The sequence below is a fragment of the Ruegeria sp. HKCCA4633 genome (genome assembly GCF_013034605.1).
Taxonomy (GTDB): Bacteria; Pseudomonadota; Alphaproteobacteria; order Rhodobacterales; family Rhodobacteraceae; genus Ruegeria.
This window is the reverse complement of sequence record NZ_WQGJ01000001.1, coordinates 454,317-681,954: the sequence shown is the minus strand read 5'-3', so window position 1 is coordinate 681,954 and position 227,638 is coordinate 454,317. Positions and strand designations below refer to the sequence as shown.

Annotated in this window: 223 protein-coding genes, 4 tRNA genes, 1 pseudogene and 1 riboswitch (2 of these 229 only partly in view); of the genes and pseudogenes, 125 read left to right on the top strand and 103 right to left on the bottom strand. The window is 56.0% G+C overall.

The annotated features are described in order from the left end of the window. The 15 genes from GOV85_RS03380 to ureG all read left to right on the top strand — a co-directional run. A protein-coding gene (locus GOV85_RS03380) for a (2Fe-2S)-binding protein (protein WP_170355562.1) crosses the window boundary here: on the top strand, nt 1–259 show its 3' portion. It extends 236 nt beyond the left edge of the window; 259 of the gene's 495 nt are visible here — the last part of the coding sequence; its start codon lies beyond the left edge, outside the window; the stop codon is at nt 257–259. Further along, nucleotides 256–2,673, top strand: a complete 2,418-nt coding sequence (locus tag GOV85_RS03375; RefSeq protein WP_171174984.1) for an aerobic carbon-monoxide dehydrogenase large subunit — start codon at nt 256–258, stop codon at nt 2,671–2,673. Before GOV85_RS03380 ends, GOV85_RS03375 begins: the two co-directional genes overlap by 4 nt. Nucleotides 2,674–2,774: 101 nt before the next feature. After that, entirely contained in the window at nt 2,775–3,641 is an 867-nt protein-coding gene (locus tag GOV85_RS03370) for a MoxR family ATPase (protein ID WP_171174982.1), read from the top strand. 47 nt (nt 3,642–3,688) lie between these two features. Next, on the top strand, nt 3,689–4,828 hold the full coding sequence (locus GOV85_RS03365; protein WP_254442949.1) for a VWA domain-containing protein: 1,140 nt from the start codon (nt 3,689–3,691) through the stop codon (nt 4,826–4,828). A 12-nt stretch (nt 4,829–4,840) separates the two neighbouring features. Then, nucleotides 4,841–5,653: an XdhC family protein gene (locus tag GOV85_RS03360; RefSeq protein WP_171174978.1), complete on the top strand. Its 813-nt coding sequence runs from the start codon at nt 4,841–4,843 to the stop codon at nt 5,651–5,653. Nucleotides 5,654–5,759: 106 nt separating this feature from the next. Beyond that, nucleotides 5,760–6,212, top strand: a complete 453-nt coding sequence (locus tag GOV85_RS03355) for a CoxG family protein (protein ID WP_171174976.1) — start codon at nt 5,760–5,762, stop codon at nt 6,210–6,212. A 425-nt stretch (nt 6,213–6,637) separates the two neighbouring features. Continuing rightward, nucleotides 6,638–7,309: an urease accessory protein UreD gene (locus tag GOV85_RS03350; RefSeq protein WP_254442948.1), complete on the top strand. Its 672-nt coding sequence runs from the start codon at nt 6,638–6,640 to the stop codon at nt 7,307–7,309. Between the two features lies 1 nt (nt 7,310). Further along, nucleotides 7,311–7,613 carry an urease subunit gamma gene (locus GOV85_RS03345; RefSeq protein WP_152459090.1) on the top strand — a complete coding sequence of 101 codons (303 nt, stop codon included), beginning with the start codon at nt 7,311–7,313 and terminating at the stop codon, nt 7,611–7,613. A gap of 18 nt (nt 7,614–7,631) precedes the next feature. Further along, entirely contained in the window at nt 7,632–7,793 is a 162-nt protein-coding gene (locus GOV85_RS03340; RefSeq protein ID WP_171174974.1) for a hypothetical protein, read from the top strand. Continuing rightward, complete coding sequence (locus GOV85_RS03335; RefSeq protein ID WP_171174972.1) at nt 7,790–8,122, top strand: urease subunit beta; 333 nt, start codon at nt 7,790–7,792, stop codon at nt 8,120–8,122. Before GOV85_RS03340 ends, GOV85_RS03335 begins: the two co-directional genes overlap by 4 nt. Beyond that, nucleotides 8,097–9,857, top strand: coding sequence for an urease subunit alpha (gene ureC / locus GOV85_RS03330; protein WP_171174962.1), 1,761 nt, complete (start codon nt 8,097–8,099; stop codon nt 9,855–9,857). Before GOV85_RS03335 ends, ureC begins: the two co-directional genes overlap by 26 nt. 121 nt (nt 9,858–9,978) lie before the next feature. After that, complete coding sequence (locus GOV85_RS03325) at nt 9,979–10,203, top strand: DUF1127 domain-containing protein (protein ID WP_171174960.1); 225 nt, start codon at nt 9,979–9,981, stop codon at nt 10,201–10,203. Nucleotides 10,204–10,231: 28 nt separating this feature from the next. Further along, nucleotides 10,232–10,684: an urease accessory protein UreE gene (locus tag GOV85_RS03320; protein ID WP_171174958.1), complete on the top strand. Its 453-nt coding sequence runs from the start codon at nt 10,232–10,234 to the stop codon at nt 10,682–10,684. Next, a complete protein-coding gene (locus GOV85_RS03315; protein ID WP_171174956.1) occupies nt 10,668–11,321 on the top strand; it encodes an urease accessory protein UreF in 654 nt (217 codons plus the stop codon). Before GOV85_RS03320 ends, GOV85_RS03315 begins: the two co-directional genes overlap by 17 nt. Then, nucleotides 11,318–11,947, top strand: a complete 630-nt coding sequence (ureG, locus tag GOV85_RS03310; RefSeq protein ID WP_171174955.1) for an urease accessory protein UreG — start codon at nt 11,318–11,320, stop codon at nt 11,945–11,947. The genes GOV85_RS03315 and ureG overlap by 4 nt, the downstream gene beginning before the upstream one ends. A gap of 34 nt (nt 11,948–11,981) precedes the next feature. On the opposite strand, the gene GOV85_RS03305 is transcribed toward ureG, so the two are convergent. Genes GOV85_RS03305 through GOV85_RS03285 form a run of 5 tightly spaced genes read right to left on the bottom strand, consistent with a single transcriptional unit; the run spans nt 11,982 to nt 14,942 of the window. Beyond that, nucleotides 11,982–13,109 (bottom strand): energy transducer TonB, encoded by a 1,128-nt coding sequence (locus tag GOV85_RS03305; protein ID WP_171174952.1) that lies wholly within the window; start codon nt 13,107–13,109, stop codon nt 11,982–11,984. Then, nucleotides 13,106–13,483 (bottom strand): biopolymer transporter ExbD, encoded by a 378-nt coding sequence (locus GOV85_RS03300; RefSeq protein WP_171174950.1) that lies wholly within the window; start codon nt 13,481–13,483, stop codon nt 13,106–13,108. Before GOV85_RS03300 ends, GOV85_RS03305 begins: the two co-directional genes overlap by 4 nt. A 4-nt stretch (nt 13,484–13,487) precedes the next feature. Beyond that, nucleotides 13,488–13,853, bottom strand: coding sequence for a biopolymer transporter ExbD (locus GOV85_RS03295; RefSeq protein ID WP_253282906.1), 366 nt, complete (start codon nt 13,851–13,853; stop codon nt 13,488–13,490). After that, nucleotides 13,846–14,511, bottom strand: coding sequence for a MotA/TolQ/ExbB proton channel family protein (locus GOV85_RS03290; protein ID WP_171174946.1), 666 nt, complete (start codon nt 14,509–14,511; stop codon nt 13,846–13,848). The genes GOV85_RS03295 and GOV85_RS03290 overlap by 8 nt, the downstream gene beginning before the upstream one ends. After that, the gene (locus tag GOV85_RS03285) at nt 14,508–14,942 is read right to left on the bottom strand and encodes a hypothetical protein (RefSeq protein ID WP_171174944.1); all 435 of its coding nucleotides are present in this window, start codon (nt 14,940–14,942) and stop codon (nt 14,508–14,510) included. Before GOV85_RS03285 ends, GOV85_RS03290 begins: the two co-directional genes overlap by 4 nt. Before the next feature lie 468 nt (nt 14,943–15,410). On the opposite strand from GOV85_RS03285, the gene GOV85_RS03280 reads away from it, so the two are divergent. The 5 genes from GOV85_RS03280 to GOV85_RS03260 all read left to right on the top strand — a co-directional run bounded on the left by GOV85_RS03280 (nt 15,411) and on the right by GOV85_RS03260 (nt 22,734). Further along, a complete protein-coding gene (locus GOV85_RS03280; RefSeq protein WP_245223139.1) occupies nt 15,411–16,481 on the top strand; it encodes a FecR domain-containing protein in 1,071 nt (356 codons plus the stop codon). Nucleotides 16,482–16,513: 32 nt separating this feature from the next. Then, complete coding sequence (locus tag GOV85_RS03275) at nt 16,514–18,745, top strand: CHASE2 domain-containing protein (RefSeq protein ID WP_371810808.1); 2,232 nt, start codon at nt 16,514–16,516, stop codon at nt 18,743–18,745. A gap of 289 nt (nt 18,746–19,034) precedes the next feature. Continuing rightward, a complete protein-coding gene (xylB, locus tag GOV85_RS03270) occupies nt 19,035–20,492 on the top strand; it encodes a xylulokinase (RefSeq protein WP_171174941.1) in 1,458 nt (485 codons plus the stop codon). Next, nucleotides 20,492–21,433 carry an aldose epimerase family protein gene (locus tag GOV85_RS03265; RefSeq protein ID WP_171174939.1) on the top strand — a complete coding sequence of 314 codons (942 nt, stop codon included), beginning with the start codon at nt 20,492–20,494 and terminating at the stop codon, nt 21,431–21,433. Before xylB ends, GOV85_RS03265 begins: the two co-directional genes overlap by 1 nt. A gap of 44 nt (nt 21,434–21,477) precedes the next feature. Next, nucleotides 21,478–22,734, top strand: a complete 1,257-nt coding sequence (locus GOV85_RS03260; RefSeq protein WP_253282904.1) for a cytochrome-c peroxidase — start codon at nt 21,478–21,480, stop codon at nt 22,732–22,734. A 7-nt stretch (nt 22,735–22,741) separates the two neighbouring features. On the opposite strand, the gene GOV85_RS03255 is transcribed toward GOV85_RS03260, so the two are convergent. Both GOV85_RS03255 and GOV85_RS03250 read right to left on the bottom strand, forming a co-directional pair. Next, nucleotides 22,742–24,253, bottom strand: a complete 1,512-nt coding sequence (locus tag GOV85_RS03255) for a CRTAC1 family protein (RefSeq protein WP_171174935.1) — start codon at nt 24,251–24,253, stop codon at nt 22,742–22,744. Continuing rightward, entirely contained in the window at nt 24,243–25,460 is a 1,218-nt protein-coding gene (locus GOV85_RS03250; protein WP_171174933.1) for an ROK family transcriptional regulator, read from the bottom strand. The genes GOV85_RS03255 and GOV85_RS03250 overlap by 11 nt, the downstream gene beginning before the upstream one ends. Before the next feature lie 192 nt (nt 25,461–25,652). On the opposite strand from GOV85_RS03250, the gene xylF reads away from it, so the two are divergent. The 4 genes from xylF (at nt 25,653) to xylA (ending at nt 30,122) form a co-directional block, all read left to right on the top strand. Beyond that, nucleotides 25,653–26,633 carry a D-xylose ABC transporter substrate-binding protein gene (gene xylF, locus GOV85_RS03245; RefSeq protein WP_371732105.1) on the top strand — a complete coding sequence of 327 codons (981 nt, stop codon included), beginning with the start codon at nt 25,653–25,655 and terminating at the stop codon, nt 26,631–26,633. A gap of 75 nt (nt 26,634–26,708) precedes the next feature. Further along, entirely contained in the window at nt 26,709–28,007 is a 1,299-nt protein-coding gene (locus tag GOV85_RS03240) for a sugar ABC transporter permease (RefSeq protein ID WP_171174929.1), read from the top strand. Further along, entirely contained in the window at nt 28,007–28,804 is a 798-nt protein-coding gene (locus GOV85_RS03235) for an ATP-binding cassette domain-containing protein (RefSeq protein ID WP_171174927.1), read from the top strand. Before GOV85_RS03240 ends, GOV85_RS03235 begins: the two co-directional genes overlap by 1 nt. 10 nt (nt 28,805–28,814) lie before the next feature. Continuing rightward, nucleotides 28,815–30,122 carry a xylose isomerase gene (gene xylA, locus GOV85_RS03230; RefSeq protein WP_171174925.1) on the top strand — a complete coding sequence of 436 codons (1,308 nt, stop codon included), beginning with the start codon at nt 28,815–28,817 and terminating at the stop codon, nt 30,120–30,122. A gap of 44 nt (nt 30,123–30,166) precedes the next feature. Here xylA and GOV85_RS03225 read toward each other — a convergent pair whose 3' ends face one another. Next, the gene (locus tag GOV85_RS03225) at nt 30,167–30,592 is read right to left on the bottom strand and encodes a VOC family protein (protein ID WP_171174923.1); all 426 of its coding nucleotides are present in this window, start codon (nt 30,590–30,592) and stop codon (nt 30,167–30,169) included. A gap of 191 nt (nt 30,593–30,783) precedes the next feature. Here GOV85_RS03225 and GOV85_RS03220 point away from each other — a divergent pair, with 191 nt between their 5' ends. Next, nucleotides 30,784–32,187, top strand: coding sequence for an MATE family efflux transporter (locus GOV85_RS03220; protein WP_245223141.1), 1,404 nt, complete (start codon nt 30,784–30,786; stop codon nt 32,185–32,187). Nucleotides 32,188–32,196: 9 nt separating this feature from the next. On the opposite strand, the gene GOV85_RS03215 is transcribed toward GOV85_RS03220, so the two are convergent. The 8 genes from GOV85_RS03215 to GOV85_RS03180 form a co-directional block, all read right to left on the bottom strand. Further along, entirely contained in the window at nt 32,197–33,294 is a 1,098-nt protein-coding gene (locus tag GOV85_RS03215) for a M56 family metallopeptidase (RefSeq protein WP_171174921.1), read from the bottom strand. Beyond that, entirely contained in the window at nt 33,281–33,676 is a 396-nt protein-coding gene (locus GOV85_RS03210; protein ID WP_171174919.1) for a BlaI/MecI/CopY family transcriptional regulator, read from the bottom strand. Before GOV85_RS03210 ends, GOV85_RS03215 begins: the two co-directional genes overlap by 14 nt. Before the next feature lie 65 nt (nt 33,677–33,741). Then, a complete protein-coding gene (locus GOV85_RS03205) occupies nt 33,742–34,143 on the bottom strand; it encodes a DUF2160 domain-containing protein (protein WP_171174917.1) in 402 nt (133 codons plus the stop codon). Nucleotides 34,144–34,151: 8 nt separating this feature from the next. After that, a complete protein-coding gene (locus GOV85_RS03200; RefSeq protein WP_171174915.1) occupies nt 34,152–34,949 on the bottom strand; it encodes a carbohydrate ABC transporter permease in 798 nt (265 codons plus the stop codon). Continuing rightward, nucleotides 34,946–35,809: a carbohydrate ABC transporter permease gene (locus tag GOV85_RS03195; RefSeq protein WP_171174913.1), complete on the bottom strand. Its 864-nt coding sequence runs from the start codon at nt 35,807–35,809 to the stop codon at nt 34,946–34,948. The genes GOV85_RS03200 and GOV85_RS03195 overlap by 4 nt, the downstream gene beginning before the upstream one ends. Beyond that, complete coding sequence (locus GOV85_RS03190) at nt 35,806–36,882, bottom strand: ABC transporter ATP-binding protein (RefSeq protein WP_171174911.1); 1,077 nt, start codon at nt 36,880–36,882, stop codon at nt 35,806–35,808. Before GOV85_RS03190 ends, GOV85_RS03195 begins: the two co-directional genes overlap by 4 nt. Nucleotide 36,883: 1 nt before the next feature. Beyond that, nucleotides 36,884–37,933, bottom strand: a complete 1,050-nt coding sequence (locus GOV85_RS03185; RefSeq protein ID WP_171174909.1) for an ABC transporter ATP-binding protein — start codon at nt 37,931–37,933, stop codon at nt 36,884–36,886. Nucleotides 37,934–38,014: 81 nt separating this feature from the next. Beyond that, nucleotides 38,015–39,754 carry an ABC transporter substrate-binding protein gene (locus GOV85_RS03180; RefSeq protein ID WP_171174907.1) on the bottom strand — a complete coding sequence of 580 codons (1,740 nt, stop codon included), beginning with the start codon at nt 39,752–39,754 and terminating at the stop codon, nt 38,015–38,017. 244 nt (nt 39,755–39,998) lie between these two features. Here GOV85_RS03180 and GOV85_RS03175 point away from each other — a divergent pair, with 244 nt between their 5' ends. From GOV85_RS03175 to GOV85_RS03145, 7 genes are read left to right on the top strand one after another with little or no spacing between them, the layout of a single operon-like run. After that, complete coding sequence (locus GOV85_RS03175) at nt 39,999–41,360, top strand: V-type ATP synthase subunit B (RefSeq protein ID WP_171174905.1); 1,362 nt, start codon at nt 39,999–40,001, stop codon at nt 41,358–41,360. Then, nucleotides 41,338–41,943, top strand: a complete 606-nt coding sequence (locus GOV85_RS03170) for a V-type ATP synthase subunit D (protein ID WP_171174903.1) — start codon at nt 41,338–41,340, stop codon at nt 41,941–41,943. Before GOV85_RS03175 ends, GOV85_RS03170 begins: the two co-directional genes overlap by 23 nt. Next, complete coding sequence (locus GOV85_RS03165) at nt 41,940–43,736, top strand: V-type ATP synthase subunit I (RefSeq protein ID WP_171174901.1); 1,797 nt, start codon at nt 41,940–41,942, stop codon at nt 43,734–43,736. Before GOV85_RS03170 ends, GOV85_RS03165 begins: the two co-directional genes overlap by 4 nt. Continuing rightward, a complete protein-coding gene (locus tag GOV85_RS03160; protein WP_171089197.1) occupies nt 43,733–44,176 on the top strand; it encodes an ATP synthase subunit C in 444 nt (147 codons plus the stop codon). The genes GOV85_RS03165 and GOV85_RS03160 overlap by 4 nt, the downstream gene beginning before the upstream one ends. Beyond that, nucleotides 44,176–44,853 (top strand): hypothetical protein, encoded by a 678-nt coding sequence (locus GOV85_RS03155; RefSeq protein ID WP_171174899.1) that lies wholly within the window; start codon nt 44,176–44,178, stop codon nt 44,851–44,853. The genes GOV85_RS03160 and GOV85_RS03155 overlap by 1 nt, the downstream gene beginning before the upstream one ends. Nucleotide 44,854: 1 nt before the next feature. Continuing rightward, complete coding sequence (locus GOV85_RS03150; protein WP_171656678.1) at nt 44,855–45,547, top strand: hypothetical protein; 693 nt, start codon at nt 44,855–44,857, stop codon at nt 45,545–45,547. After that, nucleotides 45,544–47,385 (top strand): V-type ATP synthase subunit A, encoded by a 1,842-nt coding sequence (locus tag GOV85_RS03145; protein ID WP_171174895.1) that lies wholly within the window; start codon nt 45,544–45,546, stop codon nt 47,383–47,385. Before GOV85_RS03150 ends, GOV85_RS03145 begins: the two co-directional genes overlap by 4 nt. Before the next feature lie 9 nt (nt 47,386–47,394). Here GOV85_RS03145 and GOV85_RS03140 read toward each other — a convergent pair. The 6 genes from GOV85_RS03140 to GOV85_RS03115 all read right to left on the bottom strand — a co-directional run bounded on the left by GOV85_RS03140 (nt 47,395) and on the right by GOV85_RS03115 (nt 52,217). Then, nucleotides 47,395–47,469: transfer RNA gene (locus GOV85_RS03140), tRNA-Glu, on the bottom strand. Between the two features lie 24 nt (nt 47,470–47,493). After that, nucleotides 47,494–47,568 (bottom strand) — tRNA-Glu (locus GOV85_RS03135). Between the two features lie 98 nt (nt 47,569–47,666). Then, nucleotides 47,667–49,409 (bottom strand): single-stranded-DNA-specific exonuclease RecJ, encoded by a 1,743-nt coding sequence (gene recJ, locus GOV85_RS03130; RefSeq protein ID WP_171174893.1) that lies wholly within the window; start codon nt 49,407–49,409, stop codon nt 47,667–47,669. Between the two features lie 93 nt (nt 49,410–49,502). Then, a complete protein-coding gene (glpX, locus tag GOV85_RS03125; protein ID WP_171174891.1) occupies nt 49,503–50,486 on the bottom strand; it encodes a class II fructose-bisphosphatase in 984 nt (327 codons plus the stop codon). Between the two features lie 69 nt (nt 50,487–50,555). Then, a complete protein-coding gene (locus GOV85_RS03120) occupies nt 50,556–51,842 on the bottom strand; it encodes a homoserine dehydrogenase (RefSeq protein ID WP_171174889.1) in 1,287 nt (428 codons plus the stop codon). 126 nt (nt 51,843–51,968) lie between these two features. Next, nucleotides 51,969–52,217, bottom strand: a complete 249-nt coding sequence (locus tag GOV85_RS03115; protein WP_171174887.1) for a hypothetical protein — start codon at nt 52,215–52,217, stop codon at nt 51,969–51,971. A gap of 102 nt (nt 52,218–52,319) precedes the next feature. Between GOV85_RS03115 and GOV85_RS03110 the strand changes: the two genes are divergently transcribed. Further along, on the top strand, nt 52,320–52,907 hold the full coding sequence (locus GOV85_RS03110; protein ID WP_171174885.1) for a TetR/AcrR family transcriptional regulator: 588 nt from the start codon (nt 52,320–52,322) through the stop codon (nt 52,905–52,907). Between the two features lie 21 nt (nt 52,908–52,928). Here the strand turns inward: GOV85_RS03110 and GOV85_RS03105 are convergent, their stop codons facing one another. Beyond that, a complete protein-coding gene (locus GOV85_RS03105) occupies nt 52,929–53,840 on the bottom strand; it encodes a pirin family protein (RefSeq protein WP_171174883.1) in 912 nt (303 codons plus the stop codon). A 157-nt stretch (nt 53,841–53,997) separates the two neighbouring features. Here GOV85_RS03105 and GOV85_RS03100 point away from each other — a divergent pair, with 157 nt between their 5' ends. Then, nucleotides 53,998–54,477: a hypothetical protein gene (locus GOV85_RS03100; RefSeq protein ID WP_171174881.1), complete on the top strand. Its 480-nt coding sequence runs from the start codon at nt 53,998–54,000 to the stop codon at nt 54,475–54,477. Here the strand turns inward: GOV85_RS03100 and GOV85_RS03095 are convergent. The 3 genes from GOV85_RS03095 to GOV85_RS03085 are packed head-to-tail and all read right to left on the bottom strand — an operon-like array spanning nt 54,439 to nt 57,204. Beyond that, the gene (locus tag GOV85_RS03095; RefSeq protein ID WP_171174880.1) at nt 54,439–55,035 is read right to left on the bottom strand and encodes a TadE/TadG family type IV pilus assembly protein; all 597 of its coding nucleotides are present in this window, start codon (nt 55,033–55,035) and stop codon (nt 54,439–54,441) included. The two genes, GOV85_RS03100 and GOV85_RS03095, sit on opposite strands and share 39 nt — an antisense overlap. Before the next feature lie 4 nt (nt 55,036–55,039). Further along, nucleotides 55,040–55,570: a TadE/TadG family type IV pilus assembly protein gene (locus GOV85_RS03090; protein WP_171174877.1), complete on the bottom strand. Its 531-nt coding sequence runs from the start codon at nt 55,568–55,570 to the stop codon at nt 55,040–55,042. Further along, nucleotides 55,567–57,204, bottom strand: a complete 1,638-nt coding sequence (locus GOV85_RS03085; protein ID WP_171174875.1) for a TadE/TadG family type IV pilus assembly protein — start codon at nt 57,202–57,204, stop codon at nt 55,567–55,569. Before GOV85_RS03085 ends, GOV85_RS03090 begins: the two co-directional genes overlap by 4 nt. Nucleotides 57,205–57,535: 331 nt before the next feature. Between GOV85_RS03085 and GOV85_RS03080 the strand changes: the two genes are divergently transcribed. The 4 genes from GOV85_RS03080 to rpoD all read left to right on the top strand — a co-directional run bounded on the left by GOV85_RS03080 (nt 57,536) and on the right by rpoD (nt 63,524). Then, nucleotides 57,536–58,966, top strand: a complete 1,431-nt coding sequence (locus GOV85_RS03080; RefSeq protein ID WP_171174873.1) for a Glu/Leu/Phe/Val dehydrogenase — start codon at nt 57,536–57,538, stop codon at nt 58,964–58,966. Between the two features lie 132 nt (nt 58,967–59,098). Beyond that, on the top strand, nt 59,099–59,395 hold the full coding sequence (locus GOV85_RS03075) for a hypothetical protein (RefSeq protein WP_171174871.1): 297 nt from the start codon (nt 59,099–59,101) through the stop codon (nt 59,393–59,395). A 79-nt stretch (nt 59,396–59,474) separates the two neighbouring features. Continuing rightward, nucleotides 59,475–61,421, top strand: a complete 1,947-nt coding sequence (gene dnaG, locus GOV85_RS03070) for a DNA primase (RefSeq protein WP_171174870.1) — start codon at nt 59,475–59,477, stop codon at nt 61,419–61,421. 114 nt (nt 61,422–61,535) lie between these two features. Continuing rightward, nucleotides 61,536–63,524: an RNA polymerase sigma factor RpoD gene (gene rpoD, locus GOV85_RS03065; protein ID WP_171174868.1), complete on the top strand. Its 1,989-nt coding sequence runs from the start codon at nt 61,536–61,538 to the stop codon at nt 63,522–63,524. A gap of 172 nt (nt 63,525–63,696) precedes the next feature. On the opposite strand, the gene GOV85_RS03060 is transcribed toward rpoD, so the two are convergent. After that, the gene (locus tag GOV85_RS03060) at nt 63,697–64,716 is read right to left on the bottom strand and encodes an AraC family transcriptional regulator (protein WP_171174866.1); all 1,020 of its coding nucleotides are present in this window, start codon (nt 64,714–64,716) and stop codon (nt 63,697–63,699) included. A 420-nt stretch (nt 64,717–65,136) separates the two neighbouring features. Here GOV85_RS03060 and GOV85_RS21465 point away from each other — a divergent pair, with 420 nt between their 5' ends. The 7 genes from GOV85_RS21465 to ribD all read left to right on the top strand — a co-directional run bounded on the left by GOV85_RS21465 (nt 65,137) and on the right by ribD (nt 68,635). Continuing rightward, complete coding sequence (locus GOV85_RS21465) at nt 65,137–65,406, top strand: DCC1-like thiol-disulfide oxidoreductase family protein (RefSeq protein ID WP_245223142.1); 270 nt, start codon at nt 65,137–65,139, stop codon at nt 65,404–65,406. Next, nucleotides 65,351–65,482, top strand: a complete 132-nt coding sequence (locus tag GOV85_RS21460) for a hypothetical protein (RefSeq protein ID WP_253282750.1) — start codon at nt 65,351–65,353, stop codon at nt 65,480–65,482. The genes GOV85_RS21465 and GOV85_RS21460 overlap by 56 nt, the downstream gene beginning before the upstream one ends. A 2-nt stretch (nt 65,483–65,484) precedes the next feature. Next, nucleotides 65,485–66,030, top strand: a complete 546-nt coding sequence (locus tag GOV85_RS03050; protein ID WP_171174864.1) for a DUF4166 domain-containing protein — start codon at nt 65,485–65,487, stop codon at nt 66,028–66,030. Nucleotides 66,031–66,107: 77 nt separating this feature from the next. Beyond that, nucleotides 66,108–66,512: a hypothetical protein gene (locus GOV85_RS03045; RefSeq protein ID WP_171174862.1), complete on the top strand. Its 405-nt coding sequence runs from the start codon at nt 66,108–66,110 to the stop codon at nt 66,510–66,512. Nucleotides 66,513–66,533: 21 nt separating this feature from the next. Further along, nucleotides 66,534–66,947: a secondary thiamine-phosphate synthase enzyme YjbQ gene (locus GOV85_RS03040; RefSeq protein WP_171174860.1), complete on the top strand. Its 414-nt coding sequence runs from the start codon at nt 66,534–66,536 to the stop codon at nt 66,945–66,947. Between the two features lie 120 nt (nt 66,948–67,067). Further along, the gene (nrdR, locus tag GOV85_RS03035) at nt 67,068–67,538 is read left to right on the top strand and encodes a transcriptional regulator NrdR (protein WP_050602693.1); all 471 of its coding nucleotides are present in this window, start codon (nt 67,068–67,070) and stop codon (nt 67,536–67,538) included. Then, on the top strand, nt 67,535–68,635 hold the full coding sequence (gene ribD / locus GOV85_RS03030; RefSeq protein WP_171174858.1) for a bifunctional diaminohydroxyphosphoribosylaminopyrimidine deaminase/5-amino-6-(5-phosphoribosylamino)uracil reductase RibD: 1,101 nt from the start codon (nt 67,535–67,537) through the stop codon (nt 68,633–68,635). Before nrdR ends, ribD begins: the two co-directional genes overlap by 4 nt. A gap of 2 nt (nt 68,636–68,637) precedes the next feature. Here the strand turns inward: ribD and GOV85_RS03025 are convergent, their stop codons facing one another. Genes GOV85_RS03025 through GOV85_RS03015 form a run of 3 tightly spaced genes read right to left on the bottom strand, consistent with a single transcriptional unit; the run spans nt 68,638 to nt 73,154 of the window. Then, nucleotides 68,638–70,638: a capsular polysaccharide biosynthesis protein gene (locus GOV85_RS03025; protein WP_171174856.1), complete on the bottom strand. Its 2,001-nt coding sequence runs from the start codon at nt 70,636–70,638 to the stop codon at nt 68,638–68,640. Nucleotides 70,639–70,641: 3 nt separating this feature from the next. After that, entirely contained in the window at nt 70,642–71,775 is a 1,134-nt protein-coding gene (locus GOV85_RS03020; RefSeq protein ID WP_348540074.1) for a polysaccharide biosynthesis/export family protein, read from the bottom strand. A gap of 53 nt (nt 71,776–71,828) precedes the next feature. Beyond that, nucleotides 71,829–73,154, bottom strand: coding sequence for a capsule biosynthesis protein (locus tag GOV85_RS03015; protein WP_171174854.1), 1,326 nt, complete (start codon nt 73,152–73,154; stop codon nt 71,829–71,831). A gap of 138 nt (nt 73,155–73,292) precedes the next feature. Here GOV85_RS03015 and GOV85_RS03010 point away from each other — a divergent pair, with 138 nt between their 5' ends. The 5 genes from GOV85_RS03010 to GOV85_RS02990 all read left to right on the top strand — a co-directional run bounded on the left by GOV85_RS03010 (nt 73,293) and on the right by GOV85_RS02990 (nt 76,499). Next, nucleotides 73,293–73,880, top strand: a complete 588-nt coding sequence (locus tag GOV85_RS03010; protein ID WP_171174852.1) for a riboflavin synthase — start codon at nt 73,293–73,295, stop codon at nt 73,878–73,880. 99 nt (nt 73,881–73,979) lie between these two features. Then, nucleotides 73,980–75,101 (top strand): 3,4-dihydroxy-2-butanone-4-phosphate synthase, encoded by a 1,122-nt coding sequence (ribB, locus tag GOV85_RS03005; protein WP_171174850.1) that lies wholly within the window; start codon nt 73,980–73,982, stop codon nt 75,099–75,101. A gap of 2 nt (nt 75,102–75,103) precedes the next feature. Next, nucleotides 75,104–75,655 carry a 6,7-dimethyl-8-ribityllumazine synthase gene (locus tag GOV85_RS03000; RefSeq protein WP_171174848.1) on the top strand — a complete coding sequence of 184 codons (552 nt, stop codon included), beginning with the start codon at nt 75,104–75,106 and terminating at the stop codon, nt 75,653–75,655. Further along, nucleotides 75,652–76,134, top strand: coding sequence for a transcription antitermination factor NusB (gene nusB, locus GOV85_RS02995; protein WP_171174846.1), 483 nt, complete (start codon nt 75,652–75,654; stop codon nt 76,132–76,134). Before GOV85_RS03000 ends, nusB begins: the two co-directional genes overlap by 4 nt. Nucleotides 76,135–76,193: 59 nt before the next feature. Further along, nucleotides 76,194–76,499 (top strand): hypothetical protein, encoded by a 306-nt coding sequence (locus GOV85_RS02990; RefSeq protein ID WP_171174843.1) that lies wholly within the window; start codon nt 76,194–76,196, stop codon nt 76,497–76,499. Between the two features lie 214 nt (nt 76,500–76,713). Here the strand turns inward: GOV85_RS02990 and GOV85_RS02985 are convergent, their stop codons facing one another. Both GOV85_RS02985 and GOV85_RS02980 read right to left on the bottom strand, forming a co-directional pair. After that, a complete protein-coding gene (locus GOV85_RS02985) occupies nt 76,714–77,139 on the bottom strand; it encodes an SRPBCC domain-containing protein (RefSeq protein ID WP_171174841.1) in 426 nt (141 codons plus the stop codon). Beyond that, nucleotides 77,136–77,456 carry a helix-turn-helix transcriptional regulator gene (locus GOV85_RS02980; protein ID WP_171174839.1) on the bottom strand — a complete coding sequence of 107 codons (321 nt, stop codon included), beginning with the start codon at nt 77,454–77,456 and terminating at the stop codon, nt 77,136–77,138. The genes GOV85_RS02985 and GOV85_RS02980 overlap by 4 nt, the downstream gene beginning before the upstream one ends. A gap of 114 nt (nt 77,457–77,570) precedes the next feature. Between GOV85_RS02980 and GOV85_RS02975 the strand changes: the two genes are divergently transcribed. After that, complete coding sequence (locus GOV85_RS02975; RefSeq protein WP_171174837.1) at nt 77,571–78,002, top strand: MmcB family DNA repair protein; 432 nt, start codon at nt 77,571–77,573, stop codon at nt 78,000–78,002. A gap of 2 nt (nt 78,003–78,004) precedes the next feature. Here the strand turns inward: GOV85_RS02975 and GOV85_RS02970 are convergent, their stop codons facing one another. Continuing rightward, entirely contained in the window at nt 78,005–78,193 is a 189-nt protein-coding gene (locus GOV85_RS02970) for a DUF6324 family protein (protein WP_171089264.1), read from the bottom strand. A gap of 77 nt (nt 78,194–78,270) precedes the next feature. Here GOV85_RS02970 and GOV85_RS02965 point away from each other — a divergent pair, with 77 nt between their 5' ends. Together GOV85_RS02965 and GOV85_RS02960 are read left to right on the top strand one after the other, a co-directional pair. Next, complete coding sequence (locus GOV85_RS02965) at nt 78,271–78,753, top strand: GNAT family N-acetyltransferase (protein WP_171174835.1); 483 nt, start codon at nt 78,271–78,273, stop codon at nt 78,751–78,753. A 47-nt stretch (nt 78,754–78,800) separates the two neighbouring features. Beyond that, nucleotides 78,801–78,877, top strand: a tRNA-His gene (locus GOV85_RS02960). 318 nt (nt 78,878–79,195) lie between these two features. Here the strand turns inward: GOV85_RS02960 and GOV85_RS02955 are convergent. From GOV85_RS02955 to GOV85_RS02930, 6 genes are all read right to left on the bottom strand, one after another. Further along, nucleotides 79,196–79,591 carry a hypothetical protein gene (locus GOV85_RS02955; protein WP_170482826.1) on the bottom strand — a complete coding sequence of 132 codons (396 nt, stop codon included), beginning with the start codon at nt 79,589–79,591 and terminating at the stop codon, nt 79,196–79,198. A gap of 356 nt (nt 79,592–79,947) precedes the next feature. After that, nucleotides 79,948–80,808: a hypothetical protein gene (locus tag GOV85_RS02950; protein WP_170482822.1), complete on the bottom strand. Its 861-nt coding sequence runs from the start codon at nt 80,806–80,808 to the stop codon at nt 79,948–79,950. Between the two features lie 106 nt (nt 80,809–80,914). Continuing rightward, nucleotides 80,915–82,780: an AMP-binding protein gene (locus GOV85_RS02945; RefSeq protein ID WP_170482819.1), complete on the bottom strand. Its 1,866-nt coding sequence runs from the start codon at nt 82,778–82,780 to the stop codon at nt 80,915–80,917. Between the two features lie 343 nt (nt 82,781–83,123). Continuing rightward, complete coding sequence (locus tag GOV85_RS02940; RefSeq protein ID WP_170482816.1) at nt 83,124–84,749, bottom strand: hypothetical protein; 1,626 nt, start codon at nt 84,747–84,749, stop codon at nt 83,124–83,126. 424 nt (nt 84,750–85,173) lie between these two features. Next, complete coding sequence (locus tag GOV85_RS02935; RefSeq protein ID WP_170562713.1) at nt 85,174–86,439, bottom strand: NAD(P)/FAD-dependent oxidoreductase; 1,266 nt, start codon at nt 86,437–86,439, stop codon at nt 85,174–85,176. A gap of 388 nt (nt 86,440–86,827) precedes the next feature. Then, nucleotides 86,828–88,033, bottom strand: a complete 1,206-nt coding sequence (locus GOV85_RS02930) for an aromatic ring-hydroxylating dioxygenase subunit alpha (RefSeq protein WP_170482810.1) — start codon at nt 88,031–88,033, stop codon at nt 86,828–86,830. 466 nt (nt 88,034–88,499) lie between these two features. Here GOV85_RS02930 and GOV85_RS02925 point away from each other — a divergent pair, with 466 nt between their 5' ends. The 5 genes from GOV85_RS02925 (at nt 88,500) to GOV85_RS02905 (ending at nt 93,276) form a co-directional block, all read left to right on the top strand. Beyond that, the gene (locus tag GOV85_RS02925; RefSeq protein WP_170482807.1) at nt 88,500–89,609 is read left to right on the top strand and encodes an extracellular solute-binding protein; all 1,110 of its coding nucleotides are present in this window, start codon (nt 88,500–88,502) and stop codon (nt 89,607–89,609) included. An 88-nt stretch (nt 89,610–89,697) separates the two neighbouring features. Further along, nucleotides 89,698–90,840, top strand: coding sequence for an ABC transporter ATP-binding protein (locus GOV85_RS02920; RefSeq protein ID WP_170482804.1), 1,143 nt, complete (start codon nt 89,698–89,700; stop codon nt 90,838–90,840). A gap of 50 nt (nt 90,841–90,890) precedes the next feature. Next, nucleotides 90,891–91,799 (top strand): ABC transporter permease subunit, encoded by a 909-nt coding sequence (locus GOV85_RS02915; protein ID WP_371810599.1) that lies wholly within the window; start codon nt 90,891–90,893, stop codon nt 91,797–91,799. Continuing rightward, the gene (locus tag GOV85_RS02910) at nt 91,800–92,642 is read left to right on the top strand and encodes an ABC transporter permease subunit (RefSeq protein ID WP_170482798.1); all 843 of its coding nucleotides are present in this window, start codon (nt 91,800–91,802) and stop codon (nt 92,640–92,642) included. Between the two features lies 1 nt (nt 92,643). Next, the gene (locus GOV85_RS02905; protein WP_170482795.1) at nt 92,644–93,276 is read left to right on the top strand and encodes a TetR/AcrR family transcriptional regulator; all 633 of its coding nucleotides are present in this window, start codon (nt 92,644–92,646) and stop codon (nt 93,274–93,276) included. A gap of 22 nt (nt 93,277–93,298) precedes the next feature. On the opposite strand, the gene GOV85_RS02900 is transcribed toward GOV85_RS02905, so the two are convergent. After that, nucleotides 93,299–95,758, bottom strand: a complete 2,460-nt coding sequence (locus GOV85_RS02900; RefSeq protein ID WP_170482791.1) for an FAD-dependent oxidoreductase — start codon at nt 95,756–95,758, stop codon at nt 93,299–93,301. A gap of 186 nt (nt 95,759–95,944) precedes the next feature. Here GOV85_RS02900 and GOV85_RS02895 point away from each other — a divergent pair, with 186 nt between their 5' ends. Further along, on the top strand, nt 95,945–96,724 hold the full coding sequence (locus tag GOV85_RS02895) for a class I SAM-dependent methyltransferase (protein WP_170482788.1): 780 nt from the start codon (nt 95,945–95,947) through the stop codon (nt 96,722–96,724). 33 nt (nt 96,725–96,757) lie between these two features. Here the strand turns inward: GOV85_RS02895 and GOV85_RS02890 are convergent, their stop codons facing one another. The 4 genes from GOV85_RS02890 to GOV85_RS02875 are packed head-to-tail and all read right to left on the bottom strand — an operon-like array spanning nt 96,758 to nt 102,489. Continuing rightward, nucleotides 96,758–98,137 carry an aminotransferase gene (locus GOV85_RS02890; protein ID WP_171174833.1) on the bottom strand — a complete coding sequence of 460 codons (1,380 nt, stop codon included), beginning with the start codon at nt 98,135–98,137 and terminating at the stop codon, nt 96,758–96,760. Between the two features lie 13 nt (nt 98,138–98,150). Further along, nucleotides 98,151–99,326 carry an aminomethyltransferase family protein gene (locus tag GOV85_RS02885; RefSeq protein WP_170482781.1) on the bottom strand — a complete coding sequence of 392 codons (1,176 nt, stop codon included), beginning with the start codon at nt 99,324–99,326 and terminating at the stop codon, nt 98,151–98,153. Beyond that, nucleotides 99,323–100,855, bottom strand: a complete 1,533-nt coding sequence (locus tag GOV85_RS02880; RefSeq protein ID WP_170482778.1) for an NAD(P)/FAD-dependent oxidoreductase — start codon at nt 100,853–100,855, stop codon at nt 99,323–99,325. Before GOV85_RS02880 ends, GOV85_RS02885 begins: the two co-directional genes overlap by 4 nt. Then, entirely contained in the window at nt 100,852–102,489 is a 1,638-nt protein-coding gene (locus GOV85_RS02875; RefSeq protein ID WP_170482774.1) for an NAD(P)/FAD-dependent oxidoreductase, read from the bottom strand. Before GOV85_RS02875 ends, GOV85_RS02880 begins: the two co-directional genes overlap by 4 nt. A 139-nt stretch (nt 102,490–102,628) precedes the next feature. On the opposite strand from GOV85_RS02875, the gene GOV85_RS02870 reads away from it, so the two are divergent. Both GOV85_RS02870 and GOV85_RS02865 read left to right on the top strand, forming a co-directional pair. After that, the gene (locus GOV85_RS02870) at nt 102,629–103,267 is read left to right on the top strand and encodes a TetR family transcriptional regulator C-terminal domain-containing protein (protein WP_170482771.1); all 639 of its coding nucleotides are present in this window, start codon (nt 102,629–102,631) and stop codon (nt 103,265–103,267) included. A gap of 27 nt (nt 103,268–103,294) precedes the next feature. After that, on the top strand, nt 103,295–104,647 hold the full coding sequence (locus tag GOV85_RS02865) for an MATE family efflux transporter (RefSeq protein WP_171174830.1): 1,353 nt from the start codon (nt 103,295–103,297) through the stop codon (nt 104,645–104,647). A 21-nt stretch (nt 104,648–104,668) separates the two neighbouring features. Here GOV85_RS02865 and GOV85_RS02860 read toward each other — a convergent pair whose 3' ends face one another. Next, nucleotides 104,669–105,961 (bottom strand): FAD-binding oxidoreductase, encoded by a 1,293-nt coding sequence (locus GOV85_RS02860; protein ID WP_171174828.1) that lies wholly within the window; start codon nt 105,959–105,961, stop codon nt 104,669–104,671. A 90-nt stretch (nt 105,962–106,051) separates the two neighbouring features. Between GOV85_RS02860 and GOV85_RS02855 the strand changes: the two genes are divergently transcribed. From GOV85_RS02855 to GOV85_RS02835, 5 genes are all read left to right on the top strand, one after another. Next, nucleotides 106,052–106,369, top strand: a complete 318-nt coding sequence (locus GOV85_RS02855; protein ID WP_170803505.1) for a hypothetical protein — start codon at nt 106,052–106,054, stop codon at nt 106,367–106,369. A 174-nt stretch (nt 106,370–106,543) separates the two neighbouring features. Then, the gene (locus tag GOV85_RS02850) at nt 106,544–107,212 is read left to right on the top strand and encodes a TetR family transcriptional regulator C-terminal domain-containing protein (protein WP_371810595.1); all 669 of its coding nucleotides are present in this window, start codon (nt 106,544–106,546) and stop codon (nt 107,210–107,212) included. A gap of 74 nt (nt 107,213–107,286) precedes the next feature. After that, on the top strand, nt 107,287–109,344 hold the full coding sequence (locus GOV85_RS02845; protein ID WP_170549168.1) for an FAD-dependent oxidoreductase: 2,058 nt from the start codon (nt 107,287–107,289) through the stop codon (nt 109,342–109,344). A gap of 61 nt (nt 109,345–109,405) precedes the next feature. After that, nucleotides 109,406–109,858: a GNAT family N-acetyltransferase gene (locus GOV85_RS02840; protein ID WP_170482750.1), complete on the top strand. Its 453-nt coding sequence runs from the start codon at nt 109,406–109,408 to the stop codon at nt 109,856–109,858. Nucleotides 109,859–110,406: 548 nt separating this feature from the next. Beyond that, a complete protein-coding gene (locus GOV85_RS02835) occupies nt 110,407–112,080 on the top strand; it encodes an acetolactate synthase large subunit (RefSeq protein ID WP_170549177.1) in 1,674 nt (557 codons plus the stop codon). A gap of 821 nt (nt 112,081–112,901) precedes the next feature. Here GOV85_RS02835 and GOV85_RS02830 read toward each other — a convergent pair. From GOV85_RS02830 to secG, 17 genes are all read right to left on the bottom strand, one after another. Further along, entirely contained in the window at nt 112,902–113,846 is a 945-nt protein-coding gene (locus GOV85_RS02830; RefSeq protein WP_171174826.1) for a primase-helicase family protein, read from the bottom strand. A gap of 63 nt (nt 113,847–113,909) precedes the next feature. Then, complete coding sequence (locus tag GOV85_RS02825) at nt 113,910–114,425, bottom strand: hypothetical protein (protein WP_171174823.1); 516 nt, start codon at nt 114,423–114,425, stop codon at nt 113,910–113,912. Further along, nucleotides 114,422–115,414, bottom strand: a complete 993-nt coding sequence (locus GOV85_RS02820) for a hypothetical protein (RefSeq protein ID WP_171174822.1) — start codon at nt 115,412–115,414, stop codon at nt 114,422–114,424. The genes GOV85_RS02825 and GOV85_RS02820 overlap by 4 nt, the downstream gene beginning before the upstream one ends. A gap of 48 nt (nt 115,415–115,462) precedes the next feature. Beyond that, the gene (locus GOV85_RS02815) at nt 115,463–115,666 is read right to left on the bottom strand and encodes a hypothetical protein (RefSeq protein ID WP_170549186.1); all 204 of its coding nucleotides are present in this window, start codon (nt 115,664–115,666) and stop codon (nt 115,463–115,465) included. A 104-nt stretch (nt 115,667–115,770) separates the two neighbouring features. Beyond that, on the bottom strand, nt 115,771–116,205 hold the full coding sequence (locus GOV85_RS02810) for a hypothetical protein (protein ID WP_170482741.1): 435 nt from the start codon (nt 116,203–116,205) through the stop codon (nt 115,771–115,773). Further along, nucleotides 116,202–117,443: a tyrosine-type recombinase/integrase gene (locus GOV85_RS02805; protein WP_170482738.1), complete on the bottom strand. Its 1,242-nt coding sequence runs from the start codon at nt 117,441–117,443 to the stop codon at nt 116,202–116,204. The genes GOV85_RS02810 and GOV85_RS02805 overlap by 4 nt, the downstream gene beginning before the upstream one ends. A 382-nt stretch (nt 117,444–117,825) precedes the next feature. Then, nucleotides 117,826–118,632, bottom strand: coding sequence for an ABC transporter permease (locus GOV85_RS02800; protein WP_171174820.1), 807 nt, complete (start codon nt 118,630–118,632; stop codon nt 117,826–117,828). Further along, entirely contained in the window at nt 118,629–119,516 is an 888-nt protein-coding gene (locus GOV85_RS02795) for an ABC transporter permease (protein ID WP_171089270.1), read from the bottom strand. The genes GOV85_RS02800 and GOV85_RS02795 overlap by 4 nt, the downstream gene beginning before the upstream one ends. 81 nt (nt 119,517–119,597) lie before the next feature. Then, the gene (locus GOV85_RS02790; protein WP_171174818.1) at nt 119,598–120,347 is read right to left on the bottom strand and encodes a transporter substrate-binding domain-containing protein; all 750 of its coding nucleotides are present in this window, start codon (nt 120,345–120,347) and stop codon (nt 119,598–119,600) included. Between the two features lie 33 nt (nt 120,348–120,380). Then, complete coding sequence (locus GOV85_RS02785; RefSeq protein ID WP_171174816.1) at nt 120,381–121,157, bottom strand: ATP-binding cassette domain-containing protein; 777 nt, start codon at nt 121,155–121,157, stop codon at nt 120,381–120,383. A gap of 125 nt (nt 121,158–121,282) precedes the next feature. Then, nucleotides 121,283–122,035, bottom strand: a complete 753-nt coding sequence (locus GOV85_RS02780) for a PhnD/SsuA/transferrin family substrate-binding protein (protein ID WP_171174814.1) — start codon at nt 122,033–122,035, stop codon at nt 121,283–121,285. Further along, nucleotides 122,032–122,469: a TerB family tellurite resistance protein gene (locus GOV85_RS02775; RefSeq protein WP_171174811.1), complete on the bottom strand. Its 438-nt coding sequence runs from the start codon at nt 122,467–122,469 to the stop codon at nt 122,032–122,034. Before GOV85_RS02775 ends, GOV85_RS02780 begins: the two co-directional genes overlap by 4 nt. Nucleotides 122,470–122,489: 20 nt before the next feature. Then, entirely contained in the window at nt 122,490–122,939 is a 450-nt protein-coding gene (locus GOV85_RS02770) for a TerB family tellurite resistance protein (RefSeq protein WP_171174809.1), read from the bottom strand. A gap of 181 nt (nt 122,940–123,120) precedes the next feature. After that, on the bottom strand, nt 123,121–123,897 hold the full coding sequence (locus GOV85_RS02765; protein ID WP_171174807.1) for an isocitrate lyase/phosphoenolpyruvate mutase family protein: 777 nt from the start codon (nt 123,895–123,897) through the stop codon (nt 123,121–123,123). 154 nt (nt 123,898–124,051) lie between these two features. Continuing rightward, nucleotides 124,052–124,534 carry a bacterioferritin gene (locus GOV85_RS02760; protein WP_171174805.1) on the bottom strand — a complete coding sequence of 161 codons (483 nt, stop codon included), beginning with the start codon at nt 124,532–124,534 and terminating at the stop codon, nt 124,052–124,054. 123 nt (nt 124,535–124,657) lie between these two features. After that, a complete protein-coding gene (locus GOV85_RS02755; RefSeq protein ID WP_171174802.1) occupies nt 124,658–126,301 on the bottom strand; it encodes a CTP synthase in 1,644 nt (547 codons plus the stop codon). A 160-nt stretch (nt 126,302–126,461) separates the two neighbouring features. Continuing rightward, on the bottom strand, nt 126,462–126,827 hold the full coding sequence (gene secG, locus GOV85_RS02750; RefSeq protein WP_171174800.1) for a preprotein translocase subunit SecG: 366 nt from the start codon (nt 126,825–126,827) through the stop codon (nt 126,462–126,464). 151 nt (nt 126,828–126,978) lie between these two features. Between secG and nthA the strand changes: the two genes are divergently transcribed. From nthA to GOV85_RS02725, 5 genes are all read left to right on the top strand, one after another. Further along, complete coding sequence (nthA, locus tag GOV85_RS02745; RefSeq protein WP_171174798.1) at nt 126,979–127,593, top strand: nitrile hydratase subunit alpha; 615 nt, start codon at nt 126,979–126,981, stop codon at nt 127,591–127,593. Continuing rightward, nucleotides 127,590–128,267: a nitrile hydratase subunit beta gene (gene nthB, locus GOV85_RS02740; RefSeq protein ID WP_171174796.1), complete on the top strand. Its 678-nt coding sequence runs from the start codon at nt 127,590–127,592 to the stop codon at nt 128,265–128,267. The genes nthA and nthB overlap by 4 nt, the downstream gene beginning before the upstream one ends. Continuing rightward, complete coding sequence (locus GOV85_RS02735) at nt 128,264–128,593, top strand: nitrile hydratase accessory protein (RefSeq protein ID WP_171174794.1); 330 nt, start codon at nt 128,264–128,266, stop codon at nt 128,591–128,593. Before nthB ends, GOV85_RS02735 begins: the two co-directional genes overlap by 4 nt. A 223-nt stretch (nt 128,594–128,816) precedes the next feature. Beyond that, nucleotides 128,817–130,112, top strand: coding sequence for an adenylosuccinate synthase (locus tag GOV85_RS02730; RefSeq protein ID WP_171174792.1), 1,296 nt, complete (start codon nt 128,817–128,819; stop codon nt 130,110–130,112). Beyond that, nucleotides 130,112–130,348, top strand: coding sequence for a DUF2842 domain-containing protein (locus GOV85_RS02725; protein WP_171174790.1), 237 nt, complete (start codon nt 130,112–130,114; stop codon nt 130,346–130,348). Before GOV85_RS02730 ends, GOV85_RS02725 begins: the two co-directional genes overlap by 1 nt. On the opposite strand, the gene GOV85_RS02720 is transcribed toward GOV85_RS02725, so the two are convergent. Both GOV85_RS02720 and GOV85_RS02715 read right to left on the bottom strand, forming a co-directional pair. Beyond that, complete coding sequence (locus tag GOV85_RS02720; protein WP_171174788.1) at nt 130,339–130,911, bottom strand: GNAT family N-acetyltransferase; 573 nt, start codon at nt 130,909–130,911, stop codon at nt 130,339–130,341. The genes GOV85_RS02725 and GOV85_RS02720 overlap by 10 nt on opposite strands. A 189-nt stretch (nt 130,912–131,100) precedes the next feature. Continuing rightward, on the bottom strand, nt 131,101–132,807 hold the full coding sequence (locus GOV85_RS02715; RefSeq protein ID WP_171174786.1) for a hypothetical protein: 1,707 nt from the start codon (nt 132,805–132,807) through the stop codon (nt 131,101–131,103). A gap of 123 nt (nt 132,808–132,930) precedes the next feature. Between GOV85_RS02715 and GOV85_RS02710 the strand changes: the two genes are divergently transcribed. Then, nucleotides 132,931–133,638: a thiamine diphosphokinase gene (locus tag GOV85_RS02710; protein WP_171174784.1), complete on the top strand. Its 708-nt coding sequence runs from the start codon at nt 132,931–132,933 to the stop codon at nt 133,636–133,638. Here the strand turns inward: GOV85_RS02710 and GOV85_RS02705 are convergent. From GOV85_RS02705 to GOV85_RS02690, 4 genes are read right to left on the bottom strand one after another with little or no spacing between them, the layout of a single operon-like run. Beyond that, nucleotides 133,583–134,497, bottom strand: coding sequence for a DMT family transporter (locus tag GOV85_RS02705; protein WP_171174782.1), 915 nt, complete (start codon nt 134,495–134,497; stop codon nt 133,583–133,585). The genes GOV85_RS02710 and GOV85_RS02705 overlap by 56 nt on opposite strands. Before the next feature lie 45 nt (nt 134,498–134,542). Further along, entirely contained in the window at nt 134,543–134,959 is a 417-nt protein-coding gene (locus tag GOV85_RS02700; protein WP_171174780.1) for a GFA family protein, read from the bottom strand. Nucleotides 134,960–134,983: 24 nt separating this feature from the next. Beyond that, nucleotides 134,984–136,357, bottom strand: coding sequence for an L-serine ammonia-lyase (locus tag GOV85_RS02695; RefSeq protein ID WP_171174778.1), 1,374 nt, complete (start codon nt 136,355–136,357; stop codon nt 134,984–134,986). A 1-nt stretch (nt 136,358) separates the two neighbouring features. Then, the gene (locus tag GOV85_RS02690; protein WP_171174776.1) at nt 136,359–137,060 is read right to left on the bottom strand and encodes a glutathione S-transferase family protein; all 702 of its coding nucleotides are present in this window, start codon (nt 137,058–137,060) and stop codon (nt 136,359–136,361) included. A gap of 167 nt (nt 137,061–137,227) precedes the next feature. On the opposite strand from GOV85_RS02690, the gene rpiA reads away from it, so the two are divergent. The 6 genes from rpiA to GOV85_RS02660 all read left to right on the top strand — a co-directional run bounded on the left by rpiA (nt 137,228) and on the right by GOV85_RS02660 (nt 143,412). After that, nucleotides 137,228–138,016, top strand: coding sequence for a ribose-5-phosphate isomerase RpiA (gene rpiA, locus GOV85_RS02685; RefSeq protein WP_171174774.1), 789 nt, complete (start codon nt 137,228–137,230; stop codon nt 138,014–138,016). Between the two features lie 125 nt (nt 138,017–138,141). Next, nucleotides 138,142–139,500, top strand: a complete 1,359-nt coding sequence (gene gor / locus GOV85_RS02680; RefSeq protein WP_171174772.1) for a glutathione-disulfide reductase — start codon at nt 138,142–138,144, stop codon at nt 139,498–139,500. A 72-nt stretch (nt 139,501–139,572) separates the two neighbouring features. Beyond that, nucleotides 139,573–140,715: an FtsH protease activity modulator HflK gene (gene hflK, locus GOV85_RS02675; protein WP_171174770.1), complete on the top strand. Its 1,143-nt coding sequence runs from the start codon at nt 139,573–139,575 to the stop codon at nt 140,713–140,715. Beyond that, a complete protein-coding gene (hflC, locus tag GOV85_RS02670) occupies nt 140,715–141,593 on the top strand; it encodes a protease modulator HflC (protein ID WP_171174768.1) in 879 nt (292 codons plus the stop codon). The genes hflK and hflC overlap by 1 nt, the downstream gene beginning before the upstream one ends. Beyond that, a complete protein-coding gene (locus tag GOV85_RS02665) occupies nt 141,593–141,787 on the top strand; it encodes a DUF2065 domain-containing protein (protein WP_171174766.1) in 195 nt (64 codons plus the stop codon). The genes hflC and GOV85_RS02665 overlap by 1 nt, the downstream gene beginning before the upstream one ends. Nucleotides 141,788–141,897: 110 nt before the next feature. Further along, the gene (locus GOV85_RS02660) at nt 141,898–143,412 is read left to right on the top strand and encodes a Do family serine endopeptidase (protein WP_171174764.1); all 1,515 of its coding nucleotides are present in this window, start codon (nt 141,898–141,900) and stop codon (nt 143,410–143,412) included. A gap of 225 nt (nt 143,413–143,637) precedes the next feature. On the opposite strand, the gene GOV85_RS02655 is transcribed toward GOV85_RS02660, so the two are convergent. From GOV85_RS02655 to GOV85_RS02635, 5 genes are all read right to left on the bottom strand, one after another. Beyond that, a complete protein-coding gene (locus tag GOV85_RS02655) occupies nt 143,638–144,306 on the bottom strand; it encodes a Crp/Fnr family transcriptional regulator (RefSeq protein WP_171176201.1) in 669 nt (222 codons plus the stop codon). 115 nt (nt 144,307–144,421) lie between these two features. Beyond that, nucleotides 144,422–145,027, bottom strand: coding sequence for an inner membrane-spanning protein YciB (locus GOV85_RS02650; RefSeq protein WP_171174762.1), 606 nt, complete (start codon nt 145,025–145,027; stop codon nt 144,422–144,424). Nucleotides 145,028–145,043: 16 nt separating this feature from the next. Continuing rightward, complete coding sequence (locus tag GOV85_RS02645) at nt 145,044–145,946, bottom strand: EamA family transporter (protein ID WP_171174760.1); 903 nt, start codon at nt 145,944–145,946, stop codon at nt 145,044–145,046. Nucleotides 145,947–146,033: 87 nt separating this feature from the next. After that, entirely contained in the window at nt 146,034–147,176 is a 1,143-nt protein-coding gene (ftsY, locus tag GOV85_RS02640; protein WP_171174758.1) for a signal recognition particle-docking protein FtsY, read from the bottom strand. A 58-nt stretch (nt 147,177–147,234) separates the two neighbouring features. Further along, a complete protein-coding gene (locus GOV85_RS02635) occupies nt 147,235–147,873 on the bottom strand; it encodes a lysoplasmalogenase (protein WP_171174756.1) in 639 nt (212 codons plus the stop codon). A gap of 155 nt (nt 147,874–148,028) precedes the next feature. Between GOV85_RS02635 and GOV85_RS02630 the strand changes: the two genes are divergently transcribed. After that, complete coding sequence (locus tag GOV85_RS02630; RefSeq protein ID WP_171176199.1) at nt 148,029–148,409, top strand: hypothetical protein; 381 nt, start codon at nt 148,029–148,031, stop codon at nt 148,407–148,409. On the opposite strand, the gene GOV85_RS02625 is transcribed toward GOV85_RS02630, so the two are convergent. Next, nucleotides 148,410–149,051 carry a glutathione S-transferase family protein gene (locus tag GOV85_RS02625; RefSeq protein ID WP_171174754.1) on the bottom strand — a complete coding sequence of 214 codons (642 nt, stop codon included), beginning with the start codon at nt 149,049–149,051 and terminating at the stop codon, nt 148,410–148,412. A gap of 3 nt (nt 149,052–149,054) precedes the next feature. Then, entirely contained in the window at nt 149,055–150,539 is a 1,485-nt protein-coding gene (xseA, locus tag GOV85_RS02620; RefSeq protein ID WP_171174752.1) for an exodeoxyribonuclease VII large subunit, read from the bottom strand. Between the two features lie 75 nt (nt 150,540–150,614). Between xseA and purD the strand changes: the two genes are divergently transcribed. Further along, nucleotides 150,615–151,883, top strand: coding sequence for a phosphoribosylamine--glycine ligase (gene purD, locus GOV85_RS02615; RefSeq protein ID WP_171174750.1), 1,269 nt, complete (start codon nt 150,615–150,617; stop codon nt 151,881–151,883). Between the two features lie 73 nt (nt 151,884–151,956). Here purD and GOV85_RS02610 read toward each other — a convergent pair whose 3' ends face one another. After that, the gene (locus tag GOV85_RS02610; protein ID WP_245223144.1) at nt 151,957–152,718 is read right to left on the bottom strand and encodes a VCBS repeat-containing protein; all 762 of its coding nucleotides are present in this window, start codon (nt 152,716–152,718) and stop codon (nt 151,957–151,959) included. Next, complete coding sequence (locus tag GOV85_RS02605) at nt 152,718–153,041, bottom strand: 2Fe-2S iron-sulfur cluster-binding protein (protein ID WP_171174748.1); 324 nt, start codon at nt 153,039–153,041, stop codon at nt 152,718–152,720. The genes GOV85_RS02610 and GOV85_RS02605 overlap by 1 nt, the downstream gene beginning before the upstream one ends. Before the next feature lie 127 nt (nt 153,042–153,168). On the opposite strand from GOV85_RS02605, the gene GOV85_RS02600 reads away from it, so the two are divergent. From GOV85_RS02600 to GOV85_RS02590, 3 genes are all read left to right on the top strand, one after another. Then, nucleotides 153,169–153,543, top strand: a complete 375-nt coding sequence (locus tag GOV85_RS02600) for an OB-fold nucleic acid binding domain-containing protein (protein WP_171174746.1) — start codon at nt 153,169–153,171, stop codon at nt 153,541–153,543. Nucleotides 153,544–153,627: 84 nt separating this feature from the next. Further along, nucleotides 153,628–154,656, top strand: a complete 1,029-nt coding sequence (locus GOV85_RS02595) for a VOC family protein (protein WP_171174744.1) — start codon at nt 153,628–153,630, stop codon at nt 154,654–154,656. Nucleotides 154,657–155,044: 388 nt separating this feature from the next. After that, nucleotides 155,045–155,398 carry a hypothetical protein gene (locus GOV85_RS02590; RefSeq protein ID WP_171174742.1) on the top strand — a complete coding sequence of 118 codons (354 nt, stop codon included), beginning with the start codon at nt 155,045–155,047 and terminating at the stop codon, nt 155,396–155,398. A gap of 99 nt (nt 155,399–155,497) precedes the next feature. On the opposite strand, the gene GOV85_RS02585 is transcribed toward GOV85_RS02590, so the two are convergent. Further along, nucleotides 155,498–156,955: a pyridoxal-dependent decarboxylase gene (locus GOV85_RS02585; RefSeq protein WP_171174740.1), complete on the bottom strand. Its 1,458-nt coding sequence runs from the start codon at nt 156,953–156,955 to the stop codon at nt 155,498–155,500. Nucleotides 156,956–157,178: 223 nt separating this feature from the next. Next, nucleotides 157,179–157,868, bottom strand: a complete 690-nt coding sequence (locus GOV85_RS02580; protein ID WP_171174738.1) for a glutathione S-transferase N-terminal domain-containing protein — start codon at nt 157,866–157,868, stop codon at nt 157,179–157,181. Between the two features lie 195 nt (nt 157,869–158,063). Then, a riboswitch (SAM riboswitch) is annotated at nt 158,064–158,141 on the top strand. A gap of 61 nt (nt 158,142–158,202) precedes the next feature. Between GOV85_RS02580 and metZ the strand changes: the two genes are divergently transcribed. The 5 genes from metZ (at nt 158,203) to GOV85_RS02555 (ending at nt 164,873) form a co-directional block, all read left to right on the top strand. Beyond that, nucleotides 158,203–159,393, top strand: coding sequence for an O-succinylhomoserine sulfhydrylase (gene metZ, locus GOV85_RS02575; protein WP_171174736.1), 1,191 nt, complete (start codon nt 158,203–158,205; stop codon nt 159,391–159,393). Nucleotides 159,394–159,633: 240 nt separating this feature from the next. Continuing rightward, nucleotides 159,634–160,737 (top strand): GTP cyclohydrolase FolE2, encoded by a 1,104-nt coding sequence (gene folE2 / locus GOV85_RS02570; protein WP_171174734.1) that lies wholly within the window; start codon nt 159,634–159,636, stop codon nt 160,735–160,737. A gap of 285 nt (nt 160,738–161,022) precedes the next feature. Next, nucleotides 161,023–161,799, top strand: coding sequence for a hypothetical protein (locus GOV85_RS02565; RefSeq protein WP_171174732.1), 777 nt, complete (start codon nt 161,023–161,025; stop codon nt 161,797–161,799). Between the two features lie 51 nt (nt 161,800–161,850). Then, a complete protein-coding gene (locus GOV85_RS02560) occupies nt 161,851–163,299 on the top strand; it encodes a TrkH family potassium uptake protein (protein WP_171174729.1) in 1,449 nt (482 codons plus the stop codon). Next, complete coding sequence (locus tag GOV85_RS02555; RefSeq protein WP_171174727.1) at nt 163,299–164,873, top strand: 5-guanidino-2-oxopentanoate decarboxylase; 1,575 nt, start codon at nt 163,299–163,301, stop codon at nt 164,871–164,873. The genes GOV85_RS02560 and GOV85_RS02555 overlap by 1 nt, the downstream gene beginning before the upstream one ends. Nucleotides 164,874–164,924: 51 nt before the next feature. Here the strand turns inward: GOV85_RS02555 and GOV85_RS02550 are convergent, their stop codons facing one another. Then, nucleotides 164,925–166,664, bottom strand: coding sequence for a serine protease (locus GOV85_RS02550; protein ID WP_171174725.1), 1,740 nt, complete (start codon nt 166,662–166,664; stop codon nt 164,925–164,927). 206 nt (nt 166,665–166,870) lie between these two features. On the opposite strand from GOV85_RS02550, the gene GOV85_RS02545 reads away from it, so the two are divergent. Continuing rightward, nucleotides 166,871–167,800: a glycine--tRNA ligase subunit alpha gene (locus GOV85_RS02545; protein WP_171174722.1), complete on the top strand. Its 930-nt coding sequence runs from the start codon at nt 166,871–166,873 to the stop codon at nt 167,798–167,800. Nucleotides 167,801–167,808: 8 nt separating this feature from the next. Here the strand turns inward: GOV85_RS02545 and GOV85_RS02540 are convergent, their stop codons facing one another. Next, nucleotides 167,809–168,441 carry a MarC family protein gene (locus tag GOV85_RS02540; protein WP_171174720.1) on the bottom strand — a complete coding sequence of 211 codons (633 nt, stop codon included), beginning with the start codon at nt 168,439–168,441 and terminating at the stop codon, nt 167,809–167,811. A gap of 91 nt (nt 168,442–168,532) precedes the next feature. Between GOV85_RS02540 and GOV85_RS02535 the strand changes: the two genes are divergently transcribed. The 9 genes and pseudogenes from GOV85_RS02535 (at nt 168,533) to glmM (ending at nt 179,754) form a co-directional block, all read left to right on the top strand. Further along, nucleotides 168,533–169,057: a DUF6446 family protein gene (locus GOV85_RS02535; RefSeq protein WP_171174719.1), complete on the top strand. Its 525-nt coding sequence runs from the start codon at nt 168,533–168,535 to the stop codon at nt 169,055–169,057. A gap of 26 nt (nt 169,058–169,083) precedes the next feature. Beyond that, nucleotides 169,084–169,224 (top strand): annotated as a pseudogene (locus tag GOV85_RS21455) (sodium/glutamate symporter); the annotation flags it as partial. A 9-nt stretch (nt 169,225–169,233) separates the two neighbouring features. After that, nucleotides 169,234–171,453 (top strand): glycine--tRNA ligase subunit beta, encoded by a 2,220-nt coding sequence (glyS, locus tag GOV85_RS02530; RefSeq protein ID WP_171174717.1) that lies wholly within the window; start codon nt 169,234–169,236, stop codon nt 171,451–171,453. A gap of 138 nt (nt 171,454–171,591) precedes the next feature. Continuing rightward, entirely contained in the window at nt 171,592–174,084 is a 2,493-nt protein-coding gene (locus tag GOV85_RS02525; protein WP_171174715.1) for a putative PEP-binding protein, read from the top strand. Between the two features lie 187 nt (nt 174,085–174,271). Then, the gene (locus tag GOV85_RS02520) at nt 174,272–174,913 is read left to right on the top strand and encodes a cell wall hydrolase (RefSeq protein WP_171174713.1); all 642 of its coding nucleotides are present in this window, start codon (nt 174,272–174,274) and stop codon (nt 174,911–174,913) included. A gap of 73 nt (nt 174,914–174,986) precedes the next feature. Then, on the top strand, nt 174,987–176,360 hold the full coding sequence (locus GOV85_RS02515; protein ID WP_171174711.1) for a multicopper oxidase family protein: 1,374 nt from the start codon (nt 174,987–174,989) through the stop codon (nt 176,358–176,360). Nucleotides 176,361–176,461: 101 nt separating this feature from the next. Continuing rightward, nucleotides 176,462–177,382 carry a dihydroneopterin aldolase gene (locus GOV85_RS02510; RefSeq protein ID WP_171174709.1) on the top strand — a complete coding sequence of 307 codons (921 nt, stop codon included), beginning with the start codon at nt 176,462–176,464 and terminating at the stop codon, nt 177,380–177,382. Beyond that, the gene (gene folP, locus GOV85_RS02505) at nt 177,379–178,377 is read left to right on the top strand and encodes a dihydropteroate synthase (RefSeq protein ID WP_171174707.1); all 999 of its coding nucleotides are present in this window, start codon (nt 177,379–177,381) and stop codon (nt 178,375–178,377) included. The genes GOV85_RS02510 and folP overlap by 4 nt, the downstream gene beginning before the upstream one ends. Before the next feature lie 33 nt (nt 178,378–178,410). Beyond that, complete coding sequence (glmM, locus tag GOV85_RS02500; protein ID WP_171174706.1) at nt 178,411–179,754, top strand: phosphoglucosamine mutase; 1,344 nt, start codon at nt 178,411–178,413, stop codon at nt 179,752–179,754. Here the strand turns inward: glmM and GOV85_RS02495 are convergent. Together GOV85_RS02495 and ilvC are read right to left on the bottom strand one after the other, a co-directional pair. Beyond that, nucleotides 179,751–180,653 carry a DMT family transporter gene (locus GOV85_RS02495; protein WP_171174703.1) on the bottom strand — a complete coding sequence of 301 codons (903 nt, stop codon included), beginning with the start codon at nt 180,651–180,653 and terminating at the stop codon, nt 179,751–179,753. The genes glmM and GOV85_RS02495 overlap by 4 nt on opposite strands. A gap of 133 nt (nt 180,654–180,786) precedes the next feature. Continuing rightward, the gene (gene ilvC / locus GOV85_RS02490; RefSeq protein WP_171174700.1) at nt 180,787–181,809 is read right to left on the bottom strand and encodes a ketol-acid reductoisomerase; all 1,023 of its coding nucleotides are present in this window, start codon (nt 181,807–181,809) and stop codon (nt 180,787–180,789) included. 131 nt (nt 181,810–181,940) lie between these two features. On the opposite strand from ilvC, the gene GOV85_RS02485 reads away from it, so the two are divergent. After that, entirely contained in the window at nt 181,941–182,396 is a 456-nt protein-coding gene (locus tag GOV85_RS02485) for an Lrp/AsnC family transcriptional regulator (protein WP_171174698.1), read from the top strand. Then, a complete protein-coding gene (locus tag GOV85_RS02480; protein ID WP_171174696.1) occupies nt 182,393–182,851 on the top strand; it encodes an Lrp/AsnC family transcriptional regulator in 459 nt (152 codons plus the stop codon). The genes GOV85_RS02485 and GOV85_RS02480 overlap by 4 nt, the downstream gene beginning before the upstream one ends. Before the next feature lie 6 nt (nt 182,852–182,857). Here the strand turns inward: GOV85_RS02480 and GOV85_RS02475 are convergent, their stop codons facing one another. Next, nucleotides 182,858–183,559 carry a GntR family transcriptional regulator gene (locus tag GOV85_RS02475; protein WP_171174694.1) on the bottom strand — a complete coding sequence of 234 codons (702 nt, stop codon included), beginning with the start codon at nt 183,557–183,559 and terminating at the stop codon, nt 182,858–182,860. A 232-nt stretch (nt 183,560–183,791) separates the two neighbouring features. Here GOV85_RS02475 and GOV85_RS02470 point away from each other — a divergent pair, with 232 nt between their 5' ends. Beyond that, nucleotides 183,792–184,919: an aminotransferase class V-fold PLP-dependent enzyme gene (locus GOV85_RS02470; protein ID WP_171174693.1), complete on the top strand. Its 1,128-nt coding sequence runs from the start codon at nt 183,792–183,794 to the stop codon at nt 184,917–184,919. A 12-nt stretch (nt 184,920–184,931) separates the two neighbouring features. On the opposite strand, the gene GOV85_RS02465 is transcribed toward GOV85_RS02470, so the two are convergent. From GOV85_RS02465 to GOV85_RS02455, 3 genes are all read right to left on the bottom strand, one after another. Continuing rightward, a complete protein-coding gene (locus GOV85_RS02465) occupies nt 184,932–186,128 on the bottom strand; it encodes a UbiH/UbiF family hydroxylase (protein WP_171174691.1) in 1,197 nt (398 codons plus the stop codon). Nucleotides 186,129–186,202: 74 nt separating this feature from the next. Further along, complete coding sequence (locus GOV85_RS02460) at nt 186,203–186,451, bottom strand: hypothetical protein (protein WP_171091130.1); 249 nt, start codon at nt 186,449–186,451, stop codon at nt 186,203–186,205. Nucleotides 186,452–186,536: 85 nt separating this feature from the next. Then, entirely contained in the window at nt 186,537–187,181 is a 645-nt protein-coding gene (locus tag GOV85_RS02455) for a pyrimidine 5'-nucleotidase (protein ID WP_171174689.1), read from the bottom strand. A gap of 100 nt (nt 187,182–187,281) precedes the next feature. On the opposite strand from GOV85_RS02455, the gene GOV85_RS02450 reads away from it, so the two are divergent. Then, on the top strand, nt 187,282–187,929 hold the full coding sequence (locus GOV85_RS02450; RefSeq protein WP_171174686.1) for a GntR family transcriptional regulator: 648 nt from the start codon (nt 187,282–187,284) through the stop codon (nt 187,927–187,929). Nucleotides 187,930–187,932: 3 nt separating this feature from the next. On the opposite strand, the gene GOV85_RS02445 is transcribed toward GOV85_RS02450, so the two are convergent. Together GOV85_RS02445 and carA are read right to left on the bottom strand one after the other, a co-directional pair. Continuing rightward, a complete protein-coding gene (locus tag GOV85_RS02445; protein WP_171174684.1) occupies nt 187,933–189,810 on the bottom strand; it encodes a glycosyltransferase family 2 protein in 1,878 nt (625 codons plus the stop codon). 82 nt (nt 189,811–189,892) lie between these two features. After that, nucleotides 189,893–191,059, bottom strand: a complete 1,167-nt coding sequence (gene carA, locus GOV85_RS02440) for a glutamine-hydrolyzing carbamoyl-phosphate synthase small subunit (RefSeq protein ID WP_171174681.1) — start codon at nt 191,057–191,059, stop codon at nt 189,893–189,895. A gap of 183 nt (nt 191,060–191,242) precedes the next feature. Here carA and GOV85_RS02435 point away from each other — a divergent pair, with 183 nt between their 5' ends. Next, complete coding sequence (locus GOV85_RS02435) at nt 191,243–191,728, top strand: GatB/YqeY domain-containing protein (RefSeq protein ID WP_171174673.1); 486 nt, start codon at nt 191,243–191,245, stop codon at nt 191,726–191,728. A 21-nt stretch (nt 191,729–191,749) separates the two neighbouring features. On the opposite strand, the gene GOV85_RS02430 is transcribed toward GOV85_RS02435, so the two are convergent. From GOV85_RS02430 to ctaD, 3 genes are all read right to left on the bottom strand, one after another. Further along, nucleotides 191,750–192,241 (bottom strand): DUF2244 domain-containing protein, encoded by a 492-nt coding sequence (locus tag GOV85_RS02430; RefSeq protein WP_171174670.1) that lies wholly within the window; start codon nt 192,239–192,241, stop codon nt 191,750–191,752. Nucleotides 192,242–192,285: 44 nt separating this feature from the next. Continuing rightward, nucleotides 192,286–192,885 carry a 2-hydroxychromene-2-carboxylate isomerase gene (locus GOV85_RS02425; RefSeq protein ID WP_171174668.1) on the bottom strand — a complete coding sequence of 200 codons (600 nt, stop codon included), beginning with the start codon at nt 192,883–192,885 and terminating at the stop codon, nt 192,286–192,288. Between the two features lie 122 nt (nt 192,886–193,007). After that, on the bottom strand, nt 193,008–194,666 hold the full coding sequence (gene ctaD, locus GOV85_RS02420) for a cytochrome c oxidase subunit I (RefSeq protein WP_171089416.1): 1,659 nt from the start codon (nt 194,664–194,666) through the stop codon (nt 193,008–193,010). A 305-nt stretch (nt 194,667–194,971) separates the two neighbouring features. Here ctaD and GOV85_RS02415 point away from each other — a divergent pair, with 305 nt between their 5' ends. Next, on the top strand, nt 194,972–195,388 hold the full coding sequence (locus GOV85_RS02415; RefSeq protein ID WP_171174666.1) for an HIT family protein: 417 nt from the start codon (nt 194,972–194,974) through the stop codon (nt 195,386–195,388). 423 nt (nt 195,389–195,811) lie between these two features. Here the strand turns inward: GOV85_RS02415 and lipB are convergent, their stop codons facing one another. Beyond that, nucleotides 195,812–196,468 carry a lipoyl(octanoyl) transferase LipB gene (lipB, locus tag GOV85_RS02410; protein ID WP_171174664.1) on the bottom strand — a complete coding sequence of 219 codons (657 nt, stop codon included), beginning with the start codon at nt 196,466–196,468 and terminating at the stop codon, nt 195,812–195,814. Nucleotides 196,469–196,507: 39 nt separating this feature from the next. Next, entirely contained in the window at nt 196,508–197,167 is a 660-nt protein-coding gene (locus GOV85_RS02405) for a DsbA family oxidoreductase (RefSeq protein WP_171174662.1), read from the bottom strand. A gap of 141 nt (nt 197,168–197,308) precedes the next feature. Here GOV85_RS02405 and GOV85_RS02400 point away from each other — a divergent pair. The 8 genes from GOV85_RS02400 to GOV85_RS02365 all read left to right on the top strand — a co-directional run bounded on the left by GOV85_RS02400 (nt 197,309) and on the right by GOV85_RS02365 (nt 205,055). Beyond that, nucleotides 197,309–197,395 (top strand) — tRNA-Leu (locus GOV85_RS02400). A 690-nt stretch (nt 197,396–198,085) separates the two neighbouring features. Further along, the gene (locus tag GOV85_RS21725) at nt 198,086–198,334 is read left to right on the top strand and encodes an FkbM family methyltransferase (RefSeq protein ID WP_371813575.1); all 249 of its coding nucleotides are present in this window, start codon (nt 198,086–198,088) and stop codon (nt 198,332–198,334) included. A 32-nt stretch (nt 198,335–198,366) separates the two neighbouring features. Further along, entirely contained in the window at nt 198,367–198,624 is a 258-nt protein-coding gene (locus tag GOV85_RS02390) for a hypothetical protein (protein WP_171174658.1), read from the top strand. Between the two features lie 15 nt (nt 198,625–198,639). Further along, nucleotides 198,640–198,996, top strand: a complete 357-nt coding sequence (locus GOV85_RS02385; protein ID WP_171174655.1) for a hypothetical protein — start codon at nt 198,640–198,642, stop codon at nt 198,994–198,996. Between the two features lie 401 nt (nt 198,997–199,397). Next, nucleotides 199,398–201,272, top strand: coding sequence for a glycosyltransferase family 2 protein (locus GOV85_RS02380; RefSeq protein WP_171174653.1), 1,875 nt, complete (start codon nt 199,398–199,400; stop codon nt 201,270–201,272). Between the two features lie 108 nt (nt 201,273–201,380). After that, nucleotides 201,381–202,052, top strand: a complete 672-nt coding sequence (locus tag GOV85_RS02375; protein ID WP_171174651.1) for a class I SAM-dependent methyltransferase — start codon at nt 201,381–201,383, stop codon at nt 202,050–202,052. 55 nt (nt 202,053–202,107) lie between these two features. Then, nucleotides 202,108–203,127, top strand: coding sequence for a glycosyltransferase family 2 protein (locus GOV85_RS02370; RefSeq protein ID WP_171176195.1), 1,020 nt, complete (start codon nt 202,108–202,110; stop codon nt 203,125–203,127). Nucleotides 203,128–203,153: 26 nt separating this feature from the next. Further along, nucleotides 203,154–205,055, top strand: coding sequence for an ATP-grasp fold amidoligase family protein (locus GOV85_RS02365; protein WP_171174649.1), 1,902 nt, complete (start codon nt 203,154–203,156; stop codon nt 205,053–205,055). A 43-nt stretch (nt 205,056–205,098) separates the two neighbouring features. Here GOV85_RS02365 and GOV85_RS02360 read toward each other — a convergent pair whose 3' ends face one another. Further along, entirely contained in the window at nt 205,099–205,401 is a 303-nt protein-coding gene (locus GOV85_RS02360; protein WP_171174647.1) for a DUF6476 family protein, read from the bottom strand. Between GOV85_RS02360 and GOV85_RS02355 the strand changes: the two genes are divergently transcribed. Continuing rightward, the gene (locus GOV85_RS02355) at nt 205,400–206,437 is read left to right on the top strand and encodes an RluA family pseudouridine synthase (RefSeq protein WP_171174645.1); all 1,038 of its coding nucleotides are present in this window, start codon (nt 205,400–205,402) and stop codon (nt 206,435–206,437) included. The two genes, GOV85_RS02360 and GOV85_RS02355, sit on opposite strands and share 2 nt — an antisense overlap. Nucleotides 206,438–206,579: 142 nt before the next feature. Beyond that, nucleotides 206,580–207,476 (top strand): RNA polymerase sigma factor RpoH, encoded by an 897-nt coding sequence (rpoH, locus tag GOV85_RS02350; RefSeq protein WP_171174643.1) that lies wholly within the window; start codon nt 206,580–206,582, stop codon nt 207,474–207,476. A gap of 44 nt (nt 207,477–207,520) precedes the next feature. Here rpoH and GOV85_RS02345 read toward each other — a convergent pair whose 3' ends face one another. Then, nucleotides 207,521–208,600, bottom strand: coding sequence for a fasciclin domain-containing protein (locus GOV85_RS02345; protein WP_171174641.1), 1,080 nt, complete (start codon nt 208,598–208,600; stop codon nt 207,521–207,523). Between the two features lie 259 nt (nt 208,601–208,859). Between GOV85_RS02345 and GOV85_RS02340 the strand changes: the two genes are divergently transcribed. Genes GOV85_RS02340 through GOV85_RS02330 form a run of 3 tightly spaced genes read left to right on the top strand, consistent with a single transcriptional unit; the run spans nt 208,860 to nt 211,051 of the window. Then, a complete protein-coding gene (locus GOV85_RS02340; protein ID WP_171174638.1) occupies nt 208,860–209,834 on the top strand; it encodes a Gfo/Idh/MocA family protein in 975 nt (324 codons plus the stop codon). 58 nt (nt 209,835–209,892) lie between these two features. Beyond that, nucleotides 209,893–210,162 (top strand): DksA/TraR family C4-type zinc finger protein, encoded by a 270-nt coding sequence (locus GOV85_RS02335; RefSeq protein ID WP_171174636.1) that lies wholly within the window; start codon nt 209,893–209,895, stop codon nt 210,160–210,162. A 13-nt stretch (nt 210,163–210,175) separates the two neighbouring features. Further along, nucleotides 210,176–211,051: a DMT family transporter gene (locus tag GOV85_RS02330; RefSeq protein WP_171174633.1), complete on the top strand. Its 876-nt coding sequence runs from the start codon at nt 210,176–210,178 to the stop codon at nt 211,049–211,051. On the opposite strand, the gene GOV85_RS02325 is transcribed toward GOV85_RS02330, so the two are convergent. The 3 genes from GOV85_RS02325 to GOV85_RS02315 form a co-directional block, all read right to left on the bottom strand. Next, nucleotides 211,052–212,872 (bottom strand): M3 family oligoendopeptidase, encoded by a 1,821-nt coding sequence (locus GOV85_RS02325; RefSeq protein WP_171174632.1) that lies wholly within the window; start codon nt 212,870–212,872, stop codon nt 211,052–211,054. 109 nt (nt 212,873–212,981) lie between these two features. Beyond that, nucleotides 212,982–213,932, bottom strand: a complete 951-nt coding sequence (locus GOV85_RS02320; RefSeq protein ID WP_171174630.1) for an alpha/beta hydrolase — start codon at nt 213,930–213,932, stop codon at nt 212,982–212,984. After that, nucleotides 213,932–214,222, bottom strand: a complete 291-nt coding sequence (locus GOV85_RS02315; protein WP_171174628.1) for an SCP2 sterol-binding domain-containing protein — start codon at nt 214,220–214,222, stop codon at nt 213,932–213,934. Before GOV85_RS02315 ends, GOV85_RS02320 begins: the two co-directional genes overlap by 1 nt. A 30-nt stretch (nt 214,223–214,252) precedes the next feature. Between GOV85_RS02315 and GOV85_RS02310 the strand changes: the two genes are divergently transcribed. From GOV85_RS02310 to GOV85_RS02285, 6 genes are all read left to right on the top strand, one after another. Next, a complete protein-coding gene (locus GOV85_RS02310; RefSeq protein ID WP_171174626.1) occupies nt 214,253–214,861 on the top strand; it encodes a tetratricopeptide repeat protein in 609 nt (202 codons plus the stop codon). 18 nt (nt 214,862–214,879) lie between these two features. Further along, nucleotides 214,880–217,696, top strand: coding sequence for a DEAD/DEAH box helicase (locus GOV85_RS02305; protein WP_216598996.1), 2,817 nt, complete (start codon nt 214,880–214,882; stop codon nt 217,694–217,696). A 6-nt stretch (nt 217,697–217,702) separates the two neighbouring features. Continuing rightward, nucleotides 217,703–218,068, top strand: coding sequence for an RNA-binding S4 domain-containing protein (locus GOV85_RS02300; RefSeq protein WP_171174622.1), 366 nt, complete (start codon nt 217,703–217,705; stop codon nt 218,066–218,068). A 66-nt stretch (nt 218,069–218,134) separates the two neighbouring features. After that, nucleotides 218,135–218,473, top strand: a complete 339-nt coding sequence (gene fdxA, locus GOV85_RS02295; RefSeq protein WP_074735041.1) for a ferredoxin FdxA — start codon at nt 218,135–218,137, stop codon at nt 218,471–218,473. A gap of 283 nt (nt 218,474–218,756) precedes the next feature. Beyond that, nucleotides 218,757–219,266 (top strand): CarD family transcriptional regulator, encoded by a 510-nt coding sequence (locus tag GOV85_RS02290; protein WP_171089457.1) that lies wholly within the window; start codon nt 218,757–218,759, stop codon nt 219,264–219,266. A gap of 114 nt (nt 219,267–219,380) precedes the next feature. Next, nucleotides 219,381–220,142 (top strand): ion channel, encoded by a 762-nt coding sequence (locus GOV85_RS02285; RefSeq protein WP_171174620.1) that lies wholly within the window; start codon nt 219,381–219,383, stop codon nt 220,140–220,142. On the opposite strand, the gene cobS is transcribed toward GOV85_RS02285, so the two are convergent. Then, on the bottom strand, nt 220,139–220,903 hold the full coding sequence (cobS, locus tag GOV85_RS02280) for an adenosylcobinamide-GDP ribazoletransferase (protein WP_171174618.1): 765 nt from the start codon (nt 220,901–220,903) through the stop codon (nt 220,139–220,141). The genes GOV85_RS02285 and cobS overlap by 4 nt on opposite strands. Nucleotides 220,904–220,981: 78 nt before the next feature. On the opposite strand from cobS, the gene cobT reads away from it, so the two are divergent. Continuing rightward, a complete protein-coding gene (gene cobT / locus GOV85_RS02275; RefSeq protein WP_171174616.1) occupies nt 220,982–221,992 on the top strand; it encodes a nicotinate-nucleotide--dimethylbenzimidazole phosphoribosyltransferase in 1,011 nt (336 codons plus the stop codon). A 30-nt stretch (nt 221,993–222,022) separates the two neighbouring features. Here the strand turns inward: cobT and GOV85_RS02270 are convergent, their stop codons facing one another. Both GOV85_RS02270 and GOV85_RS02265 read right to left on the bottom strand, forming a co-directional pair. After that, nucleotides 222,023–223,903 carry a monovalent cation:proton antiporter-2 (CPA2) family protein gene (locus GOV85_RS02270; protein ID WP_171174614.1) on the bottom strand — a complete coding sequence of 627 codons (1,881 nt, stop codon included), beginning with the start codon at nt 223,901–223,903 and terminating at the stop codon, nt 222,023–222,025. Nucleotides 223,904–223,923: 20 nt separating this feature from the next. Further along, nucleotides 223,924–224,379, bottom strand: a complete 456-nt coding sequence (locus GOV85_RS02265) for an Lrp/AsnC family transcriptional regulator (protein WP_171091132.1) — start codon at nt 224,377–224,379, stop codon at nt 223,924–223,926. A 148-nt stretch (nt 224,380–224,527) separates the two neighbouring features. On the opposite strand from GOV85_RS02265, the gene hppD reads away from it, so the two are divergent. Then, nucleotides 224,528–225,625, top strand: coding sequence for a 4-hydroxyphenylpyruvate dioxygenase (gene hppD / locus GOV85_RS02260; RefSeq protein WP_171174612.1), 1,098 nt, complete (start codon nt 224,528–224,530; stop codon nt 225,623–225,625). Between the two features lie 42 nt (nt 225,626–225,667). On the opposite strand, the gene GOV85_RS02255 is transcribed toward hppD, so the two are convergent. Beyond that, nucleotides 225,668–227,638, bottom strand: partial view of a hypothetical protein gene (locus GOV85_RS02255; protein WP_171174609.1) — the 3' portion only. 45 nt of this gene lie beyond the right edge of the window; the window shows 1,971 of its 2,016 coding nt (coding positions 46–2,016); the start codon falls outside the window, past its right edge; it ends in the stop codon at nt 225,668–225,670.

Sequence of the window (227,638 nt, the reverse complement as noted above, 5' to 3'; positions counted from 1 at the left end):
GCTGACCAATGATGATGGCAGCTTGGGCGTCTTACAAGAGATGTTCCGCGAACATCACGGGTTGCAATGCGGCTTCTGCACGCCGGGCATGATAACCCGCGCGCATCGTTTGTTGCAGGAAAACCCTAATCCGACCGAGGAAGAAATCCGTTTTGGCATGGCCGGAAACCTGTGCCGCTGCACCGGATATCAGAACATCGTCAAGGCGATCTCAGCTTCGGCTGACATGCTGAACGCTCAGAAGGAGGCCGCGGAATGAACGACCAGACTCTGACCCCCGAAGAACGCGCCGCCAACCTCAAAGGTATGGGCTGCGCCCGCAAACGCGTCGAGGACGTGCGCTTTACCCAAGGCAAGGGCAACTATGTAGATGATATCAAGCTTGACGGCATGCTGTTCGGTGACTTTGTGCGCTCCCCCTACGCACATGCCCGCGTTGTCAGCGTGAACAAAGAGGCAGCCTTGGCGGTACCCGGCGTTGTCGCCGTGCTAACAGCTGAGGATCTTGCACCTCTGGGTTTACACTGGATGCCGACGCTGGCAGGTGACAAGCAGATGGTACTGGCCGATGGCAAAGTGCTGTTCCAGGGCCAGGAAGTTGCTTATGTCGTCGCCGAAGACCGCTACATCGCCGCAGATGCAGCCGAACTGGTCGAGGTCGAATACGAGGAACTGCCCGTTCTGACCGACCCGTTCGAGGCGCTGAAATCCGACGTTGTCCTGCGCGAAGATCTTGAAGGCCAGACAGAAGGCGCGCACGGACCGCGTAAGCATCACAACCATATCTTCACCTGGGAGCAGGGCGACAAAGACGCAACCGAGGCTATTTTGGCCGAGGCTGATGTCGTGGCCGAGGAGATGGTCTATTATCACCGCACGCACCCTTGCCCGCTGGAAACCTGCGGCTGTGTGGCCTCGATGGACAAGGTGACCGGCAAGCTGACGCTTTACGGTACGTTCCAGGCACCCCATGCGATCCGGACGGTTGTGTCGCTGATCTCGGGTCTGGCCGAACACAATATCCGCGTGATCAGTCCTGATATCGGCGGCGGATTCGGCAACAAGGTCGGCGCCTATGCGGGTTACGTTTGCTCGGTCGTGGCGTCCATTGTCACCGGTAAGCCGGTGAAGTGGATCGAGGACCGGATGGAAAACCTGATGTCCACCGCTTTTGCCCGCGACTACTGGATGCAGGGCAAGATCGCCGCCACCAAGGATGGCAAGATCACCGGGTTGTGGTGCCATACCACGGCGGATCACGGCGGGTTTGATGCCTGTGCCGACCCGACCAAGTTCCCGGCTGGGTTCATGAATATCTGCACCGGGTCTTATGACATCCCCACCGCCTATCTGGCCGTGGACGGCGTCTATACCAACAAGGCGCCTGGAGGGGTGGCCTATCGCTGTTCCTTCCGCGTGACCGAGGCTGCTTATTTCATCGAGCGCATGATCGAGGTTCTGGCCATCAAGCTGAACATGGACGCGGCCGAGCTGCGTCGGATCAACTTTATCAAGGCGGATCAGTTCCCGTATCAGTCGGCGCTGGGCTGGGAGTATGACTCGGGCGATTATCATACCGCTTGGGACAAGGCGTTGAAGGCCGTAGACTATGACGGTCTGCGGGCCGAACAGGCGCAGCGGGTCGAGGACTTCAAAGCTGGCAAGACTCGTAAGCTGCTGGGGATTGGCCTGACACATTTCACCGAGATTGTCGGGGCCGGGCCGGTCAAGAATTGCGATATTCTTGGGCTGGGAATGTTTGATAGTTGCGAAATCCGCATACATCCAACGGGTTCAGCCATCGCGCGGCTCGGGACGATCAGTCAGGGTCAAGGCCATGCCACGACTTTTGCCCAGATCATCGCCAGCGAGATCGGCCTGCCCGCCGACGATATCACGCTGGAGGAAGGCGACACGGACACCGCGCCTTATGGTCTTGGGACCTATGGCTCTCGGTCCACGCCTGTGGCTGGGGCGGCGACGGCTATGGCCGCGCGCAAGATCCGCGCGAAGGCGCAGATGATTGCTGCCTATCTGCTTGAGGTGCATGATGACGACGTCGAATGGGATGTGGACCGGTTCGCTGTCAAAGGCGCGCCCGAGCGGTTCAAGACCATGAAAGAAATCGCCTTCGCCGCCTATAATCAGGCCATCCCGGGGTTGGAGCCGGGGCTGGAAGCCGTCAGCTACTACGACCCGCCGAATATGACCTATCCGTTCGGGGCCTATATCTGCGTTATGGAAATTGACGTGGATACCGGCGAATGGGAAGTGCGGAAGTTCTATGCGCTGGACGATTGCGGCACGCGGATCAACCCGATGATCATCGACGGGCAGGTCCATGGTGGTGTAACCGAAGCGCTGGCGATCGCGATGGGCCAGGAAATTGCCTATGATGAGATGGGCAATGTAAAGACAGGCACCCTGATGGACTTCTTCCTGCCAACCGCCTGGGAGACACCGAACTATATCACCGACTATACGGTGACACCGTCCCCGCACCATCCGATTGGTGCAAAAGGAGTGGGTGAAAGCCCGAACGTGGGCGGCGTTCCTTGCTTCTCGAACGCGGTGCATGATGCGTTCCGGCCCTTTGGGTTGGTGCAAAGCCACATGCCGCACGACCACTGGCGGATCTGGAAGATCGCCAATGGTCTTGGGATGCATGGGTGAAATGGTCCGGACCGGCTGGCGCCGGCCCGACCAAAGCGAGGGGGCTCTGCCCCCTCGGACCCCCGAGGTATTTTTGGCCAGATGAAGATTGGATCCTGGTTTTGACTTTGACTGACGTTCAGAACGGATTGGCCGCACAGGGCTATGTTGCCGATGATCGTTTGGCCATGGCCCTGCATCTTGCGCAGACGCTGGGTCGTCCGTTGCTGCTTGAGGGGCCTGCGGGTGTCGGCAAGACCGAGGTTGCCAAGGCTCTTGCGGCTCAACGTGAGACGCGATTGATCCGGTTGCAGTGTTACGAAGGGCTGGACGCCAGTCACGCCATTTATGAGTGGAACTACCAACGTCAGCTTTTGGCCATTCGTGCAAGCGAGGCTGGCGGAGGCACCAGCGAGGCGCAACTGTTCACCGATGATTACTTGCTGAAGCGTCCATTGCTGGAGGCAATCAGCGAAGAAGATCCGCCGGTTCTGCTGATCGACGAAATCGACCGGGCCGATGAAGAGTTTGAAGCCTACTTGCTTGAAATTCTGTCAGACTTTCAGATCACCATCCCCGAACTCGGCACCCTGAAGGCGCGTTCGCGCCCGATTGTAATCCTGACGGCCAACGGGACACGAGATCTGTCCGACGCGCTGCGGCGTCGCTGTCTTTACAGTTTCCTCGACTACCCATCGCGAGAAACTGAAATGGCGATCCTGAATGCGCGCATGCCTGACGTCGAAGGGCGGCTTGCGCGTCAGATCATCGGGGTCGTGCAGGCTTTGCGGAAGGAAGACTTAGAAAAGACACCCGGCATCGCCGAGATGCTGGACTGGGCAGCCGCGCTATCAGGATTGGGTGTCAACGACATGGCGCAGTCTAAGGAAGAGGTTCAGGCAACCCTTGTGTGTCTTCTGAAAACTGCCGCTGACTACGATGCCGCGCCGCCCGAAGTCATGGATCGCCTGATCGGGAAAGTCGCCTGATGCAAGTCACTCGGTTTCCCTCCCGCGCATCTGGTTTGTCGGATCGCATGTCCGGTTTCATCGCACATTTGCGCATGAACGGGATGCGTGTGGGATCTGCTGAGACAGGAGACGCGCTGGCTGCTCTGGCAGCAGTTGACGCAACGGATGTCAGACAGGCTCAGCGGGCGCTTTGTGTATTGCTGGCAGGCGACGCTGACGATTGGCGTCGCTTCGAGGACTTGTTCGATGCCTACTGGTTAAATACAGGCAAGCACCGAACTGGAACTGCCCACACGGCTCATGTGCGGCTTCAATCCGCAAAGCCGATGATTTGGCAGCAGCAAAGCCAAGACGCTCGGGAGGCGGAAACCGGCACGGATCAGGCGCAAGAACCTGATCCTGGCGACGGGGAGGCCTTGGGGAGAGACGGGAGGCTGATCGCAACCCGTACGGCTAACCTGTCGCGTCGGGATTTGCGTGAGCTGATGGATGAAGACGCGTTGAAGCAAGCGGAACAGGCGGCAACCGCCATCGCGCGAGCCATCCGGGACCGTCGCTCGCGCAGACGCAAACTTGCGATGCGCGGCCCGGCTTTGGATATGCGCCGTATTCAACGCGCCAGCCTTGCGAGGGGTGGTGAGCCGATTGATCTTTACCGTCGTGCTCGCCCGCCACGCCCTATGCGGATCGTGGCTTTGTGTGACGTTAGCGGTTCGATGACAGTTTATTCGCGAGTTTTCCTTGCCTTTCTCAAGGGGTTGATTGGCAGCGGAGCCGAAGCGGATGCGTATTTATTTCATACGCATTTGATGCGGGTGACGGATGTACTGCGCGATCACGACACGCTGCGCGCGGCTGGCCGATTGTCGCTGATGGCCGAAGGGTTTGGCGGCGGTACTGACATCTCGGGTAGCCTCGAAAAATTTTTGAATGGATACGGTGCCCGTGCCCTGAACGGGCGGACGGTGGTATTGATCCTTTCGGATGGCTATTGCAGCTCGTCGCCTGCGGCTTTGGGGCATATACTGGCGCGGGTCCGACGCAAGGCACGACGGGTGGTTTGGCTGAATCCGCTTAAAGGATGGAAAGATTACCAGCCCATTGCCGCTGCCATGAAGGCCGCAGAGCCGTACCTGGACGCGCATCTTCCTGCCAACACGCTTGAAGCACTGGCGGCACTAGAACCTGAATTCCGAAAACTGTGAAAGGATAAAACCATGGCAGGTTTCGACATCTTCGACACGATTGAACAGCTGCGCCAGCAGGGGGACGCTTTTTGCGTGGCAACTGTCCTTCGCACCGCCGACGCGACCTCGGCCAAGGCGGGCGGCAAGGCAGTAGTCACGCGAGACGGTCGGATATTGGGACATCTGGGTGGAGCCTGTGTGCAGCGCGTTGTACGGGCATCAGCTCAGGAAGCACTTACAGGTGGCTTTCCGAAAATGATCCGCGTGAAACCCTCGGACAAGGTGGTGGCAATGACAGACCCGGACGGCGTGGAAACCTTCAAGAGCGGTTGCCCTTCGGGTGGAACGGTCGACTTGCTGATTGAGCCGTATCAGCATGCGCCGCGTTTGATCATCTTTGGAGAGTCCCCGATTGCCCATGCCCTCGCAGAGCACGCAGCGCTTATCGGATTGCGTGTTTGCTTGCCCGAAGGTTCTGAGAGTGAAGTGGATTTTACCAGTTTCGATCCGAAAAACTTAAGCGCTTTGGGTGTTGAGCCACGCGATTTCGCAGTGGTCGCTTCGCAGGGAAAAGGTGATGGCGCCGCATTGAAAGCCGCGCTCGAGACACCGGCGCGCCGTGTGTCAATGGTTGCGAGCCACCGAAAGGCTGAGGTGTTGTGCGACAGGTTGGAAGCGCAAGGTTTGAGTTCTGCACAAACCAAGCGGCTCAAGTCGCCTGCCGGTTTGGACATCCATGCGATCGACCCACACGAAATTGCCCTGTCGATCCTTGCTGAAATTATCCTTTGGCGGAACTCAGATAAATCCGAGGAGACTTCGCATGAAGAAAAAATGGCTTAACTGGTTGGCGTCCTTCCGGGCTGCAAAACCGGATTCGACCCCGGAAGAAGCGACCGAGGTGGCACTTCGTGTTTTCCCAAGATGTTGTTGAGAAAAGGATCCTCAGATGGAACTAAATGACGAAATTCGCATCTCTGCGCCCCGAGACGTAGTGTACCGCGCGCTGAATGACCCGGATGTCCTGCGCGAATGCATTCCTGGGTGCGAAGAGCTTATCCAGCATTCACCTGAGCATCTTGAGGCCAAAGTTGTGCTGAAAATCGGCCCCGTTAAGGCGCGATTCAATGGCGAGGTTACGCTGGACAATTCAGAAGCGCCTGATGCGTTCTCGTTGAGTGGAGAAGGGAAGGGAGGAGCCGCGGGTTTCGCAAATGGTGGCGCTGATGTCTCTCTTGTGGCTGATGGGGAAGAAACAGTGCTGTCTTATACCGCCAAGGTCGCAATTGGCGGTAAAATTGCACAACTGGGCAGCAGGTTGATCTCAGGAACTGCCAAAAAACTCTCGGCCAAGTTTTTTGACAGGTTTGGGGAAGTTGTTGCCGATCAATACGTTGGCTAAGCGCAGCGGCCAAACTTAACGAACGTGCTTTGCGTTGCGGCGGTCCTTTCGACTTCCGCAACGCAGTGCGACTTGCGGGTTTAGGGTGAGACGCATTCATTTATAGGGTGAATCAGCTTAAATTTTAGGCCGCCGGGCGTGCATTCGGTTAATATTTGATCGGATGACGCGAAACTAGGCATTCTGCGACGGTGCAAATTGGCGTTTCGGCGCGTCAGCAAGGAAACAGATGGCACCAACAGGTCTTCCAAAGGTGCCTTATTACTCAAGCTGCTGTTATAAAACCCGCGCAAAGTGCGAACCCACCACGCGCCGCTGGTTCAGTTAACCTAAGCACCAAGCTGCTGGGCGCTAAGAGTGTATTAGACAGGTTTCACCATTCCGGGTCCTTCAAGTGCTTGTTCCCAAGAACCACAACGCCGCATTTGGAGGCGGTTCTTCTGAACACGGCCGGTGGAGTGACCGGGGGCGATAGATTTCGGTTTTCAGGCAAAGCTGCAGAAGGCACTACGCTGACGCTGACAACGCAGGCTTGCGAACGTGTCTACAAAGCGCAGCCTGAAGAAATCGGCCAGATTACCAACCACCTGACAGTTCAGTCTGGCGCTCGTGTGAATTGGTTGCCGCAAGAGACGATCCTGTTCAACGATAGCGCGTTGGAGCGTCGGCTGAAGATCGATTTAGCTCCTGAGGCTGAGTTGTTGATGATCGAGCCAATGGTCTTCGGGCGCGCGGCGATGGGAGAGCGGCTCAGCAAAATCCGTCTCAGTGATCGGATCGAGATACACCGCCAAAAAGGTCCGGTTTTTCTGGATGCGATACAGTTTTCAGGCGACTTGAACGCTCATCTGTCCAAGCCGCATATCGCAAACGGCGCTGGGGCAATGGCGTTGATCGTATTTGCCTCGAAGGCTGTTGAAGCTCATTTGGGCCCGGTTCGCGACATGCTGCCGGATACGGCAGGGGCGACACTTATACAAAACGAATTGCTGATTGTTCGCGCCCTGGCTGAAAACAGCTTTGCCCTGCGCCGTACCCTGATGCCGGTTTTGCGGCAACTGAACAAAGGCACATTGCCCCGATGCTGGATGCTCTGACATGAACCTGACCCCACGTGAAAAAGACAAGCTGTTGGTCGCCATGGCCGCGGAAGTTGCCCGCAAGAGGCTGGCCCGAGGCGTTAAGCTGAATCACCCCGAAGCCATCGCCCTGATTACGGACGCCGTGGTCGAAGGTGCGCGCGATGGTCGATCGGTCGCTGACATGATGCAAGCCGGGGCTGAAGTCATCAGCCGGGAACACTGTATGGAAGGCGTGCCAGAGATGATCCACGAAGTACAAGTCGAGGCAACGTTTCCCGATGGAACCAAGCTTGTCACTGTTCACAATCCCATTCGTTAATCAAAAAAGGAACGCGTTATGATCCGCATGCTCTTTCCCGCCCTTGTTCTTTCTGGCCCGGCAATAGCCCACACTGGCACGCATATTCACGCACACCCAACCGACTATGCCACGTTGGGCGCTGGGCTGGCTTTGATTGCTTTTGCTCTCATCGCGCTGCTGACCAAGCTGACCAAATGATTCCGGGTGAGGTCATTCCGGCCGACGGCTCACTGACGCTGAACGCCGGGCGCAGCAGCCGCCTTGTTATGGTCGCCAATACAGGTGACAGGCCAGTACAGGTCGGCAGCCATTACCACTTTGCCGAGGCGAACGCTGCCCTGGATTTTGATCGCCATGCAGCTTTGGGGATGCGGCTGGATATTCCTGCGGGGACGGCCGTTCGCTTTGAACCGGGTCAGACCCGCGAAGTGATGCTGGTTCCTTATGACGGACGGCGGCACATTTATGGTTTTAACATGCACATCATGGGGGCTTTGAAAGATGCCGGGCAAGATCAGCCGGAGTGATTATGCCGCTATGTTCGGCCCAACTGTGGGTGATAAGGTTAGGTTGGCCGACACCGACCTGATTATCGAGGTGGAAAGAGATCTGATTGTGGAGCGCGCGACAGCCGCGCGGTTCAGCAAAACGGGTCACCGCGAAGACGTCTATGGCGAAGAAGTCAAGTTTGGCGGCGGTAAAGTAATCCGCGACGGGATGGGGCAGTCTCAGGTCACGCGTGCTCAGGGGGCTGTTGATACGGTGATCACCAACGCTCTGGTCGTTGATCATTCCGGTATCTACAAGGCAGATGTGGGGCTGAAGGACGGGCGGATCGCTAAAATCGGCAAAGCAGGGAACCCCGATACCCAGCCGGGTGTAGACATCATTATCGGCCCAGGGACCGAGGCCATCGCAGGCGAGGGGCGCATCCTGACGGCAGGCGGGTTTGATAGTCATATTCATTTCATTTGCCCCCAGCAGATCGAAGATGCGCTGCATTCCGGCCTGACGACCATGCTTGGTGGTGGCACCGGTCCTGCACATGGCACTCTGGCGACCACCTGTACGCCGGGGCCCTGGCATATCGGCCGGATGTTGCAAGCGGCGGATGCCTTTCCCATGAACCTGGCCTTCGCGGGGAAGGGCAACGCCTCACTGCCAGCGGCGCTGGAGGAACAGGTCAAGGCAGGCGCTTGCGCGATGAAACTGCACGAGGACTGGGGAACAACCCCTGCCGCCATCGACTGCTGCCTTTCGGTTGCGGATGCGATGGACGTGCAGGTGATGATCCATACCGACACGCTGAACGAATCTGGTTTTGTAGAAAATACCGTGGCTGCCATGAAAGGCCGAACGATCCATGCCTTCCATACCGAAGGTGCAGGTGGCGGCCACGCCCCAGACATCATCAAGATCTGCGGCGAGAACCATGTTCTGCCATCCTCGACCAACCCAACACGCCCCTTCACCGTCAATACGGTTGAAGAGCACCTGGACATGCTGATGGTATGCCATCACCTTGACAAATCCATTCCCGAAGACGTGGCCTTTGCCGAAAGCCGTATCCGGCGCGAGACCATTGCGGCCGAGGATATCCTGCACGATATGGGTGCCTTCTCGATCATCGCGTCTGACAGTCAGGCTATGGGCCGCGTGGGCGAGGTGCTGATCCGTACGTGGCAAACCGCCGATAAAATGAAGAAACAACGCGGACGTCTGAGCGAGGAAACCGGAGACAACGACAATCTTCGTGTTCGGCGTTACATTGCAAAGTACACTATCAACCCGGCCATTGCGCATGGACTGAGCCACGAAATCGGCAGCATCGAAGAAGGCAAGCGTGCCGATCTGGTCCTGTGGAACCCAGCCTTTTTCGGAGTGAAGCCCGAGATAGTTTTGCTGGGTGGTACCATTGCTTGCGCTCAAATGGGTGATCCCAACGCTTCGATCCCTACACCGCAACCTGTTTATAGCCGCCCGATGTTTGGCGCCTATGGGAGATCGGTTGAACATTCCGCGATCACATTTGTCTCGCAGGCCGCGCAGGAGGATCGGATCGGTGATACACTGGGATTAGCCAAGCAAACCGTGGCTGTACGGAACACACGGGAGATCGGCAAACAGGACCTTCTGCTGAACAGTGCGACACCTCATGTCGAGGTTGATCCGGAAACCTACGAGGTGCGGGCAGACGGCGAATTATTGACCTGCCAACCCGCTGAAGTGCTGCCAATGGCGCAACGCTATTTTTTGTTTTGACTAAGAATTGTGCTGCGTTGCAGCGCGCGCAACGGAGCCATGAGCAAACATGCACTACTCAATGAGGCCGATATGACAAATATTCAAACCCAAGGGAGGACCAACGATTACGAGGGTCCAAATGGCAGACTCAGCAACTCAGACGCACGCACGGATTTCGCTGCGTGGCTTGATCGCATCCATCGGGTCATCAATCTTTTCAGTTCTAATGAGCTTGGCCGAAGCGCAATCGCGCGTGCGGCAAGTCAACTACTTGCAATCGCTCAGCGACGAAGAACTGAAAAAGCGCGGCCTTACGCGCGAACGGATTGTGCATCAGGTATTTGCGGATTCTATCTGGCTCTGACTGTTTCCGGTGCTGAGGAGGGGATCGCATGACTGCCCTTCTGTGTACCGCGCGTCAGTATTCGGGTCACACGCACAGCGACCCGGCGGACAGCTTGTACCTGACCTATGATGATCGGTTCCTGCGTCGCAAGGTTCTGACATGCGAAAGTGGCGAGCAGATATTGATCGATCTGGCGCAGACAACGTCGTTAGATCACGGAGGCGCGCTGATCCTCGATGACGGGCGCGAGGTGGAAATCCGGGCAGCGCCGGAAGCTTTGCTTCAGGTGACAGCCCCGGACCTGACGCGCATCGCCTGGCACATTGGCAATCGTCATACACCGTGCCAAATCGAGAAAGACCGCCTGTTCATACAGGTCGACCATGTCATCAATGACATGCTTTTGAAAATCGGGGCTACGGTGCAGGAAGTGCACCAACCGTTCACACCCGAAGGTGGCGCTTATGGTCACGGTCGGACTCATGGCCACACCCACTGACACCGATATCCTGACCTTGGCCCAATGGCTGTCCCCTGCTTACCCTGTAGGGGGTTTTGCCTATTCTCATGGCTTGGAGGCAGCGATTGACGAAGGGTGTGTCACGTGCTCACAGGACGCCGAAGAATGGATTTCGGATGTGCTGGAGCACGGCTCGGGGTGGAATGACGCGTTGTTTGTTGTCGCGGCATACAGGGCGCGGACACAAGGTGAACTGGTCAACATCGATGCGACCGCACGGGCCTTCTGCGCGTCATCCGAACGGCTTATGGAGACCGATTTGTTGGGGCAGGCGTTTGGAAATGTGACGCGAGATGTCTGGGAGTTGGATCTACGCCAACTTACGTACCCGGTCAGTGTAGGGCAAGCTGCCTGTCGGCAGAATCTCCCCGTGTCTTTAACGACCAAGATGTTTCTGCAAGCATTCGCCAGCAATCTTGTAGCTTGCGCAACGCGCCTAGTTCCTTTGGGCCAAACTGACGCGCAGCGATTGATCCGCACCCTTACACCATTGTGTGAGAAGATCGCTAGCAGGGCACAAAAGGCTGGCTTGGATCAACTGAGCTCAACAGCGTTTCTGACGGACATCGCATCCATGAAGCACGAAACACAATATTCGAGGATATTCCGAACATGACGAATATGAACGGCCCACTTCGCGTCGGCATTGGCGGCCCGGTAGGAGCTGGAAAAACCACGTTGACCGCTGCACTGTCCGAAGCTCTTCGAGATGTCTGTTCAGTGGGCGTCATAACCAATGATATTTACACACAAGAGGATGCCGAAGCGCTTATGCGTATGCAAGTCCTGCCCAGGGACCGGATCATTGGCGTGGAAACCGGAGGCTGCCCGCACACTGCAATTCGCGAAGACGCCTCGATCAATCTGGCCGCTGTCGCTGAAATGCAGGCGCGTCATCCTGATCTGGACGTTGTGCTGATTGAAAGTGGTGGTGACAATCTGTCCGCGACGTTCAGCCCCGAACTTGCTGACCTTACAATCTATGTAATTGATGTGGCTGCTGGCGAGGAAATACCTAGAAAAGGTGGGCCAGCGATCACCAAGTCGGACATCCTGGTAATCAACAAAACCGATCTGGCACCTCATGTCGGTGCGTCGTTGGAGGTTATGGAACGAGACGCGCAAAAGATGCGCAAAGGAAGACCTTTTCTGTTCTCGTCACTTCGCAATCGAAAAGGGGTTGGCGCAATTGTGGATTTGTTGGAGCAGACAGGAGGTCTGAGAGTGTCAGGGGCTAGTTAGCTGCGTAACAGACGATGCTAAAAGGCCCACCTAATCATCTAATCTGGTAGTAGAATGACAGTTTTCGACTGACGCCGCCAGGTGGGCGCGGGAACGGCGCGGCGGTGCGAACCTGTTGCTTTGCGGCGCGCTCTATATCGGGTGAGCCAGAGCTTTCGACAATATCGACCCACGCCAAAGTGCCATCGGGACTGATTTCAAAAAACACGCGCGCATATCCGCGCGCTGCGACATAGACAATCGGGGCCCGGTTTAAATGAACCAGAACCTCACCGGCATAATTCGTTGAATCCGAGTTTCCTGGGCCGCGCCCACCAGATCGATTGCTGCTTCTGCTTTGTCGAAAGACGTCCACACCTTCTCTTTTGAAGGCAGAGAGCGGCGATTCAATCGTCTGCTCTGGAAAGCGCAGATTGTCGAAATTGTTGAAGCGCTCCAGTGTTCTTGGTTGGGCGGGTTGCGCGTCGCGGTTGGGCGGCCGTGGTCGAAGAGACGAAACCAGCGCTTGTTCGGTTTCGTCTGCTTCCGCTTCGGGGATGGGCAGATCTGCCTCCTCATCCAACGGTTCCTGGGTTGCTTGGGGTGTTACAGGTTCGACGGTTTCACCGTTTTCCGGGTCGACAGGAGATAGCTCGGCTGGCAGCGCAGCAAGCTGTTCTTCTGATACCGGATCTTCGACCGAAGACGGTTCAACCGGAGATGCTGTTTGATCTGGGGGCGCTTCTGGCGTTTCAGTCACGGTGTCAGCCCCTGCGGTTTGCGCAGCTTCACCGGTATCATCCGGGCCCTGTTCCACAGGTTCGGTGACCGCTTCTTCCGGTGCTCTGGGCTGAATGATTGCGGAGTCTCCGGTATCGGGCGCGTAGGTCTGTTTTGGGTCGGGCGACGCGACACGGGCGTCGCTTGTGGGGGCTTCGGCCTCTCTGGGCTCAATTGGCGGTTCTTCAAGAGGGGGTGGTGTCTCTGCCGGTTCGGGTTCGACAGGTTCAAGCCGGGCATCTGCAAACTCTTCAAAACTGTTGCTCAGTTCGACAGTATCGGTACGGCTTTCACCTGCGGCTTGGTTTGACAGGTTTGGCACGGTCAGGCTCAGGCCCGCGAGATGCATCAACAGCGATACCGAGATCGCGAGAATCGCGACAAAGATAGACCGCCTGATCATTCGAGGGCCTGTTCTGTCACAAGAAAAACCGACGGAGCGCCTAACCGGCGCAGGGTGCTGGTGATTTCCATCAATCGGGGCGCAGACGCATTTCTGTCTGGCACGATGCGCACCGGCCCGGTTTCTCGATCGGCCATGAAAGCTTCGGCGTTTGTTGGCCTGCCGCGAAAGCTCAGTGTTCCGTCCTGATGAAGAACAAGCGCATCGGGTGGTTCACGGCCTTCAAGATCTGCAGTGTTCACCAATTCCAGGTCCGGATCCAATGGAGGAGCTATTGTGCCGGCGATCAGAAAAAAGATTAGAATAAGAAAGACAACATTGATCAGCGGGATGGTTGAATCGCGGTTTCGGCTGGTTCGGATGTGGCGGATCATTCTTTTACTCCAACACTCTAACCATGAGACCTTCGCGCCCGCGCAGGCGAACAAGAAGGTCCACAAGGCGTTGTGTGGATGTATCCGGATCAAGGCTGATTAAAACCTGACCGGACTGAATCTGACTGTCCAAGTCGTCAAGCGACGTAACTTGGCCATTCAGCGCGACCCGCTCGGCGCCGAGTTGCACAAAGAAGCGTTCGATTGTCGTTGTTTCGCTTGCTGCGCCCTGGGTTGCACTGCTGAGTTCAATCTCGCTGAACCTCGAGAAAGTCGAGGACAGCATGAAGAACAGCAAAAGCAGAAAGATCACGTCGATCAGGGGCGTCATCGACATCCGCCGCCGGACAAATGGTGCCGTGTTACGCATGTTCTGGTGCAGCCGAAACCGGTGCGGTACCTGCTGCGCTATTGATCGAAGGCCCGGGCACCAGAACCGTGCGCAGGGCTTTGTCCGCAAACACACGCTCGCGCGCTGTGCGGCTTTCGAGCCAAGACAAGACCATGGACGTTGGCATTGCAACGGCCAGCCCCACCGCAGTGGTTATCAAGGCGACCCAGATGCCGCCAGCCAGAACTGAAGGATCCACTGACGACCCTGCGGCCTGCAGGCTCTGAAACGCGCTGATCATACCAAGAACGGTGCCAAATAGTCCCAGTAAGGGGGCAAGCTGCGCCACAGTGTCCAACAGGCGAAAACCGCGCTCAAGCCCGGCAAGCACAAGGCCGGTTTCGGCATCCAGTCTGTCATCGGCTCCGGCTACGCCCGCTGCATCCATCGCCGCGCCGACAATAGGGGCCAGATAACTTTTGCTACCGGCCAGCTTTGCTCGGGCGGCGTGTTGGTCGCCAGCGTCCCATGCGGCAAGTGCTTCGGACAGCACTTTATGTCTCCCGACACCACAGGCCGCAAATTGCCAGAGTTTGTAAAGAGTGACAGCCAGCGTCAGCACGGACATCGCGATCAGGATCGCCACGACCGGCCCGCCAAGTGCGAAAATCTCACGAAGTGCGGTTAAAGGACTCATCCCAAAAGCTCCATGGCTACTCGACTGCTCAGCGACAGGGTCTTTCCGCATACCTGGCTTTCAGCGCCATCGACCAGGCAAGAGTTCGTGCCGTTTATCAAGACCTGCCCAACTTCGGCGCAAGTTCGGTTTGGTAAATCAAACTGGCGTACTCGAGGCCTGTCCGCCGGCAAGTCACGGAAATCGAACAGGGACAAGGTCACAACACCACCTTCGGCATCAAAAACAACGGTTTCAAATACCGCGCCATCAATCGTCAGCCCGGTTTCATTCTTGGCCAAAAAGGTTAGCCTGCATGATCCGGTGACATCCTGGACCGCATTCAGTTCTACGAATAGTTTGCCATCCTGTTTGGTATCAGATTGCGCTAGCGCGGTAGACGACAGGCTGGCGCAAAACGCTGCCGCTGCTAAAATGCGACTGGAAAACATAAACTTACTCCGTTTTGCTGCGCTCGTTTCAGGGGCGGCACGATCAGTTGACCTATTTGTTTGTCGACCCAGTCATTCGTCAAGTAAAGCCTAACCAAGGGTCGTGGGGTAAAAGGATCGTCAGCGCAAGTTGATGAGTGCTTTCACAAGCTAAGAGATACGGGGCGCAAACAGAATTTCAACTGTGCACGGCAACACCGATCCTGGCCATTTCTGCGCCTCGGAAAAGTAAGACTTTATCGTGCTTGGCAACCCAGAAAGGCCCATCCACTTGCCGTGTCAGAGGTGCGGGAAACGATGGTTTGATGGTGACTTGAACATTAAACTTGCTAAACGCGCATGAAATGGCGCATATTTGTCTATATTTTTTGCACATAAATTAACAAAAAATTATGCTTTTGCAGGGGCGATCATCGAGCACAGTGCGATTTGCACACATCAGGACCCAAAGGGGGAAGGGGCTCGGTTTTGTCGTGGTTAAAGATTGTATTGGTTCTTTGCCTTGTTGTTACCATGCCGTTGCAAGCTGTTGCCAACATTGGAAAAGTTATCAGCGCCAAGCAGGGCGCCCAGCTTGTTCGTGAAGGCAAAACGCAGCCTGTTGTTTCTGGTATGGATGTCGAATCCGGAGATGCGATCACCACAGATCAAACGGGTTTGATCCAGATAGTCTTTGTGGATGACACTAAGATCGCAATTGGTCCCAACGCCCGCATGGTGCTGGATGTGAGCCTGTTGCGCGGCAATCGCAAAGCCAAAAGTTTTGCAGTTCAGGCGCTGGGCGGCAGCTTTCGGTTCATTTCCGGTAAAAGCCGAAAGCGCGCTTATTCAATCACGACACCTTCGGCGACAATGGCAGTGCGCGGAACAACCTTCGACATGTGGGTCGTTTCCGAACAGCAAAGCGCAATGCTTGTGCTTGAGGGGACTGTCAGAATGTGTGGGGTTCAGGGCACCTGCAGATCTTCGGGGCGTCAGTGCAGCATGTACGCAACAAGCGGAAGCGGAGCCGTCGGGCGCCCTGCAAGTCAGGCGCAATACGAACAGGCTTTGCAAAGCGGCTTTCCCTTCATTCAATCTCAGGAAGGTCTGTTGCCCCCGTTACAGGTCAGAGTTGAAGGTTGCGCCGGAGAAGCCGCGCCCATACGTCGTGTCAAGCCAAACAGGGCAGAGCCTCGCGACGCCCCCCCACAACGGCGGGAAAGAACGGACACCGTTGACGCGACTCCTGCGTCAAGCCCGTCAACTTCGGGACAGAGTGAGCCCGAAAGACCAGAGCCTCGCGACGCCCCCCCACAACGGCGGGAAAGAACGGACACCGTTGACGCGACTCCTGCGTCAAGCCCGTCAACTTCGGGACAGAGTGAGCCCGAAAGACCAGAGCCGGAACAAGAAGAGCCTGAAAGAGAGGAACCAGAGCGGGAAGAACCAGAAAGAGAAGAAATCGATCATGAGGAGCCAGAGCGCGAGGAACCGGATCACGAAACGACCGATAGAACGGGATCTGAAGAAGGGTTCTCAACAAACGTTTTTGATTGACGGCGCGTTTTTCCTCTTTCCCGGAGGATGGTGTGAGCGAAAAGACACGTAAAACCAAGAATGGGCGATGGGCCTTTCGTCTTGTTGGGCTGGTCCTGATCCTCTTTGGCTGTTTCATCCGTGCAGTGGATCCTTACCCGGTTCGAATGACTCGCCTGGTTTATTTCGATGTGCTTCAAAGGTTGTCTCCGCGAGAATTCAATCCGGATCTTCCCATACGCGTCGTGGATATCGATGAAGATGCGTTGGCCAATTGGGGACAGTGGCCCTGGCCGCGCACTCTGGTCGCTCAGATTGTGAAGAATCTGGGCGACTACGGTGCTGCAGCCATCGCTTTCGATATGCTTTTCGCCGAGCCTGACAGGTATTCACCATCACGCCTTCTGAATGATCCATCGCTTAAGGGTATTTTGACGGTGGAGCACCATGCCCAGAAGCTGGACAACGATGTGTTACTTGGAATGGAAATTGCATATTGGCCAGTAGTTCTGGGTGCCGCTGCGCGTCTTTCGCAGGAAGGTAAAAACATCACGCCCAAAGCGGGAATTGTCGAATTTGGGGAAAACCCTGCTGAGGGTTTGATTTCAGTTCCTCATTGGACGCCAATCGCGCCTCCGCTGGACCGAACTGCGGCAGGAATTGGTGGCGTCAATGTCTCACCCATTGGTGGAACTGGTATCGTGCGCCGCGTGCCAGTTCTTTGGGACGGGCCGGACGGGCCCATGCCAGGTCTGGCAATCGAATCTCTGAGGGTTGCACTGGGGGAGACCACCATTTTTGCCGAAGGCGCGTCAGACGAAGCAGGCATCATGCTGGCTGTTGAAGTCGGGGGCTACCGGATGCCAACAACCGAGAATGGTGAACTTTGGCTGAAATACCGGCGTGACACACCTGACCTTTATATTTCGGCCAACGACGTCATGGCAGGTTCCACCGATCCGTCTTTGCGGGCCGAAATCGAGGGTAGCATAATACTCGTCGGCACGTCCGCTGCAGGTCTGTTTGATATTCATCAAACGGCGCTTGGCGAAAGTGTCCCAGGTGTTTCAATTCATGCGCAGATGATCGAGCAAGTCTTGACCCAAGAGATGCTGAGCCGGTCTGATGTAACGGCGGCGCAGGAGTTGCTTGCCTTTGCCCTTCTGGGGCTTGTCGTAATTGCTGTCATGTCCATTTTTGGTGCTGTTGCCTCCTTTATTGCTGGTGGCATTGCCGCGGCTGCCGTTCTGACGATCAGTTGGCTGGTCTTTCAGAATCAGTCTGTGTTGTTTGATGCGACTTTCCCATTAATCGGGGGTATGGTGAATTTTGGTCTGTTGGCAGGCTACTTGTTCATTTCGACCGAACGCGAAAAGCGTGAGATCCGAAAGGTGTTTTCGCACTACGTTGCCCCTGAAATTCTCGATGAAATGGAAAGTACGGGCCACCAATTGCAGCTGGGAGGAGAGACCCAGGAAATCACCGTTATGTTCTCGGATATTCGGGGTTTTACGTCTCTGTCCGAAACAGCATCCGCCAGCGAGCTTGTCTCCGTCCTGAACGCGCTGTTTTCCAAAATTGGGGATCAGGTCCTGCGCGAGCGCGGAACGATCGACAAATTTATTGGTGACGCGATCATGGCCTTCTGGAACGCGCCAATCCCTGTTGCAGACCATCCGTGCCGTGCAGCATTCGCGGCGCTCAAGATGCGAAGCGCGTTAGAAGACTTCAATGCGTCCAGCATTATGCGAAACAGGCAACCCATTGCTTTGGCAACAGGAATTGCCACAGGACAGGCCTGCGTTGGGAACATCGGATCAGAAAAGCGCTTCAATTATACTGTTATCGGCGACGTCGTGAATGTCTCAGCAAGGCTTGAACAAAGCTGCCGTGCGGTTGACTATGATATTGTCGTATCAAACGGGGTTTCCCGCGCGGGGCAAGCGGATCTGGCATTGTTGGAGGCAGGGCGTGTTGATCTGAAAGGTAAAGCCAACCCCGAACCTGTGTTTGTTCTTGTGGGGGATCAATCGGTCCTGAAGGCGCGGGCGTTTCAGGATCTTACTTCTCTGCACAGCGAATTGATTTCAGCGATAAAAGGCCGACACCCTCAGGGCAGGATCGAAGAACTATGTCGGCGCTGCGAAGATCTGGCTGAAGACATCGAGCCAGGTCTCCGCCGGTTTTACCGCGCGCTTCTTGGCAGAACGGCTGATTTCAGATCGGACATGCCATCGGGTCAACTCATGTTCACCAGGTACAACCAGCGGGTAGGGGCCGAGTAGACCGCGATGCGATCTTGGTTTCGTTCCCTCACAGACAGTCGTGACTCAATAGAACAGACCTAGCGGGCTAACGTTAAAGCATCCTTGCGCGCTGCGTCTCTTCGGTGACGTGGCCGGTATTGCGAACTGAAAGTCCATGCCGTGCTGAATTTCGCACAATAGGGTGTCTCTTTTCTTGAAATTGGCGTAATACGTTAGCGCAAACTATTTTGCCGCAAGTAAGTAGTGACCCGGCGCAGGCCCGCCTGCGTCACGAAGCTCTACGGTAGGCAAGAAGGGGGGAGAACAGGTGTATCTTGGTCTGGATCTGGGGACGTCCGGTCTCCGTGGTATTGTCGTTGATGAAGGCGGCCATGTGCTGGCCGAGGCCGATGCAAGTGTTGAAACCTCAACACCTCGTTCCGGGTGGTCCGAGCAGGTGCCGGGTGAGTGGATTGAGGCCTGCCAAAAAGTGGTTACCCAATTGCGAAAGGCAAATGCCGCGGCTTTTTCCGCTGTGCGTGCTGTTGGTTTAAGTGGGCACATGCACGGTGCCACACTGATCGACAAAGATGGAAACGCATTACGGCCATGCATTTTGTGGAACGACACGCGATCCGCGCTTGAGGCTGCTGATCTGGACGGTGCCGCGGGGATGCGTGCGATCACAGGTAATATCGTGTTCCCGGGTTTCACCGCGCCTAAACTGGAATGGGTGCGCAGGCATGAGCCCGAGGTCTTCGCAAAAGTCTCCAAAGTGCTGTTACCAAAAGATTATCTTCGTTTGTGGCTGACGGGCGAGTATATCAGCGACGTGTCAGACAGCGCCGGAACCGCCTGGCTGGATGTTGACAGTCGCGAATGGTCCGACACAGCGCTTGAGCAAGGTCACATGCACCGCGATCAGATGCCAGAACTGGTTGAGGGCAGCGCGGTTGGAGGGCAGTTGCGGCCCGAGATATTGCTGAACTGGGGATTGGCCGGGCCTGTAATTGTTGCAGGCGGCGCAGGCGACAATGCCGCGGCAGCCTGTGGAATTGGCAGCATTAACGAGGGGGCGGGTTTTCTGTCATTGGGTACCTCTGGTGTGCTGCTGGTGGCCAAAGAAAGTTATGCACCCGCGCCGGAAACAGCGGTTCATTGCTTTTGTCACGCCGTGCCTGAGCGTTGGATTCAGATGGGCGTCATTCTGTCTGCCACAAACAGCTTGAACTGGCTGTCTCGAAACTTGGGACAGCCCGTTGGGGCGTTGGCGTCGGCGCTACCGGATCAGATCAATGGGCCGTCTGGTACGACCTTTTTGCCTTATTTGTCAGGGGAACGGACGCCGCATAACGACAGCGCCATCCGAGGCGCATTCCTTGGACTGGATATCGCCACGGATCCGAAGGCTCTGACGCAATCCGTGATGGAAGGTGTTGCCTTTGCCATGCGTGATTGCCTTGAGGCGCTCAAGGCCACGGGAACCACGCCAGAAAGCCTGACCGTTGTGGGCGGCGGAGCGCGATCTCGGTTCTGGCTAGAGACACTGGCGACTGTCCTGAATACACGTCTTGTTCTGCCCAAGGGGAGTGAGTTTGGTGCCGCGACCGGCGCAGCGCGTCTGGCGGCCTGCGCATTACGGGGGGCAGACCCGGCGGGCGTCATGACCCCTCCGGAAACGGCTGAAGTCATTGTGCCAAGGACCGAGCTATGCGACGGGTATGAGAATGCCTATCAGCTTTATCGCCAATACTATGCGGCGTTGGCACCGCTTTCCGCGTCGTGATGGCGGGGCAACGCTCAGCAACCATAGAACGGGTTGTGCTGGAAGACGGTGACATGTCCGCCTCATTGCTCAGCTATGGTGCGATCACCCAAGGGTGGTGGTTGGGGCAAACGCCACTGATACTGGGCTATGAGACACCGCAGGACTATCTGACGGACCCATATTACCTGGGTGCAATCGTCGGGCGCTTGGCCAACCGTGTCAGTGGGGCGCAGTTCGATTTGCTGGGTGAAACCATCAGAGTTACGGCGAACGAAGGCAAAAACGCGCTACACGGCGGTCGGGATGGTCTGTCCCATCAGTATTGGAGTGTCGAGAAAACTGCTCTAAATCAGGCGGTTTTGTCGATAACTTCACCTGATGGTGAGGGCGGGTTTCCTGCGGAAGTCCAGTTCGTGATAAAGGTGGAGCTGGCTTATCCGTGTCTGATCTATACGATTACGGCGCATCCGGATCGGCCCACGCCGATCAGCATCGCGCAGCACAATTATTACTCACTTGGTTGCCCGCAGGGCATTCTCGATTGCCGTCTCAAACTACATGCCAAAACCCTTCTTGAATTGAACGCAAACGCCATACCCACCGGCCGCATTCCAAAAGCCGATGCAGAAAGCCTGGATTTCACGCGCGGTCGCGTAATCGGTCAAGAAGCTGGCTTTCTTGACCACTATTTTGTGTTTGAAGATGGACGGGACGTGACCATGCCTGTTGCAGAAGTCGAAACGCCATCGGGTTTAAAGATGAAGGTTTATTCAGATCAACCGGGCGCACAGGTCTATACAGCTGCACATTTGTCTGATCCTTTCAGACCCGGGGCGGCGCTTTGTATTGAGCCCGCCGGATACACCGACGCGGTGAACAATCCGGCCTTTCCTTCTGTGATCTGCACGCCGGAAAAACCCTATCGTCAGAAACTTACGCTAGAGATTTTCGAGGATTAAACATGAAAGCTCGGATTTCGGCAGCTTCAATAGGCTTTTGGCTGATGGCATCAGCACTTCAGGCGCAGGACCTTGGACCCGTTCCGAAATTTCTTGAGCCGGACCTGGAACGTGTCGAACTGGGACAGTTGTTGTTTTACGACCCCATTCTTTCGGGGAACAAGAATATCAGTTGCGCCACCTGCCATCATCCGAAACTGGGCACGTCTGATGGGCTTTCACTTGGAATCGGAGAAGGCGGTGTGGGGCTTGGGGCCGAGCGTAAGATCACTCAGGATAACTCTCCCGAACAGCGGATTCCGCGAAACTCGCCGGGCCTGTGGAACCTTGGTGCGTTGGAATTCACAACTTTTTTCCATGATGGTCGGCTGGAGGCTGATCCGTCACAACCTAATGGCGTCAGAACGCCATTAGGGACGGATATGCGGCGCGGCTTTCAATCGGCTCTGGCTGCGCAAGCGATGTTCCCGGTGCTTTCACCTGACGAGATGGCGGGTCACTATTCTGAAAACGAGGTGAGCAAGGCGGTACGGCTTGGCTTGTTGACCCAGGAGGGCGGGGCCTGGGACCTGATCGCTGCACGTGTGGCGGGGATACCGGAATATTCGCAGCGGTTTGAGGACGTCGCGCCCAGAGAAGAGATCACCTTTACCGCCATTGCCAATGTCATAGCGGATTTCATCGCTTTTGAGTGGCGTGCGGACAACAGTCTTTTTGATCGCGCTATGCGGGGCGAGGCGTCTCTGCCCGCGTCAGCACAATTGGGCATGACCCTGTTTTACGGTGAGGCCGGGTGCAGCAGCTGCCATTCCGGATGGTTCCAGACGGATCAAAGTTTCCATTCCATCGCCATGCCCCAGATCGGCCCCGGAAAAGCGGCCAGGTTCGAAAACCACGTGCGCGATGACGGGCGGTTGCGCGTCACAGGGGATGCAAGGGATGCGTTTGCTTTTCGCACGCCCTCATTGCGGAACGTGACACTGACCGCGCCCTATGGGCACAGTGGCGCGTATGCTGAGCTTGAGGATGTGGTGCGTCACCATTTGGATCCTGTGGCAGCCTTGCGCAATTATTCGGTCGAGAAAGCCGAACTGCCCGAATTTGATGGCGCGCTGGATGCCCAGGCCATGCAGGACCCCATGCATGTGGAGGCAATTGCCGCCTCAAACACATTGGCCCCAATGAGCCTGAGCGATGATGACATCAACGCCATCCTGAGTTTCCTTGGCACTCTGGAGGACCCGGCAGTTCGCTTGGGGGTGCCCAAGACGGTTCCAAGCGGTTTGCCCGTTGACCAATAGTCAGCGGTCAGCGGCTAAGGCGTATCACCTGATTGGGGTTGGCGGTCTGCCAATCACTTGCCTTGCCATCGGGCCAGATCACCCTGACCTGTAAGCTTTCCGCATCGCCCAGACCAAAGTGGTGAAATCCAGCAATGCCACTGGCATGACCGCCGCCAACTGTGACTTCCCGGGTCTGCACTCCGGCGTCCGTTTTGACCTCGATAAAACTGCCGATGGCCAAGCGGTTGGGTTGTGCTTGACCCACATCCACCATCAACCAGTTGCCATTTTGCGGCTTGTTCTGAAAAACCTCCAGTGATGAACCGCGATTGACGACCACCATGTCCAGCCAGCCATCCCCGTTCAGATCGGCCAAGGCCCCGCCGCGGGACTTTGCCATAGAAGCCACGCCCGCTTGTTCTGCTGTTTCGACAAATTGCCCATTGTCGTTTTGTATCAGTAGGTTGTTTGGATCGGTTTGAGCGGCGTCTGGCATCTGTTCGACATTGCCCTTAGCGACAAAAATATCGTCCCGCCCGTCATTATTAACGTCACCGAATTGGGCGTGCCAGCCGGTTGAAGGACGACCATCACCACCTGTGTGTGGCCTATGTGCTGTCGTCCCCCGATCATAGGTTGCGTCCCGCCATGTTGGCCCCTTAGTCGACGGATCGAATGTCTGGAATTTTTGATCCCCCATCGAGGTCAGGTAGACGTCTGGAAACCCGTCGCCGGTCAAATCGCGCGAGGCGATGCCCATGCCCCAGATCGAATAAGGCAGCCATCCGTCTGCGTGCCCATAAAGCCGTGGGGTGTCCTCCATCGCCCAAAGTTGCTCTTGCCCGTTGCGCACATAGTAGTGGCGGTCGTTGCTGACACGCAGATCCGCACGCCCCGACCGCGCCCAGTCGGAAAACAGAATTGAGAGGGAACAGTGCCCCGGTTCCAGATGAACAGGGGCGCCATATGAGCTGTCATGCGGTCGGTACAGCAAGGTCGGCCCGCATGTCTCAAATGGTCCATCGGGGTTGTTGCGGTCAACGTAGGTGCCAAACGCCAGCGTGGGCAGCGCTTGCCCGCTTTCCCAAGTGGCAGAGAAACCCGTGGTCCAATGATCCTCAGAAGTGAAGTTCAGCGAGTTGAAAAGGTCGAACGCGCAATCCGGCCCGCCGCGCAGCAACAGATCTGAACCCACGCGCAGAACTGCCAGGTCAAGCAACCCGTCGCCATCTACATCCAGCGGATATGCGCCGGTCACACCAGTCAGGGACAAAGCGCTGGGCGTGTCTGCCCGAAACTGAATGTCTTCCTCGGATACGTTTACAAAAAACTGCGCTGGGTTTGAACCTCCGGCAGCAAAAAGTTCGGGGCGGTCGTCGCCATTACAGTCGAAAACAGCGACCCCACCGCCCACAAAATGTTCCCACCCGCCGTCATAGATATGGGGTTGAACGTCAACGCCAAAAAACTGCGGGGAAGGCGCATCCGCCGCAACGGTTGTTGCTGTGGTCAGCAGGAAAGCCAAACTAGTTCGCATGTGCCGCCAATTCCCTGACTTTCAGAATCGAGACCTGTTCGATTCCATAAGCAGCCGCCCCCTTTGCCCACATTGAATCCCCCCAGTGATTCACTTTGATCGCGGGCAGGGGTGCGTCAACGCTGACGACACCGTTTCTGATACGCGTCATTACGTCTTCCGAGTGCAGATATTCAAAACTGCCCCTTGTGCCGGACAGGATAATGCATTCCGGATCGAACAAATTGATCAGGTTCGAAACCCCCATTCCAAACATTTGACCGGCCCGGGACAGTACGGAAATCGACCGAGCATCGCCGGCATTTGCGGCCGTAAGAATATCTGTAAGTGTGCGAGGATCCGTGGCCTGGCTGGCAATCGTCGCTTCGCGGATCAACGCGTATTCTCCGACATAGGCTTCCAGACATCCGCGCTGTCCGCACTGGCACAGCGCGCCGTCCAGTTGAACTTTCAAATGCCCGAACTCCGCGCCGCATCCGCGCTCGCCGCGATAAAGTTTGCCATCAACGACGATACCCAAACCGATGCCGTGTTCGATGGTCACAACCAGAAATGTTTTCAGCCCTTTTCCCAGCCCAAACAATTGCTCGGCCTTGGCCACCAGATTGGCGTCATTTTCGATAAAGGCGGGGCAGGGCAGCGCCTTGGACAAGAGCGGGCTCAGGTCTACGTTGCGTTCTGTCAAAGAAGACGACCAATGTACAAAGTTCTTTTCTGCGTCGATCAACCCCGCAATGCCGATACAGACGCCGGACAGATCAGACAGCGACCGGTTCGCAGTGCCACAGGCAAGGTCAAGGGCAGTGCGGATCGTTTGTGTGAAGATTTCGGGTGCCATACGCGCCTCATCCAATGGATGGGTATAAGAGGCGATTTCGGTGCCTTCGAAATCCACCAAGATGACCGAGATCTGATGCCGCGCGACCTTTACGCCTGCAATCATGTGACAACCGCCGTGCAGTTTCAAAAGCACACGTGGCCTGCCACGACGTGTGGATTTTGACTGCGACTCCCCTTCAATTTCTTGGATTAGACCGGCGGACAGCAGGTCTGCTGTGGCAGATGTGATTGTTGCAGGGCTGGTTTCAAGCGCCGTGGCGATGTCGATTCGCGAGATGGCTTCGGTTGCGCGAATCTGTTCCAGCACCCGCAACCGGGTGATGTTTCTTTGGTCCGTGGCGTTTGAAGAAGCTTTGCTTTTCAGCATCTTGCCCTCGCGAATCTAATCCCTGTTTCAACCTAGGTGGTTTTTTCTGTTACCGATAGCATAAATATTTTACCGACTGAAATAAATATGCTACTCAGAATTATCGGGGCCACGAATCATGAAGCGATGGCTCAATGAAACCGGGAGGAAATCATGAAAAGAATTCTCAGCGCTTCCGCTGTGGCGGTGTTGATGGGTACGGCCGCCTTTGCTGAACCTGTTGTGGGCGTCAGCTGGTCGAACTTCCAGGAAGAGCGTTGGAAGACCGACGAGGCCGCGATCAAAGCCGCGCTCGAGGCGGGTGGAGCCGAGTACATTTCGTCGGATGCGCAATCGTCCTCGGCCAAGCAGTTGTCGGACATTGAAAGTCTGATTGCTCAGGGCGTTGATGCACTGATCATTCTGGCGCAAGACTCTCAGGCCATTGGTCCGGCGGTTCAGGCAGCCGCTGACGAGGGCATTCCAGTTATCGCGTATGACCGTCTGATCGAAGATGACCGGGCGTTTTATCTGACCTTTGACAACGTAGAAGTTGGCCGGATGCAAGCGCGCGCTGTATTCGACGCGATGCCCAAGGGTAATTACGTGATGATCAAGGGTTCGCCCACCGACCCGAACGCGGATTTCCTGCGTGGTGGTCAGCAAGAGATCATCCAGGGCGCCGTTGACAGTGGTGACATCGTGATTGTGGGTGAGGCTTATACCGACGGCTGGCTGCCTGCGAACGCGCAGCGCAACATGGAGCAGATCCTGACAGCGAACGAAAACAACGTTGATGCCGTGGTCGCCTCGAATGACGGTACTGCTGGTGGCGTTGTTGCTGCTCTGACCGCGCAAGGCATGGACGGTATTCCGGTCTCGGGCCAGGATGGTGACCACGCGGCGCTGAACCGTGTTGCCAAGGGCACGCAGACCGTCTCGGTTTGGAAAGACGCACGTGAGCTGGGCAAAGCTGCCGGTGAAATCGCGGTTGCGTTGAGCAGCGGAACAAGCCCTGCGGATGTCGAAGGCGCGATCAGCTGGACCTCGCCCGGTGGCACCGAGATGAACTCGGTCTTCCTGGCGCCTGTGCCGATCACCAAGGACAACCTGACCGTTGTGGTCGACGCGGGCTGGATCCCGCTGGAAGACCTTTGCCAGGGCGTCGAAAACGGCCCTGCGCCCTGTAACTAAACCAAGTTCCAAATCACAACGTCTCTGGCCCGCAAGGGTGGGCCAGAGATCATAGCTGAACATGAAAGATCGGATATGACCGAAACTTCGTCTCAGCCGGTACCCCAAAAAGCAAAGGCCAACCTGTTCCAGCAGCTGGAACTGGATATGCGGCTATTGGGCATGATCGGCGCCTTCATCATCCTGTGCATCGGCTTCAACATCGTTACGGATGGCCGTTTTCTGACACCCAGAAACCTGTTCAACCTGTCGATCCAGACCGTTTCGGTTGCGATCATGGCTTGTGGCATGGTGTTCATTATCGTCATGCGCCATATTGACCTGTCGGTTGGGGCGCTTCTGGCGACCACATCTGCGGTCATGGCGATGACTCAGACCGAGCTATTGCCCAACGTATTGGGAATGGGTTTGAACCACCCGGCGACCTGGGCGATCACTTTGGTCGTGGGTCTTGTGGTGGGCACATTGATCGGCGCCTTCCATGGTTGGATGGTGGGCTACCTGACCATTCCGGCCTTTATCGTGACGCTTGGCGGTTTTCTGGTCTGGCGCAACGTTGCCTGGTACATGACCGATGGCCAGACAATCGGCCCGCTGGACAGCACCTTCCTGATGTTCGGGGGGACAAACGGCACGTTGGGAACTACCGTCAGCCTTTTGTTCGGCCTTGCCGCCACTGCTATTGCAATCTGGGCGTTGTGGAGCGGCCGCCGGTCCAAAGCCGCCCACGGGTTCCCTGTGAAACCTGTTTGGGCTGAGACAACTCTGGCTGGAATCATTGGCATCGCCATCATGGGCTATGTCCTGATCGTCAACAGCTATGCAATCCCGACCCGCCGTCTGGAACGGATGTTCGAAGCGCGGGGTGAGACCATGCCCGAGGGGCTGATTGTTGGCTACGGCATTCCGATCTCGGTTCTGATCCTGATCCTGGTGGCCGTGACATTGACCGTTGTAGCCCGCAAAACCCGCTTTGGCCGTTACATCTTTGCCACTGGCGGCAACCCGGATGCGGCAGAGTTGTCCGGTATCAACACGCGCATGATGACCGTCAAAATCTTTGCTCTGATGGGATTCTTGTGTGCGTTGTCAGCGGTTGTGGCCTCGGCCCGTCTGGCCAACCACTCGAACGATATTGGCACGCTGGATGAACTGCGCGTGATTGCTGCTGCGGTGATCGGTGGAACCGCTCTGTCGGGTGGTATTGGTACGATCTACGGCGCAATCCTTGGTGCTTTGATCATGCAGGCGCTGCAATCGGGCATGGCCATGGTCGGCGTGGATGCGCCGTTCCAGAACATCGTCGTCGGCACTGTCCTGGTTTTGGCTGTCTATATCGACATCGTCTATCGCAAACGTCTGGGGGCGAAATGATGCAAGCTCAAGAAACACAGAACCAAGCTTCGGGCCGTGGTTCCGGCCAGCCTCCGCTTGTGGAAATGCGCGATATCTCGATTTCTTTCGGGGGCATCAAGGCGGTAGACCACGTCTCAGTTGATCTGTACCCGGGCGAAGTTGTGGGCCTACTGGGGCACAATGGGGCCGGTAAGTCCACTCTGATCAAGGTGCTTTCGGGCGCCTATCAGATGGACCATGGTGAAATCCTGATTGATGGCAAGAAGGTTGAGATCAACAACCCGCGTGACGCGCGCGCCAACAATATCGAGACGATCTATCAGACGCTGGCGCTGGCAGACAATCTGGATGCAAGCTCGAACCTGTTTTTGGGGCGCGAGATGGTCACCCCCTTTGGTCTGGTCAACGATGCTGCGATGGAGGCTGAGTGCCGCAAGATTATGGCGCAGCTGAACCCGAACTTTCAGAAGTTCAACGACCCGGTTTCGGCCCTGTCGGGTGGTCAGCGGCAATCGGTGGCCATTGCGCGCGCGGTGTATTTCAACGCACGCATCCTGATCATGGACGAGCCTACGGCCGCGCTGGGTCCGCATGAAACGCAAATGGTGGCGGACCTGATCCAACAGCTAAAGGCGCAAGGCATCGGGATTTTCCTGATCGACCACGATGTGCACGCGGTGATGGAGCTGTGCGACCGGGCCTCGGTCATGAAGAACGGGCAATTGGTTGGTACCGTGGACATCCCTGATGTCACCGATGACGACCTGTTGTCGATGATCATTCTGGGCAAGAAGCCCGGCGAAAAGACGGAATGAGGTAAGCGAGATGACGAGCGGTTTCTTTCAAGGGATCGAGCAGGTCCAATTCGAGGGCGAGGGCAGTAAGAACCCGCTCGCATTCCGTAACTACAACCGGGACGAGATCGTCATGGGTAAACGCATGGAGGATCACCTGCGTTTTGCCGTGGCGTGGTGGCATTCGTTCGCGTGGGAAGGGGGGGATCCGTTTGGAGGCCCCACTTTCGAGCGCCCCTGGCATCCGCAGGACGACATGGGCCGCGCCAAGATGAAGGCCGATGTGGCCTTTGAGATGTTTGAAATCTTGGGGCAACCTTACTTCTGCTGGCATGATGCGGACATTCGCCCCGAACAGGGAAATTTCGCCGACAATTTGCGGACACTGAACGAGATCACCGACTATATCGGTGAAAAGATGCAGGTGTCGGGCACCAAGCTGCTGTGGGGCACGGCCAATATGTTCAGCCATCGCCGCTGGATGGGTGGTGCCAGCACCAACCCTGATCCCGATGTCTATGCTTTTGCCGCAGCCACGGTGAAATCCTGTCTGGACGCCACCCACAAGCTGGGCGGCGAGAACTATGTGCTTTGGGGCGGGCGTGAAGGGTATGAGACGCTGCTCAACACCGACATGAAGGCTGAACTGGATCATATGGGCCGTTTCCTGAACATGGTGGTCGAGTACAAGCACAAGATCGGGTTCAAAGGCGCGATCCTTGTTGAGCCCAAACCTCAGGAGCCGTCAAAGCACCAGTATGATTTTGACGCTGCCACCTGCATCGGGTTCCTGCGCAAGTACGGTCTGGAGGATGAGGTCAAACTGAACCTCGAGCAGGGGCACGCGATCCTTGCGGGGCATAGCTTTGAGCACGAGATCGCCGTGGCCACAGCCGAAGGGATGCTGGGGTCCATCGATATGAACCGGAACGATTATCAATCGGGTTGGGACACGGATCAGTTTCCTAACAACACGCCCGAAGTCGCGCTGGCCTATTACCACATTCTAAAATCAGGCGGGTTTACCTCGGGCGGCACCAATTTCGACGCCAAGCTGCGCAGACAATCCATCGACGCCGAAGATCTGATTGCCGCGCATGTGGGCGGGATGGACATCTGCGCTCGGGGCCTGAAAGCTGCGGCTGCAATGCTTGAAGATGGCGGTTTGGAACAGGCGCTGGCTGACCGCTACGCAGGCTGGAAGACGCCCGAGGCACAGGCGATGCTGAGTTCCGGTTTGGACGAGATTGCTGCGCGGGTTTTGGCCGAGGGGATCAATCCGCAGCCGCGATCGGGTCGTCAGGAAATGCTGGAAAACTACGTCAACCGATTTGTCTGAGGGCTAGGGTCCGGGAGAGGGCGGTTGGCTCCGCCCTTTGCGGATCAGTCGTCCTGAACGACCTGCTGATGGACTTCGATCACATTGCCTTCGGGGTCGTGAAAGAACACCTGATGCCATTCTTTCGCAAACGTTGTGCCATAGTCTGAATAGGGGATGCCGCGTTCGTCCAGCAGCTTCAGGAAGGCGGGTAGATCATCGGTGCGAAAGGCGATGTGGCCGCGCTCGACTGGGTTGATCACCCGCCCGTTCTTGAAGGCCACGTCAAAGGCGCGCTGGGCCAAATGCATCTGCATGTTGCCTTCGGTCGCAAAGCGGATTTTGCCGTCATAGCCGCTGTCTTTGTCAGCTTCGGTGCGCGGGAAATTATCCTGCGGGATATCATCCAGCCCCAGCACGTTAGTGTAAAAATCATGCATACGATCAACATCATCAGCCACGAAGTTGATGTGGTGGAATTCCAGTTTCATGCTCTGCCTCACCTCGGACAATTGGTGTTTCGGCAGTTCTAACACGTCCTCATGGGGCTGTAGATGGCAAAACGGGATAGCGGGTTGTGTCGGGTGTTCATCCGCGACCATAAAGATCGGAACGAAACCGTTGACCCGTGGCGGCGATCTGTGATGCTGGCGAGATAACACACCGACCACCACAGGTTAGAATGTCCAACCAATCTCAAACCGAAGCCGTATTCCTGAGCGGCAGTCTGATGCGGCATGTCACCCGCATGTCGTTGACGACAAGCATCGGGCTGATGGCAATTTTTGCCGTCGACTTTGTGGACATGGTCTTCATTTCGATGCTGGGCAACGACGCGCTGGCGGCGGCGGTGGGCTATGCGGGAACGCTGCTGTTCTTCACCAATGCGATCAATATCGGCCTTTCGATTTCTGCTGGGGCACTGGTCGCGCGCGAACTAGGGGCGGGGCGCGCCGAGCAAGCCCGGCACTATGCCTCCAGTGTGGCGGTGCTGGGTTTGATCGTCGGGTTGGTCGTACCCGTTCTGGTCTTGTTGAACCTTAGCCATCTGTTGTCATTGCTTGGCGCAGAAGGTGAGGTTCTTAGGCTGGCAATGCGCTATGTCTCGATCATCCTGCCGACAATGTGCGTCATGTCGATTGCCATGGCGGCCATGGCCGTGCTGCGCGCTCGTGGCGATGCACGACGGTCGATGATGGCAACGATCTATGGCGGAGTGGTGAATGCCGTTCTAGACCCGATCCTGATCTTTGCTGTGGGGCTGGGGCTGGATGGGGCCGCGATTGCCTCGGTTCTGGCGCGGCTGTGCATGCTGGCGGCGGCGCTATGGCCCGCGTTGCGGGTTCATCAGGGCTTTGCACGCCCGTCTTTGAAGCAGGTGGCACAGGACTTGCGCCCTGTGCGGGCCATCGCGATTCCTGCCGTTCTGACAAATGTAGCTACGCCCATTGGGAATGCCATCGTTGTGCGGGAAATTGCGCAATACGGAACGGACGCGGTGGCGGGTATGGCCGTCATAGGGCGGCTGCTGCCAGTGGCCTTTTCGGTCATCTTTGCCTTGTCGGGGGCAATAGGGCCAATCATCGGGCAGAATTTCGGAGCTGAGAAATTCGATCGGGTGCGCACGGCCTTTCTGGCCGGAATCAAATTCACGGGGCTTTATGTTCTGGGTATGGCTGCGATTCTGTTTCTCTTGCGGGCGCCGATTGCGGATTTGTTTGCGGCCGAAGGTGAAACTCGGGTTCTCATTTATTTGTTCTGCGGACCTCTGGCGCTGGCATCGTTTTTCAACGGTGTGATTTTTGTTTCGAATGCCAGCTTTAACAATCTTGGGCATCCAGTCTATTCAACTTGGATCAATTGGGGGCGTCACACGGTAGGAACCTGGGTTTTCGCAACCATCGGATCAAATCTCGCGGGGGCGTCCGGTGTTCTGTTGGGACAAGCTTTTGGCGGCGTCATTTTCGCCTTAATCAGCTGGGTCATGGTTGAGCGCGTGGTTGGCCGACTAAGACGTTCGCTCGCGCCCGAACCATTTGTGGATCAGGGCCGGATTCATTCCCTGTTTGGGCGCCGCGGCTGGTAACGCATCGCATCAGTTGCCCTGATTGCGTGCCTCAAGACGTTCCAGATTGACCACGGTCGACAGCATAAGACGGTCATGACTCCAGTCTTGTGTTTGCTGGATCGAAGCCGCCCCAAGCGCCAGAAGGGTGGCGAACGTCAGTGACATGCCAAGAAACACCGCCGGCAAAGGCGTCTCGGCGGGCTGTGCATCGGTCAATGCAATCACGCGCTGACGCAGTACGCGTTTGGCTTTTCCACCGGTCACAAAGGCAACGTTTAAGACGCGCGGATTTCTTGTTGAAAGAGTGCGCGCGCAATAGTCCAGAAGACACGTGGTATATTCGCGCGCATCGATCCTTTTGCGCGCAACAACGGATTGGTCACATGCCAGTTCACGCAAGCGGCCGAATTGGTACTTGAGCATCAGGTATGCCGGATTCCAGAACAGCAGAGGGCGCAGAAGCTCAAAGCCGAGTTCCCATTCCACATCGCCCGCGCGAATGTGCTGAAACTCATGGGCCAGCGCAAAGCGTAGCTCGCGCGGTGTGTCCAGAAGATGGCTGGGCAGAACGACATGACGACGGCGCAGACCACGCACCGCGAACGGCACGGTAATGCGATCAGAGAGGCGGATATCCACCTTTGCCGATTGCCGCCAAAGGAAGCTGGACCTGACCGTTTGTCGGATCATCACTGCGTCCCGTAAAGCTCGAATGGCATATACAGCCGCAGCGACAGCGAACAGGGCGGCGAGTGAGATGAAAACGGGCTGCTGTCCTGACAAAGCAAGATCAACCCATCTTTCACGTGTATTCAGCAGGGCCTCGAACTGCACGGCAGGCATGGCGATATCACCGCGCAGATAAGCGGCCACTGCTATGTCACCAAGGGCGACGGCGCTCCCCGGCCATGCGTGAGCGGCCAAAGACGACACACCCAACGCTAGAAAAGGGCTGATCAGAATACAAATGCACAGAACCTTGAGAGCGCGCAGCTGTGCGACATAGCCATGGCGCAGAGTCGTGCGGGCCAGGGCGACGCGTGCCATCAACCAGATGGCAGCCGACAATGCCAGCACTATGTTGAGTTCGATATATGCGTCGAGAACCGGTCTAACCGCTGTCATTTTGCAGTCTCCTCTCTACCAGCGCTCGAATGTCCTCCAGGTCGGCTTCGCTCAGCCCGGCATCATCGACGAGCCGTGCCACCAGTGTAGCTGGGGTGTCGTCGAACAGAGTGCGGGACAGGTTTTGCAGCGAACGGGCCTGATATCTGTCCTTTTCCAAAAGCGGCGTATAGATCAGGGTTTTTCCTGACTTGCGGCTTTCCACAAAACCTTTTTCATCCAGAATACGCAGGATCGTGGCACCAGACGTATAGGCCAGATTGCGTTCTGAGGGCAGGCGGTCCAGGACATCGCGCACCGAGCCTTCCCCGAGAGCCCAGAGCTCGTTCATGAACTCCAGTTCGACCTCGGTCAGCAGATTAGTCGTCTTTTTCTTTCGCATCGATCTCGGTGTCGTCATGGTTCGTATGCCTGACAGACAAGCATCCTTTCGCTGTTTCGCAAAGCTTAAACTTTCCAGAAGACGAAAATACCCCAGCCGATCGACAGGAAAAGTGGCGTCCAGACAGGTTGTCCGACAATTCCCAGCCAGGCGAGGAAGATATAGGCCGAGCCGAGAAGCGTGATGAACAGCCTGTCGCCCAATGTGGTCGTCAATCCCAGCACACCACGCCGTTCGATCCCATCGCGGTACTTGAACCCTTCGAGCAAGCCAATCAGGGCGATTGCCGAAAAAATACCGACGAACAGGGCCAGAGTTGCTGGCGTCCATGCCATCCAGAAATCGGGCCAAAGGGGATCGGTCCAGGAAAACCCCTTTTCTTCTTGCTGGCCGACATTGCCCCAACCCGCTTGCTGAGCGACAGCCATGGTGGGCAGGAAGGGGAGGGTGAATAGTAGTTTACGCATATCGAACCTCACACTCGGCCCATCGCGAAACCGCGCGCGATGTAGTTGCGGACAAACCAGATGACGATGGCACCGGGTATGATGGTCAGCGTCCCGGCGGCAGCCAGTAGGCCCAGCTCATACCCCGCGCTTGATGCGGTGCGGGTCATCACGGCGGCGATGGGTTTGGCTTCGACTGCAGTCAGGGTTTTCGCCAGCAGCATTTCCACCCATGAGAACATGAAGCAGAAGAAGGCTGCGACGCCGACGCCCGCTTTGATGTTGGGCAGGAAGATCGTCACGAAAAAGCGCGGGAAGGAATAGCCATCGACATAGGCCGTCTCATCCAGTTCTTTCGGGATGCCGCGCATGAAGCCTTCCAGAATCCACACTGCCAATGGCACGTTGAACAATGTGTGTGCCAGTGCAACCGCCAGATGGTTGTCGAACAAGCCGATGGAGGAATAAAGCTGGAAGAACGGCAGCGCGAACACCGCCGCCGGTGCCATCCGGTTGGTCAGCAGCCAGAAGAACAATTGCTTGTCCCCCAGGAACCGATAGCGCGAGAACGCATAAGCCGCAGGTAGTGCCACACAGACCGAAAGCACCGTGTTGATCGTCACATAGAGGATCGAGTTGATATAGCCCCAATACCACGTCGGATCGGTGAAGATGGTGATGTAATTCTCCAGCGTAAAGGTCTGGGGAAACAGGGAAAAGCCCGACAGAATCTCGTTCGTGGTCTTGAAGGACATCGCCACCAGCCAATAGATCGGCAGCATCAGGAACGCGATATAGAGGATCGGGATAAGGGACCGCTTTTTCATTCCGCGTCATCCTTTGTCATCAGTGTGTAGAAGACCCATGAGACCAGCAGCGTGATGGCGAAATAGATCAGGCTCATCGCGGCCGCCGGGCCTAGATCGAACTGTCCGAGCGCGATCTTCACAAGGTCGATCGACAGCAAGGTGGTTGAGTTGCCGGGGCCGCCGCCGGTCAGAACAAAGGGCTCGGTATAGATGTTGAAACTGTCCATGAACCGCAGCAGGATTGCGATGGTCAGAACGGTTTTCATCTTGGGTAACTGGATGTAGCGGAACACCGACCACGGGCTGGCCCCGTCGATCTTGGCGGCTTGATAATAGGCGTCCGGGATTGAAACGAGGCCCGCATAGCACAGCAGCACAACCAGCGAGGTCCAGTGCCAGACATCCATGACGATAACCGTGATCCAGGCGGACAGAGGCTGTTGCGTCATGTCATAGTTGATGCCCAGAACGTCATTGAGAAAATATCCCATCAGTCCGATTTTCGGCAAGGTAAAGATGTTCCACATTGATCCGACCACGTTCCACGGGATCAGCATCGGCAGTGCCATCAGCACCAGACAGACCGGCACCCAGAACCCTTTGCGCGGCATTGAAAGGGCCACGATAATGCCCAAAGGCACTTCGATCAGCAGGATCAGGAAGGTGAACAGGAACTGGCGCCCCAAAGCCGCCTGAAATCGGTCGGAGCGCAGGATTTGTTCGAACCAGCCCAGACCTTCCCAGAAGAACTGATTGTTGCCAAAGGTTTCCTGCACCGAATAGTTGACCACCGTCATCATCGGCACCAGCGCGTTGAACGCGACCAGCGCCAGAACCGGCAGGACAAAGAACCATGCTTTTTGATTTTCGGTTCTCATTGCGCCCGCTCCTGAGTTGCGATCCACCCGTCACGGTAGACGCGGGATTGTTCTGGCTTGAATTGCAGAAAGACATGCGAGCCTGGGTTGGGCGCGTTGTGTTCTGCGACCGCCTTTACCGGCGTGTCTCCGACCATGGCGCTGACCACATAGTGGCGACCGATGTCCGCAACTTTGGTCACATGCGCGGGAACGCCTGTTTCGCCAAAGCTGATGTATTCCGGGCGAATACCCAGATCGGTGCGGCCACCTTCGCCCAAGGTGGGACCTTCCAGCATGACCTCGTGTCCTTCGAAGACCGCGCGGTCACCCTTGGCCTCGCAGGCTAGAACATTCATGCCCGGCGAGCCGATGAAATGGCCGACGAATGTATGTTGGGGCCGCTCGAACAGCTCTACCGGGGTGCCAATTTGTACGACCTCGCCCTCTTGCATGACGACCACTTCGTCCGCGAAAGTCAGCGCTTCGGTTTGGTCGTGGGTCACGTAAATCATGGTGGCCTTGACGCGTTGGTGCAGCTCTTTCAGCTTGGACCGTAGTTTCCATTTCAGATGCGGGTCAATCACGGTCAGCGGTTCATCAAACATCACCGCGTTCACGTCATCACGGACCAGACCGCGCCCCATCGAGATCTTCTGCTTGTTGTCTGGGCTGAGGCCGCTGGCGCGGGTATTCAGCATATCCGTGACGTCCAGCATCTCGGCAATCTCATCGACGCGGCGCTTGATCGTCGCTGCATCTACGCCCCGATTTTTGAGCGGAAAGGCCAGGTTTTCGCCCACGGTCATCGTGTCGTAGATCACCGGGAACTGGAACACCTGTGCGATGTTGCGCTGATCGGGGGGCAGGGCGGTGACGTCCTGGTCATCAAACAGGATCCGACCTTCCGAGGGGGTAAGAAGGCCGGATATGATGTTCAGCAGCGTGGACTTGCCGCAGCCCGACGGCCCGAGCAGAGCGTATGCCCCACCATCGCGCCAGGTCACATCAATTTCTTTCAGCGCATAATCCTCGGGGCCTTTCGGCGCGGGCATGTAGCTGTGTCGCAGGTTTGAAAGCTTGATCTGTGCCATGTCAGGCCACCCTCTTGCCGTCTTGGCTGAAATACCGGCAATGGGCCGGGTTCAGGTAGAAATTGTGATCCTCACCAACCTGATAAGGGTGCACGCCAGCGGCCAGAGAGACCCAGTCATCCGATCCGTGCCGAAAATGCGCACTGGAATCCGAGCCGGACAGTTCTGTCACGATGACGCGGCCTGTCAGTTCGACGTCCGCGTCAGTCGTACGGAATGGCGTCACTCTGTGCGGGCGCACGGCAACCATGTAATCGCCGTCAGCCATATCAGATACGGCCCAGCCTCCGCCGCCCGCCAGTTGCGCCTGAGCGCCCGAAACTGTGATGCTGGCCACGTTGATCGGCGGGTCCGAGAAGACGCGCGCGGCGGCGATGTTTTCAGGGTTGCGGTAAATGTCTGCGGTCGGTCCGAATTGAGTCACGCGACCATCTTCCATCAAGGCCGTGTAGCCGCCCAACAAAAGGGCCTCTTCGGGTTCCGAGGTGGCGTAAACCACCACTGCGCCGCGTCCAGCGAACAGGTCCGGCAGCTGTTCGCGCAGTTCCTCGCGCAGTTTGTAATCCAGGTTCGCCAGCGGTTCATCCAGGAAGACCGCACGACTTTCTTTCGCGATGGCCCGAGCCAGCGCAGTACGTTGCTGTTGGCCTCCCGACAGCTCATGCGGGCGGCGGTGCAGCATGGGGCGTAATTGAAGCAGATCGGCGGCCTCTTCCACGCGGCCCTCGATTTCGGACTTTACCATGCCAGCCACGCGCAAGGGCGAGGCGATGTTGTCAAAAACGGTCATGTGGGGGTAGTTCACGAAGAATTGGTGCACCAGGCTGATCTGTCGCTTTTGCGTGTTCAGTCGAGTCACGTCCTGCCCATCCATAAGGACCTTGCCCGAGGCGATCGGGTCCAGCCCGGCCATCATCTTGATCAGAGAGGTCTTGCCCGATCCGGTCGCCCCTAAAAGAACGTTGAAGTGACCTGTATGAAGCTTCAGGTTTGTGGGCTTGATATGGATGACGTTGCCGACCCTTTTGGTCGCGTCTTGAAGTTCGATCATGTCCGTGAGTTCCGGTCCTTCAGTGCATCGCACTGGCCTTGGGATGGGGATGCCGCATACGGCATCCCCGATTGCTTCGGCTTACTGAGACTGCCAGCGCTTAACCAGCTCGTCATAGTTGACGGTCTGGCCCTGTGGCTTTTCGTTCTCAAGCTTGGCTTTGGGCGAACCTGCTTTTTCCAACCAGAAGGACGCATCCTGCGGCTCGTTCAAGCGGGGGCCACAGCCACCGTAGACACCGGCGCTTTCATCCGCGGCCTGCATGCGGGCCATGGTGATGTCCATCTCTTCGGCCAGACGGTCCATCGCCTCTTGCGGGGTAAAGGCACCTGAGTTCACGTCACCAATCTGCTGCCACCAAATCTGGGCCAGTTTCGGATAGTCTGGAACGTTGATGCCGGTCGGCGACCACGCCACACGGTCAGGCGAGCGATAGAACTCGACCAAACCACCCAGTTTGGGTGCGCGTTCGGTGAACGACTCGTGGTTGACCGAGCTGTCGCGGATGAAGGTCAGACCCACATGGGACTTCTTCACGTCAACAGTTTTGGACGTCACGAACTGAGCGTACAGCCACGCAGCCTGAGCACGATCCGAGGGGGTCGATTTCAGGAAGGTCCACGAACCCACGTCTTGGTATCCAACCTTCTGGCCTTCTTCCCAATAGGGGCCATGCGGGCTGGGCGCCATCCGCCACAGCGGTGTGCCTTCGTCATCCACGGTGTTGTTGCCTTCGGACTTCGGCTTCACCATGTCAGCAGTAAAGGCGGTATACCAGAAGATCTGCTGCGCCACGTTGCCCTGGCTGAGCGCAGGCAGCGACTGGTAGAAGTCATAAGACGCCGCACCCGGAGGCGCATAGGCCCGCAACCACTCATCCCATTTTCGGATCGCATAGACCGCAGCCGGACCATTGGCTGCACCACCGCGCGATACGGATGCGCCAACAGGGTTACAGGTGCCCGCTTCCATGCGGATGCCCCATTCATCGACCGGAACACCGTTCGGCTCGCCAACGTCGCCGGCACCGGCCATCGACAGCCAGGCGTCGGTCATGCGCCAGCCAAGGTCAGGCGCGCGCTTGCCATAGTCCATGTGGCCGTAGATCGTCACACCGTCGACTTCTTTCACGTCATTGGTGAAGAATTCGGCGATATCCTCATAGGCTGACCAGTTGACCGGAACGCCCAGATCATACCCGTACTTTTCTTTGAACGCGGCCTTGTTGGCTTCGTCATCGAACCAGTCCTTGCGGAACCAGTAAAGGTTCGCAAACTGCTGGTCGGGCAACTGATATAGCTTGCCGTCGGGACCGGTGGTGAACTGAATGCCCATGAAGTCATCCAGGTCCAGCGTCGGCGAGGTTGTCGCCGCCCAATCGCCGCCCATCATGTCGGTCAGCGGATAGGCCAGTTGCAGACGCGAATGCGTACCGATCAGGTCACTGTCGTTGACATAGCCGTCATACAGGTTCCGGCCCGTCTGCATCTGAGTCTGAACAGCCTGAACCACTTCACCTTCACCCAGGATTTGGTGGTTGACCTTGATGCCGGTGATTTCTTCGAACGCCTTGGTCAGAACCTCGGATTCGTAAGAATGGGTCGGGATGCCCTCGGACAGGACATTGATTTCCATGCCAGCATAGGGTTGTGCAGCTTCGATGAACCACTGCATCTCGGCCATCTGTTCGTCTTTCGACAAGGTCGATGGCTGGAATTCGTCGTCGATCCAACGTTGTGCTGCGGCTTCGTCGGCCCAAACGGGACCGTGCCCCGCAATGACGGCAGCCGCCGCCACTGCGGAAAGTAGATGTCTCCGCATCTGTCTCCTCCCAAAGATTATGGTTTCCGGTTGGAACCGGATGCCGGACAGCATCAGCGATTTTTTGCGTACCTGTCAAACTAAATTTTTAGTAATTGACGCCCGGGCATCTTTGGATGGGTGATGTTGAACTCATTTGCTAATTTGTGAATTCGTTGTAAGCTAATGCCGTTATTGCAAAAAATTGCCGGTGAACAACGCCGCGAGTTTAACAGAAAACAACTTGGATCAGCGAGGGTAGATGATGTCCCGAAGCTTGTTGAAATACACCCGAGTTCTGGAAATTGTAGGCGACACGATCAAAGTTCGGGTGCCGGTTGAGGGCGAAGGAAACCCTGCTGTTCGATACAACGACCTCGCCGTCATTGAAACTGTAGATGGCCGAAAAACATTGGCCCAGGCGATCTTCATCGACCGGGATGTTGTGACGCTTCAGGTGTTTTCCGGCACCAAGGGGATTTCGACCGAGGCGACGGCGACCTTTCTTGGTCACCCGATGCAGACACCGTATTCGGCCAATATTCTGGGGCGGGTCTTTGATGGCGCAGGGGTGCCGATAGACGGTGGGCCAGATCTGTCTTCCGAGCCCCGAATCGACATTGGCGGACCGACCGTAAACCCGGCTGAGCGCGCCGTTCCCAACAAAATGATCCGCACCGACGTGCCAATGATCGACGTGTTCAACACATTGGTCGAAAGTCAGAAAATCCCGATTTTTTCAGTTTCGGGTGAGCCATTCAACGCGTTCCTCAGCCGAATCGGCATTCAGGCAGATGCGGACATTGTCGTTTTCGGCGGCTTGGGGCTGATCTTTGACGATTACCACACATTCCGAACTTCGTTCGAGGATGCTGGCGTGTTCTCACGCACTGTGATGTTCGTCAATCAGGCAATGGACCCTTTGGTCGAACGACTGTTGGTCCCTGACATGGCTCTGGCGGTGGCTGAGAAATTTGCGGTGGAAGAGGGCAAGCGCGTTCTCGTTCTGCTGACCGATATGACAGCTTATGCCGACGCGATGAAAGAAGTGGGGATCAGTCAGGAACGCGTGCCGTCCCAGCGGGGCTATATGGGCGATCTCTATTCGCAGCTCGCACGCCGGTACGAAAAGGCGTGCGATTACGCCAAGGGTGGATCGGTCACGGTTCTGACTGTGACAACGATGCCCGGTAATGACGTAACCCACCCGGTCCCCGATAACACCGGCTACATCACTGAAGGCCAGTTCTATCTCCACTCTGGCGTGATTGATCCGTTCGGCAGCCTGTCGCGCCTCAAGCAGAACGTAATCGGCAAGACCACGCGCGAAGATCACGGCCAGATCATGAACACGATGATCCGTTTCTATTCAGAAAGCCGCGATGCCGCGCAAAAGCAGGCGATGGCGTTTGATCTTTCCGACTATGACCATCAATTGCTGAAGTTTGGAGGATTGTTCCGTGCACGGTTCATGAACATCAACGTTTCCATCCCTCTGGAGGAGGCGCTGGACCTGGGCTGGAAGACACTAGCAGAGTGTTTTGCGCCAGAACAATTGTTGATGAAACAGACCCTGATCGACAAGTATTTCCCAAAGGATGCCAATGGCGCGGTTGCAGCTGAATAAATCGTCACTGGCCCGCCAGCAGACGCAGCTGAAAAGCTACGAGCGGTTCCTGCCGTCGCTGGACCTGAAGCGCCAGCAGTTGATGGCCGAACGAGTGAAAGCGCGTGAGGACGTCAAACGCCTTGAGCAAGAGGTGGCGGCCCTAGCGCAGCAGGTGGGTGAAAAGCTTCCCATGCTGGCCCAGCAGGGTATCGATCTGGACGGTCTGGTTGAGCTTAAGGACTACAAGGTCAAAGAGGTCAACGTGGTTGGCGTCAAAATGCCTGACCTTGACCGGATCGAAGTTGTCGTGCGTCCTTATTCCGTGCTTGCCAAACCCCATTGGGTTGATGCCGCCGCGCAGTTGCTACATGACATGATCGAAGCGCGCCTGCGGGTCAAAATCGCCGAGGAGCGCGTGCGCATTTTCGACAAGGCGGTGGCCACGATTACGCAGCGGGTCAACCTGTTCGAAAAGGTTCTGATCCCCCGTGCCAAGGCCAACATCAAGAAGATCCGCATCTATCTGAGTGACGAACAAATGCAGGCGGTCGTGCAGTCAAAAATCTCTAAACGCAAACACGCGCGAGAGGTTTTGACATGAGCGTCGCACGTTTGAAGAAGATGTCTCTGATCGGGCCGGCAGCCCAAAAATCGGACACGCTTGAGGCGCTGCAAGACCTTGGCTGTATGCATGTTCTACCGCTTGTTCCCCCGCCGAATGAACCTGAAAAGATCAGCGAACGTGGTGCAAGAGAAGCGTATAAAGCGTTGCGTTTCCTTGCAGAAGTTCCCGAGCCACGGCGCCAGATCCAGCGAAACCCCGGTTTTGACATGGACGGTTTCGTGAATGAGGTGACTGACCTCATGCAGCGCACTCGGGATACGATGGACCGGCGGGATTTTCTGGCGCATCGTATCGCTCAGGTGCGGCCCTGGGGTGATCTGGACTTCCCGCCAACGGATGTTTTGGCAGGCAATCGGCTGTGGTTCTATCAGTTGCCACTGAAACACCGTGAAGCTCTGTCAGAGGTCAAATTGCCCTGGGCGATTTTGGAAGAAGACCACCGATTTCTTTACGCGGTCCTGATCTCTCCCGACGAGCCCGACGATGACATTCTTCCGATCCCGCGCACGCATGTGGGTTCGTTGCCCATTCACGAGCTTGAGGCGCAACTGGAGGAGGCCGAAATCGCGCTTGAGGCCTTAGAGGCAGAGCGCGTGGCGCAAACCCGCTATCTGACCTTGATGCGCCGGAACCTGTCCGTTGCAGAAAGCGCCGCCGAACTGGCTCATGCAAAGCAGAAAGTACGCGATGAAGAGGCAGTTTTTGCTGTGCAGGGCTGGGTCCCCAAAGACCGTATGGACGCTGTATTGGAATTGGCGAAAGCAAAAGATGCGGCAGTTCTGATCGAAGAACCGGGGCCGGAAGATACCCCGCCCACATTATTGGAACAGCCTGAAAAACGTAGTTCTGCGGTGGACTTGGCGCTGTTTTATCAAGTACCCGGCTATAAGGATTGGGACCCCAGCGTGATCGTCGCAGCCTCGTTCGCGTTCTTCTTCGCAATGATCGTGGCAGATGCTGGATACGGGGTCGTAATCCTGCTGGGCCTTTTGCTGTTCTGGAAGCGTATGGGCGCGACTGCGGGTCAGCGATCGTGGCGTCTTTATGGGCTGACCGTTTCTGGGGCTACAATCCTCTACGGCATCTTGGTCGGCAGTTACTTTGGGGTTTCTCCATCTGCAGGTTCGATCTGGGCAAAGCTCAAGGTGCTGGATTTGAACAATTTCGGCGCAATGATGATGGTGTCGATTGTGGTTGGTGTCTTGCATCTGGTTCTGGCCAACGCATTAGCGGCCCATGCCGCGTGGGGGCAACGCAAGGCGATTGCCAATCTGGGTTGGATTGCTGCCTTGATCGGCGGGTTTGTACTGTGGCTTAGCTATATGAACGGCAAATCGCCTGTGCCGGGGTCGGCGATCCTGATCCTCGGCGTTGCGGCGATTGTCTTGTTTTCCAGTGAGCGGATGATCCAGAAGCCGACAGACTGGATCTGGCGTCTGATCGAGGGCTTGCAAAGCCTAGCAGGGGCGATGGGCGCGTTTGGCGATGTCCTTAGCTATATGCGCCTGTTTGCGCTTGGTCTGGCTTCGGCGTCGCTGGCGATCACGTTCAACGATCTGGCCGTTTCCGTCATGCAGGCGCTGAAAGGGCCGGGCATTCTGTTTGGGCTGCTGATCCTGATCATCGGTCACGTTTTGAACTTCGCGCTCGCCATGATGAGCGGCGTCGTCCACGGCTTACGTCTCAATTACATCGAATTCTTTAAATGGGGTCTGCCGGATGAAGGCATCGTGTTTCGTCCGTTTGCCCGCAAGGAGGTTCAGGAATGAATGAGCTTGTTCTTACACTGGGTTGGCTGGGCATCTATGCGCCTATGGCGTTGGGGGCTGCGGCAAGCGCCATTGGCTGTTCGATTGCGGGGATGGCCAGTATCGGAGCCATGACAGAAACCGAAGGCGGCTACGGGCGTTTCGTCGGCGTTTCGGCCTTTCCGTCCACGATGGTGATCTATGGGATTGTCATCATGTTCACCCTGAACCGCGCCGTGACACCGGAAAACGCAGGCGGATTGTTCGGCATTGGCATTCTGTCGGGCATTGCACTGATGTATTGCGGCATCTGGCAAGGTCGAGCCTGTGCGGCAGCAATCAACGCCACCAAGGAAAAGCCCGAAATTTTTGGCCTCGCGCTCGCACCGGCCGCGATTATCGAAGGCTTTGGTGTTTTTGCCTTTGTGTTCGCCTTGGTCATTAGTGCGGGGATCAGCTGATGGCACAGACCGGAGCAATTTCACATGGCGTTGATGCCCTGATCGACAAGCTGCGCAACGATGGGGTTGCCGCAGGTCAGGCCGAAGCCGAGAAGCTGCGCGAAGACGCCAAGGCCGAGGCCGCGCGCATTCTGGCGGATGCAAAACGCGAAGCCGATGAGTTTAAGAAGAAAGCCCGCACAGAATCCGACAACTACCGTGCAGCGGGTGAAGAAGCGTTGAACACCGCGATGCGGGACGCCGTGTTGACCATGAAAGCCGGTCTGACGGATCGCTTCAAAGAAGACGTTGAACGCCTTGTGACCGAAGAGATGTCCGATCCTGAGCTTATTAGGCAAATGATACTGGAGGTTGTCGGTCGGGCCAGTGAGGGAGCCAATCTGGACGGCAAGGTTCAGGTCATTTTGCCTACCAAGGTCGCCACGCAGGAAGACATCAAGCAAAACGCGGATGACATTCAATCTGGCCAGCTGACGAAGTATGTTCTTGGACTGACGGCGAAGATGCTGCGCGAGAATGTCGAACTGCATGTGGCAGACGATACCCAAGAAGGCATCCGCGTTCGCGCAGAGGACGAGGGAGTCGTTCTGGACCTCACAGACAAGGCGGTGGCTTCATTGCTGATGGAGCATTTGCAGCCGAGATTCCGTGCCGTTCTGGAAGGGGTCATCCGCTGAGATGTCAGAGCAGGACGCCTATATCGCATTGATGTGCAGTCTTCCGGGGTCGGAGCGCTTGTTTGTTGCCAAACAGCCTCCGCTTTCGCGCATCAGGCTCGACCGTCGGTTGACGGCTCTGACAGCGGATGATGCCAAGGTCTTGAATGTTCTTGAGCACACGCTGAGCTGGAGCGCCTATGACATGGATGTCACTGACGTTCAGGCAATCCAGCGCTGTAAACAGGCGTTGATGGACATCCCACAGCCCACCTTACGCAAGCTCTTTGTGGAGCGCATGGAACTCCGCTCGGTTGTTGCAGCACTGCGCCTTAGAAAACGCGGAGAACCCGCGCCTTCAGGCTCGTTCGGCGTCGGACGATGGAGCCGCCACATTCCAGCCTACTGGACCGATCCTACATTTGGGCTGGATACGCCCATGCCGTGGCTGAAAGAGGCGCACCAATTGCTCGAAGACGAAGATCCGCTTGGACTGGAACGTCTGCTTTTGTCGATCAGCCACAAGCAACTCAAACGACATGCAGCCCGCCACATGTTCGATTTTGAGGCGGTCGCGATTTATGTTCTGATCTGGAATATTTTCGACCGCTGGGCGCAAAGCAGCGCCACCGAGGCGGCCAAGCGATTTGAGAAACTGGCGCAACAGGCCATGGCCGATGTCGCCGATATCGATTTTGAGGGAGCAAGCGCATGACAGCCCCAACCTCAGCTAAGCAAACCTCGACTGCACGGGTCGTCTCGGTTCAGGAAGGGCTTGTGCAAATACAAGCCAACCCGGACGCGACCGGTCAGCCAGGCCAATTAGTCAAAAACGAGGTGGTGTTCATCCTGCCATCGCGCCCCAGTCCCGGTGGGCGTCAGGAACGTCTGAAAGCCGAAGTGCTGCGAGTGCGTGGCGATACCGCAGACGTACAGGTCTATGAAAGTACCGACGGCGTGGCTGTTGGCGATCCGGTTGAGCAATCGGGTCAGTTGCTGTCGGTTGAGCTGGGGCCGGGACTATTGGGGCAGGTGTTTGACGGGTTGCAATCGCCTCTGCCCAAAGTGGCCGCCGAATTTGGCACCTTCCTGCCACGCGGTGCAGATGTGGCGCCCTTGGATGAGCTGGCGAAATGGTCCTTTACGCCTTCGGTCAAGGTTGGCGACGCAGTAACTGCTGGGGACAGTATCGGGACAGTGCCCGAGGGACACTTTAGCCACAAGATCATGCTGCCATTCAATTGGTCCGGTACATACAAGGTGGTCTGGGTACAAAAGGGCGCGGCCACGATCCATGACATTGTCGCGCGCCTTGAAGACGAAAACGGGGGCGAGCATACTCTGACCCTGTCGCAGAAATGGCCGGTTCGGCGGCCATTGCCGGAAAACATCCTGAAACGCACGTTGTCTGAGCGACTGTATCCGACCGAGCCTGTTCTGACTTCACAACGTTTGATCGACACGTTCTTCCCGATTGCCCGCGGCGGAACCGCCTGTATTCCCGGGCCGTTCGGGGCAGGCAAGACCGTGCTGCAGAACCTGATCGCACGGAACGCAAAGGTCGATATCGTGATAGTTGTAGCCTGCGGTGAACGTGCGGGTGAGGTGGTGGAAACCATCGAGGAATTCCCGAAGATGACCGATCCGACCACGGGGGGTAGCCTGATGGATCGGACAATTATCATCTGTAATACGTCCTCGATGCCGGTTGCCGCGCGCGAGGCTTCGATCTTCACTGGCATTACGTTGGGCGAATATTACCGGCAGATGGGCTATGACGTATTGCTGATCGCCGACAGCACAAGCCGCTGGGCGCAAGCCATGCGTGAAACCTCGGGCAAGCTTGAGGAAATTCCAGGCGAAGAAGGGTTCCCCGCCTATCTGGAAAGCTCCATCAAAGGGTTGTACGAGCGGGCAGGGGCCCTGAAAACCAACGACGGTGATCTGGGCAGTCTGACGCTGATCGGAACGGTTTCACCTGCGGGCGGTAATTTTGACGAGCCTGTCACGCAATCCACCCTGTCGACGGTCAAGTGCTTCCTCGGCCTGTCGTCCGAGCGTGCCTATAAACGCTTTTACCCGGCGGTTGACCCGATGCTCAGCTGGTCTCGGTACACAGATCAGTTGTCGGATTGGTACGACAAGAATGCCGAACCCGGCTGGACGGGTAAAGTGCGCGACCTGATCGCTCTGATCGAAAAGGGCGAACAGGTTGACCAGATGATGCAGGTCACGGGGGAAGAGGGTGTCACGATCGACGATTTTGTAACACAGCAAAAAGCGCTTTTTGTTGACATGGTCTACTTGCAGCAAGACGCCTTCGACAAGGTCGATGCGACCGTTCCGCTGGAGCGGCAGAAAATGACGTTCAAGCTTATCTATGATGTCACGCAATCCAAAGCGGCCTTCTCGGACAAAGCCGAAGTACGGCAGGTGTTTACGCAGCTGACCGGGTTGATAAAGAACTTCCATTATGCGGCGGAAAACACACCAGAATACAAATCGATTTGGACGCAGATCAAAGATCTATGCCGCGAAAAATTCGGAACTTAGGCAAGGAAATGGTAGCCCGTAGGGGAATCGAACCCCTCTTTCCAGGTTGAAAACCTGGCGTCCTAACCGATAGACGAACGGGCCATTTGGTAGTGGCGCAAGCACAAGTGGTAGCCCGTAGGGGAATCGAACCCCTCTTTCCAGGTTGAAAACCTGGCGTCCTAACCGATAGACGAACGGGCCACGCTGGCTTGTGGAGGGCCTTTTACGGTTTCACCGTGACCCCCGCAAGCGGAAAAATGCAGGGATGTGAAAGTTTTTTGGGCCACTGTCGCAGAGCGCTAATTTGCCTCTGCTGCATCCTCCAGCCTGAGTTGCACCGATTGGCGCCCGCCCCATGTATTCACCTCAAGCCGTCCCGCGAAATGGAAACGCGCGCCACCATGATTTGAAAGCTTCTCACCCATGGGTCCGTCAAAGGCACCAAAGGCAATTGCGTCGAGCCCACCGCCCATGCCATCGGCCAGCGATAGTTTCAGATGTGTTTCCCCGGCTCGTTTAGCAAAGCGCACCTGAAGGTCCGGCAAAGCATAGCGTGGGGCAGGGGCGCTGGCGCCAAATGGTCCCGCCTTTTCAACCTGTTCTATCAGATCAACCGTCGCCGCGCCGGGCATGAGTGCACCGTCCAGCTTCAGGTCGGCCGGGCCGCTCTGACCGGCCCCTTGTTTGGCCAGCAACTCGCTCAGACGCTCCATGGCAGGTTCAAGCTTGTCGCGCATCACCGTCAGACCCGCCGCCATCTTGTGGCCGCCGCCCTTGACCAACAGACCTTCAGCGGTGAGACGCTGGATTGAGGCCCCCAGATCAACGCCCGAGACCGACCGACCCGAGCCTTTGCCTTCATCCCCATCAAAGCCAATCACGATGGCCGGGCGGTTGGTGGTTTCCTTCAGACGCGAGGCTACGATCCCCACCACGCCGGGGTGCCAGCCTTCGCCCGCCGCCCACACCAAGGGCGCGCCCAGGCCACGATACTCGGCCTGTTCCATGGCTGCCGCGCGAACAGCGTTCTCAATATCACGACGTTCTGTGTTCAACGCATCCAAACGCTCGGACAAAGCTTGCGCTTCGTGTGGGGACTCTGTGCTTAGCAATCGCGCGCCCAGATCAGCTTGACCGATCCGTCCGCCTGCGTTCACACGAGGACCCAGCAGAAATCCAAGATGATAACTGTTCGGCGCGGTATCCATGCGCGAAACGTCGGACAGGGCCACAAGACCGGGGCGCTGGCGCAGCGCCATCACCTTCAAACCCTGCCGAACCAAAGCGCGATTGGCATCGATCAAAGGTGCGACGTCGGCCACGGTAGCCAGCGCCACCAGATCCAGCATCGACATCAGGTCCGGCCCCTTCGCTCCTGCTTCGCGCAATTGTCGTCCGGCTTCGACCAGCATCAAGAACACCACACCTGCTGCGCAAAGATACCCCAGATCGCCGCTTTCGTCCTGGCGGTTCGGATTCACGACAGCGACGCAATCGGGCAGGGTTTCGCCCCCAAGGTGGTGATCCAGAACGATCACGTCGGCCCCCTTGGCCGCTGCGATCGGGTCATGGCTGAGTGTTCCGCAGTCAACGCAAATGATCAGATCATGCGCTTCCGCTAAATCCCGCATGGCAGGTGCATTGGGGCCATATCCTTCGTCGATGCGGTCTGGCACATACAGCGTCGCCTGCAAACCCATATGGCGCAGCCAGACCATCAGCAGCGCGGCAGAGCTGCCGCCGTCGACATCGTAATCGGCAAACACAGCGATTTTCTGACGATGTCTAACCGCGTCAAGAAAGCGTGTCGCTGCAACCTCCATGTCTTTCATCGCACGCGGGTCGGGCAGCAATTCCTTGAGCTTTGGGTCAAGGAAACCGCGAGCCTCCATCACCGGCACACCGCGTCGGGCCAGAACCTGGCACACCGCGCGTGGCAGATCAGTCTGCTGTGCCATCATTTCTGAGGCGCGCTCGACTTCGGCGCTGGGGCCAACCCAGCGTCGCCCCGTCAATGATTGTTCGACTCCTAGAAAACTCATCGCTCGCCTCTTATGCGCCAAGGCCGGACCCTTGCGGACCCGGCCTTTTCATTTTTTCAGAAATACTCTCGCCAAAGGCAATGGCGCAAGCCGTCACGCCTTGTCGTGCGGCCAGGTGGGCGTGCGATAGGACATGCGGCGCACCGACCCTGTTTTGGACCGCATCAGCAGGGTTGTGGTTTCAACCCAGCCCGGTTCACGTTTGATGCGCGGCAGCAGTGAACCACCTGTAACACCGGTTGCGGCAAAGATCACATCTGCGGTCACCATCTCATCACGCGCATAAACGCGATCCAGATCCGTGATGCCTGCTTTGGCTGCGCGCCCACGTTCGTCATCGTTGCGGAACAAGAGGCGACCAAAGATCTGACCGCCCATGCATTTCAGCGCGGCGGCAGCCAGAACACCCTCGGGCGCACCACCTTGACCCATATACATGTCGATTCCGGTCACTTCGCTTTCGGCACAGTGCATGACGCCAGCCACATCACCATCGGTGATCAGGCGGATCGAGGCACCGGTCTCGCGCACTTCGGCGATCATGGCTTCATGACGGGGACGTTCCAGAATGCAAACGGTGATGTCGGCCGGTTTGCAGCCCTTGGCCTTTGCCAATGCTTCGACGCGCTCGCGCGGGGACATGTCAAGGTTAACGACGCCCTCAGGCAGGCCGGGACCAACGGCCAGCTTGTCCATATAAACGTCCGGCGCGTGCAGCATCGATCCACGCGGACCCATGGCGATCACGGTCAGCGCGTTGGGCATGTCCTTGGCGGTCAGCGTTGTGCCTTCCAGCGGGTCCAGCGCGATGTCCACACCGGGGCCGGTGCCGGTGCCAACTTCTTCGCCGATATACAGCATGGGCGCTTCATCGCGCTCACCTTCACCGATCACCACGACACCGGCAATGTCCAGCAGGTTCAGCTGTTCGCGCATGGCGTTTACGGCTGCCTGATCGGCAGCTTTCTCATCGCCGCGCCCCACAAGCGACGCTGAGGCCAGTGCAGCCTGTTCCGCCACCCTTGCCAGCCCCAGAGACAGCAGGCGGTCGTTGAAATCGGTCTTGGCAGCACTCATTGTTCAGTATCCCTTGGTCAGTAAAGCCGTTTCTTTCGGCATAGCTTGCGTTTCATGCGGGCTGCAAGATCAAACCTTTTCAATCCGCAGCGCAACAGGCTCACCTGCCACTACATCCGTATTGCGGAAACCGTCCAGCGCCACGTTCAGTGCGGCGCGGGTGGTTTTGTGCGTAACGATTAGAACGGGGGCTGTGCTTTCCGCGTGCGCGTACTGGCGCATCCGGTCGATCGAAACGCCCGCGTCGCCCAGAATAGCCGCAACTTTTGCCAGAGCACCGGGTTTGTCTAACAGGCCAAGCCGCAGGTAATACGGCGCAGGCAGGCCAGTGACCGCGGGCTTGGCAGCCTCGAGCGATGTAGCAGGGCGGCCGAAGGTCGAAATCTGCATCCCGCGCGCCAGATCACAAACATCGCCTAGCACCGCGCTGGCCGTGGGGCCTTCGCCTGCACCGGGACCGCGCAAAACGATCTGCTCGACCGAGTCGCCTTCGATCACCACCATATTGGTGCCACCCTCCAGCTGACCCAGCGGAGAATCGCTGGGTACGAGGCAAGGTTGCATACGTTGCTCTAGCCCGCGTGCGGTGCGCTGCGCGACACCCAGCAATTTGATGCGGAAACCCATGTCGTCGGCCTGATCGATATCATCGAGGCTGATGTGCTGAATGCCTTCAATCTCGATGCCATCGAAATTCGGCTTGGTGCCAAAGGCAATCGAGGCCAGAAGCGCCAGTTTATGTGCAGCGTCGATGCCGCCCACATCCAGATTGGGGTCGGCCTCAAGATAGCCAAGCTCGGCGCATTCATCGAACAGGGCGTTATACCCCTGACGCTGTGATTGCATTCGGGTCAGGATGTAGTTGCAGGTGCCGTTCATCACGCCCATAACACGCGTGATTTCATTCCCGGCCAAACCTTCCGTTAGGGATTTGATTACCGGGATACCACCAGCAACAGCAGCCTCGAAGCGGATGACACGAGCCGCAGCTTCTGCCTGTTCTGCCAGTTCTTGTCCGTGGATGGCAAGCAATGCCTTGTTGGCAGTGACAACATCCTTGCCCGAGGTCAAAGCGGCCTCGACCGACGCCTTGGCGGGTCCGTTTTCGCCGCCCATCAACTCGACAAAAACATCGACATCGTCGCGTTTTGCCAGTGCCACCGGATCGGTTTCCCAGGCATAATCCGACAGGTTTACGCCACGATCCTTGTTGGGATCTCGTGCTGACACGGCCACGATCTCAATCGAGCGGCCCGTACGCGCTTTCAGCAAGTCGGCATGGCGGCGGACAATCTTTACGACACCGACGCCGACCGTTCCCAAGCCCGCAATTCCCAGCCGCAGTGCCTGTGTCATGTCGTATGTCCCTTTCCGCCGGATTCTAACTGTATTCGGACGTTTGTCCGATCAGCGCTGCATTAGCGGGTTCGGGCCAAGGGTGCAATCCGTCACCGGGCGAATGTGGAGGTGAAATGCTGTGCGTTAGTTGGTTTGTGCGTTTTGCAGCGCTTGGGCCTTTTGGGCGAGCGCTTCGCTTCGCTGCGTTAGGTCTTCTTCGACCGTGGCAGCTTGGCTGACCGGATCAATGGCAGGTCCCAGTGTTTCTTGCAGAGGAACAAGGCGCGGGTAGGGAGCTTTTTTCACCGAGGCCGGTTCACTGCCTTCCAACTCGGGGAAATCTGCGCAGCCGGCGCAAAGAAGGATAAACGACAGTATAGGCAGCAGTTTCATAGGGTGCGCTTTTTTGTTTTGTGTGCCGTATTGTGATGCACCTTTTGGGGCTGTCGATCAAGCGGGGTTCTATCTGAACAATTGTTCAGATATCGTAGGTACATGGCACGAACTCAAGGCTCTCACTCGGACATAACCGGCCCGCGCATTCGCAAGGCTGCTCTGAACTTGTTTGCACGACACGGCTATGCCGCCGTTTCGATGCGGCAGATCGCGAAAGAAGTCGGAGTGCAGGCTGGGGCGTTGTACAATTACACGCCGGACAAGCAAAGCTTGTTGTACCGATTGATGCGTGAACACATGCAGGAGTTGTTGTCTGCATTTAGCGAATTGCAGGGCGGCGAAGACGCTCCACAAGCATTGCGCCAGTTCGTCGGGTTTCACATTCGCTTCCACCTGCAACGCCCTGATGAGGTATTCATAGCCTATATGGAGTTGCGAAATCTCTCGCCAGAAAACTTCGCCGAAATAGAAGACCTTCGTCGACAGTACGAAAACGCGCTGGAAAACATCCTTCACGCGGGGCAGCAGGCCGGTCAGTTTGCAATTCCAGACACTAAGATTGCGACGCTTGCCGTGATTGCCATGTTGAACGGTGTGATGACCTGGTATCGATCTGGCGGTCGATTGTCGCTGGATGAGGTCGAACAGATCTATTGGAACATGGTACACAAGGCGGTGACGGCCTGACAACGTCAAGCCGCCAATAGGTCAGTGTGCGGGGCGAATGAACGTCCCGTTTCGCAGCTCCCGAAACGCTTGTTCCAGTTCGGCCCTTGTGTTCATCACAATTGGACCGTGCCACGCGACTGGTTCATCAATCGGAGCACCAGAGATCAACAAAAACCGAACACCTTCCTGGCCTGCCTGAACGGTGATTTCGTCCCCGGTGCCAAAGCGGACAAGGGTCCGGTCGCCAGACATATCGCGGATGTTGACCTCTTGCCCGGCGACCTCTTTTTCCAACAGCACGCCTGTTGGCTGCGAAGCGTCGGCAAAGGCGGCCTGACCCTGGAACACATACGCGAAGGCTCGGCGATAGGTGTCGATCCGAAAGGTCTTTTTCACACCTGCGGGGATCGAGATGTCCAGGTATTGCGGGTCTGCCGCGATACCATCCACCGGCCCGGTCTTACCCCAGAAGTCTCCAACAATCACACGAACAGTTGTGCCGTCGTCATCGATGATTTCGGGAATGTCTTTGCTTTGAACATCCTGATAGCGAGGGGCGGTCATCTTCTGATCCGAGGGCAGGTTGCCCCACAATTGAAATCCGTGCATCTGCCCCGAGGTGTTTCCGTGCGGCATTTCCTGATGCAGTATACCTGACCCGGCCGTCATCCATTGCACGTCGCCCGCACCCAAGGTGCCGGTGTTGCCCAATGAATCGGAATGCTCGACCGATCCGGCCAGAACATAGGTGATTGTCTCGATCCCGCGATGCGGATGCCAGGGAAACCCGGCCTGATAGTCCTGCGGCCTTTCGTTTCGAAAGTCGTCAAACAGAAGAAAAGGGTCCAGTTCCGACGGGTCTTGAAACCCGAACGCACGATGCAGTTTCACTCCGGCCCCTTCCATCGTGGGAATGGCCTGACGCGTTTCCAATGTAGGTCTGAGCGACATGATAAACTCCGGTTCGTTTGAGCAGCATGTAATCTCTGCGCCTGTGCAGTCAATTTGCGCGAACAAACCGAACCTGTGCGAATTTGCAACTTAACCAACCCCCTGTTGTTTCCCATTCAAAGAAGCTAAATCGTGGGGAACAAATTGGGAGATATTGATGCAGGACGACGTGTTGGCAACGATTCAGGCATCCTCGCCCAGACGCTGGGCCGGGGTAGGGATGCTGACAACGGTCGGGGCGCTGGTGACGTATGTTGCCTTGGCGTCGCCGCCCGAGCCGATGTGGCAAGTGTTTTTGTTTGCTGTGGGTGGCGCATCCCTGTGGCTGGCCTACCGCGTCTGGCATGCGACACAGGATTGCATAGAACTGACTCAATCCGAACTACGCACGGGCTCGGGTCAGATCATCGCAAGAATCGAAGATATTGAGACTGTCGATAGAGGTGTTTTTGCCTTCAAACCGTCAAATGGCTTTCTGGTTCGCATGCGCCACAAGATGTCATACAAATGGGCACCAGGGCTTTGGTGGAGGCTTGGTCGTAGGGTGGGCGTGGGCGGCATGACAGCTGCCGCCGAGGCCAAGTTCATGTCAGAGGCTTTAAACGTTATTATCGCAGACAAAGGGCGTCTTCGCTAAATTGCACGCCACTTCGTTTGTGAATCTCGGCCTGGTAAAGATGAAGTTTTCAAAGGTAATTCCAGTGGCGAAGTCCCAGCCGGGTCTAAATGTCGGAATATACTCGTTTGATGTCTCGACCAGAATGAGCGTGTCCTGATTGGTCATCGGCGGCAGACGGGTTTCGATTTCGTCGATGTTGTTGTTGTCCCACGATTGCTCAAAACCGCGTACAGTGGACCACCGCACATAGTGACGGTCATCGTCTTCGTCGAATAAGATAAGCGACACCCGCATTTTCATCTCAGACCGATTATTGATCATCTTGCCCGCCAAATCGTGAAGCGAGTCGAAATATGTATCGGTTACGGCTTGAGTTTCACGTGAGATTAAATCGCTGATTGTATAAGCGGCCTTAAGATTCGACGCGCTTTGACGAAACCCTTCGAACGCTGTGAAGGTGAACGTGATCGTCCACAACATAAGCGGGAAGATCATAAGCGCTTCAACGGAAAGAATACCGCTTTCATCGTTCTTGAAGCCTTTGATGCGGTTTTTTAAATTACTGAGTGTAGACATGATCTTACAGCGGCTCCTGTACAAATGCTGTCGTCGCGGTGACTGCGTAATGGCCAGTGTCATCGGGAACAACTTTTGCAATTGCGGACGCCTCCAGAATTGGATCGATACGCAAGCAGGCCCGCAAGATCATCAACTCGTTGGATTGCCCACTTTTAAAGTCCAGCACGGGTTTTGGATCTTCCGAGCTGTCAGTGCATGGAACTTTGTCCGAAAGAACGATACCTGTGAACGCATCTTGTTGGATCATCTGCAGTCGCAGGTTCCCAACACAGTCCGTGATGCCAGATACGTCACAAATCCTTGTCTTGATGTCGTCGTGGTTCCAGTTGGTACCAGTGCCCAAACGAATGTCCCTCACGATAAGGTCAACTCCGCGTTCCAACGCCGCGTGACGCATCGTGATTAACGACAGTTCGGCACCCGCGACAAGAAATGCCAAGAAAAACGGAACAAGCATGACAAACTCGATCGTCGCGCTCCCCGTCTCGGACCTACGAAACGGCCCGAGTTTCGACAGCATTCTGCGGATCATTGGGTCAGCCTCAATTTATGGATGGAAGAGGCGATGGATTCGAATGCTTTTTCAAGGTCGAGTCCACTAACATCATAGACGTGGCTGTCCGAGCTTGCGCAGTTTTGGAGCGTTCTGAAGCCCGCACGCGGTGCTTCAAATGCGATGCCATAGACAATAATACCTTGGTCTTTCGCTGCACCACACACATGTTTCGTGTGCTGGTTTTTCGCCGAAGTCTCTACTTTCGAGTAGGCTTTGGAGTACCATTCCGCCCAACCGCTGGATTGCCAGTAGTAATTGTATCTGGCGTTCCAGGCCAATGAGACACGGTTAAACAGCTCGGGATAGGTCAGGCGAACCGCCGTTCCGGTTTCCTTGTTCAATTCCGTCTCAGGCTCGGGGTTTCCGAAGGGATGATCCGCCCAAGCGTTTTGCTGGGGCCAGAAATAGTTCGGTCGGCCCTGGGAGTGATACACGGTATACTCACCAGCATCGGAATTGTACCAAACGTCTGACATACCTTCGCGCAGCGAAGGATTGAGCATGTATTGGTCTGTGTTCTGACCGTCCGTCATTACGATGATAATTTTAAGAACGTTCGAGTCGTAATCAGTGGGACGTACCGAAAACTTGCTAGGAACAATTGTTGACGGTGCATATGCAGGGTCTTGTTCCGTCGAAAGTTGCTGCACAATTGGCCGAGTGCTGGGGTCCAAAAGGGCAGTTCCCCACTTCACTCCGATATCAATCGATGTGTTTCCACCCGGTGTGAGCGATGCGATTTGCCCAAGGAGCTTATCCATATTGTCGGTCACAGGAGTGATTGCGCTGCCTGCGCGAACTGGGCAAACGGGCAGGGCGATTGAACCTTCGGAATAGGTGAAAGGATCGAAATGAGCCGTGCGTTCCAACCTGTCACCTACGTGCAGGTCGGCATCACTGTACTGTTCCGGAATAAAGTTCACGCAATGCGAATAGCTATGCTCCTGCGTAACGTCGGTAAACTTGTCCAGAATTGACGCGCCAGCGTTGACCTGCGTTGCGTATGGTACGATTGAGATAGAAATCTCGCCATTGCCGGATTTGTCGAGCATAAGCTTGACAAACTCGGACGCTGCCTGCTGCAGAACCTTGATCTTGGATTCCCCAGGTGTCGCAGATGCTCGAGACATGGATCCGGAAATATCAAGGACCAGAGAAATTTCCACTGCACCAATCGATTCTTCGGCCGCGCTGGTGGCCCTCATCCCTAGTTCGGTTACTTGTCCGTAACGCAGGTATCGAGTCTCCATGACCGCTTCAGCAGACGCTGTTACCGATCTGGAACCAAACCCTTCGACCACTGTGGTAACGGCATTGAGGTTGCCCAGTCCAGCTTTGTCCATATACGCGTCTACAACGTCTTTGGCAGGAAGTTGCTGGTCAAGGTCAGCCGCGGCCAGGACAGCACGGTCCAAAGTGGATTGCAGGCTCGCGCGGTCGCGTTCATACTTCATGAATTCCATCGACATGCCTGTGACCGCAAGCATGAGAACCATCATAAACAAAACAAAGATAGTGAATGTACCATCTTCTTCTTTGGCAAACTTGCGAATTTCGGAAGCGCGACGCTTGAGTGTCGAACCGTTATTCTGAAGCGAGTATTTAATCATTTTGATGACTCCGCTCCGCACATGGAGTTCGTGCGATATGAAAAGAGATTTGGGTTAAATTTAATTTTCAATCATGGCGTGAATTGGGCGAAAAAGGCTTGGTTTTGGCCTTTTTGCGCGTATTTCGGGTATAAAACTGTGCGCCGTGACCGTTCTGTCGATGAAATGAAAACAATTCATTAACAGTTGAGGCGATTGCCCGACTCACCTCGTTTGGTGACGTATTTGTTAACGAAATGATGAAAAAAAGTGCATTGTTTGATTGCAGCCTGACGCAACTGGTGCGACAAAACGTCATGACGTTACGTCTGGTATCGATACGGAGGAATGTATGACCGGCATCAAAGAACCCAGCTTTCGTGAGAGTGTTGATCTCATGTTCAACAGGGCAGCGTCACTAATGGACCTGCCGCCAGGGCTGGAACAAAAGATCCGGGTGTGCAACGCAACGTATACGGTTCGTTTCGGGGTGCGTCTGCGGGGTGAAATCCACACGTTTACTGGCTATCGCTCAGTCCACTCTGAACATATGGAGCCGGTCAAAGGTGGTATTCGTTACGCCACTGCCGTTAACCAGGACGAAGTTGAGGCGCTCGCTGCGCTGATGACCTACAAGTGCGCGCTTGTCGAAACGCCGTTTGGTGGATCGAAAGGCGGGTTGTGCATCGATCCGCGCCAGTATGAAGAGCATGAACTGGAACAAATCACGCGGCGCTTTGCTTATGAACTTGCGAAGCGTGACCTGATCAACCCGTCGCAAAACGTACCGGCCCCTGACATGGGCACGGGCGAACGTGAAATGGCGTGGATGGCTGATCAATACGCGCGCATGAATACGACTGATATCAATGCACGGGCCTGTGTGACCGGCAAGCCGCTGAATGCAGGCGGTATAGCCGGGCGGGTTGAGGCAACCGGGCGCGGCATTCAATACGCGCTGCGCGAGTTTTTCCGTCATCCCGAAGACATCGCCAAGGCGGGGCTGGAAGGCAGCCTGGACGGTAAGCGCGTTGTTGTGCAGGGGCTTGGCAACGTGGGTTACCACGCGGCGAAGTTCCTCAGCGAAGAAGATGGCTCTCGCATCGTGGGGATCATCGAATGGGATGGCGCGCTGTACAACCCCGACGGTATCGACGTAGAGGCGGTTCGGCAGTGGATCGTCAAACATGGCGGCGTCAAGGACTACCCTGATGCGACCCACTCGGCCGAAGGTGCAAGTGTGTTGGAAGCGGATTGCGACATTCTGGTCCCGGCGGCCTTGGAGGGGGTGATCAACCTGTCCAATGCCGAGCGGATCAAAGCACCGCTGATCATCGAAGCGGCGAACGGTCCAGTGACGGCGGGTGCGGATGAAATCCTGCGAAAAAAGGGCACGGTGATCATCCCGGACATGTATGCCAACGCAGGTGGTGTGACGGTCTCGTACTTCGAATGGGTCAAAAACCTCAGCCATATCCGCTTTGGCCGGATGCAGCGACGCCAGGAAGAAGCGCGCCATGAACTGATCGTCAGTGAATTGGAGCGTTTGGACCGTTATCTGGGCGAGGCCTGGTCGATGTCTCCGGATTTCAAAGCCAAATACCTTAAAGGTGCGGATGAGTTGGAACTTGTCCGGTCGGGCCTGGATGACACTATGCGCATTGCCTATCAATCCATGCGCGAGGTCTGGCACAGCCGTGATGATGTCGAGGATCTTCGGACCGCGGCCTATATCGTCGCAATTGACCGTGTGGCCAGCAGCTATCGGGCCAAGGGGCTATGATAACGGCCGGAGGGGGAGGGCGTTCCACCCCCTCCGCAACGCAAAACCCTGAACACGTTTCCCAAATGGTAATGGCGGGTCTGTCTGTGGGCGGGTAAGCTACGGTCAAACCAATGATTCCGGGAGACCTCAATGTTGCGTATCGCTATCGCTGCTGTTGTGCTTGCCACACCCTTGGCTGCAGCTGAAACCAAGGAACAAAGCTGCAAGTATCAGGCCGACGTCGTTGCCGCGATCCAGCAGGCGCGTCTGGACAGGGTGAAGGAGCGCGACGTTCCGAAGGCTGTGGCTGACAGTGGCCCGACCTGGCCCGAGAATTACAATGCCGCGATCCCACTGATTACGCCTTGGGTCTACGAACAGAAGATGCGAGACGTGCGCAAGAAAGATTTGGGCGCGGCCTGGTTGGAGCTGTGTTTGCAGCAGTAATCCACATTCCCGCATTTCCTTGTGGATAAGCCCGCGCCATCCCCTTGGCGTGGGTTTTCATTTCTGGCAGGTTTGATCTATGTCTTTGCCCCCCGGATTTCTGGATGAGTTGCGCACCCGGCTAAGCCTGTCTCAGGTCGTCGGGCGCAAAGTCATGTGGGATCAGCGTAAATCCAATCAGGGCAAGGGGGATATGTGGGCCCCATGCCCGTTTCACCATGAAAAGACGGCCTCGTTCCACGTCGATGACCAAAAGGGATTCTATTACTGCTTCGGCTGTCACGCGAAAGGCGATGCGATCAGTTTTGTGAAGGAGACCGAGAATGTCTCGTTTATCGAAGCAGTCGAGATACTAGCGCGTGAGGCTGGGATGCCCATGCCCGCACGCGATCCCAAAGCGCAGGAAAGGCAGGACCGCCGGTCGCAACTGGCCGATGTGATGGAGCAGGCGGTGCAGTTCTTCCGCCTGCAGCTCAAGACCGGTGCAGGGGCGACTGCACGCGATTACCTTGCGGGCCGAGGGCTGGATGCCCAGGCGCTGGATCGGTGGGAGATCGGATTTGCCCCGGACGGCTGGCAGGCGCTGTGGGATCATTTGCGCGGTAAGAATGTGGCTGAGGATCTGATCCTTGGGGCGGGGCTGGCCAAGCCGTCGAACAAGGGTAAGAAGCCCTACGACACGTTCCGTAACCGGATCATGTTCCCCATCCGCGATGCGCGTGGACGCTGTATCGCGTTTGGCGGTCGGGCGATGGATCCAAATGACAACGCCAAGTATCTGAACTCTCCCGAGACCGAGTTATTCGACAAAGGGCGCAGTCTCTATAACCATGGTCCTGCGCGGCAGGCGTCCGGCAAGGGGCAGCCGCTGATCGTGGCTGAAGGGTATATGGACGTAATCGCGCTGGCCGAGGCGGGTTTTGGAGCATCAGTTGCCCCTTTGGGCACAGCCATCACCGAGCATCAGCTACAATTGCTCTGGCGTGTTTCCAATGAACCGATCATCGCGCTTGACGGTGACACGGCGGGTCTGCGTGCGGCGATGCGCGCCGTCGATCTGGCCTTGCCGTTGCTCGAGGCAGGAAAATCTCTGCGCTTTGCTTTGATGCCAGAAGGCAAAGACCCCGATGATCTGTTGCGGGCAGAAGGGCCGGGGGCCGTGCAATCGGTGTTGGAAAGCGCCATTCCGATGGTCAAACTGCTGTGGCAGCGCGAAACCGAAGGTAAGATTTTTGACAGCCCCGAGCGCAAGGCGGCACTGGATAAATCCCTGCGGGAAAAGCTCAAGCTGATCCGTGACCCGTCGATCCGATCGCATTACGGGCAAGAGATCAAGGATTTGCGCTGGCAACTTTTCCGTCCCCAGCGCCAACCACAGAACCGACAGTGGCAACCGCGTGGTAAGTGGCAACCGCCGCAATCGGCAACGCCGGGTGCGCGGGCGTCTTTCCTGGCATCGTCCGAGACCGCTGATATTCAACTGCGCGAGGCGGCCATTCTCGCCATTTCTATCCTCAACCCACAGGTCGTTGTCCAGTTCGAGCACCAGCTTGAAGACATGGAATGTCTCAACCCCGAATACGCTGCCCTGCGGGACGCCATTCTGCGCCACGCGATTCATGATCCGGATCATCTGAAAGACCACATTGTGGATTCTTTAGGTCACCAGCCCCTTGAAAACCTGCTGGCCCTTCGCCATGTCGCAGTGATCCCCTGTGTGTACAAACCGGGCGATGTTGAAAAGGCCGAGATGACACTGGCCGAGGAACTCGCAAAGATCAAAGCGCTCCGGGGGTTGGATGCTGAGATAGCCGAAGCGGCGGAGGAATTGTCTGATCTGGCCGATGAGGCGCTGACATATCGGCTGGCGCAAGCCGCTGAAGAGCGCAACCGAACAAGCCGCAGCCAGAACGAAGACAGGGCCGTTTTCGACATTGCCGACAATGGAGCGCGAATCAACCGCGACGAGAAAGACGCGTTCGAGGCAATCATGTCCGGTATCAATTTCGAGCGGAAACGCCGGTAAACTGGTGTTTTCATAAGGCACTGGAAAAGAAAAACGGGTAAACGGGTGGCCGAATCACTTCTAAGCGCTAATGATTCGGTTCAAACGAATCACCCATCCCTGCAGGAGCATTGAATGGCCGCCAAAGACACGACCGAAGATCGCAAATCCGAAGAGCAGGAACAGGAAATCTCGCTGGACATGAGCCAGGCCCAGGTCAAGAAGATGATCGCCGAGGCCCGCGAGAAAGGTTACATCACCTACGACCAGCTCAACCAGGTTCTGCCACCGGATCAGGTCAGCTCGGAACAGATCGAAGACGTAATGTCGATGCTGTCCGAGATGGGCATCAACATCATCGAAGATGAAGAGGCAGAAGAGGAAGAGAACAAGGGCTCGACCGAACTGACCACCACCGAAAGCAACCGTGAGGTTGCGTTGGCCGGGGCCGCCACCGAAAAACTGGATCGGACCGACGATCCCGTTCGCATGTATTTGCGCGAAATGGGATCGGTTGAACTGCTGAGCCGTGAAGGCGAGATTGCCATCGCTAAACGGATCGAAGCCGGCCGCAACACCATGATCGCTGGATTGTGCGAAAGTCCGTTGACGTTCCAGGCGATCACAATCTGGCATGACGAATTGCTGTCCGAAGACATTCTTCTACGCGACGTCATCGATCTGGAAACCACCTTTGGCAACCAGATGGACGAAGACGGCGATGTGGAAGAGCCTGTGGTCGACACGTCCGCTGTGCAGGCGGCCAAGCCTGCGAAAGATACCGGCCCCGAGCTGGATGCTGACGGCAACCCGCTGAACAATGACGACGATGACGACGACGATGATCAGGCCAACATGTCGCTGGCCGCGATGGAAGCGGCGTTGAAGGATCAGGTTCTGACCACGCTCGAACGCATTTCGACCGATTTCTCGATGTTGTCGGAAATGCAGGACAGCCGGATTTCAGCCACCCTGAACGAGGACGGCTCGTTTAGTAAAAAGGACGAAGAAACCTATCAGAAGCTGCGTGCCGAAATCGTTGAACTGGTGAATGGTCTTCACCTGCACAACAACCGGATCGAAGCGCTGATCGACCAGCTCTACGGTATCAACCGTCGAATCATGTCTCTGGACAGCGCGATGGTAAAATTGGCGGATCAGGCACGCATCAACCGTCGTGAGTTCATCGAAGCGTACCGGGGCCGCGAACTGGACCCGAACTGGCTGGCAGAGATGGCTGAAAAGCCGGGCCGTGGCTGGCAAATGTTCATCGAACGCTCGACCGCCAAGGTTGAAGAACTGCGCAACGACATGGCGCAGGTCGGTCAGTATGTTGGTCTCGATATCTCGGAATTCCGCCGCATCGTGCAGCAGGTTCAAAAGGGTGAGAAAGAAGCCCGTCAGGCCAAGAAAGAAATGGTCGAAGCCAACCTGCGTTTGGTGATCTCGATCGCCAAAAAGTACACGAACCGTGGCCTGCAATTCCTTGATCTTATTCAGGAAGGCAACATTGGCCTGATGAAAGCGGTGGACAAGTTCGAATACCGTCGCGGCTACAAGTTCTCGACCTATGCGACTTGGTGGATCCGTCAGGCGATCACGCGGTCTATCGCGGATCAGGCGCGGACGATCCGTATCCCGGTTCACATGATCGAAACGATCAATAAGCTGGTCCGCACGGGACGCCAGATGCTGCACGAAATCGGTCGCGAGCCGACGCCGGAAGAGTTGGCCGAAAAGCTGCAGATGCCGCTTGAGAAGGTTCGCAAGGTGATGAAGATCGCCAAGGAACCGATCTCATTGGAAACTCCGATTGGCGACGAGGAAGACAGCCAGTTGGGCGATTTCATCGAGGACAAGAATGCTGTGCTGCCGCTGGACAGCGCCATTCAAGAAAACCTCAAGGAAACCACGACACGGGTTCTGGCCTCGCTTACGCCGCGTGAGGAACGCGTTCTGCGGATGCGTTTTGGCATCGGTATGAACACCGATCACACCTTGGAAGAAGTGGGTCAGCAATTCAGCGTGACCCGCGAACGGATTCGTCAGATCGAGGCGAAGGCGCTGCGCAAGTTGAAGCACCCCAGCCGATCTCGAAAACTGCGGTCTTTCCTGGATCAGTAAGTCCAAAGGCGCCTCGTCCGAGGCGCCTTTTTTATTCGGTCTTCACGATGGCCTGTTCTCTTATCACATTGGCGGGAAATCACACGGGATGGGCGGCGTCCCTGTCTATATCTGTTTTGTCCACTCACGGGACGGGGCCGGGGCGAGGCTTTCGGGCTTATGACCCCCGGTCTCACCGCTGAAGGGGATGTTCGACGCGGGTCTTGAAAGCGCTTGGTGGTTGGCCAGTCCAGCGTTTAAAGGCGGTCGAGAAGGCGGCCTGATCTGCGTACCCGAGTGAAAATGAAATCTCTGACAGAGTCATCCGGTTGGTCAGGAAGGTCTGGGCAAGATCACACCTGAGGTCGTCCACGATGTCGCGATAGCTTGTGCCTTCTTCTTTCAGGCGACGGCCAAAGGTTCTAAGGCTCATTCCGAGGTTCGAAGCTATGACCTCGGCCTGTGGGATTGTGCCGGGCAGGGATCGGGTGATTAGCCCTTCGGTCCGAGCACGGATCGAGTGTTCGGGTTTCTTGCGTTCCGCCAGTAGGCGCTCTGCGTATTCCAAAAGATGCTCGCGCAGTTTGGGATCATAAGTCGGAACCGGCAGATCCAGTGCCGAAAGGGGCAAAACAATCTCAATCTTTTCCGATCCAAAGACCACCGGAAAACCTGCAAGTTTTTCAAAGCTTTTGATATGATCCCCAACCTCATGCTGAAACCTTATCTCAATCGGGTTCAGGTTGATCTGAGTCAGGTTCCGCATTCTTGCGAGGGCGGCGAAGATCAGAAATTCGGTGCGCCGGTGATAGCGGGCAAAACCCGCATCTTTCCAATCGGCTTCCAAAGTAGCGAAATTCCCGGCGATACGCAGACTAAGCGCGATGGCCGGGTCGATGATGCCGTGAAAGCGCGAAAGGTTCTCCATCACCTGTTTCAGGTCGCGTGAATACTTGCTGATATAAGCCGTCACGGTCGAGGCGGATGTGACCTCAAGCCCGGTACGGGCCGCAAAGGTAATGTCTTTGGTCGCGTCACATGCGAAGCGGACGAACAGGGCCTCTGTCTGAATACTGCAGGTTTCAACCGGTGGGGCGACATCCTGCGGCCTGAGGCCGGTTCGCTTCAGGACAGCCTTAGACAACTCTCCGTTTCCACTGTGACGATCCAGCGCCTGAATAATGAAATGTAGACGGCCAACATCCACGTCCATCGCGCAACAATACCTTACGATTACAAAACAATAGACAGCATATCATAGAATTTCGAATGACACTTGGGATTTTGACGGTCGCGACATCATGTGATGGCAGAAACGCAAAAGAAACTGGCCAGATCGCACATGGGTTTTGCGGTGTGAACACCCAGATAAGCTGTGTTGCCGGGTCAGCACCTTTAGGGGATGAGGTCAGAGCCTTCGGAGAAATCACCACTCTCTGCTCAGCGCTCCCCGGCACGCCCTCCTTCACAGATGTCGCATTGTTCAGGAGCTACAGATTTGACACCCTGTGAGAATGGCGGTCTCACGAATGTTAACGATATGCCGGAAAGTGCTGTAAGTTCAAAAGTCTACGGTCAAAACTTGATTGTGTTTGATGGCCAGTGCGTGCTGTGTTCGGGTTTCTTCAGATTCATGCTCAGACATGATCGGTCGCGGTGCTTTCTGTTCGCAACTGCCCAATCCCCGCTTGGGCAGAAGCTCTATCAAGAGCTGGACCTGCGCACGCAAGACTTTGAAACCAACTTGGTGATCGTGGATGGAGTGGTCTATCAGCATCTGGATGCGTTTGCCGCAGCTATGCGTCAACATTCCCGCAATGTGGCGGCTGTTGTCACTGTGCCGTTTCTTGCCCAATGCGCTCAAAAACCCTGCGTATCGTCTGATCGCGCGAAACAGGTATAAACTGTTCGGAAAATCCAGCACTTGTCTGGTACCGGGGCCTGACATTTGGGCGCGATTTGTGAGCGATGGTTATTGATGATGAATGACCCGTTCTTGCAGGCATTGGGATCGGTCGAGTATTTACCCGCTGCGGTTCTTCGCCTGCACAGCACAGAAGGATTGTATTCCGGCCAATGTGATATCGAGCCAGGCAGAGGTGTGTTGGCGGCGGTTGCCACCTATCTGGCCGGATTTCCCCCTAGTGGAAAAGATGTTGCGGTCTCGGTTTCGATCCGCGACCGGGGCAAAGCAGTGTCCTGGGAGCGCGACTTTGGCGGGCATCGCACCACTTCGCACCTGACATACGATGAAAACCGGAAATGCGTTCGTGAAGACTTTGGTGCGATTTCGATTTGGTTGCGACCCGCTTGGCAGAACGATGCACTGCACATCGAAATTCATCGCTTGACCATCTTTGGTATTTTGATGCCCGCCTTTGCGTTGCCGCGCTCTCGCACGCGAGAATGGCAGGATGCACAAGGGCGATTCCGGTTTGATGTCTCAGCCCGGGCACCGGGTTTGGGATTGCTGATCCGGTATCGCGGGTGGCTCACGCCGGATCACACAATGCAGGGGGCTGGCTGAATTGGTCGTGAGGGGCACTGTGCAATGCAAGAAGCTGGACTAACCTATCTGGGACACACAATCAGGGAAGATTAACGATGAAAAAGTTATACACATTTGCCGCGTTGGCGACCGTTGCCTTTAGTGTTCCCATGGCCGCCGATGCTGCGCGGAACGGGTATCGTACTGAGCCGATCAACGCCACGGATTTCGAAGTTATACCGCGTGGGGATCAGCGCACAGAAGGCTATTGGTGTGCGGCTGCGGATTATGCGCGCCGGACCTTGGGGTTGGGTTGGCAAGACAGGATCTACGTGTTGCGCGGATACGGGCCCAGTGTCACCACCGGTCGCAGAACGGCAGTTCAGTTTTCGATCAAGCAACCTGAGACCGCCGAGGTGCAACCCAGCAGCTTTATTTCGTTCGGGTTTCAACCTGGCAACAGTGAATCTGTACAAGGTGCAAACTCACGGTGTAACTATCGGCCGTTCTTCAACGACTGATAAACCCACAGGATCGTCACGATGCAGACTGAATTCGTTGTGCACACCCAAGGCCCGGGGCTTTACGAATTCACGTCTGACATCCGGGAATGGGCGGATCAGTGGTCTGCCGATGGCGTTCTGACGCTGTTCGTTCGCCATACTTCGTGTTCCCTGCTGATCCAAGAAAACGCCGACCCCGAGGTTCAAACCGACCTTCAGGCGTTTTTCGAACGACTTGTGCCTGCGTCCGACCATCCGGCAATGTCTTACCTGCGGCACACATATGAAGGACCAGATGACATGCCTGCGCATATCAAGGCTGCACTTATGCCTGTGTCGTTGACGATCCCTGTGTCTCAAGGGCGGATGGTTCTTGGAAACTGGCAGGGGATTTACCTGTTTGAACACCGCACTGCACCTCATCAAAGACGTGTCGCCGCGCATCTGGCCTGACCCTTTATCTAGCGGTTGAAAATTCCGACTACCCAAATCCTAGCGGCTGCCCTATAGTTGTGGATAAGTAAGCCGCAGCGCTTACAAAAAGAGGCCGAACAAGGGACGAGGAGACGGCGGATGCGCTGCCCGTTTTGCGGAAATATCGACACTCAGGTAAAAGACTCACGCCCGGCAGAGGACCACGTGGCTATCCGCCGACGCCGGTTTTGCCCGGCCTGTGGAGGGCGGTTCACAACGTACGAGCGTGTGCAACTGCGAGATCTGGTGGTCATTAAAACCAACGGCAAGCGCGAGGATTTCGACCGCGACAAGCTGGAGCGTTCGATCCGCATCTCGATGCAGAAACGGCCTGTTGATCCGGAACGGATCGATCAGATGATCTCGGGCATCGTGCGTCGGCTGGAAAGCATGGGCGACACTGATATTCCGTCAAACAAGATCGGTGAGATCGTCATGGAAGCTCTGGCGCGGATCGATACCGTCGCCTATGTTCGCTTTGCGAGTGTGTATAAGAATTTCCAGGCGGCCGATGATTTCGAGGAGTTTGTCCACGAACTGCGCCCGCCGCAGCCTCCGACGGACGAGTGAACGAAACAGATAAGCGATTTATGGCGCTGGCCCTGTCATTGGGGCGGCGCGGCCAAGGGACGTGCTGGCCGAACCCAGCTGTGGGCTGTGTCATCGTGCGCGATGGCCGGATCATCGGGCGCGGTTGGACCCAACCGGGGGGGCGTCCGCATGCCGAGACCGAGGCGTTGGCCCAAGCCGGACAGGCCGCGCGTGGCGCTACCGTCTATGTAACATTAGAACCCTGCGCGCATCACGGCAAAACGCCGCCCTGCGCCGAAGCTTTGATTGCAGCCGGCGTCGCCCGCGTTGTGGCCGCCGTGGAAGACAGCGACCCGAGGGTGGCAGGGCAGGGCTTTGCCATGTTGCGCGAGGCTGGAATCGAGGTCGAAACAGGCGTTCTGGCAGAACAGGCGGAGCAGGATCTGGAAGGTTTTTTCTTAAAGACCGAACAGGGACGGCCGTTTGTGACCCTCAAACTGGCCAGCAGTTTTGATGGTCGGATCGCTACCTCAACCGGACACAGTCAATGGATCACCGGACCTAAGGCGCGGCGTGTCGTGCACGCGATGCGCGCCCGCCACGATGCGGTGATGGTAGGGGCAGGGACGGCGCGTGCCGATGATCCCTCGCTGACAGTGCGAGACCTGGGTGTCGCGCATCAGCCGGTGCGCGTGGTGGTGTCGCGTCACATGGACATCTCTTTGATGGGGCAGTTGGCACGCACTGCAGCGAAAACACCGGTATGGCTCTGTCATGCCCATCATCCTGATCCAGAGCGTGCACGCGCTTGGGAGGGTCTTGGCGCAAAACTTATCCCGTGCGCCTTGAAAGATCATCATATTGACGCGCTGGATCTGCTTCAGCAATTGGGGCAGGCCGGCCTGACAAGCGTATTCTGCGAAGGCGGGGCGGCTCTTGCGGCTTCGCTTTTGGCCGAGGATCTGGTGGACGAACTGGTGGGCTTCACCGCTGGGGTGACCATCGGAGCCGACGGGCTTTCGGCCGTTGGATCTCTGGAACTTAAGACACTGGACGAAGCACCAAGGTTCGAGCTGATTGAAACGCAGGTTGTGGGCGGGGATATCCTGCACTGCTGGCGCAAACCCTCGCTGTAGGATTAACGCCACAAATGCGCGTGGGTCGCAAACGCGCCCTGAAGTTTCGACAGCACTCGATTTACCGGCCCAGTGGGCACAGAATTCCCTTGGGCAAGACGCTCTACCGCCACTTCCACCGGACAGGGCTGGCCTGTGACGGGATCGAAGTAGCGGGGATAGTCGATCAGGGTTGCATGTACCAACCCCGTCAACGACGGTCTCGCACCGCGCCGAACTGGAACCGCCCCTAGATCGGTGGTCAGGCCCCAACCGGCATAGAACGGTGCGCCGAGGGTTGTAACCTTTACCCCGCGCAACAAAGCCTCGAACCCCAGAAGCGATGTCATTGTCCAGACTTCTTGGACATGGGGCAGAAGCGAGGCGGGATCTGTGTCAGCGACGACTATGTCGGCCAACGTCGCGGCGTCGATCCTGCCTTCGCGCAGCCCGGCTTCAACATCGGGGTGCGGCTTGTAGATCAGGATTGCGTTTGGATTGGCGTTGCGGGCAGCTTTCAGCAGATCCAAATTGCTGCGCACCGTGCTGGTGCCCAGCAGGACCGAGGCATCATCCTCAACCTGTCCCGGCACTAAAATACGATGCCCTTCGGGCAGGGCGGAGGCGGGCTGGCCCATATTGTATTTGCTCAATCCCTCTGCCAACAACCGCTGTATCAGGCGCTCGGCCCGCAATTCCTGATCCGGGCGCAGAGTTTCACGTCGACTGATCAGGTCTTCTAACTGGCTAGGTTTTGTCGGATCGTAGTAAATGCCGATTTCATCCGTCACCAACGAGAGTGGAGGGACAAGTTCTGCCCCCAAGCCACGCGACCTCAGAAACCCGTCTTCGACCCGCACCGCACCATCGGTGTCGCGTGCCTGATTGGCCCAGACCATATGTGGGCGCTCTGCAGTTTCGGGCTGTGCCGCTGTAAATCGCAGCTTTGCGTGCTGCCCGAATATCTGCTGCAGATGCTTGCGTTTCCACAGCCGCATACCAGAGGCGGTCCATCCGTTCCGGTCCTGCCGCCACGCGCGGGTTTGCGCTTCGAGCGTGTCCAGCACTGTTTCAAGTTCGCATAGTTTATCCCGAAAAGGATCGTACCATGTGGGGTACAGCAGCATAGCTGCAGCGAAAAGCTGAGCGCGGGTCAGGTTGCGTTGGCGGCGCGTAATTGGGTTCTCATCCTGTGTCAGGCCCCAGCCAGCGTAGAATGGCTGACCGAACACACGTGGTTTATGACCGGCCAGGATAGCTTCGAACCCCAGTTGTGAGGACACAGTATAAACGGCAACAGCACCTTCCAGCAGGGGCCAGGGGCTGATCGGGTCGCTGAACATCGAAACGCTGTCTGAAAGCTCCTGATCCGTGAAATGCCCTTGGCGATAACCCGCCTGTGTTTCCGGGTGTGTTTTGATCAGGATACGCGCACCGGGGTTTTCCTCTTGTGCGACAAACAGCATTTCAAGGAACCGCGCCCGGTCCGCGCCGCTGGCTGTAACCGCAGCGTCGCCCACCGTTTGATCGACGACCAGAACATATCCGGGGTCCGGAGGGGTCAAGGCCAGATCAAAGGCGGAATATTTGCTGAGATGCAGTTCTTTGATCCGTTCGATTGCAGCGCGCGCGCGATTCAGCAGGGCGGTGTCGTCCAACGGCTCATTGATCAGAGTCTTTTCAAGGTCCGATGGGGCTGACGCGTCGAAATGCAGCCCCGAGCGATCTATGAATAAGCCCAGGGGGCTCTCTCCCTCGCGTCCCGGGTGCAACGATCTGAGGAATGCATCTTCGATCCGTACAACCGGCGCGTCGTGTTTTTCGGCGACCGTTAGGCCGCGATGTGCAGTTGGGCTGTCGCCCCAAACCCCTACGCAATCACCGCTTTTGGGAATGCCCAAACGAACATCAAAGCCAGCAAGGGACAAGATCCGCTTCAGGCGCTTTTGCGTCAAAAAGCCACCATTATAGACAAACAGCCGGGTACGGCTGTCCCCGGCTGAGCTGTCCTCGTCGGGGATCATGCATCAGTTTCCGGTCAGTGTGGCAACGTTGGCAATAGGTGTCAGGCCGCCCGCGATAAGTGAGATCGATTTGCTCCACTGTGCGTATGGCGCTTCGGTCACATAGATTGTGTCGTCGTCGCGGATCACGAAATCCCGCGCGATGAACAGGCCGTTGGGTGCTGTCAGATTCAGCAGATAAATCATGCGTTGGTCGCCCTTCAGGTCCGCACGGCCGGTGATGCTGCGAGCCACGCTCTCGCGTTCTTTGCGCAGGATGAAGATACCTGTCGGATCCGAGGATAGCGTCAGCAATCCACCTACTTGGGCAAGTGCTTCAAGGGCAGAAAGGTCCTGGCTTTCAAAGGCCACGCGGGACTGGCCGCCTGTAGCGCCAAGCGCGATATAGGACCGGCTGTCTTCTTCCACCAGGATGCGATCGCCACCGCGAAGGGCCACATCAAGCTTGGGATTCCGATACAGGTCTTCGTACCAGACAGTGCCCCTTTGTCCGCCACGGATCAGTGTCACCAATGCAATGTCAGACGCCACCGAGACGCCCCCCGCCTGAGACAACATGCCCAACAAAGAGCGGGTCGGCCGTTGGATCGCGTATATGCCCGGTGCGTTTACTGTGCCGGTCAACGATACAGTGGACCCGTCGCCTGCAGCGCGCCGCACTTCGACCTGTGGATCCGGTGTCTGTTCCTGCAATTTGTTTGTGATCAGAACGCGCAATTGTTCCGGTGTGTTTCCGGCAGCCCGTAAGCGACCTGCATAGGGAACAAAGATGAAGCCTTCGCTATCAACCTGCACCTCTTCCAGCGCCGTTGCCGCGCCAGTTTCGGTGGTCAAAAGGCCGTCATCAACGTTTTCCCAAATGGTCAGGCTCAGAACATCACCGGGGCGAACCGTATCAGCGGTCAAGGTCTGGGCACTGCTGAACGAAGGGGAAAAGCCGAATTGTGGGATCGCGGATGTGGCACGTGTCACTCGATCATCGACCTCGACAACAAACGCGTTGCCACCGTTCTGCACAGCACCTGCCAGGATTTCGGTTTTGTTAGGTCCGGATTTCGGAAGCTGGCACGCGGCCATCAGGCCGATTGCGGCCACAAGGGAAACCCCCCGCATCCAACGCATAGGAGAGATCTTCACTGCCGGTGTCCTCAGTCTTTTTGTACTTGTGCGCAGCCTATCCGGTCAGACGCTCAACTTCCAGTCACAGCACGCCCTTGTCCTTCAACGATTTTCAACTGTGGCGTCCGCGCCGCGTTCTTGTCGAGGATCATCTGATATGGATCATTCGCACTCAGCATCATGTCTACAGCACGCCGCAGAACCTGCCGTCGACCACGACGGGAATAGAAACCGCCTGGCACCTGACTGGTTTCCAGAAGGAACTGTCGATAACACCGATATGCCTCGCTGTCGGGATGTTCAGGCGCTGCAAAAAAGGCAGCAATAGGCTGCTGAGACACGAATTCGGGTTTGTCGTAAACGGACCGTCCGAAAATCCGCAGTGGAATACCACGCCAAAGAACCTGCTGCCCGGCAGTTGAGTTCACGGTCACGGCTGAATTCGCCTCATCCAGAAGCTTGGCCAGTTTTCCGCCGGGGACATAGTGAACCCTTTCTTGAATACTGTGCCTTCTGGCGCATGCCATTGCGTGGCGGCGCAATGGTTCGCGGTGGTTTTCCAAAGGATGCTCCTTGATGACCAGCCTGTGATGTGCAGGCGCGCCCTGCGCAAAGCCCTCGATCACCTGATCCAGAAATTCGCACATGCCAGAATAGTTGGAATGTGCCCGGACCGAGCTGTCATGTCCCAATTGCAGCAGGACCAGGTGGTACGGATGACCACGCCACCTGACACGGGCTGTCGCAATACTGCGGCGAAGTCTGTGAAAAGGCATCAAAATCAGTCGCTTGAAGTAAAGCCTGAACTCAGTTGACACAGGCAGTTCCCGATGTCGCCGGAAGTTGCGATATCGCCCGTTCATGAACATGACGAACCAGTGGTAAAGGGCGCCATAGAAAATGTGCTGCCGCATGTCCCCCCAATGTGATGGTGGCGGGGGTGTTTTGTTGTCCGCGTCTTCCAATGCTAGCCGCATCTGATTTGTGCCCAGCGACATGAGGTGCGAGTTCCCGTTTGATCCGTTCCGCTCATACGTCACCCACCAAGGACGCAGATAGCCTTCCTCAAACACATGAACGATTGCCCCGTGCGCCCTGGCAACATGAACCGCTTGCGCGTGAACTGGCCGTGTATCCCCATAGAGGACTATGTCCGTGATGCCCTTTTCCGCGATGATCCCGGCAAGCGTTTCAGGCCAGGTCTCGGCTGCGTCGAGGAATGGAACATAGCTTGCCTTATCGGCCCAGAACGCTTGGTCACCAGCGTTGAACCCGACGCGCCAGACCTGAGCCCCAGTGGAACGCAGCATTTTTCCCAATGCGGAAAAAAACGGCCCATGTGGTCCCTGAAGAAATAGGAATACGCGATCTTTTGGATCTAAGGGCGTATGCTGCATTTGGACTGCTCGTTTGGCTTTATTGTCGAAACTATGCCCGTTTGGGCAAGGCGCGGCAAGGCAGGGCTTGCTCGCGCGGTCTGATAGGCTTACCTCGGCGGTGAGACTAGGACAGCGTAGAGACTGAGGGTTAACGGAATGTTTACAGGGATCGTTACCGACATGGGCACCGTCACCGAACTGGAGCAGAAGGGAGACCTGCGCGCCCGTATCAAAACAGCCTATGATACGTCCGGTATTGATATCGGGGCTTCAATTGCCAGTGATGGCGTTTGCCTGACAGTGATCGCACTGGGGGATGATTGGTATGATGTTCAGATCAGCGCTGAAACCGTGTCGAAAACCAACCTGGATACGTGGACTGTTGGCAAACGCGTCAATCTTGAACGTGCGCTAAAGGTTGGCGACGAATTGGGTGGCCATATCGTATCCGGTCACGTGGATGGCGTGGCCGAGGTGGTTGCCGTCGAAGACGAAGGCGACAGCACCCGTGTGACTCTGCGCGCGCCCAAAGACTTGGCGCGGTTTATCGCCCCAAAGGGGTCAGTGGCACTGAACGGAACCTCTCTGACGGTCAACGATGTGAAAGACTGCGATTTTGGTATCAACTTCATTCCGCACACCAAAGAGGTGACCACCTGGGGCGACGTTCGTGTTGGCGATCGTGTCAACCTTGAGATCGATACGCTGGCCCGTTACGTCGCGCGTTTGGCCGAGATGTCCTGATACGTCGCGTCGCGCCCGATCTGCGCCGTTTGCAGGCTGGCCTTTGGGGCCTGAGTGGTCTATTCCGCCGTGCAAACATGCCATCTGAAAGGCTGCCCCATGAGCTTTGAAACCCCCGGTCCGGTTGAGGCCCAGCTGCGCGATGCGATCAGCCCGATCGAAGACATCATCGAAGAAGCGCGCGCAGGCCGGATGTATATCCTCGTCGACCACGAAGATCGTGAGAACGAAGGTGATCTGGTCATTGCCGCTGAATTCGCCGATGCCGAGGCAATCAACTTCATGGCGACCCATGGGCGCGGCCTGATCTGTCTACCGATGACAGCGGAACGCGTGGATGCGCTGGGGCTGCCGATGATGGCCGTCAACAACTCGTCCCGGCACGAGACGGCCTTCACCGTATCGATTGAAGCGCGCGAAGGTGTCAGTACCGGAATTTCCGCTGCTGATCGTGCGCTGACCGTGGCTACCGCGATCAATGAGCAGAACACAATGGCGCACATCGCGACGCCTGGCCATATCTTCCCATTGCGGGCCAAGCGGGGTGGGGTGCTGGTGCGTGCGGGCCATACAGAGGCTGCCGTTGATATCTCGCGTCTGGCAGGGTTGAACCCGTCCGGGGTGATCTGCGAGATCATGAAGCCCGACGGCACCATGGCGCGTCTGCCTGATCTGGTTGAATTCGCTCAAGAGCACGACATGAAAATCGGCACGATCAGTGATCTGATCAGCTATCGCTCGCGCAATGACAATCTGGTGGTGGAAACTTCGCGTCAGACCGTCACGTCAGAATATGGCGGCGATTGGGAAATGCGGATATTCACCGATCAGACCCACGGCATCGAACACGTGGTCATGATAAAGGGCGACATCTCGACGCCTGAGCCGGTTTTGACCCGCACGCACGCGCTGCACGAAGCGCCGGATATCCTGGGTCTCGGGCCGAAATCTTCGCGCGAATTGCCGCGTGCGATGGAAAAGATCGCCGAAGAGGGGCGCGGTGTCGTCTGCCTGTTCCGGCAACCACGCAACTCACTTTACGCTATTGACGATGATGGCCCGCGAACCATCAAGCAGACCGGGCTGGGCGCGCAGATCCTGTCCAAAATGGGTATTCAGGACCTGGTGCTGCTGACCGACTCGCCTGAAACCGTGTATCTGGGGCTCGACGCCTTTGGTTTGTCCATCGTGGGCACCCGCTCGATTTTGAAGGAAGACTGATCATGGCTGAACAAGACAAGCATGGCATCCTGCCGACGCCCAGTTTCGACAAGCCGGTGAAGCTGTTGATCGTGGCGGCCCCGTTCTATCGCGCGATTGCCGACAATCTGATCGCCGGTGCCAAGGCCGAGATCGATGCCGCAGGCGGCACCTGCGAGGTTGTTGAAGTTCCGGGCGCGCTGGAGATCCCCACCGCCATCGCCATGGCCGACCGTCAGTGCAATTTCGACGGCTATGTCGCCCTGGGCTGCGTCATTCGTGGTGAGACCACGCATTATGAGACCGTCTGCAACGACTCGAGCCGCGCCATCCAGCTGATGGGTCTGCAGGGCCTGTGTATCGGCAACGGTATTCTGACTGTCGAGAATGATGAACAGGCCGAAGTCCGGGCTAACCCCGAAAAGATGAATAAAGGTGGCGGGGCGGCCGCTGCGGCCTTGCATCTGATCGCACTCAGCCGTAAGTGGGGCTCTTCCAAAAAGGGCGTTGGCTTCAAGCCGCCGTCCGAGTCCATCCTTGTGGCGGGCGACAACAACGGACCCACGACAGCATGACCCAGACAGACGCGCCGAAACCGGCCAACCAGAAACGCCTGATGAAATCCGCCGCCCGGCTTTATGCTGTGCAGGCGCTGTTCCAGATGGAGCAGTCGGGTCAGACAACTGAACAGGTTGTTAACGAGTTTCTGGATCACCGTTTTGGCGCCGTCTATGAGGGCGAAGAAATGCTGGATGGCGATATCAGCGTGTTCCGATCGCTGGTCGACAACGCGGTGAACTATCAGGCGCCGATCGATCAGATGACCGACCGCGCTCTGGTCGCAAAATGGCCGATCTCGCGCATCGATCCGACCCTGCGGGCGCTGTTCCGCGCGGCTGGGGCAGAGCTGACCCAAAGCGACACGCCACCCAAAGTGGTCATCACCGAGTTCGTTGACGTTGCGCGCGCTTTCTTCCCCGAAGGCAAAGAGCCCAAATTCGTCAACGCCGTGTTGGACCATATGGCACGCGAGGCTCAGCCCGAGGCGTTCTGACGCCTTTACCGTCGCCCTCCAAGCGCTAGACTTCTGATATCAGCGCAAGGAGAGATGCGGTGCCGAAACTGATCCGTCTGTATATCACTCAAGTCGCTTGGGGTTTTGTTATCTCGGCAGTGTTTGTCGGGGTTCTATTGGCGTTGAACGTGGCGAACTTGCGCAACCTGATCACGGGCTCGGAAATCGGTCTGATCGCGCTGATCATGATCTGGTTCATGAACGGTATCGTCTTTGCCGGGGTACAATTCGCCTACAAGATCATGAGCATGGCCGAAAAGCCCGGTGGTCCACGGCGTGGATCGCCTGTCGTGCATAGCTTAAAGCCTGCACTTGCCAAGCAGGAAGCCCGCGCAGAGCGCTGAAATTCAGGGGAAATTGCGGCGGGACCACCAGTCAACCGTGCGGTGTGATTCCCGAGGACCTGTATGTACAGGTGGGCGCCAGGTAATCAGGCCAGGACCTGAACAGAGCCAGCCCCCTCGGAATTGCTTAAGGCCACCAGAATGCTACCTGTCACAAGAAGGGCAGAACCCGCCACGCGTTTAACTAGGGTGTCTGGCGGGTTCGCACAAGGGGTCAGGCATCAACAGTTTCGTGCAAAGCCACGCGCATCTTGCCAAAGTGTTCGTCCCACCCTTTGTCCAAGGCCAGGATCAGTCCGAAGGCATCAGTACCCTGCGGCAAGCCTTCGTGCCGCAGATCAAGACGCGTTCCACCTGCCACAGGCTCTAAGGTCCATTTCACGGTGCTTACAGCATCGCCCATGGGTTTCACTGTGAACGTGTATTCAAGATACTTGGGAGGTTTAGCGACGCGAACTTCGCCCCAGATCAGCAAGTCTCCACTTGTGGTGCCAAACATCTCAAGCTTTTGACCTTCGACCAACGGCCGTTCCGGTTTGTGAAACCATTCTGCCAAATGGTCAGGGTCCGTAAGATAAGCCCATACGGTTTCCGGTTCGGCCCTGAGGAATATTGATTTCTTCAATACAGAATCGGTCATTTTGATTTCCTTTCAACAGCTTCCTTGAGAGAGTTGAGGCGGTCGTCCCAGAACTGGTCAAAATAGCTGAGCCAATCCAGAACAGGGGCCATCCCCAGTGGTTCAAGTCGATTAATGCGTTCCCGACCGCGCACTTCGACCGAGATCAAGCCACCGTCAGAAAGAACAGTCAGGTGTTTCTTGACCGCAGCTCGGGTCATGTCGAACCGGTCGGTCAATTGCCCGATTGTCATGTCCTGAACTGCAAGCAGTTGCACGATGTCCCTGCGAGTTGGATCAGCCAGCGCACGAAACGCGTTTTGAGTTTGGTTTTCCATAAGCACCCTCAAATGAGATACCATTTGGTATCATATTAATGCAGTACCAAAAGGTATCATGTCAAGTCTGAAGGGGTGCTTTACTTTTGTTCACTAATTGTTCACATTTGAGAAATGGTTTTGGATTTGCAGCCTGGACAAAAACTGGCGCGGGGTGTCGCGCGACACCTTGCGACGCATGGTTTTGTATCTGTTGAGGAATTTGTCCCGGCACGCGGTTTGCGCGTCGATGTGATGGGGTTAGGCCCCAAGGGTGAGCTTTGGGTGATCGAATGCAAATCCAGCCGGGCCGATTATCAGTCAGATTCGAAATGGCAGGGCTATTTGGAGTGGTGTGATCGGTTTTTCTGGGCTGTCGACACTGATTTTCCGGTCGATCTTTTGCCCGCGGAAACCGGTTTGATCATCGCCGACGCATATGACGCAGAAATTGTGCGCATGTCGCCCGAAGACAAATTGGCCCCTGCACGGCGGAAGAAGATGATCCAGAAGTTTGCAACAGATGCGGCACGTCGTCTGCACGCGTTGCGCGATCCGCGGCTTTAGCGTCAGCCTTTGACGGCCAGAGCGGCTTGGACAGCCGCGCGGATTTCATCGGCAATTTCTTCGGCTTCTTCCGGGTCGAAATCCATCGGAATTTCCACACCGTCTGCTTCGATGAACAAGCGTACCATACCCTGATCGGTTGGGCCGATTTGCAGATTCGCCTGAATGTCGCGTTCGGTATTGATGCCCATCTGTGCCTCCGAGACTGAGCATTCCTGCTAGCGCGCACGGGGTTGAGAATCAAGTCACCTTTGCGGTCAGATAAATCATGGATGATGTTACACTCAGAACCTTTCAACCTGACGACGCCGCCTGGCTGGTCGAACAGCACGGTAGGCTCTATGCGCGTGATGAAGGGTTTGACGACAGTTTCGCGCCTTTGGTGGCACGTATCCTTGACGAGTTCATCGCATCCCACGATCCCACCCGCGAAAGAGGCTGGATTGCAGAGCAGGGTAGGCAACGGCTGGGCAGCATTTTTTGTGTAGGTCTGGATCAGCACACGGCAAAACTGCGCTTGTTTCTGCTTGTCCCCGAGGCACGCGGTCATGGGGTGGGCAAGCGGCTGCTGAAAGCCTGCACAGGCTTTGCAAGGAACGCAGGATATCAGGAAATGGTTCTGTGGACCCACGAAAGCCACAGGGCGGCATGTTCGCTTTACAAGGCGTTTGGGTGGGAACTGACAGACAGCAAACCGGTGCATTCCTTTGGGGTCGATCTTGTCGAACAAAGCTGGAAATTTCGGCTTTAATCCTCTTGCATTCCCCCGGCGCGTTCGGTAAATCGCCCCTCACGAGTGCCGCCTTAGCTCAGTTGGTTAGAGCGCTGGATTGTGGATCCAGAGGTCCCCTGTTCAAGCCAGGGAGGCGGTACCAATTTTATATTTAAATTTCATTATTTTACGTGGTTAGGCCACTTGAGTATCGTAGGGACGTTCACCTAAAGGCAACTCCAAGGCAACTACGCTACACGAAATGATTGGATTTCTAGCCGCACTTCTTGCGGCGCTATAGACCAAGGGTTACCAAACTCTCCCGATGCGATGTGTCATGCGCCGACGATCACTATGCCACCGGAAGGGACCGAACGCACAAAATTGGTGGGTCAATCCTAAGTTATCGCGCGCAAGCGATTGACCTGTGCATACAAACCCAAACCTCCAACTTAGACAGCAGCTATGTGATGGTTGGACACTACTCGTCGTCATCGGGTTTTGAATCGATCACCTTTTGCTGAGCCAATCTTTCTGGCAGGCGGTGGCTGATATCTTTGAGCCGCTGTCTCGGATTGATGCTCATACCGACAGTTCCGCTGTGGGTGTGTGTGATGCTAACGCCATCAGCGCGTCCAAATGCTCGGTCCTGAGCTAGGGCTAACAGGGCGATTTGTTCTTTGCCAGAGAGTTTTCCCGATACAAATTCACCGTTCCCATCTATGCGATTGAAAAGCTCGTCCATCGACAAAAGGTCGCTCATGCGTTTCACCGCGACCTCGCCGTTCGACTGGATCAACTTTCTTGTCTCGGGGTCCAGCTTGGGTCGCCCGCCGGGATTGCCAGAATGACCTGGCTTGAAGAGAGGTGTTGGCATATTTGACTCCTCTGTTCTCAGAAGGTGAAGGTGCAACGTGGCAAGTATTTATTTTATATATCGTAATTCGGCATGAATTGCGAATACTTGTGCCTTACACGGCATAGCTGGGCGGTAGTTATGTTCGAAGCACGGTAACAGCGGACTATTATCGCCAGCGACTGTTATCGTGCAGAGCGTTCACTAAATGAAGAAAGTTCGACTGTCTGCTGCCGAAAGACCGCTTAGCGGCGCTTAGCCGTCATCAGACAAAAACGGTCGAATGACCTCGTTGAGCCCTAAGCAGCCTCTTTTTGAGACCGTCTCGAATGGTGCTTATGGATCGCCATACGTGAATCTGATGATGCACAAAAAGCCTATTCAGCTACGACTGGTGCGATTTCATCCCGTTCATCGACTCGTCTTCGAACCATCTCAGCAATCAAAATGCCAGCCGGCGCCGATCCCCAAATGCAAATCTGGATCGCGAGGGCTTCGATGTCGCGAAACAGCGGATCGATGACAAAAAGTAGAACACGAAACAACCAGAATGATCCCCACATCGAACCAACAAAGCGCCACATCCAGATACGGTGCTGGGCTGTATCCTGTCGTCTTATTGCCAGTATTCCCATAACAGCGGTGGCATAGACGAAGATAGACATTGAGAAAAAGCCCCATGTCGACAGGGCCCCGCCGTACTCTCCAACAGGACCGTGTTGGGCCGCGAGTATCGCAGCGCAACCAACACCAACTGTCAGTATCCCAAAGCTGATGCGCCCGAGGATCGCGTGGTTCGCCCCCCGACCACCGGGAAAGAACATTTGTACGTGCATCAGCACAAAAACAATGGAATTGCAGACGACATGCCCAAGCAGCAGAGCCGATCTCAGCTCTGGTCCATTCGCAAAACGATCATAAAAGGCAACGCCCCACGCAGGATGGTTTGTGAATGTGTTGCCCCAGACAGAGCAGGAATTGTCTGGGCACGTGGAGACGGCAGCGGCACTCACCGGATCGCTCAGTCCCAAATTGATCAACACGTCATAGATACCGACAAAGTTAGCTATGGAGGCCGCGGGGCCGTAAATGACGTATCCGGCGTTCAAGTACAGCATCAGCAGAATGCCAAAGAGAAGTACGGGCACGAACTTTCTCTTCATGACCGCATGAACAGCCAGACCCGCCCATATTGCCAGACCGACGAAGACCGATATCACACCCAACGGAACCGCCATTTTGCCCTCCCCGAACAATACGATCGTTTAAGAGGCTCGCACAATGGGCGTCCGCGGTGCAATAAATTTTGCGATCGGAAACTCGCGCAGCGAGGACGAGCGCGTTTTACGATCCTCCCACAATGCGCGTCTCGAACAGGAAATCCTTGAGCTTTTGCTCAACAAGAGGTCCGGACGTCGTGTTTGCATCATTCAGTTTCACCGTCACGCAAAGCCCGCGTGGCCCTCCAGCCTCCACCTGCACATCGGCATCAGACACCTGAAGTTCGTCACGAAGCAGATTTTTCACGACCAGCTTTGCAGCATCGCATCGCAGGCTGGGTTTGAAAATCTTGCCCACGGACGTCAGGGGAATCTCATCAACAATTTCAATGATTTTGGGCCATGCCGGTCTTTCGTCGATGGTCTGCCGAGCATGTTCCATGAGTTCCTCGACCGTAACATCATCCGGTGTGTGGACCTGAACAAAGCACATGGGCAGTTCTCCGGCATAAGGATCAGGCATCCCGACCGCAGCGGCCAACGCGACAGCGGGATGGGTGCTCATCGCGTTTTCGATCATGGCCGGATCTATATTATGACCGCTTCTAATAATGAGGTCTTTCGAACGGCCAGCAACGTACAGGCAGCCATCAGCGTCTTTGTATCCCAAGTCGCCCGAGTTTAGGACACCCTCGTCGAATACCCCAGTGTTGAAGCTCGGCTCGCTGTATCCTGGAGACACGTGGGAGCCTGTAATTGCAATTACACCAATTTCGCCGACCTCGCATTCCTCTCCCAGACGGCCATCGCTTTCCAGCTTCAGAACGTCGACACTTGTGTATGGCAACGCCCAACCCACTGAGCCCGCAGTGCCAGAACCACCCAGTGGGTCGATACTGATCAGTCCGGACGCTTCTGTCATGCCAAGAATTTCGAACAAAGTGCAGCCCGTGACCTCCTTGAAGCGTTGCCCGACGGCGGGTGGAAGCAGTGATGCGCCGGTTGCACCCGCCCGCACGCCCGAGACGTCATTATCACCAATCGGTGTCTGCAGGATCGCCCCAATCGCGGTTGGAACACCTCCGACAATCGTGACTTTGTGATCTGCGACAAGCCGCCAGAAGCTTTCGACCACCGATGGATTACGCAAACCCGCGGGCGTCATCACAAGCAGCTCTACGCCTGCCATGAAACAGCTGAGCCCGCCCACAATCGTGCCGGCGACGTGGAAAAGCGGGAACGTGGCCGTAAAAACATCATCCGAACGAAAACCACACATAGCTGCGCCCCCGAAAGCTGCAACCAATTGACTGCGATGCGTGTGTGCAACAAGCTTTGGAACGCCCGTTGTACCCCCGGTGTGAAAATAGGCCGCCAGATCAGAACCGCTCCGGGCCTTCCCAAATGCCAGGTGATCCTGTGGTTGGTCAGACAATGCCTCGGTGAGGTCAATCACCCCGGCTTCAGCAGGCGTACCCGGGGGAGAAACGCGTACCAGCACGAGGTCCGGGATTTGCTCCCTCAATGCCAAAGCTTTCTGCCAGATGTCGAGTTGTGGGTGTGGGCCAAGAGTAACGAGGATTTTCGCCCCCGACGCTTTGATAAGCTCTGCTATGCTCTCAGGCTGCAAAAGAAAGTTTATGGGCACAGCGTAACCAGCCGTTTCTGCGCCCCAAAGCGTGACGTGTGTTTCAACCAAAGCGGGCAACATATACGCCACGCCCGGTGCCTCCCCTCCAATCTCGGCAAAAAGATTTGCTGCGCGCCGGATCTGCCCAAGTAGCTGGCCGTAGGTGACACGACGAGGCTGCTCATCTGGTGCTCCGGTCATCAACATCGTCAGTGCAACAGCATCGGGATCACGCTCAGCACTGTTTTCAAAGACCTCCAAGATGCTTTGCTCGGGCAACCGTTCGTCGAGCGTCATCTCGGCTTCGAACTCAGCTATGTCGTCGCGCGTCCTGATCGGACGTGTGCCCAGATTAGCCATGGGGTTTCCTTCAACTCTACTAAGGTTGTTTCCGAGCTTTGGCCGAAGAACAGGATTTTGCAACTCCGATGTACGTGCTGAGATCCACATGCTGATCGAGTAGGCTGCGGAATCCAGCCATTTACGAATTTCCGGTGTGTCCCGCAATGCAGACGGTCAACTGAATCGAGCGAATGACCGCACCGAGCCCAAAGCGACCCTGAGAAATAACGCATATCATCGCCCGAGGTGAAAGTAGTTAGCGCGCTTCAGGTTGGGTCTTGGCAGAATATCGAAAGGCGGGAACGTCTTACATGTCTACCATTCGATCATAAGTCTACGCTATTGTAACCCATTTAGGCCTCTAAGCTTGGATCGGATCACCTGGCAACCCTATAGCCTCTCTAATCGGTTCAGGCAGATGAAGGTTTTGTGCCAGGATATCCGCTTTTTCAGACAGCGCTTTAGCACGTTCTGCAGCAGTTTCCGCTTTGGACTGCATTCCCGACTTCTTGAGTATCCACGCCTTAACTAACCAGAAGTGTCTGCAGTAGGGACGCATTTCAGTTGCGTCTGAAATAGCTTCGATCGCGAGTTGCTTATCACCTGCCATCATGTGGGCAATGGAAAGGGGATAAAGCCGGTATGGCAGAAACGGATCCTCTTTGGAACGACTCACAGCCCCCACCAAACTGTTCCGTGCAGCTTCCCAGTTACCGGCAATAACTTCGGTGTAACCGCTTGCCTCCATGCCCAACACGTAGCTAGGGTTCAGACGGAAAATTCTATCAATGTCCTTCCTCGCACCATGCAGATCACGCGCGAGGCGCGCACGCACCTGTGCCCTCGTGTACCAGCAATAGTCGGAGCGAGGAGCTGCCTGTACAGCCTTGTTCGAAGACTCGATGATCCGCGTGCGCAGATCAGGGTCAGGCTCGCGATAGCATGCTTCCAAGGGGTACAGTTTGGCTTCACACCACATCGCAAGCCCGGATCCGTTCTCGGGATCAAGTCGAAGCGCGCGCTCAAGCAATTTACCCGCATGATTATAGTCCTCGATGGTGGCACGATAAAACAGCATTGCCGCTCGGGATCTCAACTCACTTGGACTCAGTTGATCGTCTGGAATGTCGCTCAGTCGGTCACCATCAAATGCGTTGATCTGCAGACGTAAATCGTTTGAGAGCTGTTCTGCAGCCCGATCGCTTAATTCAAACAAATCCTCTGAACTTCCGTTTAAGAAGCGCGACCAAGTTACCTGTCCATCTCCCAAGCGGGTAAGGCTGGACGAGATCCTTGCTTCGGTCTCCCGGCAGCGCAACCTGCACCTCAGGCTGTAAGTTGCTTTGGTCTCGGATGTTGAATCTGTTGCAATTACACGCACACCAGTGCGACGCGAAAGACTGTGAACCAATTGCTCCTGCAGGTCAGCACAAACCTCAAGCGTCTCTCTCGTTTCGGGAGCACTTGTGACCGGCTCGACTGCAATAGAAGGCAACTCGGTATGTTCTATTTCACGCTGCGTGGCGGGCCGCCATTGAAACCCATTCACAGGAAGAGCAAGGTTCTTTAAATCGAACGTACCAGCATCGCTGAAACCCGCTGAGAACTTTTTGTCCAACTGCCGCCTAAGGTCTTCGGAGATCATCACACCACCGGGTGGTGCTTCGGTTTGCAGGCGTGCGGTGATGTTTATACCGGCGCCATAAATGTCGGCCTCGTCTTGAACGATCTCCCCGAGATGAGCTGCCATCCTAAGCCTGATTTTCTCATGGTCGACCAATGAAAGTTGCACAAATTGAGCGGTTTCGATTGCCGCTGACACTGAAGGAAAGGCAATTATCCATCCATCACCCATACGCTTCAGTATCTCGCCGCCTCTTCGTACGGCCTCTGGTTCCAGTAGTTTATCCCGAAGTTCGCGGATCAGCCCGATTGCGAGTGACTGATCCGCCTCCATTGCGGACGTATAGCCGACCAGGTCGGCCATCAAGATCACGGCAAGGCGAGCTCTCATAAAGCAAGGTTAAAACAACGCTCGGGCATTGTCATCTTTTGAAAACCTGCGATGCGATCTCGGGGCATCTTCAAAGCAATGCAGTGAATGGCGGCTTCGTCTGCAGAGCAGACACAGACATTCTGTGACACTTAGTCTGGTTTCGTTCCTTACTGGGCATCCAAGAAAACTAATCAAAAGAGAGTATCTTACCCCATAGTGCCACCCCGCTGAAACACAGCCGCTTGGTGTTCGCCCAAAACTTTCAACCGCTTATCATCTCTCATTGATTGGATAGTTTGATCTGAATTGACCGCAGAGCACGCGAAAGCTGAGTTTAGCCTTGTGAATTTTGTCGAAAGGTTTGCTTGAAATTCTTAGATTGTTCCAGTGCTGGAGCAAATTGATCGCCAGGTGTTCAGCTTAACTGCGCCAACACATCTTCCGCGGCCCTTAATCCTTCTAGGTGGGCTCCGCTGACCGAGCATTGTTGGTTAGGATGTGTCGCTTCACCGGCGAAGTGCACCCGCTCAGCATGAGACTGTCGTAAGACAGCGCGTTTGTCGTGGCCTCCTGGTCTGGCTCCAGCGTAAGAACCACGCACATAAGGTTCATTTCGCCAAGCGGTGGCGTGGCCTTTGATGAAGGCTTTTCTGACTGTCGTGCCGAAGAAGCCAACCAGTGTTTCGAGCGCATGTTCTATGGCGCTTTCAGATCCCGCATCCTGCAAATCTTTGGAAAAGCTGCCAGAACTTTCAAAGCTAGTTAAACCGGTGTTTGAGATGTCGCAAAGAAAACCACCTCCACGGGCTACCCCTTTGGCGTCGGGTTCTAAGTGGTATGTCAGCCAAGTATCCGGTTGCACTGGCAAAGCTCCGGGGCGGAAAAGGAGGCCAGCGTGATTGTAGTCTCCCATAGTGATGAGCTCGAGCGCTGAGCGTCGGTCGGATTCTAGCGGGGGATCAAAGTGGATGATGTCTTCGGCTAAGACGCCGACGGAAACTGTAACAACTACGGTTCGAGCTTTGATCTTGCCAGTGGCCGTAGTTATCTGCACGCCTTCAGTGAGAGATTTTATTTCTGTGACCGGAGTGGCCAATTTAATTGGCAGCCCCTTTGCGGTGCATGCAATGAGGTGTCCGAAGCCTTCGCGGCAAAACCAATCGTCTCCGCCCTCCCAGGCACTGATGTCTCGCAGAGATGTATCCGGCAAATCTCTGGCAATTGACAACGCGAATGTCATCGCTGCCGTAAATGACCAATGCCCTTTGTTATGCCAAATGTCTGCCAAGGACCGGTCTGTTGGAATTCCGGTACTTGCTTCAATTTCTGCATCGATGCGCGCCGCTTCTTTTATCGCGCTATGAATTTCGTCGACCTCGTCCCACAGAACAGCGTCATCCTCCAAGCCATACGTCACCGCGTTGTCCGGGGCCGCATAGAGATCAAGACCAAGTGCTAGACCCGGAGCTTTCAGAGCGTTTGCATGTTCGGTGTGCATCCAATGCGCTCCCACGTCGAACGGGACGCCAAAGATTTCCGTGTCCGTGTGCGCGCGCCCCCCGACGCGGTTGGATGCCTCGATGCAGACTACTGAGAGTCCCGCCGATTCGAGAGCACGAGTAGCTGCAATTCCTGCTGCTCCGGCACCAACGACAACGACGTCAAAGTCATAAACTTTCAATGTTTTCGCTCCAACACTTTAAGTGGCCTGTGAGACAATGTTCGGAGTAGGTTTTTGGCTTTCTCAGCATCGTGAGAATTTACAAGGATCTGAATTGTCTAAGGATTTGTTCATTTGCGCGCGAGAAGTCATTCGTTAGTTCTTGAGCATAGATTGCAAACGAATTCTGGAATTGAAACGCCCTCGTATCTAGCCAGATCGAGCGGATCCTCCGTGTCAAACTTGCTGCATCTTCGGTAGATTTCCAGCATCTCGGCAGAAAGCTTTCCGTTCTTAAAGAAATACATCGCAGCTGCATATCTTGTGGCACCAGAACCAGGCGTTCCGACAGTCGTTGCCAGGAACTGCCTTTGAGCTTCTGCTTCCTCCACTTTGAATATACCTTTCGTCACGATTTCGGCTCAGCTGACATCGCATCATTCAACGCGGCGACTTCATCTTCTCCAGGTGCTGATTCAGAGTTGTAGATTGGAAGAATTTTCCTGAGATGGTCATGATGGGAGCGTACGCCGTACTCGAGATCAGAAAGATAGAAGCCCTCGAACGCCTCTGAAGCCATGGCTTCGTTGGACCATATCGTGAGCTGAATATCTTCTTCCACTGTCTCTCGATCAATCCGAGCGGCAAGGTAGCGTGCCGCTCTTTGTTGGCGGTCTTCGTTCGAGTTTCGGTATGTCGCGCTCCGTAGAATGGATTTATCCGTCGTGATCGGAAACTCTTGATAAAAGAGGGTCGTCTCAGGTGTGACGGCTATTACCGCATTTGGAAAAATGCCGTAGTAAAGCCAAGTTTTGTGCAAGTGTTCCGGCAGGTGAGGCTGTGGTCTAGTGAATTTCTTGTAGTTGCGAACAGCCCACCTGCGGCCCTTCGTCGGAGTGAATCTTCCATCGGAGCGTGAGACGCCGTCGACATATGGTTCGTCTGAATAGGTCGAACCATATAAATCCTGAAGGGCAGGGTGCGCGAGCGGGACATGATACCCTTCGTTGTCGACATCTCTGATCGATTTCCAGTTTACAGGAGTCTCCTCGGTCCAGATTCCGTCCGTCGGGACATGTTCGGCCATTTTGTAGGCAGAGACTTCCTGTTCAATCGGGGCTAGCAGTTCGGCTACTGATGGCTGGGGTCCAGGTTTGAAACGGACAAAGACAAAACCCTGCCAGATTTCCATTTCAATCTCTTTCAGGCCAAACTCGTGCTTGTCTAGATCGGGGAACGACTCCGGACGGGCGGCGCCGCGTAACGTTCCATCAAGATTGTAAACCCAGCCGTGAAATGGGCAAACTAGAGCGTTTGCACATTTTCCTTGCTCTTTCGAGACCAGCCGAGAGCCGCGGTGACGACAAACGTTTAGAAACGCGCGGATGTCCGAGTTGCTGTCCTTCAAGATCAGGGCGCGTTCACCGCACATGTCAAAACACAGAAAATTACCGGGTTCCGGAACATCCGAAACGTGGCACGCGATTTGCCAATGCGTTTTGAAAAGTTCGCTCTTCTCGAGTTCAAGAAGGGCGTTGCTGTGATAGCACCAGCCGGGCAACCCGCGACGGTCCCAATTGGCGGGAATTTCTGTGTTTCTGGCTTCGTCGCGCATCGGAGCAACCCGCATAGTTTTGGTTTGGTCAGTTAGGGTCTCAGGTGGGGACAGTGTCCAAGATTGAAAATTTTGCCTTGCTGGATCCGCCACTCTTCGACTGAGTGTAGGTGTCGCTTAAATTGAGTTGCTCGTCAACTTTTTCTGACTGAATGATCATTCAAAAATGTGCTGCTAGTCACGCCCGTGAGGTTTCCTTGGTCGATGGTTTTCGATTTACCTGCTCAAATCAGATACAAAACCAGTGATATGTAGCGATATGATCAAAATTCATTCAGCCAAGCTTGACAGTGCAGAATTCAGCGGACTACCGTTCTGAATGACCAGTCAGATAAAAATATAGCGACTTGGGAGAATGGGGTGCTTGGTGATCGCGCCCGCAACGCAGGCGCGATCATTCGAGAAGACAGACTAGCAAGTAAGGCAAGACAAATTCAGCCACCACTCAGGGAGAGGAAGCGAAGTTATGAACTCAATCAGGAAAATCGCCGGAATTACAGTTATAGCGGCAACTACTACTGCAGTTTCGGGATCGGCTTACGCGCAAGAGCGTGTGTTGAAGGTTACGAATTGGGGAGAGTACATCGCTGAAGACACAATCGAGAACTTCGAAAAAGAATACGGTATTAAGGTTATTTATGATCCGTATGACTCTGCCGAAGCAATTGATGCGAAGCTACTGGCGGGAAACAGCGGATATGATGTGGTTAGTCATGCCGGCAGTGATACGGCTCGATTGATAAAAGCGGGTATTGTTGCGCCGCTGGATATGTCGAAGCTGGACAATATCAAGCACATCGACCCCGCAATCATGGAGCAGTTGTCAAGTGAATGGGATCCAGGCAACCAACACTTCATTCCATATATGTGGGGAACGCACGGCGTCACGTACAACGAAGAATTGGTGAAAGAGACGTATCCAGATGCCCCCATAGGATCGATGGATATGGTTTTCGATCCTGTTCACATGAAAGAGTTGTCCAAGTGCGGCGTTTCATTCCTGGATTCCCCAGGCGACATCATTCCGATGGCTTTGGCGCATATGGGCCTGGATGCGAACTCCACAAACAAGGAAGACTATGAGAAGGTTGGAGAGATGCTGGCGGAAATCAGGCCATACATCAAAACCTTCGATAACTATGCTTATCAACGGATGCCCCAGAAAGAGTTCTGTGTCTCAACCACATGGGGCCCTGATGGTCTCCTTGCCATGTCTGGCGCAGTTGAAGCCGACACTGGTGTCGTGCTAGACTTCTTCCTGCCCGAAGGTGATCGTACAGCGCAGCTTTGGATAGATGGATGGCTGATCCCTGAAGACGCCGCGAACAAAGAAGACGCACATCTTTTCCTGAACTATATGATGCGCCCCGAGGTTGCGGCTAATGATAGTAACTTCACATGGTACGCGACCGCCAACCTGACTGCCAAGCCGATGGTCGATGAGGCTGTAACTTCCAGCCCAGCCGCGTTCCCAACATCGGATCAGGTTGCCAAGATGTACACGACCGCCGTTCTTCCTCCCAAGGTCGAGCGCTTGCAGACACGTACCTGGACTGACTTTAAGGCCGGAAACTAAATCCACCCATACTGGCAAATTCAGTAGCGGACCTGACCGGTTCGCTACTGAATCCCCGGATCCCGACTGGCAGACTAAGAGGCCCAAATTGACTGTTTCCACGGCTGTCAGCCCAGAACCACGGCTTGATCAAAAAGAGCAGCAACCTTTGGTCAAAATCAGAGGCGTAACCAAGAAATATGGTGCAGTGACCGCTGTCGACAATGTTGATCTGGATATCTACAAAGGAGAGTTATTCTGCCTTTTAGGCGGATCTGGATGTGGAAAGTCGACACTGCTTCGAATGCTTGCTGGGTTTGAGGAATTGAACAGTGGCACAATCACTATCGACGGAGTCGATATGGCCGATGTGCCAGCCTACGAACGTCCGACCAATATGATGTTCCAAAGCTATGCGCTGTTTCCGCATATGACCGTCGAAAAAAACGTGGCTTTCGGGTTGGAGCAAGACCATGTCCCCAAGCTAGACATTGCGGACAGAGTTCACGACATCCTCAAGCTTGTTGAGTTGGAAGATTTCAAAAAGAGAAAACCTAAACAATTGTCCGGTGGGCAACGCCAGCGTGTTGCCTTGGCGCGGGCCCTAGTCAAACGTCCAAAGCTGCTGCTCTTGGATGAACCTTTGGCTGCTTTGGACAAAAAACTGCGCAAGCAAACGCAGTTTGAGCTTGCCAACATTCAGGACAAGGTCGGCGTCACGTTCATCGTCGTGACTCACGATCAGGAAGAAGCAATGACCCTGTCTTCGCGAATGGCGGTTATGGACGCGGGTCGCTTCAAACAGATTGGAACTCCGACAGAGATCTACGAGTTTCCAGAATCCCGCTTTGTGGCTGACTTTATCGGATCAGCAAATATTTTTGAGGGCAGGGTGACCGAGGATGGGGCCGACCATGTTCGGGTCGAAACCGAGTTCTGCGAAGTTTATATTGATCACGGTCATTCTGTTAAGGCTGGCAGCAAGATTTGGGTTGCGCTGAGGCCCGAGAAAATTCGACTTGAGAAATCTGATGCAATTGCTGAGGGCGCGAACCAGACAGCGGCCGTTATCGACGATGTTGGGTATTTGGGAGAGACATCGATCTACAAGGTAAGGCTTCCCAATGGCGAAATCTTCGACGTCACTCAGCCCAACCAGTCACGTCCGACGCATGCTGCGCAGCGATTAACCTGGGAAGACAAGGTGAATATCAGCTGGGATCCGTCTAGCGCCATGTTGCTCCACTCATGACGGATTTCACCGAGGATATGTTCGAACCGCCGCAGGTTGAACGACAACCCATGATCCGTTTAGTGATGCGGCGTATCCAGAACAGATGGCGTCAGATCGTCACTGTCATACCGTTCTTCTGGTTACTTGTATTCTTTCTGGCACCGTTCTTCATTGTCGCAAAGATAAGCTTAGCTGAGCTGGCGATTGCGAGCCCGCCATTCACAAGTTTAATTGAGTGGACAGGTGACGGGATCATGACAATCCGCCTAGTCTTCGACAATTTTGTCTACATCTGGGAAGACAGCCTGTACTTTGACACTTACGTAAATTCACTCAAGATTTCAGTAACGTGTACGTTCTTGTGCCTCTTGTTTGGCTACCCTATTGCCTATGCAATTGTACGATCGGGGCCGGTCGCGAAGCCGCTCTTGTTGTTTGCAATCATTCTTCCGTTTTGGACGTCTTTCTTGTTGCGGGTCTATTCGTGGATGGGCCTGCTTGCGGATCAAGGCACGATCAACAACCTTCTGATAGCGCTGGGGGTGATCGATGAGCCGATCCGCATGCTTTACACGGAATTCGCCGTCTATATCGGAATCGTCTATACCTATATGCCGTTCATGATCCTGCCGCTGTACGCGAATATGGAGAAGCTGGACAACAGCCTAAACGAGGCAGCCGCCGACCTTGGTTCCAAACCAACGAACACTTTCTTCAAAATCACATTACCTCTGACGATGCCTGGAATTGTCGCTGGTTCACTGCTGGTCTTCATCCCTGCGACCGGCGAATACGTTATCCCCGATCTGTTAGGTGGCGGCAACGTGCAGATGATTGGGCGGGTTCTCTACAATGAGTTCTCTAGAAACAGCGATTGGCCAGTGGCCGCCGCAGTTGCGATTGTTTTGCTGTTCATACTGGTGCTGCCAATCATGGTTTTCCAGCACTACCAAGGGAAAGCAGCGGAGGAGCAATAGATGTACGCCAAACGCTCCCGTTTCTTAACCATCATGCTGACCTTGGGACTGGCATTCTTTTACATCCCAATGATCCTGTTGGTTGTTTACTCATTCAACTACTCCAAGCTGGTACCAGTTTGGGGTGGATGGTCGTTACGCTGGTACAAGGAGCTTTTTCAATCTGCCGAAGTTTGGAGTGCTGTTTCACTCAGTCTTCAGATTGCCATTGTGAACGCTACATTTGCCACAGCGCTTGGCACCTTGGCAGGTCTTGCTATGGTGCGCTTTGGCCGGTTTAAGGGGCGGACTTTGTTCGGAGGGATGTTGGTCGCGCCCTTGGTGATGCCTGAAGTGATAACCGGATTGTCTTTGCTGGTTTTCTTCATCTCTCTGAACCAGGTGATCGGATGGCCTGCAGAGCGTGGTTTTGCGACGATTACAATCGCGCATATTACCTTTTCTATGGCCTATGTGGCGGTGACAATTCAGGCACGCTTAACCGGTGTGGGGCAAACACTGGAAGAAGCGGCCGCCGATCTTGGCGCAAAACCGTTCAAAGTTCTGACGGCTATAACGATCCCACAGCTGACGCCGGCACTAATTTCGGGATGGTTGCTGGCATTCACGCTGTCTCTCGATGATTTGGTTATAGCAAGTTTTGTTACTGGCCCTGGCGCAAATACCTTGCCAATTTTGATCTTTTCACGCATTCGACTGGGCCTCAGGCCGGACATCAACGCGCTAGCAACCATCATGATTCTTGTGATTGCTATTTGCGTTGCCATCGCAGCAATAATTATGTTCCGACAACAGAGAGCGGATTTGCTGGACAGGCAAATGGCCGAAAGAGAGGAGAGTTAAATTGGAGACGCATGAGCTTCAGAAAAAACGACGCACCGAACCTCCTGAAGTTCGTCGCTTGCAGTTGATAATGGCGGCCATCGACTCGATCTCTAAGCGTGGGTTTTCTGACACGACGCTCAAACATGTGACCGAAACTGCCAATCTGTCTCATGGCGTTGTGAACTATCACTTCGACAGCAAGGAAGCACTGTATGACGCTGCGTTGGGTTTCCTTGCAAAAGAGCATTATGAGAATTGGCTAAAGTCTTACGACGATGCGGAACCTACAGCCGCACATCGGCTGGCAGCCATCATTCGAGCGGATTTTGACAAAAGTATCTGCACCCACAAGCGCTTGGCTGTCTGGTTTGCTTTCTGGGGGCAGGCAAAGTACCGGCCTAATTATCTGAAGATCCATAATAAATATGACAACGAAAGATATGATCGAATTTTGCGCCTGTGCGGTGAATTGATTACCGAAGGTAGTTACGACGATCTCGATCCGGAAAAAACAGCCCGTGCTGTAGAGGCGATGTCTGATGGGGCGTGGCTAAGCTTGATGTTGTATCCCAAAGTGGCTGATCGTCGGGAATTCAGGGATGTTTGCATGCTTTCGCTGTCGCGGTTTTTCCCAAAACACTTCCCGGTCTGAGGAAAAGCAACGAACGGCCGCTTCAACACTTTATCTTTTGCATGCCGGGGTCATAAAGCGGTTTGAGCGAGGCGGTTGCATCATACTTCTCGTCTGCAATTTCGATCTGCCAATGCCCCGTAGCGACTATGTCCGCGGTCAACGGTTCGTCAATCTCGGCAAAACCAATGCCGACAGCAGCGCCGAGCGTGTGTCCATATCCGCCAACTTGAATATATCCGACTTCATTGCCGTTTAGATAAATCATCTCATTGCCGTACATGAGAGGCTCTGGGACTTTTAGTAGGAACTGCAACATCCGGTTGTTGGGCGTGCCTTTCGCATTGATCGCGGCGAGTGCTTCCCTGCCGATGAAGCCACCAGGTTTGTCCAATTTGACGGCAAAACCAAGCCCGGCCTCAATTGGGTTGTCCGTGTTGTCCACGTCAATTCCGAAATCACGATAAGCCTTCTCTAGCCGTAGGGAGTTGAGAGTTTGCATTCCAGCATTGCGAACACCCAGATCTCGACCTGCTTCCATAATCAGATCGTAGGTCTGCACGGCCTGAGTGGCGGGTACGTGAAGCTCCCAGCCGAGTTCTCCAATAAACGTCACGCGATAGGCCATGACTACGGCATATCCGATGTCGATTTCACGCGCCGTCATGAAGGGAAAACCTTCGTCCGACAAATCGGCTCCGGATATTCTGCACAGTAGTTCGCGCGACTTGGGGCCGTGAACGTTGATTTGGCAGCGCCCTGCGGTGATGTCGGTTATAACTACGTTCTCGTCGTCCAAGATGTGCCGTCGCATGCGCATCTCGGTATGACCCGCCGAGTTTTCTCCTACGATGACCCAGTATCTCTGATCGGATAGCCGGGTAACTGTAAGGTCAGCCTCAAAACCACCCCGTTCATTTACCCAGGCTGTGTAGACGACACGACCGGGTTCAACATCAACGTCATTGCAAGAAAGGCGAGAGAGTAGGGCGCAGGCACCAGGTCCTTCGACGCTGAAACACGCCATTGATGTCATGTCCATTACGATGACATCCTCGCGTGCTGTCCGGTGTTCTTCAGCGTGCCATTCAAACCAATTTTGGCGATACCAACTATAGTTCTCGACCTTGGCCTCTTCGGGCGTCGGAGCAAACCAATCAGGTTGTTCCCAACCATTTCCTTCGGCGAAAAATGCTCCGGCCGCTTTGAGACGGTCATAGAGCACTGAACGCTTAACGTTTCTGGCCGTTTTGTAGTTCTCATTGTGGTAGTGCTGTCCAAAGAGCTTTCCCAGCAACTCAGGTGTTCTGTCGCGTCGAAAGGCCGGTGTCGCCATTTCACGGGAAAAGCGATTGACGTTGATGCCGGTAACATCGATGGGCGGCAAGCCGTCCACCATCCAATGGGCCAAAACCATTCCCGTACCCGCGCCATTCAGGATGCCAAGTGAGTTCATCCCACATGCAACCCAGAGATTGCGCAGTTCAGGCGTCGGGCCAACAAGCGGCGCAAGATCAGGCGTAAAGCTCTCAGGACCGCAGAATAGTTTTTTGACACCGTAGTTCATGGTGTCAGGCACGCGCGAATAGGCTTTCTCCAGGTCGGGCCCAACACGTTCCCAGTCTGGTTCAATCTCTCCGAATTGCCATTCATCCGGGATACTATCGAGCTTCCAAGCCGCAGCGCAGGGCTCAAAAAGCCCTAACATCATCCCGCCGACTTCTTCACGGTAATAAGTGAAGGTGGAAGGGTCTTCGAGAACGGGTAGATCGCGAGGTAGGCCCGGGATACTTTCCGTTATCAGGTAGTAGTGTTCAGCCGCCTGGAGCGGTAGATTTACACCGTGTTTTGCACCAAGTTGGCGAGACCACATGCCACCGCAGATCACAACGTTTTCGGCTGTTATGGTATGACCGTTCGCGGTGCGGACTCCTGTCGCGGTGCCGTTCCTGGCTAAAATCTCTTCAACCCGCACACCTTCGAAGAAACGTGCGCCTCTGTTTTTGGCTCCCTTGGTCAGAGACATTGTCACGTCCACCGGGTTGGCCCGACCATCCTCCGGAATGAGGAATGCTCCAACGACGTCTGATAGGTCCCCTATAGGGAACATATCCTGCGCTTCCTTCACTGAGACTTCGTGGTTGTTTATCCCAAAACGCCGCATGAAGGCGGCGACGCGGCGCATCTCATGCAGGCGTTCTTCATTGGTTGCAATCTGCAGATATCCAACGTCGCGGAAACCTGTGGATATACCGGTTTCCTTCTCTAGGTTCGCATAAAGGTCTCGACCGTGCGTGTAGATAGCGCACTCAGCTTCGGATTTAAGGAGGCCAGCTACGATCAGGCCGGCGGCATGCCAAGTGGTCCCTGATGTCAGTTGTCCCTGTTCCAGAACGACAACATCGGTATGGCCGAGCTTAGTCAAGTGATAGGCCGTGTTCGCGCCGATCGACCCCCCACCAATAATCACGGTTTGGGCATGCGTCGGTAGGGTGTCAGCCATTGCGAGAAAATCCTTTTAGGCGTTCTTATCTCCGAATACCAGTCAAATTACTTGATGTCTACTGACTGAATGATCATTCAATTATAGCTGAATCTTCGACCTGCGATTTCGCGATAAAGCTTGTCTGAGATGAGAGAAAAGGTTTCACTACAGTGACTGACTGACAATCAGATGCGGGGGAATCCTATGTCAGACGAAATCCTATATGACCAACAGGCAATTAGCTTTCTGGAGGAGCTTTGGGGGGAGGGATTTCTTTCACCGGGAGGCCCTGAAGAAGTTGCTCGTGTTGTTGAAGGGGTTGATCTGAAAGATAAGCATATCCTTGATATAGGATGCGGATCTGGGGCGATCGCAGTGTTGATGGCAAGGGAGTTCAGCGCCGCTAGAGTTACGGGGATTGATGTAGAAGCCCCGGTTTGCGCGACTGCGAAAGAGCGAGTTAGGCAGGCGGATCTGGAGGGAAAGGTCGAAATCATACAGGTCACTCCAGGTCCAATGCCATTCGAAGATGGTACTTTTGACGTTGTGTTTTCGAAGGACTCGATCATCCACATCCCCGACAAGGTAACGATGGCTGCGGAAGCTTATCGTGTGCTCAAACCAGGCGGTCATTTCGCTGCTTCTGACTGGCTGACCAATCATGATGGTGAGATGTCACCGGAAATGGCGCACTACGTAAAGATGGAAGCCTTGGAGTTTCAGATGGCGTCGCCCTCTAAGTACCGCGCTGCTATGGAGCTGGCTGGCTTTGAAGACGTAGAGTTAGTCAACCGCAACGCTTGGTATGCTCAGGTATCAGCTACTGAGCTGGAGGAATTGACCGGGCCAAACCGAGTCGACTGGGAAGCTCGTCATGGTGCGGAGTTTATTGAACATCAGATCGAGATCTGGGACGCTATGCAGCCAGTGTTGAAAACCGGAGAGCATTGCCCGCATCACATCCGTGGTCGGAAACCTGCCTGATCTGACTGGAACTTTGAATGGGCGCGATGACCGTTATGCGTCGTAGTCCTTGCTGACCTGCGCCATACCAGCTTCCATGATGTCGAACATTTCGTCTATCTGCGACAGAGTTATGATCAGAGGGGGCGAGAACACGGCCATGTTTCCAAATGGTCGCAAGAGGAGTCCCATCTCCTCGCACGCATCGTCCAGTTTCTGTCCAAACTTCACATGCGCTTCATAACTCTCGACGTTCAGTTCAGGGCGACATTCTATGCACCCGAGGAGCCCGTGACCGCGCACATCCCCAACTATCGGAAACTTTTCCTTTATTTGATTTAGGCGGTCCTGGAAATGCGGTGTGACGCGTTGAACGTGTCCTAGAATGTCCTCGCGCTCCATGATTTCAATATTTTTAATGGCAGCCGCGCAGCTCACAGGGTGCCCGGAGTATGTGTAGCCGTTGTAGAAAACATCGTCGCCCGGTGCGTCTGAAATGCGTTTCATTACTGCGTCCGAGATTACGCAGGCACCTAGCGGCAGATAGCCCGAGGTTAAACCTTTTGCGCAAGTGATAATGTCAGGGACGATGCCAAAGACCTCTTCTGAGGCGAACCAATGACCCAGCCTTCCAAATCCGGTTACGACTTCATCCGAAATGTAAAGAATGTCGTTTGCCCGGCAAATTTCGAGCGTGCGCTTATGATAACCCGGAGGTGGAACGATCACGCCACCGGAACACAGGATCGGTTCAGCGATAAAGGCGGCAACACGGTCGGCACCTACCTCAGCAATCAGGCTCTCAAGGTCAGCAACTTTGGTGTCGCACCAGGCATCAACACTCATGCCTTCTGGCCGGTGGTAGGGATTCACGTCTGGAAGGAAACGCACCAGATCCTGAGCTTTCTCAAAGCTCGTTTCGAAACGTTCTTTCCCAGTGACAGTCGCGGCGAGAAAGGTAGATCCATGGTAGCCTTTCTCCCGGCTGATCACGATCCTCTTCTCCGGTCGGCCAAGCCGTTTGTTCATGAAAAGTGCGGTCCGCAGTGCGGTGTCAACGGCCGTAGACCCACCGGTCGTGAAGTGCACCGTGTTCAGATCGCCTGGTGTACGTTCGGCGATCATTCGCGCCAAAACGGCCGCGGGTTCGGTCGTAAACGACCACGGCGACGCGTAGGGCATCTTCATAACCTGTTGAGAAATGGTATCGGCCATCTCTTGACGCCCATATCCAATCTGTGTGCACCACATTCCGCCAGGGCCATCAATATATCGCTTCCCGGCAGCATCCCAAAGGTAGATACCATCCGCTGTATTTACCCGCATGTACTCGTCGGACCCAAAGCCGTCGGTTCCGGCCCAAGGATGTAGGTGATGGTCGCGATCCCAAGCGACAAGGTCGCCGTCGGTTGGTGTATTACCTAGGGTGTTCACGTCTGCTTCTCCTTTAGGTACGAGCCGGTGGCGTAGCACGCGCGCGGGGCGGTGCGAAAAAGGCTTTGGTGACAGGTGTGAGGCGCGCCATCCTGGTGCGCCATTTGCCTTCTTGCAGAGTGTAAATCTCGGCCTTCCAGCCGGATGACCGACCAGCATCCGGCATACGGACATGGGCCAACGCAATGTTGCGCTTGGCGGTCGGCGACCATATTCCGGACGTTATGTGTCCAATTTCTTTTTTGCGTCGGTTGTAGATCAATGACCCTTCTGAGGGCTTGAAACCTTCAACATCGAAACGCATGAGGAGGCTTTTTGGAGCCTCTCGCTTGGACAGCAGCTCTCGCCGGCCATTGAAATGACCTTTGTTGAAGTCGACTAGCCGGCCCAGACCAAGTTCGAATGGTGTTTGGCCTCGGTGCAACCGTTCGGTAGCATGAACCGGTTGAAAATCCACACCTGCGGTCAGAAAACCGGCTTCGATGCGGGCCAAGTTTACAGCTTCGTATCCAATGGCGCGCAGTCCCTGATGTTCGCCACCTTTCCAAATTCTGTCCCAAAGCGCTTCTGCCTTGCCCCAGTCGCACCAGAGCTCGTAACCTAAATCACCGGTAAAACCCGTCCGCGAGATCATGAGACTGTGGTCAATTTGGGCGAGATCGAATGGCTTCAGCTTGCTGACATCTAAACCAGCGGCTTCCAAAACTGCGTAAGAGGTCGGCCCTTGCAGCGAAAGTCCAGCAACACTGTGAGTTTCGTCAACGACTGAAACGTCAAACCCCCATGCAGCATCTAGCAACCAAGTCAGCATTTGTTCCTGACAGCAAAGGCGCCAATCGTTGTCGCCAAGATGGAAAAGAGTTCCGTCATCGATGACCATACCCTCTTCATCACACCAGACTGCGTACCCCACGCGACCAACGCTGATTTTTCGGACGTCCCGAGTCACGAGGCGATTGAGCATCGCGGTCGTGTCTGGCCCGGTCAATCGGTATTTGTGCATTGGCGAGATGTCGAACAAGGATGCCTGATTTCGCAGCGCGAAGTACTCGAACTCGACACTGTCCAGCAGACCTGGGGCAGCATAGCCGGCCCAATCGTACCAATTTTGTGCGCGATTTTGCTCTTCGAGTTTTTTGTGAAACGGCCCGGGTATCAAACCGAGTTTTGGATCGGTAAAGATGCTCATGGCTGAGCCTCTAGTGTCGCCAGCGCCGCATTGCGACCAGCGAGACCCATGACATCACCACCGGGGTGCGTTGCTGCACCGCATTGGAACAGCCCTTTCGGCCCCATGGAGTATCTGGACATCCCGTTCGCGGGCCGAAGTGTCAGGAGCTGGTCCAAAGACATTTCTGCATGGTGCCAGTGCCCGCCGGGCGCTCCGGTTGCGCTTTCGATTTGATCCGGTGTTATAACCTGTCTACCTGCAATTTGATCACCCAAGCCGGGCAGGGCGCGGCTAAGAGTTTCAACTGTAATTTGCGCCAGCTGTTCCTTTGCAGTCTCGGTCCAGCCGCCTTCAAGGTCAGATGGCGCATATTGCACAATGGTTGACAGCCAGCTTGCCCCGTCGGCTGTCTGCACTTTGAAGGCTTCAATCACAGGTGCTTTGGACATTTGACGATACTTGGCCGGATTGAACGCAGCTTCGACGTATTCCACAGAGGGAGCATAGATAAGACGTTCTTGAGCCAACTCGTCGCTCAGGCCGGGTAGGGCGGAGCCATCCCTTAGCCGTAGATTGACCTTTGCCGTTGTTCCACGCGCCCGTATATTTCGCACTCGCCGCATCGTTTCGATGTCAAAGGCAGATGGGCCGGTCATTCGGCTTGTTAGTTTTGGGGCAAGGTTGCTGAGCACAATGGGTGCCGCAATGGTTCGTCCATCAGTGGCTTCCACTCCAGAGACTGCATCGTTATCCAACAGAATGCGGGATACTTCAGTGTCCGGCATAAGCAGGCAACCTGCCTTTTGTGCAGCTTCCACCATCAAGTCGGTTAACGCGCACATCCCGCCTGCTGGTTGAGTGATGGTCCCTCCGTGACCGAAACGATAGATCAAATTGAACACCGTGCCCGGAGATCTTGGACCGGTGGCTGTCCCCCAGATTGCATCAGCAGCAAGCATTCCAGCCACCGGTCCTCCCGAAAGGTCATCTATGACAATGTCTTGGACATTGGATAAGACAATCTGCAGGAAACGCCGCATTTCAGATTTACCCAGCTTTTTCAGGCCTATGCCCAGTTTTGCCAGGCGCAAAAACTCGTTGAGTCCACCCCTGGAAAGGATGGCCTTTTGACCCCCAGGAGGTGGAGCCTCGGCGAGTTGGCGCAAAAGGTCTCCATACGTAATTAACTGGCGTGTCAGAACGGACCAGGCATCTGATTCCGGATGTTTCGTCCCGTCGCTCCAGTACACGCCGTCGTTCTTGAAGACGATGTGCCGCCCATCCTCAGACAGAGAGACTGTGGAGACGGGTTTACCGGACAGGACAGGGTGTTGAGTATCTATGCCGACATCACCCAAGGCCCGCGAGCTCAGGTTGTAAAGCGAGTGGGCGAGAGTCGGGCCGCCGTCCACAGAATAAGACGCCATGCCGCCGAACCTGTCGGATTTCTCGATTATACAGACATTCTTGCCGCGTCTACTAAGTAGTGTTCCGGCAATCAGGCCGTTTACACCGCCGCCAATAACAATCGCATCAAATTGGCTCATGCGGCATACCCCTTCATTCGGCCATGTCGTGTTTCTTTCCTGAGAATAGCCCGGGCAGCGTTTGCACCTGGGGCTCCCATAACCCCACCGCCGGGATGAGCGGACGACCCGCACAAATAAAGCCCCTTGATTGGTAAATTGTACTGCGACCAACCCGGGACGGGCCGATTGAAGAAAAGCTGATCAAAAGTTAGTTCGCCTTGGAAAATGTTGCCCTCTGTTAGACCGACCTCGCGCTCGATTTCCAATGGTGAACGCACTTCCATATGAACGACGCGCTCGCGAATATCGGGACAGGCCACAGACATCTGGTCGAGTACAGTTTCTGCCATCGCGCTGCGCTGCTTTTCATCCCAATTCTCTGCGGATCTAACGCCGTCGACTTCTAGATCATAAGGAGCATATTGGACGAAAACCGTCATCATGTGGGCACCTGTTGGCGCCATAGTCGGATCAATCTGGCTGGGGATGAGCATGTCGATATAAGGCTTTTCCGACCAGCGCCCGACTTTCCAATCATCATAGGCCTTTTCAAGTTCAAGGAGGCTCTGCGACACATGCAAATCACCCCTGAGAAAGCTGGTGTGCTCGGGTGCTGCAGGGAAATTTGGAAAGCGGTCAAGAGCGATGTTGAGTTTAGCCGAAGACCCACGGATTTTGAAGTTTCGCACCGCCTTGGTGAAGTCATCCGGTAACTCGGCCGCGTCAATATGGTGCAGAACAGTGCGTTTGATATCCATATTGGAGGCAACGACAGGGGCATAAAAAACCTTGCCGTCTTCAAGAGCCACGCCTTCAACGCGGCCGTCTTTACTGAGGATTTTCTCAACCCCCGAACCCGTATGGATCGTACCCCCGTGCTCTTTGAATGAGGCAGCAATCGCATTCGAGATCGCGCCCATCCCGCCGCGCGCGAAACCCCAAGCACCGATGCCGCCATCAATGTCCCCCATGTAGTGATGAAGAAGTACGTAGGCCGTCCCGGGCGAGTACACTCCGAGGCCGGTTCCGATAATACCTGAACCTGCCAAATGGGCTTTAATCAGGTCGTTTTCGAAGTGTTCATCTAGAAAGTCACCAATGGACATTGTCCAGAATTTCAGCGTTTCACCAAGCTCCCGATTACCCAGCCCATGTGCTTTTTTTACGAGGTATGCCAGTTCGCCGAGATCGCGCGGATGGAGAGAAGCGGGGTCCGGTGCGTCCCGAAGTAAAAACGGACGGATAAAACGGCATTGCCGCATGATGGCTTGCGAATAGCGGCGATAGGCGTCGGCATCATTTTCAGAATGACGTTCCATCTCACGCTTCAGAGCGTTGTGGTCGGAATAGTAGGCGAAGTAATCCCCATCGCGCGTGAAGCTCGCGCCGCCTTCATACGGAATAACCTGAAGACCGTATTTTGGTAGCTCGAGGTCCCTAGCAATCTCGCGCCGCAGGAGGGAACAAACGTATGAGCAGTTCGAGTATGTCCAACCCTCGTGTAACGACCGGCTGACTGCCGCGCCACCGATCCAGTCGTTCTTTTCGACCACCAAAACACGCATGCCAGCGCGCGCCAAATAGGCGGCGGCGGTTAATCCGTTGTGACCAGCGCCAGCCACAATCACATCGTATCTGTTATCAACCGTCAAATTGTTCCATCCCTTTCTCTTCCGTTTACAGATCGGGTGCGCGTTCGTAAAGTTTATTTGAGCGCTCAAATAAATTTCAAGCTATTGACGCATCTTTTTTGCGCGCTGTAGATGGCTGCATTCGTAGGAGGAGCGACAATTGGTCGAAGCTGAGCGGAAACGTCCTCGCAAAGAGCGGAAGGAGAACGCAGATCGTCGTCGCCGGCAGCTGCTGGACGCGGCTTGCCGCTCTATATTGACCCATGGACTAGCAAAAACGACGCTTGCAACGGTCGCGTCTGAGGCTGGGCTTTCTCAGGGTGTCGCGGCGTTTTACTTCAAGTCAAAACTAGGTCTTCTGACAGAAACTTTGCGCGACCTTTACCAGCGTTACGAAAAGCACTGGACAGCTTCTTTAGAGCTAGCAGGGGACAAGCCGGCCGAAAAGATAAGGGCTTTGATAAAAGCTGACTTCCACCCGGAAGCCTGTGGTCCCGATGTCTTGCCCCTTTGGTATGCATTTTGGGGCGAGCTTCGATTTCAACTGCAGTATGACGAAGTTGCCGAGCATTTTGAGACACGTCGAAGAGAGACTTTGAGATTGATCTGGAATGAACTGCTCTCAGCAGACGACGCTATTTCAGCAGATCAAATGGCTGAATGGATGGAGACATTGACGGATGGCTATTGGCAACGATTGCATCTCGCTCCGGAAGGCCTGAGCCGAAAGCAGGCGGAGCAAGCTGCCTGGGGATGCCTTGTTCGATTGGTTCCAGAATTACTTGGAGATACGGCTTAGTCAATTTCGACTGAAAGGCCCCACAATATGACGCGAGTGCGGATATCGAAGCGGCCTCGGCCATCCTGGGGCGCCATTATAAAAGAGGCGCGTTACCTTGCGCGGCTTGCTCTCCCGATCGTCATTTCTCTTGCTGCTGCTGCTTTGATTGGTGTCGTTGACACAGTGATGGTGGCCCCGTTGGGAACGCTTCCTTTGGCGGCGGTCTCAATTACGGCCTCGGTGCTGATTATTTTCTATTCAGCGCTCTACGGCTTTGTGTCCGCAATTGGGGTGCGCATGGCAGAAGCTTTTGGGAAAACGAGTGACCAAGGGCTGGCAGCAGCGACAAGCGCCGGGATTTTTGTTGCCCTGGTCGTGGGGTCAGTTGGCGCTGTTGCAATGATCTGCCTTAAGCCTGCTCTTTCTTGGATTGGGCAGCCGCCTGAAGTGGTCAGTCTAATAGGTGGGTACTGGATCGCGATGTGCCTACTTTTGGTGCCCTTTACGGTTTTCTATACTCTGAAGGCTCTTTTTGACGCCATGGACCGTCCGTGGATTGGAGTTGGTCTTGCGTTTCTTGCGGTCGGTTTCAACATCCCTTCAAACTATGTTTTGATCCATGGAGTTGGTGGCTGGCCGGGTCTGGGTCTCCTCGGCGCCGGGATGGCAAGTCTGTTGTCTCAGATAGTGCCGTTGATCATGGCGCTCGTGATTTTGCGAGTGTGGAAAAGAAAGAGAGGTTTCTTGAGGGCCAAGATTTTCGACTGGTCCGAGGTCAAAGCGCAGATCAAAGAAGGCTTCATTATATCCGTTGGTTATCTGGGGGAGGGGGCCACTTACGCAGTTGCCGGCCTTATGCTTGGTTGGTTCAGCGCCGCCGCGCTCGCCGCGCATCAAATCGTTTCCGCGGTCAGTGACGTCATTTACATGGTGCCGTTAGGCGTTTCGATTGCGATTTCGATACGCGTAGCTCAGGCAATTGGTGCCGATGAAAGAGAAAGGTTAAAGCCGATTGTGTTGGCTTCGTTGTTGGTGGTCGTTGGTTGGATGGCCGTTGTCGTGACTGGTATTTTGTTTGGCCGTGCCCCTTTGGCAAACAGCCTGTCAGATGACCCAGAGGTCGTTTCTCTCGCGATATCGATGTTCCTTGTGATTGCGGCAATGCAGGTTGCAGATGGTGTGCAAGGAACGATGCTAGGCGCTTTCCGGGGCATGATGGACAATCACGTTCCTGTTGCTATTACCCTGATTGCCTATTGGGTTTTTGCATTGCCGCTTGGATATGCGCTGGGCTTTTGGCTTGGGTTCGGCCCCAATGGAGTTTGGATTGGGTACGGCTCAGGTCTCTCTTTGGCCGCTATCGCGTTGACCTTTCGCTTCTTCTCTAAAAACCGGTAGTCGGCGCTGTTTGCCAGCTCACTAAAGGCCCAACTTGTCTAAGAGTTTAAGGCGTAGGATTTCTGCTTCGACAAGAGTTTCTTTCGCGAATGAGAAGGGCAGTGGTTTGAGGAGAGTAACCGGAAATTCCAGCTCGTCCGCTTTGGTTCCTGTTGCCCATTTGGCAAGGACACGCCCCATTGCCGTGGCGATGGCTACGCCGCGCCCATTGTATCCCAGACCTGTCATAACCCCCGGAGTGATCTCATGCAGGTGTGGATATTGATCTTTTGTCAAAGCGACAAAGCCACCCCATTCGTATTCCCACTGAACTCTGGACAATTGGGGGAAAAGTTCGACAGAAATGCGTTTCAACCGCTCAATTTGTTTGAGAGTGGACTTGTCGTTGTAGGTGCCGCGACCTCCCATCAGAAAGCGACCGTCGGCATCTTGCCTGAAATAGAGAAGTAGGCGTCGTGCGTCTGACAAAGCGTTGCCTTCTGGCAGAATTGACTGGCGGACATTGTCGGACAGGGGCGACGTGGCTACCTGAACCGAGCGAACGGGTAAAACTGATTTAGCCAACCGCGGATGCAGATCTCCAGAATAGGCGTTCGTGCAGATCAGCACTTTTTCTGAGATGACAGCTCCTTTGGGAGTTTCGACGCGAAAGCGGCCGGCTTCGGATTTAATCTGATTGGCAGGCGTTTCGCCGAAGATTTGCACGCCATTGCGGCGACCTGCTTCAGCCAGTCCAAGTGCATAATTCAGCGGGTGCAAAACACCACCGCGGCGATCCAGAACACCACCAAGGTAGGTTTCGGTCCCGGTAAGACGTTTCATTTCGCTTTGATCAAGCTGTCTCATGCCCCCGCCGTATTTGTCCCAATCCTCGGCTAGCTTGTGCAATTCCCTGAGTGTTTTGTGGGTATGAGCGGCGCGCAGCCAGCCAGGGCGCTTTACATCGCACTCAATGTCGTACCGGTCCACTAAGTCAAACACAAGGTCGCCAGCGTCACCGGCCATTTGGATCATTCTGGTTCCCCTGAAATCTCCAAACTTTGCTTTGATGCCCGTCGGCCCGTCTTTTAGGCCCACGTTGACTTGGCCGCCATTGCGTCCCGACGCTCCCCATCCTGGGTGCTGCGCATCGACCAGAATAACGTTGACGCCTTGCTCGGCTAAATGAATCGCTGCCGAAAGCCCGGTGAACCCTGCTCCAATCACAGTCACGTCCGATTTCTGTTCGCCAACGAGTTGGGGGTACTCGGTCGGATAAGCTGCAGTTGCTGACCACAGACTGTTCGCGATGACGGGGTTTTCGTTGCGGATCATCTATGGGCCTCGCGCTTGCCTTGCGGGGGGAATTGCATAAGTTTGGCTGACGATGCTTTGCCGTAAGGTTTGTGACGAATGCCAAGACTGTTGAACCAATTTGATTTGAAGCCAACCGTCGAATTCGACGCCTTCGAGCAAGCTTGGAGCGCGTTTGTCGAACATTTGGTCACGACAGGTCTAGCCACGAACGGGACGCCTTTGTGTATACGCAACCCCACAAGTGGCTACGATACCGACGAGCAGCGTGATCATTCGCTTATGGCAGTTATCGAGTTTAGGGATCAATTGCAGGCCGATGCAGCGTGGGTGGCCATTGAGGATCGCATTGAGCCTCTGGGGGCTTTGCATCGCAGGGTTATTTCTATGGTACACGACCCGCTTTTCACGTTTTGGTCGGAACTTTAGTTCGACGGTTGCGAACATGGGGATTGTTTTCACATCATTTTCCCTTCATCATTGAATGATCATTCAATCAATGACATATAACCTTTAGATGTCAAATCCTCACTGGCTGGATGAAAATGGCTGTTGGGGGAAGGCAAAACCGATGAACTGCTTTAGTTGATGGGATGCATTCGGGTGAGACAATCGCCAATCGAAAAAACAAACCCTGAGGGGCGACGACGTACCGAGTCCAAAGAGGTGAGGCGTCAGCAACTCATCGACGCTACAATCGACTCGATTGCTCAGAACGGAATTGGCGGAACGACCATGTCCACCGTGACCGAGATTGCAGGTCTGTCGCTCGGCATCGTCAACTTCCACTTCAAAAGCAAACAAAAATTGCTCGAAGAAACGCTGCTGTTTCTCGCCAACGAACACCACGAACAGTGGTTGGAAGCCTTCGATAGCGCAGGCTTGTCAGCGCCAGAAAAGCTGTTGGCTATCGTCGATGCGCATTTTCACCCCCAAATTTGCACTCCAAAGAAACTAGCCGTTTGGTTTGCGTTTTTTGGAGAGGCAGGGCGGCGCAAAGTCTACCGCAATCTTATCAATGACATCGACCAGGAGCGGTACAATATCGCGCTGCGCCTGTGTTCCGAAATTTCTGAGGACGGTGGATACGACGATATCCCGCCAACGCAAGTCGCCAACATACTCGAGGCTCTTTACGACGGAATCTGGCTAGAGCTTTTGACTTACCCCGAGAATTTTCAACGTTCTGTTGCCCGGGATCACATCACCGCCTTCCTTTCCAAGGTCTACCCGGATCACTTTCGAATGCCCGTGTTCAACAACGGTGATTGAAACAGAACGGCTCTCAAACCGGAAACTTCAAAAAAATCATCCAGCGAATGACGCAGCTAACTAAGGCTAAAAATATGGGTAGGGACTCTCGCTACGACATCCTTTTCGAACCAGTCCAAATCGGGCCGGTTACTGCGCCAAATCGGTTTTATCAGGTACCACACTGTACCGGTATGGGCTGGCAATACCCGCGCACACTTGCCGCGATGCGCAAAGTGAAGGCGCAAGGCGGATGGGGCGTCATATGCACGGAATACAACTCTATCCATCCATCATCTGACGACCTGCCGCACCCTTATGCGTCGCTTTGGGATGACAGTGATGTTCGGGCGCATGCGCTTATGACCGATGCGGTTCACGAATACGGTAGCCTTGCAGGGGCTGAGCTTTGGTACGGAGGCGCCAACTCGAACAACTTGTTTTCCCGCTTGCCGAGCATGGATGTAGACAGTCGCCCCAATGCGAAAGGGCACCCTTTTCAGACACGCGCAATGGACAAGCAGGACATCCGGGATTTACGCCGCTGGCATCGAAAGGCCGCTATAAGGGCACGAGACGCGGGTTTTGACGTTGTCTATGTTTACGCAACGCACGGATACCTGATCTCGAACTTTCTACATCCGCGCGTGAACACGCGCAGCGACGAATATGGTGGCAGCTTAGAAAACAGGGTGCGACTTACTCGGGAGTTAATTCAGGAAACCAAAGACGCCGTTGGCGACCGGTGCGCTGTGGCCGTTCGGTTCTCGGCAGACGAAGAGATCGGCGAGGATGGCCAGCCAATCTATGGTGAGCGACGAGAGATGTTTGAGATGCTCTCTGACCTGCCGGATTTGTGGGATATCAACATCGCAGATTACTCTGTCGAGATGGGTGTGTCCCGTTTTACCAAAGAGGCCGCACTTGAACCTTACATGCATTGGGTCAAATCCGTGACGGACAAGCCCGTCGTGACCGTTGGTCGTTTCACGTCGCCGGATACCATGGTCTCGCAAGTCAGGCGGGGGATTACGGATTTCATTGGGGCTGCGCGCCCGTCGATTGCTGATCCATACCTTCCCAAAAAGATTGAGGAAGGGCGCTTGTCCTCGATCCGCGAGTGTATCGGATGCAATGTTTGTTACGCCAGTGACTCGATAGGGGTACCTATTCGATGCACTCAGAACCCAACAATGGGGGAGGAGTGGCGCAAAGGATGGCACCCTGAAATCATTCGTGAGAAACCCTCAGATGCACGCGTTCTGATCGTAGGGGCAGGCGCTGCTGGACTGGAAGCAGCACGGGCACTTGGCGTGCGTGGGTATGATGTTCAATTGGCAGAAGCTACTCGTGAGTTGGGTGGCAGGGTCTCTCGCGAAGCGGCTCTGCCTGGAATGAGCGAGTACATTCGCGTCAAAGATTATCGCGAGCAGCAATTGATCGAGATGCCCAACGTTGAAATCTACCGTGAAAGCCCGCTGACAGTTGACGATATCTTGGCTGTTGATGCTGACCACGTTGCGATCGCAACCGGCGCGACCTGGCGGAAGGATTATTTTGACGAAGAACGTTTTGTCCCGGTCGCAGAAGGAGCCGTCCTAAGTCGCGTTTTCACCCCCGATGACATCATGGATGGAAAGCTTCCCGATGGACCGACGCTCGTTTTCGATGGGGACGGCTACTACATGGCCAGCGTTATCGCTGAGAAAATACGGGCTCAGGGAAATGCCGTCACGCTGGTTACACCATCTGACAGTGTTTCTGACTGGGCCGAAAAAACGTCCGAACGTTGGCGCATCCGAACGCATCTGCTTCGATTGGGGGTTGAGGTCCTGCCGTCAAAGTCGCTCAAGCATTTCGATGGCGAAATCGCAGAGTTGGAGTGCACCTATGGTGGGCCAAGTGTGACCGTTCCGGTTGCCAATATTGTTATGGTTACTGCTCGGAAGCCAAATGATGGCCTCTACAGCGGATTGCTAGGGCGGATGAGTTTTGAGGACTTGAAGTTTAGCCTTCGTCGTATTGGTGATTGTGACGCTCCGGCGATAATTGCGGCAGCGGTTTATTCAGGCCATCGATACGCCCAGGAGTTGGGCGAGGCGGTGGATAAGGACATTCCACTTTTACATGACCGAGTGGATGTCGGGCATTAGCTCATTTGACTGTATTACGCGATCTCGATTGAACGCATAAAAAAACAAGGAGAAACCATCCATGCCAGAAGGCTTAACTATCCGTCCGCTCGAATTGCGAGACAACGAACAGTGGCGCCGACTGTGGACAGCATACTTGGATTTCTACGAGACCTCTGTCCCAGAAGAAGTCTATGAGGTTTCCTTCAATAGACTGTTGTCAACGGATGCAGGCGAATACAATTGTCTGATCGCTGAGTTGGACGGAAAACCGGTTGGATTAGCGCACTATCTCTACCATAGGTTCATGTGGTCGGTGGAGGATACGTGTTATCTTATGGATCTTTTCACTGATCCAAAGGTCAGGGGAAAAGGCGTTGGTCGAGCTCTGATCGACTCTGTCTTCCAGATCGCCAAGCAGGACGGTGTTCCAACCACCTACTGGACAACTCAAGAATTCAACTACGCAGGTCGAGTTCTGTACGACAAGGTGGCTAAAAAAACGCCATTTATTGTCTATGAAAAAGACGAATAACTTGTGCCGTCTTGCCGAAAAAAACATCTTGTTGCGGGGAGGGGTTTAGTAGCCTTCTTCCATGCAAAATCGATCCCAGAAAAATAATTCAAAACCAGCCGTGGGGCTACTTGATTGGCGGTGATGCTGTATGTTCAGTTCCCATTGTCGCCCCGAGTAGTGAAGATTTTTTTGCACGTTGAAGGATCGACGTAAGCAAGGAAATCGTCCTGTATTGGCGGCACCGCTGCGACGCCATGCTCGCGTCAGAGGTTCGAACAAATACTGTTCGATAATTGCGGATGTCTTGTCAGTAGTATTTGGTCTAACGCGGAGTTCGATGGCCTGCTTGCAACACGACATTGTCGGTTGCTACGGCTGTTGAAGCCCTGTCTCGCGCGTGCTGTATTGGAAAACGGTCGATGGGTAGAGATGGATGCTTTGTTTTTTGATTTCCAGTAGCCGCAAACCGGCGAAAACCGAGCGAACCGACCCTAATTGGGAAGGAATAGATTTTCACCTGCATCTCAGGCCTGACCAACGGATCCACTGTGATATTAGGAGAGCACATGTCCGCTTTTGACCAAACCGCAACCTCCTTTACCAAAGCCTCGGATTTGCTGGTCGCAGCGCTAAAGGCTGAAGGTGTTGAGTATGTTTTCGCTGTCCCGGGCGAGGAAAACCTTGACGTGCTGGAGTCTTTGAGAAGGTCCAAAATTGAACTTGTTCTTACTCGCCACGAACAAGGAGCGGCATTCATGGCGGCGACTTATGGGCGTTTGACGGGTAAAGCTGGGGTATGCATGGCGACACTTGGGCCTGGTGCCACGAACTTTGCGACGCCTGCAGCTTACGCGCATCTGGGTGGGATGCCGTTGGTCATGATCACGGGCCAAAAGCCGATCAAGAAATCGAAACAGGGCCAGTTTCAAATCATTGATGTGGTGGGTTTGTTCGACCCGATTTGCAAGATGTCCAAGCAGATTGTTCACGGCAACACCATCCCCTCGTTAATCCGCGAAGCGTTTCGTGTCGCGCAAGAGGAGCGTCCTGGCGCCGTTCTATTGGAACTTCCCGAGGATATAGCGGCCGAAGATACCACCGATCCGGTCCTGCAACCCCATCCGCGCTACTACGCCGTGGCTGGTGACACGGTGCTGAATGAGGCGGCCGAGATGATCCGCTCGGCTGAAATGCCTTTGCTTTTGTTGGGGGCGGGAGCCAACCGAAAGCATGCTCGCAGCGCACTTAGTAAGTTTGTGAATGACACGCAGATTCCTTTCTTTGACACTCAGATGGGTAAAGGCGTGGTCGACGAGCGGTCTGATCTGTTTTTGGGAACGGCAGCCTTATCCGATGGGGACTATCTGCACTGCGCGATCGAACGCGCTGATCTGATTATCAATGTGGGTCACGACGTCGTGGAAAAACCGCCATTCTTCATGAAAGAAGGCGGGACCAAGGTGATCCATGTGAACTACAAGGCCGCGCAAGTTGACCAGGTTTATTTCCCGCAGGTCGAGGTTGTCGGCGATCTTGCGCAATCCATCGAACGACTGGGGAAAAAGCTTGGTGGCCCACTGGATTTTGACCGCAGCTACTTTGAGCGGGTCAAACAGGAAACCGATGTGCACATCTCCGAAGGCGCAGATGATCCGCGGTTCCCGGTAATCCCACAGCGATTTGTGGCTGACACGCGTAAGGTCATGCGCGACAGCGATATCATTGCGTTGGACAACGGCATTTATAAAATTTGGTATGCCCGCAATTATCAGGCTTACCAACCTAATACCGTTTTACTGGATAATGCACTGGCCACAATGGGAGCCGGCCTACCCTCAGCTATGATGGCAGCCAAGCTCTATCCTGACCGTCGTGTGATGGCGATTTGTGGAGACGGCGGATTTATGATGAATAGTCAGGAGGTTGAAACGGCCGTTCGCCAAGGCCTCAGTCTGGTTGTGACCATTCTGAACGACAGCTCGTATGGGATGATCCGGTGGAAGCAATCTCACGCCGGGTTTGAAGATTGGGGGCTGGAGTTTAACAACCCTGATTTTGTGCAATATGCCAGAAGCTATGGCGCGACCGGCCACCGGGTGGAGCGAACCGAGGATCTGGTACCCACCTTTGAGCAAGCGTTCGCAGTAGGTGGCGTACACCTGATCGATCTTCCTGTTGATTACAGTGAAAACCAACGCGTACTGATTGACGAACTGGCCGAAAAGGTCTGTTTGATCTGATCCGTTTTTCGAAGTTTGGTCGAAGCGATTGGGCTGGAGTCGGGCAGAGCGTGAAAACACCAGGTCGACGCGGTTTGTGTGTCGTAAGCACCTCCTACTTGAGTTGCGGGAATGAGTTTGAACCTAGAACACTCGTGCATTTGCTGACTTATTGGGCAATCGGAAGGGTGAAGTGAATGCGTTGCTGGCGAGTGGTCGCCACACCACGCATTCAGCCCGCGTATTTGTCCCCATAGTGGTCGTTCATGACTTTTCAGCGAACGTCCGCATCTAGCTCAAAACGGATACGGATGAGCGACCAGCCTGCCGCTGTCTGAAGTTTTGTATTCGGGAAAAATCGAAAAAAGGATCGTGGGCGGTGTTCGGAAGGCAGCCGTAGCGTTTCTTAGAAAATCGAAAAATTTTTGGGGAAGGGGTGACGGGCTGTGGCGGTGCCAAGCTCCACTCGCCCCCGTGTTTTTGTCGGGATGGGGGGGTATTTTCGGGGTTATGCCCGGCCTGACAAAACCCACCCCGACGCCTACCTTTCGATCGACGAAGCCTCATTGAATGCTGGTACCAAGTCTATCTCTTTGTGTATCTCGATCGCCATTGGTTTGTGGTTTCGCGGGAATGCGCCGTTTGCCTGCGTCGCTCACGACGGTTCTTGACACGGCCCCAAACTGCGCGCGGCGCGTCCACGGGCGCGCGCGATACCGAAAGGCTGCAGAACAAAGAAAACTTCAGGTTTCTCACACGGGGAAATGCGTGTGTGTTTTAGTACGTTCATTTCCCCGTAAGAGAATTCAATACTTTTCTGACTTTTCTGCCTTTGTTGTTTTCTAATCGCGCACAGCGCCCCTGAGAAAATTGGCTAACGCTCTTTTTTGGCTCGGCAAATCACCGATAATCACCTGTCGGTCAGTGTTGGATGCAGAAACCTCCAATTCGAATGCACCACAGGCACGAAGTTGGTTCCAGAAGGCCTTTCCATATGGAATGTCGTATCGCTCATTGCCGTGACCGCGCGCCCATTCCTCGTAAACCTCGCGAACATTCTGCCTAGAAACCGTGAATGTGCGCCCCTCCCAGCCCGTTTCGATTGGGTCAACTTCGCTGTTTGCTTCCGAGAACGATGCCAGCACCAATTCTTTGGGTAGCTCGCCGTCTTCGACGCTGCTGGCCCACCACCGCTGCGGCCCCGTGAGTGACCTAGCGCGCTGTTCCACGGTCGCTTCCGTGATCACACGCTCTGCCATTGGGTTGAATCCGGAAACGTCGCGGTCGAGCATTTTTTGCAGAAAGTGCGCTGCGCCGTCGCCGCGAATGTGGTCGTGCAGAGCCTTGAAGTATTCCGTGTCGTCTTTCCGATGGTCCGAGACCTCGCAGACCACCACGCGGCGATCGTCCACATCGATTTGGATTGCATGCTCCCGGTTGGTTGCGACTACGATGCCCATCGATGAGGCCACGGAGAAGCTGTCTATGCCCTTTGGCTCAATTGCGATGGTTCCGCCAGTCACGCGGCGTTTCAGCTTCTGTGCTGCCCGTTTGTCGCCCGCGAACAGCGCCTCATCAGCGAACACGTAGCAGGCGTTTGCGAGGTGCTTGTTGAACTTGCCGGTCAGTTGCTCCGCGTCATCGACCAGCAGCCCATGCTGCCCGAAAATCCGCATCATCAGGTCTTCGAGAATGATGCCTTTCCCTGTTCCCTGCCCAGACCGGAACACCAGCATCGTGCCCATCACACGGGTCGGGTTCTGGATTTTGAGCGCGAACCAGTTCATCACGTACTTATACAATTCCACGTCGCCTGCGCACAGCACGTCAAAAATGTGGTCGAGGATGATCTAGCAGTCACCGTGCTTCGGTACGACTCCAAACCCTTGCCAGAGGTTCAGCACGTCCTCGGACACCGCGCCGGTAGGGTCGAGGGCGACCGACAGGTACGTAGGCCGGTCCAAGCTTTCGAGCCACAGGCGGCTCGCAGGTTCGCTCTTGTCGCCGACCTTCATGAATTCGTTTTCCAGCAGCAGCGCGAAATCGGCGCGGGTCATCAGGCTCAACACTTTCCGGGTGTCGCCGTCCGCGTTGAACGCTTCCTCGACCCAATACCCCACACGGACTTTCCCGCCCTGGCGGATGACGAAATACTGGTCGTCGCCAAACAATTCCGCCATTTGGTCGTCCACGCTGATCTTGTCTCGCGCCACCATCATACGATTGATGGATTTTTCCAGCGTTCCTTTCCGAACGCCCTTCTGTTTTACCTTGAGCCATAGCTCGTGTATCGCCGTGTCGCGGTCCACGGCAGAATCCAGTTCAGCGATGTCAGCGAGTTTCGCCTGTAGTCGCTCCTTTTTCATATCTTCACATCCATCATTTTTGCGCGGCGTTCGGCACGGGTTCCGGACCTCGAAAGATGTCCGAACCGCGCCCTGCCGAGCTTGTCCCCCATCACTGCAACCACCGGCGCGCCGAGGTCCGCGAAGCGGTCGCGGTAGTCCTTGCTGCGCCTGTTCTTGCAATGGCCGTGGAAGCAGTAGATCGCTCGTTCAGAGTCAGCCGAGTTGGGCGGGTGGTAATAAGTTCCGGTCTCGTCACCGCTGCTGTGTTCGGCGCTGAACGGGCAGCGGATGGGCACCCAGCCGTCATTCGTGAATTGCCCTAGGACGTGACCGCCATCCGACAGCCACTGCAGCAGCGGGTCGTCGGTCTTGATCTCGACCGGGACGCCACGACGCACGGCACCGCCGGTGCGGTAGACCGAGACGGTTTCCTGCACCAGCGGCACCTGGAACGCCTTCTCGACCAGAACATCCGGATTGAACCGCCGGGAAAAATCCGAATAGACCAGTTTGGCCGGCACCTGCTTGTTTGGCGGCAGAGAACCGGGTAAGCGGAAAATCCGCGTGATGTCGGTCACGCACGGGTCCGTCAGTCCGCCCTCGGACGCGCTGCGCAGGACCGTGGCGACCTCGCTAGGGTCGCGCACAATTCGGTTCAGGGCGTAAACCCATTGCGTGGACCCCGGCTTAGTTTCGAGGATGAGCGTGGGCTTGACCGGCGGCTCCTTGATCCGGACGCCGTTCTTCACCTCGCCCACGTCGTCCAGACCGATCAGCGGCGTCCCAGTCCAGCGTTCCTTGCGCCGCCGGAAGTCATGCGCCGTGGTGGGCGTGTTGAATTCGAACAAGTGCAGGGAGAAATGCGTGTCCGCCCCGGTCAGAATACTGAAGGGCCACGGGCGGGCGACACATGCGCCGCTCTTGTATTGAACGCCAATGCACACGCTCTCTGTGGGGCCGATATCGTAGACCGACCGGGTGAACAGTTTTTCCAGAAACTCATCCATAGTGCATCTCCGACAATACGGACGCCAAGCGTTTCTCGGCGGGGGTCGTCATTGCGCGGCGTCGGATTTCAACGGCGCGTTGTTCTCGCGGTGATAGCGGACCGCTCCGCCAAACTTTACGAATGGAATTTTTGGATGTTCCCTCAGCCGGTCCTTGCGCAAGAAGGACAAGCTTAGTTGAAGCTCCGCCGCCTTCTGATGCTCGGTCAGCATTACTGCGTCGGCAGGCGGGGTGTCGGGATAAATGGACATTTCAGCACCTTCGATTCGTTTAAGGTGCCACCCAATATTCCCATTTTTTCACGTGTGGCTACAGTCTTGCTTTCCAAGTGCGCGCACTTGGAAAACAAAGTCTTTCAGGGGCTGAAACGCGACCAACTTTCGACTTCGAGACGGGCCCTACCGGGTGTAAGACCTTTGTTTCGTTTTTGTAGGTACCTGCGGGCCGTTTCAAGTCGCCGTCCGGTGAGCTTGCAAAACTCTCGGATAAAAGAGTTTCGCTGAGTTGGTTCGAGGGGCCACATGTCGGCAAAGACGGGGGCTACTCTCACGAGCAGATCAGTGTACTCAAGTTCCGACACCTTCGGGCGAGCAGGGTCGGATCGCTCGAGAGCTATCTCAACGAGTCGCCGAACGACATGCCAACGACTGTCAGCAGCAGCAGCGGCGACGGCGTTCTTGATGAGCGCGGCCGTCGTTTGCTGCTTCGCGTCGGGTTTGTTGGCCATCTCCATTGCCATTATCATCGCTATCATTTTTAGGTCGCGTGATGTCAGGTCGTCGGGGGTCATGACAGCAGACCGGTCTCGATACGCTCGGCAAATTCGTGGAGTTGGGGGCGTAAAGATTTTGCATAGGCTTCGGTGATGTCACCCGTGCTATGACCCACCAGCATCTTAATCGCTACACTCGGTACGCCAATCATCTCAGCGGTGGAAATGTAGGTCCGCCGCAGATCATGCGGTGTGATGTCGCCGACGCCGATGCGTTTCAGGGCCTTGCGAGGGTCGCGGGCTGGCCCACTTCCCCGCACTGCCGGGAACACCCATTCGTCAGACGCGCCGCGCTGGGCGTCAAGGATGGAGCGCATTCCGGGCGTTATCGGGCGTTTGAGTTCCACGCCCGCCTTCATCCGCTCGGCGGGAATGGTGATGACATTGGCCCCGACTTCCATCCAGCGCAGATGCAGGATTTCATCGCGGCGACAACCCGTCAGGAACAGCATCTGCAAGGCACGATACAGAGTGCCAGTCGGCCCGAGGTGAACCGCCAGACGCTCGGCCTCTGTCCACCACAGCGGGCGCTCAGTCGGTGTAAGCGCACCCTCGCGAGGAGGTGTGGGCTTAACCGCCTTGCGCTTGCCTGTCAGCTTGCTCACCGGGTTGGGAGATGGCTCCTGTCCTGCGGGATGGGCGTCGGCCCATGACTGCCACAGCGCCCGAACCGAACGCAGTGCGTTGGACGCCGAGGCCGGGGAAGTCACGCCCAGCATGCGGCGGTATTCGTCCCGCACCATCTCGGGCGTAATGTCGCTCATCCTTACATCGGCGAGAAACATCCGTTTCACGGCGTACCCGTAGCTTTCGATGGTGGAGGCCCGGACGTGTGGGTTTTCCTGCCCGTGGAATGTGGGCGCACTGTAGATTGTCAAGTCCAAGAGGTCGCGTTCACGTGCGTCCATCGCCGCTCTGTCGGTTGGGCTGAGATAGGTGCCTGCGGCCAACTCAGCCATAATTGCCTGCGCTTTATCGCGGGCAGCTTCGATGGTGCCGGGTTTGGTTGCCGGGGCGAACTCGGCGATACTGATGCGGTACAGCTTGCCCCGCACCTTCCGTTCGACACCCAGCATCCACGCCGAGGTCTGTTTGCGGCACACGAACCCGCGCAAGTCGGTGTCACGCAGCGTGACGCCGGTGGTGTCGGCGAATACCGTGGTCGCGCGGGTGAGGGTCTGCTTGCCGAACCGGAAGCGGCGCGGCTCCTCGGGCTGGGCTTCCGACTTGGGCAGGGGCACTACATTTGCAGACATAGGCGATGGTCCTTTCATCGTCTGGGTCAAGAACCCCGTTCCGATTGCAGTCGGGGCGGGGTTCGTTTTCAGAACACTTGACTGTCGACCTCAGAAATACGCTCAAGGCAACTTTGAGGCAACTCCAAAAATGATAAACCAGGGGTAAGGGGGGTGAAATCAGAGCACTCAGAACGAGGCTATAGTCATTATTTTTATATCCTTATCGCAATGTGTGGGTAATAGGGGAAAAGGTAGTGCACTTGATTGTGGATCCAGAGGTCCCCTGTTCAAGCCAGGGAGGCGGTACCACTTCTCTCAAAACAGGTTTGTTTTTCACGCGACTGCACGCGTTGCGCCATTCGAATGGCTTTGAAAGTTGATGCGATGCGCGCGCTGAAGATCAGCGCGCGAGGTTCAGTTTGAAACGCATCTTGGTTTGCCTGGCAGCTGGAAGATGTCGGTTCAAGCGCTTGTTGATCACGCCAAACCCCCAGACGATTACCAGTGTCAGCAAGATGAAATAGAAGGCCAGGATCGGATAGGGAACGAATGGATTGAACGTCTTGTCGGCAAAGTAGCTGGCGTAATACAGCGCGTCTCCGCGTTGTTGCCAGGCTGGGAAGGCCGAGAAGAAAACAAGGGTCGTTGCGTGGAACAGAAAGATCGCCTCGTTCGTGTAAGCCGGCCATGCCAGGCGCAGCATGGTGGGCCAGACGATCCGGCGGAAGCGAGCCCAACCTGTCATGCCATAAGCATCAGCAGCCTCGATATCGCCTTTGGGAATGGATCTGAGCGCACCATAGAAAATCTCGCCCGAATAGGCAGCGGTGTTCAGGAACAGCACGATCAGCGCCCCCAACCAGGCTGAGGTGAAGGCATCAAACATCGGGTAGGATTTCTTCAGCGATAGGAAGAAGAAATAGGCAAAGAAGAACTGGATAAACAAGGGCGAACCGCGGAACAGGAAGATGAACCATTCCGAAGGTTTGCGTAGCCACTTGTTTGTCGAGGCTTTGCCGACGGCCAGGGCGGTGGCCAGAAAGAACCCGGTGGCCAGTGCCATGATCCCGAAATACACATTCCAGATCATACCTGACCCGATCAGTGTAAACTGCTCGCACAGGGTGAAATCGTTCTTGGGCAGCAGACGCTCGCCAATGCCAAGAGAACGGAGGCCATAGTCCTGAATGGTCTGCAAGCAGCTCATGCCGTGGTCTCCTTGCGTAGCAGTTCACCGCCCGAGGTGGCCTGTCCGTGCGACAGCTTGCGCATCAGTTTTTCCAATCCAATCTCGGATACGCGGGTCATACCCAGATAGAAGATGAGCAGGAACAGGAAGTACCACATCCGCCAGTCTCCGTGCGGGTACTGGGTGAATCTGGAGGTTTTGGTGCCACCAAGCTCGCGCGCCCAATAGACGATATCCTCGATCCCCAGCAGGAACAGAAGCGGCGTCGCCTTGATCAGTACCATCCACAGGTTCGACAGGCCGGGCAGGGCATAGACCCACATCTGCGGCACAAGGATGCGCCAGAAAGTCTGACGACGGGTCATGCCATAAGCTTCGGCTGTTTCCAGTTGTGCGTGCGGTACTGCCCGCATGCCGCCAAACAGAACGTTTGCGGCAAAGGCTCCGAAAACGATTGAGAAAGTGATGATTGCCAGAAAGAACCCATAGGTTTCGTGCACCCATTCCGGCGCTGTTCCCAATGGCAGCTTGGCCGCCTGACACACGATGAAGTCATTTCCCTGACGGATCGGGTCGGTCCATTCGGGGCACAGGATTTTATGCCGCGTCCATTCGAACGCCTGATCCAGGGCAATGACAAAAAACAGGAAGAATGCGATGTCGGGGACGCCGCGCACAATGGCGATGTACCCTTTTCCCAGCCAGCTTAGTGGTGGGAAATGCGACCGGGCTGCCATTGCACCCATAAAGCCAAACGCCAACGCAACAGGCGCGGTCACGGCCAGCAATCCCAATACTTTGAGGAAAGATAAGTAGAAGGACCAGTGGACACCGTTGGTCAGGTAACAAGAAAACCAACGGAATGTTCCGAGCGTGTCTGGATCAGCGCAAAAGGAAAACATGTAGCGTCTTTCGAACGTCGTGCCCGCGTTGCTGACGGGCCAGGTTCGGCGCGACAAACGCGCCGAACCGCTTGATACGGATTAGTTTGTAACGACCGAACCGTCAGCGTTGTAGGTCGGCACGCCTTCGCCGAACCACTTGACGATCAGTTCGTTCAGCGAACCGTCTGCTTTCATCGAAGTGATTGCTTCGTCGAACTTGCCACGCAGTTCGCCATCCGATTCACGGATGCCCAGGCCAATACCGCCGCCCAGCGGGACGTCATCGCCTACGAAAACCAGCTCACCGCCCGATTCTTCGACGATCGGCACCAGAAAGTCCTTGTCAGCAAAGACCGCATCGGCTTCACCGTTACGCACGGCTGCGATCGTTTCTTCCGGGGTTGCGAATTCAACCAACGTCGCGCCGGATTCGGCTACGTGACCGGCCTGAATAGTTGCGGTTTGCGCGGCGACGATACCGCCGGCAACATCAACGCCTTCCGCTGCACCGACATAGGCCGAAGCCGCAGGCGGGAAGTAGTTCTGGGTGAAATCGATGACCTCGTCACGTTCGTCGGTGATCGACATGCCGGCGATGATAGTGTCGTAGTTGCCCGACACCAGGTTTGGAATGATCGAATCCCAATCGTTCTTAACCCACTCACACTCCAGGTTTGCGCGTTTGCACAGCTCGTCGCCAACCTCACGCTCGAAACCGTCGATCTCACCGGCGTCGTTGATGAAGTTATACGGAGGGTAGGCGCCCTCGGTGCCCATGCGGACGGTGTCGGCCATGGCGATACCGGCAGTCAGCGCCAGTGCTGCGGTGGACAGAATCAGTTTTTTCATTGGTTACTCCCCAGTTTGGTTCTGTATTTGAAGTTAAGCCGCCTGAGTGGCGGAGAGAAAGCCCCGAAGCCGTTCGGATTCGGGTGACGTAAAGATATCTTCGGGCGTGCCTTCTTCCTCGATCAGACCTTGGTGCAGAAACACCACGTGGCTTGAGATGTCGGCAGCCATTTTCATGTCATGGGTCACGATGATCATGGTACGCCCTTCGGCGGCCAGATCCTTGATCACCTTGATGACCTCTTGTTCAAGCTCGGGGTCCAGTGCCGAGGTCGGTTCGTCAAACAGCAGCGCTTCGGGTTCCATACACAGACCACGCGCAATGGCGGCACGCTGTTGCTGACCGCCGGACAACTGGGCGGGGTAGACGTCGCATTTGTCCCCGATGCCGACCTTTTCCAGATATTTGCGCGCACTGTCTTCCACTTCGGCCCGGTCACGGCCCAGAACGGTCACGGGGGCCTCCATCACGTTTTGCAGGATGGTCATATGCGCCCATAGATTAAACTGCTGAAAAACCATCGACAGGTTTGTGCGAATGCGCATGACTTGTTTGGGGTCGGCAGGGCGACGCGCATGGCCTTCACCGGACCATTTGACAGGTTCGCCCTTGAACAGAATCTCTCCCTGCTGGCTGTCTTCCAAAAGGTTGCAGCAGCGCAGGAGCGTTGATTTTCCCGATCCCGATGAGCCGATCAGCGAAACTACGTCGCCACGATGAGCTGTAATATCCACCCCCTTCAACACCTCGAGATTACCGAAGCTTTTGTGAAGGTTTTTGATTTCGATGACGGGAGCGGTTTCTGTCACGGGCAGTCCAGTGGTTGGTGGTGTTGGTGCGGTACTAGGACCGAAAAAATAGGTCAATGCAATGCGCAAATGACAGAATCAAGACCTCAAACGCCCAAAATGACTAAATGCGTTCGACAATTTGGTCAGCTGTTCGAAAGTAAGGCGTTTGGGGTCGGAGGGTTGGGAACAGCCAGGTAATCCGAAGCCTGAATGTCCACTAGGCCCCTCAGGGACAGTTGTTGCCGATCCGTGTCCTCTAGACCTTCAATGGCTGCGCGCACGGCAAGCGCGATTTGCGCAGCGTTTTGCCCTTGTGCGGTAATGTAGGGCAAAGTTGGGGTTGGCACGGTCCTCGTCACCTCTTGCAGGCGGTCATTCTGGTCGGTGTATTCCTGCAGCAGATGCCATGTCAGCGCATCCAAAGCGGCAAAGTCTGCTTTCCCCTCGGCCACGGCTTGCGCAGAAAGCGCGTGCCCGCCCGTCTCCAAAACTGCGGCGGGGCGCAGGTTCAACTGTGCCAAATGCGTGATTGGGGCCGCCCAACCGGACTGAGACACAGCCTCGTTATAGGCAAAGGTACCTTGTGTCAGATCTGTGAGGTCGCGGGTATCATCCCGACGTTTGACAAAAACCGAGTTGTAATGGCCAGCCGGGCAATCTGGCAGGCCATAATCTGGCGTTCCAACCAATTGCACATGACCATGCAGTCGGGTCCGGTACGGCATTCCGCATGTCTGAGCCAGAATCAGATTCGGATCTTGCCAGACCCCCCACATGTCCTGATCTCTGGTCAGGTGATCTGGGCCATAACCCAGATGATTGCGGATCAAGGTCCAGAACCGGTCATTGGCAGCTTGAAGCGCAGGCATGTCATACATGCCAAGCATTGCGATCACGATTTTGCAGCCCTTTGGCGCGCCAAGGCCGAATCCACGTCGCTTACACCCAACAGGCTGACCACGAGACGCAGCAGAGAGTCTTCTTCGCCAGTGCGATGACCGTCAGCAAGCGCTACGGACCACAGGGCCTGGACCACGGCCAGCCGGTCCTCATAGGCGACAGACTCTTTGATGGCACGGGTAAAGCGGACCGTGTCGGGGGCTTCTGCTTCCAAATCCTCGGCCTGCGCGCGCAGTGCGGCGCTTTCGAACGGAGACAAGCCATAGCGTTCCGCAGAAATACGGTCGATGCGCGCCATCTCGGAATCGGAATAGTCGTTGTCGGAACGGGCCAGACGCACCAGCAAGGCGGTCAATGCAAGGCGGGCGTCGTCGTCAACAAGCGGGTCGGGTTGAGGCTGCGTGAGCCTGGAAAGAAAGTCGCTGAACATGGGCTAGATATAGCGAGCGCCTAACTCACATCCAAGCGGCTTTGTACGCGTTCGCGTGCGGCCTTGCTGTCATTAAAGCTCAAACCCATGGCGACGCGGGCTTCTTCGACGATCTTCATCTCGCCTTCATCCGTGCTGCCATCGGCCAAAACAACTTCCCACAAAGCATCGAGCGCGGCCAGGCGCTCTTTCAGGTCCGTCGTCTCCCGGATCAGCTTACCAAAAGTGTCGGTTTCGGGCGCAGCGGCATGAAGCTTTTCGCAAGTTGCCCGAACTTTTGCCGCCTCGATCGCATTATGCTGGTAAAGACGGGCTAGAATCTTGTCGATCAGGCTGATCTCCTCCAGTTTGTAATCCCGATCCGCCTGCGCCACACGCACCATGAGCGCGCCCAGGGCAAGCTCGGCATCCGGGTCGGGCAGGTGTTCATGTTGAGGCGGCCTGAGCGCCTGAAAGAATTTTTTCAACATAAAGTCAGGTTATTCCATATTTTGTGGTCCGCCAAGCGAAGACTACCTGCCATAGGTCTGAATGGTCACAAGATTGCCGATTGATCGCGTGTCCCTCGGAGCCGGTATCCACAGCTTGCAGTGTTCAACCGTAAGGTGAAGAAAACTACTTCGGAAGGCAATACTACCGAATTGGGCGCGGTTAGCCCTGATAGTTCAAGGCGGCCTGCGCCTGCTCGGTCAGCCACGTGATCATCTGACGGTAGGGCACCGGCCCATAGCTGACACGCGCCACGCCCAATTCGGCCAGTTTGGACGTTTCAGGTGTGCCGGGCAGGGCAATGATATTGACGGGCAGGTTGGTCGCCTCGCAAAGCTGGCCAATCATTGTTTCGTCTTTCAGGCCCGGCGCGAAAAATCCACTGGCGCCCGCCGTTTCATAGGCCGCGGCCCGCGCAATGGCATCCTGCAGCATAGCCTGGTCATGCGTGTCAGCCGGTGTCTTGAGGAAGAGATCGGTGCGCGCGTTGACATACGCGGGGATGCCTGCACTTTCACAGGCTTTGCGCATGGCTTCAACACGCTTGGCCTGAACCGCCATGTCATAAAGGCCCTCGCCACCGATGACCTGATCTTCGAAGTTGAACCCGACTACGCCGCATTCCAGCGCACGTTTCACGTTTTCCGCGACCCCCTGCAAAGTTTCCGCATAGGCCCCTTCAAAGTCCAGTGTCACCGGCAGATCGACGGCTGAGACAATGCGGCGGGCATTATCCAAAGCAGCCTCAAGGGGGATGTTCTGCCCGTCACTGAACCCTTGAGCCATGGCAACCGGTGCGCTTCCGGTCGCAATGGCCTGTGCGCCCGCATCCCGAACTGCGCCTGCGCTGCCTGCGTCCCAGATGTTGAAAAGGATGACCGGATCGCCTTTTTTGTGAAGGCTGGTGAAGGTTTTAGCGTTCTGGATCTGATCGGTCATCGGAACTCTCCTGTTGTGGTCTGTGCAACAGTTAGTCAGTTGAAGAGGACTGGAATAGAGTTTTTTCCATCCCACACGTCACTTTGAAGTGACGACACAGGCGCTGTGCAGATCCGTCAAATACCTGTGCCGTCTGATAGGTTGGTCAAAACCGTTAGGCTTGCTCTGACGCGCCAGATACGAATTTCGCGCTGAAATTCGCCTCACCCAAACGCTTCAGCAGGTTCAATTGAGTGTCCAACCAGTCTTTGTGACCTTCTTCTTCCAGAAGGATACGTTCGAACAGAGTACGCGAGCCGACATCCCCGACCTCGGCAGCCTGCAGCGCGGCTTTGGTGTAGAAATCAACGGCCTCGGTTTCATCCTTCAGATCCGCAGCGAACATCTCTTCCAAAGAACCCGCGGCCGCCGGAGTTTTCTGAAACTCAAGTTCAGGAACGCCACCAAGGAACAGAATTCGCTCGATGAAGGCGTCAGAATGCCCAATCTCCTCTTGCATCTCACCGCGCATCTTTTCGGCGAGAATGTCGAGGCCCCAATCTTCTAGCACATGGGCGTGCAGCTGATACTGATGCGCCGCTGTCAGTTCCATATGCAGTGCTTGTTGGAGGTTGGTGATGGTTGTTGCGTTGCTCATCGGAAATCTCCTGAATCTCTGAACTGTATCCAAGGCACGAAGCAGAAACTTCGCATCCTCATACAGTTAAGAGGTCAGCCCCCACAAAACAACGTGGGGGTGACAGACCGACACAGCGGGGGATTACACCAGACGCGAGGTGTCTTTTGCAGCGCGCACAAAATCGCGGAACAGCGGGTGCGGGTCAAAAGGCTTGGACTTCAGTTCCGGGTGGTACTGAACGCCGATGAACCAAGGGTGGTCCGACCATTCCACGATTTCGGGCAAACGACCGTCCGGCGACATGCCTGAAAAGTTCAAACCGGCTTTCTCAAGTTGTTCGCGATACTTGATGTCGACCTCATAGCGGTGACGGTGGCGTTCCTCGATCTGGGTGCTGCCATAGACACCGGCAACCTTGGATCCTTCGGCGAGAACCGCGTTATAAGCGCCCAAGCGCATGGTGCCGCCTTTGTCGTCGCCGACCTTGCGTTCAACCTTGTGGTTGCCCTGCACCCATTCTTTCAGGTGGTAAACAACTGGCTCGAAACGTTTTTTTCCGGCCTCGTGGTCGAACTCCTCTGAACCCGCCTCGGTGATGCCAGCAGCATTCCGTGCCGCTTCGATCACCGCCATCTGCATGCCCAAACAAATGCCCAGATAGGGGACCTTGTGTTCGCGCGCATACTGAGCAGCCTTGATCTTGCCTTCGGTGCCGCGTTCGCCAAATCCGCCGGGTACGAGGATCGCGTGGAAGCCTTCCAGATGCGGTGCTGCGTCTTCTGTGTCGAATACCTCGGCATCGACCCACTCGATTTTCACCTTGACCCGGTTGGCCATGCCACCATGGGTCAGAGCCTCAGCAATCGACTTATAGGCATCCTCGAGCTGAGTGTATTTGCCGACGATGGCAACTTTGACTTCGCCTTCGGCATTGTGGATGCGGTCACTAACGTCTTCCCATTTAGCCAGATCGGGTTTCGGGGCAGGGCTGATCTGGAACGCGTCCAGAACCGCCTGATCCAGACCTTCCCGGTGATAAGCCAGCGGTGCATCATAGATGGTGCTCAGGTCTTGCGCCGCAATCACGCTGTCAGGGCGGACGTTACAGAACAGCGCCAGTTTCTCGCGTTCCTTGGTCGGGATCGGGCCTTCAGAGCGGCAGACCAGAATATCGGGTGCCAGACCAATCGAGCGCAGCTCTTTCACCGAGTGCTGAGTCGGCTTGGTTTTCAACTCACCCGACGCTTTGATGTAGGGCAGCAGTGTCAGGTGCATAAAGATACACTGGCCGCGCGGCTTGTCCTGGCTGAACTGACGGATTGCTTCAAAAAAGGGCAGGCCCTCGATGTCGCCGACGGTGCCGCCGATCTCACAGAGCATGAAATCGACCTCATCTTCGCCAATTGAAATGAAATCCTTGATCTCATTGGTGACGTGAGGGATCACCTGAATTGTTTTGCCCAGGTAATCACCACGGCGCTCTTTCTCGAGCACATTCGAATAAATGCGCCCCGAGCTTACCGAGTCGGTCTTACGGGCCGCCACGCCAGTGAAACGTTCATAATGCCCAAGGTCCAGATCGGTTTCAGCCCCATCGTCAGTGACAAAAACCTCGCCGTGTTCAAAAGGCGACATCGTGCCTGGGTCGACGTTCAGATAGGGGTCAAGCTTGCGCAGGCGAACGGAGTACCCTCGCGCCTGCAACAGCGATCCCAAAGCCGCCGAAGCCAGTCCTTTGCCCAAGGACGAAACCACACCACCAGTGATGAAAATAAAACGCGCCATAGTTTTTCGGCTGCTCCCGTGAGACGTCAAAATCAGCTGCCCGGCGGTTCCGAAAAACCGCTGCATCACGGGACTTCACGTATAAAGGATTCGCGCCAAAAGCGCAAGAGAACCGCAAGATGCTGTTGCAGTCCTCTTTTAGGTTTCTAGGTTTTGTGGATCAGTCCGCTTGCGGGATCAGTGGCGCGTTGTCGCCCTGTGCCGGCGGCAGAAGATCATCTGCCGACGGAATCGCCGGAGTGCTTTCTTCGGTGGAAGCCGGAGCCGGAACGCCCAGGCGATCAATCACTGAGCTGCCCGAGGATTTCTGTGCAGCCAGAATGGTCAGTGTGATCGAGGTCACGATAAAGCAAGCGGCCAGAATCCAGGTCAGCTTGCCCAGCGCGGTTGCCGCTGCGCGGCCCGTCATGGCGCCACCACCACCGCCACCCATGCCAAGGCCACCGCCTTCGGACCGCTGCATCAGAACAACGGCAATCAGGCCCAAGGCCAACAGAAGGTGGATGATGAGAACGACGTTTTCCATGGTGGTCCTGTACAGCGTGGCGTGTATCGCGTGGTACTTATGCAAGTTTGTCCGCGGGGGCAAGTCAGGAGTTGGCATCACGACGTGTGATATACCATATCACGGCAAAGGGACTGGACAGAACGCTGATGAGTGACGCAGGCTGCGGCCCATGCCACATGACGATCACGACCACCCGCACGCCCTGTTACCGCCGGAACCCGCACTGCGCGTCAAAGCGCTTGAAACGATTCTGACCCGCAAAGGGCTGATCGATCCGGCAGCGTTGGACGAAATCATCGACACGTATCAAAACAAGATTGGCCCTCAGAATGGCGCGCGCGTCGTTGCCAAAGCGTGGAGCGACCCGGCTTTCAAGGCGGCCCTGCTGGAAGATGCCACACCTGTTGTGGCGGATCTTGGCTATTACGGTCGACAGGGCGAACACATGGTTGTTGTCGAGAACACGCCAGCCCAACACAACATGGTCGTCTGTACCTTGTGCAGCTGTTACCCATGGCCGTTATTGGGTATCCCGCCCGGCTGGTACAAGTCGGATGCCTACCGCGCCCGCGCCGTGCGCGAACCGCGCAAGGTGCTGGCCGAATTCGACGTCACTTTGCCCGAGGGCACATCTGTGCGGGTCTGGGATTCGACTGCCGAGATTCGCTACCTCGTCCTGCCCATGCGCCCCGAAGGCACAGATGGGATGAGTGAAGACGAACTTGCCTCACTGGTGACACGTGACAGCATGATCGGTACCGGCTTTCCCAGGGTGGCCTCATGACTCGCGTTCACGACATGGGTGGCCGTTTTGGGGATGGGCCGATAAATCCCAAAGCAGAGGATGCACCTGTCTTTGCCGAGGACTGGCACGCGCGAGCCTTGGCGGTGACGCTTGCCTCTGGGTTTCTGGGGCAATGGAACATCGATGTGTCCCGCCATGCGCGCGAACGCCTCTCACCCAAGGATTACACGCGGTTTTCGTATTATGAGAAGTGGATATCGGGCCTGGCCGACCTATTGATCGAGAGCGGAGTATTGACCCTTGAAGATCTGCGGGGTGGCGGGAACGACGAACCGCACCCGCTGGCAGAAAAGATGCTGAAAGCAGAGGCAGTGTCCGCAGCATTGGCCAAAGGTGGTCCCGCAGACAGACCCTCCAATGTCTCTGTGCGCTATTCAATTGGACAAGAGGTTGTCACGACCCGGCCCGCAGCAAATCGCTTTGTGGACGGTGGCCACACACGGTTGCCGATCTATGCGTCCGGCGCCAAGGGGCGCATCCTTCGCCTGCACGGCACACATGTTCTGCCCGATTCCAATGCGCATGGATTAGGCGAAGCGCCTGAACCGATCTATGCGGTGGCGTTCCCGGCATCCGAGCTTTGGGCCAGTCCGGAGCATCCCGACGACGAAGTGGTGCTGGATCTCTGGCAAAGCTATTTGGAGCCCACATGAACAACTGTGTCACCCATACGGCCCCAGAGCCCGTTTTTGACCAACCCTGGCACGCGCAAGTCTTTGCCGTCACAGTCGCGCTGAACGAGGCGGGCCGTTTCGCGTGGTCCGACTGGGCGGCCCGTTTCGCGGACACATTAAAGCGAAATGGAATTGCCCGGGACCTGGATGGTGGCGACGATTATTTCCAGGCGTGGTTGGAAACCCTTGAGGATTTGCTTGCCGATCAGGGCGCCGCGCCACCACAGGATGTAAAAGCGCTGCACCGGGCTTGGGAGGACGCGTACTTGACAACGCCGCATGGGCAACCTGTGCATCTACGCTGACAAAAATTGGGGGCTCTGCCCCCGCCGCCCGTTCCGGGCGACTCCCCCGAGGTATTTTGAGCAGATGAAGTAGGGGATCCGTTCTTCATCTGGCCGAAAATACCTCCGCCGGAGGCATCGCGCACCCGCGCGATTATCATCTGCGGCGAAATATCGGTTTCCCTGCCGTCTGAGCCCCGCTATACGAGCCGGGTTTGATTACTCAGCACGAAAAGGACCGGATATGGCCAACGTGGTTGTTGTCGGCGCTCAATGGGGCGACGAAGGAAAAGGCAAGATTGTCGACTGGCTCAGCGAACGGGCGGACGTGATCGCGCGTTTTCAGGGCGGGCATAATGCCGGCCATACGCTGGTGATCGATGGCGAAGTCTACAAGCTGCACGCGCTGCCCTCGGGCGTTGTGCGCGGCGGCAAGCTGAGCGTGATCGGCAATGGTGTCGTGTTGGACCCCTGGCATCTGGTCAAGGAAATCGCGACCATCCGCGCACAGGGTGTGGAGATTACTCCTGAGACACTGATGATTGCTGAGAACACTCCGTTGATTCTGCCGATCCACGGAGAGTTGGACCGTGCGCGTGAAGAAGCGGCCAGCAAGGGCACAAAGATTGGGACCACTGGGCGCGGAATTGGGCCCGCCTACGAAGACAAGGTCGGGCGTCGTTCCGTACGCGTCGCCGATCTGGCGGACGAAGCAACCCTTGAAGCCCGCGTGGATCGTGCCTTGCAGCATCATGACCCGTTGCGCAAAGGTCTGGGGATCGAGCCGGTTGATCGTGATGCACTGATCACTCAGTTGAAAGAGATCGCGCAGGAGATTTTGCCTTTTGCGGCTCCGGTTTGGAAAGTGCTGAATGAAAAGCGTAAAGCTGGCAAGCGCATCTTATTCGAAGGGGCGCAAGGTGCCCTACTTGACATCGATTTCGGCACTTATCCTTTCGTGACCTCGTCCAACGTGATCGCGGGTCAGGCCGCAACGGGCGTTGGGATTGGGCCGGGTTCGATTGATTTCGTGTTGGGTATTGTAAAAGCGTACACCACACGGGTCGGCGAAGGACCGTTCCCGACCGAGCTGGAAGATGCGGATGGTCAGCGCCTTGGTGAGCGCGGCCATGAGTTCGGAACGACGACAGGCCGCAAACGCCGCTGTGGCTGGTTTGACGCTTGCTTGGTAAAACAAACTTGCGCGACCAGCGGAGTAAACGGCATCTCGTTGACCAAGTTGGATGTTCTGGACGGGTTTGAAACACTGAAAATCTGTACCGGGTATGATCTGGACGGCGAACGTTTGGATTACCTCCCAACTGCGGCTGACCAGCAGGCGCGCTGCACCCCGATTTACGAAGAAATGCCGGGCTGGAGCGAGTCGACGGAAGGCGCGCGCAGTTGGGCTGATCTGCCCGCCAATGCGATCAAGTACGTACGACGGGTCGAAGAGCTGATAGAATGCCCCGTAGCGCTTTTGTCCACCAGCCCGGAGCGGGACGACACCATTCTGGTGACCGACCCGTTTGCAGACTGATGGCCGAAGAAAACAAACCAGGCCTGAGTTATAAGGCGCGCCGCCGGTGGTCGTTGGTAATCCTTGTAATTGGTCTGCCACTCTACATTGTGGCTGTGGTGACAGTTGTGAACTGGCTGGATCGCCCCCCGATTTGGGTGGAGCTTTTGGTCTACGTCGTCCTGGGCGTTCTTTGGGCTTTGCCGTTCAAGTTCATCTTTCGCGGTGTCGGGAAAGAAGACCCCGATCAGTCCTGAGCCACTTGAGATGTCGGCGCTTGGTTTGGCCAGCTGAGCACTGCGCGTGCAAACGCGCGGTACTCACTTGTAAATTCCTTGGCCATGCTGAACGGTGTAGGCCAAGGGGTCGTCAGCGTCGCCTCGACCTGACCTGGTACAAGAGTTAGCTCTGCGTCGTGTTTCGCGGCCAGGCGTCTCATTTTTTGGTTGGTCGCAAGGCAAAGCATGTGAACTTCCCTGATCCCTCGGTTCTGAGCGATTGTAATCAGACGTGACAACAAGGCATCGCCAATCCCCTGATCTTGCCAGGCTTTCTCGACGGTAAATGCGGCCTCGGCGACGTGGTGCCTATGATCAGGTATCAAACGCAATTCGCCCACGCCTCGAAGGCACGAATCTGGGAAGGCTCCGAATATGAATGCTGCATCTGCAAGAATGTCGGAGAGATAGTTTTGCAGCCCCTGCGACGGAACATGTGTGCCAAAGCGCGAATATAGTGCCTCATCATCCAAGCTGTTGAAATGGCTTTCTATCAAGGCCTGGTCGTATTTTCGAAGTCGTCGAATCATGATGTCTTGCATAGCAATACCTCTGTCTGAAACGGGTGTCATGACGAGATTTCTGCCGTGAGATTACACCAGAATTCTGCGACGCAGCATAAATTTTTAAGCATTTCCACTAACAGGAGTTTTTTCCGCCGCGCTTTGCCAAGACTGCAACAAAAAAGGGCCGGGAATTACCCGACCCTTTGTCTTTTGATGTTGTTGCAGTTAGCCGACTGCGCGCTCGTCATCTGGGCGGAAACCGATCAGATTGGAGGCCGCGAACCGGCCACCACCAGCCTTTTCGATTTTCCCATCGCGCAGCAGTTGGCCAAACGACCGCAGGCTTTCTTCGCGATTGAACTCGTCCTGCTTCAAAGAGCGGACTTTGTTCATCAGTTGCGGGCGCGAGAACTGTTCCTGGCCTTCGATGAAGGAAAGATAAGCTGCTGCTGCTTCCAACAGATCGGGCAGTGATTGTGCGCCTTGATCCTGTGCAAACTGCGCAAAGCCGCTTTCTTCCGATCCGGTATCTTCTAGATCCGAAGTGACGCGACGAGGCATGACAGGACCAGTTGGTTCGCTTTGATCGTCCACGCGCTGTTCGGCAACCAGTTTCAGCGGGGCCGGAGCGTCTGCTTCAGGGCGCGCGCTTGTAACCTTCACTTGGGGGCGGCGGGGGCTGACAACGGATTCCAGATCGCCGCGATACTCGGCGTCCTTCGAATGTGTAGCGGCTTCGTCGTCAAGCTCTGCTTCTGTCGCGGCAACCGCTGTGCGCAGGTGCGAATAAGTTTCACGCGCGTCGCTGCTTGAAGGATCTTCCATGTGCTCGCCGGTTTTGGCCATTAAGCGAAGGACATCCTGTTCGGGATCAACATCATCAGTCAGTTTTTGGCTCGAGCGTTCAGAAAACTCAGATTCGATCTCGGAAATCTCGCTCAGCAGGTTCTCTTCATCTTCTGCGGTCAGCAACCCATGCGTCTGAGTGTCCTGATCATCCTGGGCAGTTTCGACCGTCACATCCTCGACGTTAAGGATGTTTGGAACGTCCTCTTCTTCGAGTTCTTCCTCGATATCTTCTTCCAGCTCCGCAAAGAGGGGTTCGGCAGGAAGTTTCGCCGCTTCGGGAGCGTCTTCAAGGTCATCGGCTTGCACGTGCTCGGGGGTCATGGGCACATGCATTTCTTCGGTTTCCGCAGTTTGCTCTTCTGATTCAACAGTTGGGACTTCTGCTGCTTCAGCTTCTTCCGTCTCGTCAGACGTTGTTGGCGCTTCGGCTGAAAGGTCATCTGTCTCTTCTGCGTCAGCCTCATCGATAAAAGGCTGCTGCGGCTCCTCAGGCATTGGCGCCGCAGGTTCGGCAAAATCTTCTGCTTTCAATGCACCAGCTTCAAAAGCTGCGGCTACTGCGTCCACAGGGGGGGTGGAACTTGCCAGCAGAGATGTGTCTTCGTCTTCGGAATATGCTGAAGGAGGAACATCCGAATGAGAGACAACTGCGCGAATGCGCTGCAGCTTGGCCGAGATGCTGTCAGCCGCTGGAGCAGGGGGTTCTCCGACTGGTTCCGCATCGGCAAGTCCGGCTGGGGCCGGGTTGGGTGGCTCGTGAGTGGGGGTGTGTGCCATGGTCATTGCGCCGGCTTGCGGGGCTAGCTCCTGACGGGGGGTCTCAGGTGTCTGTGTGGCGCGCAAAAGAAGTCCGGATTCGTTCTGGCTGGCTTCCACCCGTTGGGACGCATCGCGTCTGGCAATGCGTGTCAGCATCTCGGCATCAGGTTGAGGGGGTTCAGAGCCGAAATAGCGGTCATCTGCTGCAAGATCGCGAAAATACTCGGCGATGGCTTTCATCGTCTCAAAGGAATCGTCAAATCCTTCCAAAGTGCAGGAGAAGGTTCCATAAGAAACGGTCAATACCTTGTTATTCTGTACCATCAGACGCACGTCCTTTACAAACTACGAGAGCCAGCTTACCCGGAATCGGGAGCACACACTGGCTCGGAACTTTCTGCATGAACCTATCATTTTGTGGTCTTAATGTGTCCAAATCCGGGAAAAATGGCCAATCTTAATAAAAACGAGATCATTGTACGCTCGATTGATCCAATTGGTCTGTTCGGAGGGGGATTTGTCGGTGCCGAGGACCTGAATCTGGTGCTGAATCGCGTCAAATCGGTTGTGGCCGCTGATGGTGGTGCAAAGGTTTTGACAGAATCAGGTCATATCCCGGATGCCGTTATCGGCGATTTCGATTCGCTGAGCGCGTCGACACAGGCAAAAATACCGACCGAGCGTCTATTCCCGATCCGCGAGCAGGATAGTACGGACTTCGATAAAGCGTTGCGCAGCACGCAATGTCCGCTGATTTTGGGTGCGGGGTTTCTGGGGGGGCGGCTGGATCATCAATTGGCCGTATTGAATACCCTGGTCAGGCGACAAGATCAGGCGTGTATTCTGTTGGGCGAACATGAAGTGGTTTTTCACGCACCGCCACACATCCGTCTGCCAGTTGATCCCGGCGACGTGGTTTCGCTGTTTCCTTTGCGCCCGGTTACAGGGCGCAGCACCGGGTTGGAATGGCCAATCGACGGGTTGAAATTCGATCCAGCAGGTCAAGTGGGCACATCGAACCGCGCGCTGGCAGAGGTCGAGTTGCATATGGACGGGCCGGGACTATTGATCATGATCCCGCGTTCTGCGTTGGATCCACTTATGCAGGTGTTTCTGTCGGAGCAGACCGGGCAGTGGCCCGCTCGCGAAGAATGACATAGAGCCCGGCAGCGATTGTTATCGTAATGCCAAGCGCGGCAAGCCCGTCAGGCAGGTCGCTGAAGATGACCCAGCCGATTAGGGTTGCAACAGGGATTTCCAGGTACTGCATCGGTGCCAGCGTGGCTGAGGGCGCATAACGCAACGACCAGGTCATCAGCAGGTGTGCAACGGTTCCCAAGACCCCGATCGCAATCAACAGCCAGTACATGTCCGGGGCAGGCAGGGTCACAGAAATCTCCCACACATCCAGATGCGTTCCGATCACCAGAACCGGGGCCAGTACCAGAGTCGCAAGAACACCTGATACCGCCTGTAACGACACAGGGTCTGTCTCTTTGGCGATTTGCCGTGTGACCAGCATAAAAAGAGCAAACACAACAGCGACGATAAGGGGCAGCAGTGCAGGTGCGCCAACCTCGGCAAAGCTGGGTTGGATGACTAGAAGCGTGCCGATGAAACCTACGATGCAGGCGATCAGACGGCGTGCGCCAACCTCTTCACCCAGAACAAACTTGCCCAGCAACAACATGATAAACGGCATAACAAAGGCGATTGCGATGGCATCCGCCAGAGGCAGGAACTGCAACGCGCTGAACATTGCGGTGATGCCAATGATGTGCAGAAACGTGCGGATTATCGTCAGTCGCAGGATGCGGCCACGCATCCGCCAAGGTCTGCCGGTCAGTGCAACCAGAGGGATCAGGATCAGGGCCTGAACTGCAAAGCGGACCGTTACCAGCAACCCCAGTGGGGTGGTCTCGCCCAACAGTTTGGCCATCGAGTCGCCCAATGGGGCAAGCAGGCAAAAGCCAAGCATTAAGACAATGCCAAAAACGGGACGATCCTGAGTCATGTCCGCGACGCTAGCCGTTTCACGGTACAGTGGAAAGGCTGGATGTTAGTCTTTCGGCAAAGGCTGAACCTTGGTGTAATCTGGCCCTACGCAGGTGGGTAAACCGTCATCAAGGTGCAGCCAGCTCAGCTTTTCTTCATGGGAAACATGCAGCGTGGGCTGCAGGTCATCAGGCACCTCTAATGTCGCCACGTACAGATGCAGCACATCCGACATCTTGGCCGAACGGAACGAGATCGGTGTACCGCAATGCGGGCAAAAGCTGCGCTCAACTCCGGGTGAGGAGTTAAAGCGCTTGGGTTCTTCCCCGGTCCAGCGCCATTGGCCGTCGCGGACGGCGAAGTAGGTGGTCATCGGGGCGGCGCATTGGCGACGGCAACTGTCGCAGTGACATGTCACGCAAGACAATGGCGAAGAGTCGACTTCGTATTTGATTGCGCCGCACAGGCAATGTCCACGCATTACGACCCCCACATTATTTTGCGATCAGCAGTTTGGCACGTTCACCGCCAATCCACCAAGCGAGGTTTCCTTATACTTCTCGTGCATGTCATGACCCGTCTGGCGCATGGTCTCGATTACCGAATCCAATGGCACGAAATGTTCGCCATCCCCACGCAGGGATAATGACGCGGCGGACACTGCCTTGATGGCTCCCAATCCGTTGCGTTCGATACAAGGCACCTGAACTAGACCCGCAACGGGATCGCATGTCATGCCCAGGTGATGTTCCAGAGCAATCTCGGCGGCGTTCTCTACCTGTTCAGGTGTTCCGCCCATCACGGCACAGAGCCCAGCAGCGGCCATGGCAGACGCGCTGCCGACCTCGGCCTGACATCCTGCTTCAGCGCCTGAGATCGAGGCATTGAATTTGACCAGCCCGCCTATCGCAGCAGCGGTCAGCAGGAAATCTTCGATATGGCTTTCCGAAGCGCCAGGCACGTGATCCAGATAATAGCGCAGCACCGCAGGTAGAACGCCGGCCGCGCCGTTGGTAGGGGCCGTTACAACCTGCCCACCGGCAGCGTTCTCTTCGTTGACCGCCATCGCGTAGACGCTCATCCAGTCGTTGATTGTGTGTGGGGCGGTCAGGTTCATACCACGTTCAGCCATTAGAGCATCATAAATGCCCTTGGCGCGACGACGTACTTTCAACCCACCCGGAAGGATACCGTCTGTGGCTAATCCCCGTTCGATGCAGGCGTTCATGACCTCCCAAAGACGGGCGGAGCCTCTGGCAAAGCTGTCGGCGCAACCCCGCGCGATTTCATTTTCACGCTTCATGTCAGCAATACTCTTGCCGCTGGATTTTGCCATCTCCAGCATCTCGGCCGCGGATTTGAAAGGGAACGGCACCGGAGCGCCTTCGTCGGTTGCTTTGCCCTCGGCCAGTTCTTCTTCGGTCAGGACAAATCCGCCGCCGATGGAATAGAACACCTGTCGCAGGATCACGTCACCCTGTGCGTCCGTTGCCATCAGAATCATGCCATTGGCGTGCCCGGGCAGGGTGTTGTCATAGTCGAAAACCAGATCGGCTTTGGGGTCAAACTGTAGGGTTGGCAACCCTTCAGGGGTGACCGTATGCGTGCTGGCAATATCTGCCAAAGCAGCCTCGGCTTTGTTGTTGTCATAGGTGTCCGGTACAAAACCGGCCAAACCCAGGATTGTCGCCCGGTCGGTCGCGTGGCCGACACCGGTAAAGGCCAACGAGCCGTGCAGCGACCCTTTAAGACCGGAAAATTCAAACGGCGAGGCACGCATCATATCAAGGAAGCGCGCAGCAGCCACCATGGGTCCCATGGTGTGGGAGGAGGACGGGCCGATGCCCACTTTGAACATATCGAAGACAGAGAGAAACATATCAGATAGCTGAGCCTTCTGGAGGGGTTGGGTGAACAGGGGAGGTGAACGGGTTGGCCCCAAGACCTTCGGCCAAAATGGCCGAGCGGGTCGCCGGGCGTGTTTCAAGCTTCATTAACAGCGTTTGCAGGCAAGGCGTGTCTGTCAGTTGATACCAGCTTCGGTCTGTCATAGCAGGGTAAAGCGCCATCCAGCGCATCATGCACGCGACATAGTAGGTCAGAACGGAAGGGTGATCTGCACAGAACCAACCCGGCGCGCTTTTGGCCATTGCGTCCAGCAATTGAAGGTGACGTCTCAGGCGAGGATGTGTAGCGGCCCGCAATTTGTCGGCCTGCCGTGGGTCGATGTATTTCTCGGCATAAAACACGATACGCAGATCGGCGTGAAGCGTGTTGGACGCAAAGAACAACCACTTCAGAAAGCCTGCGCGTTCCGGGTCATCTTTTGCAGGGGCCAGCTGGCCATGTTGTTCGGATAGCCAAAGCAGGATGGCCGCTGTTTCAAAGATTGGCCCTTGCAGCGTTTCCAACACTGGGATTTGACCGTTGGGATTGAGTGCCCGAAAGGCTGTACTGTCCTGCGCATTCTGGCGCCGATCCACCAGGACCGTGTCAAAAGGCGCACCTATCTCTTCTAGCACCAGGCGGATTACCAGCGAGGCGTTATCAGGGGTATAGTGCAGGCGGTAGGGCTTCGACATGGCGGCAACTTATAGCTCAAAGATGGTCTTGTAAGACATGATTGCGACGTTTCCGATAGGAAACGCGTAGTACTTTGGTATCTTTGAGTTCGCTGGGTCACAAATTGGGGTCGCAGTCACCCGAGGCTTTCCCTATAACTTCGGCAGGCCAACTTTGGAAAGCTGCCATGACCGGAGATCTATCGCCCATCGACACTGCAAAATACGTGGCCGCGTGCCGTGCGGCCGAGATGGTCGAAGACGGAATGCGTGTGGGCCTGGGAACGGGATCTACAGCCGCTTGGTTGGTACGCCGCTTGGGTGAGCGCGTACGAGGCGAAGGCTTGCAGATCAAGGGCGTGCCCACGTCGACCCGAACGGCCCAGCTTGCACGTGAGGTTGGAATCGAGGTCATTTCCCTGGATCAGGCCGGATGGTTGGACTTGACCATTGACGGCGCAGATGAGTTTGACGCGGACCTGAACTTGATCAAAGGCGGCGGTGGTGCACATCTTCAGGAAAAGATTGTCGCCACGGCCAGCGATCAGATGGTCGTCATCGCAGACGCCGGAAAAGAAGTTGAAACACTGGGCGCTTTCCCGCTGCCGGTCGAGGTGGTTCCCTTTGGCTGGCAAACCACGCGGACGCTGATCGAAGAAGCGCTGGACACAATGGATGTTCTGGGGACCACCTCTGCGCTGCGCATGAACGGTCAGGCCCCTTTTGTAACCGATGAAGGAAACCACATTCTGGATCTGCACCTGCAACGCATCGGCAATCCGCGCCAGATGGCGCTGATCCTGAATCAGGTGCCGGGTGTGGTGGAAAATGGTCTGTTCGTCGATATCTGCGACAAGGTCGTTCTGGGCCACGGAGATGGCAGGGTCGAACTGCGGGACATCAATGCAGGTACCATCCAACTGGACCAGTTGTTGAGCGGATCCCGCGATAACCTGTTTTCCGATGTTTCGGACTAAGTTTGATGCTCTTATCTCCGACAAGCGCCCGTGAATGTTTGAATTTTCTGTGCCCAGGGGTTGGCGCCAGGGTTTTTGCGCCCAGATATCCAGAGGATTTTGCAAGTTGAACGAAGGAAACCGGCATGAGCTTTGACTATGATCTTTTTGTCATCGGCGGAGGCTCGGGGGGGGTCCGTGCTGCGCGTGTGGCGGCGGGTGAAACCGGTGCCAAAGTCGCGCTCGCCGAAGAAGACCGCTATGGCGGCACCTGCGTGATCCGGGGCTGTGTGCCCAAGAAGCTGATGGTCTTTGCCAGCGAATACTCGGGCATGGTGGGTGATGCACAAGCTTATGGCTGGGACATTCAACCCGGTGCATTCAACTGGAATACCTTCCACGGCAAGTTGGTGACGGAACTGGATCGGCTGGAAGGTATCTATCGTAACATCCTGAAAAACAACGGAGTGGAAAGCTTTGATCAGCGCGCTCGTCTTGTGGATGCGCACACAGTCGAATTGACTGATGGTACCCAAAAAACCGCTAAGCATATTCTGATCGCCACGGGTGGCCGTCCGGTCGTGCCTGATTTCCCGGGATCAGACCTGGCGATCACCTCGAACGAGATTTTCCACCTGGACAAGTTGCCTGAAAGCATCCTGATCGTCGGCGGTGGCTATATCGCCAGCGAGTTTGCCGGGATCATGAATGGGCTGGGCGTCAAGACCACCCAGTTCTATCGCGGCGCGCAAATCCTGCGCGGCTTTGATGAAGAAGCGCGCGGGTTGATCTGTGAAGAGATGCGCCAGAACGGAATAGACGTGCGACTGGGCACCAACGTGCTGGAAATGACCAAAGACGGGGACCAGATCCGCGTCAAGGCGACCGATGGCACCGAGGATCGTTTTGACGTCGTTATGTACGCCACGGGCCGTGCGCCAAATGCCGATAACCTTGGGCTGGAAGACCTGGGCGTTGAACGCGGTCGCAAGGGTGAGATTGTCGTAAATGAATACAGCCAGACCGCAGTGCCTTCGATTTACGCTATTGGTGACGTCACGGATCGGGTGAACCTGACACCGGTTGCGATCCGCGAGGGAATGGCTTTTGTAGAGACCGTCTTCAAAGGTAACCCGACACCTGTGGATCACGAACTGATCCCGACAGCGATCTTTACGCAGCCGGAATTCGGAACTGTTGGTCTGAGCGAAGAAGAGGCCGCGGCGCAAGAACCGATCGAAGTCTATGCCACGTCGTTTAAGCCGATGCAGAAATCGTTCGCGGGCGGAACGCAGCGGGTTCTGATGAAGATTCTGGTCAGTCAGGCCACACGCAAGGTTCTTGGCTGCCATATTGTCGCCCCCGGTGCTGGTGAGATGATCCAGCTTGCCGGAATCGCCGTAAAGATGGGGGCGACCAAAGAAGATTTTGACCGTACTGTCGCCGTGCATCCGGTGATGGCCGAAGAACTGGTGACAATGCGGCAACCTGTGCGCACGGCTTGATTTGCAACCGCGCGCACACAAGTTACAAAGGACGCCGTGATCACACGGTCAAACACAAGGGAACATGTACATATGGCGGGCAACAGCGGTGGCCCCTGGGGGGGCGGAGGCTCTTCCGGTGGCGGAGGAAATCGGGGAAATAACGGGGACGGGCGTCGCCCGCCCGAAGGCGATGGCCCGCAGATTCCCGAGATCGATGAGCTGATGAAGAAGGGCCAAGAGCAACTGCGCGTTCTGATGGGCGGTCGCGGCGGTTCGGGCAAAGGTGGCAGTGGCGGTCAAGGCGGCGGTGGTCCGGCCTTTACCAAGGGCACGATTGCAATTGGCGTTCTGGTCGCTGCAGGTCTTTGGGGTCTGGCGAGTTTCTACACCGTTAAACCGGAAGAACAGTCGGTTGAGTTGTTCTTGGGTGAATTCTCGGCCGTCGGTAATCCCGGTCTGAATTTTGCGCCCTGGCCGTTTGTTACCGCTGAGGTCATTCCGGTGACACGCGAACAGAACGAAGACATGGGCGGTGCCCGTGGCAGTGATGACGGCCTGATGTTGACCGGTGACGAAAACGTCGTCGATATCGATTATCAAGTGGTCTGGAACATCAATGATCCTGCCAAATTCCTGTTCAATCTGCGCGATCCACGCCAAACCATTCGCGCCGTGTCGGAATCTGCGATGCGTGAGATTATCGCGCAGAGCGAACTGGCACCGATTCTGAACCGGGATCGTGGTATTATCGCCGACCGCCTGCAGGAACTGATTCAGGCAACGATGGACAGCTACGACTCGGGCGTGAACATCGTTCGTGTGAACTTTGACAAGGCTGACCCGCCGCAAGACGTGATTGCTGCCTTCCGTGATGTTCAGGCCGCTGCTCAGGAACGTGACCGCTTGCAGAATGTTGCGGACGCCTACGCGAACCGTGTACTCGCCGAAGCCCGTGGTGAGGCTGCTCAGGTTCTGGAAGAGGCCGAAGCATACCGCGCCCAGCAGATCAACAGCGCACAGGGTGAGGCCAGCCGTTTCAGCGCGGTTCTGGAAGAATACTCTAAAGCGCCAGATGTGACCCGCAAGCGCCTGTATCTGGAACGGATGGAGCAGGTTCTGGGTGACGTGGACAAAATCATTCTGGATGAGAACTCTACTGGTCAGGGGCAGGGGGTTGTACCCTATCTGCCGCTCAATGAGCTTCGCCGCAATTCCGGACAGGAGAGCAACTGATGCGTAAAACGACATTTATCCTGCCGGTCGTCTTTCTCGCGATTGTTGGCGTTTTATCTTCGATTTTCATCGTGGATGAACGCGAGCGGGCACTGGTTCTGCAATTTGGCCGGGTTGTCACGGTCAAGGAAGAGCCTGGTCTGGCGTTCAAAATCCCGTTGATCCAGGAAGTGGTGCGTTACGACGACCGCATCCTTTCTATCGATGTGCAGCCGCTTGAAGTAACACCTCTGGATGATCGGCGTTTGGTGGTTGACGCTTTTGCCCGCTACCGGATTTCAGATCTGGAGCAGTTCCGTCAAGCCGTTGGTGTTGGTGGCATTCCGGTTGCCGAAGATCGTCTGGACCGCATTTTGCGTGCTGAAACCCGCGAAGTTCTGGGTTCGGTATCCTCGCGCGACATCCTTAGCTCGGACCGTGCGGCGCTTATGCTGCGCATCCGTAACAGCGCCATCGCCGAGGCGCGAGCGCTGGGCGTCAATGTGATCGACGTGCGCCTGAAAGCGACTGATCTGCCGCAAGCCAACCTTGAGGCAACCTTCGACCGGATGAAGGCGGAACGGGAACGTGAAGCAACCGACGAACGCGCCCGCGGTAACGAAGCGGCGCAGCGTGTTCGCGCCCAAGCCGACCGGACCGTGGTTGAACTGGTCTCGGACGCCAATCGTGAAGCCGAAATCATTCGCGGTGAGGCCGATGCCGAACGCAACGCGATCTTCGCCGAAGCCTTTGGTAAAGACCCGGAATTCTTCGAGTTCTACCGCTCGCTGTCCGCCTATGAGCGTGCGCTGGGTGGCAGCAACAGCTCGATGGTGCTGAGCCCGGATTCCGAGTTCTTCAACTACTTGAAATCGCCCACAGGGCAGGCGACCCAGTAATGGGTATGATCCTTCTGGCTTTCGGGCTGGTGCTGATTGTCGAGGGGCTGGCCTATGCGCTGGCCCCTTCGCTTATCGAGCGTATGCTCGAAGCGTTCCGGTCAATACCTGAACAGGCGCGCCGTTTGATGGGGCTGCTATGCGTCATCAGCGGGTTGATCCTGCTTTGGGGCGCGCATCAACTGGGTTTTTGAGGCCAGAGCTTCACTTGGCGGTGATTTCCCCGCGATCCCGAGTTGCTAGCCCGACCAAACTGACTACATTGGTTGACAAGACAGACCGTGTACCGGCGGTTCTGGCAAGAATGTCAACAAGGAGAGCTCAAGTGCAGGCGAAAGCGCGCAGTGTATCCGTCCGGTGGGACGAAGTGAGTGTTTGGATGCGGCTGATGTGGCTGGCCTTTGCCGGTTCGCTGCTTTTGCTGGCGCAAACTGTTGCCGCACAGGCAAGGGGCGAAAGCCTGGCACCGTTGGCCGAAAAGATCAGCCCTGCGGTGGTGAATATCACCACGAGCACACTGATCGAAAACCAAACAGGGCCGCAGGGCATCGTGCCCGAAGGTTCCCCGTTCGAGGATTTCTTTCGCGAGTTTCAGGATAGAAACGGCGACGACGACAACGACGCTCCGCGCCGCAGCAACGCCTTGGGTTCGGGTTTCGTGATCTCGGAAGACGGGTTTATTGTCACCAACAACCATGTCATTGCCGAGGCCGATGAAATCCTTGTGGAATTCTTCCCGGGTGACGGTCAGCCCAGGAAAGAGCTGGTAGCCAAAGTCATCGGAACTGATGAGAAAACCGATATCGCTTTGCTCAAGGTCGAGGCGTCCGGTCCGTTGAAATATGTAACCTTCGGGGACAGCGATGTTGCGCGCGTGGGCGATTGGGTGATCGCCATGGGCAACCCGCTGGGGCAGGGCTTTTCCGTCTCGGCTGGTATCGTATCGGCCCGTAACCGGGAACTCAGCGGGTCTTATGACGACTACATTCAAACTGATGCCGCAATCAACCGAGGCAACTCGGGCGGTCCGCTTTTCAACATGGATGGTGAAGTGATAGGCGTGAACACTGCGATCCTGTCACCAAACGGTGGCTCAATCGGAATCGGTTTTTCGATGGCCTCGAACGTTGTTGTCAAAGTTGTTGATCAGTTGCGTGAGTTTGGCGAAACGCGCCGTGGGTGGTTGGGTGTGCGTATTCAGGACGTAACACCGGACATGGCCGAAGCCATGGGGCTTGAGAAGCCCGGCGGTGCCTTGATCAGCGATGTACCGGAAGGCCCGGCGAAAGAGGCGGGGCTGAAGGCCGGCGACGTGATCACCAGTTTTGATGGTGTCGAGGTCGAGGATACACGCGGTCTGGTTCGTCAGGTAGGCGAAACCGAAGTCGGAAAGGCCGTGCGCGTGATCGTGCACCGTGATGGCGGTACCCAGACTGTGCTGGTTACGTTGGGTCGTCGTGAAGACGCAGAACGTGCCGAAACCGGCGAACCGGAAGCTGAGGAGGCCCCGGTTGATGAGAATGCGGATATTCTGGGTCTTACCATCTCACCATTGACGGATACGTTGCGCGAAGATCTGGGCCTGGATGCGGATGCCGAAGGTCTGGTGATTTCTGACGTCGATCAGGCGTCCGAGGCTTATGCCAAGGGGTTGCGGGCTGGTGATCTGATCACCGAGGCAGGGCAGCAAAAAGTGGAAACCATCGGAGATCTGGAGCAGCGGATGGAAGAATCGCGCGAAGCTGGCAGAAAGTCTTTGCTGCTATTGGTGCGCAGGGGCGGGGATCCACGGTTTGTGGCGCTGAGCCTGGAGGAATAAGAGCAAGGGGCCGGGATAAAATCCCGGCCTTTTTCGTTGTTCGCCCGGTATTGTGGGCAGGAACACCAGCAACAAAAAAATGAGCCATACGCAATAGTTGCGTATGGCTCAGATACAGGGAGAGGTCAGTGGACAGATATCGGGGATGATTCTCTGACCTCCTACGGTAACAACTTCACCCTAGGTCATGTTGGAACGTGGGTCTGTGAACAAGATCACACCGACTCAGATCAGGTCGGATTCGGCTAACTCACGTAATGCTGCAAAGTCCTGAATCAGCAATCCGCCGCGGGACGCTTCCACGACATTGTCACGTTTCCATCCAGAGATTGTTTTGGACACCGCTTCTCGCGTCGCCCCGACAAACTCGGCCAGTTCGCTTTGCGACAGCGTAATGCGTTCGGACGGGTTGTCCTGCAAACCAGACAGTTGCAGCAGCCTTCGCGCCAGTCGAATGGGCATGGGCAAAAAGACCTGCTCGTTCAACTGAGACCCCATGTACCGCATCCGCAATCCGGCCAGCCGGATTAAATCCTCTGCGAGATCAGGATGTCGCCGGATCTGTTTCAAGACGTCATTGCGGCGCACACGCAGAACGCGCGAGGCTTCGGCCGCAGCAATGGTTGCTGTGCGCGGGCCATTGTCGAACAGGGCTATTTCGCCAAAAACTTCGCCGGGGCGCATAAGAGTCAGGGTCAGCTTGCGCCCGCTCATGGCCAGAAAAGACACTTCAAGCGTGCCGTCTAATATTGCGTAGAGCGCGTCGCCCTCGTCGCCTTGTTCAAAAAGTGTGTCGCCTTGGGCCAGGGAAATTTCGGTCGCTTGAGCCGAAAGCATTTCTCTGAGCCCGTCGGAAGCTTCGGAAAGGAAGCCGCTGTTGGGGAAGGCCGTCATGTATGCACCGATCTTGGGCGAGGTGAGTGAGTGGGTAGTCACTCAATTTCACATAGCTCGGCTCATTATCCAAGAATTTTGTTTGTTTTGGCGGACCTGGCTGATGTGACGGGAGCTATTTCTGTTCCGGGTCCTCCATATAGTGCTGCAACATGCTGAATTGCAGCATCAGAAAAGCCATTAGGGCAATGGGAAAGCCAAAGGTCTCGATCTTGACCCACATGTCGGTAGACATCGTGCGCCAGACAAGTTCGTTTGCGGCGGCCAAAACAGCAAAACAGCCACACAGTCGGCGGGTCAGAATCATCCAGCCTTCCTGCTTCATTGGAAGCAGTTCTTCCAAAACATAGGCGAGATAAGATTTCTTTTGCAACAGGCCGACGCCCAGGATCAGGGCAAACAGGCCGTAGACCAGCGTGGTCTTCATCTTGAAGAACCGCTCGTCATTGAACCAAGCGGTGAGGCCACCGAAGAAAAGCACCATGAATGCGGTGAATATTTGCATCCGGCTGAGTTTGCCGGTCAGGTACCACAGGATTGCCATGGCGCCCAGCATCAGGGGGACAAAGATGATCGTTGCAACGATAAAGCCGGAATACTCGACGCCACCAATCAGAAAACTATCATCGCGCAGGCGCAGGTAGATGAAGAAGAAGGCCAATGGGGGGCCAAGCTCGAGCACCTGTTTGAGAAACGGGTTGATGTCTTTTTTGCCTGTCATCTGTATATCCTGCTGTTTACCCGCCCATTTCAACTATTACGGCACCAAGTGCAATCAATGCCATCAGGGCAATACGCCGGGGGCCGACGGTCTCCTTTAACACAAGCCAGCCGATCAATGCCGCAAAGACGGTTGAGGTCTCGCGGAGAACCGCGGCCTCGCCCACTTTATCCAACCGGGTGGCCAACATGATTGCTCCGAAAGACAACGGAGCGATCAGGCCTCCGGCCAGCCCGCGCAACATCAGGGGGCCGATAGCTGGGCGGTCAATCATGGCGCGCCATCTGAGAAAGGCATAGATGGGCATGGCTGCGCCATCAATCATGAAAAACCAGGCCAGAAAGGTGAACGGGTCGGCGGTGGCGCGAATGCCGTAGGCGTCATACGTGGTGTAAAGCGCCACAAAGAGGCCGGTGATGATCGCCAAGACCAGCGCGATACCCAGCGTGTCGCGGTTGGTTTCCAGAAATCGTAAGTTGTATGCGGCCAACCCGAATATGCCGGCAAGCAGGGTTGCCACGCCCAGCCACTGCACTGTCGTGAACGTCTCGCCGAACAACAGATATGCGCCGATGACGGTGAACAATGGCCCGGTTCCGCGCACGACCGGATAGACAACCGTGTAGGAGCCTTTGGTATACGCCATGGCCTGAAGCGTCTTGTAGGCGATATGAATCAGCCAGACGAGCGCGAAGATCGGCCACATATGCGGTTCGGGCCAGGGCACCACAAAGAAGGCAAAGGGCGCGGCCATTAGGCAGTAACTGGCATCAATGGCCCCACGAGACAGCCACGGATCATGACGCCCCTTTTGCAGAGCCCCAAACACGGCATGAAGGAAAGCCGCCATCAGGGCTAGTCCAAGCGCAAGCTGGTGGCCTGCTTCGGTCCCTTCCAATGAGATCAGCCAGTTACTCAAAGATGCCAACCTTTTGCTGGGCGGTGAGGCTGGGGGTTTTCCACCCCCAGACCCCCGAAGGTATTTTTAGCCAGATGAAGGGGCGGATCAGCCTTTGTCGAGACCGGTCAGGGCGGCGGCGAATTCTTCGGGGTCGAAGGGGGCGAGATCGTCGATCTGTTCGCCCACACCAATGGCGTGGATGGGCAGGCCGAATTTGTCCGCCAAAGCGACGAGTACGCCGCCTTTGGCGGTGCCATCCAATTTGGTCATGACCAATCCCGAAACGTCAGCCAGCTTGCGGAAAGTCTCCACCTGGCTCAGGGCGTTCTGTCCTGTTGTGGCGTCGAGGACCAGCAGGGTGTTGTGCGGCGCTGTGTCATCGACCTTGCGGATGACGCGGACAATCTTGGCCAGCTCTTCCATCAGGTCAGCACGGTTTTGCAAACGGCCTGCTGTGTCTATCATCAGCAGATCGGCACCTTCGGCCTGTGCGCGGGTCAGGGCATCGAACGCCAGACTGGCGGGGTCCGAGCCTTCTGGCGCGGTCAGCACAGGAACCCCGGCCCGATCGCCCCAGACTTGCAGTTGTTCAACGGCCGCGGCGCGGAAGGTGTCACCGGCGGCGATGACAACTTTCTTGCCCGCTTCTTTGAACTGGCTGGCCAGTTTGCCGATGGTCGTGGTCTTGCCCGAGCCGTTGACGCCGACCACCAGCACCACTTGCGGGCGTTTGGGATAGATCGGCAGGGGCTTGGCTACCGGCTCCATCACGCGGGCCACCTCTTGTGCCAGCAATTGCTTGATTTCACGTGTTGAAAGTTTGCGGCCAAAGCGGCCCTCGGCCATGTTCGAGGTGACGCGCAAGGCCGTGTCGACACCCATGTCAGAGGCGATCAGCAGCTCTTCGAGTTGCTCCAGCATGTCGTCATCGAGTGTGCGGCGTATTTCCGTTGTGGTGCCACCGCGATTGAACAGGCGGTTCAGGATGCCTTTGGATTCCGGTATCTCGGGTGGAGGCGCGACCGGCGTGGGATCGGCAGGGATTGGGGCGGGCGGCTCAACAGGTTGTGGCACCGGCGCGGGTTCCGGAACCTCGGGGACCGGTTGCGGTTCGGGCTTTGGTTCGGGGATCACCGGGTCAGGCGCGGTCGTTTCCTCGCCGCCATCTTCGACGATGGCTTCCAGCCCCTCTTCCAGGCGAGAGGAGGATTTGAACAGCTTATCCTTTAGCTTTGAGAAAAACGCCATGTAGTGTCTCCGCAGGTGTTCCCTTCACCTAATGCGGATTTGCGGCAGTTGCAAAGGGTCACGCGAATGCAAGGACAAAACCAAGCTGTGCGCCCCAATAAAGGGGCCAGACCAAATAGGGCGTTGCCTTGAGGGCCGGATGGCTTGGTGGCAGCAGGAACTTTTCAGTCGCAAGGACCAGATCGGACGCGATGAAGGCGATGGCGGCGGGAAAAGCCCACCGCAAAGCGCCCGTGTCCGGCAGTGCCAGAACAGTGATACCCATCCCAAGGATGATGGGGATATAGGCCAGAACAGGCCCTTTCAGATCACCGGCGTGGGGTGCAAGTGTCGTGGCCATGATGATGCCCAGAATGACGAGAGACCATACCGTTGCGGGCGCGTTCCAGATTAGGCCAGCGTTACTGGTCGGGTAGGTCATGAACAGCGTGATGTAAGCCAGATGTCCGCCGGCAAAGGCGGCAATGCCCGACATAAACGTGGCATCCGTTTCGCGCGATAACAGTGCGTCGCCCGTTGCGCATAAGATGAGCGCCAAAACCAGCAACCAGGGTCCGCCATTCAAAAAGGCGATCATGGTCAAGGCAGCCACGGAAGCGGTTTTCAATACCGTGCGCAAGGCTGAGGCCGGGCGCGCTGTCAGCGGCAAATAGCCAAGGGCACAGCCGAGAGCGATCCAAAAGAGTACGTTGGTCATGGGTCCCCCGACAGTTTCCAAACGACTTCATCCGAGGTGAATATTGAAATCAAGCGCTTACGTTGAGTTAAGGGAACTGTGATGAACCCAGAGGCAAAGGGTGAATGGCACAGCTTAAGCGCTTCTGGCAGAATGTACTTATGCTTAGATACTGGATGATTCTCGCAGGCTTTGCTGCGCAATCCGTTGCGGCCCAGACCCCGTTGTCTGGACCGGAATTCGATAGCTACACGCAGGGCAAAACTCTGTTCTACGGGTTCGAGGGTCAGGTATACGGGGTTGAACGGTATCTGCCGAACCGGCGTGTGATCTGGTCTTTTCTGGATGGCAATTGCAAAGAAGGCGTCTGGTATCAAAGGGACGAGCAGATCTGCTTTGTCTACGAAGACAGACTCGACCCTCAATGCTGGGTTTTTACGCAATCTGGCGGCGGTCTGGTTGCGCAGTTTGAAGGCAACCCGGAGGCGACGGAGTTATATGAGGCCGAAGAACTTGGCGAGGAAATGGTGTGCTATGGGCCTGAGGTTGGTGTGTGATCAGGGCACGCGCAGGTCTTCACAACTGATCATCACATGGTTCTGATAGGCACACCTTTCCGCCAGTGTCTCATAATACCGGCGCAGGTTTGGGAGCACTGCGCGGGATATGTCGATATCGTAATAGCGATACAGAACGTGCCCCAGCTGAATGTCGGCCAAGGTCAGGTCGGTGCCACACAGGAAGGCGTGTTGGGACAGTTGAGCGTCTGCAAGTGTCAGCTTGTTTTCCAAAGTGGTCACAGCTTGTTCGATTGCCTGCTGGTCCTGTTCCGCCTTTGGGATTCGGGTAACCTGCCAAAACACGGGCACGGTGAATGCCATCGCGACGTTAATCTTGGCCCATTCCGCCCATTTATCGACTTCGGTCTGGTGCACCGGATCGCGGGGCCAAAACCTTTGAGTCCCGTATGAATTGGCTAGGTAGCGGAGAATTGCACCGGTTTCCCAGAGGGGCGGATGGTCGCCATCGCGTATGACAGGGATGGTTCTGTTTGGGTTCAATTGATGGAATTCATCAGTGTCCAGCCCTCCGAACCTGTGTCCCAGATCGTGGCGGCGGCAATCCAACCCCAACTCACCGACACACCACATCAGGGCCTGAACATTCGATGACGTTTTACGGCCCCAGATGGTCAGCATGGCTTAGAACAGTGATCCCTGATCCGGGGCGTCCGGTTTGGGTTTCTTGGGCGTCGGTTTTGCCGTGGCGCCGGTGCTGAGAATGCCATCTGCGAACTCGATCTCAAGCGCCGCATGTTTGGCCGCCTGGGCTTTGGTGGTAATCACGTCGCCGTCCGCACGGACGACCGCATATCCCCGTTCCAAAGTGGCTTTGTAACTGAGCGTTTCGCGCAGGCGGTCGGTGGCCTCAAGTCGTTGCTGAAGGCGTTCCAGCCGCGTGGTCTGAGCGGTGTTCATTCGATCGTTAAGCCGGGCAAGGCTCTGCCGCTGCTGGTCGATCTCGCGCTGAATCGGGCGCAGAGACAGGCGTGACGACAGGTTGCGCAGTGACTCCTGACGCGTTGTTACCAAACCGCGTAGGGTCGAGGGGCGTAGGTGGGCCGACAGTTCGACGACTTGCAGACGGCGGTTTTGAACGCCACGGGTCAAGGCGGGTGTCAGGCGATCTGCAATCAAATCAAGGCGTTGGCGTGGGGTGTTCAACAGGGTTTCCGGACGCGGCAAGGCGCGGGACAGATCGTGCAGCCTTTGCGTTCGGCGTTGAACTGCATTCGTTGCCGCACGGGACAACCGCGCACCTTGCTCTCCGGTCCATGCAAGCAACTCCATGCGGACGGGCACGGCAAGCTCTGCTGCGGCAGTGGGCGTGGGCGCGCGACGATCCGAGACAAAGTCGATCAGCGTTGTATCGGTTTCGTGCCCGACGGCTGAGATCAGCGGAATGTCCGAGGCAGCTGCGGCGCGGGCGACGACCTCTTCGTTAAAGCCCCAGAGGTCCTCGATAGACCCGCCGCCGCGGGCGACGATGATCAGGTCGGGCCGGGGCAAAGCTCCGCCAGGCGTCAATTGGTTGAACCCTTCAATAGCTCGGGCGACTTCTGGTGCGCAATTCGCCCCTTGGACGGCCACGGGCCAGATTAGCACCTTACGCGGGAACCGGTCCCTGAGGCGATGAAGAATGTCACGGATCACAGCACCCGAAGGCGATGTCACCACACCGATGATATTCGGCAGATAGGGCAACGGCTTCTTTCGCTCGGGCGCAAACAAACCCTCGGCTTCAAGCTGTTTCTTGCGTTTCTCCAGCAAGGCCATCAATGCGCCTTGTCCGGCGACGGATACCTCATCGACATTCAGATTGTATTTCGATTGCGCGCCAAATGCGGTCAGGCGCCCGGTGACGACAACCTCCAACCCTTCTTCCGGCACAACAGACAGGCCGGAAATCTGCCCTTTCCAAGTTGTACAGGCCAGAACGTTCCGGTCATCTTTGATGTCATAGTACAAATGCCCGGAACGCGCTTTGAATACGCGCCCGACCTCACCCCGCACTCGGATTCGCCCGAAAGAGCCTTCGAGCGTCCGTTTCACCTCTCCCGAGATCTCGGAAACGGTGTATTCGGGGGTATTTTGGCCCGGAATCGGGTCATCAAGCAGATCGGACATTTCAGCGCCTTGTTTCAAATGCCGGGCCAGCTTAGAACGCCGCGCAGGCAAGGCCAAGCAGATCGGAGAGCATTCATGAACATCCTCATTCTCGGCAGCGGCGGGCGCGAACACAGTCTCGCCTGGGCGGTGTTGCAAAACCCAAAATGCGACCGTCTGATCGTTGCTCCCGGCAATGCCGGAATCGCTCAGATCGCGGACTGTGCAGCGCTGGATACTGAAAATGGCGGGGCTGTTGTCAGCTTCGCCGAAGAAAACGCGATTGACTTTGTGATTGTCGGACCCGAGGCACCTTTGGCTGCCGGGGTGGCTGATCGCTTGCGCGAGGCCGGAGTTCTGGTTTTTGGTCCCTCCGCCGAGGCGGCGAAGCTGGAAGCGTCGAAAAGCTTTACGAAGGAAATCTGCGACGCGGCCAACGCGCCCACCGCAGCTTATGCCCGGTTCACCGAAGCCGAACCTGCCAAGGCCTATATCCGCGAACAAGGCGCGCCGATTGTGGTGAAGGCTGACGGTCTGGCCGCAGGCAAGGGCGTGATTGTTGCGATGGATGAACAAACCGCACTGGACGCTATTGACGACATGTTCGGCGGCGCTTTTGGCGGTGCTGGTGCGGAAGTTGTCATCGAAGAGTTCATGGAAGGCGAAGAAGCCTCGCTTTTTGTTCTTTGCGATGGCGAGAACATTCTCTCTGTCGGGACGGCTCAGGACCACAAGCGTGTTGGCGAAGGCGATACCGGGCTGAACACGGGTGGCATGGGCGCGTATTCTCCGGCACCGGTGCTGAGTGCTGAGGTCGAAGCGCGCGCAATGGAAGAGATTGTGCGCCCGACCATGGCAGAAATGAAGCGTCGCGGCACGCCGTTTCAGGGAGTCCTTTACGCTGGGTTGATGATCAAGGACGGACAACCACGCCTGGTGGAATACAATGTGCGTTTTGGCGATCCCGAGTGTCAGGTGCTGATGATGCGCCTTGGTGCGCAAGCGATGGATTTGATGCATGCCGCAGCCGAAGGGCGGCTGGGCGATATGCGGGTGAACTGGGCCGATGATCACGCGATGACGGTTGTGATGGCGGCCAAAGGCTATCCGGGGTCTTATGAAAAGGGTTCGGTCATCATGGGGCTGGATGCTTTGCCCGAAGACAGCAGCAACATGGTGTTCCATGCCGGTACCAAGGCTGTTGAGGGTCAGGTGCAGGCCGCCGGTGGGCGAGTGTTGAACGTGACTGCGCGCGGTGACACGCTGCAAGAGGCGCGGGAACGGGCGTACAAGATGGTTGATGGTGTGAATTGGCCCGAAGGGTTTTACCGACGCGATATAGGGTGGCGTGCATTGGATAAGTGATCGGGCAGGGGGCTTTGCCCCCTCGGCCTGCGGCCTCACCCCCAAGGTATTTTTAGCCAGATGAAGAGGCGGATCAGCAGTTCAAGGCCTGTGCGAGGCTGTTGGGGCCTTTGAAAGGGCCGAGATCGATTTTGGTCCAGTCATTGTCATAGGAAACGCTCATGATCCGTGACCAGTCGGCGCTGGCCACGATCAGTTCTGGGCGTTCGCCGCAGGTGCGCAGGCCGCCCGAGATGAAATCCTCACCGATCTTGTGGTTGGTCAGACCGGGTATCGAAGCGATCTGGGTCAGGGCGTTGTCTTTGTAGCGCCAGATGCGCAGTGTTTTGGCAAGGTGCGGACGGTCGATATAGGCGATTTCGATATTGCCGTCTCCGTCCAAATCGGCTGCTCCGATTGGGGCGAGCCAGCGGAAGCGGGTGCCGATATGAGGTGTGGAGGCGATTTTTGCGCCGCTTGCGTTGTAAATGGCCAGCTGCGCGCCTTGTTGATCCTGAGATTCAACGACAATCGCTTCGAAAGTTCCGTCTGCATCAATATCGATAAGTCGTGGTGTGAGATCTTCGAAGACGCGATCTTGCGGCAGGCGAACGATTACGGTTTTTGGGTTTGAGCCGGTGTTTTGAACACGAAGTTCCAATGCACCATATTCAACAGTGTCGCCCAAGACCCCGTGCGCGTAGCGTGTGGTCGGTTCTGTGAATTTGGCCGCTTTGATTTGATCGGCAGCTGTCGCGGTGCCTAAGGTCGATCCCCAAAGGCACAGAGATGTCAGTGCGCCGCGTGTCCGACGCCACCAAAGGCGACGGGAGGGACGCGGCGCTTTGGAATGCATCAGATCTGTTTTTCCGGCATTTGCACGATCAGACCGTCCAGCGCGTCGGTGACCTTGATCTGGCAGGTCAGGCGCGAGCGGGCCGGGTCGGGCTCGTAGGCAAAGTCCAGCATGTCTTCTTCCATGTCATCTTTGCCCGGTATTTTTTCGACCCAGTCGGGGTGGACATAGACGTGGCAGGTCGAGCAGGCGCAGGCGCCGCCGCAATCGGCCTCGATGCCGGGAATGTTGTTGTCACGGGCCCCTTCCATGACGGTCAGTCCGTTGGCGACCTCGACAGTGTGTTCGGTACCGCCGTGCTCGACATAGGTGATCTTTGCCATTGCGTGCGTCTTCCTTTTGCGATGTTCGAATTCTTCCTTAGTCAAGGCATTTAGGTCTTTCCAGCCTCATTTGCGACTCCTGAGGCCGTGTCTGGACTTTCTTGGCGTTTGTTCTATTTTTGTTCTCATGCTTGTTGCCCCTGTTCATTCTGTGGTTTCCAGTCGGAACTGGCCACGCCCGCCATCTTGTTTGCCGTCAAATCAGTTGACAGCACCGCCCGAGGGCGCGCGCGTGGCCGTGGCCGGGCTGGTGATCCTGCGGCAGAGGCCGGGGACGGCCAAGGGGGTGATCTTTCTGACGCTTGAGGATGAGACCGGGATCGTGAATGTGGTGGTGTGGCGCAAAATCTACGAACAATTTCGCCGCGCGGTGATTTCAGGTCGCTTGCTTAAGGTGACGGGCCGGATGCAGCGGGCGCATTCGGTGACTCATGTAATCGCGGAAGAGATCGAAGATATCTCGGGCATGTTGGATATGCTGGTGCAGGGGGAAGGGCATTAAAGCAATCTGTGTATAGTACGGCCTCTGGACAGGGCGCTTTGCCGGTCATAGCTCGGATAGGATCGAAGCAGGAAAGAGGGCGCGATGGCAAACGGACATTTTCTGTGGACGGACCTGTCCACCTACGACATGCGCGCTGCCAGAGTGGACTATGCCGGAATATTCAATTGGGCATTTGGTGAAGAAGACACTTATGACTTTGCCACTATCGGCGGGCAGGAGGTGGCGGCCGTTTTCCCGATGCCGGATCGTTTGGCGAAAATGAACATGCCGTCTTTTTGGATGTCGTATGTGCACGTCGATGATCTGGACGCAAAGGTCGAACAAGCCCGGACACATCAGGGCGCCATCATCGAAGTGGAGCCTCAAACCTTTGGCGACGCGGCGCGTATCGCGCTGGTTCGGGATCCATCCGGTGCCGGGTTCACGATGTATGAGGGTCCAGACATACAGGCCGGAGCACCGGGTGCTGGTAAGGTCATAAGCCGTTTTCACCACGTTCCTGATATCAAACTGATCGCGCCGTTTTATGCGGACCTGTTTGGGTGGCGCTTTGAGAAGAGCTCGGCAAGCCCATGGCCGCGCTATGATATACGTCATCCTGACGGAAGCGTGGTTGCTGAGGCCGAAGAGGTGCCCGAGGCCATCCGCGGAAAATTTCGCTATTGGATGCCCTGTTTTGGCGTCAAGTCGGAGGACGATTCCATTCGGCAGATCAAAGTCCGGGATGGGCGTCACCATAATGACTTGCCAGAAGGTCGTGCATTGGTTTCAGATCGGCAAGGGGCTCATTTCATGATCCAGAATGTAGGTCAGGATACTGTTGCGGTCAGTGAAAGCCCACGTGCGGCGGCCCGAAGCACAACTGATGGTTTGGCTTGGAAGTCCCTGCTTGCGTTGGTTTGTGTCTGGCTTGCTGTGATTATGGATTTGCAGGTGTTTTGGGGCGTGCTGTTTCTGATCTGGACTTGGCTGGCGCTGAAATCAGGGCGTGCTGATTTTGTCGAGCCAATTGACCGTTCGAATCGACCGTTTATGTTTTGGCTGATCACGGGAACATGGATGTTTCTGAGTACCTGGGTGATACTCGCCTCGGTTTTCGGCGGCGGATGATCATGTTCACGCGGCGTGTACGCTAAAGGTAAATTTGATCTGGTTTCAGCAGGTTGGCACCTAAGCACAAAACTGCGCTTGGGTTTGCCCAAACGTGGTGTCTAATTCCAAAGCGCATAAGAGGCGTCTTTCCGCCAATCTGGTGCGTGTTGGTCGACTCTGTGTCACAGGGCAGGTAATTGCGTGTGTTGTTACGCCTCAGCCTGTGTCCGAGATCAGGTTTGATCGTGCACCACTCAACGTCTTGTCTGAGCCACTCGAGATGCCCAACGTAAAACAACATGGATCGTTCGAAAAAGCCGTCGTTCTGAATGACAACCTGATTTCTGACCGTATTGCCGAACTCTCAGAGCTTGTGCGGTCCAAGGGGTGCATTCACGCCGCCAGAATGATCGAAGAAGCTCAGAACGTCTATGCGTTCGAGAAAAAGCACCTTGAAGCCGCTGAGGCATACCGATCAAAATTTAGGGACCTGCAATCGCTGTCGTTGGAAGAACCGGAAAAACAGCAGCACAAGATTCCGAATTTTCGATCAAGGCGTTCTGGAGTACCGAACGATTTCTTGTCCGATTTTGCAAAACGACCCGTCGACCAGGTCCAGGAAAAAGCAGTAGGGCGGCCAGCCCTGGTCCTGACATCCCGGATGCGCGTGGACGGAAGAAATGTCACAGCGCTGCGCAGTGGGAATCGTGGCAGCAAACCATTGGGATTCCTTGTAGAACCTGAGTTCAAGTTTCGCTGACTGACCGTAGTGCGGGCAAAGCTATCACGGCAGGTGATCGCGCTCTGAACCCAAGAGGCACAAATATGCCCTAGGGTCGCCCCAAGGCACGCAGTGACCTTAGGGGTTGTTTTCGCACAGAACCTCCTCACCAACTCGAACTACGTCAAGCAAAAAGCCATCAATATCGTCGCGTCTCGTTCGATGGTTGTTGAAGGCACAGCGAAGCCCGTGCCTGCCTTGGACAGTTGTGTCAGACGCCACGGCAAGGCCGCGTTCCTGAAGCCGGAGCATAATCTCTGTGTTGAGAGCCTTCGCTGCACTCTCATCCGCCGCCACATATCTGAAGCACACGATGTTGAGGTCTACCGGAGCAACAAGTTCCAGCGTTGGATGAGCTTCTATCTGGTGTGCCATATAGCGTGCATGGGCGATGTCTTGTGAAATGAGGCGGCCAAACTTTGCGGTACCATGTTCCCGCAGCGCCATCCAAATCTTTAGAGCTCGGAAACCACGGCTAAGCTCTAGCCCGTAATCGGCAAGGAATTTTCCTGCGATCATCCCGCGTTCCTGCAATTGAAGATAGGCACCATGCATTTCGAAGGTCGCGAAATGAGCCTCGGCATCTTTGATCAAAACGGCTCCAGCCTCGAAAGGTGCGTGCAGCCATTTGTGAGGGTCGATTGCAACCGAGCCGGCCCGCTCCATCCCTTTCACAAGATGCGCGTGGTCGGGTGCAAGACGTAATACGCCGCCGATGCATCCATCCACGTGAAACCAAAGCCGCTCTCGATCACAAAGATCCGCAAGTGCGGTCAGGTCATCTATGGCTCCGGTGTTCGTGGTGCCCGCCGTCCCGATCACGCAAGCTGGCTGCAACCCCTTCGCACGGTCTTCAGAGATTGCGGCCTCGAGCGCGTCGAGTTGAATCCTCTGGCGGTCGTCGCTTTGTATCTCGACCAGCGCTTTTGAGCCAAGGCCGAGGGTTTCCAACGCCTTTTGGTGGCAACTATGGACCTGATCGGATGCGTAAAACCGCAGCGGCTTTTCCAAAGCAGAAACACCTTCTTCGCGCACATCAAAACCGGCGGCCAGGTTACGGATGACCGTGTGCGCGATCAGGTTTGCCATTGACCCGCCGCTGGTCAGGGTTCCACTGGCGCTTTCAGGAAAGCCAGCGATTTCCTTTAACCAATCGACAACCTGCTGTTCTACCTGTGCCGCGCCTGTGTTCCCGCCCCCTAGGTTGCTTCCTTCTACGGCGGCAAGGAAATCACCCAATGCCCCGGTGAAGTTGCTTGCTCCCATGTACCACCCCCAAAAGCGGGGGTGAATATTACCCATCGGATAAGCACGTACGAATTCCCTATAGTCGCCATAGACCTGTTCCAATGTGCATGGGTCTTCCGGCAAAGCCTGTTTCAGATGCGCGCGGACATCATCGGGCATAGGTTGCCAAACCGGGCGTTCTCGCACCTGCTCTAGGTGGTCAATTGCTTCATCTATTATGACGTGCGCTAGGGCCCGTGCGGCGTTCCAGTCATCTGGATCAAGTGTTTCTTCTTTGATGTTTCGCATTTGCCGCCACCTCCCTCGTCCGAGGAAGAGTGCGTTAGAACCACTTTCAGGGCAACAACTCCGTGGTCTTGGCATTCAGCAAAAACGGTTTGCGTCCGCTCGCCCGCCGCTTGGTGCTTGATTAGGAATATGTGCTTGGTGCAGAGCGTGATTTGCAGAAGTGGCAAATCCTCAAATCTCGGTGTAGGCCTCGTAAGGGCTCAACACTCGCCATAGATCCTTTTCACCGCTTGAACAGAACACCTTGCGATTGCTTGTCCCTGTGATCGCCGCGCAGGTCTGCATACAACGCGCGACCGGCCTGAACGCCGGGACGGGCACCTACGGTTTCAAGCCAGCGGGCGAAATGGGGTGTGTCGTCGATCTTGTGCTGTTGCCCTTCCCACAGACTGGCCCAACCCCAGATCGACATATCCGCGATGGAATAGAAATCGCCTGCAACATATTCATTGTCCGCCAGCCGACGATCCAGCACACCGTACAGCCTGGCGACCTCGGCGCGATAACGGTCCTTTGCATAGGGCAGGTCCTGTGGTGGGTCCAGTTGAGGGGCGTATTTTAGAAAGTGATGCGCCTGACCGGCCATTGGTCCGACGCCGCCCATCTGCCACATGAGCCATTCTTCGACCGCGATCTGGTCCCGCTCGGTCTTGCCATAGAAGCGCTTGGTCTTGCGGGCCAGGTACATCAGGATCGCACCGCTTTCGAACACGGAAACGGGCGCACCGTCAGGGCCATCGGGATCGACGACAGCAGGCATCCGGTTGTTGGGGGCGATTTTCAGAAACTCCGGGTCGAACTGATCGCCTTTGCCGATATTGATCAGGTGAGTCTTGTAGGGCAGCTCCATCTCTTCCAGGGCGATGGACACTTTCCAGCCGTTTGGCGTGGGCCAGAAATACAGATCGATCATGGTCTCTCCTCAGGTTGAAAAGATCATGAGGGTTTCTGCGCAATCGGCAAGTGGGCTTGCGGCAGGCGAAGCGCAAAAAGCTGTGACTTCGGGCGATACCATCGCAGGGAAGGCCCGTCGGACCTTTGATTACAGATCTGTGACGACGGGCTTGTCGGGGTTGACGACTCTGCATGTGCGGCGTAAGGCCAACATCACAGACCACGTGGCGATTTGTTACCGGATTGCGGGCCACGCTAAACAACACCGCTAAAAGGTCAGGATGAAAGACCCCTTTCGCTTGGCCGCGTCTGGGGTTTTTTGTTTGCCTCTGCCAGAGGCTGAAAGGAATGAGATGAGCGAGAACTGGAACAAACGCACCCAAGCCGTCCATGGCGGCATCCGTCGTAGTCAGTACAACGAGGTGAGCGAGGCGATTTTCCTGACGCAGGGCTTCGTTTACGAAAACGCAGAACAGGCCGAGGCCCGTTTTCTGGAATGTGGCCCCGACGAGTTCATCTATGCGCGCTATGGCAACCCAACCGTGTCGATGTTCGAACAACGCATCGCGGCGCTGGAAGGGGCCGAGGACGCCTTTGCGACGGCGTCGGGCATGGCGGCTGTCAACGGTGCGTTGACCTCGATGCTGAAGGCTGGTGACCATATCGTGTCCGCCAAGGCGCTGTTTGGATCCTGTCTGTATATCGTCGAAAACATCCTGACCCGCTTTGGCGTCGACGTGACTTTTGTTGACGGTACTGACCTGGAGCAGTGGAAAGCGGCGATCCGCCCGGACACCAAGGCTGTCTTTTTTGAATCCATGTCGAACCCGACGCTGGAAGTGATCGACATCGCGTCGGTTGCGGAACTGGCTCATGCCGTTGGCGCCCTTGTCGTGGTGGATAACGTTTTTTCGACACCGGTCTTTTCGCGTGCGATCGAACAGGGTGCCGATGTCGTCGTTTATTCAGCAACCAAGCACATTGACGGTCAGGGCCGCGCGCTGGGCGGTGTGATCATCAGTACACGGGATTTCATCCGCGGCACGGTCGAGCCATACCTGAAGCATACCGGCGGTGCGCTGAGCCCGTTTAATGCTTGGGTTATGCTTAAGGGCCTGGAAACCATGGCGCTGCGCGTAAATGCACAGGCCGACAGCGCGCAAAAGATTGCTGAAGCGCTTGAAGGGCACCCGGCGCTGGAGCGTACCCTCTATCCCGGTCTGAAAACTCATGCGCAGAACGCGCTGGTGCAATCGCAGCTTGGCGGCAAGGGCGGCACAGTTCTGTCGCTGGACATCAAAGGCGGCAAAGACGCTGCCTTTGCGTTTCTGAATGCGATGACGATCCCGGTGATTTCCAACAATCTGGGCGACGCCAAATCCATCGCAACGCACCCGGCGACGACGACACACCAACGCCTGAGCGGCGCGCAGAAAGTTGAGTTGGGCATTTCGTCAGGACTCATTCGTTTTTCCGTTGGTTTGGAAGACGCAGATGACCTGCTGGCTGATATTCAGCAGGCTTTGGAAGTCTCGCAGAAATAACCAGTTCCAGCGCGCACCTTTATCGTCGGGGCATTACCTGACGTCCGAGTGCCGCTTGAAAACCTTTTCGGACGGGGTGCTGTCCTGCCGATAGAACCAATAAAGGGCGCAAACCGTTGCAAATTGACGGTTTCGCGCCACTTTTTTCGATCCGGACTGCTAATGGCAACGTATCGGGATAGACTGGAAAACGAACCTCAGTCGTATATAGTCCGACGATCACTCGAGGAACTGCAGCCGATGAACGTTCACCCGCGCGACATTGATGAAACACCAGACCGTGAAAAAGCCGCCGAAGCCCTGAGTGTGCTGCGGCAGTGGGCGAAAATGGCGTCTGTGTCTGAAATCAGTCAGTTGGACCCGGCCATCGCGCGTCTGGTGCCGGGGGTGGCCGCTGTAAATTATCCTTCGCTCTCACGCGAGTACCCAGAGGATTTTGCAGTAGATGCAGCTTACAGGTCGTCATTGCCGGACTTGCAGAATGGCCCGTCTAGCCTGATCCGTGGGGCGAAACAGCAAATCCAGCATGTGGGCATCTCGAATTTCCGCCTTCCGATCCGGTTTCACCGGAAACAGGGCGATGACCTGACGCTTGAGACGTCGATCACAGGTACTGTCAGTCTGGAGGCCGAGAAAAAGGGCATCAACATGTCCCGGATCATGCGGTCGTTTTACAAACATGCAGAACGTACGTTCAGCTTCGAGGTGATGGAAGCGGCGCTCGACGACTACATGACCGATCTGGACAGCTTTGATGCCCGCATTCAGATGCGGTTTTCTTACCCGGATAAAGTAAAGAGCCTGCGCTCGGGTTTGGAAGGCTATCAGTATTACGACATAGCCTTGGAACTGGTCGAACAGAACGGCGTGCGTCAAAAGATCATGCATCTGGACTATGTCTATTCCTCAACTTGTCCGTGCTCTCTGGAACTGAGCGAACATGCGCGGTCGATGCGCGGACAGCTTGCAACCCCGCATTCTCAGCGCTCTGTCGCGCGAATTTCAGTGGTTGTGGATTGCGACGCGGATTGTTTGTGGTTCGAAGACCTCATCGCGCTGTGCCGCAGAGCGGTTCCTACCGAGACACAGGTCATGGTCAAACGCGAAGACGAGCAGGCGTTTGCCGAGCTGAACGCCGCCAACCCGATCTTTGTCGAAGATGCTGCGCGCCTGTTCTGCGCCGAATTGTTAGCTGATCACCACGTGGGCGATTTCCGTATCGTGGCTAGCCACCAAGAGAGCCTGCACAGCCATGACGCTGTGTCGATTCTGACCGAAGGCCAAACCTTTGAGGCGCCCAGTCTGGACCCGAGATTGTTCACAACCCTGTTTCATGTTGGGTGAGTTCCCCGCTGTAAGCGGTTAGAATTTAATCAGGGATTACGTCGATCAGCGTTCTTTCGCCGCAATGCAGCAAAAATGCTGCAAATGCGCATTTTTTGCCTGTATGTTCGAAGGGAATGCAGCAGACGCATGCCTGCCTTCGGGAAGGTGTGCGTCCCCGAAAGGACACCGAGACGTGACACGCCTTGGACTGCAAGACCCCAACCGCCGCGCGGCGTGTCTGCGTAGGCAGGGTGCCTTACACCAAAAACTCGGGCTGCATCGGTTTTACAGGAGAAACATGTAATGAATCCGATTACCCATTCACTGGAGCTTCAGGCTGCGGCATTGCGAGTGGCAGGCTATGCAATGGCCAACCAGATGAAGATCATGCAGATCATGGCTCGGTCTGCGTTCGAGTTGCCAATGGCACCCGTGCAAACCATACACGCGGCTGCATCTGCCCCGGCACCGGTCACTGAGAAACCAGCCAAAAAGGCGGCGGTCAAAGCAAAACCAGCCGGAGCACGTGCGCTCAAAGCAGCGTCCAAGAAGACGACGGGCGCAAAAAAACCTGTGAAGAAGAGTGTTGTGGTGGCACCTAAGCCCAAAACGGTTGAGTTTTCCGCGAAACCACGTGCTGCTGCCACAATTAAGGTTGAACCTGCCGCCAAAGCCAAGCCTGCACCTGCGCCAAAACCGGCACCTCAGCCGAAAGCAGCAGCAAAGCCGGTTGCCGCCGCCACAAAGCCCGTTAAACCCGCTGCCCAAAAGGCGGCACCTGCAACGTCTTCTGTCGCCAAAACCGCTCCGGCAAAAGAAACCTCAGTCCAATCTGCAGCACCTGCGAGCAAGACACCTGCAGTTGAGCCCAAAAAGACGACCCCGCTTGAAAAAGCCGTTTCGACACAGGCGAAACCTGCATCGCGTACGCGCAAAGCCGCCGCGCCGAAACCCGCGCCTTCTGCGGCTCAAACGAAACCGGCACCGGCGGCTGAGCAACCTAAACCGCAGACGCGCAGAACTCGGGCTCCGTCCAAACCTCCGGCGATGCCTGGGACAGAGACGAAATCCGACACTTAACTCGGATCATCTGCTTGACACCGTCGGGTTGGCGCGCCAACGCTGCGCGTCATGATGGATCTTCGCCCGGTCGGATATGTGATTGGCTTGCTGGTCGCCATTCTTGGGGCGACCATGCTGTTTCCTATGCTTGCCGACATGATCGAAGGGCGTGGCGAATGGCATGTGTTCTTGGAAAGCGCGATCATCACGACGCTGGCCGGATCAGTTCTGGCGATGAGCTGTTCCAACGGCGTGGGCGAGGGGCTGACCATCCGGCAGACTTTTTTGCTGACGACCGGCGTCTGGGTTGCGCTGCCGGTATTTGGTGCGATCCCGTTCCTTTTTGGTGAAACCGAGCTGCGCTTTGTCGATGCCTATTTTGAGGCCATGTCGGGGCTTACGACAACAGGCTCAACGGTCATAAGCGGGCTTGATTCGCTGCCGCAGGGGCTTTTGCTGTGGCGTGGTATTCTGCAATGGCTAGGCGGCATCGGCATCATCGTGGTTGCGATGGTGTTCCTGCCGGAATTGCGGGTTGGTGGTATGCAAATCTTCCGTTCGGAAGGGTTTGAAACCATGGGAAAAATCCTTCCACGTGCGCAAGAGATCGCTGGCCAGATTTCCCTGATCTATGTGTTTCTGACCGTGGTGTGTGGGTTGGTTTATGCCGCGCTTGGGATGAGTTTTTTCGACGCCACGGTCCACTCGATGACAACGATTGCGACGGGTGGGTTTGCTAACTATGACGCCTCATTCGCGACATTTGCGGGTCCGGTGGAATATGCGGCAGCGGTGTTCATGATTTTGGCAGCGCTGCCCTTCGTACGGTATGTACAGCTTGCCAATGGTCACACCTCTTCCTTGTGGGAAGACAGCCAGATCCGCGCCTTCTTGGCGACTGTTCTGGTGCTAGTCATTATCATGACCGTCTTTCTGACATCGGTCTTTCCGCATCATTGGGAACAGGCGTTTCGCGAATCTCTGTTCAACATCACCTCGATCATCTCGGGCACCGGATATGCCAGCGTCGATTACATGGGGTGGGGCAGTTTTCCCGTCATGTTATTTTTCTTGATTGGGCTCATCGGGGGCTGCGCCGGCTCCACGGCATGTTCAATCAAGATCTTCCGTTACCAACTGCTAATTGCATCAATCAAAACTCAGATCAAAAGGATCAGGTCCCCGCACGGGGTGTTTGTACCGCTTTATGACGGACGGCCCGTGGGGCGCGATGTCTTGACCTCGGTGATGAGTTTTTTCATGTTTTTCGTTCTGTCGATGGGAGTGTTGTCCTGGGCCTTGGCCCTGACCGGGCTTGATTTCATCACTTCAGTATCCGGAGCAGCAACCGCTTTGGCCAATGTCGGCCCCGGTCTGGGCAGTCAGATCGGACCGTCAGGCAATTTCGGGGGCCTCAACGATACGGCCAAATGGCTGCTGACAATCGGAATGTTGGTCGGGCGTCTCGAACTCTTGGCCGTTTACGCGATCTTCACCGTTCAATTCTGGAGAAACTGATGCAAAGACCCCTTGGCGCGCAAATCTCGCATATGCTCAAGGATCGTGGCGTGGACGTGATTTTCGGTATTCCTGGCGTCCACAATCAGGAAATGTATCGCGGCATCGAAGAAGCTGGTATCATTCATGTTCTGGCCCGGCACGAGCAAGGCGCCGGGTTCATGGCTGATGGCTACGCGCGAGCAACCGGTAAGCCGGGTGTCGCCTATGTCATCACCGGGCCTGGGCTGTGCAACATCATGACACCAATCGGTCAGGCCTACAGCGATTCCGTTCCGATGCTGGTGCTGTCATCGTGCCTTGATGAAACGCAGGCAGCGCGGGGTCAGTTGCATCAAATGAAAGATCAACGCGCAGCAGCTGGAACGGTTGCTGATTGGTCAGTACAGGCCGACTCCGCGACCGCTGCATATGGGTTGGTGGAACGCGCTTTTGAGGAATTCGAGCTGTCACGGCCGCGTCCCAAACATATTCAGGTGCCAATCGCGCAGTTGGAGGCGGATGCCGAACCTGCACCGTTCCCCAACCAGCCTGCGTTGCGCACCAAGGCTTTGCCGCCAGACGTTTCGTCCGTTGTCTCGATGCTGAATCAGTCGCGCAGGCCCTTGTTCATCTTGGGTGGAGGCTGCAAGTCCAACGATTGGCGGCAGATTTTGACGCAGCTGGGGGCTGCGTGCTTTACCACCTATGCTGGGCGCGGGTTGGTCGGGGCGAACTATCCGTTGGACTTCGGATCCATGCTGCCACGTCCCGGAAGCGCCGAGGTCATTGCCTCAGCTGATCTGGTAATTGTCGTTGGGGCGGAGCTTGGAGAAGTCGATTTATGGCGGCATGAGTTGGGGCATAAAGCACCGCTGATCCGTGTGGATCTGGATCCGGAGGTTTTGTCTGATCACCACCGCGCCGCCATCAAGCTTCAAGCAGACAGCCAGAGTTTTGCCCGTGCGTTGTGGCAGGCCACCGAGGACAAGAAGCCTGCGCGCGGCTGGTCGGCCGAGGAAGTAGCCGATGCCCGTGCAAGCTGGCGCGCCGAGGTGGACGCAGAACGGTCCGGAATCGTGCCGATCGCGGATGCTTTGCGCGAAGCTATGCCAGCCGACTCGATGATCTATTCAGATATGACCCAGTTCGCCTATGTCGCGAAAGAAGTCTGGGATATGGCTTATCCTCATCATTGGCATCATCCAACGGGGTTTGGCACCCTTGGTTATGGGTTGCCTGCCGGGATCGGTGGGGCCGTGGCCAGACGCGGAAAGCCAACGGCAGTTATCGCGGGGGACTATGGTTTCCATTACACGATGCAGGAACTGGGCGTTGCGGTTGAGCTGGGTTTATCTCTTCCGATCATCTTGTGGGACAATGGCAAGCTGAAAGAGATTGAAGACAGCATGGTGGGCAGTCAGATCGCACCCAATGCAGTCGTGGCCCGAAACCCGGATTTCTGCAAATTGGCTGAGGCTTTCGGAGCCTTGTCGGCGGCACCGTCGACATTGGCAGAAATGCAGAGCGCCACCCGCGCCGCCTTCGACGCACCGGTCCCGACGCTTATCCATGTGACGCCAGACATTCTGTGAAAAAGCGCCGCGCGGGTGCGCGGCGCTTGGAAACTTGCTGGTGGCTGCGGTTTATTCCCAGCAGTGCACCAGAACCGTCATGCCTGTTGCGCGACGGCTCAATTCATTGGGCGAAATCTGTGTGGTTTCTTCGCTGGACAGACCGGACACGCCAGCCTGAGTTAGGATTTCTGTCAGCCTCTCGTTCGTGGCCGCCAGACTGACCGAAGCCGGCAGGCTGCGCCCTTCGGATGGTGTGGGCAGCAGCATCCCGACAACATTGCCGCTGTCATTGAAGATCGGGCCGCCTGCATCACCGGGCTGCGCGTTCAAGGCCAGGCGTTTAACACCTGTCTCACCATTCAGGCCACGCACATCGGCGACTTGCCCATATGTCAGAGTCGGGGCACCCAAAGCCCCTTGATAGGAGAAGCCCGAAACCGCGACGTCGGATTGAAGGCGCGGCAGGGCAGCGCTGAAAGCGGCCACGCTCATCGGCGCCAGCGCCTTGGTTGGACGCAAAACCGCAACGCCAATGTCGTTATCGGCCTTGGCAAGCTGCACCTCCTGATCCCCGTCCAGAGTGATCCGCGTGCAATTCTCGACGGCTTCCGAAACTGTCAGAACGGTTCCCTTTTCATCCGCAAAGAAACCGGAACGGGAAAGGCGCGGTTTACGGATTTGCAGGCCGGACATCAGATCAATGCTTTGTGCGGCGTCTGCACCTGCAGCAGCGTCGAGCACCTTGTCTGTGGTGGTAAAACTGGAGGCCATAGCCGAAAGAACCCGCAGGCGGCGCGCCTCGTCCCCTTCGGGCCAGACCAAAGTGAAGCCTTTGATCTTGCCGTCTGTCAGGCGCGCTTGCGTAAAGGACACAACACCATTGCCGCGCCCTTCAAGGGTAAAGCGGTCTCCTCTCAACTCGCGCTGGCCGTTAAGCGGAACGATTTCCAGCGATTGCATGACCTCATACAAGGCGCGCAGCGTGCGCTTGTCGCCGTCCTGACTGATCAAGAGTATCTTTGCGTTCAGGTCAGATGCGCTGTTGAAGTGGGCAAAGGGGGCTTCATAGCGATCAAAGCGGACAGCATCCAAAGGCAGGTCCATCGTGATCCCAGCCGCGTCATCCTTGTATTGGGCCATCCCAACACTTGTCAGTGGCGCATTATAGTCGTCTATCAAGGCTTTGCGCTGTGCAGTTGTCAGCACACCGGTTGCCTCGTACCCATTGAAACGTTGCCAATCGCCCATTGAACGGCGCGTTCCCTGACCGAAGGCCCCGTCGATGGTCGAGTTGTAAAACCCTTCTGCCTGCAACGCAGTTTGCAGATCCTTGCGCTCTTGCGCGGTCAGCAAACGTTCGGATTGCAGGGCCTGAGCGCGGGTTTCATCCGCGTCCTGAGTGGGTGCGATTGTCAGGGTGTCTTCGGCCTGAGCAATAGGCGCGACGGGAGCCGCTATGGTGCCGCGATTCAGTACGTTTGCGCCGACGGGCCAAAATTGCTGCCCCAGTCCGCTGGAAAAGGCGATGAAGCTGTCACGGGGTATTTGACCCTCGGATCGATAGACCCTAAGCACCTGTTGGGCATCCGGCCGCGCATAGGGGCCGATCACGACCGCATACCATCCGCTGTTCAGTCTGAAGCCGTTCACATCCGGCAAAGCGCGGGCGTAAGCCTGCGCGCGTTCCTGAGCCTCTTGCAGCGTCGGCTGCGCTTCGATCTGAACCCATACGCCAGGGTCTTGCTGCGCGGAAGCGGCGCGCAGGCCGACCACAAGAAATAATAGAAATGCTGTAAATACGCGTGTCATTGTCTGCCTGTGTTCTGCAATGTTTGTGCTTTGGCGCAGAATACGCGATTTCAGGTGCCAATTGCCATGCCGCGAATACGGGGAATTTGCGGTGTGGCCGCGCAGATACAGCCAAGCACCAAAGCCCCGTTGACGCCCCTTGGCCCCTTGCATAGGAAGGGCCAAACCGACCGGAACCGGGCGCAAGGATGCCCAGAGGGAATGCTATGACCGAACCGAACAGCGCACCGCGTTCATTTCAGGAGATTATCCTGCGGCTTCAGACCTATTGGGCCTCCAAGGGCTGCGCAATTCTGCAGCCCTATGACATGGAAGTTGGGGCAGGGACGTTCCATCCCGCGACCACTCTGCGGGCGCTGGGGTCCAAGGCCTGGGCCGTGGCCTATGTTCAGCCGTCGCGCCGTCCGACCGACGGGCGTTACGGCGAAAACCCCAACCGGTTGCAGCATTATTACCAGTATCAGGTTCTGATCAAACCCAGCCCGCCCGATCTGCAGGAGCTTTACCTGGGCAGCCTCGAGGCCATCGGCATCGACATGGACCTGCATGACATTCGGTTTGTCGAGGATGACTGGGAAAGCCCCACCTTGGGTGCCTGGGGATTGGGTTGGGAAGTCTGGTGTGATGGAATGGAAGTCAGCCAGTTCACCTATTTTCAACAGGTGGGCGGGCATGATTGCGCGCCCGTCTCGGGCGAGCTGACCTATGGTCTGGAACGTCTGGCCATGTATGTGCTGGGTGTCGACCATGTGATGGACATGCCGTTCAATGACCCGCAGTCCCCCAGCCCGTTGACATACGGTGACATCTTCAAGCAAACCGAAGAGGAATACGCCCGCTGGAACTTTGACGTGGCCGACACCGAAGTTCTGCTGCGTCATTTCGAAGAGGCCGAGGCCGAATGCGCCGCCATTCTGGCGCAAGAGCATGACGATCCAAAAACCGGAAAGCGCATCATCATGGCGCACCCGGCCTATGATCAATGCATCAAGTCCAGCCATATCTTTAACCTGCTGGACGCGCGGGGCGTGATTTCGGTGACGGAACGACAGGCTTACATCGGCCGTGTGCGAGCGCTGGCGAAACAATGCGCGGATGCGTTCGTTCAGACCGAGGCGGCTGGGTTCCAAACCTGATGGGCCAATCAGGCCAGCCCCGGCAACAACGCTTTCAGGCCGTCAGCGATCATACTAATCGCGATGGCCGACAAGATCATGCCCATGAAGCGGCTCATGATCACGCGCGCGTTGCCAGAAAGGCGTTCAGCCAGCCATGCCGCATTCCAGAATGTGATCAGCAAAAGGGCGACGACGCCAAGGAATACACCGGCAAAAACAATTGCTTCAACAGGTTTCTTCACGTGATGTGCGTACAGGATCAAGGTCGTGATGGTTCCGGGGCCAACAAGAATGGGAAAGGCCAAAGGGTAAAAGGCGACGGTTTCAGCCGCGGGATATTCTTCTTTCTCGTCATCGGTTCCATGGTGCGAACTGCTTTCGTTGCCGTTCAACATGTTCAAACCGATCATCAAGACGACCAGACCACCCGCGACTCTCAAATGGTCAACCGTTATTCCGAACAAGCCCAGCGCCTGACTGCCGATAGCTGCAAACGCCCCGCCAAGGATCAGGCAATAGAGGGACGTCTTAACCGCAACCTTGCGCTGATCGGATGCCGACAGATTCTGCGTCACGCTCAGAAAGACGGGCAGGTTCGTCACTGGGTTCATAATGGCAAAAAGTGCGCCGAAAAATCCAACGGCAAGAGTGGATTCCATAAGGTTCGCCTCGGTTCGTTCTGTTCTGCGGAGAAACGTGGCCTATTTCTGAAACACTTGGAAGTACCTGCATAAGGGGAAGCATCGAAAGATGACTGGAAAAATTCTGGCAATCATCCTGCTCATGTCTGCGGCTGTTGCAGGCGCTGGCATGTATTACCTTCAGGTCTACGGGTATTACTATGAAGTTGAGCCCATTCCGGGTGAGGATGTGTTTCTGTCGATCGACGCGGCCCAGCCCCCGGTGGCTATTTCGTATACATCCTTTCAGGCCATCGACGCAGACAGCTCTCCTATCCGGTATCGCGCCTGTTTTGAAACCGATGCTGCGCTGGAAGAGTTGCGGGCCACCTACCTGACAGCGGATGAGGCAAAGCCGCTGACGGCTCCGGGCTGGTTTGACTGTTACGATGCAGTGGCCCTGGCTGATGACTTGAAATCAGGCAAGGCGCAGGCGTTCATTGGTCAGAAAAACGTGCATTACGGTGTGGATCGCATCGTGGCTGTTACCCAAGAAGGCAAAGGCTTTGTTTGGCACGTTTTGAACAATTGTGGCGAAAAGGCCTATGACGGCACCGTCGTCGGAGAAGAGTGTCCTGAGCGTCCTGACAGCTGAATAACCTTGCTGGGCTGGTCCTGAAACCCGCCGCTTTTGCAAATATGACCGGTGTGACACGGCGATATGACCCATCTCCTATTGCCTTTATCGTGCTCCCCCTTGTATCCGCCTTTTTTGTGGATATCGCTAATGCCATCGTCATTCAGACGATCGTCAATTTCTAAGGACCGACAATGCCTGACCTGCTGATCGAACTGTTTTCCGAGGAGATCCCCGCGCGCATGCAGACCCGCGCCGGTGAGGACCTGAAAAAGCGGATCACCGATGGTTTGGTTGAGGGTGGTTTGACCTATGCTGGGGCCGCTGCCTTGACCACGCCGCGTCGCCTGACGCTGGCGGTCGAAGGCCTGCTGGCGGAAAGCCCAACGATCCGCGAGGAACGCAAAGGCCCTAAAGTTGGCGCGCCGGACAAAGCTATCGAAGGGTTCCTGCGTGGCGCTGGCCTGACCCGCGATCAGTTGGAAGAGCGCGACACGCCCAAAGGTGCAGTTTACTTTGCGACCATCGAAAAGGCGGGTCGCCCGGCGGCTGACATTGTGGCTGAGGTGCTGGAAACCACCATCCGCAACTTCCCCTGGCCCAAATCCATGCGGTGGGGCAATGGCCCTTTGCGTTGGGTCCGTCCGTTACATTCGATCCTGTGCATCCTGAATGATGAGGCAGGCGCGCAGGTCGTGCCGCTTGAGGTTGAGGGCATCACATCTGGGGACACAACCGCAGGCCACCGCTTCATGGCGCCGAACCGGTTTTCGGTATCATCGTTTGACGATTACGCCGCCCAATTGAAACGCGCCTTTGTCCTGCTGTCGCCCGACGAACGGGCCGAGCATATCTGGAACGACGCCCAGAACATGGCTTTTGCCGCCGGACTGGAGGTGGTCGAAGACAGGGGCCTGCTGGCAGAGGTCGCCGGGCTGGTTGAATGGCCGGTGGTGCTGATGGGGCAGATCGACGACGAATTCCTCGACCTGCCGCCTGAGGTGCTGCAAACCTCGATGAAGGAACACCAGAAGTTCTTTTCCGTGAAGAACCCTAAAACGGGTCGGATCGAACGGTTCATCACGGTTGCAAACCGCGAAACCGCCGACAATGGCGCGACCATTCTGGCAGGGAACCAGAAGGTGCTGTCGGCCCGTTTGGCGGATGCGAAATTCTTCTGGGAGAACGACCTGCGTGTCGCCAAATCGGACATCGCCCAATGGACCCGTGCGCTTGAGAATGTAACCTTCCACAACAAGCTGGGCACACAGGCCGAACGGATCGACCGTATCGCCGCGCTAGCCCGCGAACTGGCCCCGGTGACCGGTGCGGATACCGATCAGGCCGAGAAAGCCGCGCGTCTGGCCAAGGCCGATCTGAGTTCTGAGATGGTCTATGAATTCCCTGAGCTTCAGGGGCTTATGGGACGCTATTACATCGAAGCCGCAGGCGAAGACGCCGCCGTGGCCGCCGTGGCGCAGGAACACTACTCGCCGCTGGGTCCATCGGACGACGTACCGACTGCACCGCCGTCGGTGACCGTGGCGCTGGCCGACAAGCTGGACACGTTGACTGGGTTCTGGGCGATAGATGAGAAGCCGACCGGCTCGAAAGACCCGTTTGCGCTGCGCCGTGCGGCGTTGGGGATTATTCGGTTGGTGCTGGATAACAATTTGCGACTTCACTTGGACAGATACTTTGACAGTCAATTGGTGCGGGCGGAAAGCGCCTCAAACAATGCATTGAGGTCTGAAAGCATCAATGATCTGTTGGACGAAATTGCAGAGCATGGCGTATTTGGCGCGGCTTTCCAGACGTTTAAAGAGAAACTGGGAGAGCTGCCCAATAGCGATTTCCTGAGCCTGGAAAAGAAAATACCTGACACGTCAGACGACCTCCTCTCCTTCTTCCACGATCGCCTCAAAGTCTTCCTCCGCGACGAGGGCATCCGTCACGACATCATCGACGCCTGTATCGCGATGGATGGCAATGACGACCTCAACCTGTTGGTCAAACGCGCCCGTGCTCTGAACGCGGTGATCGCGACCGAGGACGGCGAAAACCTCGTGCAGGGCTTTAAGCGCGCCAACAACATTCTGACGCAGGCCGAAGAGAAGGACGGGGTCGAATACTCCTATGGTGCGGATGTGAAATTTGCCGAGACAGACAGCGAAAAGGCGCTGTTCGCGGCGTTGGATCAGGCGCAGGCGCAGATCGAACCGGCGTTGAAGGCCGAGGATTTCCCGACCGCAATGGCCGCCATGGCTGCGCTGCGCGGACCGGTAGATGCATTTTTTGAGGATGTACAAGTCAACACCGACAATGACATTGTCCGGCGTAACCGTCTGAACCTACTTAGCCAGATCCGCCAGGTCTGTTCCAGCGTGGCTGATCTGACCCGGATTGAGGGCTAAATAGCTGGGCGCGCTGCAAATGCGCGCCCACAACACCCTTGCGCGAAAGGCGCAACCGCTTATGCTGCACGCAAACCAAAAGGTGCTGCAGTGCAGAATAATCCGCATACTACGCTCATAACGTCCGACGCTCCTGTCATGGCGAACACTCATGGCGGGCGGGCCAAGTGTTTGCAACGGCTGGTCCGCCTCGACCTACCGGTGCCGCGCACGGTTGCCCTGTCTTTTGAGTCCGTACATCAAATCGCCGAAGGCGAAATTCCGGATCTGGCCGCGATCCTGGAACAGTTTGACCCGACGACGTTGCTATGCGTTCGGCCCAGTTCCGAAGACCCGGATTGGGGCGGGCCCGGTGCGGTTCTAAACATCGGAATGAACGATGCGTGCTATGTGGACCTTTCCGAAACCATGGGGGCCGAGGCTGCAGCGGCGCTGTATCTGAGATTTGTGCAAAGCTATGCAATCCACGTGGCGCGTCTGGACCCCGATCTGTTCGATGACATCGAATTGGACGGGAGTGAAGGTCTGAGCCAGTCGTTGCGGGCCTATGAAGACGAAACCGATGAAGCCTTTCCACAGGATCGCGGAGAGCAATTGATCGGTGTTCTGCGGTCGATGGCGCGCGCATGGGATGGAACCTCGGCGCGCTTGTTGCGGCAGGCCAAAGGGGCTCCGGCGGATGCCGGGCTTGGGCTGGTCATTCAAGAGATGATCCCCGGTGTAGGGCAAGGGGAATGTGGTTCCGGTGTCTTGCAACTGGTCGATTCCACAACCGGGATGCCGCAGATCACCGGACGCTACCTGAGCCAGAGTCAGGGTCGGGATGCTCTGGGCGAAGACGTTGCCGCGCTGTTCTTGGAGAAAGACCCGCGCGGACCATCGCTTGAGGAAGTGGCGCCAAAGGCTTTTGCAGAACTCAAGGAACAAGCCGCTTTGATGCGCGAAAAGCTGCGCGAAGAGATGCAGGTTGAGTTCGTCATTCAAAATGGTGACGTACACATTCTGGACGGCGTGAGGGTGCAGCGCAGCGCCCGTGCGGCCATGCGGATCGCAGTGCGACTGGCCGAGGATGGCATAATCCCGCAGCAAGAGGCGGTCATGCGTGTGGACCCTCATGCGCTGAACGAATTACTGCACCGTCAGGTGCACCCTGACGCCAAGCGCGACGTGCTGACGACGGCCATCGGGGCCAGTCCCGGTGCGTCGACCGGCAAGATCGTGTTCACCTCGGCTGAGGCGCAGGCCAGTGCCGCGCGTGGTGAAGCCTGTGTTCTGGTGCGCCGCGAGACCTCGCCCGAGGATGTACGCGGGATGCACGCGGCCGTGGCTGTGTTGACGGAAAAAGGCGGGATGACCAGCCACGCGGCAGTGATCGGGCGCGGCCTTGGTTTGCCCTGTATCGTCGGCGCGTCCGACATGCGGTTTCAAACAAAGAAAAAGATGCTGACCGCTCAGGATGGGCGTGTCTTCAAGACAGGCGATGTTCTGACCATCGATGGCAGCTCGGGCCAGGTTCTGGCAGGGCAGCCTGCGATGCTCGAGGCGGCGCTGGACGATTGTTTTCAGACGCTTATGGCCTGGGCCGATGCAGAGCGTGACATTGATATTCGCGCCAATGCTGACACACCCGCCGATGCGCAAACAGCCCGGAATTTCGAGGCACAGGGGATCGGCCTGTGCAGGACCGAGCATATGTTCTTTGATCCTGGTCGTCTGATCGTGATGCGCGAAATGATTTTTGCACAAACCTCGTCCGGTCGGGCGGCAGTGCTGGAACGCCTGCTGCCGATGCAACGCGAAGATTTCGTGCAACTTTTCCGGATCATGGAAGGTAAGCCTGTCTGCATTCGACTGTTCGACCCTCCGTTGCACGAGTTTTTGCCCACCACCCGCAGCGGGCAAAGGGAACTGGCCGAAGCGCTTGACTTACCAGTCTCGGATGTTGAGCGGCGGGTTGCGGCCATGAGCGAGTACAACCCGATGCTGGGCCTGCGTGGCGTCCGACTGGGTGTGACCGTTCCCGAAATCTATGACATGCAGGCGCGCGCAATATTTGAAGCCACGCTGGAGGCCCGCCAGAACGGTGCCGCGGTCGTGCCCGAGGTGATGATCCCACTGGTTTCGGCAAAGCGCGAGGTTGAGTTGGTCAAATCCCGCATCGACTCGGTCGCGGCGGCTGTTGCGTCGGAACAGGGGCAGGAGTTCGACTATCGGCTGGGCGTAATGGTCGAAACCCCACGCGCCTGTTTGCGCGCGGAGGAGATCGCCCCACAAACGGCATTTATGAGTTTTGGTACAAACGACCTGACGCAGATGACCTATGGCCTGTCGCGGGACGATGCCGGTCGATTCATGTCGGCCTATGTGCAACAGGGTGTCTTTGGTGAAGACCCGTTTCATGTTCTTGACCCCGATGGGGTGGGGGAATTGTTGAAATTGGGGGCGGAAAGAGGACGCGCTGCAAAACCTGACGTGACCCTGTCTGTGTGCGGCGAACATGGCGGAAACCCCGAATCAATCGCCATTTGCCGGGATTTGGGGTTTGACTATGTGTCGTGCTCTCCGTTTCGGGTTCCGGTGGCTCGGCTGGCTGCCGCTCAATTGGCGATTTCGTCCAGACTTGGGGGTTGACAGGACCAGGTATCCCAAGGATTAGTGGGGTACATGGTCACTCGTGGGCGAAGTAATTCTTCGCGACGGGCGATTTTCCACTTGCTTTTTTCAAAAGGCTGGACCTTTGCGTCTGGTTGCGTTAGATGCCTCGTCGCGCCCGCCGGGGGAGGGTATGGCGCGTGAAGTGCCTGTGCGAGGTTATCTGATGCTACGTTATATACTGGCTGCTGCCACATTGGCGGCAACCGTGCTGCCAAGTGCGTCCTTCGCCGAGAGGGAAGCAACCGAAACCGCAAAGCAAGAGCTTGTGGCCCGTAACGAATTGCCTGGCCAACGGTTTCGCGATTATTTCCAGCTGTTCCAGCCGCGTAAAGCCGCTGAGCCTGTTGAAGTGACCTATTCCAAGGATTGGCTTGATCAGCAACCTAAAGCAGCTGGTGACGACAACTGGAAGTGCCTTTCCGAGGCGTTGTATTTTGAAGCGCGTGGTGAAAGCGTCCGCGGTCAGTTCGCTGTGGCTGAAGTGATCCTGAACCGTGTCAAAAGCGGTCGTTTCCCGGATTCGTTGTGCGGTGTCATCCGCCAAGGCACAGGGAAAAAATACCAGTGCCAATTCACATACACGTGCGATGGCCGCAAAGAGGTCATCCACGAACAGAAAGCCTATGAGCGCGTGTCGAAAGTGGCCCGTGCGGCGATTGATGGCGTCGCAAAAGAACTGACCGAAGGGGCAACCCATTACCACACCACTGCAGTTCGTCCATCGTGGTCACGTGTCTACAAACAGACCGCGCGGATTGGTGTGCATATCTTCTATCGCCACAACTACCGGACAGCGAGCAACTGATTGACGCACCCGCGCTGGAAGCTTGGTGGCGCGATGCAAGTTGCAGTCTATATTACGGGCCAGGAGGCCCGTAATGCTATTTACTCGAAGGCACATACTTAAAACTGCGGCGGCAGCGTCTCTGTTGCCGTTTGCGGCCCGGGCCGGATATCCGATGCTCGAGGCGCGCGAGGCGCATCAGCGCGTTGCGCCCGACGGGTTTCCTGACACCACAGTTTGGAGCTTCGATGGCACTGTTCCGGGAACCACCATAAGGGTCGGGCAGGGCGCGCGCGTTCAGCGCCAACTGTTGAACGCGCTACCTCAGCCGACTTCGGTCCATTGGCACGGAATCCGAATAGACAATTCGATGGATGGTGTGCCGGGCCTAACGCAGGATGTGGTCGAAACGGGCCGTTCATTTGATTACGACTTTGTCGTTCCTGATGCGGGTACGTATTGGTATCACGCGCACAACAGGTCAATGGAGCAGGTTGCACGGGGCCTTTACGGGCCGCTGATCGTCGAGGAGGCACAAACGCCAGATGTCGATCAGGACCTGATACTGATGCTGGATGATTGGCGGTTAGACCCGGAAACGGCTCAGATAACAGACGATTTCGGCAACGGCCATGACCTGAGCCACGCAGGTCGGCTTGGCAATATCGTCACCGTAAACGGGTCGTTTGATCCAGCGTTTTCTGTGCAAAGACATCAACGGCTTCGATTGCGCTTGATCAATGCCTCTAACGCCAGGATCTATGATCTGGATATTGATGGTCTGTCCGGGTGGATCGTTGCTTTGGACGGAATGCCGCTGGAAACTCCGTTGGAACTGTCAGGATCGTTTCCACTGGCGCCTGCACAGCGTGCGGATCTGATTGTCGACGTTGTCACCGAAGGTGATACAGCAAGTCTCGTTAGTGTAGAAAGGGACGGTGCCTTTGGTCTGGCGCGTTTCGACGTTACAGGCGATGCTGCAAAGGCGCAAAGGCAGAGCGTGTCAGCATTGCCGCCTAATCCTTTGCCGGAAATCAATAATATTGAAGACGCGCCTTTGCACAGAATGGTTTTGCAAGGCGGCGCGATGCGATGGTTGGAAAGCGCCAGACTTGGTGAAACTGAATTGTCGGGGCAAGAGTTGGCGCAGCTTGGCCGGTTCTGGGCGCTAAATGGCCGTGCTGAACGCCCTGAGGATCCGTTTCTGGATGCAGAAATCGGCAGTCTACACCGTGTTGAATTCGTAAATGAAACGGCATTTCCGCACGCGATGCATTTGCATGGTCATCACTTCAGGCTGATTCTGGGTGATGGGTCGCTTGGCCCCTGGAGGGATACTGTTTTGGTTGGACGAGGGCAGACTCGTCAGATCGCTTTGGTCGCGGACAATCCGGGGGGCTGGCTGTTGCATTGCCATATGCTAGGACACGCCGCATCCGGTATGATGAGCTGGTTTCGGGTAACCTGACGCCGCAATCGGCGGTTGGAATGGCGTTTGTATAAGTGCTATAGGCCCCCGCAACGCCTATAGTAGGCATACTTTGCAACGAGCCCAAAAAGGCCTGACCTATGAGTTCTGAAATCCGCCTGGCATTCGCACACCCGTCCGAGAGATCCGAGGCAACCTCACCCCGGGGGCCGCTGGATCGGATTTCGCTGCGCGACCACATCGTCGAAGTTGAGATCGGTGCTTTTCAGGCTGAGCGAGGAACCACCCAAAGGATTTGTTTTAATATCGTGGTCGAGGTGCGCCCGCTGGCCGCCGATATTGACGACGACGTGGACCGCATCCTGTCCTATGATCGCGTCACCGAAGCAATTGCATTTGAGTTGGCCGCAGAAAGATTGAACCTGCTTGAGACGCTGGCCGAGCGTGTGGCCGAACGCATCTTGCTCGAACACCAAGCCGTAAGGGTTTTTGTTCGCATCGAAAAGCTGGATCGTGGTCCGGGGGCGTTGGGGGTCGAAATCGTGCGCGGAAAGGACTCGGTTCATCACGACGTGGTCGAGGAAGAACGCCCGCATCCGCGCCTTGTGTACCTGTCGAACGAAGCCATTTCTTCGGACAACCTGACCGGTTGGATTGACCAGTTGGAAAACCGTCAGCGTCCATTGATCCTGTGCGTTGGGGCGTCGGATTTGGCTGCGCCCCAAACTGGCCACGCGATGACGCAGCGCCGTATTGATTTGCTGGCCATTGAGCAGAATGCTTGGGTTCTGGCGGCACGAGATCACCGTTGTGTTGTGGTTTCGACCCGGACGGAACTGGATTGGGCGATGAAGAACGGCCAGATTTGCGTCTGGGCCCCGTCCAAGATCGTTTTGGACGCTGTGGATGGCCCGTCTGCCGCACCATCGGATGCAGTGGCCCTTGCGGCTTGGTTCGCTGCGACCTTTGAAGCGAGCGAGATGATGGTGATCGGCGGCGCATTGCCGACAGAGCCCAAAACGCCTTTGCGCGCCGTTGCCGTGGATCAGGCCCAGCTGTGAGCATCTACTACAGGCCACTGGTTCAAAATGGCCCGGCCCGCCCTGCAGGTGCCGTTCCGCTGGCAGGGCAATCGCTCTGGTTTACCCATGTTGAAGCTCTGCGGCGCGGGGGGGACCGTGAGATTGTTGCGGTATCAGAGGTTCCTTCAGACCATCTGGACCGTTTGACCCAGGCGCGGGCAGACATTGCAGGTCTGGACATGCAGGTGCCGCATATCATGGGCATTCTGAATGCCACGCCAGACAGTTTTTCGGATGGCGGCGTCCACAGCTCGGCGGAAGCCGCCCGTATGGCCGCCGCTGGAATGGTTACGCAAGGGGCGACCATTCTGGATATCGGTGGGGAATCCACGCGCCCAGGTGCAGATTTTGTTCCGGCCGAACAAGAGATTGCCCGCACCCGCCCTGTGATCGAAGCGATACGGTCAGAAACGGACGCTCTGATCTCAATCGATACGCGCAAGGCCAGTGTGGCCAAAGCTGCCTGCGATGCCGGGGCCGGGCTGGTGAACGATGTCTCAGGCTTTACCTTTGACGCTGATCTGGCACCGTTTTGTGCGGCGCAGGGCGCACCTGTTTGTGTCATGCATATGCAGGGCGACCCGGCCACGATGCAGGACAATCCGCACTACGACAATGTATTGCTGGATGTGTATGACTTTCTGGAGAACCAGATTGCTGTGCTGGAGGGCCTTGGCCTCAGCCGCGATCTGATCATTGTTGATCCAGGGATTGGCTTCGGCAAGACCGAAGACCACAATCTGACCTTGCTGCGCAATCTCAGCCTGTTTCACGGTTTGGGCTGCCCGATCCTGCTGGGCGTGTCACGCAAAGGTTTCATTGGTTCGATCGGGCAGGAGCCGCGCAAGACAGCGCGTACACCGGGATCAATTGCGGTGGCTTTGGCAGGATTGTCTCAGGGCGTGCAAATCATTCGCGTGCACGACGTGGCCGAGACCTCTCAGGCCTTGCGCCTGTGGGCTGCTGTCCGGTAATCCGGTCTCACGACAAATCACGGAGTGACACGTATGCGCAAGCTGTTCGGAACTGACGGGGTGCGGGGCACCGCCAACACGCATCCGATGACGGCGGAAATGGCCTTGCGCATCGGGGCTGCGGTTGGGCGTTACTTTCGCCGCGACGCGACAGGTGTGCACCGGGTTGTCATCGGTAAAGATACACGTCTGTCCGGTTACATGCTGGAAAACGCGCTGACGGCGGGTCTGACCTCGACGGGTATGAACGTGCTGCTTCTGGGGCCCGTACCAACGCCTGCTGTTGGGCTCATGACGCGGTCCATGCGCGCTGATCTTGGGGTTATGATCTCGGCCAGTCACAACCCGGCTGAAGACAATGGCATCAAGTTTTTTGGACCCGACGGCTATAAGCTGTCCGATCAGGCAGAGATCGAGATCGAAAAACTGATCGACGAAGGCGTCCGGCCCGCGCAGGCGCAGAATATCGGCCGGGCGCGTCGTGTCGATGATGCGCGGTTTCGTTATGGCGAGCGTGTGAAATCGTCCTTGCCCCGTGACGTGAGTTTGGATGGTCTGAAAGTGGTCATCGATTGCGCAAACGGTGCGGCCCACCGCACTGCGCCCGAGGTCCTGTGGGAGCTCGGTGCTGATGTCATTCCAGTTGGTGTTGCGCCCAACGGCAAGAACATCAACCTCAATTGCGGATCGACAAAGCCGCAACTGGCCGCAGAAACGGTTGTGGCCCATGGGGCAGATGTCGGCATCTGTCTGGATGGCGATGCAGACCGGGTTGTTGTGGTTGATGAAACCGGTCAAGTGGCCGATGGCGATCAGCTAATGGCATTGCTGGCGACGGCATGGAAGAAATCGGACCAGCTGAAGGGCGATGCCCTGGTGGCGACGGTGATGTCCAATCTGGGCCTCGAACGCCACTTGACAGGGCAGGGGCTGCGTCTGGAGCGCACGGCCGTTGGCGACCGCTATGTGGTTGAGCGGATGCGGGAAGGCGGGTTCAACCTTGGCGGTGAACAATCCGGCCATATCGTGATGAGCGATTATGCCACCACCGGTGACGGACTTATGGCCGGTCTGCATTTTCTGGCGGAAATGGTTCTATCGGGGCGTAAGGCGTCGGATCTGTCGAAACAGTTCGAAACGGTGCCGCAGTTGCTGAAAAACGTGCGCTATGCAAGCGGTCAAACCCCGCTGGAGGTTCAGAGCGTCCAGGCTGCTATTGCCGATGCCGAAGCGCGTTTGAACGGGCAGGGCCGGTTGCTGATCCGCAAATCCGGGACCGAGCCTCTGATCCGGGTTATGGCCGAGTGCGAAGACGACAGGCTGCTGACACAAGTTGTCGATAGCATCGTGGCCGAGGTCGAAGCTGCTACGGGTTAACGTCCGAGCAAAACCTTGCGCAGGCTGAACCATTGGCTGATCGCCATGCCGGTCAGGATCAGACCCAAGGCAATGTAAAAGCGCAGGGGCAGGGCCTCGGACAGGATCCATGCGCCGAACACCATCGACCAGATCGGCACTTGATAGTTCACCAATGTTAGGAAGACCGATCCGGCGCTGCGGGTGATCGACACGCGCAAGAGGGTGGCAAAAGCGGTTGGGACCAATCCCAACACAATCAAAGCGATCGTCGGGCGTGGCCCTTGCCACGTTGGCAGACCTTCGGTGACCAGCATTATGGGCAGAAGAAGCATAGCTCCTACAACCAGCGTCAGGGCAGCCAAAACCAAAGGGTCGACAGGTGGACAGCGTCGGGTCAGCACAGATGAGCTTGCGTAACACAGGGCTGCCGTGATGCAGGCCAGCTGCGCGAGGGGCTCTGCCCCTTGGCCCAATTGTGCAAGGCCGGGGCCGATCAGCACCAATGCGCCTGAAAACCCAAGGCACACCCCCAGAAAACGGCGCAGATTCAGGGGTTCATCCGAGAAGAAGTGGGCCAGCGGCAGCACCATCAGCGGAACAGCTGCCATAGACAGCCCTGCAAAGGCGGATGGTACAAACTGCTGCCCCCAACTCAGCAGCATGAAAGGCACGGCCGTGGACAGGACACCGATAAGCACAATCGAAGTGCTAAGAGCGGGTGTCAGAACCGGCAGTTTGCGACCGGTCACCCACATCAAAAGCAGCAGGGTCACAGCGCCCAGAGTTGTCCGAGAGGTCGCGACCGTGATCGGGCCGTAGCCTTCAAGCGCCATGGCCACGACCATGAAGGTCGCGCCCCAGATCAGGCCCAGCGTGAAGACACCGCTCCAATCCTGTTTTGTTGGCTGTTGCACCATCGGTTTTCCTGTCGGGGCTGCGTGAAACTGAAAAAAGGTTAATCTGACCGGGTGTTTATGTGCTGCGCCGCTTTTTTGTGCAAACGAAAAAGGGCGACCACCGGGGCCGCCCTTGTGCTGACAGAGGTCAGGCTTAGTTCTTTTCTTTGTCGACCATTTTGCCGGCCGAAATCCACGGCATCATGCCGCGCAGCTTGGCACCGGTTTCTTCGATTTGATGCTCGTCATTCGCGCGGCGCGACGCTTTGATGGTCGGCTGGCCAACAGCGTTTTCCAGCATGAAGTCGCGAACGAATTTACCCTGCTGGATGTCGTTCAAAACCTCTTTCATACGCGCTTTGGTTTCGTCGTATTTCAGGATGCGCGGGCCGGTGACGTACTGACCGTATTCGGCTGTGTTCGAGATCGAGTAATCCATGTTGGCGATGCCGCCTTCGTAGATCAGGTCAACGATCAGCTTCACTTCGTGCAGACACTCGAAATAGGCCATTTCTGGCGCGTAACCGGCCTCGACCAGCGTTTCAAAGCCGCAGCGGATCAGTTCGACCAGACCGCCGCACAGAACGGCTTGTTCACCGAACAGGTCGGTTTCGCATTCTTCGCGGAAGTTGGTTTCGATGATGCCCGAGCGACCGCCACCAATGGCCGAGCAGTAGGACAGGCCGATTTCCAGCGCTTTGCCTGTCGCGTCATTGTCAACGGCGACCAGGCAGGGCACGCCGCCGCCTTTGGTGTATTCGCCACGTACGGTGTGGCCGGGGCCTTTGGGGGCCATCATGATGACGTCGACGCCTTCTTTCGGCTCGATCAGGCCGAAGTGGACGTTCAGGCCGTGAGCGAACGCGATCGCAGCACCCGGCTTGATGTTGTCGTGGACGTATTTCTTGTAGGTTTCAGCCTGCAACTCGTCGGGCATGGTGAACATGATGACGTCGCACCAGGCCGCCGCTTCGGCGATGCCCATGACTTCCAGACCTTCCGCTTCGGCTTTCTTGGCCGAAGGCGAACCTTCGCGCAGGGCGATGACCAGATTCTTGGCACCCGAGTCACGCAGGTTCAGCGCGTGGGCGTGACCCTGCGAGCCATAGCCCAGGATGGCCACTTTTTTGTCTTTGATCAGGTTGATATCGCAATCGCGATCGTAATAGACGCGCATTTCGCCGGTCCTTTCTGGTTAGATTGCGGCGGTTTTACATGCCTGATCGCGTATTGGCGATAGTGTTGAGCTTGAGTTTTTGTGAAAAAGGTGAAGAATAATTCTTCAGAACTACAAAATGTGAAAAAATCATGCTTGATGACATTGATCGTCGCATCTTGCGTCATTTTCAGGCTACCCCAAGCCTGACCACTGCGGAATTGGCCGATCTGTGCCGGATCAGCGCTGGGGTCTGTTGGCGGCGGATTGAAAAGATGCAGGCTACCGGGATCATACAAGGACAAGAGGTCGTGATTGACTGGGCTGCCATGGGCTATGCGGTCGAAGTTTCGCTTCGCGTTACTCTGGATAAGACACAGGCGCGTGCCTTTGACGATTTCACCGAAGCGGCGCGAAATGTACCGGAGGTGGTCGAGATCCAGACCTTTCTGGGTCGGGTGGACGTGCGACTGTCGGTCATTGCGAAGGATATGAACCATTACCAACTATTGTATCGCAACCGTATCCTGACCTTGCCCCATATCGCCGATATCGAGACGCTGATGCACATCGCGCGGGTCAAAAGCGATGAGGTGTTACCTGTATGATCGAGTTGGATGAAATTGATCGACGCCTGCTGCGTGTCCTGCAACAGGACGCGACACAGAGTGCCGGTGCCTTGGGTCGCAGGTTTGGATTGTCGCAACCGGCCACCTGGCGCCGAATCCGGCGACTGGAGGAAGCAGGAGTTATCAAGGGGCGGCGCTTGCGTCTGAACGCCGAGGCGTTGGGTTTCGGGGTGACGGTGTTTCTGGGTATCAAACTTGGCCGCAAAGGGCAGATCAATCTTGAGGACTTTGAGCGCGCCGTGAGTGCCATCCCCGAGGTCCAGACAGTCGAGCACGTGTTGGGCCTATATGACTATCGCCTGCGCGTAGTTGCGCGGGACCTGTCTGACTTTGAGCGCGTATTACGACGTCGAATCATGACGTTGCCCGGTGCAGGGGATGTTGAAGCAAACGTTTTGCTCAGCGAAGAACGCTTGCCTGGGCCCCTTGGCTGAAACGCCTCAGTATTTGGTGCGGATACAGTAGCCGGGATGATGTGTCATCCGGGCAAAGGTCAGCGGCTTGTCCTCTTTCCAGGTGGTGCGCTCCATCTGAATCATCGATGTGCCGGTCGTCGTCCCCATGAACTCTGCCAGTTTTGCATCGGCAGAAATGGCGCAGAATGCAACTTCAGCTTCGGTGAACGGCGCGGCATTCAGTAACCATTCATGTGGGCCCTGTGCGCACAGGTCGGCATCTTCCAATTCTGGAACTGCATCGATATTGATCCAGCGTTCTTCCAATTGAAACGGTCGGTTGTCCGCGTAGTGCATACAGGTGACATGCAACACGCGCTTGTCACGAGAAATATCTATTTGTGAAGACAGCCAGCGAGGGCTTTCCACCACGTTCCGCTCGACCAGAGCATACCGATAGGTTGCGTTCTGGCTTTCGATCGTCTGTCGTGCGAGTGAGAATTCAAGCTTGGCGTGTTTGCTGGGTTCTTTCTTGACCCGCGTTCCGCTTTTACGCTTGCGTTCGACGAACCCCTGATCGGCCAATTCCCTCAGGGCGCGGTTCACTGTGGCACGCGCGCAATTAAATTCGTCTGCCAACTGTGTTTCCGTTGGCAAAAGAGACCCTTGTGGCCAGACACGGCTTTCAATACGTCGTTTAACTTCGTCTCGAACGGACTGGAAGCTGATCCGCTTTTGTATAGTCACGGGTAGAATTATCCCTTCAAGTATAAAGTGTGTGCATCTGTTCAGAAGCAATTAGAAGTGTAAAGGGGAAGGTGACACTAGTTGGCGTCAAATGTGGTGGTGTTGGCGAGATTTGGCGCAGATTTGTACAAATCTGTGTGACATGCCGTAACGTCACTTTTTGTCGCGAAAGTACTTTACGGGCAAAGGCAAAACGATCAGGTTCTCGGAAGAGTTTTGGAAAGGATCAAGAATGCCTGCGTTGTTGGACACCGTTGACCCGAACGGACTTCAAGAGTTTTCGGTGGTATTCACCGATCGTTCGCTGAACCATATGTCCCAGAAGTTCCAGCAGGTCATGCGGGACATCTCGGACATGTTGAAGGGGGTATACAACGCAGACGGCGTTGCGGTCATTCCCGGCGGCGGTACTTATGCCATGGAAGCCGTCGCCCGTCAGTTTGCGCGGGGGACGGATGTTTTGGTGGTTCGGAACGGGTGGTTCTCGTACCGATGGAGTCAAATCATTGAAAGCGCGGCCCTGACGCAGAGTGCCACGGTTATGAAGGCGCGTCAGACAGGCAATTCCAGCCCGTCGCCGTTTGCGCCCGCACCCATTGACGAAGTTGTCGAAGCCATTCGGTCACAAAAGCCGGGTGTTGTCTTTGCCCCGCATGTCGAAACATCGGCAGGAGTCATTTTGCCGGATGATTACGTGGCCGCGCTGGCTAATGCGGCGCATGAGGTCGGAGCATTGATGGTACTGGATTGCATCGCATCCGGTTGCGCCTGGGTGGACATGAAGGCGACAGGTGTCGATGTTCTGATTTCTGCCCCGCAAAAAGGGTGGAGCGCATCGCCTTGTGCTGGCCTTGTCATGTTGTCCGAGCGGGGCGAAGCCCGGTTGCAAGAGACCAACTCCGACAGCTTTGCGGTTGATCTGAAAAAATGGCGTCAGATTATGCAGGCGTATGAAAACGGTGGTCATGCCTATCATGCAACCATGCCCACGGACGCATTGTTGGCTTTCCGCGATACCATGGCTGAGACCAAAGACTATGGGTTCGAAAAGTTGCGTGCGGCGCAATGGGCGTTGGGAGATGGTGTGCGGGCAATGCTGAAGGACAAGGGCATCGTTTCAGTAGCTGCTGACGGTTTTGGCGCGCCCGGCGTTGTGGTCAGCTACACTTCGGACCCCGACATTCAGAGCGGCAAGAAATTTGCAGCGCTGGGGATGCAGATTGCTGCTGGCGTGCCCCTGCAATGTGATGAACCCGAGGGGTTCAGCACCTTCCGCCTGGGTCTGTTCGGGCTCGACAAGCTTTATGATGTGGACGCAACCATTGCGCGCTTGAAACGGGTGCTGGATCAGGTTCTGTAAACGAACCGGGCCTTAGCGGACGCCAAGGCCCATCTGCATCAGTGTCTTGCGTACGGGCGGCAGAGAATAGAGCGCGCTCAGCCCCATGGCCCGTGCGTCACGCAACGGACGCGCCTCGATCATCGAGGCGCGGTTCAACAGGTCGATGCCCCTGACGCGCATTTCGACCTCGGTATGGCGGGCCTTGTGGTATGCATCCAGCATCTGAGCATCGCCCAATCCTTCGGGACGGGCCTGTGCCAAATCCAGCAGACAGCGCAGATCACCCAAAGACATGTTCAACCCCTGAGCGCCAATCGGCGGCACCACATGCGCCGCTTCGGCCATAAGGGCAATGCGTTCGCCAGCCAGCCGCTCAGCAGACTGGCTGATAATAGGCCAGATCGTCCGGCGCGACGCCAACTTCAAGGGGCCAAACAACCCGCAGGATCGTTCGGTCATTGCGGCCTCAAATGCTTCAGGCTCGAGGTTCAGAAGGTCGATTGCCTTCGGACCACGCTCCATCCAGACAATGGCTGAGGACGGCTGCCCTTGCCAATCGGGTAAGGGGACTAGCGTGAACGGCCCGCCCGATCTGTGAATCTCGGTTGAAACGTTTTCATGCGGAATGGGGTGGGTGACGGCAAAAGCCAGCGCTTTCTGGCCATACCGTGTTGTGTGAACCGATATCCCGGCGGCATCGCGCATGGGCGAATTGCGGCCATCGGCGGCCAGCACCAGGTTACACCGAACGCGGCTGCCATCGCTCAGCCCAACGCGGGCTTCGGCGGTGCGGGTGAATAGGCTGGTCGTACCTGTGCCGGGGCGGAAATCGACATTGGGAAGTTCTGCCAGTCGCGCCACCATTTCCCGGCGCAGCAGCCAGTTGGGCAAGTTCCAACCAAAGGGTTGATCAGAAATGTCGGCGGCATTGAAATCGCGCACAACGCGCGGTTCGGGCACGTCACCGCCTGCGTCTACGATACGCATGATTTGCAAAGGCGCTGCATGAGCGTCCAGACGCGCCCAAAGCCCGCACTGTTCGAGCAATCCGTGCGCGGGCTGCAGAAAGGCAGTGGTGCGCAGGTCCGATCCGTCCACATCCCGCTCAGTGATCGGAGGGGTCGGGTCCACGCAGATCACGTCAAAGCCTGCTGTTCCGAAAACCGCTGCTGCGGTCAGGCCAGCGATGCCGCCGCCGGAAATCAGGATGTCACAGCTGTCAGTCATGGCGCCTCTCATCGGTTTGGGCAGAACCTAGTTCGGTTCGACCCCAAGCGCCAAGTGACATCCTGTCCCGTGCCTCAGCCCCGAGAAATCAGGACGAGAATCAAAAACATCACCGGCACCATCATCAAGGCAGGAATGAAGAGACCGGGCAGGCCGAACAACATGATGGAACAGCCCCACATGCTGAAAATCGCACCGGCGGTGTAATACAGATCTTCTGCCTTGCCATTGACCGCATCGCGGGCCAGCCATCCGAATACAGGGATTGCAAAGAAAAGGCGCTGCCAAATCGGCAGGCGGCCGGTCATCTCGATCGCGGTCATTGAGGTCTCCATCTGTTCGTCGCTGACGTGCATATAGGGACGAGGATGCAGGTGCAGAATGTGCGGATCGTCGCAGTGTGACAGCCTATCGCAGGCGAGCCAGAAACGCGGTCAAATCGTCCGTGTGATGGTGGATGTGATCTGCGTCATGCGGGTCAGGCGCCACGTGCACTGTGCGCATTCCCATCTCGTGCGGAGCCGCCAGATTGCGCGCATCATCCTCGAACATGGCGGCTTTTTCAGCTTGGATACCATCCTGGGCAAAGATGGCCTCAAAGGCTGCTTTTTCGGGCTTGGGCCGATAGCCTGCATGCTCAACGCCATAGATTGCATCGAACAACCCGGAAAGGCCGCGCGCATTCAGCACGCGTTCAGCGTAAGGGGCGCTGCCATTGGTGTAGACAATGCGCCGCCCAGGCAGGGCGCGTATGTGATCGGCCAGGTCTTCATCTGGGTCCATATGGCTCATGTCCACCTGATGGACTGCGTGCAGATACGGGTCGGGGTCCAGATCATGTTCGGCCATCAAACCGGCCAGCGTGGTGCCGTATTCGCGCCAGTAATGCGCCCGCAAACGGTCCGCCTCGGCTTGATCCACACCTATGGCCCGCATGACATAATCCGTCATCAGCACCTCGATCTGATCGAACAGACGCATGTGTGGCGGGTACAGGGTGTTGTCCAGATCGAACACCCACTGTGTGACATGAGAAAAAGCCGGTTTGACCATAAGCAGGGTGTAGGGCGCGGGCGCGGTGTTTTCAATGCTCTACTTGATCGTTCCCCCTTTGGACGGATAGACATGTCCGAACGAGGAGATAATGAACCCCATGAGCCAGACCCGATCCCCAACCAAGGATGCCTATAGCCTGATACTCGAAGCTATCGACGTGGGTGTCTACAAACCCGGTGATCGTCTGGTGGAAAGCGAGCTGGCCGAACGGTTCGGAGTGTCACGCACGCCGATCCGCGAAGCGTTGCAACGGCTCGAGACACAGTCACTGTTGGAACGGGACGGCCGGTCGCTGATCGTGGCGTCGCTGGATCACAACCAGATGGCCGAGCTTTACATCGTACGTCGGGAACTGGAGGGGTTGGCTGCAAGCCTTGCGGCCAAACATGCGACCGAAGAAGAGATCAAGGTTCTGCAGGAGATGGTCGTCGAAGATGACAAGCTGATTGATGACCCGTCGGCATTGTCGCGTGCAAACCGGCGCTTCCACGAACAGATCCATCTGGCGTCTCATAATCGCTATCTGGTGCAGCAACTTGATCTTGTGCATCGCACAATGGCGTTGATGGCAACCACCTCTCTGGCGGTGCAGGGGCGTGGTGAAATCGCCCAAAGTGAGCATAAGGGCATTGTCGAAGCCATTGCCGCAAGGGATGAAGAGGCAGCGGCTCGAGCGCTGAAGGATCATATCTCGATCGCGTTCATGACGCGCCTGAAACAGGACGCAAGCCTGCGCGACAAATAAGTATCAGGCCAGCGGCTGATCTTCGCTGGCTTGCCCATGTTGGGTTTTGTCCCAGAAGAATGGATTCGTTGCCAGCTCCCACAGAGCTTTGTAGGCTGCAACCACGCCCAAGGGGTAGTACAAAGCCATGGTGGGAACCCAGGGCAACAAAAAACGCCGCTCTCGTGCCGAAACGGCAAGACAGCCAACGCAGATATTCAACGCCTCAGTCGTCAAAAACAACAGCACCAGCGCCGTAGTCAGATTCTGTGGCAAAACGGGTGCCAGCGGATTGGAAAGCCCCAACGTTGAGAGCCAGAATACCCACAGAACAGGGGCCAGCAAAAACTGACCCAGCGTGCCTAGGAAAAACGCCTGAAGCCCCAAAAACTGCGCGGCGCCCAGATCGCGCAATAGTCTTTTTGCTGAGCGCATGTGCACAAGATACGTCACCATAAAGCCCTTGAGCCAGCGTGAGCGCTGTTTCACCCAAGGCCAGGCGCGAAAATTTGCCTCTTCATAAGTTGTAGTGTCCACCAGTTCGGTTCGGTATCCGGCCCGGCACAGCCGAACGCCAAGGTCAGCATCTTCGGTCACGTTGTGTGCATCCCAGCCTCCCAATTCCAACAGCTTGTCTCGACGGAAGAAAAACGTTGTCCCACCCAACGGGACGACAAGCCCCAAGCGCGCAATTCCGGGCAGAATGATGCGAAACCAGCTGTTGTATTCGATGGTGAAGCAGCGTGAACGCCAATTTGTGCGTGGGTTGTAGTAATCCAGACTGCCTTGAAGACACACGACCTCGGGCGGAGCCTGGGAAAAATGCGCGACGACCCGTTCGATCTGATCCGGCTGCGGTGCGTCTTCGGCGTCCCAGACACCCACATAGTCGCCGCGGCAAAAGTCCAAGGCATAGTTCATGGCGCGCGGCTTGGTGGTCAGCCCGTCCAATTCTGGCACCTCGACAATCCGCATCCAGCTGGGCAGGTCAATCTTCGCCAAAGTTGCGCGCGTGACTTCATCTTTTTCTTCCAGCACCAAGATAACGTCCAAGAGCGCCTTGGGGTAGGTCAGGCGTTTGAGCCGTTGGACAAGCGCATTCGCAATCTCGCGTTCTTTGTAAAGGGGAACCATGATCGAAACGCAGGGTTGTCGCAGGGTGACAGCTGCATCAGACGCTTCTGGCTTCTGACGAAAGCTGTGGCGCAAATAGGCAAAAGTACCGGCAAGGCGAAGAACAGCAAAGAGAATTAAAGTTCCCACAGCCGCGGCAAGCAGGGTCGCCAACACAAACCACGGGAAAGCAAAAAACAACGCAATAATTCCAAGCGCTGAAACAGACGGTACGATGCGCGACCCAATCGTCCAGTTGCGGCAACTCTGATCCGCATCAACCCGTGTTTCTGCAGCCTCTGCCAAAGGGCGCGAAAACTGTCGGGCAATAGTGCGGTCGATCTGATCAGAAGCCGCAAGAACTGGAATGATCGTGTAGTCGCAATCCCGCATGTTGTTTGAGACAGCTGGAAACCGATCCGGACGCGCTGTCGCAACCAACAGAAGCGGGCCCACGCGCATCCACGGAATGACGTTGTGTTTCAAGCAAAAGCCAACTGGTTTCAGGTCGCACAGCCCCGGCATGGGCGGGATCTGTTCCAAGTTCGCAATCTGCCAGCCGGACTGGACAGACAGGGCATGCAAGATGTCTTGCCGGGTGGCAAATCCTTCACCCACCAAAATTTCGCCCAAAGGCGCGTTTTGCTGGGATTGCAAATGCAAGGCGTGGTCGAGTTCCGACTGCGTCAGAGTTTCGACTTCTACCAGACAGGTGCCCAGCGGTTTTCGAAATCCGGGAGCGGGGATCGGAGAAGCGGCTGTGAAATTTTGGAGATTAAGCTCAACCATAAAAAGAATCCTGGCACAGTTACCCGTGCTCAGGGTTGTTCGATCAAGGTTAACGTGCCGTTAACACTGCAAAGCTTGAGAGTTATGCGCTCTGTTTTTTCTTTTCCATGGCGTCAGCGAAACGCTCGAACAGATAGAAACTGTCCTGAGGCCCGGGGGATGCTTCCGGGTGATACTGCACCGAATAAACGGGCCGATCTGTCATGCGAATCCCGCAGTTCGACCCGTCAAACAAAGATTGGTGGGTTTCCACAACGCCATCGGGCAGAGACTGAGCATCAACCGCAAAGCCGTGGTTCATCGAAGTAATCTCAACCTTGCCGGTATCCAGATCCTTGACCGGATGGTTGGCGCCGTGGTGGCCGTGGTTCATCTTGACTGTCTGACCGCCCAAGGCCAGTGCCAGCATTTGGTGGCCGAGGCAGATGCCGAAAACAGGCAGATCGGTGGTCTCCAGTATCTCTTTGATCATAGGCACAGCGTATTCTCCGGTCGCTGCCGGATCGCCGGGGCCATTCGACAGGAACACTCCATCAGGCTGATGGGCAAGCACCTCGGCGGCAGTGGCTGTTGCGGGCAGTACCGTTACATCACACCCAGCTGACGCAAGACAACGCAGGATGTTGCGCTTTGCACCATAGTCGACGGCCACAACCTTGTGCACCGGGGCTTCCTGACGCTGATACCCGTCAGGCCAGGCCCAACGCATTTCGTCCCAGCGATAGCTTTGAGCACAGGTCACATCCTTGGCCAGATCCATGCCCTCCAGACCGGCAAACCCACGGGCGGCTGCAACCAGTGCCTCGATGTCGAAATTGCCTTCGGGGTTATGGGCCAAAGCAACATGAGGTGCGCCTTGTTGACGGATAGCACGTGTTAAACGGCGGGTGTCGACGCCGCCGATCGCGATCCGTCCGCGACGGGCCAACCAGCCTTTGAGCTCCTCGGCCGATCGCCAGTTCGAGGGCTCGGTCGGATCCCATTTTACAACCATGCCTGCAGCAACCGGGTCGCCGGTTTCATCATCTTCGGGGTTCACGCCGACATTGCCGATATGCGGGAAGGTGAACGTCACGATCTGACCGGCGTATGACGGGTCTGTCATGATTTCCTGATAGCCTGTCATGGCTGTGTTAAAGCACAGCTCGGCCACAGTCTGCCCGGTGGCGCCAAAGCCATTGCCATAAAACAATGTACCATCGGCCAATGCCAGACATGCGGTGGGCTTGGACGGGGCGTTCTGGGCCATGGCGCGACTCTCCTTCAAGGTAAACCGGCGCATACCTAAGGGGGTTAGGCGCGTGGGTCAAGCCTGTTCAAATTTTTGGCTATTGTTGTTTTTCAAAGACTTAGATGTAATGGCTTCCTGTTGTATCAGGCATTTTGTTTAGATATGGTCGGGGTTCCGTTGTCATGGGGATGGACAAACCAAATGGACATGCGATCACGGGTGAACACAGCCCTGAAGCAAGCAATGAAAGACAAAGCGGCCGAGCGTCTGTCGACGTTGCGGTTGATCAACGCGGCTATCAAGGACCGTGACATCGCCGCGCGCGCCTTGGACAATGAAGAGGCCAAGGGTTGCGGCGATGCTGAGGTACTTGAAATCCTTGGTAAAATGACAAAGCAACGCAAAGAAAGCGCCCGTGCCTATGAAGAAGGCGGCCGTTTGGATTTGGCCGAACGCGAGATGCAGGAAGTTGCGGTCATCGAGGAATTTCTGCCCAAGCAGCTGGATGATGACGAGGTGTCAAAGGCGATTCAGACTGCGATCACCGCAACCGGGGCCGGATCCATCCGAGACATGGGTAAAGTCATGGGCGAATTGAAGACTCGTTACACCGGACAGATGGATTTTGGCAAAGTTGGCCCGATGGTCAAAGATCACCTTTGCGCAGCGTCAAACGGCAACTGCTGAAAAAACAAAATGAACGATGACCTACTGCGCGACCCGTTCGCGCAGTCTTGTGCTTAGTTCGTCATAAAGCGTTATCCGCTCATCTTCCGATAAAAACGAACCGATCTCGACCTCGCGCCCATCACCGACAAGCGTGACATAGTGAGGGACGGGTCCACCTTTCTCGTGCATTTCTGTCCTCGCCCAAAAGCGGTTGCAGGACCATTCCTGTTGGTCTTTGCCGGGTGTGTAATGCACCAGATGCGCTTGCGTATCAGACAGCGTCAGAACCTCAAAAACGCTGCGTGCGCGATAGTTGGTCTGAATGGCCAGCCAAAGGCCAGATACCGTGATCAGAAGAAAGGGTAATAGCCCCCACAGAACCACGGACCCCAGCATGGCCAGCAAAGGGATAAGGCCAAACAGGAACACCGAAAGTATAGTGATCATAGCTCCGCGCGGAGGCAGAGAGTTATGCGGCCAAAGGCGCAGCTCTTGTTCCGTTTCGGATGTCTGATTCCATGTATACGGCATATCGGGAACATAGCGCAGGACTGTCTTGTGTCGACGGGTTTTGACTAGATGACGTGACCGACACGCGCCCAGGACAGGGCATCGTCCAAACGGTCATCTCCCCAGAACACTTCTTGGCGGACGACAAAACTTGGGGCGCCGAATACGCCCAGCTTCATAGCTGTTTCTGTTTCGGCTTCAAGCGCTGCGGTGACGTCATCACTGCGCGCCCGTCCCAGCGCCAACCTGGGGTCTTGCTGGCATCGTAAAAGGGCTTCGGACAAGGCGTTCTCGCTTCCGGCTTCAATCCCTTCTTCGAACCAGATACGGTACAGCGCCTGGGTAAAGGATTTACCCCAACCTTCGATCATTCCCAGCACGGCGACCTGATTGGCCAGAGCCAGGTCTGAAACAGGGTAGGGCGCAGGCAGGTTGGCGTGAATGTGGTACTTGGCGCAACGGCGCTCGATATCGCGCCACATATAGGCCGATTTGACCGGCTTTCCGGTAAACGGAATGTTCTGTTGGGTCGACATCACGGTACGCACGTTAAACGGCCGCCAGTTCACTGTGGCGTCATGTTCGGCGCACCACTCGTCCAGACGCATCACGGTTAGGTAGCTATAAGTACTGCCGATCGAGTACCAAAAGTCGATTTCAGGCATAGACGACCCTCCGGCTGTCTTGCACTGATATAATACCCGATTTTGTCCTGATTGGCGAACGTCGGGTCCGCGCAAAGAAAAACCCCGCCACTTGGGCGGGGTTTCTTTGGATCATGTTGGGATTAGTGCGCGTGGCCCTTGTCCCAGTCTTCCTGCTTGGGCAGCTGCTCGAACGTGTGTTCGGGCGGCGGCGAGGGCAGGGTCCATTCCAGTGTGTCGGCGTATTCGTTCCACGGGTTCGGACGCGTCTCTTTCGCGCCACGGAACAAAGCGTAGAACACGATGCCGAAGAACAGCAGGAACGAAGCGAACGAGATGAACGCGCCAATCGACGATACGAAGTTCCACTGAGCGAACGCTTCGGGGTAGTCAATATAGCGGCGCGGCATGCCTTGACGGCCCAGGAAGTGCTGCGGGAAGAAGGTCAGGTTGGCGCCAATGAAGAACATCCAGAAGTGAACCTTGCCCCAGAACTCGGAATACTGACGGCCTGTCATCTTCGAGAAGTAGAAGTACACGCCAGCGAAGATTGCGAAGACGGCACCCAAGCTCATCACATAGTGGAAGTGTGCCACCACGTAGTAGGTGTCATGATAAGCACGGTCGACACCGGCCTGCGACAGAACCACACCGGTCACACCACCAACGGTGAACAGGAACAGGAAGCCGAAGGCAAACAGCATCGGAGTTTTGAACTCGATCGAGCCGCCCCACATGGTCGCAATCCACGAGAAGACCTTAACGCCAGTCGGAACAGCAATAACCATCGTTGCCAGCATGAAATAGGCCTGCTGACGTAGCGACATGCCAACGGTGTACATGTGGTGCGCCCACACAACGAAGCCCAGAACACCGATCGCGATGATCGCCCAAACCATCGGCAGGTAGCCAAAGATTGGCTTGCGCGCGAAGGTAGCGATCACGTGGCTGATGATGCCGAAACCGGGCAGGATCACGATGTACACTTCCGGGTGGCCGAAGAACCACAGGATGTGCTGATACAGGATCGGGTCACCGCCACCAGCAGGGTCAAAGAAGGTGAAACCAAAGTTGCGATCCATCAGCAACATGGTGATCGCGCCTGCCAGAACCGGCAGCGACAGCAGAATCAGCCACGAGGTGACGAAGATTGACCAGCTGAACAGCGGCACCTTGAACAGGGTCATGCCCGGGGCACGCATGTTCAGGAAGGTGGTGATCATGTTGATCGCGCCGAGGATCGAGGAGGCGCCCGATACGTGCACGGCGAAGATCGCAAGGTCCATGGACATGCCGCCCTCGGTCGTGGACAGCGGCGGGTACAGAACCCAGCCTACGCCTGAACCAAGCTGGTCGTTACCACCGGGGCTGAGCAGCGAGGCCACACCCAGAGAAGTACCGGCGACGTAAAGCCAGAAGGACAGGTTGTTCATCCGCGGGAACGCCATATCCGGCGCGCCGATCTGCAACGGCATGAAATAGTTGCCAAATCCGCCGAAAAGCGCCGGGATGACAACGAAGAACATCATCAGAACACCGTGGTAGGTGATCATAACGTTCCACAAATGTCCGTTGGGGGTACATGGGTCGGCCATGAAGCCTTCCAGGCACATGTACTGAACACCGGGGTGCATCAGTTCAAGCCGCATGTATACGGTCATCGCTACCGAGATCAGACCGGCCAGGGCCGAAACGATCAGGTACAAAATCCCGATGTCCTTGTGGTTGGTCGACATGAACCAGCGCTGGAAAAAGCTGCGCTCGTCTTCATGGTCGTGACCATGAATGGCTGCGTCTGCCATTATAGGTGCCTCCTGTTGCAACTGCACCGCGCAGTCGGACCTCTCCAACGCGCGGGATTCCTGCTGGTTTTAGATTGCGAAGAGGGTACCTTCAATGGCCGAGTTTGATCTGGATCAAGATTAATTGTCGCGGGCAGGGGGCTGTCACGCTGTTTTTGTGTCTCGAACAGCGCTTATCTGGGTATGTCTGCCCGGTTTTCAAGCCGCAGATGGTGGCCCGCAAGGGCGTTTGGCAGAGTTCCGCCTTGACCGTCATGGGCAGGCGTCTCAGAACTACGCCAACACCCGCAATCCGGAGACCTGATATGGCTGACTACGATCCCGACAACATCTTTGCCAAAATCCTGCGCAATGAGATCCCCTCGACCCGCGTGTTCGAGGATGATGAGACGTTGGCCTTCATGGATATCATGCCGCGTTCGGACGGTCATTTGCTGGTGATACCCAAATCGCCGTGCCGCAATGTGCTGGACGCCACGCCCGAGCAACTGGTTGCCGTGATGAAGACGGTGCAGAAAATGGCACAAGCAGCGAAGGCGGCATTTGATGCAGACGGAGTGACGATCCAACAGTTCAACGAAGCCGCAGGCGGGCAGGAAGTTTTCCACCTGCACTTCCATGTCCTGCCGCGTCATGAAGACGTGTCGATGCGCCCGCCCGGAAAGATGGGTGATTTCGACCAGATCGCGCAGCACGCCGAAAAGATCAAAGCCGCATTGTAAAGCTGAGTTTCAGTTATCCGCCGTAACGAATTTCGGACCTACACCCCATCAAAGGGCGCGGCGTTTACGCGCGTATCAATATCAAAGGGCGCGGCGTTTACGCGCGTATCAATCAGGGGAAAGAGAATTGCCGTTCCGATTTGGGGTCGGAACGGCAGACTCGTAACCAAACACTTCTCGGATTTCGAGGGCGAGCCCTGGATCACCGGTTAACATACCACTCACTCTTGATTGGCAGTTTCATACTACTCGTTAACGGCCCCTTTGTATCAAGTTGAGTTAAATAATGTCTAAAAAAAACGATAAACCCGGCTTAAACACGGTTAATTGCTTCAGGTGTCGGAAACAGAGCTAACCGCTTGAGCGTATTGTTTTGAAGCTCGCATGATATCACCGATTCGCTTTGCTGAGATACAGGGTGACTCACCCGTCATTCGAACCAAAGACATCCAAAAATGTCTTCTCTAACGCGGCATCAAGATCAGCCATGGTCACAGGAAGCCCCAGATCGACCAGAGAGGTCACGCCGTATTCGCTGATCCCGCAGGGGACGATTCCCGAGAAATGCTCCAGGTCTGGCTCGACGTTGATCGAGATGCCGTGAAAGCTGACCCATTTGCGCAGGCGCAGACCAATGGCTGCGATCTTGTCTTCCGCCGGCTTGCCCGTCACCGTGAGCGGCTTGTCGTCCCGCCGAACCCAAACTCCAACGCGTCCGTCGCGGATCTCGCCGTGTACATTGAATTCAGCCAGGGCCGAGATCACCCAGGTTTCCAATTGCTTTACAAACTGGCGCACATCCCGTCCGCGTTTGTTGAGATCCAGCATGACATAAGCCACACGCTGACCCGGTCCGTGATAGGTGTATTCACCGCCACGTTTGCTTTCATAGACCGGAAACCGATCAGGATCGGTTAGGTCCTCGATCTTGGCTGAGGTGCCGGCAGTATACAATGGCGGATGCTCCAGCAGCCAAACGCATTCTTCAGCGTTGCCGCGTGCGATTTCGGCAACGCGGGCCTCCATGAAGGCCACGGCGTCGTCATAGCTGGTCAGACCATCGGTGATTTTCCATTCCATGCCGGCCTCATATCTGTGCAAAGCGGTCAGGGAAAGGGGTCAGGCGGCCTCGGACAGGCATCGTTGCAACATCTGAGCATAGGTTTCGGTTCCCTGTGCGCCGGTCAGCAGGTATTTTCCGCCAAACACCATGGACGGCACGCCGGAAATACCCCGGCTGGTCCAGAATTGCTGTTTCTCGCGCACGGGGCCCGTGTGTTGGCCACTCTCAAGCGCTTGCCGAGCAGCTTCCGCATCAAGCCCGACTGATCGAACGGCATCCAGCAAAACCTCGGAGTCCGAGACGTCCTTCTGCTGGGTAAAATACGCATCAAACAGAGCAAGCTTCAGCGGGTGTTGCTGACCTTGCCCTTCTGCCCAATCCAGCAACTGATGTGCGGCAAACGTATTTACCATCCGGCTTTCGTCGCCGAAGTTGAACGTAAACCCCAGCTCTGCGCCAATCGAAGTGAGTCTGTCCCGCGCTTGCTGGCTTTGTTCGGCGGTGGTTCCGTATTTCTCCATGATATGCTCGCGCAGGTTTTGACCTTCGGGTGGCATATTCGGGTTCAGTTCGAACGGATGCCAGCGCAGCCGGGCCAAAACACCCATTTGCTGCAATGCTGTGTCCAATTGTTTAAAGCCAACAATGCACCACGGGCAAACCACGTCTGAAACGATGTCGATCTGTACAATGGGGCGGTTCTCGGTTGAGGTCATTTGCGGTTCCTGTCAGATCGGATGTGTGGTGATCATTCAGCTAGATAAGTCTGCTTCCGAGTAATTTAAACCAGAGCGTTTTTGCCTCTTCACATCGTGCGCGCCAACGTCTATACGCCGCTCTACCAAGTCACAGGCAGTGCGGTCGTGGCGGAATTGGTAGACGCGCAGCGTTGAGGTCGCTGTGGGGTAACACCCGTGGAAGTTCGAGTCTTCTCGACCGCACCAAACTCACAAAACACGTCAGTCTGATAATCACTCCGTCGGCTAAACTATCCTTGTCGGATGGTTTCCTTGGGATGTTTCGCGTGATGATCCGGACATCAAATATTAGGCGTGTTGTTAATTGGGCGTAGAACTTTCCTTGGCCGTCTGCTTTGTCTAAGGCGCTTGCAGCGCGCATTGCGGGCCGCAAAGAGTCCTTGGTGGTTCAATGCAAGTATGACTGGATGAAAGGGTGATCTGGATGGAAACTGATTCAGTTGGCCAGGTCAAGTTTCGGGATACGGCGCTAAGATTTCACATCTCTAATCCCCGTGATCATATCCAGCGTCGACATCTTTCTGGCCACCTTTACGAGTTGTAAGAACCGCTTCTCATAGAGAAATTTTTCCCGGCCGGGGGCGTTTTTTGTGATATCGGATCAGATGTCGGAAACCATTCCGTTTTCGTTGGGAAGCTTCTGAATCCTTCCAAGATCGTCCCATTCGAATCGAAACCGGTCGCGTGTGACATTCTCAATAAAACATCGCACTAAATGAACTCGAGTCAGTGTCGGACTTGTCCTGTGTCGAGTTTGGCGTGTCCGATGACGGCATAGTTGGCTTCACAATTGACTACCCAGTCAACAACCTGGGTGCGGGCCGGGTGAGTTCTCAAAGCGATGGTCCAAGTATCCGTCTTCGCCCAGGCGACGACATGATGCCAGAGAAAGTCGATTTTATTAAAACCGATGTGGAGGGAATGGAGTTAAACGTTCTCAGGGGTTACGGGAAACTCTCTCGACAAGCCGCCCGGATATTCTGGTTGAAGTTCTTCAAGGTACTTACGAGGATGCGCTTGAATTACTGCGTTCGCACGGGTACCGCGTTTTGCATTCGATACGACGGTATGGTGTCAACCTTAACCTTTTGGCGCGCCCGCAAGAACGTGCTCTGTACGGTGTAGGTGCATGGGCAGATAGTGCTGCCACGCAAGCTTTGAGCAAACAGATCCATCCAGAACACAAAAAACGGACGATGTTCGTGTTTCGCACTCATAAGTGGACCGAGAACGAAGCCCGGCTTTATTCTATCTGGAAGAAAGCGGCTCCGGGACCTGTCTGTGTTGTATATGATGCCACAAATTCTGCACCGCCTGATTTACCCGATGAACAGGTTTTACGCGTCGACCAGACCTGGATTGAAGAAAATCAGCTGCTCGACATAAACAAGGTTGGTTGGCGGTTTGGTGACTAAGCGCTGTATCGAGCGATGCAGGCCGCGCCTGACATTGATTACTTTCTGATTTCTGACAACGATCTGCTTCCGAACTGGACGGACCTCAGGGACTTTTTTGCCGAACTTGAGGCCTGTGATCAGGACTTGCTGACATCTGTGCCGGTCGGAGCCGGGCCGCGTCGAATGGCGTCGATGCAGCATGAGATGTTTGATCAGTTTTCTCAAAAGATGTCCTGTCGTTTCGGGATATTGCGGGCAAGCCACCGACTTGTGGAAAGTGCTCACGAATTCCGCAAGAAATATGCAGACGCAATGCGGCAAAAACCGATGCGGCCGTTTGCAAATGATGAAGCGCTGTTTGCTACGCTGGCGAGCAATCTAAAAGGTTAAAGCGCTTCGACATTTGACGATGCCTTGCCAGGCGGTGTCACAAACTTGCTGTTGCGTGACGCCCAAAACCCTGTTCCGATTGAAGGCGTTGAATACCGTACCATCGCGCGCACATTTGCTCATCCGGTCACCATCGGCTGAACCGTCAGCGTGCTTAATGCTTCGTACCCAATCATTGTGAAGCTGTGTTCAAACATTCACTGCGCCCGGGTGGGCAGTTCTTTTCGTGCGATCTGAATGGTGGAGGCCAAGTAGATCGACGCTTGAGCGGTTTCTCTGACGCTCTTGAAAAGGGCTGTTGGGGGACGTAACAAAACCAAGCGCTTAGTTGGATCTGCGCTCGGTCGCAGCAAGCTAAATCGTACCGAGGTTTTGCGGTCAACAGTCACGGGATAATGAAAATGAGACTTGTCGTATCCACGATGAAAGACGAAGGGCCGTTTATTCTTGAGTGGATCGCTTACTATCTCTCGATCGGTTTTACGCATTTTATCGTTAACTCGAATGATTGTTCGGATGGGACGGATGCCATCCTGAAAAGGTGCGAAGAGCTTGGGTTCCTGGCGCATATTGATAATCCGGCTCCGTGGAAATTCGGACCTCAGGCATCGGCCTATGCCAACGCAATGCAACATCCCTGGTCATCCGAGGCCGAGTGGATTCTCGTGTGTGACGTGGACGAGTTTCTGGATGTCCGTATCGGGGACGGTACGCTGGACGACTTGTTTCGCGCTTTGCCACATGCTGATGGGTTTGCGGCACTGTGGCAGATGTTCGGGCACAACGGGATTGTTGAATTCGAGGACCGGTTCGTTGTTGAGCAGTTCACGCGTGCGGGCGAGCTGGGGATGGTCATGCCGCAGAATGTGCGCGCATTTAAGTCTTTGACCCGCAACAACGGGTCCTATCACGCGATCAATACACACCGCCCGCGCGGTCCTGTTCGGGGCAAGGCCGAAAATTTTGCTTGGGTGGATGGTGACGGAGATCCTCTGCCGCCTGCCATGCGTCGGCGAGGCTGGGCGTACACGACAACAGGAGCAGCCTTCGGAACCACGTTGTTCCGAATGAACCACTATGCCGTCAGATCTATCGAAAGCTATTTGATGAAACGGCTTCGAGGGGATGTGAACACAACGGCTTTTCACCCAAAGATGGAAGCGACGGGGCGGGCCTACTGGCACATGCACTGCTTTAATGTGGTCGAAGAGCGGTCGATCCTGACAAAGCTGAGCCGCCTACGTGAGTTTCACACACGTTTGTATGAAGACAACGTATTGAGAGACCTTCATGAAAACGCAGTGAAGTTTCACAAGTCCAAGATTGCCACGATCCGTGAAACAGAAGCTGCCAAGGGCTTTGTTCAGAGGTATCGGAACTTTCGCAGCGGGCAGTATCTAAAAGCTCTGGATCTTGGTGTTCTGGAAGAAGCAAATGCTTCATTTGACATTGAGATGTACAAAGACCCAGCGGTTAGTTTTGCTCAGGTCGCCAAGTGGAACCGGATTGGTCAAATGGCAATTGCCGGAAACGCCAAGTCGATGAATTATCCGTGGTTTGTTCGCCTGGATTCCCTGGAAACGCCTTTGGATTTTGAACAAGCGGCAGCAGAACATTCCAAGATCACAGATCCAAAGCAGGTCGATCTACCGTTTGATCCCAAAGATACTGATTTGTTGCCGTCGCCCGCCAAAGAAGTCGAGCGAACGGCGAAGCAACGTCAGAAATTCCTCAAGTCGATCAGCGGCAAGAAGTCTTGGGTGCTGATTGGTCAGGTCGAAACAGAAATCGTGCAGGAAATCCTGGATTTGGGAACTGTGGCGCAACTGACAATTATTGCGCCTTGGGGCTTGTCGTGGAACGGGTTTGCTTGTGTGGACACAACGCAAGACGCTGATTTGCAGGCGCTTGACCGTGCATTTTATGCATTTCTCGAGTATTTCCGCGAACCCATTCTGTCGGGAAAGCTGCGTGTATACCGGGCGATGCCAGCCTTGATGCTGAAACTGTTCGAGGATCAAAGCGTTGGCGTCGTGATCATTCGCGGCGTCCGGGCAGAGCGTGTGATGCTGCAGCTACTGAGGCGAATAGACAGGGTTTTGGCACCAAGTGGAAGCATTGCTTTTACGTCTTATAGACGCGGCAAAGGTTCGTACTCGGGCATGTCCGCAGCAATTAACAGGTTTCTTGCGGGCAACGCTGCCAGCTATAGGATCACCAGCCTGGAACCACCGTGGCTTGGGATCGACAAATTACCTCCGCTCAATAAAGAATAAGCCAAGCTTCTGGCTCTTGCGCGGCTGACATGGTAGCGATCAAAAAAAGAATAAGGCTGGATGGACGCTGTTCGGTAGTGCCCGCCGCATAAGCAGAACGAGGTTGAGATGGCAAACGAACCCCAAATCATCGGTGCCGTGCCGGGGCATAAGGAAAAGCCTAAAGCCGACAAGGTTACCAAGCGCAAGAATACCAAGGAAGCGATCCGCCGCACGTTCTTGTCGCGCCTTCCCAAAGGGGGCGTAGCAGTTGAGATCGGTGTTTGGCAGGGTGAGTTCTCTCCGACCATTTTGAAACTGCTTGAGCCCAGTCAGCTGTTTCTTATCGATCCGTGGAAACACATCGGGGAAGAGTCGCACACCACTGCGTTTGTCGGCCGAACCGAAGATGAAAAGATGGAGGCCATCTTCCAGAAGGTGGTCAAATCTTTTGAAAAAGAGATCGAAGAAGGCAAGGTTGGCATTATCCGAGACTTTTCTGTCCCTGCGCTCGAATTGTTCGATGACGAAAGCATTTCGTTTGCCTATGTCGATGGCGACCACTCCTATGAAGGCGTGACTGCCGACCTCGTGGCGCTGTTTCCCAAGATCAAGCCCGGCGGGATCATGGCCTTTGACGATTACCACCGTCGCGGATGGTGGGGTGACGGCGTGATCCGTGCGGTGAATGAGTTTCTGGGCAAACATCCACGTGCCCTGCGTATCCGGGCTATTGCCGGCGCTCAGATCGCCATCGAAAAGATTGTGCCGCAGGATGACAGTAAAGGGCAAACTGGCTAAGCGGTAGGATCGAGTGACAACGATGGTCAAGCCTGAAAAAATTCTCATCACTGCGATGAAGAACGAAGGGCCCTATATTTTGGAATGGGTCGCCCATCACAAGGTGTTGGGGTTCGACAGAATAATCGTCTACACAAATGACTGTACGGACGGCACAAACCAAATACTGCGCCGTTTACAAGACTTGGGCCATGTCGAGTTTCACAAAAATCGCGTTGGAACAGGCGGTATTCATCGTTCCGCCCTTAGGCAGGCGCGCCGTTTGCCAGTGGTGAAAAACGCCAAATGGATTCACGTGGGCGATGCGGATGAATTTCTGAATATCCACGTTGGTAATCACAAAGTTGATGATCTGATCGAAGCAACGCCCGGTGTCGACGTCATCTCGATCCCGTGGAAGATTTTTTCCAACAACGGTCGACATGTGTTGCGCGATATGCCCATCACGCAGCAGTTCTTTGATGGTGAGTTGGACTATGAACAGGGCGGGGCCGGGCGCCGATTTGTAAAATCCATGTTTCGACAGGGCGATGTGTATCTACGCTATGGATTGCACAACCCTCATCCCAGAGCCGAGTTTCAGGCGGCCGTCTTCAGGTCGGTCCCAGGTGGCCACGCAAAGGAACCGGCACCCTTCGGCAATCACGTCGCACCTCCGTTTGGTTTCGAAGTCGCGCAAATCAACCATTATGCGGTTCGGTCCACCCAGGCTTATCTGGCCAAGCGCAGCCGGGGCAGGGCGAACCACTCGTCTCAGACCCTTGGAACGGACTATTGGGATCGCTGGAACCGAGGTGGTGCGCAGGACGCAACGATCTTGCGATACAAGGATGAGGTAGACGCCGTGTTGGAAGAGTTCCGCGCAGATGACCGCCTCAAACGGTTACACAGAAAATCGTTCCGTTGGCATAAGGCACTGATTAACGATCTTCTGAAGCAACCTGACTATCATGAACTGTACCAGAAACTGCTCGCCAAACCGGCTGTGGAATTCGTCAAGAAGGACCGTACTGTGCGGGAACGACTTTCAGCAGAGCCCATTCCTGTGCCCGATGAACATCGATCAGAATCCTAACAGACCCCCCCTCGGAGAATATTGAAATGGCTGCGGATCGCTCTCTGCCGACGATTGGGATGCTCTGGATGGAAGGGCGTCTGAGTTTTCTGGAACAGATGTGCATGTTGTCCTTTGTCGAACAAGGGCACAGAGTGGTTCTGTTTCACTACGGTCAGGTGGAAAACGTGCCTTCTGGTGTCGAATTGGTATCTGCCAACGAGGTGCATGAGCCGAAACAGTTCATTATGAACAATCAATTCAAAACACCTGTACCGCAATCTGACATTTTCAGACTTCAGTTGATGAAAAAGACGGACTTCCTGTGGTGTGACACGGATGTTGTGGCGCTGGCTTCGATCCCAAAAATAGATCATATCTTTGGCTATTACAACCGAGACACGATTTGCAATGCTGTGATGCGGCTGCCAGCCGACAGTCCGGCGCTAGACGCGTATATCGACTACAGCAAGGACCCGTACCCCATCCGCCCTTGGGTTGAAGGAGAAGAACGGGAAGAGCTGGAGCGCATGAAGAGTGCTGGAGAGTTGCCGCACGCTTCAGATCAGGAACACAGTGTTTACGGTCCGGGCGTTATGACCTGGTATCTGCGTCAACACGATGAGTTGAAGCATGCCAGCCCAATCCCCGTGTTTTATCCGCTACCGTTCCGTCAGGCAGGGCAAGCCAACGACATTCACGTTCGAGAATTCAGAGAGACCTATATCAAGGAAAATACTCTTGCCGTGCATTTGTGGGGCCGCCGAATGCGGTGGTGGATCGCCAATGGGATCAAACGGCATTCCTTCCTCGACAGGCGCCTGCGGAACTTAGGCATCCGCGCCAGCGATGCGCCTTTGCCGCGCCATGGCAGAAAAGGACCCAAGCCGATCGAGTTTCCGGCAAATTTGCCTGGGCTTCGCGCAACAACCGAAGATATTCGAAAGGCTACGGGTGGGGCAATGTCAACGGCCTTGCTGTCCGACCGGGAAGACTATCTGAAGGCAGCACAGGCCGAGTTGGACAAGATCACTGCTGGCAATCTCTTTGGTGTAAACGACCCACCGCCTCAGGGGTTTTTGCGAGGCTGGGATCACTACCGCAGCGATGCAGCGCGGCTGAATGCGCTCGCGTTGGCTATGTTCAATTTCGCCGAAAGCCATCGCCATCTACCCGATCTCTGTGACCCAAGCACATTTATGGAAAAGCTGTTGGTCATGAAGCTTTTGGGGGCTGTCCCACAAGCGTTCATCGCCGACAACGACATGGCTTTTGAAAGGCTGCCGGATCGCCTGACCGTGCCTAATCGAGTGTGGCATGCACATGTTCCGGGCTTGCCGGACAAGCTTGAATGCGAGCCTGGGCAGTATAGCCTGAAAGGCTCAGCCAGCGCATCGCACCAGATTTCTCTGTCGCTTCCAATGGACGATGCTAAGCGTAATGAGGCGAACGCTCAGATGGCGGCGTGGCACAAGACCAAAACGCCAGAGGGTTTTTGGACCGGTGATTGGTGGCGCGTTACCAGCAAGCCATCCTATTGGATCGAACAAGATCAGACTGTTGGTGAACAGTCTGTCACTGAATGGCAGTTCTGGGTAATTGCCGGGCGCGTGACTTTGGTGCAGGTAGATCGAGACAGCGCGCGCGGACGCATTCAGATGTTACACGACCGCGAATACAATTATCTGGCCCAAGAGCTTTTTTTCCCTAGCAGTTCGGATACAGAGCCGCAGCCTGCGCAATTCAATGACATGATTCAGATCGCTGAAACCCTGGCAAAAGATGTCGAATTCGCCAGAATAAACTTGTGCTTGGTCGGGGAAAAGATCTGCTTGCGCGAAGTTGCTTTGTCTCCAACTGCGGGAAAGCAGAAGATACGCTCAGATGCGCTGGATCAGCAATTGGGCGCTGCATGGGTCGGAACATCTTTGTTTCCAAACGCCAGTTAGCCTGCGTTAAAGATCCAGTAGGCGGATCAAATGTTGCTCAGGCTCATTCAACAGCAATCTCTTGGCGCAGCTTTCCGGTCGTTTTGTCAAAGATCAGAACACGGTTGTCATCCGTGACAACTGCATACCAGTTAGAGCCGATGGTCAGCGCCTGGGCCTTCGCGCCGTCCGGCAACTCGATCTGATCCGGAAGGGTGGGGGTGCGGTCCGATAGGCGGATGACAATCAGGGCGAATGTCACTAGAACCCCGCCAATCATCACCGCGGTCAACAACATGACCATCCGCCGCAGCAATCGCAGCTGCGGTGTTTCCTGCGGTTCTTGGGGTTCGGAAGGGACAGTCATGGGCACCCGCCAGATTGAGTTTCAGATCGCGGCTGATCCGCCGTCACGCCTTGATAAGGCGCTTTCGAGGGATGTGCCAGACGGTGAAAACCTGTCGCGCACCAGGTTGGCGCGTCTGATCGAAGAGGGTGCGGTTCAGATCGACGGGCGCGAAGCACGTGACCCTAAGGCAAAAGTCTCGGAAGGAGCACATATTACCATCGTCGTGGCCGAGGCCGAAGACAGCCATATCGGCCCCGAAGACATCCCGCTTGAGGTTGTCTTTGAAGATGCGGACGTAATCGTTGTGAACAAGCACGCAGGCATGGTCGTGCATCCCGCGCCGGGTTCGCCAAGCGGCACTCTGGTGAACGCGTTGCTGCACCATTGCGGGGATGATCTGTCAGGTGTTGGTGGGGTAAAACGTCCGGGCATCGTGCATCGGATCGACAAGGAAACCAGTGGCCTTTTGGTGGTGGCAAAATCGGACGCTGCACACCACGGCCTGGCCGAGCAATTCGCAGCCCATAGTGTCGAACGGTATTACCGCGCCGTGTGCTACGGAGTGCCGGACGCAAACGATCCACGTTTGCGCGGTGTCAAAGGCGTCAGTTTCGAACCCGGCAACATCATGCGCGTGACCACGCAGCTTGCGCGGCACAAGACAGACCGTCAGAGGCAGGCGGTTCTGTTTCACGGGGGGCGCCACGCAGTAACGCGTGCACGGGTTGTTGAGAGTTTTGGTACACCCGCAGGGCTGGCCTTGATCGAATGCTGGCTGGAAACCGGACGCACCCATCAGATCCGTGTGCATATGGCTCATGCAGGGCATGGGCTGGTCGGAGACCCAGTTTACGGCGGCAAGCGCAAGCTGTCTGCCAAGGCGTTTTCGCTTTCGGCTGCTGAATCTGTCCGCGATTTCCCGCGTCAGGCCCTTCATGCAGCGGTTTTGGGCTTCGAACACCCGGTGACCGGCGAAAACCTGCGGTTCGAGGCTGACCTGCCGCAAGATATGAAATCCCTGATTGCAGGGCTGCGCAAACCAGTGTCACAATAAGCAAAGTCCCGTGAGAAAGAGTTTCTTATCTTCCCTTAACAGAAGTTTAATTTCAGACTGATAACAGCACCTCTTGAATAGGCAGGGTTCCTTACCCATATCCTATGTTAAAGACTTAAACATTTGTCGGAGGGACATCATAATGGCAAACTACGCAAATCTCCCCGCACCGACGCCCGAGGGCGGCCTGAATCGCTATATGCAGGAAATCCGCAAGTTTCCCCTGCTGGAGCCGGAAGAAGAATACATGCTGGCCAAGCGCTGGGTCGAAGAGCAGGACACCGAATCCGCGCATAGGATGGTGACATCTCACCTGCGTCTGGCAGCCAAGATCGCCATGGGCTATCGCGGCTATGGCCTGCCGCAGGCCGAAGTGATTTCCGAGGCAAATGTGGGCCTGATGCAAGCGGTCAAACGGTTTGATCCTGAAAAAGGCTTCCGGTTGGCGACCTATGCCATGTGGTGGATTCGCGCCTCGATTCAGGAATATATCCTGCGGTCGTGGTCATTGGTGAAGCTGGGTACAACCTCGGCTCAGAAAAAGCTGTTCTTCAACCTGCGCAAGGCCAAGGCTCGTATCGGCGCGTTGGAGGAAGGCGATCTGAGACCGGAAAATGTCGCTCAAATCGCCAATGATCTGGGTGTGACCGAAGAGGAAGTCATCAGCATGAACCGCCGTATGTCCGGTGGGGATGCCTCGCTGAACGCGACCGTTGGGTCCGAAGGCGAGGGCACGATGCAATGGCAGGATTGGCTGGAAGATGAAGATGCCGATCAGGCGGGTGACTATGAGGCGCGCGATGAATTGGAAGCCCGCCGCGAGTTGCTGACCGCAGCACTGGATGTTCTGAACGATCGGGAAAAGGACATCCTGACCCAGCGCCGGTTGATGGATCAGCCGGTGACACTGGAAGAGCTGAGCACGCAGTACAACGTCAGCCGCGAACGTATCCGTCAGATCGAGGTGCGCGCGTTTGAAAAACTGCAAAAGAAAATGCGGGATCTGGCCCGTGAAAAAGGCATGCTGGCAACCAGCTGACCGAAAAACCAGCCCGCAATCTCTGCGGGCTGGTTTGTTTCGCTTCAAACGAAAACAAAATCGTCTTCCGAGAGCTGACCTGGGCGAACACCAGTCAGTACGATGCTGTCGCCATCGTCCAATTCAATCTCTGTGCGCAAGAACCCACCAGAGATGTCGTCTTCGATATCTTCATAGCTGGTAATCCCGTCATATCCGGACAGATCAATCTTGTCTTTGCCAGCGCGAAAATCGAGGATCAAGTCGTCCCCACCTCCGTTCTCCATGACGAAAGTATCCTTGCCGCGTCCGCCGATCAGGATGTCATCGCCAGCACCGCCATCGATCAGGTCAGCGCCGCGACCTCCGTAGATTTTATCGTGGCCATCATCGCCGCGCAAAATATCCTTGCCGCGCCCGCCAAAAACGATGTCATTCCCGTCGCCGCCAAGAGCTACGTCATTGCCTTTACCCGCTTTGATAACATCGCGACCACCACCGCCATGGATGAAATCCTGACCCTTCCCGGTGAAAATGAACTCGTCAGTGTCATCACCCAGAATGAAATCGGTATTTTTCTGACCCAGTATGCTTGATACCGATACCGGAAGCAGCACGCCGTCCAGCACGTGAATGATCCCATTGGACGCATCCACGTCAAATGCAACCAGGTTTGGGTCAGTAATAGCAGCGTCCGCATCAACCAAGCTCGGTGGTGACGTTTCCAGGTTCAGTTCAAGAGATGATCCCAGAAGGGTGTTAATCTCAGCACCGTTACCCAGCGCAACCACGGCGTCCTTGGTGAATTCTCCGTCAACCACATGGTACTTGAGGATATCGGTCAGCAAGGGCAAAGGATCTCCGCCACCAAGAAGCGTGAGTGCCTTGACGATAAAATTCAGCGCTTCCGCCTCGTCATCGCCCGCGAAGCCAAGGGTTTGGGCCAAATTTATGAACGCTGAATCCTTCGGTGCTAAGACCGTCAAATCCACTTCAGGGCTATCCAATGTTCCGACAAGCCCTGCTGCAATCGCTGCTTCACGCAATATGTCAAAGTCATCCGGGTTTTCGTCAAAGGTGCCCGGCGCGCCGCTGTTCAGGACAATCCCGGTTATGGTTTGCTGATCCTTGGTTGTCGTCTGCATATCCATCGTTTTTGGTTTCTCCCACCCAATTGGTTACGTCTGATCAAGACAAGCGGCAGACATAATTGCGCTGCGCACTTGTCGATATGTTTGCTACGGGCAGACACGGAAACGGATCAGGAAAAGTGAATAAGTGGCGGCGGGCCAGCTTGCATGCTACGGGAAAGGCGTGCTTTATTTCGATGACATTTTGAAAGCGTCACATCGTTTATTCTTGCGATGATTGAACAAATTGGCGTGGACAAATAGGGAGGGCGCGATGCAAAGACCTGTTCAGTTTGGCGTTTTGGGGGCCGCGAAATTTGCGCGGGAATATATGGCGCCAGCGATCCATTCCGCCTACGGCGCGCAGTTGGCGGCCCTGGCGACCTCTGACGCGGCAAAGGCGGACCCTTTTCTGTCTTTTTGCCCTGACCTCCAAGTTCACAACAGTTACGACGCGTTGTTGGCGGACCCAGGGATAGACGCAATCTACATCCCTCTGCCCAATCATTTGCACGTCGAATGGAGCCTGAAGGCCCTTGACGCTGGTAAGCACGTGCTATGCGAAAAGCCGATGACTATGCGCGCAGATGAGTTCGACGCGTTGATCGCCAAACGCGATCAAACCGGCCTGCTTGTGGCCGAAGCTTACATGATCGTGCATCACCCCCAATGGCAATTGGCCCGTGATCTGATCGCGGATGGGGCCATCGGGAATTTGGTGCATGTGACCGGTGCGTTCAGTTTTGACAATCGGGCGGATACCGGGAACATCCGTAACCGCGCTGAAACCGGCGGCGGCGGTTTGCGGGATATCGGCGTCTATGTGATCGGCGGTGCACGCTTTGCCACCAGGGAAGAGCCCGTGTCCGTAAAATCTGCAATCCGTTGGCAGGATGACATCGATGTCTTTACGGAAATCCGGGCCCAGTTCCCGGGGTTCACCTATTCCGCCTACGTATCCATTCGCGCGCACCCTCATCAGGAAATGGTGTTCCATGGCGAGCAGGGCCTGATCCGCCTGACAACCCCTTTCAATGCCCGAGTGTTCGGCGAGGCACGAGTCGAACTGCATCGTCCAGGGCTAGAGGTTCAGATCACCCGTTTCCCCGGTGCGGACCACTACAAACTACAGGTCGAGGCGTTCTGCCGTTCGGTCCGCGAAGGGGTGGACTATCCCTGTCCACTGGAGTTTTCGCGCAGCACGCAAGAGATGATCGACCGCGTATTTGTCGGCGCAGAGCCGCTGTAACTTGCTAAGCGGCTCAAGCACCGGCTATCGTATCCTCCTGTGTTTCAGGAGGTGAGCCATGGCCGGAGGTTGGGCGCGTGACGGCGCGGTAAGCGAACAGATCGAAGCGTCGATTTCGGATGAGCTGGCGCGGATGCAGGCACAAAAGCGGCCTTTGGGGGAAAGCCTGACACATTGTGCGGAATGCGAAGAACCCATTCCCGAAAAGCGACGCATCGCACTGCCGGGCGTCAAACTTTGCCTCGATTGCCAGCAAGAACGCGATGGCGCGTTCAAATTGAGGGGTGGAGTGAATCGTCGAGGTTCGAAAGACAGTCAGTTGAAGTAATCGGAACAAAGCGATGCTCAGCACCAAACTGACGCAAAATGGTCTGGTTCTGGGATTCCTGGCAGCGCTCCTTTGGGGCACGCACAGCGTTATTGTACGTTATCTGACCAGCGATCTGGGCGGGCTGCAAATCGCTGTAACACGTCTGTTTGTCGCCGCTCTGGCGATCTATTGCATGTTACGTGTGATGCGGGTTTCAGTATCGATTAAGTTGGGCGATTGGAACTTTCGGCTCGCAGTCTTGTCGACGGTGATCAACTACATCCTATTCCATGTTGGCCTTGAATACACAGGCGCGGCAAGTGCCATGGTACTGGAGAATACTGCTCCGTTCTTTGTTCTGATTTTCTTGTATTTCTTTTCCGACACGCAGGTGACACGTGCAGATGTCTTGGCCACGGCGCTGGCAATTCTGGGAGTTTTCCTAACAGTTTACCGGGATTTTCAGGGCGGCGGAGACCCTTTTTATGGCGATCTTCTGGAAATCGGAGCCGGGCTAAGCTGGGCAGTGTTTCTAGTTTCCAGCAGCCGTGCAATGCGCAGCTCAAAATCAACAGAAGAGCGGTTGAACTTCCTTTTCGGTATTTTCCTGTGCGCGGGCGTGCTGTTGCTGCCGTTGGCAGCTTTTTTGTTTAAGCTGCCAACAGCCAACGACGTCTTGTTTTTGACCTTGTTAGGCGTCCTGCCTACCGCATTGGCCTATTACCTTTGGTATGAGGCGGCCGCTCGGGTTTCAACCTTGACAGCCACGTTGATGTTCGCGGCGTCCGTCGTATTTACTTTCATCAACTCAGCCTTGTTTTTGGGGGCCACAATCACTCCAATTGCGGCCCTTGGGGCTGTTTTGATTATCCTGGCCATATTCCTTACAACCAAGAACCAAAAATGATCAGCCTTCCATCGCCTCCAGCTCGTCAATAAAGCCAGAAATCATCGACAGGCCCTTGTCCCAGAACTTCGGGTCGCTCGCGTCCAATCCGAATGGGGCCAGCAGTTCCTTGTGATGCTTCGATCCGCCCGCGCGCAACATTTCGAAATACTTGTCTTCGAACCCGTCCGCTCCGCTTTCGTAAACCGAATAAAGCGCGTTCACGAGGCCATCACCGAAGGCGTAGGCGTAGACATAGAAGGGTGAGTGGACAAAATGCGGGATGTAGGCCCAGAAGGTCTCGTACCCGTCCATGAATTCAAATGCCGGGCCAAGGCTTTCGGCCTGAACGCTCATCCACAATGCGTTGATGTCATCCGGGGTCAGTTCGCCTTCGCGACGGGCCGCATGTAGCTTGCATTCAAAATCGTAGAATGCAATCTGGCGGACCACGGTGTTGATCATGTCCTCAACTTTACCGGCCAGCAGCACCTTGCGCTGTTCCGGGGTTTCGGCTTGATCCAGCATCTTGCGGAAGGTCAGCATTTCGCCAAAGACCGAGGCTGTTTCAGCCAGCGTCAGCGGGGTAGAGGACAGCATCTCACCCTGATCGGCGGCCAGCACCTGATGCACGCCATGGCCCAGCTCATGCGCCAGGGTCATCACATCACGTGGTTTGCCCAGATAGTTGAGCATCACATAGGGGTGGACATCAGTGACTGTCGGGTGCGCAAAAGCACCTGGCGCTTTGCCAGGCTTCACCGCCGCGTCGATCCAGCCCTTTGAGAAGAACGGCGATGCGATCTCGCCCATGCGTGGGTCGAAGGCATTGTAAGCGTCCATGACGGTCTTTTCGGCTTCGTCCCAATTGACGACGCGTGTGTCTTCCATGGGCAAGGGCGCGTTGCGGTCCCAGACCTGCATCACATCCAGACCGAGCCATTTGCGCTTCAGCTCATAATAACGGTGGCTCAGCTTGGGGTAGGCGGCCACAACTGCCTCGCGCAGCGCTTCGACCACTTCGGGCTCTACATCGTTTGACAAGTGACGCCCGGTCTGCGCGGTGGGCATTTTACGCCAGCGGTCGACGATTTCCTTTTCCTTGGCCTGTGTGTTGTGAACACGGGCAAAGGTTTTGATGTTGTCCTGAAACACCGATGCCAGTTCCCGCGCAGCCGCTTCGCGCTTAGAGCGATCCTGCTCGGTCAACAGGTTCAGGGTGCCTTCGATATTCAGCTCTTCGCCGTCAACGTCAAAGGTCAGTCCAGCTATGGTTTCATCAAACAGACGTTCCCACGCATCACCTACAACGCCCAGATCGTGCAGGAATTTTTCCAGCTCATCGGACAGCTGGTAAGGCTTCATCGCTCTGATGCGGCGGAAAACGGGCTCGTAGCGTGCCAAATCGGCATTGGCGTCGAAATGAGCCTTTAGCACATCGTCGTCGATACGGTTGAGTTCCAGAGTGAAAAAAACCAGCGGCGTGGTGAAAATCGTGATTTTTTCCTGCATGTCTGACAGGAACTTGGCGCGCTCGGAATCCGTGGTCAGTTGATAATAGCGCAGACCAGCAAAGGACATGATGCGTCCGGCAATGGAATTGATCTTTTCATTGCGCTGTACACAATTCAGCAAGCCGGCTGCGTCCAGCTCGGCCAGTTTGCCTTCGTAATCCGCGGCAAAGGCGCCGCATTCGCCTTCCAGCCAGCCCAGGTCACGCTCAAGCTCGGGCGCTTCTTCCGAGGTGTAGAGATCGCTCAGATCCCATTCCGGAAGGTTACCAAGGTTGTCGGCACCGCCCATTGCGTTTGCGTCACGGACGGGAAAGGGAAGGTCGCGCATGGATCACCTTTTGTAGATATCTTTTGCAAACATCTAGGGCCGGCGCGACCGGATCACAAGCGGACAGTCCTTTGAGTGGGCAAAGGGGCCGATCTTTTCAGCCCACGGCCTAGCCGGTTGGGTTGGACTGAAAATGCGCGGCCAGCTGATCCAGAACCGGACCGCGCACTTCCAGTGCCTCCATCAACACTTCATGCTCGCCATCCGGGATTTCGACAAGCGTGCCGTTTGGCCAGTTTTCCATACGTGTGCGTATCGCCTTGCGGTCGACGATCTGTTCGTGGCTGCCCAGAAAGGTCAGGCAAGGTGTGTCTGGGGCGGGGTGTTCCATCAGCCAGGTGCATTCGTCCAGCGACTCGCGCAGCCAAAGGTTTGAAGGCGCACCAAGCGCCAGTTCGGGATGGGCCTTTAGTTGATCCTGCATCATCTTAAACATCGCCGCATCGCGGGTCAGCATGTTGCCTTCAAACGGTTGCGACAGGACATAGCTTTCCAGGGTTGTGGTCGGAGGTGTCTTTTCACCAAGACCAAGCGCCGTACCCCAATAGGCTGTCACACGACTGAGGGGTTTCATAACCGGGGTGAAGAAAATACCCCACATCGGTCCGGTGAAAGCACAGGCGGCAAAGCACTTCTGCTCTATCACGGCGCGTAACCCAATAGCACCGCCCATTGAGTGTCCGATCACATGCCAGGGTTTCGGCAGATCCAGCGCACGGGCAAGATCTAGCGTCGCCTGAACGTCATGCTGGTAGTCTGTAAACTGATCGACATGGCCAATACGAGGGTTGTCCAGCAAACGGTCCGCCAGGCCCTGACCGCGCCAATCAACCGCCAGCATGGCAAAGCCGCGTTGGATGAACTCGGCTGCGGTGCTTCCGTATTTCTCGATATATTCGGTTCGACCGGGAAACATCAGCACCGTGCCATGCGCATCGCCTTCGGGTCGCCAATGACCCACACGGATTCGAATCTGGTCAGAAGTCATCAGCCAGTGGGCGCTCCCACCGGCGGGACCGCCGGCCACGTCTTCAAAAAAAGGGGCCGGCGTCAATTCCATCAGGCCAACACCGATGCGAGTTTCATAGCAACGCCCATGTCGCCATCAATGGTCAGCTTGCCCGACATGAAAGCACCCGTAGGGTTCAGCTCACCGCTGAGGATTTGCTCGAACGTTTCGGCGTCAGCGCTCATTGTAACGTCCGCATCATCGTCACTGACGCGCGCGCCGTCTGCGTCCAACACGATTGCGCCCAGATCGGCGATAGCAAACTTGGCCGAGGCGTCGAATGCGCCGCCTTCCAGTTTTTCATTCAGCGCGGCTGCCGCCTTTTCAAGAATCTCGCTCATGCTTTTCCTCATTTTGTTAGTGCGCCGTGAATGGACATCCCCGGTCGCAACGCTACACTGACGATTGTTATGAGCATTGCAATCCACAATCTCAAAGGTACCGTTGCGGCACTTGTTGTCCTAGTCACGTTTTCCACCAGTTGCTTCGCGCAACAGGCGGATTTGCGGGATGAAGACGCGCTGCTGCAGCAACTGGCCCAATCCACGCCCGAACAGGCTATGGCTCTGGATCGGCAGTTGCAGGCGCTGTGGGCACAGTCCGGTTCAGCTTCGGCGGATCTGTTGTTGGAACGAGGGCGCGAAGCGCTTGAAAACGGAGACGTAGACGCCGCATTGGATCATCTGACAGCGTTGACAGATCACGCACCCGAATTTGCGGAAGGCTGGCATGTACGTGCCTCGGCTTTTTTCGGAATTGAACGGTTCGGAATGGCGGCTGCTGATCTGGAGCATGCATTGACCCTCAACCCCAACCACTATGAGGCAATATATGGGCTGGGTTTGATCTTTGAGATTATCGGAGAGCCTCAGAAAGCCTATGACGCGTATTCGCGGGCCTTGGCTATACATCCCCATCATGAAGAAGTAACCAATGCGGTGAATCGACTGAAGCCTCAGGTTGAAGGCGCAGCGCTGTAAGGTCTGGGGCAGGGGGCAATGGTGAGCGGGTCATCCCGAGTAGTGGCCGTATTGGGCCCGACAAACACAGGTAAAACCCACTACGCAATCGAACGGATGCTGGGATACCGCACCGGCGTGATTGGTTTGCCGCTGCGTCTGCTGGCGCGCGAAGTCTATGATAAGATCGTTGCCATTCGTGGCCCGTCGGTTGTGGCCTTGGTAACGGGTGAAGAGCGCATCGTGCCGCCGCGCACCCAGTATTGGGTCTGCACGGTCGAGGCCATGCCTGAAGGCATGGGGGCAGATTTCGTTGCGATCGACGAAATCCAACTTTGTGCCGATCCCGAACGCGGCCACGTCTTTACAGATCGTCTGCTGCGATCCCGTGGCACGAACGAGACGCTTTTCCTAGGCTCTGACACTATGCGCGGCCCCATCGCGGCGCTTGTTCCCGAAGTGCAATTCGTAAGGCGCGAACGGATGTCTCAACTGGTCTATTCTGGGTCAAAGAAGATCAGCCGGATGCCTGCACGCAGCGCCATTGTCGGATTTTCGGTCGACAATGTTTATGCCATCGCGGAATTGCTGCGCCGTCAGAAAGGGGGGGCGGCCGTTGTAATGGGGGCGCTCAGCCCACGAACGCGGAATGCTCAGGTTGACCTCTATCAAAACGGCGAAGTCGATTATCTGGTTGCCACCGACGCCATTGGGATGGGGCTGAACCTGGATGTGAATCATGTCGCGTTTTCATCTCTGACCAAATTTGATGGCCGCCGGATGCGCCCACTGGCCCCGAATGAACTGGCGCAGATTGCGGGCCGGGCCGGTCGCGGGATGTCTGATGGCACCTTTGGTGTGACGGGCGAGGCCCCGCCGCTGGACGAAGGTGTGGCGCAGGCCATCATGGACAGCCGCTTTACGCCGATGAAAAAGCTGAACTGGCGGAATGCCGCCTTGCGGTTCGGCTCCATCGACGCGCTGATCACTTCGCTTGAGGTCAGCCCAAATGATGAGCATCTGATCAAAGCGCGCCCTGCGGATGACCTGAACGCGCTCAAATCTCTTTCGCAAGTGACCGAGGTCGTAGCCCGCGCCAGCGATCCGCAATCCATCCGTTTGTTGTGGGACGTGTGCCGAATCCCCGATTTTCGCGGCATCAGCCACGCAGAACACGCCAGCTTGCTTGAAGTGATCTATGGTCACCTGCACGAGCGCGGATCGATCCCGGATGATTTTATGGCGCGGCAGATTCGCCGTATCGACCAGACCCAGGGTGACATTGATACGTTGTCCAAAAGGTTGGCATATATTCGCACTTGGACATATGTTGCGCAACGAAACGGCTGGGTCCGTGACGAATCGCATTGGCGTGACGAAACACGCACTGTAGAAGACAGACTGTCAGACGCGTTGCATGATCGTTTGACTCAAAGATTTGTGGACCGGCGTACATCTGTTTTGCTGCGCCGGCTCAAACAGAAGGAGGCCCTTTTGGCCGAAGTAAATGACAAGGGTGAAGTGACCGTCGAAGGCGAATTCGTCGGTCGTCTGGAAGGGTTCCGGTTTACACCGGACAAAAGCGCGCAAGGGACCGAGGCAAAAGCTTTGAAATCGGCTTCTTTGCAAGCACTCGCGCCGCAATTCCATCTGCGCGCCGATCGCTTCTACAATGCGCCCGATACCGAAATTGATTTCACGGATCAGGGTGGCCTGATGTGGGGCGAATACGCCGTCGGCAAGCTGGTTGCCGGGGCAGAGCCTCTCAAGCCAATGGTCGAGGTTTTTGTGGATGAGGCCGCAGGGCCGGATGTCGAACAGAAAGTGCAGCGCCGGTTGCAGCATTTCATCGACCGCAAGGTCGCTGCGCTGTTCGAGCCGCTGCTGAACTTGTCGCGCGACGAAGAACTGACGGGACTGGCGAAGGGCTTTGCCTTTCGCATGGTAGAAGCCTTGGGCGTTCTGCCACGCGGTCAAGTCGCGCAAGAGGTCAAGGATTTGGATCAGGATGCCCGTGGCGCGCTGCGCAAGCATGGCATCCGGTTTGGCCAATTCACGATCTTCATGCCGCTGCTGCTGAAACCCGCGCCAACACGCCTGCGTCTGGTGCTGTGGGGCTTGTCCAGCGGTTTGCAGGAATTCCCCGAAGCGCCGCCTCCGGGTCTGGTCACTGTGCCCGTCGCCAAGGACGCGCCGCAGGGCTATGACACTATGTGCGGCTACCGCGATGCGGGCGAACGTTCGATCCGGATCGACATGTTGGAACGTCTGGCTGACATGCTGCGTGCCGAAGACAGCCGGGGAGGGTTCGAAGCCAAGCCGGACATGCTGTCGATCACCGGCATGACGTTGGAACAATTCGCAGACCTGATGCAGGGCCTGGGCTACAAGGCCGAGCGTGGCGAGCGCGAAAAACTCAAACAGGCGCCGGTGGAAACATCTGCGACTGAGTCTTCTGATCAAGCCAGCGCGCAAGAAACGCCAACTGCAGAAGTTGCAACCGACGAGGTTGCAGCACCCGCCGAGGCATCAGACGAGGCCGCGACAAGCACCGAGGCGGCAGCCGAGGCACCAGCGCCTGACGCCGCACCGGATGAGCCCGAGGTTGAGGTTTTCTATACCTTCACCTGGGGCCGTCAACGCCAGCAAAACCGTGGCCCGCGCCGCGAGCAGGGGCAGGGCAAAGGCAAGCCCCGTGGCAAACCCCAGGACGGTCGCGGCAAGCCGCACGGCAAGAAGGGCGGCAAACCTCAGGGTGCCAAGACCTTCTCGTCACGGCCTCCGAAAAAGGAAAAGGCCATTGATCCCGACAACCCATTCGCTGCGGCGCTTATGGGTTTGAAAGACGGCAACTGACACAAGATGGCCGAGGCCAAGCTGCGGATCGACAAATGGTTGTGGCAGGCGCGGTTCTTCAAGACCCGTAGCCTGGCAGCCAAGCAGGTCAGTGGCGGCCATGTCCGATTGAACGGAAACCGGGTGCTCAAACCGGCGCAAGCCGTGGCATCCGGAGACGTTCTGACCTTTCCCCAGGGCCGTATCGTGCGGGTTGTGCGTGTAGAAAAACTGGGCGAACGCCGCGGTCCGGCCCCCGAGGCGCAAACGCTGTACTTCGATATGACGGAAAAACAGGACGTGCCTCCTAAAAATCCGGGGTTCGAAGGAAAAGGTCGTCCAACCAAGAAGGATCGGCGCGCTCTTGATCTTTCTCGCACAGAAGATCGCTGATCCCATCTTGAAGAGCGGGCCAGACTGAATTAGCTAGTCGAACGAACCGCAAACGGGAATCCGCTCATGACCTATGTTGTCACCGAAAACTGTATCGCCTGCAAATACACAGACTGCGTCGAAGTGTGCCCGGTGGACTGTTTCTATGAAGGTGAGAATACATTGGTTATTCACCCGGACGAATGCATCGACTGTGGTGTTTGTGAACCGGAATGCCCGGCAGACGCAATCCGCCCGGATACTGAGCCGGGAATGGAGCAATGGGTTGAGTTCAATCGCAAGTTCTCGGAACAGTGGCCGGTGATTGTTACAAAGAAAGACCCGCTTCCCGACGCTGAAGAGCGCGACGGTGAAGAGGGTAAGATGGAGAAGTATTTCTCTGAAGCACCTGGCGAAGGCGGCTAAGCGATTCGCGAAGAAAGCGCACGGCACAGCGCGAAGATCTTGAAATAAAGCATTGTGCGCGCAGGTAATTCGAATATTTTCCTTTGGGTAAACTTTCGGGTGTCGTATTTTTGTGATATACTCAGTTTTCATATGATGACCGAGATTGGGATGCGCTCCGTAAGTATGCTCGCTTTGGAGTACTGAATTTATAACAGAAACGCCGCCTGACGGGGCTGAGACAGTCCCGGCACGTGGTGCTTTTGTTGTCTGTGTCCCGGTCCGTAAGCAAGGAAAAAACTGAATGACAAAGTCGAAAAAGCTTGAGTTCCGCCCCAACGACTATGTTGTCTATCCCGCCCATGGCGTGGGTCAGATCATCTCGATTGAGGAGCAGGAAGTTGCGGGTTTCTCGCTCGAGTTGTTCGTCATCTCATTTGAGAAAGACAAAATGACACTGCGGGTGCCGACCAACAAAGCAACCGAATCCGGTTTGCGGTCGCTCAGCTCGCCAGATGTCATCAGCCAGGCGATGAAGACATTGAAGGGCAAGGCCAAGGTAAAACGCGCCATGTGGTCCCGCCGCGCCCAGGAATATGAACAGAAAATCAACTCGGGCGACCTGATCTCGATTGCCGAAGTTGTCCGCGATTTGCATCGCACCGACGATCAACGCGAGCAGAGCTATTCCGAGCGTCAGCTTTACGAAGCTGCTCTGGAACGCCTGACACGTGAGGTTGCAGCCGTGTCCGGTGCTGGCGAGGTTTCCGCCGCCAAGCAGGTAGACGAAGTCCTGACCTCGCGCGCCGCCTGATTGCAAGAGAATCGTGACTAAGGCCGCTCTAATTGGGGCGGCCTTTTTCGTGGCTTGGTGATTTGCACAACTGTCGTTAATTTCACTGTGTATGCAGCATGATACAGGATGGATATGAAGCAGACGCTGAAATACCTGTATATCGGGCACGACCCGATTTCGGTCTGGTTTCGTTATGGTCTGATCCTTTTCGACATTGTGTCGATCATCTTCTTTGTCGCCACCGCTCATTTTCCTCAGGGGTCGGGCGTCACGGTCGCAAGCCTGCTGATTGGCTTTGTGATTTTTTTGGATTTCTCAGCGCGGCTTTGGATCGCCAAGGACCGTTGGAAGCTGCTGCGCCAGATTTACACGCTGGCGGATATCGTTGTTATCGTCTCTCTGGTGCTTGATCCGTTCCTGACGGGTAACCTTGCGTTTTTGCGGATTCTACGCGCCTTGCGATTGATCCATTCCTACCACCTGCTGCGGGACTTACGACGCGACAGCAATTTCTTCCGCACCCACGAAGACGCGGTGATCGCCGCCATCAACCTGATGGTTTTTGTCTTCGCAACTTCGACCGCCGTTCTGGTGTTCTTTATTCCCGCAGATTCGCAAACGCCCTATATTGACGCACTCTATTTCACCATGGCGACCCTTACGACCACCGGGTTCGGCGATATCACCTTGCCTACGCCAGGGGGTAAGCTGTTCTCGGTTTTTATCATGGTGGTGGGTGTGGCGCTTTTTGTCCGGTTGGCGCAGGCGATTTTCATGCCTCAAAAGGTTCGCCACAAATGCCCAAGCTGCGGCTTATTCCGACATGACCCGGACGCTGTGCATTGCAAACACTGCGGCGGCACTTTGCGCATCGAAACCGGGGGTGCGTCTTAAACTAGCGCGGCGCAGACCAGCAGAAAGGTTATCTCGGACACCAATTGCGTGGCCCCAAGAATATCGCCGGTCTGGCCGCCGATCTTTTTCTTGGCAATGACGGCCAAAACTGCTGCGCTGGATGCCGCAAAACCCATCGCAGGTATTGCATCCACACCCATAAGAAGCAGGGCGAGTGCCACCGCCAGAACAAGTGCAGCGATGACGGAAATCGTCTGGGGTTTTCCGACGGAATGGCTCAGGCCCGATTTGCGGGCATGAGGTAATCCAGCCATCACTGCAGGCATCAACGCCCGCGAGACAATGCTGGCGGCTAAAACTGCGCCCACCGCATCAGCCGTCAGCAAAGCAGCGATAGCCGATATTCGAACCAGCTGAGACACGATCAGGGCAAGCACGCCGAAAGTCCCAATATGACTGTCCTTCATGATCTCCAACCGGCGGTCGCGGGTGAACCCGCCCCACAGGCCGTCGAACGTGTCCGCCAGGCCATCCTCGTGCATCGCCCCGGTTGTTGCGATCAGCGTGGCCAGTAAAAGACCGGCCGCCGCCAGAACAGGTAAACCCAGCGCCAGCGCGCCCCAGCCCACAAGGCATGCGAGTCCTGCAACCAGCAGACCGACAATCGGAAAGGCCCAGGTTGCCTGAGCTTGCCGAGAAAACACTGGATCCGGCAAACGCGGCAGGGGCAGGCGGGTGAGAAGGACCAGCGCCAGCCGAATATCCCGCAGAGAAAAGGGTTTCGTGTCGTTTTTATGCACGCCCGTGCCTTTCGGGGTCTTGTCGGTTTCGGTGCTTCGGTTAAACACACTGCACCACTCTGATGCAATGAGGCTTTTATGTTGCCTGAACTGAATGATTTGAATGCGTTCCGTGCTGCACTAGCTGCAGCTCCGGGTCCGGATGCCGCTGCGGTGCATGGCGCGGGTGAGCGTAACGGACAACTGACTAAACCGCCCGGCGCGTTGGGTCGGCTTGAGGATTTGGCGATCTGGTATGCGGGTTGGCGTGGGGATGCCCGCCCGCAAATTACCGCACCACAGGTCATCGTCTTTGCCGGAAATCATGGTGTTACGGCACAGGGCGTATCGGCCTTTCCGCCGGAAGTGACCGTCCAGATGGTTATGAACTTTGAACATGGCGGCGCGGCGATCAATCAGCTGGCCAAGGCAGCAGGCGCGACAATGAATGTGCATGCACTTGAGCTGGACAGACCCACTGTGGACTTCACCCAGGCCCCGGCCATGAGCGAAGAAGATCTGCTGAGTGCCTTGCGTACCGGTTGGCAGGCCGTTGATCCGAAGGCCGATCTGCTGGTTGTGGGCGAGATGGGTATTGGCAACACCACTCCAGCAGCGGCTATCGCCTGCGCACTGTTTGGTGGGGATGCCGAGGATTGGACCGGGCGTGGCACCGGTGTCGACGATGCAGGGCTGGCCAATAAAACCCGTGTCGTAGCAGAGGGCGTCGCGAAACATGCGTCAGAAGATGGCCTGGAGATTCTGCGCTGCCTTGGAGGGCGTGAGATTGCCGCGATGGCCGGGGCGATTGCCGCCGCGCGCGTGTTGCGCATTCCGGTCATTCTGGATGGGTTCATCTGCTCTGCTGCTGCGGCGTGCCTTTGGAAGCTGTCGCCTAGCGCGCTGGATCACGCTGTCGCGGGGCACCAAAGCGCGGAAGCGGCACATGGTGCCGTATTGTCTAGGCTGGGCAAAGACCCGCTGTTAAGCCTTGGTCTTCGGCTGGGCGAAGGATCTGGCGGGGCATTGGCGATCAACATCCTCAAAAGCGCCGTGGCCTGCCATTCAGGTATGGCCACCTTTGCCGAGGCTGGGGTATCCGACGGGTAATGACTTGCCTGACCCAATCGGGGTTTTGGGTCAGGCAGATTTCTTGGCGTGTTCTTCCGCCAGTTCGAGCAGCGCAGTTTCCAGATCCTTTTCCAGTTTCTGAGCGCGCTCGATGTATTTCTTGTTTTCGGCTGTTGGCAGGCCAGGAACCCACAATTCAGCCAAATCACGAACAGACGTCCTGTCGTGGTGGTAAAAGGTCTGTTCAGCTTGCGCGGCCTCATACTCACTCAGCCCTATATTCTCCAGTACATAACGGCCTGCGCGCAACGAGCTGTCGAACAGTTCGCGCACGATGTCGTTGGCACCAGCTTGGTACAGCTCGTACACGTGGGTCCGGTCGCGGGCGCGGGCGATGATGTGCAGGTCAGGGCGCTGTCGTCTGGCATAACTGACTAGTCGCGTGACTTGCTTGTGGTCATCCATCGCCGCCACGAGGACCGAGGCTTTTTCCAACCCCGCAGCGCGCAACAGTTCAGGACGCGTCGGATCGCCCAAAAAGCCTTTTACACCAAACCGGCGCATCAGCTGGACGGTTTCGATATCATGGTCCAGAACCACCGTTTTAAAGCCGCTGGCCCGCACCAGCCGGTTCACGATCTGACCAAACCGGCCAATGCCAGCAATGATCACTGGGCCTTTTTCGTCGATCTCATCAGGTTCAGGCTCTTTGGACGTATCGCTTATTTTTCGGGACAGAAGGTCATAGATGATGAACAGAAGCGGGGTGATCAGCATCGTCAGGGCAATGATCATCAGCAGTTTCTGTGACAGGTCAGGCGGGATAACGTTCTGCTGCGTCGAAAAGGCCAGCAGAACGAAACCAAATTCACCGGCTTGTGCCAACCCCAATGTGAACAGCCAATGATCTCGGCCTCGCAGCTTAAAGGCTCTACCGACCAGAAACAGGATGATGCCTTTTGCAAGGATCACAAGCAGTGCCAAGCCGATCAGGTCAAGCGGGTCATCGAAGAAATAGGCAACGTCGATCCCGGCCCCAACCGTGATAAAGAACAGCCCAAGAAACAGCCCTTTGAACGGTTCAAGGTCGCTTTCCATTTCATGGCGAAACTCTGAGCTGGCCAGCACGACACCCGCCAGAAACGCGCCTAAAGCGGGCGACAGCCCAACAAGCGTCATCAGGAAAGAAATACCGACCACAATCATAAGCGCCAGAGCGGTGTACATTTCGCGCAGGCGCGTCGCGTGTATAAATCGAAAGAGAGGTCGGGTAAGATAGACGCCTGCCAAAATGACAAAAGCAATTGCGCCAATCGTGACCAGTGTGACAGCCCAGCCCGGCAATCCTTCAACCAAGGACAGACTGTGATGACCCGCGTCATGCAGATCACCCGCCCCCCGATCAATCGAACCGTCTGCTTCGATGTGAGGCATCGCAGGTAGGGCGAGCAACGGAAGCATGGCCAATATTGGAATGACTGCGATGTCTTGCGTCAAAAGCACCGAAAACGTCGCGCGACCACCATTTGTCTGCATCAGACCTTTTTCAGACAAGGTCTGAAGGACGATAGCGGTCGACGACAGCGACAGGGTCAACCCAACGGCCAACGCAACGGACCACGGGTGGTTTGCATACATCGCCACCGCAGCAATCACCGCGGTTGAAAGAAAGACCTGTAGCCCCCCAAGACCCAACAATCGGTCGCGCATGTCCCAAAGGGCACGAGGTTCAAGCTCCAGCCCGATCAGGAACAGCATCATCACAACACCAAACTCGGCGACATGTTGAAGGTTTTCCGTTTCGGCCCCGACCAGCCCCAGCATCGGTCCAATGATAATCCCGGCGGCCAAATAGCCCAGCACCGACCCAAGCCCCAGCCTTGCGGACAGAGGCACCGCAATCACAGCCGCAGCCAGATAGATCGAAGCCTGGTATAGAAAATCGTCCATGAGTCTCCTCGTGAGCCCGTTCAGGTGGGCAGGGGGGCGTCGCGTTTTAGTTGGTCCATCACTATCTGGCTTTGGACACGGGCAACAGCAGGATGCGGCAGGATGACCTGATGGAGCAAGCTGTTGAGGGCGGAAAGATCGTCGCAATAGACGTGCAGCAGGTAATCTGCCTCTCCTGTCATCGTCCAGGCGCTGGTAATTTCGGGGCGGGTATCGACCATGCGGGCAAAGCTCTGGGATTGTTCGGGGCCATGTGTACCCAGATGAACCTGAACAAAGCCTTGAACCTGCAAGCCAAGTTTCAGCGGATCGAGCCGGGCGGCATAACCTGTTATATAGCCCTCGGCCTCAAGCCGTTGTCGGCGTCGACCTGCCTGGCTGGGTGAGAGATTCAGCATTTCACCCAGTTGGTGCGCGGTCAGATGTGCGTCCTTTTGCAAGGCAGATAGAAGACGTTTGTCAGTAGCATCCAGCACGTGCGGAGGAATCCCGAATTTTTTGCGATTCATGCGCGTTTTACGCGTCTACTTTGATTTTACACGAAAACAATGCGCAGAAACAGCGTCTGGAAAGTCATATTTTTGAATCAGCAAAAAAACTTCCTGTCTTCAAAGGAGACGCGCCATGGGTCCTTTCCCGCACAACGCCCCGAAATCAGTGATCAGTGAAGAAAACCCCGCCGGAACCGACGGGTTTGAATTCGTTGAATTTGCCCATCCCGAACCGCAAGAACTGCGCGATCTGTTCGCCAAGATGGGGTTCGATCTGGTGGCCCGGCACAAGGACAAGCCGCTGGTCGAACTCTGGCAGCAGGGGGATGTCACCTATATCCTGAATGCTGATCCAGAGAGTTTTGCGGACAAGTTCGTGGCCGAACACGGCCCTTGCGCCCCGGCGATGGGGTGGCGCGTGGTCGACGCGCAAAAAGCATATGAACACGCTGTTTCAAAAGGGGCCGAGCCCTATGACGCAGATGACAAAACGATGGATGTTCCTGCTATCAAGGGCATTGGTGGATCGCTGATCTATTTCATCGACCAGTATTACGACACTTCGCCCTACAATCAGGAATTCGAGTGGATCAAGGAATCCAAGCCGCGTGGCGAAGGGTTCTATTATCTCGATCACCTGACCCACAATGTCTACAAGGGTAACATGGACAAGTGGTTCAAGTTCTATGGTGACTTGTTCAACTTCCGTGAAATTCGTTTCTTCGACATTCAGGGCAAGTTCACGGGGCTGTTCAGCCGCGCATTGACATCACCCTGCGGTCGCATCCGAATTCCGATCAACGAAGACCGGGGTGAGACCGGGCAGATCGTGTCGTACCTCAAGAAGTACAAGGGCGAAGGGATTCAACACATCGCTGTGGGCAGCGAGGACATCTATGCCTCAACCGACGCGATTGCCGAGAATGGTTTGAAATTCATGCCCGGACCCAACCGGGGCTATTACGAGATGTCGAAAGATCGTGTGACGGATCATGACGAACCGCTTGATCGCATGATGAAGCACGGCATCCTGATCGACGGTGAAGGGGTTGTGGACGGCGGTGAGACCCGCATTCTGCTTCAGATCTTCTCAAAGACCGTGATCGGCCCGATCTTCTTTGAGTTCATCCAGCGCAAAGGGGATGACGGTTTTGGTGAAGGCAATTTCCAGGCTCTGTTCGAATCCATCGAACGCGAGCAGATCGAAAGTGGCGAGATCTCTGCAGCCTGAAACTTACGCGAAACGCCGGGGTAATCTCCGGCGTTTTGACGCTCAACTGCGGGGCATCGAAAGCGTCACGTTACGGCCTTTTTTCTGATACCGCAGTTCGCTATCGCTTATGGCGATGACCTTGCCACCGTCGATGCGGTCTCCAACCTTCAGTTTCTTGTACCGGCCACTGGGCAGGCGGACCAAGGCACGGCGGTTGGCAGGCGTGCCATAAACGCCAATCAGGTTCAGCCTGCGCAGATTGATGGCGTTGTCGATAGTAGCCTGCCGGGCGACTGATGCGGTCGAAGGTATCTTGGGTGCCACGGTCTTGGGTTGAAAAGATTCTGCGTCGTCAGAGTTTTCAACAAGTGCCGCTGTTGATGCCAGAGTGGACGGCTTCGCGACGGTCGGTCTGGCAGCAACCAGTCCAGCCGGTCGCGGCTTAGGTCGGGGAACGCGCATAATGGCCAGCTCGGAAACAGGAACTTCGACCTCTCCTGGGGCTTCCAGGCCTGCAGGGCGCGCTTTGGGTCGTTTTCCGGCAAGTTCCGCCAGCGATTGGCCGCCCAGTTGCTGACGTTCGAAGGTCTCTTCAATGTCGCCGGGGCGCGGTTTGGGGCGCAAACCAGCCAGCCGTTGATCAACTTCTTCAACAACAGGTTCTTCTTCGAACCGCAGCGGTGCCTGAGGCGGCGCTTTGGAAGGGCGGCCCAGGTACACAGTGATCCCTTCGGGATTCAACGCGCCTTCGGGTGTGGGAACAACAAGTCCCCGGTCATCCAGATCGAAACGTGAGCCTGCAACACTGGGTAAATCGTCGCTCTGAAATGGTTCGTCCGTGTCGAAACTTGATGCGGGTGGTAACGCGACAGCATCTGTGGACAGATCAGACTTGTCGATGGATGTCAGGTACAGGTCTTCATGCTCAGCGATTTCCGGTTCTTGCAGAGGTGCGGGGGGTGATACGTCAATGCCAGTCTCGGCAAGGATTTCCTTTGGGGCGTCGGGGTCTTGAGCAATGGGTTCGACCGGTGTCGGAGCAACCTTGAGCGCCTCAAGGATCGCCGCGTCCGTAGGTGACAACTCTGGCTGTGCCTCAGCCTCCTCCGCTGGTGGTTCGGGGGGCGTGTTTTGCTGGGCGTCGACAGCTGCCACCTCAGGGTCTGGCTCAGGGGCGACCTCGGGGTCCGGTGCATCTGAATTCAGCTCAGCCTGCTCGGACGTTTCCTCTGACGATTCAGGAAGGAAGGTTTGTTCTGGCTGGACGACCGCGATCTCTGGCTCCGGCTCAGGAGGGGCCTCGGACGATGAGACTTCCGGTGCAGTAGGACTCAGTTCAGCCTGCTCTGGTTGATCCGTGGGTCCAGAAGCCAACCATGCGCCAAAAGCTCCGCTCAGAAGAACTACGGCAGCAAAAGCTGGAATGGCATACCGCTTGGAGGCAGGGCTTGAGGTGGCATGTGCTGCGGGGGACGTGTCAGGCGCTCGAAATGTTTCCGGCGCAACTGTGCCCGCAATAGGATTAGCGGGCAGGCCGGGGGTGTCTGCCTCATCGTGCGAATCCGCTTCATCGGGCTCTGAGGTCAGTGTTGCATGCGGCTGATCAGGTTGCTCTGTAAACACTGGCTCACGCGGGAAAGACCCAGCGCTTTCTTCGGCGCTGAACAGTGTCGGCACAAATCCATGGCCTGCGGTAAAGCTTCGCGCTTCGGTCAAAGTCTCATTGGCGACAACAGCGATATGGCTTGTGCTGCCGATTGTTTGGCTGTCGTAGCTGAGATCAGACAGGGCATACGGGGTCGAATCGGCCAATGCAGCCTCAATACGTGCCTCTCGCTCGTCGGGCGGTAACTCTCCGGTTTCGACGTCCAGAAAGCGCACCTGATCTGCTGGCAATACGACTTTGCAACTCAGATCGTTTTCCAGCGCAAAGGCCTTTTCCCGCAACGCCTGCATTTGTTCGGGCAGGTCCTCAGCATCCAGCGGAATCGAGCCGACAACATACCAATCGTCATCCGATTGGTGATGCAG

Excerpts from the sequence above, each read along its gene's own strand:
- GOV85_RS02510 (WP_171174709.1), top strand. The coding sequence starts at position 176,462 with ATGAGTTCTGAAATCCGCCTGGCATTCGCACACCCGTCCGAGAGATCC.
- GOV85_RS02650 (WP_171174762.1), bottom strand. The coding sequence starts at position 145,027 with ATGACAGGCAAAAAAGACATCAACCCGTTTCTCAAACAGGTGCTCGAG.
- GOV85_RS02795 (WP_171089270.1), bottom strand. The coding sequence starts at position 119,516 with ATGTTTTCCTTTTGCGCTGATCCAGACACGCTCGGAACATTCCGTTGG.
- GOV85_RS02705 (WP_171174782.1), bottom strand. The coding sequence starts at position 134,497 with ATGACTCAGGATCGTCCCGTTTTTGGCATTGTCTTAATGCTTGGCTTT.
- GOV85_RS03290 (WP_171174946.1), bottom strand. The coding sequence starts at position 14,511 with ATGAGTCCTTTAACCGCACTTCGTGAGATTTTCGCACTTGGCGGGCCG.
- GOV85_RS02465 (WP_171174691.1), bottom strand. The coding sequence starts at position 186,128 with ATGACTGACAGCTGTGACATCCTGATTTCCGGCGGCGGCATCGCTGGC.
- GOV85_RS02385 (WP_171174655.1), top strand. The coding sequence starts at position 198,640 with ATGCAGGCCGCGCCTGACATTGATTACTTTCTGATTTCTGACAACGAT.
- GOV85_RS02630 (WP_171176199.1), top strand. The coding sequence starts at position 148,029 with ATGATTCTCGCAGGCTTTGCTGCGCAATCCGTTGCGGCCCAGACCCCG.
- rpoH (WP_171174643.1), top strand. The coding sequence starts at position 206,580 with ATGGCAAACTACGCAAATCTCCCCGCACCGACGCCCGAGGGCGGCCTG.
- GOV85_RS02320 (WP_171174630.1), bottom strand. The coding sequence starts at position 213,932 with ATGGAATTGACGCCGGCCCCTTTTTTTGAAGACGTGGCCGGCGGTCCC.
- GOV85_RS02695 (WP_171174778.1), bottom strand. The coding sequence starts at position 136,357 with ATGTTTCTCTCTGTCTTCGATATGTTCAAAGTGGGCATCGGCCCGTCC.
- GOV85_RS03160 (WP_171089197.1), top strand. The coding sequence starts at position 43,733 with ATGAATGAGCTTGTTCTTACACTGGGTTGGCTGGGCATCTATGCGCCT.
- GOV85_RS02635 (WP_171174756.1), bottom strand. The coding sequence starts at position 147,873 with ATGACCAACGTACTCTTTTGGATCGCTCTCGGCTGTGCCCTTGGCTAT.
- GOV85_RS02455 (WP_171174689.1), bottom strand. The coding sequence starts at position 187,181 with ATGGTCAAACCGGCTTTTTCTCATGTCACACAGTGGGTGTTCGATCTG.
- GOV85_RS02845 (WP_170549168.1), top strand. The coding sequence starts at position 107,287 with ATGGGTAGGGACTCTCGCTACGACATCCTTTTCGAACCAGTCCAAATC.
- GOV85_RS02435 (WP_171174673.1), top strand. The coding sequence starts at position 191,243 with ATGGACATGCGATCACGGGTGAACACAGCCCTGAAGCAAGCAATGAAA.
- GOV85_RS02830 (WP_171174826.1), bottom strand. The coding sequence starts at position 113,846 with ATGAACTGGTTCGCGCTCAAAATCCAGAACCCGACCCGTGTGATGGGC.
- lipB (WP_171174664.1), bottom strand. The coding sequence starts at position 196,468 with ATGGAATGGAAAATCACCGATGGTCTGACCAGCTATGACGACGCCGTG.
- GOV85_RS02355 (WP_171174645.1), top strand. The coding sequence starts at position 205,400 with ATGGGCACCCGCCAGATTGAGTTTCAGATCGCGGCTGATCCGCCGTCA.
- GOV85_RS02715 (WP_171174786.1), bottom strand. The coding sequence starts at position 132,807 with ATGGTACAGAATAACAAGGTATTGACCGTTTCTTATGGAACCTTCTCC.
- xseA (WP_171174752.1), bottom strand. The coding sequence starts at position 150,539 with ATGTCCGATCTGCTTGATGACCCGATTCCGGGCCAAAATACCCCCGAA.
- GOV85_RS03315 (WP_171174956.1), top strand. The coding sequence starts at position 10,668 with ATGGCCACACCCACTGACACCGATATCCTGACCTTGGCCCAATGGCTG.
- GOV85_RS02930 (WP_170482810.1), bottom strand. The coding sequence starts at position 88,033 with ATGCGCGACGAAGCCAGAAACACAGAAATTCCCGCCAATTGGGACCGT.
- GOV85_RS03195 (WP_171174913.1), bottom strand. The coding sequence starts at position 35,809 with ATGAGAACCGAAAATCAAAAAGCATGGTTCTTTGTCCTGCCGGTTCTG.
- GOV85_RS02945 (WP_170482819.1), bottom strand. The coding sequence starts at position 82,780 with ATGGCTAATCTGGGCACACGTCCGATCAGGACGCGCGACGACATAGCT.
- GOV85_RS03365 (WP_254442949.1), top strand. The coding sequence starts at position 3,689 with ATGTCCGGTTTCATCGCACATTTGCGCATGAACGGGATGCGTGTGGGA.
- nrdR (WP_050602693.1), top strand. The coding sequence starts at position 67,068 with ATGCGCTGCCCGTTTTGCGGAAATATCGACACTCAGGTAAAAGACTCA.
- GOV85_RS03155 (WP_171174899.1), top strand. The coding sequence starts at position 44,176 with ATGGCACAGACCGGAGCAATTTCACATGGCGTTGATGCCCTGATCGAC.
- hppD (WP_171174612.1), top strand. The coding sequence starts at position 224,528 with ATGGGTCCTTTCCCGCACAACGCCCCGAAATCAGTGATCAGTGAAGAA.
- GOV85_RS03345 (WP_152459090.1), top strand. The coding sequence starts at position 7,311 with ATGAACCTGACCCCACGTGAAAAAGACAAGCTGTTGGTCGCCATGGCC.
- fdxA (WP_074735041.1), top strand. The coding sequence starts at position 218,135 with ATGACCTATGTTGTCACCGAAAACTGTATCGCCTGCAAATACACAGAC.
- GOV85_RS02485 (WP_171174698.1), top strand. The coding sequence starts at position 181,941 with ATGCTTGATGACATTGATCGTCGCATCTTGCGTCATTTTCAGGCTACC.
- GOV85_RS02535 (WP_171174719.1), top strand. The coding sequence starts at position 168,533 with ATGACTGGAAAAATTCTGGCAATCATCCTGCTCATGTCTGCGGCTGTT.
- GOV85_RS02840 (WP_170482750.1), top strand. The coding sequence starts at position 109,406 with ATGCCAGAAGGCTTAACTATCCGTCCGCTCGAATTGCGAGACAACGAA.
- GOV85_RS02865 (WP_171174830.1), top strand. The coding sequence starts at position 103,295 with ATGACGCGAGTGCGGATATCGAAGCGGCCTCGGCCATCCTGGGGCGCC.
- GOV85_RS02805 (WP_170482738.1), bottom strand. The coding sequence starts at position 117,443 with ATGTCTGCAAATGTAGTGCCCCTGCCCAAGTCGGAAGCCCAGCCCGAG.
- GOV85_RS02415 (WP_171174666.1), top strand. The coding sequence starts at position 194,972 with ATGGCTGACTACGATCCCGACAACATCTTTGCCAAAATCCTGCGCAAT.
- folE2 (WP_171174734.1), top strand. The coding sequence starts at position 159,634 with ATGAACGTTCACCCGCGCGACATTGATGAAACACCAGACCGTGAAAAA.
- GOV85_RS03220 (WP_245223141.1), top strand. The coding sequence starts at position 30,784 with ATGTCCAACCAATCTCAAACCGAAGCCGTATTCCTGAGCGGCAGTCTG.
- GOV85_RS02360 (WP_171174647.1), bottom strand. The coding sequence starts at position 205,401 with ATGACTGTCCCTTCCGAACCCCAAGAACCGCAGGAAACACCGCAGCTG.
- GOV85_RS02340 (WP_171174638.1), top strand. The coding sequence starts at position 208,860 with ATGCAAAGACCTGTTCAGTTTGGCGTTTTGGGGGCCGCGAAATTTGCG.
- GOV85_RS02330 (WP_171174633.1), top strand. The coding sequence starts at position 210,176 with ATGCTCAGCACCAAACTGACGCAAAATGGTCTGGTTCTGGGATTCCTG.
- GOV85_RS02810 (WP_170482741.1), bottom strand. The coding sequence starts at position 116,205 with ATGACCCCCGACGACCTGACATCACGCGACCTAAAAATGATAGCGATG.
- GOV85_RS03120 (WP_171174889.1), bottom strand. The coding sequence starts at position 51,842 with ATGACACAGGCACTGCGGCTGGGAATTGCGGGCTTGGGAACGGTCGGC.
- GOV85_RS03000 (WP_171174848.1), top strand. The coding sequence starts at position 75,104 with ATGGCTGAACAAGACAAGCATGGCATCCTGCCGACGCCCAGTTTCGAC.
- GOV85_RS02445 (WP_171174684.1), bottom strand. The coding sequence starts at position 189,810 with ATGGTTGAGCTTAATCTCCAAAATTTCACAGCCGCTTCTCCGATCCCC.
- GOV85_RS02800 (WP_171174820.1), bottom strand. The coding sequence starts at position 118,632 with ATGAGCTGCTTGCAGACCATTCAGGACTATGGCCTCCGTTCTCTTGGC.
- glpX (WP_171174891.1), bottom strand. The coding sequence starts at position 50,486 with ATGAGTGCTGCCAAGACCGATTTCAACGACCGCCTGCTGTCTCTGGGG.
- GOV85_RS02730 (WP_171174792.1), top strand. The coding sequence starts at position 128,817 with ATGGCCAACGTGGTTGTTGTCGGCGCTCAATGGGGCGACGAAGGAAAA.
- GOV85_RS02525 (WP_171174715.1), top strand. The coding sequence starts at position 171,592 with ATGGCGAACACTCATGGCGGGCGGGCCAAGTGTTTGCAACGGCTGGTC.
- GOV85_RS03060 (WP_171174866.1), bottom strand. The coding sequence starts at position 64,716 with ATGGACGTGGATGTTGGCCGTCTACATTTCATTATTCAGGCGCTGGAT.
- GOV85_RS03190 (WP_171174911.1), bottom strand. The coding sequence starts at position 36,882 with ATGGCACAGATCAAGCTTTCAAACCTGCGACACAGCTACATGCCCGCG.
- GOV85_RS03015 (WP_171174854.1), bottom strand. The coding sequence starts at position 73,154 with ATGCAGCATACGCCCTTAGATCCAAAAGATCGCGTATTCCTATTTCTT.
- xylA (WP_171174925.1), top strand. The coding sequence starts at position 28,815 with ATGACGAGCGGTTTCTTTCAAGGGATCGAGCAGGTCCAATTCGAGGGC.
- rpiA (WP_171174774.1), top strand. The coding sequence starts at position 137,228 with ATGACCGGAGATCTATCGCCCATCGACACTGCAAAATACGTGGCCGCG.
- GOV85_RS03355 (WP_171174976.1), top strand. The coding sequence starts at position 5,760 with ATGGAACTAAATGACGAAATTCGCATCTCTGCGCCCCGAGACGTAGTG.
- nusB (WP_171174846.1), top strand. The coding sequence starts at position 75,652 with ATGACCCAGACAGACGCGCCGAAACCGGCCAACCAGAAACGCCTGATG.
- GOV85_RS03335 (WP_171174972.1), top strand. The coding sequence starts at position 7,790 with ATGATTCCGGGTGAGGTCATTCCGGCCGACGGCTCACTGACGCTGAAC.
- GOV85_RS02820 (WP_171174822.1), bottom strand. The coding sequence starts at position 115,414 with ATGGATGAGTTTCTGGAAAAACTGTTCACCCGGTCGGTCTACGATATC.
- GOV85_RS02290 (WP_171089457.1), top strand. The coding sequence starts at position 218,757 with ATGACAAAGTCGAAAAAGCTTGAGTTCCGCCCCAACGACTATGTTGTC.
- cobT (WP_171174616.1), top strand. The coding sequence starts at position 220,982 with ATGTTGCCTGAACTGAATGATTTGAATGCGTTCCGTGCTGCACTAGCT.
- GOV85_RS02790 (WP_171174818.1), bottom strand. The coding sequence starts at position 120,347 with ATGAAAAAACTGATTCTGTCCACCGCAGCACTGGCGCTGACTGCCGGT.
- GOV85_RS02895 (WP_170482788.1), top strand. The coding sequence starts at position 95,945 with ATGTCAGACGAAATCCTATATGACCAACAGGCAATTAGCTTTCTGGAG.
- GOV85_RS02610 (WP_245223144.1), bottom strand. The coding sequence starts at position 152,718 with ATGCATTCCAAAGCGCCGCGTCCCTCCCGTCGCCTTTGGTGGCGTCGG.
- GOV85_RS03250 (WP_171174933.1), bottom strand. The coding sequence starts at position 25,460 with ATGCTGAAAAGCAAAGCTTCTTCAAACGCCACGGACCAAAGAAACATC.
- GOV85_RS02405 (WP_171174662.1), bottom strand. The coding sequence starts at position 197,167 with ATGACCTCAACCGAGAACCGCCCCATTGTACAGATCGACATCGTTTCA.
- recJ (WP_171174893.1), bottom strand. The coding sequence starts at position 49,409 with ATGAGTTTTCTAGGAGTCGAACAATCATTGACGGGGCGACGCTGGGTT.
- nthB (WP_171174796.1), top strand. The coding sequence starts at position 127,590 with ATGACTCGCGTTCACGACATGGGTGGCCGTTTTGGGGATGGGCCGATA.
- GOV85_RS03295 (WP_253282906.1), bottom strand. The coding sequence starts at position 13,853 with ATGCGTAACACGGCACCATTTGTCCGGCGGCGGATGTCGATGACGCCC.
- GOV85_RS02770 (WP_171174809.1), bottom strand. The coding sequence starts at position 122,939 with ATGTTGAAAAAATTCTTTCAGGCGCTCAGGCCGCCTCAACATGAACAC.
- GOV85_RS02955 (WP_170482826.1), bottom strand. The coding sequence starts at position 79,591 with ATGCCAACACCTCTCTTCAAGCCAGGTCATTCTGGCAATCCCGGCGGG.
- GOV85_RS03105 (WP_171174883.1), bottom strand. The coding sequence starts at position 53,840 with ATGTCGCTCAGACCTACATTGGAAACGCGTCAGGCCATTCCCACGATG.
- GOV85_RS02365 (WP_171174649.1), top strand. The coding sequence starts at position 203,154 with ATGGCTGCGGATCGCTCTCTGCCGACGATTGGGATGCTCTGGATGGAA.
- GOV85_RS02860 (WP_171174828.1), bottom strand. The coding sequence starts at position 105,961 with ATGATCCGCAACGAAAACCCCGTCATCGCGAACAGTCTGTGGTCAGCA.
- GOV85_RS02760 (WP_171174805.1), bottom strand. The coding sequence starts at position 124,534 with ATGAGCAACGCAACAACCATCACCAACCTCCAACAAGCACTGCATATG.
- GOV85_RS03305 (WP_171174952.1), bottom strand. The coding sequence starts at position 13,109 with ATGATCAGGCGGTCTATCTTTGTCGCGATTCTCGCGATCTCGGTATCG.
- ilvC (WP_171174700.1), bottom strand. The coding sequence starts at position 181,809 with ATGCGCGTCTATTACGATCGCGATTGCGATATCAACCTGATCAAAGAC.
- GOV85_RS02300 (WP_171174622.1), top strand. The coding sequence starts at position 217,703 with ATGGCCGAGGCCAAGCTGCGGATCGACAAATGGTTGTGGCAGGCGCGG.
- GOV85_RS02285 (WP_171174620.1), top strand. The coding sequence starts at position 219,381 with ATGAAGCAGACGCTGAAATACCTGTATATCGGGCACGACCCGATTTCG.
- GOV85_RS03150 (WP_171656678.1), top strand. The coding sequence starts at position 44,855 with ATGTCAGAGCAGGACGCCTATATCGCATTGATGTGCAGTCTTCCGGGG.
- GOV85_RS03320 (WP_171174958.1), top strand. The coding sequence starts at position 10,232 with ATGACTGCCCTTCTGTGTACCGCGCGTCAGTATTCGGGTCACACGCAC.
- GOV85_RS02335 (WP_171174636.1), top strand. The coding sequence starts at position 209,893 with ATGGCCGGAGGTTGGGCGCGTGACGGCGCGGTAAGCGAACAGATCGAA.
- GOV85_RS02815 (WP_170549186.1), bottom strand. The coding sequence starts at position 115,666 with ATGTCCATTTATCCCGACACCCCGCCTGCCGACGCAGTAATGCTGACC.
- GOV85_RS02545 (WP_171174722.1), top strand. The coding sequence starts at position 166,871 with ATGACCGAACCGAACAGCGCACCGCGTTCATTTCAGGAGATTATCCTG.
- GOV85_RS02540 (WP_171174720.1), bottom strand. The coding sequence starts at position 168,441 with ATGGAATCCACTCTTGCCGTTGGATTTTTCGGCGCACTTTTTGCCATT.
- GOV85_RS03255 (WP_171174935.1), bottom strand. The coding sequence starts at position 24,253 with ATGCGAACTAGTTTGGCTTTCCTGCTGACCACAGCAACAACCGTTGCG.
- GOV85_RS03175 (WP_171174905.1), top strand. The coding sequence starts at position 39,999 with ATGTCCCGAAGCTTGTTGAAATACACCCGAGTTCTGGAAATTGTAGGC.
- GOV85_RS02520 (WP_171174713.1), top strand. The coding sequence starts at position 174,272 with ATGCTACGTTATATACTGGCTGCTGCCACATTGGCGGCAACCGTGCTG.
- GOV85_RS02660 (WP_171174764.1), top strand. The coding sequence starts at position 141,898 with ATGTCAACAAGGAGAGCTCAAGTGCAGGCGAAAGCGCGCAGTGTATCC.
- dnaG (WP_171174870.1), top strand. The coding sequence starts at position 59,475 with ATGTCTTTGCCCCCCGGATTTCTGGATGAGTTGCGCACCCGGCTAAGC.
- GOV85_RS02310 (WP_171174626.1), top strand. The coding sequence starts at position 214,253 with ATGGACATCCCCGGTCGCAACGCTACACTGACGATTGTTATGAGCATT.
- GOV85_RS02965 (WP_171174835.1), top strand. The coding sequence starts at position 78,271 with ATGGATGATGTTACACTCAGAACCTTTCAACCTGACGACGCCGCCTGG.
- GOV85_RS02580 (WP_171174738.1), bottom strand. The coding sequence starts at position 157,868 with ATGATCGATCTGTATTTCTGGCCCACGCCAAACGGCTGGAAAGTGTCC.
- GOV85_RS02345 (WP_171174641.1), bottom strand. The coding sequence starts at position 208,600 with ATGCAGACGACAACCAAGGATCAGCAAACCATAACCGGGATTGTCCTG.
- GOV85_RS02900 (WP_170482791.1), bottom strand. The coding sequence starts at position 95,758 with ATGGCTGACACCCTACCGACGCATGCCCAAACCGTGATTATTGGTGGG.
- ftsY (WP_171174758.1), bottom strand. The coding sequence starts at position 147,176 with ATGGCGTTTTTCTCAAAGCTAAAGGATAAGCTGTTCAAATCCTCCTCT.
- GOV85_RS03115 (WP_171174887.1), bottom strand. The coding sequence starts at position 52,217 with ATGAAACTGCTGCCTATACTGTCGTTTATCCTTCTTTGCGCCGGCTGC.
- GOV85_RS02605 (WP_171174748.1), bottom strand. The coding sequence starts at position 153,041 with ATGGCAAAGATCACCTATGTCGAGCACGGCGGTACCGAACACACTGTC.
- GOV85_RS03265 (WP_171174939.1), top strand. The coding sequence starts at position 20,492 with ATGGCGGGGCAACGCTCAGCAACCATAGAACGGGTTGTGCTGGAAGAC.
- GOV85_RS02470 (WP_171174693.1), top strand. The coding sequence starts at position 183,792 with ATGCCTGCGTTGTTGGACACCGTTGACCCGAACGGACTTCAAGAGTTT.
- metZ (WP_171174736.1), top strand. The coding sequence starts at position 158,203 with ATGAGCGAGAACTGGAACAAACGCACCCAAGCCGTCCATGGCGGCATC.
- GOV85_RS02595 (WP_171174744.1), top strand. The coding sequence starts at position 153,628 with ATGGCAAACGGACATTTTCTGTGGACGGACCTGTCCACCTACGACATG.
- GOV85_RS02940 (WP_170482816.1), bottom strand. The coding sequence starts at position 84,749 with ATGGCCGACCTGGTCGGCTATACGTCCGCAATGGAGGCGGATCAGTCA.
- GOV85_RS03285 (WP_171174944.1), bottom strand. The coding sequence starts at position 14,942 with ATGTTTTCCAGTCGCATTTTAGCAGCGGCAGCGTTTTGCGCCAGCCTG.
- GOV85_RS02655 (WP_171176201.1), bottom strand. The coding sequence starts at position 144,306 with ATGACGGCCTTCCCCAACAGCGGCTTCCTTTCCGAAGCTTCCGACGGG.
- GOV85_RS02585 (WP_171174740.1), bottom strand. The coding sequence starts at position 156,955 with ATGCGAAACATCAAAGAAGAAACACTTGATCCAGATGACTGGAACGCC.
- ctaD (WP_171089416.1), bottom strand. The coding sequence starts at position 194,666 with ATGGCAGACGCAGCCATTCATGGTCACGACCATGAAGACGAGCGCAGC.
- hflK (WP_171174770.1), top strand. The coding sequence starts at position 139,573 with ATGGCGGGCAACAGCGGTGGCCCCTGGGGGGGCGGAGGCTCTTCCGGT.
- GOV85_RS02555 (WP_171174727.1), top strand. The coding sequence starts at position 163,299 with ATGCAAAGACCCCTTGGCGCGCAAATCTCGCATATGCTCAAGGATCGT.
- GOV85_RS03145 (WP_171174895.1), top strand. The coding sequence starts at position 45,544 with ATGACAGCCCCAACCTCAGCTAAGCAAACCTCGACTGCACGGGTCGTC.
- GOV85_RS21465 (WP_245223142.1), top strand. The coding sequence starts at position 65,137 with ATGCTCAGACATGATCGGTCGCGGTGCTTTCTGTTCGCAACTGCCCAA.
- GOV85_RS02970 (WP_171089264.1), bottom strand. The coding sequence starts at position 78,193 with ATGGGCATCAATACCGAACGCGACATTCAGGCGAATCTGCAAATCGGC.
- xylF (WP_371732105.1), top strand. The coding sequence starts at position 25,653 with ATGGGTACGGCCGCCTTTGCTGAACCTGTTGTGGGCGTCAGCTGGTCG.
- GOV85_RS02625 (WP_171174754.1), bottom strand. The coding sequence starts at position 149,051 with ATGCTGACCATCTGGGGCCGTAAAACGTCATCGAATGTTCAGGCCCTG.
- GOV85_RS02590 (WP_171174742.1), top strand. The coding sequence starts at position 155,045 with ATGATCGAAGAAGCTCAGAACGTCTATGCGTTCGAGAAAAAGCACCTT.
- glyS (WP_171174717.1), top strand. The coding sequence starts at position 169,234 with ATGCCTGACCTGCTGATCGAACTGTTTTCCGAGGAGATCCCCGCGCGC.
- GOV85_RS03215 (WP_171174921.1), bottom strand. The coding sequence starts at position 33,294 with ATGACAGCGGTTAGACCGGTTCTCGACGCATATATCGAACTCAACATA.
- GOV85_RS02325 (WP_171174632.1), bottom strand. The coding sequence starts at position 212,872 with ATGCGCGACCTTCCCTTTCCCGTCCGTGACGCAAACGCAATGGGCGGT.
- GOV85_RS03050 (WP_171174864.1), top strand. The coding sequence starts at position 65,485 with ATGAATGACCCGTTCTTGCAGGCATTGGGATCGGTCGAGTATTTACCC.
- GOV85_RS02425 (WP_171174668.1), bottom strand. The coding sequence starts at position 192,885 with ATGCCTGAAATCGACTTTTGGTACTCGATCGGCAGTACTTATAGCTAC.
- GOV85_RS03180 (WP_171174907.1), bottom strand. The coding sequence starts at position 39,754 with ATGCGGAGACATCTACTTTCCGCAGTGGCGGCGGCTGCCGTCATTGCG.
- GOV85_RS02460 (WP_171091130.1), bottom strand. The coding sequence starts at position 186,451 with ATGACCGCGATCGAGATGACCGGCCGCCTGCCGATTTGGCAGCGCCTT.
- GOV85_RS03080 (WP_171174873.1), top strand. The coding sequence starts at position 57,536 with ATGACCGGCATCAAAGAACCCAGCTTTCGTGAGAGTGTTGATCTCATG.
- GOV85_RS03235 (WP_171174927.1), top strand. The coding sequence starts at position 28,007 with ATGCAAGCTCAAGAAACACAGAACCAAGCTTCGGGCCGTGGTTCCGGC.
- GOV85_RS03100 (WP_171174881.1), top strand. The coding sequence starts at position 53,998 with ATGCAGGACGACGTGTTGGCAACGATTCAGGCATCCTCGCCCAGACGC.
- GOV85_RS02375 (WP_171174651.1), top strand. The coding sequence starts at position 201,381 with ATGGCAAACGAACCCCAAATCATCGGTGCCGTGCCGGGGCATAAGGAA.
- ureG (WP_171174955.1), top strand. The coding sequence starts at position 11,318 with ATGACGAATATGAACGGCCCACTTCGCGTCGGCATTGGCGGCCCGGTA.
- GOV85_RS02450 (WP_171174686.1), top strand. The coding sequence starts at position 187,282 with ATGAGCCAGACCCGATCCCCAACCAAGGATGCCTATAGCCTGATACTC.
- GOV85_RS02710 (WP_171174784.1), top strand. The coding sequence starts at position 132,931 with ATGGCCAATCTTAATAAAAACGAGATCATTGTACGCTCGATTGATCCA.
- GOV85_RS02980 (WP_171174839.1), bottom strand. The coding sequence starts at position 77,456 with ATGGAAAACCAAACTCAAAACGCGTTTCGTGCGCTGGCTGATCCAACT.
- GOV85_RS03300 (WP_171174950.1), bottom strand. The coding sequence starts at position 13,483 with ATGATCCGCCACATCCGAACCAGCCGAAACCGCGATTCAACCATCCCG.
- GOV85_RS03165 (WP_171174901.1), top strand. The coding sequence starts at position 41,940 with ATGAGCGTCGCACGTTTGAAGAAGATGTCTCTGATCGGGCCGGCAGCC.
- GOV85_RS02305 (WP_216598996.1), top strand. The coding sequence starts at position 214,880 with ATGGTGAGCGGGTCATCCCGAGTAGTGGCCGTATTGGGCCCGACAAAC.
- GOV85_RS02720 (WP_171174788.1), bottom strand. The coding sequence starts at position 130,911 with ATGCAAGACATCATGATTCGACGACTTCGAAAATACGACCAGGCCTTG.
- GOV85_RS02880 (WP_170482778.1), bottom strand. The coding sequence starts at position 100,855 with ATGAGCCAATTTGATGCGATTGTTATTGGCGGCGGTGTAAACGGCCTG.
- GOV85_RS21725 (WP_371813575.1), top strand. The coding sequence starts at position 198,086 with ATGATGCCAGAGAAAGTCGATTTTATTAAAACCGATGTGGAGGGAATG.
- GOV85_RS02495 (WP_171174703.1), bottom strand. The coding sequence starts at position 180,653 with ATGGTGCAACAGCCAACAAAACAGGATTGGAGCGGTGTCTTCACGCTG.
- GOV85_RS02735 (WP_171174794.1), top strand. The coding sequence starts at position 128,264 with ATGAACAACTGTGTCACCCATACGGCCCCAGAGCCCGTTTTTGACCAA.
- GOV85_RS03210 (WP_171174919.1), bottom strand. The coding sequence starts at position 33,676 with ATGCGAAAGAAAAAGACGACTAATCTGCTGACCGAGGTCGAACTGGAG.
- GOV85_RS03375 (WP_171174984.1), top strand. The coding sequence starts at position 256 with ATGAACGACCAGACTCTGACCCCCGAAGAACGCGCCGCCAACCTCAAA.
- GOV85_RS03025 (WP_171174856.1), bottom strand. The coding sequence starts at position 70,638 with ATGATCCCCGACGAGGACAGCTCAGCCGGGGACAGCCGTACCCGGCTG.
- GOV85_RS02925 (WP_170482807.1), top strand. The coding sequence starts at position 88,500 with ATGAACTCAATCAGGAAAATCGCCGGAATTACAGTTATAGCGGCAACT.
- GOV85_RS02430 (WP_171174670.1), bottom strand. The coding sequence starts at position 192,241 with ATGCCGTATACATGGAATCAGACATCCGAAACGGAACAAGAGCTGCGC.
- GOV85_RS03090 (WP_171174877.1), bottom strand. The coding sequence starts at position 55,570 with ATGATCCGCAGAATGCTGTCGAAACTCGGGCCGTTTCGTAGGTCCGAG.
- GOV85_RS03075 (WP_171174871.1), top strand. The coding sequence starts at position 59,099 with ATGTTGCGTATCGCTATCGCTGCTGTTGTGCTTGCCACACCCTTGGCT.
- GOV85_RS02950 (WP_170482822.1), bottom strand. The coding sequence starts at position 80,808 with ATGGCGGTTCCGTTGGGTGTGATATCGGTCTTCGTCGGTCTGGCAATA.
- GOV85_RS02315 (WP_171174628.1), bottom strand. The coding sequence starts at position 214,222 with ATGAGCGAGATTCTTGAAAAGGCGGCAGCCGCGCTGAATGAAAAACTG.
- GOV85_RS03200 (WP_171174915.1), bottom strand. The coding sequence starts at position 34,949 with ATGAAAAAGCGGTCCCTTATCCCGATCCTCTATATCGCGTTCCTGATG.
- GOV85_RS03225 (WP_171174923.1), bottom strand. The coding sequence starts at position 30,592 with ATGAAACTGGAATTCCACCACATCAACTTCGTGGCTGATGATGTTGAT.
- GOV85_RS03185 (WP_171174909.1), bottom strand. The coding sequence starts at position 37,933 with ATGATCGAACTTCAAGACGCGACCAAAAGGGTCGGCAACGTCATCCAT.
- rpoD (WP_171174868.1), top strand. The coding sequence starts at position 61,536 with ATGGCCGCCAAAGACACGACCGAAGATCGCAAATCCGAAGAGCAGGAA.
- GOV85_RS03325 (WP_171174960.1), top strand. The coding sequence starts at position 9,979 with ATGGCAGACTCAGCAACTCAGACGCACGCACGGATTTCGCTGCGTGGC.
- GOV85_RS03095 (WP_171174880.1), bottom strand. The coding sequence starts at position 55,035 with ATGTCTACACTCAGTAATTTAAAAAACCGCATCAAAGGCTTCAAGAAC.
- hflC (WP_171174768.1), top strand. The coding sequence starts at position 140,715 with ATGCGTAAAACGACATTTATCCTGCCGGTCGTCTTTCTCGCGATTGTT.
- glmM (WP_171174706.1), top strand. The coding sequence starts at position 178,411 with ATGCGCAAGCTGTTCGGAACTGACGGGGTGCGGGGCACCGCCAACACG.
- ribB (WP_171174850.1), top strand. The coding sequence starts at position 73,980 with ATGAGCTTTGAAACCCCCGGTCCGGTTGAGGCCCAGCTGCGCGATGCG.
- GOV85_RS02515 (WP_171174711.1), top strand. The coding sequence starts at position 174,987 with ATGCTATTTACTCGAAGGCACATACTTAAAACTGCGGCGGCAGCGTCT.
- GOV85_RS03205 (WP_171174917.1), bottom strand. The coding sequence starts at position 34,143 with ATGCGTAAACTACTATTCACCCTCCCCTTCCTGCCCACCATGGCTGTC.
- GOV85_RS02755 (WP_171174802.1), bottom strand. The coding sequence starts at position 126,301 with ATGGCGCGTTTTATTTTCATCACTGGTGGTGTGGTTTCGTCCTTGGGC.
- GOV85_RS02690 (WP_171174776.1), bottom strand. The coding sequence starts at position 137,060 with ATGTCGAAGCCCTACCGCCTGCACTATACCCCTGATAACGCCTCGCTG.
- GOV85_RS02270 (WP_171174614.1), bottom strand. The coding sequence starts at position 223,903 with ATGGACGATTTTCTATACCAGGCTTCGATCTATCTGGCTGCGGCTGTG.
- GOV85_RS02910 (WP_170482798.1), top strand. The coding sequence starts at position 91,800 with ATGTACGCCAAACGCTCCCGTTTCTTAACCATCATGCTGACCTTGGGA.
- ureC (WP_171174962.1), top strand. The coding sequence starts at position 8,097 with ATGCCGGGCAAGATCAGCCGGAGTGATTATGCCGCTATGTTCGGCCCA.
- GOV85_RS02665 (WP_171174766.1), top strand. The coding sequence starts at position 141,593 with ATGGGTATGATCCTTCTGGCTTTCGGGCTGGTGCTGATTGTCGAGGGG.
- GOV85_RS02480 (WP_171174696.1), top strand. The coding sequence starts at position 182,393 with ATGATCGAGTTGGATGAAATTGATCGACGCCTGCTGCGTGTCCTGCAA.
- GOV85_RS02370 (WP_171176195.1), top strand. The coding sequence starts at position 202,108 with ATGAAGAACGAAGGGCCCTATATTTTGGAATGGGTCGCCCATCACAAG.
- GOV85_RS02775 (WP_171174811.1), bottom strand. The coding sequence starts at position 122,469 with ATGTTCAGCGACTTTCTTTCCAGGCTCACGCAGCCTCAACCCGACCCG.
- GOV85_RS02560 (WP_171174729.1), top strand. The coding sequence starts at position 161,851 with ATGATGGATCTTCGCCCGGTCGGATATGTGATTGGCTTGCTGGTCGCC.
- GOV85_RS03360 (WP_171174978.1), top strand. The coding sequence starts at position 4,841 with ATGGCAGGTTTCGACATCTTCGACACGATTGAACAGCTGCGCCAGCAG.
- GOV85_RS02835 (WP_170549177.1), top strand. The coding sequence starts at position 110,407 with ATGTCCGCTTTTGACCAAACCGCAACCTCCTTTACCAAAGCCTCGGAT.
- nthA (WP_171174798.1), top strand. The coding sequence starts at position 126,979 with ATGCCACATGACGATCACGACCACCCGCACGCCCTGTTACCGCCGGAA.
- GOV85_RS02825 (WP_171174823.1), bottom strand. The coding sequence starts at position 114,425 with ATGAAAAAGGAGCGACTACAGGCGAAACTCGCTGACATCGCTGAACTG.
- GOV85_RS02700 (WP_171174780.1), bottom strand. The coding sequence starts at position 134,959 with ATGCGTGGACATTGCCTGTGCGGCGCAATCAAATACGAAGTCGACTCT.
- gor (WP_171174772.1), top strand. The coding sequence starts at position 138,142 with ATGAGCTTTGACTATGATCTTTTTGTCATCGGCGGAGGCTCGGGGGGG.
- GOV85_RS02565 (WP_171174732.1), top strand. The coding sequence starts at position 161,023 with ATGAATCCGATTACCCATTCACTGGAGCTTCAGGCTGCGGCATTGCGA.
- GOV85_RS02915 (WP_371810599.1), top strand. The coding sequence starts at position 90,891 with ATGATCCGTTTAGTGATGCGGCGTATCCAGAACAGATGGCGTCAGATC.
- GOV85_RS03260 (WP_253282904.1), top strand. The coding sequence starts at position 21,478 with ATGGCATCAGCACTTCAGGCGCAGGACCTTGGACCCGTTCCGAAATTT.
- GOV85_RS03170 (WP_171174903.1), top strand. The coding sequence starts at position 41,338 with ATGGCGCGGTTGCAGCTGAATAAATCGTCACTGGCCCGCCAGCAGACG.
- purD (WP_171174750.1), top strand. The coding sequence starts at position 150,615 with ATGAACATCCTCATTCTCGGCAGCGGCGGGCGCGAACACAGTCTCGCC.
- GOV85_RS02600 (WP_171174746.1), top strand. The coding sequence starts at position 153,169 with ATGCTTGTTGCCCCTGTTCATTCTGTGGTTTCCAGTCGGAACTGGCCA.
- GOV85_RS02380 (WP_171174653.1), top strand. The coding sequence starts at position 199,398 with ATGAGACTTGTCGTATCCACGATGAAAGACGAAGGGCCGTTTATTCTT.
- GOV85_RS02885 (WP_170482781.1), bottom strand. The coding sequence starts at position 99,326 with ATGAGCATCTTTACCGATCCAAAACTCGGTTTGATACCCGGGCCGTTT.
- GOV85_RS03110 (WP_171174885.1), top strand. The coding sequence starts at position 52,320 with ATGGCACGAACTCAAGGCTCTCACTCGGACATAACCGGCCCGCGCATT.
- GOV85_RS03040 (WP_171174860.1), top strand. The coding sequence starts at position 66,534 with ATGCAGACTGAATTCGTTGTGCACACCCAAGGCCCGGGGCTTTACGAA.
- GOV85_RS02985 (WP_171174841.1), bottom strand. The coding sequence starts at position 77,139 with ATGACCGATTCTGTATTGAAGAAATCAATATTCCTCAGGGCCGAACCG.
- GOV85_RS02975 (WP_171174837.1), top strand. The coding sequence starts at position 77,571 with ATGGTTTTGGATTTGCAGCCTGGACAAAAACTGGCGCGGGGTGTCGCG.
- secG (WP_171174800.1), bottom strand. The coding sequence starts at position 126,827 with ATGGAAAACGTCGTTCTCATCATCCACCTTCTGTTGGCCTTGGGCCTG.
- GOV85_RS03010 (WP_171174852.1), top strand. The coding sequence starts at position 73,293 with ATGTTTACAGGGATCGTTACCGACATGGGCACCGTCACCGAACTGGAG.
- GOV85_RS02725 (WP_171174790.1), top strand. The coding sequence starts at position 130,112 with ATGGCCGAAGAAAACAAACCAGGCCTGAGTTATAAGGCGCGCCGCCGG.
- carA (WP_171174681.1), bottom strand. The coding sequence starts at position 191,059 with ATGGCCCAGAACGCCCCGTCCAAGCCCACCGCATGTCTGGCATTGGCC.
- GOV85_RS03240 (WP_171174929.1), top strand. The coding sequence starts at position 26,709 with ATGACCGAAACTTCGTCTCAGCCGGTACCCCAAAAAGCAAAGGCCAAC.
- GOV85_RS03085 (WP_171174875.1), bottom strand. The coding sequence starts at position 57,204 with ATGATTAAATACTCGCTTCAGAATAACGGTTCGACACTCAAGCGTCGC.
- GOV85_RS03340 (WP_171174974.1), top strand. The coding sequence starts at position 7,632 with ATGATCCGCATGCTCTTTCCCGCCCTTGTTCTTTCTGGCCCGGCAATA.
- GOV85_RS02765 (WP_171174807.1), bottom strand. The coding sequence starts at position 123,897 with ATGACCGATCAGATCCAGAACGCTAAAACCTTCACCAGCCTTCACAAA.
- GOV85_RS02550 (WP_171174725.1), bottom strand. The coding sequence starts at position 166,664 with ATGACACGCGTATTTACAGCATTTCTATTATTTCTTGTGGTCGGCCTG.
- GOV85_RS03045 (WP_171174862.1), top strand. The coding sequence starts at position 66,108 with ATGAAAAAGTTATACACATTTGCCGCGTTGGCGACCGTTGCCTTTAGT.